General features: G+C 71.8%; 179 protein-coding genes, 3 tRNA genes and 5 pseudogenes (2 of these 187 cut by a window edge). 93 read left to right on the top strand and 94 right to left on the bottom strand.

The window, feature by feature from the left end:
• From ileS to ispH, 3 genes are all read left to right on the top strand, one after another.
• On the top strand, nt 1-959 hold the 3' portion of the coding sequence (gene ileS, locus LUTJ29_RS0106725; RefSeq protein WP_051322792.1) for an isoleucine--tRNA ligase. 1,834 nt of this gene lie to the left of the window's left edge; the window shows 959 of its 2,793 coding nt (coding positions 1,835-2,793); its start codon lies beyond the left edge, outside the window; its stop codon occupies nt 957-959.
• A 73-nt stretch (nt 960-1,032) separates the two neighbouring features.
• On the top strand, nt 1,033-1,536 hold the full coding sequence (gene lspA, locus LUTJ29_RS0106720) for a signal peptidase II (protein ID WP_027071857.1): 504 nt from the start codon (nt 1,033-1,035) through the stop codon (nt 1,534-1,536).
• A 103-nt stretch (nt 1,537-1,639) separates the two neighbouring features.
• Nucleotides 1,640-2,590 (top strand): 4-hydroxy-3-methylbut-2-enyl diphosphate reductase, encoded by a 951-nt coding sequence (ispH, locus tag LUTJ29_RS0106715; protein WP_027071856.1) that lies wholly within the window; start codon nt 1,640-1,642, stop codon nt 2,588-2,590.
• Nucleotides 2,591-2,666: 76 nt separating this feature from the next.
• On the opposite strand, the gene LUTJ29_RS0106710 is transcribed toward ispH, so the two are convergent.
• From LUTJ29_RS0106710 to LUTJ29_RS16505, 3 genes are all read right to left on the bottom strand, one after another.
• A tRNA-Thr gene (locus tag LUTJ29_RS0106710) sits at nt 2,667-2,742 on the bottom strand.
• Nucleotides 2,743-2,779: 37 nt separating this feature from the next.
• Nucleotides 2,780-3,769, bottom strand: coding sequence for a glycerophosphodiester phosphodiesterase family protein (locus LUTJ29_RS16510; protein ID WP_043740651.1), 990 nt, complete (start codon nt 3,767-3,769; stop codon nt 2,780-2,782).
• Between the two features lie 35 nt (nt 3,770-3,804).
• Nucleotides 3,805-5,493, bottom strand: a complete 1,689-nt coding sequence (locus LUTJ29_RS16505; RefSeq protein WP_144774627.1) for a GMC family oxidoreductase — start codon at nt 5,491-5,493, stop codon at nt 3,805-3,807.
• 100 nt (nt 5,494-5,593) lie between these two features.
• Here LUTJ29_RS16505 and radA point away from each other — a divergent pair, with 100 nt between their 5' ends.
• Nucleotides 5,594-6,970: a DNA repair protein RadA gene (radA, locus tag LUTJ29_RS0106695; RefSeq protein ID WP_027071855.1), complete on the top strand. Its 1,377-nt coding sequence runs from the start codon at nt 5,594-5,596 to the stop codon at nt 6,968-6,970.
• A 16-nt stretch (nt 6,971-6,986) separates the two neighbouring features.
• Here radA and LUTJ29_RS0106690 read toward each other — a convergent pair whose 3' ends face one another.
• Both LUTJ29_RS0106690 and ccsA read right to left on the bottom strand, forming a co-directional pair.
• Nucleotides 6,987-8,138: a PLP-dependent cysteine synthase family protein gene (locus LUTJ29_RS0106690; RefSeq protein WP_051322778.1), complete on the bottom strand. Its 1,152-nt coding sequence runs from the start codon at nt 8,136-8,138 to the stop codon at nt 6,987-6,989.
• A 138-nt stretch (nt 8,139-8,276) separates the two neighbouring features.
• The gene (gene ccsA, locus LUTJ29_RS0106685; protein WP_027071853.1) at nt 8,277-9,065 is read right to left on the bottom strand and encodes a cytochrome c biogenesis protein CcsA; all 789 of its coding nucleotides are present in this window, start codon (nt 9,063-9,065) and stop codon (nt 8,277-8,279) included.
• Nucleotides 9,066-9,159: 94 nt separating this feature from the next.
• On the opposite strand from ccsA, the gene ffh reads away from it, so the two are divergent.
• The 7 genes from ffh to LUTJ29_RS0106650 all read left to right on the top strand — a co-directional run bounded on the left by ffh (nt 9,160) and on the right by LUTJ29_RS0106650 (nt 14,188).
• Nucleotides 9,160-10,530 carry a signal recognition particle protein gene (gene ffh, locus LUTJ29_RS0106680; protein WP_027071852.1) on the top strand — a complete coding sequence of 457 codons (1,371 nt, stop codon included), beginning with the start codon at nt 9,160-9,162 and terminating at the stop codon, nt 10,528-10,530.
• A 46-nt stretch (nt 10,531-10,576) separates the two neighbouring features.
• Nucleotides 10,577-11,380: an aminotransferase class IV gene (locus LUTJ29_RS0106675; RefSeq protein ID WP_027071851.1), complete on the top strand. Its 804-nt coding sequence runs from the start codon at nt 10,577-10,579 to the stop codon at nt 11,378-11,380.
• A gap of 94 nt (nt 11,381-11,474) precedes the next feature.
• Nucleotides 11,475-11,732, top strand: coding sequence for a 30S ribosomal protein S16 (gene rpsP / locus LUTJ29_RS0106670; protein WP_027071850.1), 258 nt, complete (start codon nt 11,475-11,477; stop codon nt 11,730-11,732).
• A 34-nt stretch (nt 11,733-11,766) separates the two neighbouring features.
• Nucleotides 11,767-12,279 carry a ribosome maturation factor RimM gene (gene rimM / locus LUTJ29_RS0106665; RefSeq protein ID WP_027071849.1) on the top strand — a complete coding sequence of 171 codons (513 nt, stop codon included), beginning with the start codon at nt 11,767-11,769 and terminating at the stop codon, nt 12,277-12,279.
• A 76-nt stretch (nt 12,280-12,355) separates the two neighbouring features.
• Nucleotides 12,356-13,111 carry a tRNA (guanosine(37)-N1)-methyltransferase TrmD gene (gene trmD, locus LUTJ29_RS0106660; protein ID WP_027071848.1) on the top strand — a complete coding sequence of 252 codons (756 nt, stop codon included), beginning with the start codon at nt 12,356-12,358 and terminating at the stop codon, nt 13,109-13,111.
• 147 nt (nt 13,112-13,258) lie between these two features.
• Entirely contained in the window at nt 13,259-13,681 is a 423-nt protein-coding gene (gene rplS, locus LUTJ29_RS0106655) for a 50S ribosomal protein L19 (RefSeq protein WP_027071847.1), read from the top strand.
• 90 nt (nt 13,682-13,771) lie between these two features.
• Nucleotides 13,772-14,188 carry an RNA-binding S4 domain-containing protein gene (locus LUTJ29_RS0106650; protein WP_051322777.1) on the top strand — a complete coding sequence of 139 codons (417 nt, stop codon included), beginning with the start codon at nt 13,772-13,774 and terminating at the stop codon, nt 14,186-14,188.
• Between the two features lie 73 nt (nt 14,189-14,261).
• Here the strand turns inward: LUTJ29_RS0106650 and katG are convergent, their stop codons facing one another.
• From katG to LUTJ29_RS19000, 7 genes and pseudogenes are all read right to left on the bottom strand, one after another.
• Nucleotides 14,262-16,478, bottom strand: coding sequence for a catalase/peroxidase HPI (gene katG / locus LUTJ29_RS0106645; protein ID WP_027071845.1), 2,217 nt, complete (start codon nt 16,476-16,478; stop codon nt 14,262-14,264).
• 144 nt (nt 16,479-16,622) lie between these two features.
• Nucleotides 16,623-17,807 (bottom strand): NAD(P)/FAD-dependent oxidoreductase, encoded by a 1,185-nt coding sequence (locus LUTJ29_RS0106640; protein WP_255327200.1) that lies wholly within the window; start codon nt 17,805-17,807, stop codon nt 16,623-16,625.
• A gap of 115 nt (nt 17,808-17,922) precedes the next feature.
• The gene (locus tag LUTJ29_RS0106635; protein WP_027071843.1) at nt 17,923-18,546 is read right to left on the bottom strand and encodes a DUF937 domain-containing protein; all 624 of its coding nucleotides are present in this window, start codon (nt 18,544-18,546) and stop codon (nt 17,923-17,925) included.
• 201 nt (nt 18,547-18,747) lie between these two features.
• Nucleotides 18,748-21,303: a DNA mismatch repair protein MutS gene (gene mutS / locus LUTJ29_RS0106630; protein WP_084524745.1), complete on the bottom strand. Its 2,556-nt coding sequence runs from the start codon at nt 21,301-21,303 to the stop codon at nt 18,748-18,750.
• Nucleotides 21,304-21,423: 120 nt separating this feature from the next.
• Nucleotides 21,424-21,945, bottom strand: a pseudogene (locus LUTJ29_RS19005) (GGDEF domain-containing protein); the annotation flags it as partial.
• A gap of 88 nt (nt 21,946-22,033) precedes the next feature.
• Nucleotides 22,034-22,147: pseudogene (locus LUTJ29_RS19160) on the bottom strand (hypothetical protein); the annotation flags it as partial.
• 62 nt (nt 22,148-22,209) lie between these two features.
• Complete coding sequence (locus LUTJ29_RS19000; protein WP_027071841.1) at nt 22,210-22,695, bottom strand: protoglobin domain-containing protein; 486 nt, start codon at nt 22,693-22,695, stop codon at nt 22,210-22,212.
• 271 nt (nt 22,696-22,966) lie between these two features.
• On the opposite strand from LUTJ29_RS19000, the gene LUTJ29_RS0106615 reads away from it, so the two are divergent.
• The 11 genes from LUTJ29_RS0106615 (at nt 22,967) to LUTJ29_RS0106565 (ending at nt 34,456) form a co-directional block, all read left to right on the top strand.
• Nucleotides 22,967-25,600 carry a TonB-dependent receptor gene (locus tag LUTJ29_RS0106615; RefSeq protein ID WP_051322776.1) on the top strand — a complete coding sequence of 878 codons (2,634 nt, stop codon included), beginning with the start codon at nt 22,967-22,969 and terminating at the stop codon, nt 25,598-25,600.
• A 230-nt stretch (nt 25,601-25,830) separates the two neighbouring features.
• Nucleotides 25,831-26,340, top strand: coding sequence for a CinA family protein (locus tag LUTJ29_RS0106610; protein ID WP_051322775.1), 510 nt, complete (start codon nt 25,831-25,833; stop codon nt 26,338-26,340).
• A 28-nt stretch (nt 26,341-26,368) separates the two neighbouring features.
• Nucleotides 26,369-28,054: an AarF/UbiB family protein gene (locus LUTJ29_RS0106605; RefSeq protein ID WP_027071838.1), complete on the top strand. Its 1,686-nt coding sequence runs from the start codon at nt 26,369-26,371 to the stop codon at nt 28,052-28,054.
• A gap of 46 nt (nt 28,055-28,100) precedes the next feature.
• Entirely contained in the window at nt 28,101-28,742 is a 642-nt protein-coding gene (gene lexA / locus LUTJ29_RS0106600; RefSeq protein ID WP_027071837.1) for a transcriptional repressor LexA, read from the top strand.
• 160 nt (nt 28,743-28,902) lie between these two features.
• The gene (gene recA / locus LUTJ29_RS0106595; RefSeq protein WP_027071836.1) at nt 28,903-29,943 is read left to right on the top strand and encodes a recombinase RecA; all 1,041 of its coding nucleotides are present in this window, start codon (nt 28,903-28,905) and stop codon (nt 29,941-29,943) included.
• A gap of 203 nt (nt 29,944-30,146) precedes the next feature.
• Nucleotides 30,147-30,449, top strand: a complete 303-nt coding sequence (locus tag LUTJ29_RS0106590) for a putative quinol monooxygenase (RefSeq protein WP_027071835.1) — start codon at nt 30,147-30,149, stop codon at nt 30,447-30,449.
• Entirely contained in the window at nt 30,446-30,937 is a 492-nt protein-coding gene (gene recX, locus LUTJ29_RS0106585) for a recombination regulator RecX (RefSeq protein ID WP_027071834.1), read from the top strand. The genes LUTJ29_RS0106590 and recX overlap by 4 nt, the downstream gene beginning before the upstream one ends.
• Nucleotides 30,938-31,113: 176 nt before the next feature.
• Entirely contained in the window at nt 31,114-33,768 is a 2,655-nt protein-coding gene (alaS, locus tag LUTJ29_RS0106580; RefSeq protein WP_027071833.1) for an alanine--tRNA ligase, read from the top strand.
• Nucleotides 33,769-33,923: 155 nt separating this feature from the next.
• Nucleotides 33,924-34,127, top strand: coding sequence for a carbon storage regulator CsrA (csrA, locus tag LUTJ29_RS0106575; protein WP_027071832.1), 204 nt, complete (start codon nt 33,924-33,926; stop codon nt 34,125-34,127).
• An 80-nt stretch (nt 34,128-34,207) separates the two neighbouring features.
• A tRNA-Ser gene (locus LUTJ29_RS0106570) sits at nt 34,208-34,300 on the top strand.
• 79 nt (nt 34,301-34,379) lie between these two features.
• A tRNA-Arg gene (locus LUTJ29_RS0106565) sits at nt 34,380-34,456 on the top strand.
• Between the two features lie 82 nt (nt 34,457-34,538).
• Here LUTJ29_RS0106565 and LUTJ29_RS0106560 read toward each other — a convergent pair.
• Entirely contained in the window at nt 34,539-35,234 is a 696-nt protein-coding gene (locus LUTJ29_RS0106560) for a class I SAM-dependent methyltransferase (RefSeq protein WP_027071831.1), read from the bottom strand.
• 116 nt (nt 35,235-35,350) lie between these two features.
• Here LUTJ29_RS0106560 and LUTJ29_RS18020 point away from each other — a divergent pair, with 116 nt between their 5' ends.
• From LUTJ29_RS18020 to LUTJ29_RS0106540, 4 genes are all read left to right on the top strand, one after another.
• On the top strand, nt 35,351-36,112 hold the full coding sequence (locus tag LUTJ29_RS18020) for a 4'-phosphopantetheinyl transferase superfamily protein (protein WP_051322774.1): 762 nt from the start codon (nt 35,351-35,353) through the stop codon (nt 36,110-36,112).
• Between the two features lie 180 nt (nt 36,113-36,292).
• Nucleotides 36,293-43,627, top strand: coding sequence for a polyketide synthase (locus LUTJ29_RS0106550; RefSeq protein WP_232221163.1), 7,335 nt, complete (start codon nt 36,293-36,295; stop codon nt 43,625-43,627).
• A 29-nt stretch (nt 43,628-43,656) separates the two neighbouring features.
• Nucleotides 43,657-50,922 carry a non-ribosomal peptide synthetase gene (locus LUTJ29_RS18015; protein WP_051322773.1) on the top strand — a complete coding sequence of 2,422 codons (7,266 nt, stop codon included), beginning with the start codon at nt 43,657-43,659 and terminating at the stop codon, nt 50,920-50,922.
• Complete coding sequence (locus LUTJ29_RS0106540; protein WP_051322772.1) at nt 50,919-51,791, top strand: alpha/beta hydrolase; 873 nt, start codon at nt 50,919-50,921, stop codon at nt 51,789-51,791. The genes LUTJ29_RS18015 and LUTJ29_RS0106540 overlap by 4 nt, the downstream gene beginning before the upstream one ends.
• A gap of 357 nt (nt 51,792-52,148) precedes the next feature.
• On the opposite strand, the gene LUTJ29_RS16480 is transcribed toward LUTJ29_RS0106540, so the two are convergent.
• The 4 genes from LUTJ29_RS16480 to LUTJ29_RS0106520 all read right to left on the bottom strand — a co-directional run bounded on the left by LUTJ29_RS16480 (nt 52,149) and on the right by LUTJ29_RS0106520 (nt 56,724).
• The gene (locus LUTJ29_RS16480) at nt 52,149-53,474 is read right to left on the bottom strand and encodes a nucleotide sugar dehydrogenase (protein WP_043740647.1); all 1,326 of its coding nucleotides are present in this window, start codon (nt 53,472-53,474) and stop codon (nt 52,149-52,151) included.
• The gene (locus LUTJ29_RS0106530) at nt 53,471-54,769 is read right to left on the bottom strand and encodes a glycosyltransferase (RefSeq protein ID WP_027071828.1); all 1,299 of its coding nucleotides are present in this window, start codon (nt 54,767-54,769) and stop codon (nt 53,471-53,473) included. The genes LUTJ29_RS16480 and LUTJ29_RS0106530 overlap by 4 nt, the downstream gene beginning before the upstream one ends.
• Nucleotides 54,770-54,830: 61 nt before the next feature.
• Complete coding sequence (locus tag LUTJ29_RS16475; protein ID WP_051322771.1) at nt 54,831-56,027, bottom strand: glycosyltransferase; 1,197 nt, start codon at nt 56,025-56,027, stop codon at nt 54,831-54,833.
• Nucleotides 56,028-56,190: 163 nt separating this feature from the next.
• Nucleotides 56,191-56,724, bottom strand: a complete 534-nt coding sequence (locus LUTJ29_RS0106520) for a serine acetyltransferase (protein ID WP_027071827.1) — start codon at nt 56,722-56,724, stop codon at nt 56,191-56,193.
• Nucleotides 56,725-56,823: 99 nt separating this feature from the next.
• Here LUTJ29_RS0106520 and LUTJ29_RS0106515 point away from each other — a divergent pair, with 99 nt between their 5' ends.
• The 5 genes from LUTJ29_RS0106515 to LUTJ29_RS16470 all read left to right on the top strand — a co-directional run bounded on the left by LUTJ29_RS0106515 (nt 56,824) and on the right by LUTJ29_RS16470 (nt 63,053).
• A complete protein-coding gene (locus tag LUTJ29_RS0106515; protein WP_084524727.1) occupies nt 56,824-57,600 on the top strand; it encodes a glycosyltransferase family 2 protein in 777 nt (258 codons plus the stop codon).
• A gap of 239 nt (nt 57,601-57,839) precedes the next feature.
• Nucleotides 57,840-59,483 carry a right-handed parallel beta-helix repeat-containing protein gene (locus LUTJ29_RS19125; RefSeq protein WP_027071825.1) on the top strand — a complete coding sequence of 548 codons (1,644 nt, stop codon included), beginning with the start codon at nt 57,840-57,842 and terminating at the stop codon, nt 59,481-59,483.
• A gap of 225 nt (nt 59,484-59,708) precedes the next feature.
• Complete coding sequence (locus LUTJ29_RS0106505; RefSeq protein WP_027071824.1) at nt 59,709-61,106, top strand: TIGR03013 family XrtA/PEP-CTERM system glycosyltransferase; 1,398 nt, start codon at nt 59,709-59,711, stop codon at nt 61,104-61,106.
• A gap of 106 nt (nt 61,107-61,212) precedes the next feature.
• Complete coding sequence (locus LUTJ29_RS0106500) at nt 61,213-61,470, top strand: acyl carrier protein (RefSeq protein WP_027071823.1); 258 nt, start codon at nt 61,213-61,215, stop codon at nt 61,468-61,470.
• Entirely contained in the window at nt 61,467-63,053 is a 1,587-nt protein-coding gene (locus LUTJ29_RS16470; RefSeq protein WP_051322770.1) for an AMP-binding protein, read from the top strand. The genes LUTJ29_RS0106500 and LUTJ29_RS16470 overlap by 4 nt, the downstream gene beginning before the upstream one ends.
• 59 nt (nt 63,054-63,112) lie before the next feature.
• Here the strand turns inward: LUTJ29_RS16470 and LUTJ29_RS0106490 are convergent, their stop codons facing one another.
• Entirely contained in the window at nt 63,113-63,880 is a 768-nt protein-coding gene (locus LUTJ29_RS0106490) for a J domain-containing protein (protein ID WP_027071822.1), read from the bottom strand.
• 19 nt (nt 63,881-63,899) lie between these two features.
• Nucleotides 63,900-64,895 carry a polysaccharide deacetylase family protein gene (locus LUTJ29_RS0106485; RefSeq protein ID WP_027071821.1) on the bottom strand — a complete coding sequence of 332 codons (996 nt, stop codon included), beginning with the start codon at nt 64,893-64,895 and terminating at the stop codon, nt 63,900-63,902.
• Between the two features lie 200 nt (nt 64,896-65,095).
• On the opposite strand from LUTJ29_RS0106485, the gene LUTJ29_RS18360 reads away from it, so the two are divergent.
• Nucleotides 65,096-67,873: a right-handed parallel beta-helix repeat-containing protein gene (locus LUTJ29_RS18360; protein ID WP_144774620.1), complete on the top strand. Its 2,778-nt coding sequence runs from the start codon at nt 65,096-65,098 to the stop codon at nt 67,871-67,873.
• A 10-nt stretch (nt 67,874-67,883) separates the two neighbouring features.
• Here LUTJ29_RS18360 and LUTJ29_RS18620 read toward each other — a convergent pair whose 3' ends face one another.
• A complete protein-coding gene (locus LUTJ29_RS18620; RefSeq protein ID WP_027071820.1) occupies nt 67,884-69,008 on the bottom strand; it encodes a glycosyltransferase in 1,125 nt (374 codons plus the stop codon).
• 196 nt (nt 69,009-69,204) lie between these two features.
• Here LUTJ29_RS18620 and LUTJ29_RS0106470 point away from each other — a divergent pair, with 196 nt between their 5' ends.
• The 3 genes from LUTJ29_RS0106470 to LUTJ29_RS0106460 all read left to right on the top strand — a co-directional run bounded on the left by LUTJ29_RS0106470 (nt 69,205) and on the right by LUTJ29_RS0106460 (nt 73,375).
• Nucleotides 69,205-70,749: an oligosaccharide flippase family protein gene (locus LUTJ29_RS0106470; RefSeq protein WP_186442008.1), complete on the top strand. Its 1,545-nt coding sequence runs from the start codon at nt 69,205-69,207 to the stop codon at nt 70,747-70,749.
• 54 nt (nt 70,750-70,803) lie between these two features.
• On the top strand, nt 70,804-72,084 hold the full coding sequence (locus LUTJ29_RS0106465) for an O-antigen ligase family protein (RefSeq protein WP_051322769.1): 1,281 nt from the start codon (nt 70,804-70,806) through the stop codon (nt 72,082-72,084).
• A 67-nt stretch (nt 72,085-72,151) separates the two neighbouring features.
• Nucleotides 72,152-73,375 carry a pyridoxal-dependent decarboxylase, exosortase A system-associated gene (locus LUTJ29_RS0106460; protein ID WP_043740769.1) on the top strand — a complete coding sequence of 408 codons (1,224 nt, stop codon included), beginning with the start codon at nt 72,152-72,154 and terminating at the stop codon, nt 73,373-73,375.
• 202 nt (nt 73,376-73,577) lie between these two features.
• On the opposite strand, the gene LUTJ29_RS16460 is transcribed toward LUTJ29_RS0106460, so the two are convergent.
• The 7 genes from LUTJ29_RS16460 to LUTJ29_RS0106425 form a co-directional block, all read right to left on the bottom strand.
• Nucleotides 73,578-74,411, bottom strand: a complete 834-nt coding sequence (locus LUTJ29_RS16460) for an acyltransferase (protein WP_051322768.1) — start codon at nt 74,409-74,411, stop codon at nt 73,578-73,580.
• Nucleotides 74,408-75,709 (bottom strand): hypothetical protein, encoded by a 1,302-nt coding sequence (locus tag LUTJ29_RS0106450; protein ID WP_027071816.1) that lies wholly within the window; start codon nt 75,707-75,709, stop codon nt 74,408-74,410. Before LUTJ29_RS0106450 ends, LUTJ29_RS16460 begins: the two co-directional genes overlap by 4 nt.
• An 18-nt stretch (nt 75,710-75,727) precedes the next feature.
• Complete coding sequence (locus LUTJ29_RS16455; protein ID WP_051322767.1) at nt 75,728-76,492, bottom strand: CpsD/CapB family tyrosine-protein kinase; 765 nt, start codon at nt 76,490-76,492, stop codon at nt 75,728-75,730.
• Nucleotides 76,493-76,502: 10 nt separating this feature from the next.
• Nucleotides 76,503-78,086, bottom strand: a complete 1,584-nt coding sequence (locus LUTJ29_RS0106440; RefSeq protein ID WP_084524717.1) for an XrtA system polysaccharide chain length determinant — start codon at nt 78,084-78,086, stop codon at nt 76,503-76,505.
• Nucleotides 78,086-78,706, bottom strand: coding sequence for an XrtA/PEP-CTERM system exopolysaccharide export protein (locus LUTJ29_RS0106435; RefSeq protein ID WP_084524715.1), 621 nt, complete (start codon nt 78,704-78,706; stop codon nt 78,086-78,088). The genes LUTJ29_RS0106440 and LUTJ29_RS0106435 overlap by 1 nt, the downstream gene beginning before the upstream one ends.
• Nucleotides 78,707-78,801: 95 nt before the next feature.
• Nucleotides 78,802-79,809 (bottom strand): NAD-dependent epimerase, encoded by a 1,008-nt coding sequence (locus LUTJ29_RS0106430; RefSeq protein ID WP_027071813.1) that lies wholly within the window; start codon nt 79,807-79,809, stop codon nt 78,802-78,804.
• Between the two features lie 17 nt (nt 79,810-79,826).
• The gene (locus LUTJ29_RS0106425) at nt 79,827-81,116 is read right to left on the bottom strand and encodes a nucleotide sugar dehydrogenase (RefSeq protein WP_027071812.1); all 1,290 of its coding nucleotides are present in this window, start codon (nt 81,114-81,116) and stop codon (nt 79,827-79,829) included.
• 188 nt (nt 81,117-81,304) lie between these two features.
• Between LUTJ29_RS0106425 and galE the strand changes: the two genes are divergently transcribed.
• A complete protein-coding gene (galE, locus tag LUTJ29_RS0106420) occupies nt 81,305-82,318 on the top strand; it encodes a UDP-glucose 4-epimerase GalE (protein ID WP_027071811.1) in 1,014 nt (337 codons plus the stop codon).
• Here galE and LUTJ29_RS0106415 read toward each other — a convergent pair.
• The 4 genes from LUTJ29_RS0106415 to LUTJ29_RS0106400 all read right to left on the bottom strand — a co-directional run bounded on the left by LUTJ29_RS0106415 (nt 82,306) and on the right by LUTJ29_RS0106400 (nt 85,991).
• A complete protein-coding gene (locus LUTJ29_RS0106415; RefSeq protein ID WP_232221162.1) occupies nt 82,306-83,067 on the bottom strand; it encodes an alpha/beta fold hydrolase in 762 nt (253 codons plus the stop codon). The two genes, galE and LUTJ29_RS0106415, sit on opposite strands and share 13 nt — an antisense overlap.
• Before the next feature lie 89 nt (nt 83,068-83,156).
• Nucleotides 83,157-83,972 (bottom strand): bifunctional hydroxymethylpyrimidine kinase/phosphomethylpyrimidine kinase, encoded by an 816-nt coding sequence (gene thiD / locus LUTJ29_RS0106410; RefSeq protein WP_027071809.1) that lies wholly within the window; start codon nt 83,970-83,972, stop codon nt 83,157-83,159.
• 48 nt (nt 83,973-84,020) lie between these two features.
• Nucleotides 84,021-85,730, bottom strand: a complete 1,710-nt coding sequence (gene sulP, locus LUTJ29_RS0106405; RefSeq protein ID WP_051322765.1) for a sulfate permease — start codon at nt 85,728-85,730, stop codon at nt 84,021-84,023.
• A 3-nt stretch (nt 85,731-85,733) separates the two neighbouring features.
• On the bottom strand, nt 85,734-85,991 hold the full coding sequence (locus tag LUTJ29_RS0106400; RefSeq protein WP_027071807.1) for a helix-turn-helix domain-containing protein: 258 nt from the start codon (nt 85,989-85,991) through the stop codon (nt 85,734-85,736).
• Nucleotides 85,992-86,563: 572 nt separating this feature from the next.
• Between LUTJ29_RS0106400 and LUTJ29_RS0106395 the strand changes: the two genes are divergently transcribed.
• Genes LUTJ29_RS0106395 through LUTJ29_RS0106380 form a run of 4 tightly spaced genes read left to right on the top strand, consistent with a single transcriptional unit; the run spans nt 86,564 to nt 90,456 of the window.
• On the top strand, nt 86,564-87,382 hold the full coding sequence (locus tag LUTJ29_RS0106395) for a TIM barrel protein (RefSeq protein ID WP_232221168.1): 819 nt from the start codon (nt 86,564-86,566) through the stop codon (nt 87,380-87,382).
• A 31-nt stretch (nt 87,383-87,413) separates the two neighbouring features.
• Nucleotides 87,414-89,099: a GMC family oxidoreductase gene (locus LUTJ29_RS0106390; RefSeq protein ID WP_027071805.1), complete on the top strand. Its 1,686-nt coding sequence runs from the start codon at nt 87,414-87,416 to the stop codon at nt 89,097-89,099.
• Nucleotides 89,099-89,674, top strand: coding sequence for a gluconate 2-dehydrogenase subunit 3 family protein (locus LUTJ29_RS0106385; RefSeq protein ID WP_027071804.1), 576 nt, complete (start codon nt 89,099-89,101; stop codon nt 89,672-89,674). The genes LUTJ29_RS0106390 and LUTJ29_RS0106385 overlap by 1 nt, the downstream gene beginning before the upstream one ends.
• Nucleotides 89,674-90,456 (top strand): DUF1080 domain-containing protein, encoded by a 783-nt coding sequence (locus LUTJ29_RS0106380; RefSeq protein ID WP_051322788.1) that lies wholly within the window; start codon nt 89,674-89,676, stop codon nt 90,454-90,456. Before LUTJ29_RS0106385 ends, LUTJ29_RS0106380 begins: the two co-directional genes overlap by 1 nt.
• A gap of 57 nt (nt 90,457-90,513) precedes the next feature.
• Here LUTJ29_RS0106380 and LUTJ29_RS0106375 read toward each other — a convergent pair whose 3' ends face one another.
• The 7 genes and pseudogenes from LUTJ29_RS0106375 to LUTJ29_RS0106345 form a co-directional block, all read right to left on the bottom strand.
• The gene (locus LUTJ29_RS0106375) at nt 90,514-91,296 is read right to left on the bottom strand and encodes a gluconate 2-dehydrogenase subunit 3 family protein (protein WP_051322764.1); all 783 of its coding nucleotides are present in this window, start codon (nt 91,294-91,296) and stop codon (nt 90,514-90,516) included.
• Nucleotides 91,296-92,975, bottom strand: a complete 1,680-nt coding sequence (locus LUTJ29_RS0106370; RefSeq protein WP_027071801.1) for a GMC family oxidoreductase — start codon at nt 92,973-92,975, stop codon at nt 91,296-91,298. Before LUTJ29_RS0106370 ends, LUTJ29_RS0106375 begins: the two co-directional genes overlap by 1 nt.
• Nucleotides 92,972-93,559, bottom strand: coding sequence for a DUF1080 domain-containing protein (locus LUTJ29_RS18985; RefSeq protein WP_255327199.1), 588 nt, complete (start codon nt 93,557-93,559; stop codon nt 92,972-92,974). The genes LUTJ29_RS0106370 and LUTJ29_RS18985 overlap by 4 nt, the downstream gene beginning before the upstream one ends.
• 45 nt (nt 93,560-93,604) lie before the next feature.
• A pseudogene (locus LUTJ29_RS18980) lies at nt 93,605-94,447 on the bottom strand (sugar phosphate isomerase/epimerase); the annotation flags it as partial.
• 112 nt (nt 94,448-94,559) lie between these two features.
• Nucleotides 94,560-95,684: a Gfo/Idh/MocA family oxidoreductase gene (locus LUTJ29_RS0106355; RefSeq protein WP_027071800.1), complete on the bottom strand. Its 1,125-nt coding sequence runs from the start codon at nt 95,682-95,684 to the stop codon at nt 94,560-94,562.
• A 10-nt stretch (nt 95,685-95,694) separates the two neighbouring features.
• Nucleotides 95,695-96,918, bottom strand: coding sequence for a nucleoside permease (locus LUTJ29_RS0106350; RefSeq protein WP_027071799.1), 1,224 nt, complete (start codon nt 96,916-96,918; stop codon nt 95,695-95,697).
• 28 nt (nt 96,919-96,946) lie between these two features.
• Nucleotides 96,947-98,014 carry a sugar phosphate isomerase/epimerase family protein gene (locus LUTJ29_RS0106345; RefSeq protein WP_027071798.1) on the bottom strand — a complete coding sequence of 356 codons (1,068 nt, stop codon included), beginning with the start codon at nt 98,012-98,014 and terminating at the stop codon, nt 96,947-96,949.
• 96 nt (nt 98,015-98,110) lie between these two features.
• On the opposite strand from LUTJ29_RS0106345, the gene LUTJ29_RS16440 reads away from it, so the two are divergent.
• The 3 genes from LUTJ29_RS16440 (at nt 98,111) to LUTJ29_RS0106330 (ending at nt 101,502) form a co-directional block, all read left to right on the top strand.
• Nucleotides 98,111-99,220: a LacI family DNA-binding transcriptional regulator gene (locus LUTJ29_RS16440; protein ID WP_084524711.1), complete on the top strand. Its 1,110-nt coding sequence runs from the start codon at nt 98,111-98,113 to the stop codon at nt 99,218-99,220.
• Between the two features lie 33 nt (nt 99,221-99,253).
• Nucleotides 99,254-100,774, top strand: coding sequence for a fumarate hydratase (locus LUTJ29_RS0106335; protein ID WP_027071797.1), 1,521 nt, complete (start codon nt 99,254-99,256; stop codon nt 100,772-100,774).
• 92 nt (nt 100,775-100,866) lie between these two features.
• Nucleotides 100,867-101,502, top strand: a complete 636-nt coding sequence (locus LUTJ29_RS0106330; protein ID WP_027071796.1) for a glutathione S-transferase family protein — start codon at nt 100,867-100,869, stop codon at nt 101,500-101,502.
• A gap of 20 nt (nt 101,503-101,522) precedes the next feature.
• Here the strand turns inward: LUTJ29_RS0106330 and LUTJ29_RS0106325 are convergent, their stop codons facing one another.
• The 6 genes from LUTJ29_RS0106325 to LUTJ29_RS0106300 form a co-directional block, all read right to left on the bottom strand.
• Nucleotides 101,523-102,788, bottom strand: a complete 1,266-nt coding sequence (locus tag LUTJ29_RS0106325; RefSeq protein ID WP_027071795.1) for a phospholipase D-like domain-containing protein — start codon at nt 102,786-102,788, stop codon at nt 101,523-101,525.
• Between the two features lie 162 nt (nt 102,789-102,950).
• Nucleotides 102,951-104,114 (bottom strand): phospholipase A, encoded by a 1,164-nt coding sequence (locus LUTJ29_RS0106320; protein ID WP_027071794.1) that lies wholly within the window; start codon nt 104,112-104,114, stop codon nt 102,951-102,953.
• Complete coding sequence (locus LUTJ29_RS16435; protein ID WP_051322763.1) at nt 104,111-105,298, bottom strand: mechanosensitive ion channel family protein; 1,188 nt, start codon at nt 105,296-105,298, stop codon at nt 104,111-104,113. Before LUTJ29_RS16435 ends, LUTJ29_RS0106320 begins: the two co-directional genes overlap by 4 nt.
• 56 nt (nt 105,299-105,354) lie before the next feature.
• Entirely contained in the window at nt 105,355-105,858 is a 504-nt protein-coding gene (locus LUTJ29_RS0106310; protein WP_027071793.1) for a DUF456 domain-containing protein, read from the bottom strand.
• A gap of 171 nt (nt 105,859-106,029) precedes the next feature.
• On the bottom strand, nt 106,030-106,494 hold the full coding sequence (locus LUTJ29_RS0106305; protein WP_027071792.1) for a hypothetical protein: 465 nt from the start codon (nt 106,492-106,494) through the stop codon (nt 106,030-106,032).
• Nucleotides 106,495-106,659: 165 nt separating this feature from the next.
• On the bottom strand, nt 106,660-107,139 hold the full coding sequence (locus LUTJ29_RS0106300; RefSeq protein WP_051322762.1) for a cytochrome c: 480 nt from the start codon (nt 107,137-107,139) through the stop codon (nt 106,660-106,662).
• Between the two features lie 60 nt (nt 107,140-107,199).
• On the opposite strand from LUTJ29_RS0106300, the gene LUTJ29_RS0106295 reads away from it, so the two are divergent.
• Nucleotides 107,200-107,994 carry a tRNA threonylcarbamoyladenosine dehydratase gene (locus LUTJ29_RS0106295; protein WP_027071790.1) on the top strand — a complete coding sequence of 265 codons (795 nt, stop codon included), beginning with the start codon at nt 107,200-107,202 and terminating at the stop codon, nt 107,992-107,994.
• A gap of 15 nt (nt 107,995-108,009) precedes the next feature.
• Here LUTJ29_RS0106295 and LUTJ29_RS0106290 read toward each other — a convergent pair whose 3' ends face one another.
• Both LUTJ29_RS0106290 and LUTJ29_RS0106285 read right to left on the bottom strand, forming a co-directional pair.
• Nucleotides 108,010-108,777 carry a TatD family hydrolase gene (locus tag LUTJ29_RS0106290; RefSeq protein WP_027071789.1) on the bottom strand — a complete coding sequence of 256 codons (768 nt, stop codon included), beginning with the start codon at nt 108,775-108,777 and terminating at the stop codon, nt 108,010-108,012.
• 21 nt (nt 108,778-108,798) lie between these two features.
• Nucleotides 108,799-109,026, bottom strand: coding sequence for a DUF6116 family protein (locus LUTJ29_RS0106285; protein ID WP_027071788.1), 228 nt, complete (start codon nt 109,024-109,026; stop codon nt 108,799-108,801).
• 167 nt (nt 109,027-109,193) lie between these two features.
• Between LUTJ29_RS0106285 and LUTJ29_RS0106280 the strand changes: the two genes are divergently transcribed.
• The 5 genes from LUTJ29_RS0106280 (at nt 109,194) to LUTJ29_RS0106260 (ending at nt 114,970) form a co-directional block, all read left to right on the top strand.
• Entirely contained in the window at nt 109,194-109,976 is a 783-nt protein-coding gene (locus LUTJ29_RS0106280; RefSeq protein WP_043740641.1) for a glycine zipper 2TM domain-containing protein, read from the top strand.
• Nucleotides 109,977-110,200: 224 nt separating this feature from the next.
• Nucleotides 110,201-111,364: an acyl-CoA dehydrogenase family protein gene (locus LUTJ29_RS0106275; RefSeq protein WP_027071786.1), complete on the top strand. Its 1,164-nt coding sequence runs from the start codon at nt 110,201-110,203 to the stop codon at nt 111,362-111,364.
• Nucleotides 111,365-111,440: 76 nt separating this feature from the next.
• Nucleotides 111,441-111,992: a GNAT family N-acetyltransferase gene (locus tag LUTJ29_RS0106270; RefSeq protein WP_027071785.1), complete on the top strand. Its 552-nt coding sequence runs from the start codon at nt 111,441-111,443 to the stop codon at nt 111,990-111,992.
• Nucleotides 111,989-112,678 (top strand): glutathione S-transferase family protein, encoded by a 690-nt coding sequence (locus tag LUTJ29_RS16430; RefSeq protein WP_146310006.1) that lies wholly within the window; start codon nt 111,989-111,991, stop codon nt 112,676-112,678. Before LUTJ29_RS0106270 ends, LUTJ29_RS16430 begins: the two co-directional genes overlap by 4 nt.
• 9 nt (nt 112,679-112,687) lie before the next feature.
• A complete protein-coding gene (locus LUTJ29_RS0106260) occupies nt 112,688-114,970 on the top strand; it encodes a thiamine pyrophosphate-dependent enzyme (protein WP_027071784.1) in 2,283 nt (760 codons plus the stop codon).
• An 18-nt stretch (nt 114,971-114,988) separates the two neighbouring features.
• Here LUTJ29_RS0106260 and LUTJ29_RS0106255 read toward each other — a convergent pair whose 3' ends face one another.
• Entirely contained in the window at nt 114,989-115,855 is an 867-nt protein-coding gene (locus LUTJ29_RS0106255; protein WP_027071783.1) for a folate-binding protein YgfZ, read from the bottom strand.
• Between LUTJ29_RS0106255 and LUTJ29_RS19155 the strand changes: the two genes are divergently transcribed.
• The 9 genes from LUTJ29_RS19155 to lolD all read left to right on the top strand — a co-directional run bounded on the left by LUTJ29_RS19155 (nt 115,746) and on the right by lolD (nt 122,436).
• Complete coding sequence (locus LUTJ29_RS19155; protein WP_342778989.1) at nt 115,746-116,072, top strand: DUF1674 domain-containing protein; 327 nt, start codon at nt 115,746-115,748, stop codon at nt 116,070-116,072. The two genes, LUTJ29_RS0106255 and LUTJ29_RS19155, sit on opposite strands and share 110 nt — an antisense overlap.
• A 76-nt stretch (nt 116,073-116,148) precedes the next feature.
• The gene (gene sdhC / locus LUTJ29_RS0106250; protein ID WP_027071782.1) at nt 116,149-116,544 is read left to right on the top strand and encodes a succinate dehydrogenase, cytochrome b556 subunit; all 396 of its coding nucleotides are present in this window, start codon (nt 116,149-116,151) and stop codon (nt 116,542-116,544) included.
• On the top strand, nt 116,541-116,951 hold the full coding sequence (gene sdhD / locus LUTJ29_RS0106245; protein WP_232221161.1) for a succinate dehydrogenase, hydrophobic membrane anchor protein: 411 nt from the start codon (nt 116,541-116,543) through the stop codon (nt 116,949-116,951). The genes sdhC and sdhD overlap by 4 nt, the downstream gene beginning before the upstream one ends.
• A 7-nt stretch (nt 116,952-116,958) precedes the next feature.
• Nucleotides 116,959-118,749 carry a succinate dehydrogenase flavoprotein subunit gene (gene sdhA, locus LUTJ29_RS0106240; RefSeq protein ID WP_027071780.1) on the top strand — a complete coding sequence of 597 codons (1,791 nt, stop codon included), beginning with the start codon at nt 116,959-116,961 and terminating at the stop codon, nt 118,747-118,749.
• Nucleotides 118,750-118,766: 17 nt separating this feature from the next.
• Entirely contained in the window at nt 118,767-119,552 is a 786-nt protein-coding gene (locus LUTJ29_RS0106235) for a succinate dehydrogenase iron-sulfur subunit (RefSeq protein WP_027071779.1), read from the top strand.
• Nucleotides 119,553-119,652: 100 nt separating this feature from the next.
• Nucleotides 119,653-119,913, top strand: a complete 261-nt coding sequence (locus LUTJ29_RS0106230; protein ID WP_027071778.1) for a succinate dehydrogenase assembly factor 2 — start codon at nt 119,653-119,655, stop codon at nt 119,911-119,913.
• Nucleotides 119,858-120,334 (top strand): hypothetical protein, encoded by a 477-nt coding sequence (locus LUTJ29_RS16425; RefSeq protein ID WP_232221160.1) that lies wholly within the window; start codon nt 119,858-119,860, stop codon nt 120,332-120,334. Before LUTJ29_RS0106230 ends, LUTJ29_RS16425 begins: the two co-directional genes overlap by 56 nt.
• A 124-nt stretch (nt 120,335-120,458) precedes the next feature.
• Complete coding sequence (locus LUTJ29_RS0106220; RefSeq protein ID WP_027071777.1) at nt 120,459-121,712, top strand: lipoprotein-releasing ABC transporter permease subunit; 1,254 nt, start codon at nt 120,459-120,461, stop codon at nt 121,710-121,712.
• The gene (lolD, locus tag LUTJ29_RS0106215; RefSeq protein WP_232221159.1) at nt 121,705-122,436 is read left to right on the top strand and encodes a lipoprotein-releasing ABC transporter ATP-binding protein LolD; all 732 of its coding nucleotides are present in this window, start codon (nt 121,705-121,707) and stop codon (nt 122,434-122,436) included. Before LUTJ29_RS0106220 ends, lolD begins: the two co-directional genes overlap by 8 nt.
• 213 nt (nt 122,437-122,649) lie before the next feature.
• Here lolD and rluB read toward each other — a convergent pair.
• The 3 genes and pseudogenes from rluB to LUTJ29_RS0106200 all read right to left on the bottom strand — a co-directional run.
• Nucleotides 122,650-123,972: pseudogene (gene rluB / locus LUTJ29_RS16420) on the bottom strand (23S rRNA pseudouridine(2605) synthase RluB); the annotation flags it as partial.
• A gap of 364 nt (nt 123,973-124,336) precedes the next feature.
• Nucleotides 124,337-124,882, bottom strand: a pseudogene (gene scpB, locus LUTJ29_RS18975) (SMC-Scp complex subunit ScpB); the annotation flags it as partial.
• A gap of 58 nt (nt 124,883-124,940) precedes the next feature.
• Entirely contained in the window at nt 124,941-125,840 is a 900-nt protein-coding gene (locus LUTJ29_RS0106200) for a ScpA family protein (RefSeq protein WP_027071775.1), read from the bottom strand.
• A 345-nt stretch (nt 125,841-126,185) separates the two neighbouring features.
• Here LUTJ29_RS0106200 and LUTJ29_RS0106195 point away from each other — a divergent pair, with 345 nt between their 5' ends.
• The 10 genes from LUTJ29_RS0106195 (at nt 126,186) to LUTJ29_RS16405 (ending at nt 142,415) form a co-directional block, all read left to right on the top strand.
• A complete protein-coding gene (locus tag LUTJ29_RS0106195) occupies nt 126,186-126,485 on the top strand; it encodes a YciI family protein (protein WP_027071774.1) in 300 nt (99 codons plus the stop codon).
• 583 nt (nt 126,486-127,068) lie between these two features.
• The gene (locus LUTJ29_RS16410; protein WP_043740636.1) at nt 127,069-129,342 is read left to right on the top strand and encodes a glycoside hydrolase family 3 N-terminal domain-containing protein; all 2,274 of its coding nucleotides are present in this window, start codon (nt 127,069-127,071) and stop codon (nt 129,340-129,342) included.
• A gap of 34 nt (nt 129,343-129,376) precedes the next feature.
• Nucleotides 129,377-130,387: a LacI family DNA-binding transcriptional regulator gene (locus LUTJ29_RS0106185; RefSeq protein ID WP_027071773.1), complete on the top strand. Its 1,011-nt coding sequence runs from the start codon at nt 129,377-129,379 to the stop codon at nt 130,385-130,387.
• A gap of 104 nt (nt 130,388-130,491) precedes the next feature.
• A complete protein-coding gene (locus LUTJ29_RS0106180; RefSeq protein WP_043740634.1) occupies nt 130,492-133,425 on the top strand; it encodes a TonB-dependent receptor in 2,934 nt (977 codons plus the stop codon).
• A 68-nt stretch (nt 133,426-133,493) separates the two neighbouring features.
• The gene (locus tag LUTJ29_RS0106175; protein ID WP_027071771.1) at nt 133,494-135,146 is read left to right on the top strand and encodes a glucoamylase family protein; all 1,653 of its coding nucleotides are present in this window, start codon (nt 133,494-133,496) and stop codon (nt 135,144-135,146) included.
• Between the two features lie 139 nt (nt 135,147-135,285).
• On the top strand, nt 135,286-136,524 hold the full coding sequence (locus LUTJ29_RS0106170) for a sugar ABC transporter substrate-binding protein (protein ID WP_232221165.1): 1,239 nt from the start codon (nt 135,286-135,288) through the stop codon (nt 136,522-136,524).
• On the top strand, nt 136,514-137,392 hold the full coding sequence (locus LUTJ29_RS0106165; protein ID WP_027071769.1) for a sugar ABC transporter permease: 879 nt from the start codon (nt 136,514-136,516) through the stop codon (nt 137,390-137,392). The genes LUTJ29_RS0106170 and LUTJ29_RS0106165 overlap by 11 nt, the downstream gene beginning before the upstream one ends.
• Nucleotides 137,389-138,225, top strand: a complete 837-nt coding sequence (locus LUTJ29_RS0106160) for a carbohydrate ABC transporter permease (protein WP_027071768.1) — start codon at nt 137,389-137,391, stop codon at nt 138,223-138,225. The genes LUTJ29_RS0106165 and LUTJ29_RS0106160 overlap by 4 nt, the downstream gene beginning before the upstream one ends.
• An 83-nt stretch (nt 138,226-138,308) precedes the next feature.
• Nucleotides 138,309-141,518 (top strand): discoidin domain-containing protein, encoded by a 3,210-nt coding sequence (locus tag LUTJ29_RS0106155; RefSeq protein WP_156911547.1) that lies wholly within the window; start codon nt 138,309-138,311, stop codon nt 141,516-141,518.
• 207 nt (nt 141,519-141,725) lie between these two features.
• Nucleotides 141,726-142,415: a hypothetical protein gene (locus LUTJ29_RS16405; protein WP_156911546.1), complete on the top strand. Its 690-nt coding sequence runs from the start codon at nt 141,726-141,728 to the stop codon at nt 142,413-142,415.
• Between the two features lie 176 nt (nt 142,416-142,591).
• Here LUTJ29_RS16405 and LUTJ29_RS0106145 read toward each other — a convergent pair whose 3' ends face one another.
• The 6 genes from LUTJ29_RS0106145 to LUTJ29_RS0106120 are packed head-to-tail and all read right to left on the bottom strand — an operon-like array spanning nt 142,592 to nt 149,788.
• Nucleotides 142,592-143,248 (bottom strand): bifunctional 4-hydroxy-2-oxoglutarate aldolase/2-dehydro-3-deoxy-phosphogluconate aldolase, encoded by a 657-nt coding sequence (locus LUTJ29_RS0106145; protein ID WP_027071766.1) that lies wholly within the window; start codon nt 143,246-143,248, stop codon nt 142,592-142,594.
• Between the two features lie 25 nt (nt 143,249-143,273).
• Nucleotides 143,274-145,190 (bottom strand): phosphogluconate dehydratase, encoded by a 1,917-nt coding sequence (gene edd, locus LUTJ29_RS0106140; RefSeq protein ID WP_027071765.1) that lies wholly within the window; start codon nt 145,188-145,190, stop codon nt 143,274-143,276.
• Nucleotides 145,191-145,236: 46 nt separating this feature from the next.
• On the bottom strand, nt 145,237-145,974 hold the full coding sequence (gene pgl, locus LUTJ29_RS0106135) for a 6-phosphogluconolactonase (protein ID WP_084524705.1): 738 nt from the start codon (nt 145,972-145,974) through the stop codon (nt 145,237-145,239).
• Nucleotides 145,971-146,978: a glucokinase gene (glk, locus tag LUTJ29_RS0106130; RefSeq protein WP_027071763.1), complete on the bottom strand. Its 1,008-nt coding sequence runs from the start codon at nt 146,976-146,978 to the stop codon at nt 145,971-145,973. Before glk ends, pgl begins: the two co-directional genes overlap by 4 nt.
• On the bottom strand, nt 146,975-148,393 hold the full coding sequence (gene zwf / locus LUTJ29_RS0106125) for a glucose-6-phosphate dehydrogenase (RefSeq protein ID WP_027071762.1): 1,419 nt from the start codon (nt 148,391-148,393) through the stop codon (nt 146,975-146,977). Before zwf ends, glk begins: the two co-directional genes overlap by 4 nt.
• 24 nt (nt 148,394-148,417) lie before the next feature.
• Entirely contained in the window at nt 148,418-149,788 is a 1,371-nt protein-coding gene (locus tag LUTJ29_RS0106120; RefSeq protein ID WP_027071761.1) for a GH1 family beta-glucosidase, read from the bottom strand.
• 136 nt (nt 149,789-149,924) lie between these two features.
• On the opposite strand from LUTJ29_RS0106120, the gene ugpC reads away from it, so the two are divergent.
• The 9 genes from ugpC (at nt 149,925) to mtnA (ending at nt 164,812) form a co-directional block, all read left to right on the top strand.
• Nucleotides 149,925-151,022 (top strand): sn-glycerol-3-phosphate ABC transporter ATP-binding protein UgpC, encoded by a 1,098-nt coding sequence (ugpC, locus tag LUTJ29_RS0106115; RefSeq protein ID WP_027071760.1) that lies wholly within the window; start codon nt 149,925-149,927, stop codon nt 151,020-151,022.
• 46 nt (nt 151,023-151,068) lie between these two features.
• Nucleotides 151,069-151,821, top strand: a complete 753-nt coding sequence (gene otsB / locus LUTJ29_RS0106110) for a trehalose-phosphatase (protein WP_027071759.1) — start codon at nt 151,069-151,071, stop codon at nt 151,819-151,821.
• The gene (locus tag LUTJ29_RS0106105) at nt 151,818-153,614 is read left to right on the top strand and encodes a glycoside hydrolase family 15 protein (protein WP_043740629.1); all 1,797 of its coding nucleotides are present in this window, start codon (nt 151,818-151,820) and stop codon (nt 153,612-153,614) included. Before otsB ends, LUTJ29_RS0106105 begins: the two co-directional genes overlap by 4 nt.
• Nucleotides 153,611-154,984: an alpha,alpha-trehalose-phosphate synthase (UDP-forming) gene (gene otsA / locus LUTJ29_RS0106100; protein WP_027071757.1), complete on the top strand. Its 1,374-nt coding sequence runs from the start codon at nt 153,611-153,613 to the stop codon at nt 154,982-154,984. The genes LUTJ29_RS0106105 and otsA overlap by 4 nt, the downstream gene beginning before the upstream one ends.
• 159 nt (nt 154,985-155,143) lie before the next feature.
• The gene (smc, locus tag LUTJ29_RS0106095; RefSeq protein WP_027071756.1) at nt 155,144-158,647 is read left to right on the top strand and encodes a chromosome segregation protein SMC; all 3,504 of its coding nucleotides are present in this window, start codon (nt 155,144-155,146) and stop codon (nt 158,645-158,647) included.
• Nucleotides 158,648-158,675: 28 nt separating this feature from the next.
• Nucleotides 158,676-159,407 carry a cell division protein ZipA gene (gene zipA, locus LUTJ29_RS0106090; protein ID WP_027071755.1) on the top strand — a complete coding sequence of 244 codons (732 nt, stop codon included), beginning with the start codon at nt 158,676-158,678 and terminating at the stop codon, nt 159,405-159,407.
• A gap of 761 nt (nt 159,408-160,168) precedes the next feature.
• Nucleotides 160,169-162,682: an NAD-dependent DNA ligase LigA gene (gene ligA, locus LUTJ29_RS0106085; protein WP_051322759.1), complete on the top strand. Its 2,514-nt coding sequence runs from the start codon at nt 160,169-160,171 to the stop codon at nt 162,680-162,682.
• Nucleotides 162,683-162,738: 56 nt separating this feature from the next.
• Nucleotides 162,739-163,701: an EF-P lysine aminoacylase EpmA gene (gene epmA, locus LUTJ29_RS0106080; protein ID WP_027071753.1), complete on the top strand. Its 963-nt coding sequence runs from the start codon at nt 162,739-162,741 to the stop codon at nt 163,699-163,701.
• 43 nt (nt 163,702-163,744) lie between these two features.
• A complete protein-coding gene (gene mtnA, locus LUTJ29_RS0106075; protein WP_027071752.1) occupies nt 163,745-164,812 on the top strand; it encodes an S-methyl-5-thioribose-1-phosphate isomerase in 1,068 nt (355 codons plus the stop codon).
• A gap of 28 nt (nt 164,813-164,840) precedes the next feature.
• Here mtnA and LUTJ29_RS16400 read toward each other — a convergent pair whose 3' ends face one another.
• From LUTJ29_RS16400 to LUTJ29_RS0106045, 5 genes are read right to left on the bottom strand one after another with little or no spacing between them, the layout of a single operon-like run.
• Nucleotides 164,841-165,632: an ABC transporter permease gene (locus tag LUTJ29_RS16400; protein WP_051322758.1), complete on the bottom strand. Its 792-nt coding sequence runs from the start codon at nt 165,630-165,632 to the stop codon at nt 164,841-164,843.
• Nucleotides 165,629-167,800: an acyltransferase family protein gene (locus tag LUTJ29_RS19150; protein ID WP_084524703.1), complete on the bottom strand. Its 2,172-nt coding sequence runs from the start codon at nt 167,798-167,800 to the stop codon at nt 165,629-165,631. Before LUTJ29_RS19150 ends, LUTJ29_RS16400 begins: the two co-directional genes overlap by 4 nt.
• A gap of 11 nt (nt 167,801-167,811) precedes the next feature.
• Nucleotides 167,812-168,480, bottom strand: a complete 669-nt coding sequence (locus LUTJ29_RS0106055; RefSeq protein ID WP_027071751.1) for an ABC transporter permease — start codon at nt 168,478-168,480, stop codon at nt 167,812-167,814.
• Nucleotides 168,477-169,367, bottom strand: a complete 891-nt coding sequence (locus LUTJ29_RS0106050; protein WP_027071750.1) for an ABC transporter ATP-binding protein — start codon at nt 169,365-169,367, stop codon at nt 168,477-168,479. The genes LUTJ29_RS0106055 and LUTJ29_RS0106050 overlap by 4 nt, the downstream gene beginning before the upstream one ends.
• On the bottom strand, nt 169,364-169,756 hold the full coding sequence (locus LUTJ29_RS0106045; protein ID WP_043740599.1) for a GntR family transcriptional regulator: 393 nt from the start codon (nt 169,754-169,756) through the stop codon (nt 169,364-169,366). The genes LUTJ29_RS0106050 and LUTJ29_RS0106045 overlap by 4 nt, the downstream gene beginning before the upstream one ends.
• A gap of 296 nt (nt 169,757-170,052) precedes the next feature.
• Between LUTJ29_RS0106045 and gyrA the strand changes: the two genes are divergently transcribed.
• The 3 genes from gyrA to pbpC all read left to right on the top strand — a co-directional run bounded on the left by gyrA (nt 170,053) and on the right by pbpC (nt 180,338).
• Nucleotides 170,053-172,653 carry a DNA gyrase subunit A gene (gene gyrA, locus LUTJ29_RS0106040; RefSeq protein WP_027071748.1) on the top strand — a complete coding sequence of 867 codons (2,601 nt, stop codon included), beginning with the start codon at nt 170,053-170,055 and terminating at the stop codon, nt 172,651-172,653.
• A 246-nt stretch (nt 172,654-172,899) separates the two neighbouring features.
• A complete protein-coding gene (locus LUTJ29_RS0106035) occupies nt 172,900-177,852 on the top strand; it encodes an alpha-2-macroglobulin (RefSeq protein ID WP_051322757.1) in 4,953 nt (1,650 codons plus the stop codon).
• An 86-nt stretch (nt 177,853-177,938) separates the two neighbouring features.
• Entirely contained in the window at nt 177,939-180,338 is a 2,400-nt protein-coding gene (pbpC, locus tag LUTJ29_RS16390; RefSeq protein ID WP_051322756.1) for a penicillin-binding protein 1C, read from the top strand.
• A gap of 47 nt (nt 180,339-180,385) precedes the next feature.
• On the opposite strand, the gene LUTJ29_RS0106025 is transcribed toward pbpC, so the two are convergent.
• Nucleotides 180,386-180,868 (bottom strand): peroxiredoxin, encoded by a 483-nt coding sequence (locus LUTJ29_RS0106025; protein ID WP_027071746.1) that lies wholly within the window; start codon nt 180,866-180,868, stop codon nt 180,386-180,388.
• Nucleotides 180,869-181,386: 518 nt separating this feature from the next.
• Between LUTJ29_RS0106025 and LUTJ29_RS0106020 the strand changes: the two genes are divergently transcribed.
• Both LUTJ29_RS0106020 and LUTJ29_RS0106015 read left to right on the top strand, forming a co-directional pair.
• Nucleotides 181,387-181,845: an Hsp20/alpha crystallin family protein gene (locus LUTJ29_RS0106020; RefSeq protein WP_027071745.1), complete on the top strand. Its 459-nt coding sequence runs from the start codon at nt 181,387-181,389 to the stop codon at nt 181,843-181,845.
• A 68-nt stretch (nt 181,846-181,913) separates the two neighbouring features.
• Nucleotides 181,914-182,816: a DnaJ C-terminal domain-containing protein gene (locus tag LUTJ29_RS0106015; RefSeq protein WP_027071744.1), complete on the top strand. Its 903-nt coding sequence runs from the start codon at nt 181,914-181,916 to the stop codon at nt 182,814-182,816.
• Between the two features lie 15 nt (nt 182,817-182,831).
• Here LUTJ29_RS0106015 and pilH read toward each other — a convergent pair whose 3' ends face one another.
• From pilH to purB, 11 genes are all read right to left on the bottom strand, one after another.
• Nucleotides 182,832-183,230, bottom strand: a complete 399-nt coding sequence (pilH, locus tag LUTJ29_RS16385; RefSeq protein WP_043740595.1) for a twitching motility response regulator PilH — start codon at nt 183,228-183,230, stop codon at nt 182,832-182,834.
• A gap of 62 nt (nt 183,231-183,292) precedes the next feature.
• Nucleotides 183,293-184,288 carry a YhdH/YhfP family quinone oxidoreductase gene (locus tag LUTJ29_RS0106005; RefSeq protein ID WP_027071743.1) on the bottom strand — a complete coding sequence of 332 codons (996 nt, stop codon included), beginning with the start codon at nt 184,286-184,288 and terminating at the stop codon, nt 183,293-183,295.
• Between the two features lie 243 nt (nt 184,289-184,531).
• Nucleotides 184,532-185,125, bottom strand: coding sequence for a TIGR00730 family Rossman fold protein (locus tag LUTJ29_RS0106000; RefSeq protein ID WP_027071742.1), 594 nt, complete (start codon nt 185,123-185,125; stop codon nt 184,532-184,534).
• A 101-nt stretch (nt 185,126-185,226) separates the two neighbouring features.
• Nucleotides 185,227-186,669: a dihydrolipoyl dehydrogenase gene (gene lpdA / locus LUTJ29_RS0105995; RefSeq protein ID WP_027071741.1), complete on the bottom strand. Its 1,443-nt coding sequence runs from the start codon at nt 186,667-186,669 to the stop codon at nt 185,227-185,229.
• 79 nt (nt 186,670-186,748) lie between these two features.
• Entirely contained in the window at nt 186,749-187,987 is a 1,239-nt protein-coding gene (sucB, locus tag LUTJ29_RS0105990) for a dihydrolipoyllysine-residue succinyltransferase (RefSeq protein ID WP_027071740.1), read from the bottom strand.
• 36 nt (nt 187,988-188,023) lie between these two features.
• Nucleotides 188,024-190,849, bottom strand: coding sequence for a 2-oxoglutarate dehydrogenase E1 component (locus LUTJ29_RS0105985; protein ID WP_027071739.1), 2,826 nt, complete (start codon nt 190,847-190,849; stop codon nt 188,024-188,026).
• 271 nt (nt 190,850-191,120) lie between these two features.
• The gene (locus LUTJ29_RS0105980; protein ID WP_232221164.1) at nt 191,121-191,972 is read right to left on the bottom strand and encodes a GNAT family N-acetyltransferase; all 852 of its coding nucleotides are present in this window, start codon (nt 191,970-191,972) and stop codon (nt 191,121-191,123) included.
• A gap of 56 nt (nt 191,973-192,028) precedes the next feature.
• Entirely contained in the window at nt 192,029-193,252 is a 1,224-nt protein-coding gene (locus LUTJ29_RS0105975) for a cupin domain-containing protein (RefSeq protein WP_027071737.1), read from the bottom strand.
• A complete protein-coding gene (gene bla, locus LUTJ29_RS0105970) occupies nt 193,249-194,187 on the bottom strand; it encodes a subclass B3 metallo-beta-lactamase (RefSeq protein ID WP_051322755.1) in 939 nt (312 codons plus the stop codon). The genes LUTJ29_RS0105975 and bla overlap by 4 nt, the downstream gene beginning before the upstream one ends.
• Complete coding sequence (locus tag LUTJ29_RS0105965; protein ID WP_027071735.1) at nt 194,184-194,582, bottom strand: VOC family protein; 399 nt, start codon at nt 194,580-194,582, stop codon at nt 194,184-194,186. The genes bla and LUTJ29_RS0105965 overlap by 4 nt, the downstream gene beginning before the upstream one ends.
• 3 nt (nt 194,583-194,585) lie before the next feature.
• Nucleotides 194,586-195,968 (bottom strand): adenylosuccinate lyase, encoded by a 1,383-nt coding sequence (purB, locus tag LUTJ29_RS0105960; protein WP_043740592.1) that lies wholly within the window; start codon nt 195,966-195,968, stop codon nt 194,586-194,588.
• Between the two features lie 135 nt (nt 195,969-196,103).
• Between purB and LUTJ29_RS0105955 the strand changes: the two genes are divergently transcribed.
• Complete coding sequence (locus LUTJ29_RS0105955) at nt 196,104-197,531, top strand: class II fumarate hydratase (protein WP_051322754.1); 1,428 nt, start codon at nt 196,104-196,106, stop codon at nt 197,529-197,531.
• Nucleotides 197,532-197,553: 22 nt separating this feature from the next.
• Here the strand turns inward: LUTJ29_RS0105955 and LUTJ29_RS18010 are convergent, their stop codons facing one another.
• From LUTJ29_RS18010 to LUTJ29_RS0105925, 6 genes are all read right to left on the bottom strand, one after another.
• The gene (locus tag LUTJ29_RS18010; RefSeq protein ID WP_156911545.1) at nt 197,554-198,258 is read right to left on the bottom strand and encodes a hypothetical protein; all 705 of its coding nucleotides are present in this window, start codon (nt 198,256-198,258) and stop codon (nt 197,554-197,556) included.
• 45 nt (nt 198,259-198,303) lie between these two features.
• The gene (locus LUTJ29_RS19100) at nt 198,304-199,125 is read right to left on the bottom strand and encodes a hypothetical protein (protein ID WP_051322752.1); all 822 of its coding nucleotides are present in this window, start codon (nt 199,123-199,125) and stop codon (nt 198,304-198,306) included.
• Nucleotides 199,126-199,224: 99 nt separating this feature from the next.
• Nucleotides 199,225-200,289 (bottom strand): hypothetical protein, encoded by a 1,065-nt coding sequence (locus LUTJ29_RS0105940; protein WP_232221158.1) that lies wholly within the window; start codon nt 200,287-200,289, stop codon nt 199,225-199,227.
• On the bottom strand, nt 200,286-201,164 hold the full coding sequence (locus LUTJ29_RS0105935) for an ABC transporter ATP-binding protein (protein WP_027071731.1): 879 nt from the start codon (nt 201,162-201,164) through the stop codon (nt 200,286-200,288). The genes LUTJ29_RS0105940 and LUTJ29_RS0105935 overlap by 4 nt, the downstream gene beginning before the upstream one ends.
• Nucleotides 201,161-201,529, bottom strand: a complete 369-nt coding sequence (locus LUTJ29_RS0105930) for a GntR family transcriptional regulator (protein ID WP_027071730.1) — start codon at nt 201,527-201,529, stop codon at nt 201,161-201,163. Before LUTJ29_RS0105930 ends, LUTJ29_RS0105935 begins: the two co-directional genes overlap by 4 nt.
• A 3-nt stretch (nt 201,530-201,532) precedes the next feature.
• On the bottom strand, nt 201,533-202,027 hold the full coding sequence (locus LUTJ29_RS0105925; protein ID WP_027071729.1) for a hypothetical protein: 495 nt from the start codon (nt 202,025-202,027) through the stop codon (nt 201,533-201,535).
• A gap of 138 nt (nt 202,028-202,165) precedes the next feature.
• Between LUTJ29_RS0105925 and LUTJ29_RS0105920 the strand changes: the two genes are divergently transcribed.
• The 5 genes from LUTJ29_RS0105920 (at nt 202,166) to LUTJ29_RS0105900 (ending at nt 205,462) form a co-directional block, all read left to right on the top strand.
• Entirely contained in the window at nt 202,166-202,723 is a 558-nt protein-coding gene (locus tag LUTJ29_RS0105920) for a glutathione peroxidase (protein WP_051322751.1), read from the top strand.
• 114 nt (nt 202,724-202,837) lie between these two features.
• On the top strand, nt 202,838-203,770 hold the full coding sequence (locus LUTJ29_RS0105915) for an FKBP-type peptidyl-prolyl cis-trans isomerase (RefSeq protein WP_027071727.1): 933 nt from the start codon (nt 202,838-202,840) through the stop codon (nt 203,768-203,770).
• A 62-nt stretch (nt 203,771-203,832) separates the two neighbouring features.
• Complete coding sequence (locus LUTJ29_RS16370) at nt 203,833-204,615, top strand: FKBP-type peptidyl-prolyl cis-trans isomerase (protein ID WP_043740590.1); 783 nt, start codon at nt 203,833-203,835, stop codon at nt 204,613-204,615.
• 17 nt (nt 204,616-204,632) lie between these two features.
• Nucleotides 204,633-204,848: a SlyX family protein gene (locus LUTJ29_RS0105905; protein WP_027071726.1), complete on the top strand. Its 216-nt coding sequence runs from the start codon at nt 204,633-204,635 to the stop codon at nt 204,846-204,848.
• An 8-nt stretch (nt 204,849-204,856) separates the two neighbouring features.
• A complete protein-coding gene (locus LUTJ29_RS0105900) occupies nt 204,857-205,462 on the top strand; it encodes a DUF2058 family protein (RefSeq protein WP_027071725.1) in 606 nt (201 codons plus the stop codon).
• Between the two features lie 36 nt (nt 205,463-205,498).
• Here the strand turns inward: LUTJ29_RS0105900 and metH are convergent, their stop codons facing one another.
• The 3 genes from metH to LUTJ29_RS0105885 form a co-directional block, all read right to left on the bottom strand.
• Nucleotides 205,499-208,183, bottom strand: coding sequence for a methionine synthase (metH, locus tag LUTJ29_RS0105895; protein WP_027071724.1), 2,685 nt, complete (start codon nt 208,181-208,183; stop codon nt 205,499-205,501).
• A 109-nt stretch (nt 208,184-208,292) separates the two neighbouring features.
• Nucleotides 208,293-209,372, bottom strand: coding sequence for a homocysteine S-methyltransferase family protein (locus LUTJ29_RS0105890; protein ID WP_051322750.1), 1,080 nt, complete (start codon nt 209,370-209,372; stop codon nt 208,293-208,295).
• A gap of 17 nt (nt 209,373-209,389) precedes the next feature.
• Nucleotides 209,390-210,319 (bottom strand): metalloregulator ArsR/SmtB family transcription factor, encoded by a 930-nt coding sequence (locus LUTJ29_RS0105885; protein ID WP_027071722.1) that lies wholly within the window; start codon nt 210,317-210,319, stop codon nt 209,390-209,392.
• Between the two features lie 162 nt (nt 210,320-210,481).
• Between LUTJ29_RS0105885 and LUTJ29_RS0105880 the strand changes: the two genes are divergently transcribed.
• The 5 genes from LUTJ29_RS0105880 to LUTJ29_RS0105860 all read left to right on the top strand — a co-directional run bounded on the left by LUTJ29_RS0105880 (nt 210,482) and on the right by LUTJ29_RS0105860 (nt 220,085).
• Nucleotides 210,482-211,630, top strand: a complete 1,149-nt coding sequence (locus LUTJ29_RS0105880) for an acyl-CoA dehydrogenase family protein (RefSeq protein ID WP_027071721.1) — start codon at nt 210,482-210,484, stop codon at nt 211,628-211,630.
• 164 nt (nt 211,631-211,794) lie between these two features.
• Nucleotides 211,795-216,774 carry an NAD-glutamate dehydrogenase domain-containing protein gene (locus LUTJ29_RS0105875; protein ID WP_027071720.1) on the top strand — a complete coding sequence of 1,660 codons (4,980 nt, stop codon included), beginning with the start codon at nt 211,795-211,797 and terminating at the stop codon, nt 216,772-216,774.
• 149 nt (nt 216,775-216,923) lie between these two features.
• The gene (locus LUTJ29_RS0105870) at nt 216,924-217,694 is read left to right on the top strand and encodes an NAD kinase (protein WP_027071719.1); all 771 of its coding nucleotides are present in this window, start codon (nt 216,924-216,926) and stop codon (nt 217,692-217,694) included.
• 114 nt (nt 217,695-217,808) lie between these two features.
• A complete protein-coding gene (locus LUTJ29_RS0105865) occupies nt 217,809-218,723 on the top strand; it encodes a 5'-nucleotidase (protein ID WP_027071718.1) in 915 nt (304 codons plus the stop codon).
• Nucleotides 218,724-218,984: 261 nt separating this feature from the next.
• A complete protein-coding gene (locus tag LUTJ29_RS0105860) occupies nt 218,985-220,085 on the top strand; it encodes an NAD(P)-dependent alcohol dehydrogenase (protein WP_027071717.1) in 1,101 nt (366 codons plus the stop codon).
• On the opposite strand, the gene LUTJ29_RS16365 is transcribed toward LUTJ29_RS0105860, so the two are convergent.
• The 12 genes from LUTJ29_RS16365 to asnS all read right to left on the bottom strand — a co-directional run.
• Entirely contained in the window at nt 220,048-220,662 is a 615-nt protein-coding gene (locus LUTJ29_RS16365; RefSeq protein ID WP_051322749.1) for a DUF2939 domain-containing protein, read from the bottom strand. The two genes, LUTJ29_RS0105860 and LUTJ29_RS16365, sit on opposite strands and share 38 nt — an antisense overlap.
• A complete protein-coding gene (locus tag LUTJ29_RS0105850) occupies nt 220,662-221,348 on the bottom strand; it encodes a DUF2461 domain-containing protein (RefSeq protein ID WP_027071716.1) in 687 nt (228 codons plus the stop codon). The genes LUTJ29_RS16365 and LUTJ29_RS0105850 overlap by 1 nt, the downstream gene beginning before the upstream one ends.
• Nucleotides 221,345-222,790 (bottom strand): exodeoxyribonuclease I, encoded by a 1,446-nt coding sequence (gene sbcB, locus LUTJ29_RS0105845; protein WP_027071715.1) that lies wholly within the window; start codon nt 222,788-222,790, stop codon nt 221,345-221,347. Before sbcB ends, LUTJ29_RS0105850 begins: the two co-directional genes overlap by 4 nt.
• A gap of 156 nt (nt 222,791-222,946) precedes the next feature.
• A complete protein-coding gene (locus tag LUTJ29_RS16360; protein ID WP_051322748.1) occupies nt 222,947-224,353 on the bottom strand; it encodes an NAD(P)/FAD-dependent oxidoreductase in 1,407 nt (468 codons plus the stop codon).
• Between the two features lie 91 nt (nt 224,354-224,444).
• Nucleotides 224,445-225,728 carry a kynureninase gene (gene kynU / locus LUTJ29_RS0105835; protein ID WP_027071714.1) on the bottom strand — a complete coding sequence of 428 codons (1,284 nt, stop codon included), beginning with the start codon at nt 225,726-225,728 and terminating at the stop codon, nt 224,445-224,447.
• 76 nt (nt 225,729-225,804) lie between these two features.
• A complete protein-coding gene (locus LUTJ29_RS0105830) occupies nt 225,805-226,353 on the bottom strand; it encodes a 3-hydroxyanthranilate 3,4-dioxygenase (RefSeq protein ID WP_027071713.1) in 549 nt (182 codons plus the stop codon).
• 64 nt (nt 226,354-226,417) lie between these two features.
• Nucleotides 226,418-227,080, bottom strand: coding sequence for a carbonate dehydratase (gene can / locus LUTJ29_RS0105825; protein ID WP_027071712.1), 663 nt, complete (start codon nt 227,078-227,080; stop codon nt 226,418-226,420).
• A 113-nt stretch (nt 227,081-227,193) separates the two neighbouring features.
• Entirely contained in the window at nt 227,194-228,006 is an 813-nt protein-coding gene (nei, locus tag LUTJ29_RS0105820) for an endonuclease VIII (protein ID WP_027071711.1), read from the bottom strand.
• Nucleotides 228,007-228,036: 30 nt separating this feature from the next.
• Nucleotides 228,037-228,672 (bottom strand): FMN-binding negative transcriptional regulator, encoded by a 636-nt coding sequence (locus LUTJ29_RS0105815; RefSeq protein ID WP_027071710.1) that lies wholly within the window; start codon nt 228,670-228,672, stop codon nt 228,037-228,039.
• 43 nt (nt 228,673-228,715) lie between these two features.
• Entirely contained in the window at nt 228,716-229,042 is a 327-nt protein-coding gene (locus LUTJ29_RS0105810; protein WP_027071709.1) for a hypothetical protein, read from the bottom strand.
• Nucleotides 229,039-229,344: a hypothetical protein gene (locus tag LUTJ29_RS0105805; RefSeq protein WP_027071708.1), complete on the bottom strand. Its 306-nt coding sequence runs from the start codon at nt 229,342-229,344 to the stop codon at nt 229,039-229,041. The genes LUTJ29_RS0105810 and LUTJ29_RS0105805 overlap by 4 nt, the downstream gene beginning before the upstream one ends.
• Nucleotides 229,345-229,377: 33 nt before the next feature.
• A protein-coding gene (asnS, locus tag LUTJ29_RS0105800) for an asparagine--tRNA ligase (RefSeq protein WP_027071707.1) crosses the window boundary here: on the bottom strand, nt 229,378-229,950 show its 3' portion. It continues 828 nt past the right edge of the window; only the last 573 of its 1,401 coding nucleotides appear in the window; the start codon falls outside the window, past its right edge; the stop codon is at nt 229,378-229,380.

The raw sequence follows: 229,950 nt of genomic DNA, 5'->3' as shown, positions 1-229,950 counted from the left end.
CGCAGGACATCATGAGGACGTTGGGCGCGGACATCCTGCGCCTGTGGATCGCCAGCGCCGACTACAGCAACGAGATGTCGCTGTCGCAGGAGATCCTCAAGCGCAACGCCGACGCCTACCGCCGCATCCGCAACACCGCGCGCTTCCTGCTGGGCAACCTCAGCGGCTTCGAGCCCGCGCGCGACCTGCGCCCGCTCGAGGACATGGTCGCGCTCGACGGCTGGATCGTGCACCGCGCCTGGGAGGTGCAGGAGAGGATCAAGACCGCCTACGAGCGCTACGACTTCGCCGAGATCGTGCAGGCGCTGCTCAACTTCTGCTCGGTCGACCTCGGTTCGCTGTACCTCGACGTTACCAAGGACCGCCTGTACACGATGCAGGAGGATTCGCGCGGGCGGCGCAGCGCGCAGAGCGCGATGTACCGCATTGCCGAGGCCTTCGTGCGCTGGATCGCGCCGGTGCTCAGCTTCACCGCCGACGAGATGTGGGGCTACCTGCCGCGTCCGGCGCAAGGCGCGCGCGAGGACAACGTGCTGATGGCGACCTGGTACGAAGGGCTGGCGCCGCTGCCGGCCGAGGCGCCGCTGTCGCCCCACGACTTCGAGCGCCTGCTGGCGCTGCGCGAGCACGTGGCCAAGGTGCTCGAGCCGATGCGCGCCAGCGGCGAGATCGGCGCGGCGCTGGAGGCCGAGATCGAACTGCATGCGGGCACCGCCGACCAGATCCGGCTTGCGCCGCTGGTCGACGAGCTGCGCTTCTTCCTGATCAGCGGCGACGTGACCGTGCTGCCGTTCGACGGCGAGGAGTCGCGCATCGTCGCCCGGCCGACGGCCAAGCCCAAGTGCGTGCGCTGCTGGCACCATCGCGCCGACGTCGGTTCGCACCAGGCGCATCCGCAGCTGTGCGCGCGCTGCGTGTCGAACGTCGAGGGCCCTGGCGAGGACCGCCGGTGGTTCTGACCCGCGCCGCCGCGCCCGCCCGCGCCCGCCCCGGCGCGGCCCCGTCGTCCCCGGCCCACCATCGAGATCCGGCATGAGCCCGACCCCGCGCCCCAACGCCCTGCCATGGCTGCTGCTGTCGGCGGCCGTGGTCCTGCTCGACCAGTTCAGCAAGTGGTGGGTCCTGGCCAGCCTCCCCGAGTACACGCCGGTCCCGGTGATCGAGGGCTTCTGGAACTGGTACCGCACCTACAACACCGGCGCCGCGTTCAGCTTCCTGGCCGACGCCGGTGGCTGGCAGAAGTGGTTCTTCACCGCGCTGGCGGTGGGCATCAGCGGCCTGCTGGCGTTCTGGCTGGCGCGCACGCCGCGCGGCGACTGGCGCACCGCGCTTCCGTTCTCGCTGGTGATCGGCGGCGCGCTGGGCAACGTGATCGACCGCCAGTTGCACGGCCACGTGGTCGATTTCATCCAGTGGCACTGGCGCGACTACTACTGGCCGGCGTTCAACGTCGCCGATTGCGCGGTGGTCGGCGGCGCGATCGGGATCGTGCTGTTCGGCCTGTTCCAGGGCGGTTCGCAGGCCCGGCGGGGCTGACGGTCCGCCGGGCGGCCAGGGGCCGGCCGGCGGAACCCGGGGCCGGCGGGCGCGGGGATGCGCGTTGGTCCGGGTTCCGGCTGCGGGCGGTAGAATGCCCGGCATGGACATCGTCCTCGCCAATCCCCGCGGCTTCTGCGCCGGCGTCGACCGCGCGATCGAGATCGTCAAGCGCGCGATCGAGACCCTCGGGGCGCCGATCTACGTGCGGCACGAGGTGGTGCACAACCGCTTCGTGGTCGAGGACCTCAAGCGCCGCGGGGCGATCTTCGTCGAAGAGCTCGACGAGGTGCCCGACGGCAGCACCGTGATCTTCAGCGCCCACGGCGTCTCGCGCGCGGTGCGCGAGGAGGCGGAGCGGCGCGGATTGAAGGTGTTCGACGCGACCTGCCCGCTGGTGACCAAGGTGCACCTCGAGGTCACGCGCCATTGCCGCGCCGGTCGCGACGTGGTGCTGATCGGCCACGCCGGCCACCCCGAGGTCGAGGGCACGATGGGGCAGTGGAAGGCGGAGGCCGGGGCAGGGCGGATCTACCTCGTCGAGGACCTGGAGGACGTGGCCTGGCTCGATCCCGGCCAGCCCGACAACCTCGCCTACACCACCCAGACCACGCTGTCGGTGGACGACACGCGCGAGATCATCGACGCGTTGCGCGCCCGGTTTCCCGACATCCAGGGGCCGAAGAACGACGACATCTGCTACGCCACCCAGAACCGGCAGGACGCGGTGCGCGAACTGGCCAGGCAGTGCGACCTGGTGCTGGTGGTGGGTTCGCCCAACAGCTCCAATTCCAACCGGCTGCGCGAGCTGGCCGAGCGCGACGGCGTCGAGGCCTACCTGATCGACGGCGCGGCCGAGATCGACCCGGAGTGGATCGTGGGCCGCCGCCACATCGGCGTGACCGCCGGGGCCTCGGCGCCGGACGTGCTGGTCCAGGGCGTCCTGGCGCGACTGCGCGAACTCGGCGCAGGCCCGGTGCGCGAACTCGAGGGCGAGCCCGAGAACATGGTCTTCGCCCTGCCCAGGGAGCTGCGGCTGCAACTGGTCGACTGACCCGGCCCACGCGCGCGTGCGCCCGGCGCGGACATGAAAAAACCCCGGTCAGCGGTGCCTGCCGGGGTCTGGTGCATGGTGCCGGAAATAGGATTCGAACCTACGACCTACGCATTACGAATGCGCCGCTCTACCAACTGAGCTATTCCGGCGGGAACCGCAGATTCTAAGCGGGCGGCCTCGGCACGGTCAAAGGGACCGGGCCGCGTGGGCCGCGACCGCGCGCGCCGCCACGGCCGGATCGTCGGCGAACAGCCCGTCGATGCCGGCGTCGAGGTGCTCGACGAGCTGCCGGATCGCGCCGGCTTCGTTGCGCACGGCGGGCGGGCCGTCGCGCAGGCGTGGCGGCAGGAACCGGTTCTCGGGCCGGTACGTCCACGGCATCACCTGGAGCCCCGCCGCGTGCGCGTCGTCCACCAGCCGGCTGCGGCCGCCGGCCACGCGCAGCGCCTGGTGCGGCGGGCCGAGGATGTCCGCGTACGTGGCGACCTCGCGCAGTCCCCCGGGCGCGTGCATCGGCTCTTCGCGTGCGTCGATCGCCCCGGGGTCCGGGCAGGTGAGCTGCAGCAGGCGGATGTTGCGGCGGCCGTCGATCCATTCGCGCAGCCGCCGCAGGTTGCCGTCCTCGAAGGACTGGATGATCAACGGTGCGCGGCGCGCCCAAGGGTGTCCGTCGATGGCGCGCAGCAGCGGCTCCTCCATCGCCAGGCCGAGCGAGGCGAAGTACGAGGGATGCTTGGTCTCCGGCACCACCGCGACGTCACGCCCGAGTCGCGCCGAGGCCTCCGCGGCGAGTTCGACGATCTCCTCGAACGTGGCGACGGGATGGAGTCCGTCGTGGAGGGTCGGGCGGATGTCCGGCAGCCGCTCGCGCGCGCGCAGCCGGCGCAGTTCGTCGAGGGTGAAATCCTCGGTGAACCAGCCCTCCACCCAGGCGCCGTCGATGCGCTTGCGGGTCCTGCGCGCGGCGAAAGACGGATGCGCGGCAACGTCGGTGGTGGCGTCGATCCGGTTCTCGTGGCGGGCGACCAGCACGCCGTCTCGGGTCATCACCAGGTCCGGCTCGATCGCGTCCGCGCCGTCTTCGATCGCGCGCCGGTACGCGGCCAGGGTGTGTTCGGGCAGCAGCGCGCTGGCGCCGCGATGGGCGATGAGCAGTGGGCGCGGCGCGTGCGGCATGGCCCGATTGTAGGGCGCATGCGCGAACGCACTGTTCAGGCGGGCACGGGCTCCGCCGCCGGCGCCGCGTCCGCCATCGGCATGTCGGGCAGGCGCCTGAGCAGTTCGTCGCCGATGCGCAGGGCCAGGGCCACGATCGTCAGCGTGGGGAAGCTCCAGCCGCCGGTGGGGAAGACCGAGCTGCCGGCGACGTAGAGGTTCTCGATCCCGTGCACGCGGCACTGGCGGTCGACCACGCCGGTCGCGGGCGAGTCGGACATGCGCGTGGTCCCCATGTGGTGCGCGGTGCCGTACAGCGGCAGCGGCGCGCCCGGGTCGAGCAGCCAGCTGGCGGGATCGAAGCGGCCGTTGAGATCGCCGGCCAGCGCTTCTCCGAACAGGACCGCGGCCCTGCGGATGCGCTCCTCGTCCAGGCCGGTCATGCGCCAGTCCACCCGGATCCGGCGCAGGCCCAGCGCGTCGCGGGTGTCCGAAAGGCCGACGCGGCTGTCGCGGTTGGGCATCTGCTCGAAGTAGCCGACCAGCTCGATCCGGTCCGCCTCCACGACCCGGCGCCGCGCCAGCTTGCGCAGGGCCGCGCGCACCACGTCGTCGGCATGGCGCACGGTCTGCAGCGCCAGCGGACCGGGCCGGCCCGTGCCCACGGTCTGGCGCTGGGGCAGGTCGTCGTCCAGCGCGTCGAGCAGGCGCGTTTCGACCCGTGCCGACTCGTCCAGGCTGGACGGTTGGCGCAGGGTGGCGCGCAGCGCCCGCATGGCCGCCAGGCCTTCGGGCGGCGCGCACTCGATCGTGAACGGACGCACACGCGCGTGCTGCAGCTGGTGGGTCCGCAACGCCTCGTCCGACAGGCACACGTGGTGGAAGGCGGAACCCGGGCCGCGCCCCTGGCCGCTTTCGTAGAGCCGCCCGGCGCGGGCGACGTCGGCCTGCCGGAGCGTTCCCAGACGGCAGCGCGGGTGGTCCATGAAGTAGCGCCCGACCAGGTCGCGGTCGTTGCCGAGCCCGTTGGGGGCGACGTCGTCGGACAGCAGCAGCAGGCGCGCGTTCTCGAGCCCGCCGGCGGCGAGGACGAAGCAGCGCGCGCGGACCTGGCCGCGTCGCCCGGAGAGGTCGCCGATCGCCGCGCTGCGGATGGCGCGGGCGTCGGGGGTGGCCTGCAGGCGCAGCAGGTTCGCGTGCAGGAGCAGGGTGATCCGCGGGGCCTGCTGCAGCTGCTCGCGGTAGGCGCGGCCGAAATCGAGCCGGCACGAACGGCTGGCGCGCAGCCGCAGTGGGGCGGGCGGGTCGGGCCGGCGCGGTTCCACCCGGTAGGCGCCGTCTTCGATGTCGGCGGGCTGGATGCGGCACATCCGGTTGGCCCGGTCGTAGTAGGGGGCCAGCTCGTCCAGGCCGATCGGCCAGCCCCCTCCGGGGACCCAGTCGCGGTCCTCCATCTCCGAGGAGCCCATCGGGATGCAGCCGCCACCCCAGACGCGGGTCGCGCCCCCGATGGCGCGCAGGCGGCAGGCAGCCGGATCGAACGCGTAGGGCCCGACCGACTCGCCCTCGTTCAGTGCCTGGCTCGCGGCCTCGGCATGCATGCCTCCGCCCTCGAGCAGGCACACGGTCCAGCCCGCCTGCGCCAGCGCCAGGGCGAGTGAGATGCCCGCGGGGCCGGCACCGACCACGCAGACGTCAGCGGCCAGCGTCTCGGGGCAGTCGGCTGAACGGAAATCCTGGATCATCGTCCGCTTCCTTGGATACCGGGGACTCGTGGTCCTGTCTCAGCGACCGGGACGCGACTCGGCTAGGCTGAACGCCGGACCAGTTACCTAATACGCGGATATGGCCAAGGCCCGGACAGCCTTCGTGTGCAGCGAGTGCGGCTCGGATTTCAGCAAGTGGCAGGGGCAGTGCAGCGCCTGCGGCGCCTGGGACACGCTGTCGGAGGTGGTGCTGGAGCCCGCGGCTCCGGTGAAGTCACCGGCCTCGCGCCGTTCGGGCTGGGCCGGCAGGGTCGATCCGCCAAAGGTCACCGCGCTCAAGGACGTGGAGCAGGGCGCCGACGTGCGCGTGTCCACCGGCATCGGCGAGTTCGATCGCGTGCTGGGCGGCGGCCTCGTCGCCGGGGCGGTGGTGCTGGTCGGTGGCGATCCGGGCATCGGCAAGTCGACCCTGCTGCTGCAGGCGGTGGCCTCGATGGCGGGGACGCTGCCCGGGCTGTACGTGACCGGCGAGGAATCGCTGGCCCAGGTGGCCGGCCGGGCGGCACGCCTCGGGCTGCCGCTGGAGGGGCTGAACGCGCTGGCCGAGACCGGCATCGAGCGCATCCTCGAGCAGGCCGCGCAGCTGCGCCCGCGCATCATCGTGGCCGACTCGGTGCAGACGCTGTGGACCGAATCGCTCACCGCCGCGCCCGGCTCGGTCAGCCAGGTGCGCGAGAGCGCGGCGCGGCTGGTGCGCTATGCCAAGGAAACCGGCACCGCGGTGTTCCTGGTCGGGCACGTGACCAAGGAGGGCGGCATCGCCGGCCCGCGCGTGCTCGAGCACATGGTCGACGCGGTGCTCTACTTCGAGGGCGATTCGGGCAGCCGTTTCCGCGTGCTGCGCGCGTTCAAGAACCGCTTCGGCGCGGTCAACGAGCTGGGCGTGTTCGCCATGGGCGACAGGGGCCTGAAGGAGGTGCCCAACCCGTCGGCGATCTTCCTCTCCGGCGGCAGCGTCTCCCAGCCGGGCAGCTGCGTGATGGTCACGCGCGAGGGCACCCGCCCGCTGCTGGTGGAAGTGCAAGCGCTGGTGGACGCCTCGCCGCTGTCCAATCCGCGCCGGGTGACGGTGGGCCTGGAGGGCAACCGGCTGGCGATGCTGCTGGCGGTGCTGCACCGGCACGGCGGGATCATGACCGGCGACCAGGACGTGTTCGTCAACGTGGTCGGCGGCATCCGGGTGCAGGAGACCGCGGCCGACCTGCCGGTACTGCTGGCGGTGCTGTCCTCGCTGCGCGACACGCCGCTGGCGGAGAAGACGATCGCGTTCGGCGAGGTCGGCCTGTCGGGCGAGATCCGGCCGGTGCCCAATGGCGAGGAGCGGCTGAAGGAAGCGGCGACGCACGGCTTCGTGCGCGCCATCGTGCCGCGTGCCAACGCGCCCAAGGCGGGCAGCTACAAGGGCATGGAGGTCATCGCCGTCGAGCGCCTCGCCGACGCGCTGGAATACGCCTGAGCCGTCCCGCGCGGGTTCAGGCGCGGGGCGAGTGGCGCGAGACCGGCTGCAGGTCGGGCAGGGGACCGTCGCCGTCGGCGGCGTCGGCGATCACGCGGTCGGACTGATCGATGTCGATGCCCTCGGCCGCGTACCAGTCGGGGTTGTAGTAGCTGTGGTCGTAGCGCTCGCCGCCGTCGCACAGGATGGTGACGATGGAGCCGGTCTCGCCGCGCGCGCGCATCGCCTGCGCCACGCGCAGCACGCCGACGAAGTTGGTGCCGGTCGAGCCACCCACGCGCCGTCCCAGGCGCCGGTTGACGTACCGCATCGCGGCCAGGGCCAGGGCGTCGGGCACCTTCACCATTGCGTCCACGCAGCCGGGGATGAAGCTCGGTTCCACGGTCGGGCGGCCGATGCCCTCGATGCGAGAGGGCGGCGCGGGGTCCGGGGGTGCCGGACGGCCCGCGACCACCGCCGCGTAGTGGGCGTGGAAGGCCGAATGCTCGGGGTCGGCGCACAGCACCCGGGTCGGGAAGCCGCGGTAGCTGGCATAGCGGCCGATGGTCGCGCTGGTGCCGCCGGTGCCGGCGCTGCAGACCACCCAGGCCGGGACCGGGTGCGGCTCCTGCTCCATCTGGCGGAAGATCGATTCGGCGATGTTGTTGTTCGCGCGCCAGTCGGTGGCGCGCTCGGCGAAGGTGAACTGGTCCATGAAGTGGCCGCCGCGTTCGCGCGCCAGCCGCGCCGACTCGGCGGCGATCCCGCGCGGGTCGCCCACCAGGTGGCAGCGGCCGCCGTGGAACTCGATCGCGGCGATCTTCTCGGGCGAGGTCGAGGCCGGGATCACCGCCACGAACGGCAGACCGAGCAGGCGCGCGAAATAGGCCTCCGACACCGCGGTCGATCCGCTGGAGGCTTCCACCACCGTGCTGCCCTCGTGCAGCCAGCCGTTGGCCAGCGCGTACAGGAACAGCGAGCGCGCCAGCCGGTGCTTGAGGCTGCCTGTGGGATGGCTGGACTCGTCCTTGAAGTAGACGTCGATGCCGGGGAAGCCGGGCAGCGACAGCGGGATCAGGTGGGTGTCGGCCGACCTGTTGAAATCGGCCTCGATCCGGCGGATGGCGGCGGAGGTCCAGGCGTGGTGGCGGCTGCAGGCCAGGTGGCCCGGCTCGTCGGGAAACGGCATGGCGTACGCTTCGGCGGGGGAATGCGCAATTCTCGCCGATCCACGCGTTCGCTGCCCGGCACGCATCACGCGCGGGAAGCCGGGACATGGCGCACGACGAACGGGACGCCGCGCGGCGTGCGCACGCCGCCGGCCGCGTCAGACCCGCTGCAGCAGCAGCTCCAGCACGAACTTGCTGCCGAAGAACGCCAGCACCAGCAGCGCCATCGCCACCAGGGTCAGGCGCACGGCCTTGGCGCCGCGCCAGCCGCGCCGCCAGCGGCCCAGCAGCAGGGCGCCGAACACCAGCCACGACAGCACGCTCAGCACCGACTTGTGGATCAGGTGCTGGGCGAACAGGTCGTGCACGAACAGCACCCCGGTGAGCAGGGTCGCCGACAGCAGCACGAAGCCGGCCCAGATGGTCCGGAACAGCAGCGTCTCGAGTTCGGTCAGCGGCGGCAGCAGGCGCAGCCAGCCGTGGAACTCGCGCCGGCGCAGCGCCCGCTCCTGCACCCAGAGCATGATCGCCAGCAGTGCGGCGATGGCCAGGGTCGCGTAGGCCAGCAGGGCCATCCAGGCGTGCAGCTCCAGGCGCCAGTCGAGTTCGCGGGTCGACGCGCCGGTGGTCGCCGCGTCGCCCAGCAGGCACAGCGCGGCCACCGGGAACACCACAACGCCCAGCGCGCCCATGTGCCCGGCGGCGGCGTAGAGCGTGGTCAGGGCCGCCATGCCCAGCCCCACCAGCGACAGGGCGGAGAAGAAGTGCAGGTCGACGCCGCCGCCGGCCCGCCAGGCCAGCACGTGGAACACCGCGTGCAGCCCGATCGCGCTCAGCGCGGTCAGCAGCCACGCGCCCGCCCCGGCCTCGTGCAGCGTCCGCAGGCGGCGCACCACCAGCCAGGCGGCGAGCAGGTAGAACAGGGCGGAGAGGGCGGCGACGGGCATCGCTGCAGTTTCGCATGAACCCGCCGCGGCCCGCAGCGGGCCGGCGGTGGCCGGCGGCTATAATCCGCGCTCCCGTTTCCGCGACGTCCCCGCCATGTTCGAATCGCTGACCCAGCGCCTGTCCGGCACCATCGACCGCCTCCGCGGCCGTGGCCGGCTGACCGAGGAGAACATCCGCGAGGCCACCCGCGAGGTCCGCATCGCCCTGCTCGAGGCGGACGTGGCGCTGCCGGTCGTGCAGGCGCTGATCCAGCGGATCAAGGTGCGCGCGGTCGGCCAGGAGGTGCTCAAGTCGCTGACCCCGGGCCAGGCCCTGATCAAGGTCGTGCGCGACGAGCTGGCGGCGGTCATGGGCTCGCAGGCCACCGATCTCAACCTCAACGTGCCGGCGCCGGCGGTGATCCTGATGGCCGGCCTGCAGGGCGCGGGCAAGACCACCACCGTGGGCAAGCTTGCCCGGCACCTGAAGGAGAAGAAAAAGAAGAAGGTGATGGTGGTGTCCGCCGACGTGTACCGGCCGGCCGCGATCGAGCAGCTCAGGACCCTGGCCGGGCAGAACGGCGTGCTGTTCTTCCCCTCCGACGCCGGGCAGAAACCCGAGGACATCGTGCGCGCGGCGATCGCCGACGCGCGCAAGTCGTTCGCCGACGTGCTGATCGTCGACACCGCCGGCCGCCTCGCGATCGACGAGGCGATGATGGCCGAGATCAAGGCCCTGCACGCCGTCGCCAACCCGGCCGAGACCCTGTTCGTGGTCGACGCGATGACCGGCCAGGACGCGGCCAACACCGCCAAGGCCTTCGGCGAGGCGCTGCCGCTGACCGGCGTGGTCCTGACCAAGACCGACGGCGACGCGCGCGGCGGCGCGGCGCTCTCGGTGCGCTACATCACCGGCAAGCCGATCAAGTTCGTCGGCACCAGCGAGAAGTCCGACGGCCTGGACGTGTTCCATCCCGACCGCGTCGCCAGCCGCATCCTCGACATGGGCGACGTGCTGTCGCTGGTCGAGCAGGTCGAACAGCAGGTCGACAAGGACAAGGCCGCGAAGCTGGCCGAGAAGGTCGCCAAGGGCAAGAAGTTCGACCTCAACGACATGCGCGACCAGCTCGAGCAGATGCAGAGCATGGGCGGGATCGGCACGCTGATGGAGAAGCTGCCGGGCATGGGCCAGATCCCCGAGCACCTCAAGCAGCAGGTCCAGCAGAGCAGGGAAGTGCCGCGCATGATCGCGATCATCAACTCGATGACGCCGAAGGAACGCCGCAACCCCGGCCTGCTCAACGGCTCGCGCCGCGCCCGCATCGCCCGCGGTTCGGGCACCCATCCTTCCGACGTCAACAAGCTGCTCAAGCAGTACCAGCAGATGGAGAAGGTGATGGGCAAGTTCTCGCGCGGCGGCATGAAGGGGATGATGCGCGGGCTGCAGGGCATGATGGGCGGCATGGGCCGCATGCCGTTTCGCTGAGCCCGGCGGCGTCGCCGCAGGCGTGGCGATCGCGCACAATGCGGCCATGACCATCGCCTGCATCGAGGGCCGCCCGGCCACCGCCGACGAACTGCGCGCGCTGGCGCTGGCCGGCTGCGGCCACTTCAGTTCGATGCAGGTGCGCCGGCGCGCGGTGCAGGGGCTGGACCTGCACCTGCGGCGGCTGAAGGCGGGCAACCGCGAACTGTTCGACGCAGGCCTGGACGATGCGCGCGTCCGGGGCGCGATCCTGGCCGCGCTCGACGCGGCCGGGGTGGACGACGCCAGCGTGCGGGTCACCGCGTTCGCGCCTGGCTTCGATCCTTCGCGCCCGGACCGCCCGCAGGCGGTCGAACTGCTGGTGTCGGTCAACCCGCCGCGACAGGCCGACCCGAAGCCGGTCCGGGTGAAGACGTTCGCCTTCCAGCGCCCGCTGCCGCAGGTCAAGCACGTCGGCCTGCTCCCGCAGTTCCACTATCGCCGGCGCGCGCTGCGCGAGGGCGCCGACGACGCCCTGTTCGTGGACGCGCGCGGCCGGATCAGCGAGGGCGCGGTCTGGAACATCGGCTTCTGGGACGGCCACCAGGTGGTCTGGCCCCAGGCCGAGGCCCTGCGCGGGACCACCGAGCGGCTGCTGCAGGCGGGACTGGACGAGGCCGGGGTGCCGCAGCGGCATGCCCCGGTGGAGGCGCGCGCGCTGGGCGGGTTCCGGGCCGCCTTCGCCGCCAATGCCAACGGGATCTGGCCCGTCGCCGGGATCGACGAGACCGTGCTGCGCCCGGATCCGGCACTGATGGGGCTCCTGTCCCGGGCCCTGGAGCGCCAGCCGTGGCGGCCGCTGGCCGGCTGAACGCGGGCCCGGGGTTTCCGCGGGCCGGCCGGATGTCGTAAACTTGCCGGCTTACCTCGCCCTCCTGGCGACTGGGCAATACCGGAAACACACCATGGTCAAGATCCGCCTCACCCGCGGCGGCGCGAAGAAGCGCCCCTTCTACCACATCGTCGTGACCGACTCGCGCAGCGCGCGCGACGGCCGCAACATCGAGCGCGTGGGCTACTACAACCCGGTCGCGCAGGGTGCCGAGCAGCGCGTCGTGCTGGACACCGCGCGGGTCGACCACTGGGTCAAGCATGGCGCGCAGCTGACCGACAAGGTCCGCTCGCTGTACCGCGAAGCCGTCAAGGCCGCCCCGGCCGCCTGATGCCCGGGTTGCGCGCCGCGCAGCCACCGCACGCATGAACGATCCCGCGCGCCGCATCCTCATGGGCAGGATCCGCGGCGCGTTCGGCGTGCGGGGGGAACTCAAGCTCGAATCCTTCAGCGACCCGCCGGAGGCGATCCTGCGCTACCGGCCGCTGCTGCTGCGTACCGCGCGCGGCGAGGAACGCGAGCTCGAGGCGCTCCGCGGCCGCTCCACCGCCAAGGGCGTGGTCGCGCGGATCCCCGGGATCGAGGATCGCGACGCCGCCCAGGCGCTGCTCGACGCCGAGCTCTACGTGCCGCGTTCGGCACTGCCGCCGCCGCGGCCGGGCGAGTACTACTGGGTCGACCTGGAAGGCCTGCGCGTGGCCAACACCGACGGCGTGGACTTCGGCGTCGTCTCGCACCTGTTCTCCACGGGCGCCAACGACGTGATGGTCGTGCGCGGCGAGCGCGAGCGCCTGATCCCGTTCGTGCAGCCCGACTACATCGTCGCGGTGGACTTCGACGCCGGCCGGGTCACGGTCGACTGGGACCGGGAGTTCTGAGCCACGCCGGGGCCGGCTCTGGCATCCTCGCCGGGTCGCCGCCGGCACCGCCCACCCCCGATCCCGGACCCCGCGCATGCGCATCGACCTGATCAGCCTGTTCCCCGAGTTCGTCGCCCAGTGCGCGGGCTTCGGCGTGGTCGGCCGGGCCCGCGAGCGCGGGCTGCTGTCGGTGCACGGCTGGAACCCGCGCGACTACGCCGGGGGCAACTACCGCCGCGTGGACGACCGGCCGTTCGGCGGCGGGCCCGGCATGGTGATGATGATCGACCCGCTGCGGGACGCGATCCGGGCCGCGCGCGCGGCCGATCCGGCCCCGGCCCGGGTCACCTACCTCAGTCCGCAGGGCCGGCCGCTCACCCAGGCCATCGTCCGCGAGCTGGCGGCGCGGCCCCGGCTGATCCTGCTGTGCGGGCGCTACGAGGGCGTGGACGAGCGCCTGGTCGAAGCCGAGGTGGACGAGGAGCTGTCGATCGGCGACTACGTGCTGTCCGGCGGCGAGCTGGCCGCCGCGGTGGTCGTGGATGCGGTGGCCCGGCTGCAGGACGGGGCCCTGAACGATGCGGGCTCGGCCGCGCAGGACAGCTTCGAGGCCGACGGCCTGCTGGACTGCCCGCACTACACCCGCCCGGTGGAGCACGAGCTGGGGACGGTCCCGGAGGTGCTGCTGTCGGGCAACCACGCCGAGATCGCCCGCTGGCGCCGCCGCCAGTCCCTGCTGCGGACCCGACGCCGGCGGCCCGACCTGCTGGCCGCGGCCGACCTGTCGCCGGAGGAGCGGGCCTGGCTGGCCGCCCAGCCGGAGGACGGGGAGGGTACGCGGGACCGCTGAGACCCTCCTGGGCAGGCGTGGCGCCGGGCCTGGTTTCCGGGCTATAATGCGCGGCTGCCCTGTCCCCGACAGGGCACCGTGCCAAGAGCGTGCGTCCGCGTGCACCACGCCTACAACTAATCCAACAGGCTCCATCGAGATCCCGCCATGACCACCAAGCCCACCCTGAACACCCTGCTGCAGCAGTTCGAAAGCGAGCAGGTCCAGCGCAAGCTCCCCGAATTCGGCCCCGGCGACACCGTCGTCGTGAACGTGAAGGTGAAGGAGGGCAACCGCGAGCGCGTCCAGGCCTACGAAGGCGTGGTCATCGGCAAGAAGAACGCCGGCCTCAACTCCTCGTTCACCGTGCGCAAGATCTCGCACGGCTACGGCGTCGAGCGCGTGTTCCAGACCCACAGCGCGTCGATCGAGTCGGTCGAGGTCAAGCGCCGCGGCCGCGTCCGCGCCGGCAAGCTGTACTACCTGCGTGGCCTCGAGGGCAAGAAGGCGCGCATCAAGGAAGACCTGGCCGGCAACGCCAAGGCGCGCGCCCAGGCCGCCGCCGCCGCGGCTGCCGCCGACGCCGAGTAACGCCGCCGGCGCCCCGGCGCCAGGCGAGACCTGCGAACGGCCGCCGATGGGCGGCCGTTTGCGTTCCGGCCCCCTGCAGGAAACCCGCACATGGGTGGACCCACTTCCGGAGCAGCCCCGCAGCGCGGCGTGCGCATCGACGTCTGGCTGTGGGCGGCGCGCTTCTTCCGCACCCGTCCGCTGGCCAGGCAGGCGGTCGAGACGGGCAAGGTCGAGGTCGACGGCCAGCGCCCGAAGGCCTCGCGCCTGGTGCGCGTGGGCGATGCGCTGCGGGTTGTGCGCGGCGAGGACGTGTTCGAGGTCGAGGTGCTGGGCCTGTCGGACCAGCGCGGCCCGGCACCTGTCGCGCAGGCGCTGTACCGCGAGCACGAGGCGTCGCGCCTGGCGCGGGAGGAGGCGGCGAAGCTGCGCAGGGCCGCGCGCGACGGCTATCGCCCGCCCGAGTCGCGCCCCGACAAGCGCGCCCGGCGGCTGCTGCGCGCGCTGGGCGATATCGACGCGCTGTAGGTCGCGAACCTTCCGCGCAATGGAAAGCGCCGGACAATGCCGGCGCTTTCCGCGACGGGCGACGCAGGGAGGATCAGTCGAGCAGGTCGAAGCGGTCCAGGTTCATCACCTTCACCCAGGCGGCGACGAAGTCGTTGACGAACCGCTCCGCGCCGTCCGACGAGGCATACACCTCGGCGAGCGCGCGCAGCACCGAGTTCGAGCCGAACACCAGGTCGACGCGGGTGCCGGTGTACTTCTTCGCCCCCGTCCGGCGGTCCACGCCCTCGTACAGGTTGTGGCCGGCCGGCTTCCACTCGTTCGCCATGTCGAGCAGGTTGACGAAGAAGTCGGTGGTCAGCGTGCCGGGGCGGTCGGTGAACACGCCGTGGCGGCTGCCGTCCCAGTTCGCATCGAGTACGCGCAGGCCGCCGACCAGCGCGGTCATCTCCGGCGCGGTCAGGGTCAGCAGCTGGGCGCGGTCGACCAGCAGGTGCTCGGCCGGCACTTCCGATGCGGCCTTGAGGTAATTGCGGAAGCCGTCGGCGAACGGCTCCATGTGGGTGAACGACTCGACGTCGGTCTGCTCCTGGGTCGCGTCGACGCGGCCCGGGGTGAACGGGACCTCCACCGGGAACCCCGCCGCGGCCGCCGCCTGCTCGATGCCGACGCCGCCGGCGAGCACGATCAGGTCGGCGAGCGAGAGCTTCGTCTCCTTCTGCAGCGCCTCGATCCTGGGCAGGACCTGGATCGCGCGCTGGTTGGCCTGCCAGCCGCGCTGCGGATCGAGGCGGATGCGCGCGCCGTTGGCGCCGCCGCGCTTGTCGCCGCCGCGGAAGGTCGCGGCCGAGGCCCAGGCCAGCGAGACCAGGTCGCCGGCGGGGATGCCGGCGGCGGCGATCTTCGTCCGCGCTTCGGCGATGTCGGCCGGAGTCGGGTGGTGCACGGGCCTGGGCAGCGGGTCCTGCCAGACCAGGTCCTCGGCCGGCACTTCCGGCCCGAGGTAGCGCGACTTCGGGCCCATGTCGCGGTGGACCAGCTTGAACCAGGCGCGGGCGAACGCGTTGGCAAAGGCCTGCGGATCGTCGCGGAAACGGCGCGAGATCGGGCCGTAGACCGGATCGAAGCGCAGCGCCAGGTCGGTGGTCAGCATGGTCGGCTTGCGCTTCGGCGAATCCGGGGTCGGGCCCGGGATGATCGCCCCGGCATCCTTCGCCACCCACTGATGCGCGCCGGCCGGGGACTTGGTCAGCTCCCACTCGAAGTCGAACAGGAACTTGAAGAAGTCGTTGCTCCATTGCGCCGGGGTGCTGGTCCAGGTCACCTCGAGGCCAGAGGTGATGGTGTCGGCACCCTTGCCGGTGCCGAAACTGTTGGCCCAGCCCAGGCCCTGCATCTCCAGGTCGGCGGCTTCGGGATCCGGGCCGACGTGGTCCGCCGGGCCGGCGCCGTGGGTCTTGCCCAGCGTGTGGCCACCGGCGATCAGGGCGACGGTCTCCTCGTCGTCCATGCCCATGCGGCCGAAGGTCACGCGGATGTCGTGCGCGGCCAGCAGCGGATCGGGATTGCCGTCGGGGCCTTCCGGGTTCACGTAGATCAGGCCCATCTGCACCGCGGCCAGCGGGTTCTCGAGGTCGCGGCTGTGGACCTTGCCGTCGGCGTCGTCCTCGGACACCAGCACGCTGTCGTCCTTCGCCTTGGGAACGCCCTCGGATCCGCGCGAATAGCGCTCGTCGCCGCCGAGCCAGGTGGTTTCGCGACCCCAGTACACGTCCTGGTCGGGCTCCCAGGTGTCCTCGCGGCCGGCGCCGAAGCCGAAGGTGCGGAAGCCCGCATGCTCGAGTGCGACGTTGCCGGCCAGGATCATCAGGTCGGCCCAGGAGATCTTCTGCCCGTACTTCTGCTTGATCGGCCACAGCAGCCGGCGCGCTTTGTCGAGGCTGACGTTGTCCGGCCACGAGTTGAGCGGGGCGAAGCGCTGCTGACCGCGCCCGCCGCCACCGCGGCCGTCGCCGATGCGGTAGGTACCGGCGCTGTGCCAGGCCATGCGGATCATCAGGCCCACGTAGCTGCCGAAGTCGGCCGGCCACCAGTCCTGCGAATCGGTCATCAGGGCGTGGAGGTCCTTCTTCAGCGCGGCGTAGTCGAGCTTGCGGAACTCCTTGCGGTAGTTGAACGACTTGCCGAGCGGATTGGTCTTCTCCGAGTGCTGGCTCAGCAGTTCCAGGCGCAGCTGGTTCGGCCACCAGTGGCGATTGGTGGTGCCGCCGGCCGCGGCGGTGTGGAAGGGACACTTGGCTTCGGACGACATGGCGCGATCTCCCGGGCGGGGTGGTGTCGGTGCGTGCGCCCAACTTAGATGGCGGCCGTCAGTTAGGGAAATCGAATGATATGAACGGGTCGATTGGCGCACTCAATCGATTTTCGCCGTGATGCATTGCATCAATCGCTGTGATCAGCAGGCCAGTCCCGCGGCGTGGCCCGATGCCCACGCCCACTGGAAGTTGTAGCCGCCCAGCCAGCCGGTGACGTCGACCACTTCGCCGATGAAGAACAGGCCCGGGACCCGTCTCGACATCATCGTGGTCGAGGACAGGCCGTCGGTATCCACGCCGCCCAGGGTGACTTCGGCGGTGCGATAGCCCTCGGTGCCGCTGGCCACCAGTGGCCATGCCTGGAGCAGCGCGGCCACCTCCCGCAGTTGCCCCGGCCCGTACTGCTTCAGCGGCCGGCTGGGCAGCCAGACCTCGCACAGTCGCTGGGCAAAGCGGCGGGGCAGGACGTCGGCCAGCACGCTGCGCAACTCGGCGTCGGGGCGCTCGCGCTGGCGCGAGGACAGCCAGTCCAGGATGTCGCGGTCGGGCAGCAGGTCCAGGCGCAGGTCGTCGCCGGGCTGCCAGTAGGAGGAGATCTGCAGGATCGCCGGCCCGCTGACGCCACGGTGGGTGACCAGCATGCGGTTGCGGAAGGCCATGCCGTTGCACCGCGCGTCCACCTCCAGCGACACGCCGGCCAGGTCCTGCAGCCGTTCCAGGTGCTTGCCGGAGAGCGTGAGCGGCACCAGCCCGGCGCGCGTGGCCAGCACGGCGTGGCCGAACCGGCGCGCGATCTCGTAGCCGAAGCCGGTCGCGCCCATGCTGGGGATCGACAGCCCGCCGGTGGCGACCACCAGCGATTCGCATTCCAGCGTGCCGAGCGTGGTGCGCAGGCGGAAGCGCCGGTCGCCGTCGTGCGCGATTTCCCCGACGGCGCAGTGGGTGCGCACCTGCGCCTGCACCGCCGCCGCTTCGTCGAGCAGCATGCGCACGATCAGCTTCGAGGACTCGTCGCAGAACAGCTGGCCGAGCTCCTTCTCGTGCCAGGCGATGCGGTGCGCGTCGACCATGGCGATGAAATCGGCGGGCGTGTAGCGGGCCAGCGCCGACTTGCAGAAATGCGGATTGGCGGAAATGTAGTTGGCGGGCGACGTGCCGGTGTTGGTGAAGTTGCAGCGCCCGCCGCCCGACATCAGGATCTTCTTGCCGACCTTGTTGGCGTGGTCGAGCACCAGCACGCGGCGTCCGCGTGCGCCGGCCGTGATCGCGCACATCAGGCCGGCCGCGCCGGCGCCGACCACTACGACGTCCGCGGATGGAGGCAGTCCAGCGTTCACGCGGGCGGCGCCCGCCTGCTCCTCCCCCCGCCCGCGGGAGGAGGCCGGGAAGGGTGCGCGTCGATGCGGAGGGTCCTGCCGCGTGCCGGCGCCATCGTCCGCGTCAGCGCTTGCCCCCCAGCAGCCCGCCGCCGATCTTCAGCAGGTCGCCGAGGCCGAGCTCGCCGTCGCCGTCCTGGTCGAGCACCGCGCCCAGCAGCCCGCCGCCGAGGCCGCCCTGCTGGCGCACCTGCTGCTGCTCGCGGCCGAGGATCGACCCCAGCGCCTGAGGGTTGGCCGCCTGCGCCTGGTCCTTGCCCTGGAACACCTGGCGGGCGAGGAAGGCCAGCACGATCGGCGCGAGGATGCGCATCAGCTGCCCGGCCTTGTCGCTGCCCAGGCCGGTGGCCTGGCCGAGGCCGGCTTCCGCACGCGGCAGCTGGCCACCGAGCACATGGCCGAGGATGCCGGCGCCGTTGGTCTGCCGCGACTGCGCGCCGCCGAGCACCGCGCCGATCAGACCGCCGAGGTCGCCGGCGCCGGAGAAATCCTTCTGCAGTGCGCCGAACAGCGCCTCGGCCCCCTGCGGCTGACTGGCATTGCGGCCGAGCGCGCCAAGCAGCAGGGGCAGCGCGGCGCCCACGGCGGTGGCGGTCTGGTCCTGCCCGGCGCCCAGCTGCTGCGCGATCTGCTGCAGCGGCGCGCCCTGGAGTTGCTGGAACAGCTGCTCGGTCAGGGAACTGGACATCGCACTTCTCCGGGGACGCGCGCGCTGCGCGGGGCGCCTACTGTAGCGCTTCGCTCCGCCCGGAAGGCGCCAGGGGTCCTCGTGCCGGGCACCGGCCGCAGGCGCCACGATGGAGCGGGCGGGACGGACGCACCGTAGCCTGACGATCGGACCCGCGCACCGCCGGCGGCCCGATCTCCGCCGGGAACGCCGGGCTCCGGCTCAGGCCAGGGCCTTGAGCCGGTACAGCGCCTCCAGCGCCTGTTTCGGGGTCAGCTCGTCGGGATCGATCGCCGCCAGTGCGTCGAGCGCGGCCGAGGACGACTGGAACAGCCCGAACTGCTGCGGCTCCCCGATCCGCTCCGGCGACAGCGGCGCGGCCGGTGGCGCTTCGTGCGACCGCTGCTCCAGCTCGGCCAGCCGCGCGCGCGCATCGCGGATCACCGCCCTGGGCAGTCCCGCGAGCGCCGCCACCTGCAGGCCGAAGCTCCGGTTGGCGGGGCCGTCCTTGACCGCGTGCATGAACACCAGCACGTCGTTGCCGTTCGCGTCGTGGTGCTCGACCGCGTCCAGGTGCACGTTGGCGATGCCGCTGCCGGGCGTGGCCAGCGACGTCAGCTCGAAGTAGTGGGTGGCGAACAGCGTGTAGCTGCGGTTGCGCGCGGCGAGGTGGCGGGCGCAGGCCTCGGCCAGGGCCAGGCCGTCGTAGGTCGATGTGCCGCGGCCGATCTCGTCCATCAGCACCAGCGACTGCTCGGTGGCGTGGTGGAGGATGTAGCTGGTCTCGGCCATCTCCACCATGAAGGTGGACTGGCCGCGGGCGAGGTCGTCGCCGGCGCCGATGCGGGTGAGGATGCGGTCGATCGGACCGATCTCCGCGCACGCCGCCGGCACGAAGCTGCCGATGTGGGCGAGCAGCACGATCAGCGCGTTCTGGCGCATGTAGGTGCTCTTGCCGCCCATGTTCGGGCCGGTGATCACCAGCATGCGGCGGTCCTCGCCGAGCACCAGGTCGTTGGGTTCGAAGGGTTCTCCGCGCACCGCCTCGACCACCGGGTGGCGGCCGCGCTCGATGCGGATGCCGGGCTCGGCGGTGAGCAGCGGGCGCGACCAGTCCAGCGACTGCGCGCGCTCGGCGAAGGCGGCCAGCACGTCGAGCTCGCTCAGCGCGGCCGCGCAGCGGCGCAGCGGCTCGAGCCTGGCGTTCAGCGCGTCGAGCAGCTGTTCGTACAGCAGGCGCTCGCGGGCCAGCGCGCGCTCGCGCGCCGAGAGCACCTTGTCCTCGAACTGCTTGAGCTCCTCGGTGATGTAGCGCTCGGCGCCGGTCAGGGTCTGGCGCCGGGTGTAGTGCGCGGGCGCCCTCGCCGCCTGGCCCTTGCTGATCTCGATGAAGTAGCCGTGCACGCGGTTGTAGCCGACCTTGAGGGTCGGGATGCCGGTGGCTTCGCGCTCGCGCGCCTCCAGTTCGACCAGGAACCGGTCGGCGCTGCTGCTGAGCTGGCGCAGTTCGTCGAGCTCGGCGTCGTAGCCGTCGGCGAACACGCCGCCGTCGCGCGCCAGCACCGGCGGCTGCTCGACCAGGGCCTGGGCCAGCAGGTGGGCCTCGGCCGCGTGCTCGCCGATCTGCTCCGAGAGTTCGCGCAGGCGCGGCGAATCCAGCGGCGCCAGCACCTCGCGCAGCGCCGGCAGCATGGCCAGGCCGTCGCGCAGCGTGGACAGGTCGCGCGGCCGCGCCGAACGCAGGGCGATGCGCGAGAGGATGCGCTCGAGGTCGCCGAGCGCGCGGAAGCGCTCGCGCAGCGCCTCGTCGGCGCGGTGGTCGACCAGGGTCGCGACCGCGTCGTGGCGCAGGCGCAGCACCTCGCGGTCGCGCAGCGGCCGGTGCAGCCAGCGGCGCAGCAGGCGCCCGCCCATCGGCGAGACGGTGGAGTCGAGCACGCCGAGCAGGGTGTGGCGGGTCTCGCCGTCGACCCGGGTGTCGAGTTCGAGGTGGCGGCGGGTGGCCGCGTTCATCGCGATCGCACCGTCGCCGCTCTCGACCGCGATCGAGGTCAGGTGCGGCAGGCGCTGCTTCTGGGTCTCCTCGACGTAGCCCAGCAGCGCGCCGGCCGCGGCCACGGCCAGCGCCCTGTCCTCGATGCCGAAGCCGGACAGGTCGTGCAGGCCGAAGAAGCGCAGCAGCTGGCGGCGCGACGAATCCGGGTCGAACAGCCACGGCGGGCGTCGTCGCACGCCGCTGCGACCGGCCAGGAACGCCGGCCAGCCTTCCTCGTCGGGCAGCAGCACCTCGGCCGGCTCCAGGCGCGCGAACTCGGCTTCGAGCTGCTCGTCGTTGGCGACTTCGTTGACCAGGAAACGCCCGCCGGCCAGATCGGCCCAGGCCAGGCCGTATCCGGACTTGCCGCGCGCCAGCGCCAGCAGCAGGGTGTCGCGGCGCTCGTGGAGCAGGGCTTCGTCGGTGACCGTGCCCGGGGTGACGATGCGCACCACCTTGCGCTCGACCAGGCCCTTGCTCGCGGCCGGGTCGCCGATCTGTTCGCAGATCGCCACCGACTCGCCCAGCGCCACCAGCCGCGCCAGGTAGCCCTCCGCGGAGTGGTAGGGCACCCCGGCCATCGGGATCGGCGCGCCGCCCGAGCTGCCGCGCTGGGTGAGGGTGATGTCCAGCAGCCGCGCGGCCTTGCGCGCGTCGTCGTAGAACAGCTCGTAGAAGTCGCCCATCCGGAAGAACAGCAGCACGTCCGGATGCTCCGCCTTGGCGGCGAAGTACTGGCGCATCAGCGGCGTGTGTTCGGTGGCCTTGCCCGGGGCGGGGGAGGGGTCGGGGCGCTGCAACGAGACGGCCTCGGCGGTGGGGAACGGAAAACGCAAGTGTAGCCGGGGCGCCGGCGCGCCGGCTCAGTAGCGCAGGGCGCGCGCGCCCGGCGGCTCGGGCATCCCGCGGGTCGCCAGGACCACGCGGTCGCGGCCGCCGCGCTTGGCCTGGTACATCGCGGCGTCGGCGCGCGCGAGCACGCGTTCGTAGTCCGGATGCCCGTCCTGCAGGGCGACGCCGATGCTCGCGGTCAGGCCGAGGCGGCCGCCGTCGGCCAGCGGCAGCGGCGAATCGGCGATCGCGCGGCGCAGGCCCTCGGCGATGCCCAGCGCCTCGGTCTCGCCCACCGAGCCGAGCACCACCACGAACTCCTCGCCGCCGTAGCGGAACAGGTAGTCGCTGCCGCGGGTGTTGTCGACCAGCAGCGCGGCCACGTGCTGCAGGGCGCGGTCGCCGGCCTCGTGGCCGTGGCCGTCGTTGATGGCCTTGAAGTGGTCCAGGTCCAGCATCAGCACCGCGAACTGGCGACCGGTGTTGGCGTGCAGCGCGATCTCGCGGCGCAGGATCGTGGGCAGGAAGCGCCGGTTGAGCAGGCGGGTCAGCGCGTCGCGCCCGGACGTCGGCGCCGGGCAGGCGCTCGGACAGGGCGGCGTCGATCCGGGCCGAGATCGCGGCGACCTCGCGGGTCTCGGCGGTGTCGCCGAAGCTGGCCAGGCCCTTGTGCAGGAACCAGAGCCCGAACTCGGACCGGCTGATCAGCAGCGGCTGGGGCGGGCCGGGCTGATCCGCGGTGAGCGCGTACAGCACGGCGTTCTCCCAGGCGGGCAGCAGCGCGCGCTGGCGCTCGCGCTCGGTGCCGATGTTCTGGATCAGCGAGAACAGGCGGAACGAGCCGTCGACCGCGCCGGCGTCCTCGCGCGAGCGCGCGTAGGCGCGCGGGCGCGGATCGCGGCGTACAGGTCCTGCTTGAGCAGGCGGCCGCCGCGGTACACCAGGTCCACCGGCACGCCGATGCGCGCGTGCACGTGGCCGACATGCTGCTGCTGGGCGAAGAGCGTGTCCAGATCGGCGGGCGAGGCGCCGAGCAGGCTGCGCAGCCAGCGCTGGAGCGAGGGCTTGAGCCGTTCGCGGACCTGCTCGGGGCTGAGGTAGCGCGACGCGCGCGGGTCGTCGAGCAGCACGCCATAGAAGTGGTCGGCGGCCGCGGGCACGGCATCGGCGTCGATGCCCGCCAGCAGCTCGCGGACCGGACCGGCGAGGGCCTCGAGATGACGCTGCCAGTCGGCGACCAGGCGCTGGTCCTGCTCCGCCGAGGGGCCGGCGCTGCTGCGAGGTGCGGGGATCCGGGCGTTCACGCGCCTATTGTGCGCCGCGGCGGGCACGGAGTCGAAATGCTGCGGCGCACGCCGGATCGCGCCCGCGCGGACCGCCCTGGAACGCCCGTGCCGGCTTTCCGCGGCGGCCGTCGCAGCCCCTTCCCAATCCCGTGAATTGTGTTAGGTTTTCGTTTGATACTGTTCGACGGACGGCGGCCGGTCCCCCCACGCGGGCCGCACGTCCGGAGTCCGTGGCCCGGCCACAAGGGCCTCGATTTTGGTGTGCCAACAACCTCTGGGGGGACCACACATGGCTCGACGCGATCCGCAGCGCAATACCCTTGCCATCGCACTGGTGGCGGCGATCGCCACGATGGCGCCACCCGCCTTCGCCCAGGAAGACCCCGCGCCGGAGCGCGAGGAGGCGAAGACCCTGGCCACGCTCATGGTGACCGCGCAGAAGCGCGAGGAGGCGCTGCAGGACGTCCCGATCTCGGTCGCCGTGCTCGACGAGCAGCTGCTCCAGGACGCGAGCGTCCGCGACATCAAGGACATGCAGATCCTGGTGCCCGGCCTGACCGTCACCAGTACCCAGAACGAGGCGATCACCACCGCGCGCATCCGCGGCATCGGCACCGTGGGCGACAACGTCGGCCTGGAGTCCTCGGTCGGCGTGGTCATCGACGGCGTGTACCGGCCGCGCAACAGCGTCGGCTTCGGCGACCTCGGCCAGCTCGAGCGGATCGAGGTGCTCAAGGGCCCGCAGGGCACCGTGTTCGGCAAGAACACCTCGGCCGGCGTGATCAACGTGGTCACCCGCCGCCCGAGCTACACCCAGAGCGTCGAGGGCGAGGTCACGGCCGGCAACTACGGCGCGCTGGGCGTCGCCGGCGCCTACAACGACTCCTTCAGCGACCGCTCGGCCTTCAGCATCTACGCCGCCAAGCGCAAGCGCGACGGCTGGATGGACGTGCGCACCGGCGCGGGCCCGCGCGCCGAGGCCGAGGACTACGACCAGAACTTCCACACCCTGCGCGGCAAGCTGCTGTTCGAACCGACCGAGAACCTGGAGATCCTGCTCTCGGCCGACTACACCAGCCGCGAGGAGAACTGCTGCACGGCGGTGCAGACGGTGATCGGGAGCAGCTCGGCGATCATCAATGCGCTCACCGGCGGCCAGGGCCTCCCGGTGGTGTCGTCGTTCCCGTCGCCCGGCGACCCGTTCGCGCGCGTGGCCTACAGCAACCGCGCCACCACCCAGGACATCAAGGACAAGGGCGTGTCGGCCCACGTCGAGTGGGAGACCGGCTGGGCCGGCGACGCCACCCTGACCTCGATCACCGCGGTGCGCGACTGGCAGACCATCAACGGCCTGGACTACGACTTCAGCACGGCCGACATCCTCTACCGCAACGCGGACGAGGACGAGTCGTTCACCGGCTTCAAGACCTTCAGCCAGGAACTGCGCCTGACCGGATCGAGCGAGCGGGTGGACTGGATGTTCGGCCTGTTCTACTCGGACGAGGACCTCGACCGCGCCGAGACCTACCGCATCGGCCCGGACTACGAGCGCTACCTGTCGATGGGCCTGCTCGGCCTGATCAACCCCGCGTTGCTGGCGCTGCCGCCGCAGCTGAGCACGACCTTCCTGGCCGACGCGACCGGGCGCGCGCCCGGCACCGTGTTCTCCGGCCTGGGCGCGCTGGACCACTACTCGCAGAACGCCAGGAGCGTGGCCCTGTTCACCAACAACACCTGGCACGCCACCGACGCGCTCGACCTGACCCTGGGCCTGCGCTACACGAAGGAAGACAAGGAGCTGACGGGGCGCTACAGCAACCCCAACGGCAGCCCGGGCTGCGCCTCGTTCTTCGGCGCCGCGGGCATCGATCCGGCCGCCGTCGGCAGGATCGCGGGCGCGCTGACTGCGCGCGGGGTGCCGTTCGCCAGCCTGCCCGCGGCCACCCAGCAGACCCTCATCGGCCAGGTGGTGGCCTACAGCTGCCTGCCCTGGGCCAACGTGCTGCACCACGGCCGCAACACCTACCAGGAATTGGAGGAAAAGGAGTGGTCGGGCACGGTCAAGGCCGCCTACCGCTGGAACGACAGCGTGATGACCTACCTGTCGTACGCGCGCGGCTACAAGGCGGGCGGCTTCAACCTCGACCGGACCCAGTCCGCGACCGCGGCCAACCCGCTGCCGATCAACCCGACCACCGCGGATACCTCGTTCCCGGGCGAGTTCGTCGACAGCTACGAGCTCGGCGCCAAGACGACCTGGGCCGACGGATCCCTGCTGCTCAACGCGACCGTGTTCCACCAGGAGTACGAGGACTTCCAGCTCAACAGCTTCCTGGGCACGAGCTTCGTGGTCCGCTCCATCCCGGAGGTGACCTCCAGCGGCGTCGACGCCGAGATCCTGTGGCAGCCGAAGGCCGCGCCGGGCCTGATGCTGCAGGGTGGCGTGATGTACGCCGAGACCAGGTTCGGCCGCAACATCCCGGGACCGGACTTCGTCCAGGGCACGCCGCTGAGCAGCTCGGGCGCGCTGTACAAGCTGCCGGGGGCGACGATGCCGTTCGCGCCCGAGTGGTCGGGCTCGCTGGCACTGACCTACGAATGGGACTTCAGCAACTCGTGGGTCGGGCGCTTCAACATCGGCGCCAAGTACATGGGCGACTACAACACCGGCTCGGACCTCGACGTCGAGAAGCACCAGGAGTCGTACACGGTGGTCAACGCGCGCTTCGGCATCGGCGCCAGCGACCAGCGCTGGATGCTCGAGTTCTGGGGCACCAACGTCACCGACACCGAGTACGTGCAGGTGGGCTTCGACGGTCCGCTGCAGGCGCTGTTCCCGGATCCGGGCAACAGCTTCAACACGTTCAACGCGTTCCCCGCCGCGCCGCGGATGTACGGCGTGACCCTGCGCCTGCGCTACTGAGGCGTCCCGTCAGCCGACCCGGGGCCCGCGCGCCGCGAGGAGCGCGGGCCTTTTCGTGCCCGTGCGGCCGCCCTGGGCGGCGGAACGCGGCGCGATCGGGGCGATCGCGCGGCCCTGGACACGACCGCGATGCGGCATCCCCCGGGAGCGGTCGGCCCGGCCGGACCGCGGGTCCCCGCCTGCCGACATCGCCGGCATCTTGGGCGACAATGGAACCTCCCGTCCCGGCGATGCCCATGGCCACTCAGGTTCCCGACGACCAGGCGCTGCACCGTCTCGCGGTGGACGTGGGGGAACGGCTGCGCGCCGGCCGGCACATGCTGGTGACCGCGGAGAGTTGCACCGGCGGCTGGATCTCGAAGGTGGTGACCGACATCGCCGGGTCGTCCGAGTGGTTCGACTGCGGCATGGCCGTCTACAGCTACGAGGCCAAGCAGGCGATGCTGGGCGTGCATCCCAACACGCTGGAGGTGCACGGCGCGGTCAGCCGCGAGACCGCGATCGAGATGGTGTCCGGCGCACTGGTGCATTCGGGCGCGAGCGTGGCGGTGGCGGTGACCGGCATCGCGGGCCCCGGGGGCGGCAGCCCGGACAAGCCGGTCGGCACGGTCTGGATCGCCTGGAAGCGTCGCGGCGACTACGCCCGCGCCGGATTATTCCATTTCGCCGGCGACCGCGAGGCGGTGCGCAGGCAGACCGTGGCCGCCGCGCTTGCGGGCATCGGGCGCGTGCTGGAGTAGCGGCGATGGCGAGCGGGAGCGCAGGCTGATGTGGGAGGCGCTGGGCACGGTGCGCGACCTCGGGCGCCTGCAGGAGATCGCCCGGGTCCTGGTGCGCTACGGCTTCGGCGACGTGGCCCGCCGCATCGGCCTGGCCGGCGCGCTGGAACGGGCCGGGCGGCTGGTGCACTGGCACGCGGTGGAAGAGGGCCTGCTGCAGCTCGACACCGCCTCGCGCGTGCGTGCGGCGCTGCAGGACCTGGGTCCGACCTACGTCAAGCTCGGACAGGTGCTCGCCACCCGCGTCGACCTGTTGCCGCCGCGCTGGATCGAGGAGCTCTCGGCGCTGCAGAACGCGGTGCCGGCGGTGGATTTCGAACTGGTCCGTCCGCAGCTCGAGGAGGACCTCGGCGCCGATCCGGACACCGTGTTCGCCGACCTGGCGCACGTGCCGATGGCGGCGGCCTCGCTGGCGCAGGCCCACGCCGCGCGCCTGCACGACGGCACCGAGGTGGTGCTCAAGGTGCGGCGGCCGGGCATCCGCGAGGTGGTCGAGGCGGACCTGCGCCTGCTGCGCCACCTGGCCGTGATCGTCGAGAAGCAGATGCCCGAGCTGGCGCGCTTCCATCCGGCGGAGATGCTGCACCAGTTCGCGACCTCGCTGCTGCGCGAGCTCGATTTCGCCGCCGAGTGCCGCAATGCCGAGCGCGTTGCGCGCAGCTTCGAGGGCGACCCGCGGATCGTGGTGCCGAAGGTCTACTGGCAGTGGACCAGCGAGCGGCTCAACGTGCAGGAGCGGCTGGTCGGCATCCCCGGCAGCGACCTGGGCGCGGTGGACGCCGCCGGGCTGGACCGCGCGCAGCTGGCCCGCACCGGCGCCGGGATCGTGCTCAAGATGGTGCTCGAGGACGGCTTCTTCCACGCCGACCCGCACCCCGGGAACATCTTCTACATGCCCGGGGGCGCGATCGGAGTGATCGACTTCGGCATGGTCGGGCACGTGTCCGCGCCGCGCCGGTTCCAGATCGTGCGCCTGCTGCACGGGCTGGTGGGGCAGGACGCGGAGTCGGTGGCGGACGTGCTCGTGGACTGGGCCGGCGACAATCCCGACATCGACGAGGCCAGGCTGCAGGAGTCGGTGGAGCGCTTCGTCGCCCAGTACCGCGGGGTGCCGCTGAAGGACCTGCGGATCGGGGCGATGCTCGGCGACGTGGCCGCGATCCTGCGCAACCACGCGCTGGTCCTGCCGCCGGACCTGGCGCTGATGATCAAGACCTTCCTCACCCTGGAAGGCATGGGCCGGCGGCTCGACCCGGACTTCGACATGGCCACCGAGGCGCGCCCGTTCCTGGAGCGCGCGCTGCGGGCGCGCTACCGGCCCTCGGCGCTGGTCCGGCGCGGCAGGCGCGCGGCGATGAACGCCTTCGACCTGCTGCGCGACACGCCGCGCGACCTGCAGCGGCTGCTGCGCGCCGCGCGGCGGGGGCGCATGCGGGTGCAGGTGGAGGTCGAGACGCTCAAAGTGTTCGGCGACCAGGTCGATCGTGCCGTGAGCCGGTTGACCATGGGCGTGGTGACCGCCGCGCTGATCGTCGGTTCCTCCATCGTGCTCAACAGCGCCGGCGGGGTGAGCAGCAGCGGGCTGCGCCTGCTGGGCGTCATCGGCTTCGTGGGCGCGGCCCTGGGCGGACTGTCCGTGCTGTTCTCGATCTGGCGGAGCGGGCGCCGCAAGTAGGGCGGGGTGTTGCGCCGCGATCGGGTTAGTAGTATTACTACTAACCATGAACCTGACCGACACCCAGCAGGCCATCCTCGAGCTGATCGCCGAACGGATCGAGGCCGAGGGCGTGCCGCCATCGCAGACCGAGATCGCCCGTGCCTTCGGCTTCAGCAGCGTGCGCGCCGCCCAGTACCACCTCGAGGCGCTGGAGTCCGCCGGCGCGATCGAGCGCGTCCCGGGCCGGGCCCGCGGCATCCGGCTGACCCGGCCGGTGGCCACGGCCCAGCGGCCCCTCGAGCTGCCCGCGGGCAACGACGACGCGCTGCGCCTGCCGGTGCTGGGGCAGGTGGCGGCGGGGCTGCCGATCGGCGCCGACATCGGATCGGACGACTTCGTCGTGCTCGACCGGGTGCTGTTCTCGCCGGCGCCCGACTACCTGCTCAAGGTCAAGGGCGATTCGATGGTCGACGAGGGCATCTTCGACGGCGACCTGATCGGCGTGCACCGCACCCGCGACGCGCGCAGCGGCCAGATCGTGGTGGCGCGGGTGGACGACGCCATCACCGTCAAGCTGCTCAGGATCGGCAAGGACCGCATCCGGCTGCTGCCGCGCAATCCCGACCACGCCCCGATCGAGGTCCTCCCCGACCAGGACTTCGCCATCGAGGGCCTGTACTGCGGCCTGGTGAGGCCGAACCGGTGAGCCCGGCGCGGGGTTTTCCGACACCGCCCGCGGCACCGGCCCGGCAGCGCCGCGGCCCGGCCGGCCCCAGGATCGACCGTGGCGTCCAAGTCGCAGCTTTTGCGATGGGCGCCTGCAAGGATGCACGCAACCCGACAACACCATGACAAGGACCAGCACGATGGACGAGAACAAGAAGCGCGCCCTTTCCGCGGCCCTGAGCCAGATCGAGAAGCAGTTCGGCAAGGGCTCGGTGATGCGCATGGGCGACGGCAGCGTCGAACCGGCCGAGGTGGTCGGCACCGGCTCGCTGATGCTGGACATGGCGTTGGGCATCGGCGGCCTGCCCAAGGGCCGCGTGATCGAGATCTACGGTCCCGAGTCGTCGGGCAAGACCACGCTCACCCTGCAGACCATCGCCGAGTGCCAGAAGGCCGGCGGCACCGCCGCCTTCATCGACGCCGAGCACGCGCTCGACCCGACCTACGCGCAGAAGCTGGGCGTCAACATCGACGACCTGCTGGTCTCGCAGCCCGACACCGGCGAGCAGGCGCTGGAGATCGCCGACATGCTGGTGCGCTCGAACGCGGTCGACGTCGTGGTGGTGGACTCGGTGGCCGCGCTCACGCCCAAGGCCGAGATCGAGGGCGAGATGGGCGACCAGCTGCCCGGCCTGCAGGCGCGCCTGATGAGCCAGGCCCTGCGCAAGCTGACCGGCAACATCAAGCGCAGCAACTGCATGGTGATCTTCATCAACCAGCTGCGCATGAAGATCGGTGTGATGATGCCGGGCCAGAGCCCCGAAACCACCACCGGCGGCAACGCGCTCAAGTTCTACGCCTCGGTGCGCCTGGACATCCGCCGCATCGGCGCGATCAAGAAGGGCGACGAGGTCATCGGCAACCAGACCCGGATCAAGGTGGTCAAGAACAAGATGGCGCCCCCGTTCAAGCAGGTGATCACCGAGATCCTGTACGGGGAGGGCATCAGCCGCGAGGGCGAACTGATCGACATGGGCGTGGACGCCAAGCTGGTCGAGAAGGCGGGCGCCTGGTACAGCTACAACGGCGAGCGCATCGGCCAGGGCAAGGAGAACGCGCGCAACTACCTCAAGGAGAACCCGGAGGTGGCCAGGAAGCTCGAGGCCGACCTGCGCGAGAAGTTCAAGCCCGCGGACGCCCGCCGCGACGGGGACGAGGATGCGGGCGCCGCCGCCGGCTGAGGCCCGCCAGGACTTCGCGGCCAGGGACGGCCTCCTTCTCCTGCGACCTGCCCTGCCCGTGGGCGGGTCGCTGCGCCTGCGACTGACGCAGGCCCGCCGGCTTCGACGTTCCGTCCTCCCGCGACGCCGCGTGCGGGCGGGCGGCGCAGGCGCGATCATGACCTGGATGCCCCGCATGCGGGCGTCGAGGGCAGGGAGGTGACATGTACGGACTGATCGGAAGCGCCACGGCCCAGCCGGGCCGTCGCGACGAACTGGTGGCGATCCTGCTGGAAAACGTGGGCGCGATGCCCGGCTGCCTGAGCTACGTGGTCGCAGAGGATCCGGCCAATCCCGACGTGGTCTGGATCACCGAGGTCTGGGACAGCGCCGAGCGCCACCGCGCCTCGCTGGCGCTGCCCGCGGTGCGCGACGCGATCGCCCGCGGCAAGCCGCTGATCGCCGCGTTCGGCCAGTACGTCGAGACCCGTCCCGTGGGTGGGCACGGGTTCGCCCCGGCGGCGTGAGCGACCACGCGCCGGCGCGGCGGCGGCCCCGCCAGCCGCAGACCCCGCTGCAGCGGGCGCTCGGCCTGCTGACCCGGCGCGAGCACTCCCGCCGGGAGCTGACCCGCAAACTCGGCGCCCGGGGCGTCGATCCCGAGGAGGCGAGGGCGGCGGTGGCGAAGCTCGCCGAGGCCGGCTGGCAGGACGATGCGCGCTTCGCCGAGTCGCTGGTACGCAGCCGGGCCTCCGGCGGCTACGGTCCGCGCCACATCCGGGCCGAACTCGGCACCCACGGCCTGGACGGCGATGCGATCGAGGCCGCCATGGCGACCTTCGAGGGCGACTGGGCCGAGCTCGCCCGCGACCTGGTGCGCCGCCGCTTCGGCGAAGCCGGTCCGGCGGACCTGGCGCAGCGGCGCAAGGCCGCCGACCTGCTCGCCCGGCGCGGGTTCGACGGCGAAACCATCCGCGCGGCGACCCGGTTCGACCCCTTCGATCCCGACGCCTAGCCTGGCCTGCCGCGGCACGCGTCCGGGCCCCGGCGCGTCGGGACCGCCGCCCCGGCGACTGCGGGCGGCGGGTTTGCTAATCTGGCCGCTTTACCGGGTTGTCTGCTCTGGCCTTGGGCCTCGTGTCGGGGTGTCGCGGGAAGGACCAGACCGCCCGGCCGTCCCCCAGGCCCGTCATGACCACGTCCAGCCAGTACACCACCGCGCGCATCCGCAGCGAATTCCTCGAGTTCTTCCGCGGCAAGGGCCACGAGATCGTGCCTTCCGCGCCGCTCGTGCCCGCCAACGACCCGACCCTGCTGTTCACCAACTCGGGCATGGTCCAGTTCAAGGACGTGTTCCTGGGCGCGGAGAAGCGCGCCAACCCGCGCGCGGCCGACGTCCAGCGCTGCCTGCGCGCCGGCGGCAAGCACAACGACCTCGATTCGGTCGGCTACACCGCGCGCCACCACACCTTCTTCGAGATGCTGGGCAACTGGTCGTTCGGCGACTACTTCAAGAAGGAAGCGATCGCCTGGGCCTGGGAACTGCTGACCGGCGTCTGGAAGCTGCCGCCCGAGCGCCTGCTGGCCACCGTCTACCATACCGACGAAGAGGCCTATGCGATCTGGCGCGACCAGGTCGGCCTGCCCGAGGAGCGGATCATCCGCATCGGCGACAACAAGGGTGCGCCGTTCGCCTCGGACAATTTCTGGCAGATGGCCGACACCGGCCCCTGCGGCCCCTGCACCGAGATCTTCTACGACCACGGCCCGGGCCACTTCGGCGGCCCGCCGGGATCGCCCGACGAGGATGGCGACCGCTTCATCGAGATCTGGAACCTGGTGTTCATGCAGTTCGACCGCCAGCCCGACGGCACCCTGGTGCCGCTGCCGGCGCCGTGCGTGGACACCGGCATGGGCCTGGAGCGGCTGGCCGCGGTGCTCCAGGGCGTGCACAGCAACTACGAGATCGACCTGTTCCAGGCCCTGATCCGCGAGGCCGCCGCGCTCACCGGCACGCAGGACCTGCAGAACAAGTCGCTGCGGGTGATCGCCGACCACATCCGCGCCTGCAGCTTCCTGGTGGTCGACGGCGTGCTGCCGTCGAACGAGGGCCGCGGCTACGTGCTGCGACGGATCATCCGCCGCGCGCTGCGCCACGGCTGGATGCTGGGCACGCGCGAGCCCTTCTTCCACCGCCTGGTGGCCACGCTCTCGACCCTGATGGGCGAGGCGTATCCGGAACTGCCGGCCAAGCAGGACTTCGTGGAGAAGGCGCTGCTGGCCGAGGAGGAGCGCTTCGCCGAGACCCTCGACGCCGGCATGCGCATCTTCGACGACATCGTCGAGCGCAGCGGCGGCAAGGTGATCCCGGGCGCGGACGCGTTCCGCCTCTACGACACCTACGGGTTCCCGCTCGACCTCACCCAGGACATCGCCCGCGAACGCGGGATGGAAGTGGACACCGCCGGCTTCGATGCGGCGATGGAGAAGCAGCGCGAGACCGCGCGCGCGGCCGGCAAGTTCGGCGGCGGCGTGCAGCTGCCCGCCGAGCTCGTCGCCCAGCTCCAGCCCACGACATTCGTCGGCTACGACGCGCTCGAGGCCGAGGGCCTCGCCGTGCTCGCGATCCTGCGCGACGGGCGTCCGGTCGACTCGATCCAGGCCGGCGACGAGGCGATCGTGATCCTCGACCGCACGCCGTTCTACGGCGAGTCCGGCGGCCAGGTCGGCGACACCGGCGAGCTGCACGGGCTCGACACCCGCTTCGCGGTCGCCGACACGCAGAAGCTCGCCGGGCAGTTCCACGGCCATTCGGGCCGGCTCGAGGCCGGTGTCCTGCGCCGCGGCGACACGGTCTCCGGCAGCGTCGACGCCGCCCGCCGCGCCGCCACCGTGCTCAACCACAGCGCCACCCACCTGCTGCACGGCGCCCTGCGCGGGCTGCTGGGCACCCACGTCGCGCAGAAGGGCTCGCTGGTCGCGCCCGACCGCCTGCGCTTCGACTTCTCCCACTTCCAGCCGGTGACCGCCGAGGAGCTGGCCGAGATCGAGCGCCGGGTCAATTCCGAGGTCCGCGCCAACCATCCGGTGGTGATCCGCGAGATGGGCATGCAGGAAGCGATGGACGCCGGTGCCATCGCCCTGTTCGGCGAGAAGTACGGCGAGCGGGTGCGGGTGGTGGCGATGGGCGAGTCGGTCGAGCTGTGCGGCGGCACCCACGTCGGCCGCACCGGCGAGATCGGCCTGTTCAAGCTGGTGTCCGAGGGCGGCGTGTCGGCCGGCGTCCGCCGGGTCGAGGCGCTGACCGGGCAGGCGGCGCTGGACCACGTGGCCCAGGAGGAGCGCCGGCTGCGCGAAGCGGCCGGGCTGCTGGGCGGCACGACGGCCGACGTGGCTGATAAACTCAAGGCCCTGCTCGAGCGCCAGAAGCGGCTCGAGCGGGAGATCGAGCTGCACAAGGCCAAGGCCGCCAGCGGGGCGACCGCGGACCTGGTGCAGCGCGCCGTCGACATCGGCGGCGTCAAGGTCGTGGCAGCGCGCCTGGAGGGACTGGACGCCAAGGCGCTGCGCGATGCGACGGACCGCCTGAGGCAGCAACTGGGGAGCGCGGTGGTCGTGCTCGCGGGCGCCAGCGACGGCAAGGTCGCGCTGGTGGCCGGCGTGTCGGGGACCGCGATGGGGCGGATCAAGGCAGGGGAACTCGTCGGCTTCGTCGCCGGTCGAATCGGTGGCAAGGGCGGCGGACGTCCGGACATGGCGCAAGGTGGCGGCCAGGATGGCCCCGGACTGCAGGCAGTCCTGGCAGAGGTTCCGTCGTGGGTCGGGGGCAAGCTGAGTCCCGGCTGACGCGGCACCAGGCCATGACTTGTTGCGGTTGACCGGACGTCCTGAGCCGGACATCCTTCACGTTTGTTCAGTTTGAAACGAGTGTTGGCCGCGGCCGTTGCCTGTGGGCCAGTGGCGTTTCAGGACCTGGCCACTGGCCAACGGAGATTTCCAAGATGTTGATTCTGACCCGCCGCGTCGGCGAGACCCTGATGATCGGCGATTCGGTCACCGTGACCGTACTCGGGGTCAAGGGGAACCAGGTGCGCATCGGCATCACTGCGCCCAAGGACGTGGCCGTGCACCGCGAAGAAATCTACCAGCGCATCCGCCGCGGCGACGGCGACGACGGCCAGCGCGAGTCCGGCGCCGGCAGTTGAGGATTTGCCGCGCGGGCAGAGGCTCCGTTATCCTTCGCCTCCTGTCGTGCAGGGCTCCCGCCTTGCGCGGCACCAGTTCCGGAGACTTGCCCGAGAGGCCGAAGGGGCTCCCCTGCTAAGGGAGTATGGGGTCAAAAGCTCCATCGAGGGTTCGAATCCCTCAGTCTCCGCCAGTTCCATCCAACCCGGACGTCCGTCGCGTCATGCATTGACGACAGGCCATCCGAGTCGGCACAATTCCGCTTCTGCCACGCGCCCGTAGCTCAGCTGGATAGAGCACCAGGCTACGAACTTGGGGGTCGGAGGTTCGAATCCTTCCGGGCGCGCCAAAGCAGCAATGAAGAACCGGCCCCAGGGCCGGTTTTTTCATGCCCGCGTGCAGGCCGGCCGCGTCCGCGGCGCGGCGGCGCCCTAGGGCCTGCGCGAGATCCAGCCGTGGATCAGCCCGGCCTGGAAGAAGCGCGTCGGCGCGTCGAACCCGGCGTCGGCGAGCATCGCCTCCACCTGTCCGGGCGGCAGCACCGCCACGTCGGTCGAATAGGCGAGCCGGATGCGTTCGATCGCCTCCGGCGCCACCTCGGCGGCGGCCATCATCCGCAGCCACGCGGGCAGCAGCACGTCGTAGCCGGGCGCGGCGGTGTCGGCGGCCAGGTCGGTGCTGGCCAGCAGGCCGCCAGGCCGCAGCCGCGAAGCGATGCCCGAGAAGAACCGCACCCGTTCGGCGCGCGCGGTGATGAACTGCGAGACCAGGAAGCAGGTCGCCGCATCGTAGGGGGCATCGGCCGGCAGCGTCTCGAGGAAGCCGTGGTGGAAACGGCAGCGCGTCGCGAATCCCTCCGCGTCCGCGCGCTGGCGGCAGGCCTCGAGCATCGCGCCGGAAGGTTCCACCGCGGTGAACGACCAGCCGGGATGGGCCGCCGCCAGGTGTCCCATCTCCTGGCCGGTGCCCACTCCCACGCACAACACGCGGGCCTCGGCCGGAAGCGGGGCGAGCAGTGGTTCGAGCAGGAAGTACAGGCAGTCGCGAATGGGCGCGGTCTTCGCCCATTGCCTGTCGTAACCGGCGGCCTGCCGGTCGAAGAGCGCGACGAGGTCGGATGGTTCCATCGGTTCATCCTATCGCGCTGCGCAAGCCGCGACCGGCGTGGCCTGCGGCAGCCGGTTCGTCACCCCGCGCACGCGGCGCTTGCCGCCCCAGGCGGCGGCTGCGACGATGCCGTGCGATGCCCTGGCAACGTGCCCCGCAACCGTCCGAGCAGCACCCGTTCGCGCTGGCGTTCGCCCGCAGGCCCGGTGCGCGACGGCGGATCGACCTGGAGACCGGGGTTGCGGTGGCGGTGTTCGACCTCGGGGCCTGGCGGCCGCTGCTCGAGGGGATCGAGGCGCTGGTCGGCGCCGAGGCCGCGGCGCGCGCGACGCGGCAGCGGATCCCCGGCAACCGGGACGCCCTGCTCGCGACCTACGCCCTGCAGCGGCTGTGGATCGCCGAGCTGCTGGGGCTGCCGCCGGCCCGGGTGGAGCTGGCGCGCGACGAACGCGGCCGCCCCTGCCTGGCCGATGCCCGCCTGCACACCAGCCTCAGCCACGCCGGCGAGCGGGCAGCGCTGGCGCTGACCGCCACCGGTCCGGTCGGCGTCGACCTGGAACCTGCCGACCGGGCCCGGGACATGCCCGAACTGGAGGAACGGGTGGCGCACCCGCTCGAGCGCCGCGCGCTGCCCGCCGCGGCCGACGCGCGCGGTCACGCACTGCTCCGGCTCTGGGTGCGCAAGGAGGCCCTGCTCAAGGCCGCGGGGATCGGGCTGGAACTGGAAATGGACCGGTTCCAGGCTCCCGAAAGTGTCGCGCTGCCGCTGCCCGGTCCCGTGTTCGGCGGGCGTGCGGTCCGGCTGCAGGCACTGGACGGTGGGCGTGGCTGGGTGCTGGCCCTGGCCTCGGTGCCCGACGCTGCCCCCTGCCTGCTGGAGCCGCTGGCGGACCGCTGAGCGCGTGCCGGGCTGGCCTTGTGCCGTCCCTGATCCCGTTTGCAGTGCAGGAACCGGCGGATGCCGGAACGGGAATGCGGATCGATGGACGGGATGTCTGGATACTGGCAGCGGGCACTGGCCGATGCGCCGGAGTCGATTGGATTGACGACCGCAGGCGATGCCGGCGGATCCGGTCGGGTGGAATGCGCCATCGATGCCGCACTGGCAGCGCGGCTGCGGGCATCGGCCGGGGGCGCAGGCGACGCGATCGGCACCCTTTGCCTTGCGGCATTCGCGATCCTCCTGCGCAGGCTCTCGACCCAGGCCGACCTCGTGGTCGAACGGCTCGGCTCCGATGGCACCGCGCTGCCGCTGCGGTTGCGCTTCGGGCAGGCCGCGACCCTGGCCGACGGCATCGCCCTGGCCGGCGAGGCGCTGGCGCAGGCGCGCGCGCATGCATCGGAACTGGCGGCCGAAGGCGAGGCCGCGCGCGCCTGGCAGGCGATGTTCGCCGACGGCGTGGCGCTGGCGCCGCGCGACGGTGCGACCCTGGTGGGGCTGGGGCTGGGCAGCGCCGGCGACGACGGACCGATCCCGGTGGCGCTGTGGTTCGCGACCTCGCTGCTGGACGAGCAGGCCGCGCGGCAGTGGCTCGACGCCTGGTGCAACCTGCTGCGCGCGCTGGTCGACGCGCCCGAGGCCGGGATCGAGGCCCCCGCGCTGCTCGATGCGGCCCAGGCCGCCGTGGTGCTGGCGCGGGACCAGGCCAGGGCGGTGGATGTCCCGCCGGTGGATGCGGTGCACCGGCTGTTCGAGGCCCAGGCCGCGCGCACGCCCGACGCGACCGCGCTGGTGCACGGCGACCACCGCCTGACCTACGCGGAACTCGACGCGCAGGCCAACCGCCTGGCGCGCCATCTGCGCGCGCTGGGCGTGGGTCCGGACGAGCGCGTGGCGATCTACGTCGAGCGCGGGATCGAGGTGGTGCTGGGCCTGCTGGCCGTGCTCAAGGCCGGTGGCGCCTACGTGCCGCTGGACCCGACCTATCCCGCCGAACGCCTGGCCTACACCGTGTCCGACGCCGCGCCGCGCGTGCTGCTGACCATGGCCGGCATGGAACACCCGGCGCGCGAGGTGCTGGGCGAGCTGCCGCCGTCGCTGGCGGTGGTGGACATGGTCGCCGACGCTGCGACCTGGGCGTCGCTGGATGCCCGCGACCTCGACGCGGATGAATGCCCGGTCGGCGCCGCGAACCTCGCCTACGTGCTCTACACCTCGGGCTCGACCGGCAAGCCCAAGGGCGTGGCGATGCCACACGGGCCGCTGGTGAACCTGGTCCAGTGGCAGCTGCGCGAGCCCGGCAACGACCAGCCGTTGCGCACCCTGCAGTACGCCGCGCTCGGCTTCGACGTCGCCTTCCAGGAAACCTTCGCCACGCTGGCCAACGGCGGCGAACTGCACCTGATCGACCAGGACACGCGCCTGAGCGCGGGCAAGCTGTTCGAGTTCATCGTGCGCTCGCGCATCGAGCGCATGTTCCTGCCGTACTTCGCGCTGCAGATGCTGGCCGAGGGCCTGGACGGGCACCTGGCCACGCTGCCGGCAGGCGCGCCGCTCGACTGCGCGCTGCGCCAGGTGATCACCGCCGGCGAACAGCTGCGAATCGAGCCCAAGATCGTACGCTTCTTCGAGCACCTGCCGGGTTGCCGCCTGCACAACCACTACGGGCCGACCGAGACCCACGTGGTGACCGCGCTCCAGCTCGGGCCGGATCCGGCGTCATGGCCGCGCCTGCCGGGCATCGGCTGGCCGATCGCCAACGCGCGCGTATACGTGCTCGACGCCCAGGGCCGCCCGCTGCCCGACGGCGCGGTGGGCGAGCTGTACCTCGGCGGCCCGGTGGTCGCACGCGGCTACCTCGCGCGCGAGGACCTGACCGCGGAACGCTTCCTGCCCGATCCGCACGCCGGCGGCGATGCACGCATGTACCGCACCGGCGATCTCGGCCGGCGCTTGCCCGACGGCAGCATCGAGTACCTCGGCCGCCAGGACTTCCAGGTCAAGATCCGCGGTTTCCGGGTGGAGCTCGGCGAGATCGAGGCGCGCCTGATGGCGTTCCCGGGCGTGCGCGAGGCCGGCGTGCTGGCGCGCGAGGACGTGCCGGGGCTCAAGCGCCTGGTGGCGTACTTCTCGCCGGTGGATCCGGCTGCGCCGGTCGACGTCGACGCGCTGCGCCGGCAGCTCGCGGCCGAGCTGCCCGACTACATGGTGCCGGTGGGCTACGTGCAGCTCGACGCGCTGCCGCATTCGCCCAACGGCAAGCTCGACCGCAAGGCGCTGCCCAGGCCCGGGCGTGGGCGCCCGGAGTGGGCGGGTCCGTACGCGGCGCCGCGCACGCCGGTGGAGGCCGCGCTGTGCCGGATCTTCGCCGACGTGCTCGACCTCGAGGACCTCGGCCGCGACGACAGCTTCTTCGAACTGGGCGGAACCTCGCTGCTCGCGATCCGCGTGCTGGAGGCCGCGCGCCGCGAGGGCGTGGGCGACGTGCCGCCGACCGCGCTTTTCCGGGCGCCGACCCCGGCGCTGCTGGCCGCGGAGATCGAGGGCGGGGCGAAAGACCCGCTGGCGGCGCGCCTGGCCCGCGGCCGGCGCAACGACGACGAGCCGATCGCGATCGTGGCCATGGCCGGGCGCTTCCCGGGCGCGGCCTCGGTGGAGGCGCTGTGGCAGGCGCTGTGCGAGGGCCGAGACGGCATCACCCGCTTCAGCGCCGACACGCTTGATCCGTCGATTCCCGCCTCGCTGCGCGCCGACCCGGCCTACGTGCCGGCGCGCGGCGTGTTCGACGGCTACGACCGCTTCGACGCGGCGTTCTTCGGCATCGCGCCGAAGGAGGCCGAGCTCATGGACCCGCAGCAGCGGGTGTTCCTGGAGCTGTGCTGGGAGTGCATCGAACGCGCCGGCCACGTGCCGGATGCGACCACGGTGCCGGTCGGCGTGTTCGCCGGCATGTACAACGCCAGCTACTTCCAGCGCAACGTCTCCGCGCACCCGGAACTGGTCGAACGGCTGGGCGCGTTCCAGGTGATGCTGGGCAACGAGAAGGACTACATCGCCACCCGCGTCGCCCACAAGCTCAACCTCACCGGCCCGGCGGTGAGCGTGCACACGGCCTGTTCGACCTCGCTGGTGGCGATCGTGCAGGCGGTCGACAGCCTGCGCAGCGGGCGCTGCGACATGGCGCTTGCCGGCGGCATCGCCATCACCTGCCCGGTGGCCAGCGGCCACCTGTACCAGGAAGGCGGGATGCTCTCGGCCGACGGCCGCACCCGCAGCTTCGACGCCGATGCCACCGGCACGGTGTTCAGCGACGGCGCCGCGGTGGTGCTGCTGCGGCGCCTGTCCGACGCGCTGGCCGACGGCGATCCGGTGTATGCAGTGATCCGCGGCGCGGCGATCAACAACGACGGCGCCGGCAAGGCCAGCTTCACCGCGCCCAGCAGCGAAGGCCAGGCGGCGGTGATCGCGATGGCGCACGCCGACGCCGGCGTCGACCCGCGCACGATCGGTTACGTCGAGACCCACGGCACCGCGACGCCGATGGGCGATCCGATCGAGATCGAGGGCCTGACCCGTGCGTTCAGGCTCGGCACGCGCGACAACGGCTTCTGCATCGTCGGCTCGGTCAAGAGCAACATCGGCCACACCCTGATGGCCGCCGGCGCCGCCGGCGTGATCAAGAGCGCGTACGCGCTGCAGCACGGCCTCATCCCGCCGACCGCGCATTTCAGCCGGCCGAATCCGGTGATCGACTTCGCCGCGACGCCGTTCCGCCCCAGCGGCGAGCTGTTGCCATGGCCGGAAGGCATGTCGCCCCGCCGCGCGGGCGTGAGTTCGTTCGGCGTGGGCGGCACCAACGCCCACGTGGTGATGGAGGAACCGCCGGAGATTCCGCCGTCCGATGCCGCGCAAGGACCGCAGCTGCTGGTGCTGTCGGCGCGCACGCCGGCGGCGCTGGCCGAATCGGCCGCGCGGCTCGCCGCGCACCTGGAGGCCGAGCCGCAGGCGAACCTCGCCGACGTCGCCTGGACCCTGGCGGTGGGCCGCAAGAGGTTCCTGCACCGTCTGGCCGTGGTGGCGGCCGATCCCGCTGGTGCGGCGGCGCGCCTGCGCAGCGGGGAGCTCGCCTCGGCCGCACTCAAGGGCAAGCCGGCGCGCGAGGGCGGGGTGGTGTTCCTGTTCCCCGGCCAGGGCTGCCAGTACGCGGGCATGGGCCGCGAACTGCACGCGCGCGAGCCCGCATTCCGCGAGGCCTTCGATGCCTGCGCCGCGGTGCTGGCCGACGAGCCCGGCCTGGACCTGCGCGGGCTCGTGTTCGGCGACGACGCCGAGGCGCTGCTGCCGACCTCGATCATGCAGCCGGCGATCTTCGCCATCGAATACGCGCTGGCGCGCTGGTGGATGGCGCAGGGCCTGCAGCCGGTGGCGATGGTCGGCCACAGCGTGGGCGAGTTCGTCGCCGCCACCCTGGCCGGCGTGTTCGAACTGCCCGACGTGCTGCGCCTGGTGGCGCGCCGCGGCCGCCTGATGCAGGCGCAGCCGACCGGCGCGATGCTGTCGGTGCGCATGCCGCTCGACGCGCTGCAGCCGCGCCTGCCGGCGACGCTGTCGCTGGCGGCCGAGAACGCGCCGGGCGCCTGCGTGGTGGCCGGCCCGCACGAGGAGGTCGCCGGGTTCCAGCAGCGGCTGGAAGGCGAGGGCGTCGCCTGCCGCCTGCTGCGGACCTCGCACGCGTTCCACTCGGCGATGATGGACGGCGCCGTGGCGCCGTTCCGGGCCGAGGTCGCGGCCCTGGCGCTGCAGGCGCCGTCGATCCCGATCGTTTCCACGGCAACCGGCGACTGGCTCGGGGCGGGCGAGGCCATCTCGCCCGACTACTGGGCCCGCCACCTGCGCGAGCCGGTGCGCTTCTCCGCCGCGGTGGCGCGCGTGCTCGAGGCCGACGCCGGGCGCGCCCTGCTCGAGGTCGGCCCGCGCAACACCCTGGCCACGCTGGCGCGCCAGCAGCCATTGCTGCAACAGAAGAAGGTGGCCGCCGTGGCCTCGCTGGGTGCGGAGCCGGAGGGCGAGCACGTGGCCCTGCTCGAGGCCTTCGGGCAGCTGTGGGCCAGCGGCGCGGCGCTCGATCCGGCGATGCTCGACCGCCGCCAGCGGCGCCGGCGCGTCCGGCTGCCGACCTATCCATTCGAAAAAACCCGTTATTGGGTAGAGCCGCAGGTCGCGGCCGCCAGCAACGTCGTCCCCCATCCCGCCATCGCCGCCCGAGCGGCCCCGGAGCCCTTGATGTCCGTCGTCGCCCCTCCCGCCCCGACCACCGTCGATCGCCGCCCGCGGCTGTCCGAGCAGCTCAAGGAGGTGTTCGAGGACGTCGCCGGTTTCGACCTGTCCGACGCCGATGGCGACGCCAACTTCATCGAACTGGGCCTGGACAGCCTGATGCTCACCCAGGTCGCGCTGCAGCTGCAGAAGACCTTCGGGGTCAAGATCAGCTTCCGGCAGCTGATGGGCGAGTACGCCAGCCTCGACCGGCTGGTGGCGGCGCTCGATGCGCAGATGCCGCCGGAGCCCGCGCCCGCCGCGGAGCCGGCGCACGCGGCCGTCCTTGCGCCTGCATCCGCCGCCGGCGTCGTTGCCGCGGCGCCGGCCCCGGTGCTGCAGGCCGCTCCGGCGGCGTTCGCCGCGCCGGTGCAGCCGGTGGCCGACGGCGACGCGCTGCGCGGGCTGATCGCCCAACAGATGCAGCTCATGCAGCAGCAGCTGGCGCTGCTCGCCGGGGCGGTGCAGGCCGCCCCGGCGCCCGCCGCGGCTCCGGTGCCGCAGCCGGCCGCGACGCCCGTCGCGGCGGCCGCCCCGGTCGCGCCCACGCAGGCGCCGCTGGCCGAAGCGGCCGCGCCGGGCGCCGACGAGGAAGCAGGGACGACCCGCTACGACGTCAAGAAGGCATTCGGCGCGATCGCCCGCATCGACACCACCGGCGGCACCGACCTCAATCCGCACCAGCGCGAGCGCCTGGATGCCTTCATCCGCCGCTACACGGCGCGGACGCCGAAATCCAAGGCGTACACGCAGGAGCACCGGCCGCACATGGCCGATCCGCGCGTGGTCACCGGCTTCCGCCCGCTGACCAAGGAGATCGTCTACCAGATCGTGGTCGAGCGCTCGAAGGGCCCGCGGGTGTGGGACATCGACGGCCACGAGTACGTCGATGCGCTCAACGGCTTCGGCACCAGCCTGTTCGGCTGGCAGCCCGATTTCGTGGTCGAGGCGGTCAAGCGCCAGATCGACGCCGGCTACGAGATCGGCCCGATGCATCCGCTGGCCGGCGAAGTCTGCCGCCTGGTGTGCGAGCTGACCGGCCAGGACCGCGCCGCGCTGTGCAACACCGGTTCGGAAGCGGTGCTCGGCGCGATGCGCATCGCCCGCACCGTCACCGGGCGCGAGAAGATCGTGGTGTTCTCGGGCTCCTACCACGGCATCAACGACGAGGTGATCGTGCGCGGCACGAAGAAGCTGCGCTCGGTGCCGGCCGCCCCGGGCATCCTGCGCAACACCTCGGAGAACGTGCTGGTGCTCGACTACGGCACGCCCGAGACGCTGCAGGTCATCCGCGAGCGCGCGCACGAGCTGGCCGCGGTGCTGGTCGAGCCGGTGCAGAGCCGCCGCCCGGACTTCCAGCCGGTCGAGTTCCTGAAGGAAGTGCGCGCGATCACCGCCCAGGCAGGCGCGGCGCTGATCTTCGACGAGGTCATCACCGGCTTCCGCTCGCATCCCGGTGGCGCCCAGGCGCTGTTCGGCATCCGCGCCGACATCGCCACCTACGGCAAGGTCGTGGGCGGCGGCTACCCGATCGGCGTGATCGCGGGCAAGCGCGAGTTCATGGACGCGCTCGACGGCGGGTCCTGGCAGTACGGCGACGCCTCCACGCCGACCGTGGGCGTGACCTACTTCGCCGGCACCTTCGTCCGCCATCCGCTGACCCTGGCGGCCGCGCACGCCTCGCTGCTGCACATGCAGCAGGAGGGCCCGGCGCTGCAGCAGCGGCTCAACGAGCGCACCGCGGCCATGGCCGCCGAGCTCAACGCGTTCGCCGAGCAGGTGGGCGCACCGGTGCGGGTCAAGCAGTTCGCCTCGCTGTGGCGCACCCACTTCGAGGAAGACTACCCGCTGCAGGACCTGCTGTTCGCGATGATGCGCAGCCGCGGCATCCATATCCTCGACAACTTCCCCTGCTTCTTCACCACCGCGCATGGCGAGGCCGAGTTCCGGGCCATCACCGAGGCGTGGAAGGAGTCGGTGCTGGAGCTGCAGGAGGCCGAGCTGCTGCCGCGCGCGGCGGTTCCGCCGGGGAAGGTCATGGACGCCGCGCGGCCGGTGGTCCCCGGCGCCAGGCTGGGTCGGGATCCGGAGGGACGGCCGGCGTGGTACGTCCCGAGCCCGGGCGAGCCCGGACATTACCTGAAGGTCGAGGCCTGAACGGCATGGCGGACGGGCGCGGGAGGAACGTGAGCGCGGTCGACTACGACCCGTTCGCGGGCGGGGCGCTGGCGCGGGTGGTCCCGACCACCGAGCCGCAGCGCGAGCTGTGGCTGGCGGCGCAGCTGGGTGAGGACGCGTCGCTGGCCTACAACGAGTCGGTTTCGCTGCAGCTGCGCGGGCCGCTGGACGTGGCCCGGCTCCAGCGTGCGCTGCAGCTGGTGGTCGACCGCCACGACGCGCTGCGCGCCAGTTTCGGTCCCGACGGGGAAACGTTCTGCGTGCTCGAGCCGGCGCCGCTGCCGCTGGAGGTCGTCGACCTGTCGCAGCTGCCGCAGGCCGGGCGCGAGGCCGCGCTGGCCCAGCGCCGCCGTGCCGGCGTGGAGACCGCGTTCGCCCTCGCCCAGGGGCGGCTGTTCCGGGCCGAGCTGCTGAAGCTGTCGCCGCAGGAACACGTGCTGCTGATGCACGCGCATCACATCGTGTGCGATGGCTGGTCGTGGTGGGTGCTGGTGCGGGAGCTGGGGACGGCCTATGCGCGCGGCGACGAGGCCGCTTCCGCGCTGCCGCCGGCCGAGAGCTTCGCCGACTACGCACTGGCCGAGGCGATGCGCCCCGGTTCGCCGGGGAGCGTCGAGGACGAGCAGTACTGGCTGTCCCGGTTCGCCGGCGCCCCGCCGGTGCTCGACCTTCCCACCGACCGGCCGCGACCGGCCCGGCGCACTTTCTCCTCGCGGCGCGAGGACTACGTGCTCGACGCCGAGCTCGTGTCCGCGGTGCGGCGCCTGGGCGCGCGCCGCGGTGCCAGCCTGTTCGCCACCTTGCTGGGTGCGTTCGCGACCCTGATGTCGCGCGTGGCCGGGCAATCCGAGGTGGTGGTGGGTATCCCGGCCGCGGGACAGTCGGTGGACGGCCACGAGCACCTGGTCGGGCACTGCGTCAATCTGCTGCCGCTGAAGTTCGAGCTCGCGCCCGAGCAGAGCTTCGCCCACGTGCTCGATGGCGCGCAGACCCTGCTGCTGGACGCGATCGAACACCAGCGCTACACCTTCGGCACGCTGCTCAAGAAGCTGCACATGGCGCGCGATCCCGCACGCCTGCCGCTGGTCAGCGTGATGTTCAACATCGACCAGGCGCTGGACCAGGAGCGCAGCGGTTTCCCGGGCCTGGAGCTCGACTTCACCACCAACCCGCGCAGCTACGAGAACTTCGAGCTGTCGATCAACGCGGTGCAGGTGGAAGGGCGGCTGCGGCTGGAAACCCAGTACAACACCGACCTGTTCGATGCCGCGACCGTGCGCCGCTGGCTGTCGGCGTTCGAGTGCCTGCTGCGCAAGGCCTGCGAGGCGCCCGACGAGCCCATCGCGCGGCTGCCGCTGGTGGATTGCGCACTGTTCGCCGAGCTGGCCGCGCTGCAGCCGGCGCCGACGCCGTTCGACCGCGAGTGCCGGATGCACGAGGTGTTCGAACGGCAGTGCGACCGGGAACCGTCGCGCCTCGCCCTGAGCGCTCCGGACGGCTGCCTGGACTACGCCGCACTCGAAGCGCGTGCTAACCGGATCGCCCGCCTGCTGCGCGGGCACGGCGTGCAGAAGGGCGCCCTGGTCGGTCTGGCCATGGACCGCGGCACCGACATGGTTGCCGCACTGCTGGGCATCCTGAAGTCCGGCGCCGGCTACGTGCCGCTCGACCCCGGCTTCCCCGCGGACCGCCTGGCCTACATGGCCGGCGATGCCGGCCTGGCCGCGCTGGTCACCCAGCAGGCCCATGCCGCGCGCTTCGACCTGCGCGGGCGGCCGGTGCTGGCGCTCGATGCCCTGGCCGACGAGCTCGAGGCGCTGCCGGCCACGCGGCTGGGCCGCGACGCCGGCGCGGCCGATCCCGAGTCCCCGGCCTACGTCATCTACACCTCCGGCTCCACCGGCCGCCCGAAGGGCGTGGTGGTGCCGCACCGGGCGGTATCGAACTTCATCGCCTCGATGCAGTCCGAGCCCGGGCTGGACGCGCAGGACCGCCTGCTGGCGGTGACCACGCTGTCGTTCGACATCGCGGTGCTGGAACTGATGCTGCCGCTGAGCGTGGGTGGCGAGATCGTGCTTGCCGGGCGTGAGAGCGCGATCGACGGCCTGGCCCTGGTCGACCTGCTGCGCGAGGCCGGCATCACGGCGATGCAGGCCACGCCCGCCACCTGGCGCCTGCTGCTCGAGGCCGGCTGGCAGGGTAGCGCCGGCTTCAAGGCGATGTGCGGAGGCGAACCGCTGCCGCCGGACCTGGCCCAGGCGCTGCTGGCGCGTTGCGGCGAGCTGTGGAACCTGTACGGGCCGACCGAGACCACGGTCTGGTCGACCGCCACCTGCGTGCAGCCGGCCGCCGCCGGCGCGCTGCCGGACATCCACATCGGCCGCCCGATCGCCAACACCCAGGTCTGGATCCTCGACGAGCACGGCCAGCCATGCCCGCTGGGCGTGCCGGGCGAGATCTGCATCGGTGGCGAAGGCGTCACCCTGGGCTACCTGGCGCGCCCGGAGCTGACCGCCGAACGCTTCCTGCCCGACGCCTTCGCCGACGCCAGCCGTGGCTTCGGCACCGGCATCGCGCAGCCGCTGCTGTACCGCACCGGTGACCGCGGCCGCTGGCGCACGGACGGCCAGCTCGAGCACATGGGCCGGCTCGACTTCCAGGTCAAGGTGCGCGGCTACCGCATCGAACTGGGCGAGATCGAGAGCCAGCTGCTCGTCCACCCGGGCGTGGCGCGGGCGGTGGCGATGGCGCGCGAGGACCGGCCGGGCGACGTGCGCCTGGTGGCCTATGTCGTGCCGGCACCGGGGCATGGGGCGTCCGACGCCGATCTGGTCGCGCACCTCAGGGCAAGCCTGCCCGACTACATGGTGCCGCAACACTTCGTGCGCCTGGACGCGATCCCGCTGCTGCCCAACGGCAAGGTCGACCGCAAGTCGCTGCCGGCGCCCATCGCCGCGGCCCAGCCCGAAGTGCCGGCGGCGGTCACGCCGCCCGAGGATGCGCTGCAGGCGCAGGTGCTCGGCGCGATGCGGCAGATCCTCGGCCGCCCGCAGCTGGGCATGGACGACGGGTTCTTCGAATCAGGCGGGCACTCGCTGCTGGCCGCGCAGCTGTGCGCGCGCCTGGGGCGCGAACTGGCGACCACGGTGTCACTGCGCCAGCTGTTCGACGCGCCGACCGCGCGCCAGCTCAGCGAGCTGCTGCGCGCCCGCGCCGGCGTCGCGCAGGCCGCCGCGCCGACGATCCCGAAGCTCGCCGATCCATCCACCGCGCCACTCACCCCGATGCAGGAGCGGCTGTGGATCCTCGAGCAGATCGAGCCGGGCGGCGTGACCTGGAACACCCCGTCGGCGCACCGCCTGCGCGGGCCGATGGACGAGCAGGCCTTCGCCCGCGCCTTCGCCGAGATGGTGCGTCGCCAGCCGGCGCTGCGCACCATCATCGTCGAGGACGACGATGGCCCCCGGCAGAAGGTGCTCGACGAGGTCGACGTGCCGCTGCTGCCACCGCTCGACCTGTCGCACCTGCCCGAGGACGAGCGCATGCGTGCGCTGTACGACGACCTCGAGGCGCAGACCGCGGTGCCGTTCCAGCTCGACCGCGCGCCGCTGTTCCGGGCCCGGCTGTACCGGCTGGCCGAGGACGACCACGTCCTGTACTTCATGACCCACCACGTGATCTGGGACGGGTGGTCGTTCGACATCCTCTACACCGAGATGTCGGCGCTGTACGAGGCCTTCGCCGCCGGCCGGCCCTCGCCGCTGCCGCCGCTGGAGACCACCTACACCGAATATGCGGCCTGGCGCGCGGACGCGCTCGCGGGCGGGGCGGTGGACCGCCACCTGGAGTTCTGGAAGCGGCACCTGGACGGTGCGACAGAACCGCTGCGCCTGCCCGAGGATCTGCCGCGGCCGGCCAAGGCCAGCGGCACCGGCGGCACCGACTGGGTGCACGTGGACCTGGCCACCACCGAGGCCCTGCGCCAGGTCGGAACCCGGGCCGGCGCCACGCTGTTCATGACCCTGCTGGCGGCCTACTACGTGCTGCTGCACCGGCTCAGCGGCCAGGACGACCTGGTGGTGGGACTGCCGTTCCGCAACCGCCCCACCGAGGCCCTCGAGAAGGTGATGGGCTTCTTCGTCAACCTGCTGCCGCTGCGCCGCAGGCTCGACCCGTCGATGCCGTTCCTGCGCCTGGTCGAGGAGGTCAAGGCCGGCGTGGTGGAGGCGTTCGAGTATCCCGACCTGCCGTTCGAACGGCTGGTGCGCGAACTCCAGGTGCCGCGTGATCCCTCGCGCTCGCCGGTGTACCAGGCGGTGTTCTCGTTCCAGGACGTGCGCGCGAGGAACCTCAACTGGGGCGACCTGTCCCACGAACACCTGCTGATGTTCCAGAAGGGGATGGCCAACGACCTGGGCATCTGGTTTCTGGAGCATCCGGCCGGGCTGTCGGGGGCGATGGGCTACAACGCCGACATCATCACCGCCGCGGGGGCGCGTGCGATCGCCGAGCGCTTCGAGGCGCTGCTGCGCTCGCTGTGCCAGGACCCGGCCCAGGCCATCGGCGATGCCAACCTGCTGTCCCCGTCCGACCGCGCGCGCCTGGCCGAGTGGAACTCCACCACCCGGCCGCTGCCGCCCTACCGCTCGGCCCATGGCCTGCTCGCCGCGCAGGCGGCGCGCACGCCGGACCAGGTGGCGCTGCGCTTCGGCACGACGGCGCTGACCTACGAGCAGCTGCACGCGCGCGCCGCGCGCATCGCCGGCGCCCTGCGCGCGCGCGGCGTGCGGCCGGGAGACCGGGTCGGCGTGTGCCTGGAGCGCTCGCCCGACCTGCTCGCCACGCTGCTGGCGACATGGCGCTGCGGCGCGGCCTACGTGCCGCTCGACCCGGCCTATCCGGCCGACCGCCTGGCCTACATGGCCAGCGACGCCGGCCTGGCCCAGGTGGTGGCCGAGGGCGCGCTGGCCGATCCGCTGGGGCTGGAGCGCGGGCGGCTGCTGCTGCTCGACGCGGATGCGGCGGTGATCGACGCGGCCGCGGCCGTGCACGACGCCGCCGACCCGGTCGGGCGCGAGGCGGCCGCCTATGTGATCTACACCTCCGGCTCCACCGGCAAGCCCAAGGGCGTGGCGGTGCCGCACGGCGCGGTGCTCAACTTCCTCGACAGCATGCGCGAGGCGCCCGGCCTGGACGCGGACGACGTGCTGCTCGCGGTCACCACGACCTCGTTCGACATCTCGGTGCTGGAGCTGTTCCTGCCGCTGGCGGTGGGCGCGACGATCGTGCTGGCCGCGCGCGAACAGGCGCTCGAGGGCGACGAGCTCGCCGCGCTGCTCGCACGTGAATCGGTCACCGTGCTGCAGGCCACGCCGTCCACCTGGCACCTGCTGCTGGACGCGGGCTGGCGTGCGCAGGGGAAGTTCCGCGCGCTGTGCGGCGGCGAGCCGATGTCGGCCGAACTGGCCTCGCGCCTGCTTGCGGCGGGGGCGGAACTGTGGAACGTGTACGGCCCCACCGAGACCACGGTGTGGTCCACCTGCGCCCGGATCGAGGCCGCGCCGGGCGACGCCCCCGACATCCACGTCGGGCGGCCGATCGCCAACACCACCGTGTGGGTCCTGGACGCGCGCGGCCAGGTCTGCCCGCCGGGCGTGGCAGGCGAACTGTGCATCGGCGGCGCCGGCGTGACCCTGGGCTACCTCGGCCGCGAGGAACTGACCGCCGAGAAGTTCATTCCCGACCACGTCGCCCCGGTCGACCACGACACCGGCCTGCCGCCGCGCCTGTACCGCACCGGCGACCGCGCCCGCTGGCGCCAGGACGGCGTGATCGAGCACCTGGGCCGGATGGACTTCCAGGTCAAGCTGCGCGGCCACCGCATCGAGCTCGGCGAGATCGAGGCGGTGGTGGAGGCGCAGCCGGGGGTGTCGCGCGCGGTGGCCGTGGTGCGCGAAGACCAACCGGGCGACCAGCGCCTGGTGGTGTACCTGGCGCGTGCCGGTGCCGGCCCCGACGAGGCCGCGCTGCAGGCCGCGCTCCGGCGCACGCTGCCGGCCTACATGGTCCCGCAGCACGTGGTGGCGATGGACGCACTGCCGCTGCTGCCCAACGGCAAGGTCGACCGCAAGTCGCTGCCGGCGCCGGCGCAGGCCACGCCGGCCGCGGCGGCCACGAGTGGCGGCCGCCATGCCGACCCGCGCGTGCAGTACCTGGCCGAGCTGTGGACCGCGCTGCTCGGCGTGGAAGCCGGCCCGCAGGACAACTTCTTCGACCTGGGCGGCCACTCGATGCTGGCGGCGAAGATGGCCAGCCGCGTGGCGCGCGAGACCGGACACCGCATCCGGCTGATGCCGCTGGCGACCCAGACCTTGGCCCACCTCGCCGCCGAACTGCCACTGCAGTCGCTGCCCGGTGCGCCGGCGCCGGCCGTGCCGGCGCCCGCTGCGGTGCCGCCCCCGTCCGCCGCCCAGGTCGTGCGCGGCGAGCGCGCGCTGTACTTCGGCGACGCGCCGCGGCGGCTGTTCGGCATGCACCATGCCAGCGCCGACGCCCGCGCCGGGCGTCCGCTGCTGGTGCCCGCGCCGCTGCTGCAGGAAGGCGTGGTCTGCCAGCGCGCCCTGTGGACGGTGTGCGACGCGCTGGCCGCGTCCGGCGGGCAGGCGCTGCGCTTCGACTGGTACGGCAGCGGCGAGTCCGCGGGCGATTCGGCCGAGCTGACCCTCGAGGGGATGGCCAGCGACCTGGCCCGGGCGCAGGCGTTCATCGGGGGCGACCCCAGGATCCTCGCCCTGCGCAGCGCCAGCCTGCCGGTGCTGCACGCGGCGCTGGCGCGCGGCCAGGCGGTGGACCTGGTGCTGTGGGATCCGTGCCTGTCGGGCGCGCGGCTGCTGGCGCGATGGCGCGGCCAGCACCGCGTCCAGCTGACCGCGGCAGGGCGCTACCTGCGCGAAGGCCGGGCTCCGGTGGCCGCGGACGAACTGCTGGGCTTCGACCTGTCGCCCGGGCTGCCGGCCGCGCTGGAAGCGCTCGATTTCCGCCAGGCCGTGCTGCCTGCCGGCAGCCGTGTGACCGTGGTGACCTGGGCCGAGGCCATGGACGGGGCGGAGGCTTTCGTCGCCGCCCAGCGCGAGGCCGGCCTCGAGGCCACGCACGTGGTGCTGCAGGCCTCCGACATGCCCGACTGGGACGATGCCTCGCGGTTCGAGGCGCAGGTGTTCCCGCGGCGCAGCGTGGCCGAGGTCGCCGCCCTGATCCAGGAGATGCCCGCATGAACCTCCATGCCGCCGTGCCCTTGCCCGCAGCGGCGCACGACACGTCCGCGCCGTCCGACCGCGGCTACGAGGAGCGCGTCCACCGCTTCGGCGACGGCCTGGTCGGCGTCGCGACGCTCCCGGCCGGCCGCGCCCCGCGCGCGACCGCGCTGATCCTGCTCAACGCCGGCCTGGTGCACCGCATGGGGCCGTTCCGGCTCTACGTGCAGATGGCGCGCCGCCTGGCCGCGGAGGGCTACGTGGTGCTGCGCTTCGACCAGTCGGGGCTGGGCGACAGCCCGCTGTCGAGCCAGCACAGCGACAACCGCAAGCGCGACGAGGTGCGCGCGGCGATGGCCCTGCTCGAACGCGAGGCCGGCGTGCGCCGGTTCGTGCTCGGCGGCATCTGCTCGGGCGCCGACGACAGCTTCAACATCGCGCCGCTCGAGCCCCGGGTCGCCGGACTGGTCCTGCTCGACGGGGTCAGCTACCGCACCCGCGGGCACAAGTTGCGCCACTACCTGCCGCGCCTGCTCAATCCCTTGCGCGTACTGCGGGCGCTGTGGCGGCGCCTGGTGCCGCGGCGCGAGCCGCCGCGCGCGGTCGGCAACGACGACCTGCGCGACTTCCCCACGCGCGACGAGGCGAGCAGGCGGCTGCTGGCGCTGGACGCGCGCGGCTGCCAGGTCCTGCTGCTGTATACCGGCGGGGTGGCCTCGTACCACAACCACCGCCGCCAGGCGCTGGAGGCTTTCGGCCCGGTGATGCGCTCGTCGAACATGGCCACCGAGTACTGGCCCGAGTGCGACCACACCTTCTACGTGCGCAGGCACCGCGAGAAGCTGTTCGCCTGCCTGCAGGACTGGATGCAGGCGCGCTTCCCTGATTGATCCGCGGCGATTGATCCGCGAGCGCCCCGCGTCGGGCGCGGCCTGCTCCCGGCGGACATCCGCGATCCCGCGCCACGAGGTTCCGGATCGAACGGGTGGACGGCCCGGGGCGGCCCGCATCGCCGTGCGACCGGGCAGCCGTCTGCTGGTGGAGCCTGCCCCGCGCGGCAGCAAACCGCCGCCCGGCGGGGACGCCCGGATGCGTCGTGCATCGACGCGCGACGGCGATCGGTGCGGTCTCAGGCGCTTGACCGCCTGCGGCCAGGACCCGGTGCCGGCCCCGGAATCGCCTGGCCGGATGCCGGCGCGCCCCCGTTCCGGGGGCGCGCAAGGTGGGACCGGTCTGTGCGCCGCGGCTCAGGCGGCAGCGACGGCCCGCTGTCGTGGCGCCTCGGGCGCCGGCTCGACCGGGCGGGCGAGGTCGGTACGCAGGTCGAACACCCGGCCTTTCGCCTGCCCGCGCCAGTCGTGGGCGTTGGCCACGTCGGTGCACAGCAGCAGCAGCTCGGCGTGCTCGAGGACTTCCTCCGGTTCCGACACCAGCATCTGCGCCAGGTGCGGCAGGTGGCGGTCGATGTAGCTCAGGTTGCGGCCGCGCAGGCGGCCGAGGCTGACGTTGGGATCGTAGATCTTCACCGAGTAGCCCCAGCCGGTGAGCGTCTCCACCATCTCCACCATGGGGCTCTCGCGCAGGTCGTCGGTGCCGTTCTTGAAGCTCAGGCCGACCAGGCCGATCTTCCGGCTGCCCTCGTCGCGCACCATCTTCAGCGCGCGCTTGAGCTGGTTCTCGTTCGAGGCCATCACCGAAGGCAGCAGGTTCAGGCGCAGCGCTGCGTGCTCGGCGAAACGGTTGATCGCACGCAGGTCCTTGGGCAGGCAGGAGCCGCCGAAGGCGAAGCCCGGGCGCATGTAGGCCGGCGAGATGTTGAGCTTGGTGTCCTCGCAGACCAGGCGCATCACGGCGTGGCCGTCGGCCCCCATCGCCTTGGCGACCGCGCCGATCTCGTTGGCGAACGCCACCTTGACCGCGTGGAAGTTGTTGCAGGCGTACTTCACCAGCGCCGCGGTGCGCGGATCGGTGACGTGCTTGCCGGCCTCGACCGCGGCATACAGGTCCAGCACCGGACGCGCGTGCGCCTCGACCTCGGCGCCGACCAGCACGTAGGGCGGGTGGTAGTAGTCCTTGAGCGCCGAGCCCTCGCGCAGGAACTCGGGGTTGTTGCACAGAACGACCTCGGCCGGGAAGCCGGGGCCCAGCTCCTCGTCCAGCGCCGGCCGCATCTGGGTCTCCAGCAGCCCCGGCAGCAGGGTCGAACGGATCACCACATGGTACGACTTGGGCGCCGCGCGCAGCGCCTTGCCGATCGAGCGGACCACGGCCTCGAGCACGTGGGTGGTCACGCTGCCGTCGTCCATCGACGGCGTGCCGACCGCGATCATCGCGATGTCCGACTTCGCCACTGCCTCGGCGGTGTCGGTGGTCGCGGCCAGGCGGCCGGCGGCCACCTGCTCGGCGACCAGTTCGTCCAGTCCGTTCTCGCGGATCGGCGCCTGGCCGGCGTTGATCTCGGCGACCTTGTCCGCGTCGATGTCGACGCCGATGACGGCATGACCGTCCCTGGCCAGGCAGGCGCCGGTCACGCAACCGACGTAGCCGAGGCCGAAAACCGCAACGTTGCTCATGATTTCAGTGGCTCGCTACTGGAAAGGAAAGGGTGGGTGGCGGCGCGGCGCACGCTGCCGCGCTCGCGGACGCGCGCGAGCACGTCCAGGCAGATCGCCTCGAACTGGCGGGCGATCGGTTCGCTGCCGTAGTGCCGGCGGACGAACGCGTCGGCGGCGTCGCCGATCCGGCGCCGCAGCTGCGCGTCGTCGAGAAGGCGCAGCACGTCGGCGGCGAACGTCTCCGGATCGTCGGCCTGCAGGTAATGGGTGCCGGGCTCGACCGGCAGGCCCTCTGCGCCGATGGTGGTGCTCACCGTGGCCCGCGCCATCGCCATCGCCTCGTAGATCTTCAGCCGGGTGCCGCCGCCGACGAGCAGCGGTACGACCACCACCGACGCGGCGGCGAGGTAGGGGCGCACGTCCGGCACCGAACCGGTGACTTCAATGCCCGGGCGCTCGGCCAGCGCGCGCACCGACGGCGGCGGGTTGCGGCCGACGATCTGGAAGGTCGCGTCGGGACGGCGTTCGCGCACGCGCGGCCAGACCTCCTCGCAGAACCAGCGCATGCCGTCCTGGTTGGGCAGCCAGTCCATCGAGCCGAGGAACATGACCCGGCCCTCGACCTCGTCCCGCGGACGCGGCTCGAACAGTTCGGTGTCGACCGCGGTGTCGATCGCGTCGACGTCGCGCCAGCCATAACGCTCGGCGAAGATCCGCGCGTCCTGGCGGCTGACCGCGATCACGTGGTCGAAGTGGTTGCCGCACGCCGCCTCGAACGCGGCCATGCGGCGGTACTGGTTGCGCATGTAGGCGCGCATCAGGGCGCCGTTGCTGACATCGGCATGGCGCTCCAGGATTTGCGCCTCCACGTTATGCTGGAACAGCACCGACGGCGGCAGGTCCAGGCCGGCCAGGTGGCGCACCATCTGCACCGTGTCGCAGATCACCAGGTCGAAGGACTCGCGCTTGAGCAGGTCCTCGATCCGGCGCCGCAGCGCGGGATCGTAGTTGCGGTCGACGGCATAGGGGCGCGAGGAGGCCAGGTTGGCGAACGCGCCGAGGTAGAAGCCGGCGCTGCCGTGGGGCGAGGCCTCGCCCGGCACCGCCTCGACCTTCATGCCGAGCGCCTCCATCTCCGGCAGGAACGCTTCCTCGCCCTTGCGCAGGTTGCAGGCGTAGGTGACGTCGTGCCAGCGCGCCAGGTGCTTGAGCAGGTTCAGCACGCGGATCTTCCCGCCGGTGTCGCGCGGAAACAGGATCTGCTTGTGCAGGAACAGGATCTTCAGGCGGCGCTGGCCATTGGTCTCGTGCATGGATTCCACTCGGTCGCGCCTTCGGCGTGTCGCCGGCGCATGGGCTCTCCCGGAATGAACGTCATCCGGCGGCGGATCGGGACAGCGTCGTGCCGGCGCGCGCGCGTTCGGCGCTGAGGGCGAGGAAACGCGCGATCTCGGCCACCGCCTCGCGCCGGTCGCGCGGACCGTCGACGGGCAGCGGTGGCGGCGCGTCGAGTCCGCGCACGAGCGCGTCGGCCAGCGCCTGCGGCTGCTCCGGCGGGACCAGGATGCTCGCGCCCAGCGTCGCGATCTCGGGGATTCCTCCGACCTGGCTGGCGACCCAGGGCGTGCCGCAGGCCGAGGCCTCGAGCAGTACGTTGGGAATGCCTTCCGAGCGGCTCGGCAGGACGAACAGGTCCGACGCGCGCAGCCAGGCCGGCAGTTCGGCGTGGGCCCGGCTGCCGTGGAACAGCACCCGGTCGGCGAGCCCGAGCGCCCGTGCCTGTTGCTCGAGGCCCGCGCGGCCGGCGCCATCGCCGACCAGGTGCAGGCACCAGTCGTCGCGACGCGACGCGAGCGCGCGGCAGGCGTCCAGCAGCACGTCCACGCCCTTGACCGGGAGCAGGTTGCCGATGAACAGCAGATGGCGGCGGCCGTTGTCGAAGCCGACCAGGCGCCGGGCCTCGTCGCGGTCACCGGGGTGGAACAGGGTGCGGTCGACGCCGTCGAGCACCGTGGCGACGCGCTCGGGTTCGGCGCCCAGCGCCACCACCCGGGAGGCGAGTTCGGCCGACACCGCGATCACGCCGTCGGCCGTGCACAGCGCTTCGCGGGTACCGCGGGCGCGGGCCGGGAACTCGTCCATGCGCCGCACGTCGCTGCCGTGCACCAGCACCACCACCGGCAGGCCGCGGCGCCTGGCCAGGCGCACCGCGGCCCAGCCGTCGGGGTAGGCCCAGGTCGCGAGCACGACGTCCGGCGACATCGCATCGACCGCGCGGTCGAAGGCGGCGCGCACGCTCGCCTGGAAGAACCGCCCGTGCTGGCTGCGCAGCACGCCGGGCGTGTACCAGTAGCGCGGATATTCGACCGGGATCCCGTCGCAGGTGGTGCGGCGGTCGCGCGGGATGCCGGGACGCTGGGCGCGCAGGTTCCACTCGTCGCGCCAGGACACCGGTGCGACCAGGCGCACCTCGTGCAGTTCGGACAGGAAGCGGAAGCGGTGGCGGTTGAACGCGGCCCGGTGCGGCTGCAGCGGGTTGGGGTAGAGGTTGGTGAGGGCGAGGATCTTCATGCGCTGCGTCGTGTGGCCGTTGCCGCGGGGCGGGGCGGCCTTCGTGGCCGTGGCAGCAGTCGCGCGGGCGGGACATGGCCGCGACGCAGGCGTGTTCCCCGGACTCGCCGTCGCCATGGCGGGAAAACGTCGCCACGGCCCGGATCCGGCCAGCGCGCGGCCTTCAGCCCAGGCCGTCGATGCCTTCGCCCGGCTCGCGCTGGCGCAGGATCCGTGCGGGGATCCCGCCGACGGTGGCGCCCGCGGGCACGTCGTGCACGACCACCGCGTTCGCGCCGACGCGACTGTAGTCGCCGAGCGTGACCGCGCCGACGATCTTGGCGCCGGCGCCGACGAACACGTGGCTGCCGAGCACGGGCGACGCCTGCTTCTCGGCGCCGATCGTCACCTGGTGCTCGATGTAGACGTGGGCGCCGCCGCGCACGCTGCCGTTGATCACCACGCCCTGGCTGTGGATGAGCACGAAGCAGGGTCCGAACTCGGCCCCGCGGCCGATGATGCACTGGCCGAAGAACGCGTTGAGCTTGTTGAACGCCATCGCCAGCGGCGCCAGGCGGTGGCGCTGCGACCACTGCATGGCCCGGTAGCAGGCCATGGCGAAGGTGCCGTCGGTGAGCAGGGTCTTGAGCAGGTTGCGCGGGCGGTCGTCGCCGTAGCACCACCTTGACTTGGCCTTGAGGTCGTCGACGAACAGCATGCCTCTCCCGCCGGCTGCCGCCGGACCGCGCGTTCCCCACCTAACGCGGATCGCGCCCGGATCCGGCCGCCTGCCCGGTTACGGCGCGATTCCACGTTCATGCCCTGGACGACCGGACACGGGGGATGGGTGATGGACCGGGTGAGCGTGGTGATGCCCGCCTACAACGCGACCGCGACGCTCGAGGCTTCGATGCGCTCGGCGCTGGCGCAGACCCATGCCGAGGTCGAGCTGCTGGTGGTCGACGATCGCTCCACGGACGGCACCTGGGACATGATCCAGCGCCTGGCCGCGGGCGACGCGCGCGTGGTGCCGATCCGGCAACCGCGCAACGCCGGCGTGGCCGCGGCCCGCAACGCCGGCATCGAGGCCGCGACCGGCCGCTACATCGCCTTCCTCGACAGCGACGACCGCTGGTACCCCGACAAGCTCGCCATCCAGCTGCAGGCGATGCGCGGGGAGGGGGCGGCGGTCGGCTACGCCGCCTACGAGCGGGTGGACGAGTCGGGGCGGGTGCTGTCGCGGGTGCGGCCGCCGGCGCGTGCGGACTACGCCCGGATGCTCAAGGGCAACTGCATCGGCAACCTGACCGGGATCTACGACCGCGCCATCGGCGAGCCGCGCTTCACCCGCATGGGCCACGAGGACTACGTGTTCTGGCTGCAGGTGGTCCGGATGGCGGGGCAGGCGGTATGCGCCAGCCCCGACCGCGTGCTCGCTTCCTACCTGGTGCGGCCGGGGTCGCTGTCGGCCAACAAGCTGCGTGCGGCGCGCTGGCAGTGGCGGATCTACCGCGAGAGCGAGCGCCTGGGCGTCGTGCGCTCGGGCTGGTACTTCGCCCATTACGCGGCCCAGGCACTGCACAAGCGGTTCTAGGAGCGGGCATCTCCAGGCCCGGGCGGGGTGGCCGGGGCCGCGCAGCAGCGTGAAGCCGGTCACGCTCCGGCCGTGCCTGCGGCGCGTTCCGGTGGCCCGGGACGCCGTTTCGGGGCCGTGGGTCGCAGGTTCAGCTTTCCCGTGAGAAATTCGCCGGGCCGCGCGGCCGGGCGTCATCGGGCTGCGTGGAAAACAGGGGCCAACGCGATCGCAACATCCAACCCCGAGGTATCCCCCCAATGCCACGCAGTTCCACCCTGACGACGGCCCTCGTGCTTGCACTGGCCAGTGCCCCCGCCTGGTCGGCCGAACTCTTCGTCTCCACCTCCGGCAACGATTCGAGCGCCGACGGCAGCAGCGCGCGTCCCTACCGCACCATCGGCCGCGCCATCTCGGCATCGCGCGCCGGCGACACCGTCACCGTCCTCAACGGTACCTACAACGAGTGCGTGCGCCTGCGCCACCGGCTCACCCTGCGCTCGCCGTCCGGCCAGCGGGCCCACATCGCCTGCAGCACGTCGACCGCCAACTCGGTCGGCATCCAGGTGGATCCGGGCGCCTCCGGCAGCCGCATCGCCAACCTGGAGATCAGCGGCGGCTACTACTACGGAATCATGCTCCAGACCGACTGGTACCAGGGCGGGCCGACCTCGGCCACCGGTGCCTCCAACGTGGTCATGGAGGACCTGCTCGTGCGCGACTCCGGCCGCGACGGCATCAAGATCACGCCCAAGTCCAACGGCGCCATCATCCGCCGGGTCGAGATCCGCAACACCGGCCGTCGCGACGACAGCAACGCCGACGGCATCGACAACGTCAACGCCGACGGCATGGTGGTCGAGGACAGCTACATCCACGACACCGCCACCACCGGCCTGTACTTCAAGGGCGGCGCCCGCAACGTGGTGATCCAGCGCAACCGGATCGAGAACACCGGCGACGCCGGCATCCTCGCCGGCTTCGACACCAGCCCGGAGTACTTCGACCTGCGGGTGAACCCGGACTACTACGAGGCCATCGACGGCATCGTGCGCAACAACGTCGTGCGCAACACGCGCTACGCGGGCATCGGCCTGTACGCCTCGAAGAACACCGTCGTGGCCAACAACACGATCGTCAACGCGGCGAGCGGCGCGCACTCGGCGATCTACTTCGGCGTCACCTACCAGGACTGGGAGCCCCAGGCCAAGCGGCCAGCCAACGTCAATCCCAAGGTCGTCAACAACCTGATCATCCAGAGCAACAACCGCTGCGTGGAGATCCGGTACTCGAACGACCTGGGCGGGCTGTCGGGCCTGAGCGGCTCCCCGGGCACCGACTGGAACGGCTACGGCAACGGCTGCGTGTTCCGCGACGGCCGGCCCACGACCTCGTTCAGCCAGGGCAACCTGTCGCAGTGGCGCAGCGCGCTCAATGTCGACGCCAACAGCAAGCAGGCCGCCTACAGCGTGACCTCGGACGGCCACCTGCCCGCGGGCAGCCCCGCGATCGACGCCGGTACGGTGCTGGCCGAGGTGACCGACGACATCGACGGCCAGCCGCGCAGCGCGCCGTACGACATCGGCGCCGACGAGGCGGGCAGCGCGCCTCCGCCCCCGCCGCCCCCGCCGCCTCCGCCGCCGTCCTCGCGGCGCAGCACCGGCGCCCAGCCGCTGGCTCCGCCGGCGGCGTCGCGTTCCAGTGCCCCCGCCGCCTCGGCCGCGGCGCCGAGGACCGCGGCCCCGTCGGCTGCCACGTCCGACGACGTGCCTGCCGCGCCCGCCTCCGCGCCCGCGACGGCGGCCACGGTGCGGATCGTGCCCCCGGCAGTCGGGCTGTGGAGCCGGCTGCGCGCCTGGTTCGAGCGCGCCGCCGGGCGTGAGGAGCGACTGCGGCACGACTGACGGCGACGCCGTCCCGGCGCCGCCGATGGCGGCGGCGCCATCCCGCCCCCTTGCGGTCGCCCTGTCCGGCCGTCGACGCGGAATGCGTTGAATCCAGCGACCCGGGACGCCCGCGTGGCCGCCCGGGTCGCCGGACTGTCACGCAACGGGGGGCGAGGGGATGTATCCACGGAATCGGCGCAAGGGCATGACCGGCCGGCCGGCCGGGTGCGTGGGGGCGACGCCATGAGGGGCGCGTTCACGAGCCGCGCCAACCGCACCATCCGGCTGCTGTGGCTGCTGGAAGTCTTCGTGCTGGTCCTGGCGGTGACGGTGGCGGTGTGGCTGCGCTTCATCGACGACCCCGCCAGCCGCGGGCTGTTCGTCGAGACCGCGCCGGTGCGCACGTTGCTGGTGGCCCTGTTCGTCACCGGCGCGATGGCCGCGTTCGGCCTCTACCAGCCGCACATGCGCCACAACCGCATCGACCTGATGCTGCGCATCGGCCTGGGCTTCGCCTTCGGCGGCGTCGGCCTGCTGGTCCTGTACTACCTCGTGCCCGCGACCTACATCGGCCGCGGCGTGCTGGCGATCTCGCTGGCGGTCGGCTTCGTGCTGATCTGCACCCTGCGCCTGCTCGTGTACAGGCTGTTCGGGGTCGAGGCGTTCAAGCGCCGGATCGTGATCCTGGGCGCGGGCAACAACGCCGACCTGATCAACCGCCGCCTGCGCCGGCGCAGCGACCGCAAGGCATTCACGGTGATCGGCTTCATCCCGATCCCCGGCCAGGCCCAGGTCGTGGCACCCGAGCTGCAGGTGCCGCTCGAGGGGCGCACCCTGTACGAGCTGGCGCAGGACCTGCACGCGCACGAGATCGTGGTGGCGCCCGACGAGCGCCGCGGCGGCCTGCCCATGGACCAGATCCTGCAGTGCGCGCAGATGGGCGTGTCGATCATCGACCTGCCGGCCTTCTTCGAGCGCGAGGCCGGCCTGATCAAGCTGGAGATCGCCGACCCCTCCACGCTCGTGTTCTCCGGCGGGTTCGACCACTCGTTCCCGCGCAGGATCAGCAAGCGCGCGTTCGACATCGCCGCGGCGCTGCTGCTGCTCCTGCTCGCCTGGCCGGTGATGCTGGTCGTGGCGCTGGCGGTCTGGGCGGAGTCGGGTTCGCCGATCCTCTACCGCCAGACCCGGGTGGGCGAGGGCGGCCGGACCTTCGACCTGGTCAAGTTCCGCAGCATGCGCACCGATGCCGAGAAGGACGGGGTGGCGCGCTGGGCCAGCGCCAACGACGACCGCACCACCCGGGTCGGCCGCTTCATCCGCATGACCCGCCTGGACGAGCTGCCCCAGCTGTTCAACGTGCTGGCCGGCGACATGAGCTTCGTCGGGCCGCGCCCGGAGCGCCCGCAGTTCGTCGACCAGCTCAACGGCCAGATCCGCTACTACAACGTCCGCCACTCGGTGAAGCCGGGACTGACCGGCTGGGCCCAGCTGCGCTACCCGTACGGGGCCTCGGTGGACGATGCGCGCGAGAAGCTCAAGTTCGACCTGTTCTACGTCAAGAACCACGGCCTGCTGTTCGACTTCATGATCCTGCTGCAGACCGTCGAGGTCGTGCTGTTCAGGCGTGGCGCGCGCTGACGGAACCATCCGCGGTTCCGTCCACCGCCGCAATCTGTTCCAATCCGGGCGCGGCGCCGCCCGGCGCGGCGCGCCCGCCTTCCCGTTCCCTCACCCAGGCATCCGCATGGCCTCCACGCAAGACACCATCCGCGATTTCATCCTCACCACGTTCCCCGGCGACGGCACCGAGCCGGCCCCGGACACCGACCTGCTCGACGCCGGGATCATCGATTCCATCGGCGTCCTGACCCTGGTGACCTGGCTGGAGGAGACCTTCGGCTTCACCGTCGACGACGAGGACGTGGTGCCAGAGAACCTCGGCAGCATCGCCGGGATCAGCGCCTACGTCGAACGCAAGCTCACCGAGTCCGGAACCGCATGAACCGCTACGAACACCACCTGACCCTCGCCGCGGCCCGCAGGCCGGGGCATGCCGCCATCGTCCACGGCGGCGCCAGGACCAGCTACGCCGAACTCGACGCGGCGGCGAGCCGCTTCGCCGACGGCCTGGTGGAACACGCGGCCTTCGCCAACGGCGAGCGCTGCGTGGTGTTCCTCGACAACCGCGTCGAGACCGCGATCGCGATCTTCGGCATCCTGCGCGCCGGCGGCGTGTTCAGCGTCATCAACCCGACCACCAAGACCGACAAGCTCGCCTTCGTGCTCGACAACTGCGAGGCCTCGGTGCTGGTGACCCAGGCCAGCCTCGCGCCGGTGGCGTTCGCCGCCGCCGCGCGCTCGCCGAGCGTGCGTACGGTGGTGGTGGTGGACGGCCTGCCGGCCGACGCGCCGGCCGCGGCGCTGTCGTGGGAGGCGTTCAACGCCGTGTCCGTCCCGGGCTGCGCCGCGGCGCGCCCGGCCGGGATCGACATCGACCTGGCGATGCTGGTCTACACCTCGGGGTCAACCGGCAACCCCAAGGGCGTCATGATGACGCACAAGAACATCGAGCACGCCGCCAGTTCGATCACGACCTACCTCGAGTCGAACGAGGACGACGTGGTGCTGAGCGTGCTGCCGCTGTCGTTCGACTACGGCCTGTACCAGTTGCTGATGTGCGTGAAGATGGGCGCCACCCTGGTGCTGGAGAAGTCGTTCGCGTTCCCGCAGAAGGTGCTGCCGCTGCTGGCCGCGGAGAAAGTGACCGGATTCCCGCTGGTCCCGACCATGGCCGCCCTGATCGTGCAGATCCGCAATTTCGACCCGGCCTGGGCGCAGAGCGTGCGCTACATCACCAACACCGCCGCGGCGCTGCCGCCTGCCCACATCTTCAAGCTGCAGGAACTGTTCCCGAACGCGAAGGTGTACTCGATGTACGGCATGACCGAGTCCAAGCGCTGCACCTGGCTGCCGCCCGAGCAGCTGGCCAGGCGCCCGGACAGCGTCGGCATCGCGATCCCGGGGACCGAGGTGTGGGTGGCCGACGACGAGGGCCGTCCGGTGCCGCCCGGCACGATCGGCGAGCTGGTGGTGCGCGGCGGCCACGTGATGCAGGGCTACTGGCGCAACGAGGAGGCCACGGCCAAGACCCTGCGCCCGGGCCGCTATCCCTGGGAGAAGGTGCTGCACACCGGCGACCTGTTCCGGATGGACGAGGAGGGCTTCCTGTACTTCGTCGGCCGCAAGGACGACATCCTCAAGACCCGCGGCGAGAAGGTCAGCCCCAAGGAAGTGGAGAACGTGCTCTACGCGCTGCCCGGCGTGCGCGAGGCGGCGCTGGTCGGCGTGCCCGACCCGGTCCTGGGCCATTCGCTCAAGGCGATCATCGTGCGCGACAACGAGGATCTCGACGCGCGCGCCATCCTCGCCCATTGCCGCGCGCACCTGGAGGAGTTCATGGTGCCGCGCACGGTCGAGTTCCGCGATTCCCTGCCCAAGACCAGCACCGGCAAGATCCGGCGCAGCGTGCTGCAGGCCGAGGCCGAGGGTCGCGCGATGCCGCAGGAAGACGAGGCCGCCGCCTGATCGCCCCGCAGGGCCGGCGCGGTCGGATCACCGCGCCCGGCCCGGCGGGGCAGGTTGCCTCAGCGGAGCGCGGACGGATCGAGTTCGAGGCAGGTCGCCGCCCGCTCGTTTTCCTCGCCCGGCGATCCGGGATGCATGGGCGAGGCGCCGAGCGGCTTGAGCGGCGAGCTGTACCAGTCCACCACCTCGCGGCAGGACATGCGCACCCACGAGGGTCCGTAGTGCCACAGCCGACCGTCCTCGGCCGTGTCCGTGGGCGCGCCGAACGCGTCCAGCACGTCCCTTGCGGGCATGCCGACGCCGATCACGGCGGCCGGATGGGCCGCGGGGGCCGCGGACCATGCGTTAGCCCGGCGCGGGGACCATGCGTCGGCCTCGGGCACTTCGGCCCCGTCTTCGCGTCCAGCCATCTGCGCGCCGAGCACCACCACCAGCAGCGCCACCAGGACGATGCTCAGCCAGCGTCCCGGCCGGAGACCGGCCTTCCGACCACCCACGCTCCGGATCCCGTGGTCCACGCCGCCTTCCAGCACCGGGTGCAGCACGTGGACCGACGCCGCGGGGTGCGGCTGCGCCGCCGGAACCGCACGGTCGCGGGTCGACCGGGCGGGGGCGCCCGGAAAGCGCCCGTGCACGTGGAAGAATTCCAGGGCGGCCGCGTAGCCGAGGTTGAGCAGCTTCAGCGCTTCCTCGCCGGCGCTGCCTTCCCGGTCCGGGTGGAGTTCGGACACCCGGCGCCGGTAGGCATGCTTGAAGGCTTCGGGCGAGCAGCCCGGGTCGATGCCGAGTTCCCGGTACAGGGCAAGGAAGTCGATCTGCGGGTTCATCGGCGGCAATGCTAACCGCTCACGCGGGGTCCGGCCTGCAGAACAGCCGCGGCGCCCAGAGCATGGCCGCCAGGTCGGGCAGCTCGATGTAGCGTTCCATCGCCATGCGCGGCGTGTCGAAGCGGGGCGAGCCGGGATGCGCATGGCCCCCGTAGTAGGAGAACGCGCGCCGGACCCCCACCGCCTCCAGGCAGGCGACGGTGTCGTCGTCGAAGGCCCAGGGGCTGCCGACCGGGTAGGCGAAGTACTCCATCGGGCGCCCGGTCTCCTCGCGGATCCGGGCGGCGCAGGTCTCGATCTCCTCGCGCTGGCGCTCCACGGGCAGGCGCGACAGCACGGGGTGGTCGTTGGTGTGGCCGCCGATGGTCATGCCGCCGTCCGCCATCTCGCGGATGTGGTTCCAGTCCATCCACATGCCGTCGATGCGCGCGGGCGTCTCCAGGCCGGTCTCCCCGCGCAGCCGTTCGAGCATGCGTTCGGACTCCGCGATCGGGAGCGACTTGTACGCGCGCAGGATCGCTCCGATCGCCGCGTCGTGGCCGCGCCCCGGCTCCAGCGGTTCCGGCAGCCAGGGGCGCAGGTCCAGGTGCGTGGCGGTGGTCGTGCGGATCCGCCATGCGATCTCGTCCCACCATGGCAGCCGCGGACGGTCGATGAAGCCGGTGGCGATGAAGAAGGTGGCCGGCAGCCCGTGCCTGCGCAGGATCGGGTAGGCCACCTCGTAGTTGTCGAGGTAGCCGTCGTCGAAGGTGACCAGCACGTGGCGGCCCTTGCGGCCGGCGACCGTGTCGATGTCGGCGGGCGAGATCACGTCGCAATCGCGTGCCAGCATCGCCATCTGGGCGTCGAAGGCCTCGGCGTCCGCGCTCCACAACTCGCGATCGTAGGGCGAGGCGCCGCCGTCCCCGATGCGATGGTAGTTGAGGACCAGAATCCCCCCGGGCGGCGCCAGTCCGGCGGACAGGCGGCCGAGGCCGCTGTACGCCAGGATCCTGGCGGCGATGCGCTTCTTCACGGCTTGCTCCTTCCCCCTGCGACGACGGGGGCCCAGGGGCCCCCGGAACCTTCCGTTGCCATGGATTACGCAGGATGCGCCCGTACCCGGACGCCGGGTCCGACGATGTCCTGCGATGGGTGCGATTCGCGTTCAGACACGGGAAGAGCGCGGTCCCGGTGCCCGCGTCCCTTGCCCACACGCAGGAATCCCGAGGCCGCATGACCGCACAACGCCAACGTCGCCACCGCCACCTGCTGCTTGCCTGCGTGGCGGTACTCGCGGCCGCCTGCGCCTGGCCTGCCGCGGCCAGGACCTGGCACGTCTCCGGGGCCGGCAGCGATTCGCAGGGCGACGGCTCGTCCGCCCGGCCTTTCCGGAGCATCCGGCGCGTGATCGATCCGGAGTGGGACCTGGTCTCGCCCGGCGACGTGGTCGAACTCGACGGGCGCCCAGGGCAGGGCCGATACGACGAGTGCGACGTGCGCCTGCGCGTGCGCCTGACCCTGCGCTCGGCGCCCGGCGGGCGCGCCCACATCCACTGCGACCCCGACACCCCCGATTCGGTGACGGTGCAGATCGATCCGGACGCCTCGGGCAGCGTGCTTTCGAACCTGGAGATCAGCGGCGGCCACTACTACGGGGTGATGCTGCAGACGAACTGGTACCAGGGCGGGCCCGACCACGACACCGGCGCCAATGACGTGGTGCTGGAGGACCTGCTGATCCGCGACACCGGGCGCGACGGCATCAAGATCACCCCGCGCTCGCGGCGCACGACCATCCGCCGGGTCGAGATCCACGGAACCGGGCGACGCGACCCCGAGAACGCCGACGGCATCGACAACGTCAACGGCGACGGCATGGTGGTCGAGGACAGCTACATCCACGACATCGCCACCACCGGGCTCTACTTCAAGGGCGGCGCGCGCGACGTCGTCGTCCAGCGCAACCGGATCGAGAACACCGGCGACGCGGGCATCCTCGCCGGTTTCGACACCAGCGTCGACTTCTTCGACCTCGAGGCCAACCCGCGCTACCACGAAGCCATCCGTGGCGTGGTCCGCAACAACGTGGTGCGCAACACCCGTTACGCCGGGATCGGCCTGTACGCCACGCTCGATACCGTGGTCGCGCACAACACGATCATCGATGCCGCGCGCGAAGGCCAGGCCGCCCTGTTCTTCGGCATCGTGTTCCAGGACTGGCACGGCGACGCCGGGCGGCCGCCGAACACCGGCGCCACCCTGGTCAACAACCTCGTGGTGCAGGAAGGAGGTAACTGCGTCGAGATCCGCTGGTCGCCCGAACTGGGCGGGCTGTCCGCGCTCGCCGGCCAGCCGTGGATGGACTACAACGCGTACCCCCGCGGCTCGCGCCCTTGCCGGTTCCTCGACCAGAGGCCGGAGTCTCCGCTGCCGCTGCCGGCCCCGAACCTGGAGCGCTGGAGCCGGGCCATGGGCGTGGATGCGCACAGCGTGCAGGCGGCGATCGGCATCGATGACCGAGGCAGGCCGCTCCCCGGCAGCCCCGTGGTCGGCGCAGGCACGCCGCTGCCGGGGGTAGGCGAGGACATCGAGGGCGCGGCGCGTTCGCCATCCGCGCCCACCATCGGTGCCTACGAGGCACCCGCCGACGAGGCCGCGGCCGGCGCCGCGGTCCAGCGCCGGATCCCGCCGGTCGAGCCCGAACCCGGCGAAAGGTTGCGCAGCCGCGCGGGCGACACCGCCGTGGTCGCGATCTCCGGACTGGTCCGGATGCAGAATGCCTGGCCGCGCGCGGCCGAATGGATGACCCCGATGAACCTGGTCCTGCTCGCGTGTACCCTGCTGGTTCTTGCCGTGGGCGCATTCGCGCTGGCGATGGCGCGCCGGCGCAACGTGACCGGCTGGCTGCTGGCGTGGATGCGGCAGGACTGGCGCGCGCCGGTACCGCCCGGCACCACCCGCCACCTGCTGTTCTGTTTCGTCGACCACTACGAGCCGGCGTGGGGCAAGCCCGACCTCGCGCGCGAGCGCGAGCGCGTGGAACGGTGGAGAGTCGATCTGCCGAAGCTGTGCGCGAACCACCGCGACGCCGACGGCCGTCCGCCGGTACACACCTTCTTCTACCCGGAGGAGGAGTACCGCGAGGAGCACCTGGACAAGCTCGTCGAACTGTGCCGCCAGGGGCTGGGCGAGATCGAGATCCACCTGCACCACGACGACGATACCGAGGCCAACCTGCGCGCCACGCTGGTCCGGTTCACCGAACTGCTTGCCAGCCGCCACGACGCGCTGCCGCGCGACCCGGCGACCGGACAGCCGCGCTGGGCCTTCATCCACGGCAACTGGGCGCTGGACAACAGCCACCCGACCGGCCGCCACTGCGGCGTGGACAACGAGCTGACCGTGCTGCGCGAGACCGGTTGCTACGCCGACTTCACCTTGCCGGCCGCGCCCGATCCGTGCCAGACCCGGACCGTGAACAGGATCTACTACGCCAAGGACGACCCGTCGCGGCCCAAGTCGCACGACACCGGGCCGAGGGTGAAGGTGGGCGGCAAGGACGAGGGCGACCTGATGATCATCCAGGGGCCGCTGGGCTTCCGCTGGAAGTCGCGCAAGTGGGGCCTGGTGCCGCGGATCGAGAACTCCGACATCCGCGCGGTGTCGCCCGCCACCCGCGACCGCATCGACGCGTGGGTGCGGACCGGAATCCACGTCGAGGGCCGTCCGGAGTGGATCTTCGTCAAGATCCACACCCACGGTGCCGAGGACATGGACATGGACGCGCTGCTGGGCAAGGCGATGGACGAGGCCCACACCTACCTCGAGACCCGCTACAACGACGGCCGCGAATGGAAGCTCCACTACGTCAGCGCGCGCGAGGCCTACAACATCGCCAAGGCCGCCGAAGCGGGGCTGGACGGAGACCCGGGGCTGTACCGCGACTACGTGATCCCGCGTCCCGGCTACGGCGTCGCCGCCGCGCAGCCACGGCGGGTGGCCAGCGCCTGAGCCGGCCGGTTCAGGCCGCGAGCGCCTCGCGGTAGAGGCGCTCGTAGCCGTCGGCCATCGCGCCGACCGAGGCGTTCGCGAGCACCCACTCGCGCGCGGCCGCGCCGAGGCGGGTGCGCCCGGCGGCATCGCCCAGCAGTTCGTCCAGCAGGGCATACAGGGCCTCGCCGTCGCCGCTGGCGAACAACCGGCCGGTACCGCCGTCGCGGACGATCTCGGGGTTGCCGCCCACGTCCGAGGCAACGATCGCCAGGCCGGAGGCACAGGCCTCGAGCAGGGCGATCGACAGGCCCTCGGTGAGCGAGGGCAGGACGAACACGTCCATGGCGGGCAGCAGCGCCGGCACGTCGTCGCAGGCGCCGGCGAACACGACCCGGCCGGCCACGCCGAGCGCCGCCGCCTGCTCGCGCAGCGCCGCCTCCGCCGGCCCTTCCCCGACCAGGACCACGCGCACGTCCGGGTAGCGGGCCGCGAGCCGTGGCAGGCAGTCGAGCAGCAGGCGATGGTTCTTCAGTTCCACCAGACGCCCCACGCAGCCGAGCAGCGGCGCGTCGGCCGCCACCCCCAGCCGGGCGCGCGCGCGCGCCCGGGCCTCGTCGCCGCCGGCGAAACGCGCGACCGGGATGCCGTTGAGCACCGTCGCCGCCCGCGCCGCGGGCACGATGCCGTCGTCGACGAAGCGGCGCCGCACCTGTTCGCCCACCATCGCCACGCGCGCGGTGCGGCGCAGCGACCAGCGGTAGAGCAGGCGCAGGCGCCGGTTGTCCAGGCGGGTGCCCATGTTGTGGCAGGTGTTGACCAGCGCCGGACGCGAACGCCAGCCGAGCAGGGCGGCGGCGGCGTAGTAGTTCGGCACGAAGTTGTGGCTGTGGACCACGTCCGCGCCGGCGGCCGCCCTGCGCAGCAGCCGCAGCACGTCGAGGTCCAGGGTACGGCGCTTGCCGGCCACGCTCACCGGGACCCCGGCGGATTCCAGCGTGCCGCGGAAGCCGCCGGTATCGCAGATGCTGAAGACGCTGACCGCCATGCCGCGCGCGTGCTGTTCGATCGCCAGGTCCGCGACCACGCGTTCCAGGCCGCCGTAGTCGAGCGAGTTGACGACATGCACGATGCCGCGCAGGCGGGGTCGATCCATGGGAGGCCCGGGTGGATGTGGAGCGGCCGCGGATGCGGGCGCGGGGATCTTCCATACTACGCAAGGCATGCGCCGCGGCGGACAGCGGCTGTGCCGTGATGTCCTGCGCGGGCCGCGGATCACGTTTCCATCCACAGGCCGCAATCGCGGGCGCAAGGCGCCAACGGGGGGCGGAGCCATCCAACCAGGGCGCTTCATGAGTCAGCAATTCAGTGGTGCCGCGGCGATCCGTGCGGCGGTGATGATCATGGGATCGACCTACGTCACCTACGCGGTCGGCCTCCTGGTCAGCATCCTCGTCGCCCGCAACCTCGGCCCCGACGACTACGGGCGCTATGCCTACGTCGTGTGGATGGCGGGCATCCTCCTGGCCGTCGCCAACAACGGCCTGAGTTCGACCTCGATCCGCTTCGTGTCCGAGTCGCTCGGGCGCAGGTCGCCCGAGTCCGCGCGGCGCGTGCACGGCTGGCTGCTGCGCCGGCAGATCGCGTGCACGGCACTGGTCGCCCTCGCCTTCGTCGCGTCCGCGCGCTGGCTGGCGCCCGAGGGGTGGGAAGGGCCGCTCGCCTGGTTCGTGCTGGTGGCGCTGGTGGCCGGCCTGACGAAGGCGGTCTACATCTTCGATGCCTCGATCGCCAAGGGCTACGGCCGCTTCGACGTCGAGGCACGGGCCACGGTGGCGATGAGCTTCCTCAGCCTGGTGCTGGTGCTGGCCCTCGCGCTGGTGGACGCCCCGCTGCTGGCCTACCTCGGCGCGTTCACCCTGGCCAGCGTCGGCCACACGGTGATGTCGCGGAGGATGCTGCGGCGCGGGGGGATCAAGCCCGAGATGGTGGCCCCGGAGCCGGAGCTCGAGGGCCGGCTGCGACAGCACCTGCTGTGGACCGTGGTGCTGGTGCTGGCCTACACCTTCAGCCATGTCTCGATCGAAACCTACCTGCTCAATGCCACCGTCGGCGTCGCGGAAGTGGGCTTCTTCACCATCGCCGCCGCGCTCAGCCGCGGCGGGGTCGACCTGCTGGCATCGGGGCTGATGACGGTGATGATGCCGATCATGGCCCACGGTTACGGCGAGGGCGGGATGGAGCGGGTGAGCGAGATCATGGGCCACTGCCTGCGCTACTGCCTGTTCATCGGCCTGCTCCTGATCGGCATCGGCGTGCTGCTGGCGCGGCCCGGGGTGGTACTGATGTACGGGGAGCGCTACGAAGCCGTGGTGTCTGCCTTCCGGGTCATGGTGGTGGTCGGCGGGCTGACCCTGGGCGAGGCTGCATTCGGTTCGCTGCTTTCCACCACCGACAACCAGCGCATGCGGGTGGTGTTCGCGATCCTGTCGCTGGTGGTCACGGCCGGCTTCGCGTTCGCCCTGGTCCCGAGGTTCGGCCTGGTGGGCGCCGTCGCCTCGCATGCGGCCTCGAGGTTGCTGATCTTCGGGCTGGTCGCGGCCATGATCACGCGCCGGCTGTCGCTGAGGCTGCCGTGGCGCGAGTTCCTCCGGCTGGGCGGATGCGCGCTGCTGGCGGGCGCGGTGGCCGCGGCGCTGGTGTTCGCGCTGCCCGGGATGTGGACCGAACTGGTGGCGGGAATCGTGTTTGCCGTCGTGTTCGTCGCGGGCACGGTGCTCGGCAACGCCTGGCGGGCCACGGACGTGGGCCACCTGGTCGAGTTCCTGGGGCGTTACCCCGGTGCGCACCGGCGCCTGGCGCCGCCCCTGCAGCGCTGGGCGGCGGGGCTGCGGTGATGGCGCGGACCGGGGTGGCGGCGGGCGTTGGCGTGGTGGCCGGGGACTGAGGCCATGCTGCTGTACGCCTTCATCATGGTCTACGTGCTGCTGGTGCTGATCCGGCCGCAGGAGTACCCGCAGTGGCCGCTGTCCGGCGTGCCCGTGCTGCCGCTGGCACTGGTGGCGGCCCTTGGCGTGTGGCTGCTCTCGCGCAACAAGCGCTTCGACGCGCCGCAGTACGTGCTGATCCTGGTGTTCCTGGTGGTGACGTCCCTGTCGGTGATGCTGACCGGCTGGAGCGGCGGCGCGCTGCAGCAGTTCAGCGAGTTCGCCACGATCGTGGTCTCGTTCTTCCTGCTGGCCAACGCCCTCGATTCGCGCGAGCGGGTGGTCGGGGCGATGGCGGTGTTCACGGTGTCGGCGGCGGTGCTCGCCCTGCATGGCGCCCACCAGGCGGCCAATGGCGTGGGCTGGACGGGCGCGGAGCTCGTCGGCGATGGCCGCATCCAGTACGTCGGCATCTTCAGCGACCCCAACGACCTGGGCATGCTGTTCGTCGCCTGCATGCCGATGGCCGCCTACCTGGGCTCCCGCGGCGGCCTGATGGGACTCAGGCGCCTGTTCTGGTGGGGCATCTGCGTGGTCCTGCTCTACGGCGTCTACCTGACCCACTCGCGCGGCGCGCTGTTGTCGGTGATCGCGATGTCGGGCATCTGGGTGCTGGTGCGCCGGGGCGTGTTCGCGGCGGGCTCCCTCGCGGTGATCGCACTGGCGGGACTGCTGGCGATGCCGTCGCGCGTGAGCGAAATCGACGTGCAGGAGGAGTCGGCTGCCGGGCGCGTGGAGGCCTGGTACGAGGGCCTTCAGATGTTCCTGTCCAGTCCCGTGTTCGGGGTCGGCACCGGCAACTTCACCGAGTACCATTACCTGACCGCGCACAACTCGCTGGTGCTGGTGCTGGCCGAGAACGGCATCGTCGGCATGACCGTCTGGCTGGCGTTCGTGGGCTACTGCTTCTGGATGATGGTCCGGATCCTGCGCCACGAGCCGGACTTCGTGGAAGGCGAGGAGGAGCTGGCATGGGAGTGGTACGAGGACCGTGCCGTCGCGCTGACGCTGCTCGCTTCGCTGGTAGGGTTCTTCACCGCGGCATTCTTCCTCAGCCGCAGCTACGTGATCCTGCTGTACCTGCTGGCCGCGGTGGTGGTGGCCCACTTCTGCGACGTCCGCGACCGGCACCCGGCCGTGCCCGCGCTCCAATTGCGCGATCACCTGGCGCGCTGGCCGGTGATCGGCGTGGCCGCGGTGGTGGGGCTGTACCTGGTGGTGAAGGTGCTGCTGGCGCTGGGCTGAGCCGGGCGCCGCGGTTCAACTCCGGCGGCGCGCGGCGTCGCCGTCAACGGAAATGGTGGTGGACGTGATGGCGGAGACTCAATCCATTGCGGGCGGATGGGAACGCGACGCGAACGGAGAACTGCTGGTGGCAGGCCGGCCGCTGTCGCGCGTGGTCGCGGAGGTGGGCACCACGCCGTGCTACCTGTACGACCGCGCCAGGCTCGCCGCGCGGGCGACCGGCTTGCGCGAACGCCTGCCGCCGGGCGTGCAGCTTCACTACGCGATGAAGGCCAATCCGATGCCGGCCCTGGTCTGCCACATGGCCCGCCTGGTCGACGGCCTGGACGTGGCCTCGGCCGGCGAGCTGCGGATCGCACTCGACGCCGGCATGGCGCCGGAGCACATCAGCTTCGCCGGCCCGGGCAAGACCGACGCCGAGCTCCAGCAGGCGGTCGCCGCCGGGATCCTGGTCAACCTCGAGTCGTTCCGCGAGATCGGCGTGCTTGCGCGCGCCGGAGAACGCCTCGGTCAGCAGCCCAGGGTCGCGGTGCGGGTCAACCTGCCGTTCGAGCTCAAGGCCTCGGGCATGAAGATGAGCGGCGGGGCGCGCCAGTTCGGCGTGGACGCCGAAGTGGTGCCGCAGCTGCTGCGCGAAATCGCGGCCGCGGGGCTCGGCTTCGAGGGGTTCCACATGTTCGCCGGCTCGCAGAACCTGCGCCACGCGGCGATCGTCGAGGCCCAGCGCAAGTGCTACGAGCAGGCGCTGGAATGGCAGGACCTGCTCCCGGCCCCGGTGCGCAGCCTGAACCTGGGCGGCGGCTTCGGCATCCCGTACACGGCGGGCGAGGCCGCGCTCGATCTCGCGCCCGTGATCGACAACCTGGGCGAGCTCGCGCAGCGGTTGCCGTCCGACTGGCCGGGCGCGCACATCGTGATCGAGCTCGGCCGCTACCTGGTGGGCGAGGCCGGCCTCTACGTCAGCCGCGTGGTCGACCGCAAGGTCTCGCGCGGGCAGGTGTTCCTGGTGGTCGATGGCGGCATGCACCACCACCTCGCCGCGACCGGCAACTTCGGCCAGGTGATCCGGCGCAACTATCCGGTGGCGGTGAACCGCACCGACCTCGGCACCGAGACCGCCAGCGTGGTGGGCCCGCTGTGCACGCCCATGGACCTGCTCGCCGACCGCATGGAGCTGCACCACGCCGAACCCGGCGACCTGGTGGTGGTGTTCCAGTCCGGCGCCTACGGCCGCAGCGCGAGCCCGCGCGGCTTCCTCAGTCATCCCGACGTGGTCGAAGCCCTGGTCTGAGGCGCAAGACGCGGGCGCCGGCCGCCGGCGCCGCATGCGAATGCATGGCGTCGCGGCAGATTTGTCGTCGTCCATGCCCGGGTCGGTCCGCGTCGCGGGCCGCTCCCGGCTTGGCATGGCGCGCATGGCCCCTGCACGGCACCGGAGGACGGCACGCGGGTCCGGCGCGCACGTCGCGCGCCGGGCGCCTGCCTCTGCCGGATTAGGACCCGGCGCCCTGGGCGAGCGCCGGCCGGGATTCCTCGCGGGCGGAGGCCGCGGCGCCACGCAACGAGGGCGGGGCCGGGGGGGCCAGATGGGCGCGCTCCGGCGGAGGCACCAGGGTTCCGATGCGGCGGGCGGGGTTGCCGGCCACGATGGTGTAAGGCGCGACCGTGCCGGACACCACCGAGTGCGCCGAAACGATGCTGCCTTCCCCCACGACCGAGCCCGGGAGGATCAGCACGTTGGCGCCGACCCAGGCGTTGTCGTGGATGGTCACCGGCTTGACGTCGGCCTCGTCCGGCGCGGCGCCCGCGGCGCGGCGCGCCGGGTCGGCCGGATGGCCCCCGGAGTCGCGGATCGTGACGCCGCCGGCGAGCTCGACGCCTTCGCCGATCACGACCTCCTTGCCGACCACAATCCGGCAGTCGTGGGCGATGTCGGTGCGTGCCCCGATGACCAGGCGCGGACGCGCGGTGAAGCGCGCGGCGAAGTTCACCGACAGCTTGCCGCTGACGTGGACATCATCGCCGACCTCCAGCTCGCCCTTGCCCTGGATCCAGGGCACGTAGATGCCGGTGGTGACGTTGCGGCCCAGCTTGGTGCAATAGGCTTTGAAGAGGGGCTCGGCGATGAACAGGCGGCGGAAGCCGAATACCAGCGCGCGCAGGCCCAGGAACAGCCACAGGTAGGGACGCACCAGCAGGCGCGGCGCGGGAAGGGTGAGCCCGCGCAGGCCGCGCCGAAGCCGCCGCGCGAACGCGGCTACGGGATGCGGCGAGGTCGCCAGCCAGTGCCGCGCAGAAGCGCGGCCGTTCCCCGTGGTTCCGCTCATCGGTTGCTGTAGCTCAGATTGAGGTAGACCACGTTCTGCTCGAAGCCGGTGCCGGTGCCGCGGACCTCGCGCTCGTAACGCGTGAAGGACAGGGTCGTGCGCCAGTGGCGGGACCAGCTCTTGTCCAGCGAGATCGAATACAGGCGGTCGGTCTCGATCCGCGCCTCGGGCGCGGCGAACTCGATCCGGCTTCCGTCCGCCGAAGCGCTGAACACCAGGTCGTCGCGGAGCCGGTAGCGCAGCGCGCCGCCGATGCCGCGGCCCTTCTCGTTAGCACCGGCCTGGTCGATATAGTCCAGCCGCTGGGCGAAGCCGTGGAGCGAGGCGGAGAAGCGCTCGCCGGTGTAGGCGTAGTCGGCGGCCGCCGAACGCTCCTCGTACGCGTAGGGGGTGATCGTCGACGAACCGGTGACGATCGCGGGCGGCACGCCGACGTTCTCGCCGATGCGCGCCAGCGCGCTGGAGGCTGCGTCGGAGAACTGGCTGGCAGCGGCGAGCGAGAAGCGGCTGCGTTCGGTCGCCGCCCAGCCCAGCTCCGCGCGCAGCAGCGGGTTGCTGCGGTCCTCGCCGTCCTTGTAGTCCAGCAGGGCGTAGCCGAGGTCGACCTGGAAATCCAGGCGCCGCAGTTGCTGGCGGTAGCCGACGAAGGCCTCGTAGCGGCGGTGGTCGCGGGCCACCAGGTCGTCGTCGAAGTCCACGTCCTGCGCGCGGGCGTTCCACGACAGGGCCCGGGTCGGGTCGAGCGCCTGGACCATGCTCAACGTGGCCAGCAGCCGGTCGGAATTGAAGTGGTCGGTGACCTCGGCGTCGCTGTTGATGTAGCGGAACTGGGCCAGGCCGCGGCGCGTCCCGCCGCCGCCGAAATGCAGGTCGGGGCCGAGCGACAGCACGTTCACCTGTTGCCGGTTGTCGGGGGATCCGGGCTGGGTGCGGTTGATCGTCTGGACGCCGTAGCTGTCCTCGACCACGAGGGCCAGGCGCTCGGGCACGGCCATCCACGCCACCCGGCCTTCCAGCATCCGGTCGGTCATGTTGCCGTAGATCTCCTCGTAGCGGCGGTGGTCCAGGCGCCCGGCCACGCTCGCCTCCACGGTCGACGTTTCCTCCTCGATGGCGAAACCGAGGCCGACGCGGCCGATCGTCTGCTCGACCTGGTCCTCGGTCGTCAGGGTGACGTTGTCGTCGCGTTCCACGCCCGCATCGATGGTGTAGTCGATCCGGAAGGCGTGGGCGGCGCCAGGGACGGTGCCCGCCATCGCGACGGCGAGCAGGGTGGTGCGGATCCGGCGGGGCTTCATGGGACTGTCCGTTGCAGGTCAGTGGATGTCGTTGAAGACGACGCCGGCCAGCTTCTCGGGATCGAAGTTGGAGGCGGCCTTTTCGATCTGGTCCGTGGTCACGCGCCCGTAGCCGGCCACCAGGACGACCAGGTCGGCGAGGTCGGACAGGATCCGCGCGTCGGGCGAGCGCAGCACCGGCGGGCTGTCGAGGACCACGTAGCGGTTGGAATGGCTGCTGCGCAGCGAGTCCACCAGGGTGCGCATGCGCATCGAGGAGAACGACTCGCCGGTGATCTCGCGCACGCTGCCCGAAGGGACCAGGTAAAGGCGCGGCAGGCCGGTGCGGTAATGCACGTGCTGGAGATCGCCGGCGTTGCCTTCGATGTAGTCCATCAGGCCGCCGGAGGCCGCGTCGATGTCCAGCGCCATGTGCTGGGCCGGGTGGAGCGCGTCGCAGTCGACCAGGGTCGCGATCTTGGTCTCGTCGAAGGCGAAGGCCGCGGCAAGGTTCCGGGCCACGAAGCTGCCGCCGCAGCCGGGGACGACAGGGGCGACCAGGGTGACGAAGTTGGTGTCGCCGCGCAGCGCCAGCAGGCGCGTGCGCAGGTCGCGGAAGGCGTCGGCCTGGACCCGCGCCGAGTCGTTGCGGTGGATCAGGCGCCGTTCCTCGAGAGCGCGGGTGGTGAGCGCCTGCGGCTCGGTGGCGCGGACGATCGATCGCGAGGTCACGGGACCGCGCTGTTCGGCCGCGTCGTCTGGAATGGCATTCATCTGGCTGTCCTGGCGGAGGTCGAATTGCATGAGTCGGCGCTCACGCGGTGGCGAGCTTGAAGGCGAAGACCAGTCCGTAGACCACGAACACGCTGGCCACCATCGCGACGCTGGCCACGAGCCGGAACGACTGGCGCCGCCGCTCCCGCGGGGTCGGGTAGGCCGGGATCACGGTCAGCAGCGGGTAGCCCGTGCGCTGCTGGATCTGGCGGGGCGAGCGGACCCGCGGGTCGAAGCGGACCAGCAGGAACAGCAGCCCGAGCGGCAGGCCGATCGCGAGGACGGCGCCCGCGGCGGCGATGTGCATGAAGCGCAATCCGCTGGGGCGCAGCGGCATGGTGGCCGGGTCCTGCACGCGCAGGGTCAGGCCGCGGTTCTCCTGGTCCAGGCCCATCGACACGCGCGCGTTCTCGCGCCTGCGCAGCAGGTCCTGGTAGATCTCGCGGTTGACCTCGTAGTCGCGGGTCAGCTCGGCCAGCACGCTCTCGGAGGCCGCGATCCGGCGGCTGCGGTCGAGCTCCTGGTCGAGCAGGGACTGGGCCACGCCCATGCGCGAACGGATCGCGGCCGCCTCGCGCTTGGCCTGGGCCAGCTGGCTGCGAAGCTCGTTGTACAGCGGGTTGAGCTGCGCATCCTCCGACTGCGGGCCGCCGCCGCCCTGCAGGCGGCGTTGCTGCTCCGCGGCCAGCGCCCGCTGGACGTCCTCGATCTGGTGCCGCACCCGGACCACGTCGGGGTGGCGCTCGGTGAAGGCGAGCAGCAGGCGGTCGAGCTCGGCGCGCAGCTCGATCAGCTGGGTGTTGTAGAGGTTCTCGCGGGTCTGCACCGCGGTGACCGCGGATTCGCCCGAGAGCTGGGCCTCGATCGCGGCCTGGCGCGACTCGTGCTCCAGCAGTTCCATTCGCGCCTGCTCGACCTGGCTGCGCAGCGAGGTGATGCGGGAGTTGACGTCGGTGGCGCTGCCCGGCTGCGCGTCGGCGTTGCGCGAGCGGTAGTCCTGCAGCTTCTGTTCGGCTTCGGTCAGCTTGGCGTGGTACTCGTTGACCTGCTTGTCGATGAACTCGTAGGCTTCGCGGCTCTCGCGCGCCTTGGTCGCCAGCGTCTCCTCGATGAACAGCGCGCTGAAGGCGTCGGTGACCCGGAACGCACGCTCAGGGTCGGTGTCCCGGTAATCGATCTGGACCAGGTCGCCGCGCGGGATGCTGACCATCGTGTTCTTGCGGATGTCCTCCATGAGCTTGTCGCGCTGGATGGGGCTCATGTTCCCGACGTCCCAGCCGCCGATCTCGAGGATGCGGTCGAGCACGCGCGTGCTGTAGACGATCTGGCGCGCGCGGCCGGCGCGGTCGGACACCCCCGTCGGAACCGCGCGGCCCTCCAGCAGCGGCTGGATGATGTCGCTGTCCTGGGCCAGGATCGTCGTCGACGAGGTGTAGTTGCGCGGGATCACCAGCAGGCCCACGACCAGGGTCAGCAGCATGACCACGGCGAACGTGGCCGCGATCGCCACGACGCGCTTGCGCGCCTCCTTGAACAGGATGACGAGGAGTTCGTCCGGGGGCAGGACGTCGACCTTGCGCGCCTGCAGCAGGGGCCGGTTCGCGGGAATCGGGGTGGAAGCCATCAGAAGGTGCGCTCGGGGACGGTGATCACGTCGCCGGGGGCGACGGGGTAATTGGTCGACAGGTCGCCGCGGTTGAGGATGCGGTCAAGGCGCACCGCGTACGACGAGGTCGAATTGTCTTCGTTGCGGCGGAACAGGTCGGCGCGGTCGGGCGCGGCGAACTCGGTCAGGCCGCCGGCGGCCAGGATCGCGTCGAGCACGGTCATGCCCTGGCGGTACGGGATCGACACCGGCTGGCGCACGGCGCCCGTGACCCGCACCCGCGAGAGGTACTCGTGGCTGCGCAGCTGGGTCAGGATCACCGCCACCTGCGGGTCGCGCACGTACGCGCCAAGCTTCTCCTGGATATCGGCCGCGACCTGGTCGGGCGTGCGGCCGCCGGCGACCACGTCGCCGACCAGCGGCACCGAGATCTTGCCGTCCGGGCGCACCGGCACGGTGATGCCCAGCTCGGGGTTGCGCCAGACCGACACCTGGACCTCGTCGTCGACGCCGATCAGGTAGTCCGACACCAGCGCCTCGACCGGCGGCGGCGGGGTGGAGGCGCGCTGCACGCCGGTGGAACAGGCGGCGAGGACGGACAGGAGCAGGAAGGCCGCGACGATGCGGAACGTGCGCATGGGTGTATCCCCTGGGGTGTTTCCGTTACGCAGACAAACGCAGGAAGGGCGCCGGTGCGGACAGCCGGCGGGGGACGCGCGCGACCGTGCCGCGTTCAGGTCCGGTAGTAGGCCCGGTACCAGTCCACGAAGTTGCGCACCCCGGTCTCGATCGGGGTGGACGGCCGGTAGCCGGTGTCGCGCTCCAGGGCGTTGACGTCGGCGCAGGTGTCGGGCACGTCCCCCGGCTGCATCGGCAGCAGGTTGCGCTCGGCCTTGCGGCCCAGGCATTCCTCCAGCACCTCGATGTAGCGCAGCAGCTCGACCGGCTGGTGGTTGCCGATGTTGTAGACCCGCCACGGCGCGCTCGACGAGCCCGGGTTGGGGTGCAGAGGGTCGTAGTCCGGGTCCGGGCCAGGCACGCGGTCCAGGGTCCGGATCACGCCTTCGACGATGTCGTCGATGTAGGTGAAGTCGCGCGTGTGGCGGCCGTGGTTGAAGACGTCGATCGGCTTGCCTTCGAGGATGTTGCGGGTGAACAGGAACAGCGCCATGTCCGGCCGGCCCCAGGGGCCGTACACGGTGAAGAAGCGCAGGCCGGTGGTCGGCAGCCCGAACAGGTGGCTGTAGGTGTGCGCCATCAGCTCGTTGGCCTTCTTGGTCGCCGCGTACAGGCTGACCGGGTGGTCGACGCTGTCCTCGACCGCGAACGGCAGCTTGCGGTTGGCGCCGTACACCGAGCTCGACGAGGCGTAGACCAGGTGCTCGACGCCTCCGTGGCGGCAGGCCTCGAGGATGTTGGTGAAGCCGACGATGTTGCTGTCGATGTAGGCGTGCGGGTTCTCGAGCGAGTAGCGCACCCCGGCCTGCGCGGCCAGGTTCACCACCCGCTGCGGGCGGAAGTTGGCGAACGCGCGCTCGACCGTGCCGCGGTCCTCGAGCGAACCCTTGACGAAGGAGAACCCCGGCAGCGGCAGCAGCCGGTCCAGGCGCGCCTGCTTGAGCGAGGGGTCGTAGTAGTTGTTGAGGTTGTCGAAGCCCAGGACCTCGTCGCCGCGCTCGACGAGGCGCGCGCTGAGGTGGGAACCGATGAAGCCGGCGGCGCCGGTGACCAGGACGCGCATGGGAGTCTCCGTGGAGGTCAGAGGCAGCCGTCGACGCAGTCGCGCGGCAGCGCGCGCTTGACGTCGAACACCACCGCATCGGGTTTGCACAGGCGGCGCACCCCGTCGCCGCCGAGCGCGACGAACTCGCGGTGGGCGACGGCCAGGACCACGGCGTCGTAGCTGCCGGGGGCCGGCTCGGCCACCGGCGAGATCCCGTACTCGTGCCGCGCCTGCTCCGGCGACACCCAGGGGTCGTGCACGTCCACCTCGACGTTGTAGCTTCGCAGCTCGTCGACGATGTCCACCACGCGGGTGTTGCGCAGGTCGGGGCAGTTCTCCTTGAAGGCCAGCCCCAGCACCAGCACCCGCGCGCCGGTCGTGCGCAGGCCGCGCTGCTGCATCAGCTTGACCACCCGCTGGGCGACGTGGCCGCCCATGCTGTCGTTGATCCGGCGTCCGGCGAGGATCACCTCGGGGTGGTAACCGATCTGCTGCGCCTTGTGGGTCAGGTAGTAGGGATCCACGCCGATGCAGTGGCCACCGACCAGGCCGGGCCGGAACGGCAGGAAGTTCCACTTCGTGCCCGCCGCCTCGAGCACCTCGTGGGTGTCGATGCCGAGCCGGGCGAAGATCAGCGCCAGCTCGTTGATCAGGGCGATGTTGACGTCGCGCTGGGTATTCTCGATCACCTTGGCCGCCTCTGCCACGCGGATGCTCGATGCCTTGTGGGTGCCGGCGGTGACCACGCTCGCGTACAGCGCGTCGATGAAGTCCGCGGCCTCGGGCGTCGAGCCCGAGGTCACCTTGAGGATGGTCTCGAGGCGATGCTGCTTGTCGCCCGGGTTGATGCGCTCGGGGCTGTAGCCGGCGTAGAAGTCCTCGTTGAAGCGCAGGCCCGACTCGCGCTCGATGATCGGCACGCAGACCTCCTCGGTCGCGCCCGGGTACACGGTGGACTCGAAGATCGCGACCCCGCCGCGGGCGATGGCGCGGCCGACCGTGCGGCTGGCCGACTCGAGCGGGCGCAGGTCGGGGCGCTTGTACTCGTCGATCGGGGTCGGCACGGTCACGATGAACACGTTGCAGCCGGCCAGGTCGGCGGGATCGGCCGTGCACTGGAGGTGGACCGAGGCGCGCAGCTCCTCCTCGTCCATCTCCAGGGTGTGGTCGTGGTGGCGGCGCAGCTGCTCGATGCGCGCGGCATCGATGTCGAAGCCCACCGTCGGGTAGCGGCGGCCGAAGGCGGCGGCCAGCGGCAGGCCGACGTAGCCCAGCCCGATGATGGCGATGCGGATATCGTTGCGGTCGGGAAGGGGTGCGGTCATCCGGGCGTCGACGTGTGGTGGCGGTCCAAGTCTAGCGGACCGGCCAGGGCGGCCGTCCGGCCACGCAGTCGCGGTTCCGCATGTGCCAAAGCACAACGCAGGACGCGGGGCCGACAGGACAGGCATGGCGGCCGCGACGCCGGCCGCCACAGCGGCGATAATGGCCGCGACCCAGCGAGGAATCCCGCATGCGCATCCTGGTCTTCGGCGGCGCCGGCTACATCGGCAGCCACACCTGCGTGGAACTGGCCGCGCGCGGCCACGACCTGGTCGTGGCCGACAACCTGTGCAACAGCTCGCCGGTGGTGCTCGAACGGCTGCGCCAGATCACCGGCGTGGCGCCGGCGTTCCACAAGGTGGACCTGCGCGACCGGGAGGGCACGGCGGCGCTGCTCGCCGGCGGCGGTTTCGACGCGGTGCTGCACTTCGCCGCGCTCAAGGCGGTGGGCGAGTCCTGCGAGCGGCCGCTGGACTACTTCGACAACAACATCACCGGCACCCTCAACCTGCTGCGCGCGATGCAGGAGGCTGGCGTGAAACGGCTGGTGTTCAGTTCCTCGGCCACGGTGTACGGCGACCCCGACCGGGTGCCGGTCACCGAGGACGCGCCGCTGCGCGTGACCAACCCCTACGGCCGCACCAAGCTGGTGATGGAGCAGCTGATCGCCGACCTGTGCGCGGCCGACCCCGGGTTCCAGGCCGCGGTCCTGCGTTACTTCAACCCGGTGGGCGCGCACGCCTCCGGGCTGATCGGCGAGGATCCATCCGGCATCCCCAACAACCTGATGCCCTACATCTGCCAGGTCGCAGTCGGCCGCCGCGAGCGGCTGAGCATCTTCGGCGGCGACTGGCCGACGGTCGACGGCACCGGCGTGCGCGACTACATCCACGTGGTCGACCTGGCGCGCGCCCACGCCGACGCGCTCGACACCCTGGAGCGCACCGGCCGCGGCTTCACGGTCAACCTCGGCACCGGTACCGGGGTGAGCGTGCTGCAGCTGGTCAAGGCCTTCGAACGCGCGTCGGGGCGGGCGGTGCCGTACGCGATCGTCGGCCGGCGCGACGGCGACGTGGCCGAGGTCTATGCCGACCCGTCGCGGGCGCAGGCGCTGCTGGGATGGAAGGCCACGCTCGACGTGGACGCGATGTGCCGCGACGCCTGGCGCTGGCAGCAGATGAATCCGCGCGGTTACGCCGGCTGAGCGAGCAGCCAGTCGGCGACCGCCTCGGGCGCCTTCATCCACGCGTAGTGGTCGGCGCGCGTGCCGAGCGCGTGGTCGTCGAAGCAGGCGACGGCCGCCGTCGCGGACGGCATCTTGCCGAGCAGGAACGCCAGCGAGCCGGAGGGGCCGAGCCAGTCGCGCGCGAATGACAGCGCACGCACCGGCTGGACCAGGCCGGCCATGCCGGCGTCCAGGTCCCGGGCCAGCCCGCGCGCGGCGTAGCGGCCGCTGATCGCGGTCCGCGCCCAGTCCGCGATCACCCCCGCAGCCTCGTTGCCGCCGAAGCCGATCCGGCGCCCGGGCAGGTAGCCGCACACCCGCGCCAGCCATGGCAGGAAGCGGTACGCGAACGGCAACCAGGCCCGGTGCGGCATCGGGAACGCGCGCCAGTAGGGTGCGCCGCTCGCCACCAGCCACAGGGCGGCGGCGGTGCCGGGCGCCAGCGCCAGCCGGCAGCAGGCCAGCTGGCCGCCCAGGCTGTGACCGCCGAGCGCGCAGGGCGTGCCGGGCGGCAGCAGGCGGTCCATTTCCGCCTGGCTGGCGGGAATGTCCTGCACCAGCAGTTCGCGGTAGCCCCAGTCGCTGCGGCGCCCGGCGCGCAGGCTGCTGGAGCCGTGGCCCCGCCATTCGTGCAGGAACACCGCCACCCCGCGCCGGACCAGCGCGTCGGCGAACGGCAGGTAGTGGCGCGCCGCGATGCCCAGCGCAGGCAGCCAGAGCACGGCCATGCGCGGCTCGGGGGGGAGGCGGGCGAACAGGGTCCAGCGATGGCCGTCTGCGGCGCGAACCTGTCGCTCCAGGAGCGGCGCCGCCTGCGTCATCGAGGCGCGGCCCCGAAATGGTCGAGGACCAGCACCGTGCCGCGCCCGGGCCGGATGCCCTGGCGCAGCGCCCGCCCGACATAGGCGATGGCCGCCTCCGCCGCCGCGGGCATCGCCAGCCCGCGGCACAGGTTGGCCGCGACCGCGGCGGCCAGCGTGCAACCGGTGCCGTGGCCTTCCAGGTCCAGCCGCGGATGGCGGAACGTCGCCACGCCCGCATCGTCGGCGTAGCGGTCCACGACCACGTCGCCCTCGTCCAGGTGGCCGCCCTTGAGCAGCACCGCGCGGCAGCCCATGCCCCGCAGGCGGTCGAGTGCGCGGGCGGCGTCGGCGGCGTCGCCGATGCGCATGCCGGCGAGCAGCTCGGCCTCGGGGATGTTCGGGGTCAGCAGGTCGGCGCGCGGCACCAGGCGCGCGCGCATCGCCTCCAGGGCCTCCTCCTCGAGCAGCCTGGCCCCCGAGGTGGCGACCATCACCGGATCCAGGACCAGGTAGCGTGGCGCATGCGCTTCGAGCGCGTCGGCGACGGCGTGGATCACCCGCGCGTTGGCGAGCATGCCGAGCTTCACCGCGCCGACCTGGAAATCGTCGAAGCAGGCGTCGACCTGGGCGCGCAGGAACTCCACCGGCGGCACGTGCACGGCGGTGACGCCGCGCGTGTGCTGGGCGGTGAGGGCGGCGATCGCGGACAGGCCATGGACGCCGTGCGCGGCGAAGGTGCGCAGGTCGGCCTGGATGCCGGCGCCGCCGCCGGAGTCGGAGCCGGCGATCGTCAGCGCCGAGACGGGGGTAGGGGGAACCTCGGGGGGCATGGCCCCATTGTGCCGTGCCGCGCGCCCGCGCGGGAGGCGGCGGGCCGCCTAGCGCGCGGCGTCGCGCGCGTGGTCGGCCAGCAGTGCGCGTGCCTTGGCCAGGGCCGCTTCGAAGCCCGAGGCAAAATGGACCTCGCCCGGCGCCTTTTCCAGGCGCATCCCCGCGATCACCCGGTTGGGCTGCGGCTGCAGCCCGGAAATGATCAGCGCGATGCCCTGGCGATGGCAGCGGTCGGCCAGCGCGCGCAGGGCGTGCACGCCGCTGGCGTCGATCACGGGCACCTGGCGCATGCGCAGGATCAGCACCCGCGGTTTCTGCGGCAGGCCGTCGAGCAGGTTGCCGATGCGGTCGGCCACGCCGAAGAACAGCGGCCCGCCGATACGGTACACCTCCACGCCCCGGGGCAGGTTGGCGCGCTGGGCGAAGCCCTCGTCGCCGACGGCCTCCTCGTCCGGCGGTGCGCCGGCCTCGGCGCGCAGCTCCACCGCCTCGGACATGCGCACCATGAACACCAGCGCCGCCAGCACCACGCCGACCTCGATCGCGATGGTGAGGTCGAACAGCACGGTCAGCACGAAGGTCGCCAGCAGCACGATGCGGTCGCCGACCGGCGCCGACAGCGTGTTCCGGAACTGCTGCACCTCCGCCATGTTCCAGGCCACCACCAGCAACACCGCCGCCAGCGCCGCCAGCGGCACGTAGCGCATCAGCGGCGCCAGGATCAGCATGAACAGCAGCAGGAACACCGCGTGCAGCATGCCGGCCACGGGCGTGCGTCCGCCGGCACGCACGTTGGTGGCGGTGCGCGCCAGCGCGCCGGTCGCGGGCAGGCCGCCGATGAGGGCGGAGCCGACGTTGGCCACGCCCTGCGCCACCAGCTCGGCGTTGGAGCGGTGGCGGCCGCCGGTCATGCCGTCGGCGACCACCGCCGACAGCAGCGATTCCACGCCGGCCAGGAAGGCGATGGTGAAGGCGCTGGGCATCAGTTCGAACGTGCGCTCGAACGGAATGCGCGGGACCTCGAACTGCGGAAGCGTGGCCGGCAGGTCGCCGAAGCGGCTGCCGATGGTCTCGGCGGGCAGCGCGAGCAGGGTGCCGGCGACGGTGCACACCGCCAGCGCGATCAGGAACCCGGGCCAGGACGGGCGCCAGCGGCGCAGGCCGAGGATCATCGCCAGGCCGAGCACGGTCAGCGCCAGCGCCGCCGGTTCGAGGGTGCCGAGGTGGGCGGCGTAGGCCTTCCAGCGCGGCAGGAACTCGGCTGGCACGTCGGCCATGTCCAGGCCCAGCGCGTCCTTGACCTGGCTGGAGAAGATGCTGACCGCGATGCCGGCGGTGAAGCCGGTGATCACCGGCTGCGGCATGTAGCGCATCAGCGTGCCCAGGCGCAGCAGGCCGGCGGCGATCAGCATCAGGCCGGCCATCAGCGTGCACAGGATCAGGCCGCCCATGCCGTGCTGCTGGATCACCACGAACACGACCGGGATGAAGGCCGCGGTCGGGCCGCCGATCTGCACCCGCGAACCGCCCAGGGCGGAGATCAGGAAGCCGGCGACGATGGCGGTGTGCAGGCCCACCGCGGGCGTGGTGCCCGAGGCGATCGCCAGCGCCATCGCCAGCGGCAGGGCGACGATCGCGACGGTCAGGCCGGCGATGGCGTCGGCGCGCAGCGAGGCGAGGCTGTAGCCCTCGCGCATCACCGTGACGAGCTTGGGTTCGAATTGCGGCAGGTAGCGGCGGAAGTCGAACTGCGCCATGGCTCAGCCGTCCGTCCGCTCCTTCAGGCGCACGCCGCGACCGCGGCCGGTGCTGGGCTGGTCGTCGCCGATCAGCTCGATGCCCGCCGCGTCCAGCGCCTCGACCACCTTGGTGAGGCTCGAGACCACGCCGCGGACGGTGCCGCCGCTGGCCTCCATGCGCTGGATCGTGGGCAGGGACACGCCCGCCAGTTCCGCGAGGCGGCGCTGGTCGATGCCGAGCAGGGCGCGCGCGGCGCGCAACTGGGCCGAAGTCATCATGGACGCTGGAACCTCATGCGGCAAATATAGGGTCTTGCGAGTGCAAAGACAAGGATAGTACGTAAGTAATGATGTGCAGAACATCATTGCGGCCGACGATCGTCAAGGAACCCGGGCAGGCCATGTCCGCGGTCGAGCCCATGGCCCGCGTCCGCGGCTGTGGCAAGCGCCCCCCGGGGGGCAGGGGCCGCGTGCCGCGCGGGTCGTGCCCATCGTGACTGGAGTAACTTGCAATCGGGGCCATCGTTGTTATCGTGCAATCGATTGCATTCACGCGGATCCGCGTGCTTCGACTGGTTGGGAGGCCGGTGGATGATGAGGACCCCTGCGGGCCGGCCGGGCACGTTGCACGTGGCCCGGAGGCGGATCCGGACACGCGACGCTTCACGATCCGTCCCGCCGGGTCCGGCCCCGCGGCGTCCGAGGGGCGCGCCCCGGGTCCCCGTCCGCGCCGCGGGCCGACCGCGCGGCTGCGTCCCCGCGCCGATGGCCCCGGGTCCACGATCGGAGAGACTGCCTTGAGCGTTCGACTCACCCGGCGCGACGCGCTGCGCGCCGCCACCGCCGGCGCGCTGGGACTGGCCGCCTCCGGGCTCGCCGCGACGCCCGCTCCCCCCGGGCAGCCGCTGAAGGGCAACCTGAAGCACTCGGTGGCGCGCTGGACGTTCGGCCGGATGCCCATCGACGCGCTGTGCCGCACGGTGAGGCAGATCGGCTTTGCCGCCATCGACCTGGTCGGCCCGGACGACTGGCCCGTGCTCAAGGCGCACGGCGTGGACAGCTCGATGTGCAACGGCGCCGAACTCGGGCTGGAGAAGGGGTTCGCGGACACGCGCTTCCACGATGAACTGGTGGCGCGCTACACCCGCCACATCGACCTGGTGGCCGACGCCGGCTACCGCAACCTGATCTGCTTCTCCGGCAACCGCGCCGGCATGGACCCGGACGAGGGCATGGCCAACGCGGCCGCCGGCCTCAAGCGCATCCTCGGCCATGCCGAGAAGCGCGGCGTCAGGCTGGTGATGGAACTGCTGAACTCGCGGGTCGACCATCCCGACTATCTCTGCGACCGCTCGGCCTGGGGCGTGGCGCTGTGCGAGATGTTGGGGTCGGACCACTTCGGCCTGCTCTACGACATCTACCACATGCAGATCATGGAGGGCGACATCATCGCCACCATCCGCCGCCACCACCGCTGGTTCGTGCACTACCACACCGCGGGCGTGCCGGGCCGGCACGAGATCGGGCCGGACCAGGAGCTCAACTACCCCGCGATCTGCCGCGCGATCCGCGACACCGGCTTCGACGGATACATCGCGCAGGAGTTCATGCCCTCGGCGCCCGATCCGGTCGCCTCCCTGCGCGAAGCCATCGGCCTGTGCGACGTGTAACCATCGGCCCACTTCCAGGAATCAGTCATACATGGCGAACAACCATTACGACGCGATCGTCGTCGGCTCGGGCATCAGCGGCGGCTGGGCCGCCAAGGAACTGGCCGAGAAGGGACTCAAGGTGCTCATGCTCGAGCGTGGCCGCAACATCGAGCACATCAAGGACTACGTCAACGCGCACAAGGAGGCCTGGGACTATCCGCACCGCAACGTGCCCACGCAGGCGATGAAGGAAGCGCACCCGGTGCTGCGCCGGGACTACCCGCTGTCGGAGAGCACCGACGGCATGTGGGCCGACGAAACCGAATGTCCCTACGTGGAAGTCAAGCGCTTCGACTGGTTCCGCGGCTACCACGTCGGCGGCCGCTCGCTGCTGTGGGGACGCCAGAGCTACCGCTTCTCGCCGATGGACTTCGAGGCCAATGCGCGCGAGGGCATCGCCGTCGACTGGCCGATCCGCTACGAGGACCTCGCGCCCTGGTACGACTACGTGGAGACCTTCGCCGGCATCGCCGGCACGGTAGAGGGGCTGGACGTGCTGCCGGACGGCAAGTTCCTGCCGCCGGTCCCGCTCAACGTGGTCGAGAAGGACGTGGCCGCGCGCATCCTCAAGGCCTTCGGCGGCAGCCGCCGCCTGATCCATTCGCGCACCGCCAACATCACCGAGCCGCGGCCGGAGCAGGGCAGGGCCAACTGCCAGTATCGCAACAAGTGCATCCTGGGCTGCCCGTTCGGGGCCTATTTCTCGACCCAGTCGGCCACGTTGCCGGCGGCGATGAAGACCGGCAACCTGACCCTGCGGCCGTTCTCGATCGTCAAGGAAGTGCTGTACGACAAGGACCGCAAGCGTGCCCGCGGGGTGGAGATCATCGACGCCGAGACCGGCCTGACCTACCAGTACACGGCCAGGGTCATCTTCCTCAACGCGTCGGCGTTCAACTCGACCTGGATCCTGATGAACTCTGCCACCGACGTGTGGGAAGGCGGGCTGGGCTCCTCGTCGGGGGAACTGGGCCACAACGTCATGGACCACCACTTCGAGGTCGGCGCTCAGGGTGTGGTCGACGGCTACGAGGACCGGTACTACTCCGGACGCCGGCCGTGCGGCTTCTACATCCCGCGCTTCCGCAACGTCGGCAACGACCGGCGCGAGTACCTGCGCGGGTTCGGCTACCAGGGCGGGGCGGGCCGCGAGGGCTGGTCGCGGGCCGTGGCCGAACTGGGGATCGGCACCGGGCTCAAGGAGGCGCTGAGCACCCCGGGCGCCTGGACCATCGGCATGACTGCCTTCGGCGAGATGCTGCCCTACCACGACAACACCATCCGCCTGGACCACAGCGTGCGCGACAAGTGGGGCCTGCCGGTGCTGGCGATGGACGTCTCGATCCGCGACAACGAGCGCGCCATGCGCAAGGACATGGCCGCCGATGCCGCCGAGATGCTGGAGGCGGCGGGCGTGCGCGACGTGCGGACCTACGAGGGCAACTACGCCCCCGGCCGGGGCATCCATGAGATGGGCACCGCGCGCATGGGCCGCGACCCGAAGACCTCGGTGCTCAACGCGCACAACCAGGTGTGGGACGCGCCGAACGTGTACGTGACCGACGGCGCCTGCATGACCTCGGCCAGCTGCGTCAATCCGTCGCTCACCTACATGGCGCTGACCGCGCGCGCCGCCGACCATGCGGTGCGCGAACTCAAGGCGGGGAACCTGTGATGGAACGTCGTGAACTGCTGAAGATGATCGCGGCCGCCACCGGCGTGGCGATGGTGGGCAATCCGGCCCTCCTCGTGGCGCAGGCGCCGGCGGAACCGGGCGCCACCGCCTTCGGCGCACGGGACGTGGCGCTGCTCGACGAGATCGCCGAGGCGATCATCCCGCGCACCGACACGCCCGGGGCGAAGGACGCGGAGGTGGGCGCGTTCATGGCGCGCTTCGTCACCGACTGCTACGGCCCCGAGGACCAGGCCGCGTTCCGCGCAGGACTGGTCGAGCTGGACCGGCGCGCCGGCGGCAGCTTCCTGTCCCTGCCGCAGGCCGACCGCCTGCAGCTGCTCACCGAAGCGGACCGCGAGGCCGCCGAGCGTGCCCGCGGGGCCTGGGTGTCCGCCGACGGGTCGGGCAGCGCGGGCGGGGTGCACTGGTTCACGATGATCAAGCAGCTGGTGATCTTCAGCTTCTTCACCTCGGAGGTCGGCGCGACCCAGGTGCTGCGCTACGACCCGGTGCCGGGCCACTACGACGGCGACCTGCCCTACGAGCCGGGCACGCCGGCATGGGCGACGCGGTGATGCGCGCGGCCTCTTTCCATCCGTGCCGCAGGGCCACGGCCGTGCGCGCCGGCGTGCTGGCCGGCGGCGTGCTGGCGGCCGCGGTGGCACTGGCCCACGACCCGTCCGCCGATCCGGAAAAGACCGAGGCCTGGACGCCGGTGCCGCCGGTCGTGGCCACGCCCGTCGGGGCGGCGCCCTCGGACGCGGTGGTGCTGTTCGACGGCTCCGGCCTGGCGGCGTGGGAATCGGAGCGGGGCGGCGACGCCCCGTGGAAGGTGGCCGACGGCGCGATGACCGTCGTGCCCGGCACCGGGGGCATCCGCACCCGCCGGGACTTCTGCGACATCCAGCTGCACATCGAGTGGCGCACGCCGGCCGGGACCCGCGGATTCGACGGACAGGACCGCGGCAACAGCGGCATCTTCCTGCAGGAACGCTACGAACTGCAGGTGCTCGACAGCTACGACAACCCCACCTACGCCAACGGCCAGGCGGCCTCGATCTACAAGCAGGCGATCCCGCTGGTGAACGCCTCGCGCCCGCCGGGCGAGTGGCAGGCCTACGACATCATCTGGAAGGCGCCGCGCTTTTCCGACGGCGGCGGGCTACTGGCCCCGGCGCGCATCACCGTGCTGCACAACGGCGTGCTGGTGCAGGACGACACGGTCATCGCCGGCACCACGGAGTACCGCGGCGCGCCGAGCTACGCCCCGCACGGCTGCGCGCCGATCTACCTCCAGGACCACGGCTCCGAGGTCAGCTTCCGCAACATCTGGGCGCGGGAACTCCAGGCGCGCTGAGGCCCCGCGCGGGGCCGGCGGCCGGGCAGTCGGCCGCCCCGGCGCGCGCGGCGACGACTAGTCCACGGGATAGGCGAACCCGCTCAACCCGAGTTCCGCCAGCACCGTCTCCAGGTGGCGATAGGCCTCCGGCGTCGGACCGGGGTAGTCCCCGGCGATGGCCACGTTGCCCAGGTAGCCGATGTCCTCCATGCCTTCGGGCGTGCAGAAGTAGGCGGCCAGCACCAGGTTGCGCAGCCGCGAGAACGCGGCGGCGATTCGCTGGAACCGGCGCGGGGTCTGGTCGGTGCGGTAGGCGATGTCGTCGATGATCGCCAGCTGCTGCGCCGTGTCCAGCGCGGCGAACGGCCTGGAGAAGCGCAGCGCGGCTTCGTCGTCGATCCAGGCCAGGGCCGACAGGATCGTGACCCGGTCGCGCTGCTGGTCGGGATAGGGCGCACTCACCCATTCGTCGATCACCGTCGGGACCTGCACGGCGGACGCCGAAGGCGACGTGCCCTCGGCGGGCACGATGATGTCCGAGAGCACGGCGAGCAGCGACAGCTGGGCCGGCGTGAGCGTCAGCGGCCAGGGCGCGCCCGCAGGCGCCATCAGGTCCGGATCCTTGCCGTAGCCGTTGGCCGTCACCGGTGGCAGGTCCAGCTCCGGCCAGTGCCCGTCCTCCGCGCCGGCGCCGGCGTCTTCCGCCGAGGCGCCGGCTGCCAGCGCAGGCAGCATGGCGCTGGCGGCCAGCGCGGCCATCAGCTTCAGGGACTCGCGCCGGCTGAGCCTGTTCGCATAGGCGGGGGCGGCGCCTTCGGCCTGGACGGCGATGTCCTGGTCATTCGGTGGCTTGCGCATCACAGCCTCCCCGCCTTGAGTTGGCCAGCCAGCCAGGCGCTGTTGCGCATTGCGAGCGTCATGATCGTCAGGGTGCAGTTCTTGTGCGGGTTGGAGGCGAACACGCCGCCGTCCATCACGAACAGGTTGGGGCAGTCCCAGGTCTGGCCCCACTGGTTGGTCACCGAGTCCCTGGGGGAATCGCCCATCCGGGTCGTCCCCACCTCGTGGATGATCTCGCCCCCCTTCCTGATCGCCTCTTCGGGTGGCGGCAGCTCGCCGACGGTCGCGCCCATGGTTTCCAGGATGGCCTTCGCGGTCTTCAGGCCGTGCGCGACCTGCCTGAGTTCATGTGAGGACCATCGCCAGTGGAAACGCGGCACCGGGATGCCCCATTTGTCGGTGACCTCCGGGTCGATGTCCATGTAGCAGTGCTCGTTCGGCAGCATCTCGCCGCGCAGCGCGAACGTGACGTAGGCGCCGTAGTGCGCGCGCACCTGCTGCTTCAGCGCCGGGCCGTAGCCTTGCAGGTCGCCGCCGACGTAGGCGCCCGGTTCGCCGAAGCGTCCGCCCAGCTCGAAGTGGTATCCGCGCGGGAAATCCAGCTCGCCCCGGGCCTGGGCCTCGTGTCCCCACCAGGGGATGAACAGGTGGTTGGCGGTATGGCCGTCCTCGTTGTAGCGCGGGCGGTTCATCAGTGCAGGGACCAGCGCGGTCAGGCTCGCGCCGGTCGAGTCCATCAGGTTGCGGCCGACCTGGCCGCTGGAATTGGCCACCCCGTCGGGATGGCTGGCCGTCTTCGAGTTGAGCAGGATGCGCGCGGACTCGCAGGCGCTGGCGGCCAGCACCACCACCTTCGCGTCCAGCCGGCGCTCGGAGCCGGTGGTCTTGTCGATGTAGTTCACGCCGGTGACGCGGCCGTCGGCATCGGTGGTCACGGTCTTGACCATGGCGTCGGTGATGATGCGCAGTCGGCCGGTGGCCTGGGCCATCGGCAGCAGCGAGGTGGTGGTCTGGAAGGCGGCGCCGATCGAGCAGCCGTAGCCGCAAGGCGTGGCGTAGAAGCAGGGCGCGCGGTCGTCCAGCGGCCTGGTCAGCACGGCCCGGTGCATCGGCACCGCCTTGATGCCGAGCTTCTTCGCCGCGGCCGCGACGAGCAGCTCGGGTATCCGGGGCCTGGGCGGTGGCTGCAGGACCCCTTCCGAAGACGGCGGCATGTCGTCCAGGCCGGTGTTCGTGCCGCATACGCCGATCAGGGCCTCGGTCCTGTCGTACCAGGGAGCGAGCTCGTCGTAGTCGAACGGCCAGTCGGCGCCCAGCCCGTCGCGGCTCCTGCCCTTGAAGTCGTGGTGGCTGAAGCGCAGCGAATAGCGGCCCCAGTGGTTGGTGCGGCCACCGAGCATGCGCGAGCGCCACCACAGGAACTCGCTGCCTTCGGCCGTGGTGTAGGGCTCGCCCGGCACCTGCCAGCCGCCGTCGACGGTGGCGTCGTAGTAACCGAAGTCCTTGTCCGGCGTGGCGGCGCCCATGAGCGGCGCGTCGGCGTTGCGCCGGAACATGGGCGTTTCGGTCCTGGGGTCGTAGTGGCGGCCGGCCTCGAGCATCAGCACCCTGACGCCCTGGCGTGTCAGCTCGTACGCGGCCATGGCGCCGCCGGCGCCGGAGCCGACGACCAGTACCTCGTAGTCGGGATCGCTCATCGGTTGAGTTCTTTGATCTTGAGGTTCTTGAACCACACCACGTCGCCGTGGTCCTGCAGGCCGATGTGGCCGCTGTCGTTGGCGGCGAAGCCGGGCCAGCCGGCGAACTTGCTGGCGGCCACCAGGCGCTGCCACTCCGGGCCGTGGATCCGCACCGAGGCCGTCTGCACGCCGTTCTGCCAGATGGTGAGCTGGCCCCGGTCATGCACGATGCGGACGCGGTTCCATTCGCCGGCGGGCCGGTGCGACGCCGCGGGCGAGGCGATCAGGTCGTACAGGGAGCCGGACAGATGGGTGTCCAGTTTGTTGTCCGGATGGCGCTCGTTGTCGAGGATCTGGATTTCGGGTGCGTGCGAGTAGATGTGCTCGCCGGTTTCGTCGGCGAGGATGAAGATGCCGCTGTTGCCGCCCTCCGAGATCTTCCAGTCCAGACGCAGGTCGAAATCCCCGTAGCGGGCCCGGGTCACGAGGTCGCCTCCGCCCGCGCCGGCGAGCTTGATGGCGCCGTCCTCGACGACCCACTGGTCGCTGACACCGTCTTGCTTGAAGTTGCGCCACTGCGACAGGTCCCTGCCGTCGAACAGCAGTTGCCAGCCGGCCTCCCGTTCCTGCGCGGTCAGCTGGTTGTCCGCCGCGACGCGCTCGCGCAGGAAGTCCGCGCCCGCGGCGACGACGGCGGCGGCATCGCGCGGCAGGTCGTGCTCGATGATGTACCACTGCACGCCCACGTCCGCCGCCGCCGGCAGGATGGCATCCCAGTCGAGGACGCCCTGGCCCAGGGCGGCGAAGCCCTGTTCGTCGCGCGCCTGGCCGTCGGGCGCGTTGTCCTTGGCGTGGACCGCGAACACGCGCCCGGGGAACCTGCCGAGGAACTGCGCCGGATCGCGGCCGGCGCGCGCCACCCAGGCGAGGTCGAGCTCGACGGCGAGCGCGGGGCCGGCGGCCTCGAACAGCAGCTCCAGGCCCGTCTTGCCGTCGAAGTCGACCAGCTCGAAATCGTGGTTGTGGTAGGCCAGCTGCATGTCCATTGCCTGCAGCCGCCGGGCGAGGTCGCCCAGTTCGCGGCCCAGCGCCCGCCAGCCCTCCGCGTCGGCCGGCCGTTCGGCTTCCTGCAGCCAGGGCACCACCAGCACCCTGTTGCCGATGGCGCGATGGAACGCCACCACGCCGTCGATGTCGTCGCGCAGCTCGGTCAGCGCCACGTGGGCCGAGACCGGCTGGATGCCGTACTGCTCCAGCAGCCGCTTCAGTTCATCGGCCGGCACGTTCTGGGTGCCCACCGTTTCCACCGCGCGGACGCCCGCGTCCTGGACGATCCTCAGCTGGTCCTCGAGCGAGCCGGCGTTGCGCAGCGTGTACATCTGCACGGCGATGGGGCCGGCATCGGCATCCCCGCCGCGCGCGAAGGCGGGCAGGGCGGTGCACAGCGCGAGCGCGGCGACCGCGATCCTGCGCAGGGCGACGTTCGTCATGGTGTCCTCCGGGAGTCGGGGTGACGGTGGATGGAGCCCGCCAGGCGCACGCCGCGCGGCAGGCCGAGGGTACGGGCGCAGCCGGGAACCGCTCCCGGCGCGCCGCCGCGATTCAGGCGATCGGCGTCCACGCACGCGACCTGGCCGATGCGATGACGCGGTCGACGATCAGCGCCGAGCGCAGGCCGTCCTCGAAGGTCGGCAGCCCTTCCGGGCGCTCGCCTGCGATCGCCCGGTAGGTGTCGGCCACGAACGCCTCGAAGCAGTTGGCATAGCCCTGCGCATGGCCGGCGGGCAGGATCGAGAGCCGGCGCTGCTCGGCGCTGCCGGCGCCGGGTCCGCGCACGAACACCTCCTCGCGCTGGTCCGGATGGCCGATCCACAGCCGCTCGCAGTCCTCCTGGTCGAATGCCACGCTGGACCTGGCGCCGTCGATCTCGAACCAGAGGCGGTTGCGACGCCCGGCCGAGACCTGGCTCACCGTCACCGTCGCCAGGGTGCCGTTGCCGGTCTTGAACATGGCCGCAGCGACGTCCTCGCTGGACACCGCCTGGGTGCCTCCACCAGCCGCGGGCGTGGAGAAGCTCTTGCCCGTGGCCGCGGCGCGTTCGGGGATCACGGTCTCGAACACCGCGCTGACTTCGGCCAAGCGCTCGCCGCCCACCCATTCCACCAGGTCGCACCAGTGCGATCCGATGTCGGCGAACACGCGCGACGCGCCGCCGAGCGCCGGATCCACGCGCCAGTTGTTGCTGGCCGGATCCAGCAGCCAGTCCTGCAGGTAGCTGCCGTGGATCAGCCGCAGCGGGCCCAGTTCGCCTGCGGCAACGCGCGCGCGCGCCTCGCGCACGACCGGGTGGTAGCGGTAGACGAACGGCACCGTGGCCACCAGCCCGGTGGACGCGGCCAGTGCGGCGAGCGCGCGCGCGTCTTCCAGGGTGGTGGCCAGCGGCTTCTCGCAGACCACGTGCTTGCCGGCTTCCAGCGCGGCCTGCGCCATGGGCCGGTGGAGGTGGTTGGGCGTGCACACGTGCACGACCTGCACCTGCGGATCGGCGACGACGTCCCCGATCCCGCCGTAGGCCTTCGCGACGCCCCAGGACCGCGCCACTTCCTGCGCGCGCTCCGGCGTGGACGCGGCCACCCCGCGGACGACGGCGCCTGCCAGCACCGCCGCGCGGCGGTGCACCGCGCCGATCATCCCGGTGCCGACGATCGCGACTCCAAGCGTACCCATCGCGTCGTCCTCAGCTGGCGGGGGCCGCGGCAGGCGCGGCCACCCGGTCGTCGCGGAACAGGAACAGGAAGGCCAGCAGCACGACCAGGGCCACGCCGGCCGGGAACAGCCAGATCCGCTGCCAGTCCGGTCCGGCGTCGGTGGTGTAGTACTCGACGACCGCGCCCGACAGGAAGGTGCCGATCAGCATGCCCACGCCGTAGGTGGCCAGGGTGATGAAGCCCTGCGCGCTGCTTCGGAACGCCTGGCCGGCGCGCGCGTCGGTGTAGATCTGGCCGGTGACGAAGAAGAAGTCGTAGCAGATGCCGTGCAGCACGATGCCGATCACCAGCAGCGCGAAACCGGCTTCCGCGTCGCCGAAGGCGAACATGACGTAGCGCAGGACCCACGCGGCCATGCCCACCGCCAGCATGACCTTCACCCCCAGGCGCACGAACAGGAACGGCATGGCCAGCATCAGCAGCACCTCCGACATCTGGCCCAGCGACTGCAGTCCGGCCGCGCCGCGCACGCCGACGTCATTGAGGAAGGGGTTGGTGAAGTTGTAGTAGAACGACAGCGGGATGCAGATCGCGATCGAGGCCAGGAAGAACACCAGGTAGGCGCGCGACTTCAGCAGGCGCAGCGCCGCGTCCAGTCCCAGGATCTCGCCCAGCCCCGCGTTGCGGTCGCGCGCCAGCGGCGGCGTGTGCGGCAGGGTGAGGGCGTACAGGCCCAGCAGCGCCGAGGCGATGGCGGCCATGCGGAAGGTGAGCTCGAGGCTGCGGGTCTGCTCCCAGCCCAGCCAGCCGATCAGCAGGCCGGCGACGATCCAGCCGATGCTGCCGGCCACGCGCACCGGCGGGAACTGCTTCTCCGGCGACTGCATGTGCCGCATCGCCACGCTGTTGGCCAGGGCCAGGGTGGGCATGAACAGCAGCATGTAGCCGAACACGAAGCCGGCGAACACGGGGAAGGTGGTCGCGGTCGACGCGCCCCACATCAGCGCCGCGCCGGCGATGTGGAGCAGGGCGAGGATGCGCTGCGCAGCGAAATAGCGGTCGGCGATCAGGCCGACCAGGAACGGCGCCACGATCGCGCCGATCGATTGGCTGAGGAAGGCGGTCGCCACCTGGCTGGCGCTGGCCTGCAGCGGGCCCTGCACCAGGTAGGTGCCCAGGGTCACGAACCAGGCCCCCCAGATGAAGAACTGCAGGAACATCATCACGCCGAGGCGCGGCATCGTGGACGTCATCACTTCCCCTCCCAGCCCGGTGTCAGGATCAACGGTGTGGATTCGAAAGCCCCAGCATGCCGCGCAGCGCCTGCCGGTCGGCGCCGCTGCCGGCGAAATCGTCGAACGCGTGTTCGGTGACGCGGATGATGTGGTCGCGGACGAAGGCCGCGCCTTCGCGCGCGCCGTCCTCCGGGTGCTTCAGGCAGCACTCCCACTCCACGACGGCCCAGCCGGGGAAGTCGTACCGGGCCAGGCTGGAGAAGATCGCCTTGAAGTCGATCTGGCCGTCGCCCAGCGAACGGAAGCGCCCGGGGCGGTCGATCCAGTCCTGATAGCCGCCGTACACGCCGCTGCGCGCGTCGGCGCGGTACTCGGCGTCCTTGACGTGGAACATGCCGATGCGGGCGTGGTAGCGGTCGATGAAGCCCAGGTAGTCGAGCTGCTGCAGCAGCAGGTGGCTCGGGTCGTAGAGGATCTTCGCCCGCGGGTGGTGGTCGACCGCGTCGAGGAAGCGCTCGAAGGTCGCGCCGTCGTGCAGGTCCTCGCCCGGGTGGATCTCGAAGCACAGGTCCACGCCGCACTCGTCGAAGGCATCGAGGATCGGCCGCCAGCGGCGGCCGAGTTCGGCGAAGGCCTCGTCGACCAGGCCTGGCGGACGCTGCGGCCAGGGGTAGAGGTACGGCCAGGCCAGCGCCCCGGAGAAGGTGGCGTGGGCGGTGAGTCCCAGGCGCTGGCTGGCCCGGGCCGCGAGCTTGAGCTGGTCCACCGCCCAGGCCTGGCGCGCGGCCGGGTTGCCGCGCCGGTCCTCGGGGGCGAAACCGTCGAACAGCGCGTCGTAGGCCGGATGCACGGCCACCAGCTGGCCCTGCAGGTGGGTCGACAGTTCGGTGATCCGGATCCCGTGCCCGGCCAGCATGCCGGCCAGCTCGTCGCAGTAGGCCTGGCTCTCCGCCGCCCGGGCCAGGTCGAAGATGTGCGGCGTGCCCGTCGGCACCTGGATGCCGCGATAGCCGAGCCCCGCGGCCCATGCGGCCAGGGAGTCGAGCCGGTCGAACGGGGCCTCTTCACCGATGAACTGGGCCAGGAACAGCGCCGGGCCCTGGAGTGTCCGCATGCCGAGCCACCCTGATGCAATCGATTGCATCCGATCCTAGCATGCGATGATCGGGGCACGCGTTGTGCACTGCATCGGGGGTATCCGGGACGGGACATGGCCACCATCTACGACATCGCCAGGCACGTGGGGGTCTCGGCGGGCACGGTGTCGCGCGCCCTGTCCCGGCCGGAGAAGGTCCTTCCGGCCACGCGCGCGCGCATCGAGCAGGCCGCCGCCGAGCTCGGCTACGTGCCCAATGCCGTGGCCCGCACACTCAAGACCCAGCGCAGCGGCCGGATCCTGATCACCGTCCCGGACATCGGCAACCCGTTCTTCGCCCGGATCCTGAAGGGCGCCGAGGAGGCCGCTCAGGCGGCCGGCTACGCGGTCCTGGTCGGGGATACCCAGCACCAGCCCGAGCGCGAGGAGCGCTACGCGCAGATGCTGCCGCGCAACGAGGCCGACGGCATGATCGTCCTGGGACACCGGCTGCCGCCGACGGCGCGGGCGATCGTCGGCCGCCGCGGGCCGGGCGCCCCGGTGGTCAACGGCTGCGAATTCGACCCGGCCCTGGGTATCCCCAGCGTCCACATCGACAACGCCGCGGCGGCGCGCGCCGCGATGGAGCACCTGTACGGGCTGGGGCACCGGCGCGTCGCGGTGGTGGGCGGGCCGCCCGACAATCCCCTGCACCGGCAGCGGCTGGAGGGCGCCCGCGCCGCGGCCCGCGCGCACGCTTGCCTGCAGGAGCTGGTGGTCGCGCCGGGCGACTTCTCGGTGGAGTCCGGCCATGCCGCCGCCACGGCCCTGCTGGACCCGGCGCCGGTGGCGACCGCGGCGTTCTGCTTCAGCGACCAGATGGCGCTGGGCATGCTGGCCGCGTGCAGGGAGCGGGGCATCCGGGTGCCCGAGGACTTCTCGATCGTCGGTTTCGACGACCTGGCCTCCTCGCGCTACCTGAGCCCGCCGCTGACCACCATCAGCCAGCCCATGCACGAGATCGGCGCGCGTGCCGTCAAGCTGCTGCTCGCGATCCTCGATGCGTCCGAAGTGCCGTACCAGCAGACCCTGGACTTCCGCCTGGTGGTGCGCGGCTCGACCGCGTCGCCTGCTGGCCGTGCCGACGCCCGGCGCCGCGCGTCGTCGCCGGCATCCGGGCGGCGGAACGCTTCGATCCGCGCCAGGCCCGGCGGCGGGGGCGGCCGGGGGACGCCGCGCGGCTAAAATGGGCGTTTCCCCGCCATCCGCGAGCCAGCCGTGACCGTCATCAAGCAGGACGACCTGATCCAGTCGATCGCCGACGCGCTCCAGTACATCAGCTACTACCACCCGGTCGACTACATCCGCAACCTCGCCGCCGCGTACGAGCGCGAGGAATCCCCGGCGGCCAGGGACGCGATGGCGCAGATCCTGATCAACTCGCGCATGTGCGCCGAAGGGCATCGTCCGATCTGCCAGGACACCGGCATCGTCACCGTGTTCCTGGAAGTGGGCATGGACGTGCGCTGGGAGGGCTTCACCGGCTCGATCGAGGACGCGATCAACGAAGGCGTGCGCCGCGCCTACAACCATCCGGACAACAAGCTGCGCGCCTCGGTGCTGGCCGATCCGGCCGGCAAGCGCCTCAACACGCGCGACAACACGCCGGCCGTGGTGAACGTGAAGATCGTCGCCGGCGACAAGGTCGACGTGATCGTCGCCGCCAAGGGCGGCGGTTCGGAGGCGAAATCGAAGTTCGCCATGCTCAATCCGTCCGACTCCATCGTCGAGTGGGTGCTCAAGACCGTGCCGACCATGGGCGCCGGCTGGTGCCCGCCGGGCATGCTCGGCATCGGCATCGGCGGCACCGCCGAGAAGGCGATGCTGCTGGCCAAGGAAGCGCTGATGGAGCCGATCGACATCCAGGAACTGGTCGCCCGCGGCCCGTCCAACCGGGTCGAGGAGCTGCGCCTTGAGCTGTACGAGAAGGTCAACGCGCTGGGCATCGGCGCCCAGGGCCTGGGCGGCCTGACCACGGTGCTGGACATCAAGATCAAGGATTACCCGACCCACGCGGCCAACCTGCCGGTGGCGATGATCCCCAACTGCGCGGCCACCCGCCACGCCCACTTCACCCTCGACGGCAGCGGCCCGGTCGCCCTCGACCCGCCGTCGCTGGAGGACTGGCCGAAGCTGACCTACAACCCGACCAACGCCCGCCGCGTGGACCTGGACAGCATCACCCGCGAGGAAGTGGCCAGCTTCAAGCCGGGCGAGGTCCTGCTGCTCAACGGCAGGCTGCTGACCGGCCGCGACGCCGCGCACAAGCGCATGGTCGACATGCTGGGCCGCGGCGAGACGCTGCCGGTGGACTTCACCAACCGCTTCATCTACTACGTCGGCCCGGTCGATCCGGTGCGCGACGAGGTCGTCGGCCCGGCCGGCCCGACCACCGCCACCCGCATGGACAAGTTCACCCGGCAGATGCTGGAGCAGACCGGCCTGCTGGGCATGGTCGGCAAGGCCGAGCGCGGCCAGGCGGCGATCGATGCGATCCGCGACAACAAGGCGGTGTACCTGATGGCGGTCGGCGGCTCGGCCTACCTGGTCTCCAAGGCGATCCGCGCCAGCCGCGTGGTCGCGTTCGAGGACCTGGGCATGGAGGCGATCTACGAGTTCGAGGTCAAGGACATGCCCGTGACCGTCGCCGTGGACTCCACCGGCGAGTCGGTCCACCGCACCGGCCCGCGCCAGTGGCAGGCGCGGATCGGCAGGATCCCGGTGGTCGAGATCGCCTGAGCGGCGCGGGCCCGGCCGGCTCGGTCGCGGGCCAGACGTGCAGGGATGGCGCGGGCGCGCGATACTCGGCCGTCCCGCCCCCGGAGGTCCCCATGGCCACGATCCTCTACGGATCCAGCGGCGCCGCTTCGCTGGTGGTGCACTGGCTGCTGATCGAACTGGGCGTGCCGCACGAACTGCGCCTGCTCGATTTCGACCGCAAGGAGCATAAGTCGCCGGAATACCTCGCGATCAACCCGCAGGGCAGGGTGCCGGCCCTGGTGATCGACGGCCTGGTGCTCACCGAGTCGGTCGCCATCGCCATGCACCTGGCGGATCTGCATCCCGGGGCGGGACTGGCTCCGCCGGTCGGGTCGCCGGAGCGGGGCGCCTGGTATCGCTGGATGCTGTTCTGCGGCTCCACGCTGATCCCGGCGTACCGCCGCTGGTTCTATCCGCACGAGCCCGCCGGCGAGGGCCAGGTCCCCGCGGTGCAGGCGCGGGCGATGGACGAGGTCGAATCGGCCTGGGCGCAGGTCGACGCCCACCTCGCGACGAACGGGCCGTACCTGCTCGGGGAGAGGCGCAGCGCCGCCGACTTCGTGCTCACCATGCTGATGCGCTGGTCGCGCAACATGCCGCGGCCGGCCGATACCTGGCCGGCGCTCGCGGCGCTGGCGTCGCGGATGAAGGCGTTGCCCTCGTTCGCAGAGGCTTACCGGCGCGAGGGCCTCACCGACTGGACCTGAGCGGCGGCCGGGCGCGGCCGCTACAGCTGCGAGCGCAGCGGGCGCACGACGGTCTCGGCGAAGCGTTCCCTTGCGGTGCGGGCCTTCCAGTCTTCGAGGGTGTACCGCTTCGAGTGCGCCAGGTCGTCCTCGAACACCCGCGTCATCGACTGCGCGAACTCCCGGTCGTAGACGTTTAGGCTGGCCTCGTCGTTGAGCCGGAACGAGCGGATGTCGAAGTTGGTCGACCCCACCGACACCAGCTCCCCGTCCACGACCAGCAGCTTCACGTGGATCATGGTCGGCTGGTAGACGTGGATCTCGACGCCGCCCTCGAGCAGCGGCCCCCACGAGGCACGCGAGCTCAGGCGCACGGTTTCCGAATCGATGTGCGGCCCGGGCAGCAGCACGCGCACGCGGACCCCGCGCTGGCGCGCCGCCAGCAGCGCCTGGGCGATCAGGTGGTCGGGCACGAAGTAGGCCGCGCACAGGTCGATGCTGCGCACCGCCGCCGCCACCGCCTGCAGGTACATCAGGTGCATGCTCTCGCTGCCGCCGGCGGGCGAGGCGATGAACAGGTGCGCGTCCATGTCGCCGGCGCGCTCCAGCGGTGGGAAGTGGTCGGGTCCGTTGAGCAGTTCGCCGGTGGTCTTGATCCAGTTGTCGTTGAAGGCCGACTGCAGCTGCGCCACCACCGGGCCCTCGACCCGGAAATGGGTCTCGCGCCAGTGGTCGGGATCCTGCGCATGGCCGCTCCACTGGTCGGCGATGCCGACGCCGCCGGTGAAGCCGACCCGGCCGTCCACCACCAGCAGCTTGCGGTGGGTGCGGTTGTTGAGTCGGCCCAGGTTGTACCAGCGCAACGGGCGGTAGTGTTCCACCCGCACCCCGGCGTCCTGCATGGTCCCGAGCAGCGCGTCGTCCATGCGGATGCTGCCGGCCCAGTCCACGACCAGGTGCACGGCGACGCCGGCGCGGGCGCGTTCGCACAGCGCGTCGGCGAACGTCTGGCCGGTGTCGCCAGACCAGTAGATGTAGGTCTCCATGTTGATCGTGCGCCGCGCGCCGCGGATCGCCTCGAGCATCGCCGGGAAGATCTGGTCGCCGTTCTGGAACGCGGTGACCCGGTTGCCCGGCGCGATCGCCGGACCCAGCAGCACCGACATCTCGCGCCGGAACTGCGGGTCGGCCACGGCGTGGCGGTGCACGACCTTGCGGTCGATCTTCTTTTCGGGCGTGGCGAAGTTCATCGCCAGCACCACGGCAAGGACCGTGAGCACGACGGTCACGGCGATGGTCCAGAACATGGGGCTCCGGGCGGGGCGCGGGAGGGTGACCCGGCAGTCTGCGTCCCCGGCCCTCTCGGCCGCGTGAAACCCCAAACCCCCGCTGCACGAGCGGCTTCAGCCGCGACCGGAGACCAGGACACCCCGTCCGGCCGGCTCCCGGGGTCGCGGCTGAAGCCGCTCCTACAGGCCCCAGCGAGGGTCGAACCACTCCTGCAGCGACACGCCCAGGCCGACGTAGGTCGCCTTGTGGTTGTAGTCGATCATGCTCTCGCCGTAGCCATGGAACAGCTGCAGCCGACCGCGCATCGGCAGCGAACGGTGGATCGGGAAGCCCCAGTCGAACTGCAGCGCCCCGTGCGAGCGGTCCCCGCCGCGCAGCGAATGACGCGCCATCAGCGAGAACTCGTTGCGCCCGCGCACGTAGGTCAGCGTGGCGTCGCCACGTCCGATGTAGTCTTCGATGTCGGGGTTGTCGTCGTCGTCGCCGTCCGAGACGCGGATCCAGGGCCGCAGCATCAGCGCCCAGTTGTCGCGGTCCAGGCCGATGTTGAACATGATCCGGTTCCAGCTGCGCGACAGCGGCTCGCCGCGGCCGTTGGACTGGTGGTTGATTCCCACCGCCGCCATGCGCCCGCTCCAGCCCAGCAGGTGGTAGGCGTTGCGGAACACCAGCAGCACTTCCGGCTCGTAGTTGGTTTCGCGGAACGGGCGCGACTGCTCGGCGTTGTACACCTGCCAGCGCGAGGACTGGGTGTAGCCGAGCCAGATGTCGCCGTTGTCGCCGAACAGGTTCTCGACCGCCTTGGTCTTGAAGCTGAGCTGGTACTTGGTCTCGAGCGCGTCGAGCTGCATCGGCTCGGTCACGGTGTTGCGCGGGTTCTCCGACGTGGGCATGTCGTTGACCCGCGAGGTCCAGAACGCCGGCATGAGGTACACCGGCTTGTAGACGCGGAAGTTGAAGATCCCGAGCTTGGAGTCGCGCGCCAGCTCCCAGCGGCTGTCGAGCAGCGAGCCGCGGCCGGCATTGGCCAGGGCACGGCCGATCGCCTCGTCCTGCACGAACAGGTCGTCGGTGCGGGCGTCAGGATCTCGCCCGGGCGCGGCTTCCGCGGCGGTGGTGGCCTGCAGCGCTTCCCGCGCGCGGGCGGCGGCCAGGTCGGCTTCCTCCGTGCTTTCGGCGGTGCGCTGGGCGAGCCGGTCGTAGCAGGCCAGGCGCGCGGCGGCGGCCTCGACCGCGGCGCAGCTGGCCAGGGTCGGCTCGGCGCCGCCTTCCTGGGCGGAGGCCGGCGCAGCGGCCGGAGCCAGCGCCAGCGCCAGGACGATTCGGAGCGTGGTGGTGTTCATCGGGGGTCGGATCCTGGTTCCAGGAGGTCGTCGCCGGCCTCGGCGGCCTGGCGGGCCTGGGCGAGCTGCTGGTCGATGTCGCGGTTGACCGAGGTGTCGGCGCCGGCCGAATGCGCCGGCTCGTGCAGTGCGGCGGCTCCGTCGCGCGCATCCTCGCGCGCCATGCGCACGTGGTACACGACGCGCGGCTGCTCGATCCCGGCGCGCGCGAAGGCGGCCTTGACCAGGCGGATCGCTTCGCTGCGCACCTTGCCCAGGTCGCTGTGGCGCTGGTCGACCCAGCCGAAGAACTGCAGCACGGTGCCGGTGGGGGCGAACTCCCGCACGCTCCAGGACGGACCGGGGTCGGACAGCAGTCCGTCGACGGTCCGGATCTGTTCCAGGGCCAGCGCCTGCGCCTGGCGGATCGACTGCGCCGGATCGATGGTCACGCTGAAGTCGAAGCGGCGCTTGGGGTTGCGGGTGTAGTTGAGGATGATGGCCTTGAACACCAGCGCGTTGGGCAGCCGCAGTTCGTTTCCGTCCAGGGTCATGAGCATGGTGGCGCGCGAGTGCAGGGCGACCACCCGGCCCTCGTTGCCGTCGATCACCACCAGGTCGCCGGGCGAGAAGGGCCGGCGCAGGCTCAGCAGGATCCCGGCGATGTAGTTCTCGGCGATGTCCTTGAACGCAAAGCCCACCACCAGGCCAACCACGCCGGCCGAGCCGAGCACCGCGGTGACCAGCGCGGTGGCGTTGAGCAGGTCCAGCGCGATCAGGACGCCGCACAGGATGATGAAGCTGCGCACCACGTTGCGGATCAGCCCGTTCATGTACGGGTTGTGGGTGCGCAGGCGCAGCAGGTGCAGCCGGCGCGAGACGAAGCCGCCGATCCAGGCCGCCACCAGCACGATCACGATCGCGGCCAGCAGCAGCGGCAGGTTGGCCACCAGTTCGGCCAGGCGCGCGAGCACGCGATCGAAGGTTACGTCGAAGCGGCTGCGGACCTGTGCGCCGTCGGGAAGCCACTCCTCGGCGGGTGGGGCCGCGGGCGCCACGCCCTGCGCGTCGGCGGCGTGCGCAGGCCGAGCGTCCGGCGCCGTGGCGGGCGGCACGGCGTCGCGCGTCACCGCTGCGGCCGCCGGCACCGCAAGCGACAGCGCCACGAGGAGCAGAAGGCAGGGGGCCAGCAGGAAACGGCGCATCGGTGACGTTGGCGGCGACGGAGGCGGCAGTCTAGCGACGTCGGTTGACGTGCGCGTCAATCGGTGAACCAGGCGAGGGCGAAGATGCCGATCATCGCGAACGCGAGCGTCAGCTTCAGGACGATGCCGACGAAGAGCCCGAACCAGGTGCCGATGCCCACTTTCGTCGCCTGGCCGATGTCGCCGTGGCCGACGCCGCGGCGAGCCGCCAGTTCGCCGGCCACCGCGCCCACGAAGGGGCCGACGAATACGCCGACGAAGCCGAAGAACAGGCCGACGATGGTGCCCAGCAGGGCACCCGCCACCGCCAGCCGGCTGGCGCCCACCTTGCGTGCGCCCGCGGCCGAGGCGAGGAAGTCGATCCCGATCGAGACCAGGGTCAGGATCGCCAGCACCAGCAGGGTCCAGCCCCCGACCTGCTCGAAGCCGCCGGCCCAGGCCGCGACCAGCATCCCGAGGAAAACCAGCGGCAGGCCGGGGATGGCCGGCAACAGGATCCCCGCGAGGCCCAGCAGCACCAGCAACACGGCGACGGCGTACCAGATCGATTGTGCGTCCATGGTGGACTCCGGCGGCCGGACCGGGGCCGCGCTGCGGTCGATTGTGTCAGGCGGCTGCCACCTCCGCGAGCCTTGCCGCCAGGCTCCGCGGAGCGCACGCGAGAACGCCGCCGGGCGTGGCCGGCGGCGTTCTCAGGGGTGTCGCCGGAGCGGAGCCCGGCGCGCGGACGATCAGTACAGCCAGGCGCGGCCGTTCTGGACCCGCACGTACGACCCCTCGCGGATCCCGTCCAGGTTCGCCTGGTGGACGGTGGTCGTGCGACCGTCGTCCATGCGCACGTGGAGCGTGTACCCGCTGCGGTTGCCCTCGACCCGGTTCTGGATCGCGTTGCCGGCGACCGCGCCACCGGCGGCGCCCGCGGCGATGGCGACGTTGCGGCGACCTTCGCTGTCGGTATTGCGGCGCGCCAGCTCCTTGGCGGCGACTGCACCGACGATGCCGCCCAGCACCGGGCCGGCGACATTGGTGCCGCCGTCGGCGGAACCGGTTTCGATCGCCACCACCGTGCCGCAGTCGTAGCAGCGCGAACCGGACGGGACGGGCGTGGTGCCGTACCCCGACCCGTAGTTGGGCGAGGTGCTGGCGCAGCCGGCCAGCGCCAGGGCGGCCGCGGCGGCGATGCAGGTGGTGCGCATGCGGTTGTTCATCGGGGACTCCTCGCGTTCGTGTTCGGCGGCCGCCACGTGCGGCACGGCTCGGACACTAGGCGGGTCGCGGTGAACGCCGCGGCAACCGTGGCGGCCGCGCGCGGCGGCGCCGAGGCCGCCGTGCAGTCGCGGTTCAGCCGTGCGCAGGCGGCGTCAGCGGTAGTCCTGGTGGCATGCCTTGCAGGCTTCGCCCACCTTGGCTGCCGCCTGGCCGACGCCTTCGCAGCCGAGCGGGGGCGAGGCGAGCGCGGCATCGAGGGTGCCACGGAACTGCGCGGCGTGGCCGACGAAGCGCGCGTCGTCGCGCAGTTCCGGGAAGGCGCGTTCGAAGTCGTTGCCGAGGCTGCGCAGCGCCTGCAGGTGGGGCAGGGTGTCGGTGGGGCTGCAGCGGTTGGCCTCGGTGCTCGCGCGCAGCTGCGCGGTGTGCGCCGACAGCAGGTGCATGAGCGCCTCGGGGTAATGGTCGCGCCAGGTCTTGCGCCCTTCCAGGGTGCGCAGCAGCATCACCACGGCGACAATGCCCAGGACCAGCCCGAGCAGGAACACGAACAGGTAGCGGCCGGCGGCCGACGGCGGCTTGCGCGACGGGTTGGAGGCGGCAGGTGCAGGTCCGGGGCTGGGCGTGGTCGACATGGGGTCCTCCGAAGCGGGCGCGGCGACGATAGCACGCGCGCGCGCCGTTAGACTTGCCGGATGGACGCCGTCTGGAACGAACGCTTCGCCGGGATCGACCGGCTCTACGGCCGCGGCGCGGTCGAGCGCCTGCGCACGCGCCGGGTGGCCGTGGTCGGCCTGGGCGGCGTGGGATCGTGGCTGGTCGAGGCGCTGGCCCGCAGCGCGGTCGGCCACCTGTCGCTGATCGACGCCGACGACCTGTGCCTGTCCAACACCAACCGCCAGCTGCCGGCGCTCGACGGCGGCTATGGCCGCAACAAGGCCGAGGCCATGGCCGAGCGCTGCCGCGCGATCAGCCCGGCGATCTCGCTCGACGTGGTGCCGGCCTTCCTCACCCCCGGCAACCTGGGCGAGCTGCTCGACCGGCGCTTCGATCTGGTGCTCGACGCCTGCGACAGCTTCCGCAGCAAGGTCGAGCTCATCGCCTGGTGCCGGCGGCGCAAGCTGCCGGTGATCACGGTCGGCGCCGCGGGCGGTCGCACCGACCCGACCCTGGTGCGGGTGCGCGACCTCTCGCGCACCGAGCACGACGCCCTGCTGGCGCTGATCCGCAAGAAGCTGCGGTCCGGGTTCAACTTTCCGAAGAACCGCGACCGCTACTTCGGCGTGCCAGCGGTGTACTCGCTGGAAAACGTGAAGTATCCGCAGCCCGACGGCTCGGTCTGCGGATTGCGCCCGGAGCTGGGTCCGGACGCTGCGCTCAAGCTCGACTGTGGCGTCGGCCTCGGCGCGGCCACCCACGTCACCGGCACGTTCGCGTTCGCGGCCGCCGGCAAGGCGCTGGAGGTGCTGCTCAAGCCGCGCGCGGGCTGATCGCCGGGCCCCGCGTCAAAGCGGAAGGCCGAACAGGCGCGCCGCGTTGGCGGTCGTCGCGCGCGCAATGTCTTCGCGAGGCTGGCGCCGCAGGGCGGCCACCGCGTCGAGCACCGCCGCCAGGCGCGCCGGCTCGTTGCGCTGGCCGCGGATGCCGGCGTCCGGCTGGTCGGGCGCATCGGTTTCCAGCAGCAGGTACTCCAGCGGCATGGTCGCCACCAGCCGGCGCAGCCGCCGCGCCCGTTCGTAGGTGATCGGACCGCCGATGCCGAGCAGGAATCCCAGCTTCCACAGCTGGCCTGCCTGCTCCTCGCTGCCCGACCAGCTGTGCACGACGCCGCGCAGCCCGCCGACCCGGCGCAGGCTGGCGATCACCGCATCCACCGCGCGCCGCGCATGCACGATCACGGGCAGCCCGAACTCGCGCGCCAGCCGCAGCTGGGCGTCGAAGCAGGCCTGCTGCGCGGCGTGGTCGAGGCCTTCGACGTAGTAGTCGAGGCCGCATTCGCCCACCGCCACCGGCCGTTCGCGTTCGATCCAGCCGCGCAGGTCCTCCAGGTGCCCGGGGCGATGCGCGGCCAGGTACATCGGGTGCAGGCCGTACGCGGGATGCAGCCCGTCGGCCGCACGGCACACCTCGCGCAGCTTCGGCCATTCCGCGGCCTCGACCGCGGGCACGACCTGCTGGCGCACGCCGGCCGCGCGGGCGCGATCGAGCACCGCGGCGCGGTCGCGGTCGAACTCCGGGGCGTCGAGGTGGCAGTGGCTGTCGACCAGCTCCATCGTCCGCGGCTCCGGCCCGGTTCAGGACGGGGGGCGGGACTCGCCCGCGGGCGTCTCCGGCGGCGCCTTGCGCTGCTTCCAGTTCGCCAGCAGCAGCGTGCCAAGCCCCAGCACGATCTCGTCGATGAAGGGCACCGGGTCGGGCCACAGCACGCTGATGGCGAATGCCAGCGCCGTGAGCTTGAACAGGGTCGGGTAGCGCAGTCGCCGCGCCCGGTCGAGCAGGGGCAGCAGCAGGGGGTTGGCCATGGGCATTCCTGGAATACGCGACGGAGTTCACGCTAGCACGGCGCACCCGCGAGCGATTCACCGCGCCGTCAGCTTGCGGGGAACTTCCCCCGGCTCTTGTTCAGCTTGGAAGTGATGGAATCTTGACGAACGCACGAGGCGGGCACGACCCCGCAGGAGGAAACCCCGTGAGCAAGAGCAATACCCTCGCAGTTGCGCTGGCTGCGCTGCTGGTCGGCGGCGTCGCCGTGGGTGCCTACCACAACAGCCGCGACCGGTCCCCCGAGGCCGGCTCCGTGCAGGAGGCGGCGGAGGAGACGGGCAAGCTCGACTACGCCACGGTGGTCTCGGTGACCCCGGTCACGGAAAAGACCGAGCTGTACGCGACCGTGCTCGGCGCCGAGCCGGTGCGCGAGACCACGACCTCGACCACGCCGCGCGAGGTGTGCCAGGACGTGGTGGTGCAGGAGCGCCTGCCCGAGCGCGACGGCAACGTCGGCGGCACCGTGGCCGGTGCCGTGGTGGGCGGCCTGGTCGGCAACCAGGTCGGTGGCGGCAAGGGCCGCAAGCTGGCCACCGTGGCCGGCGCCGCGGCCGGCGGTGTGATCGGCAACCGCATCGACCGCAACCACGTCGGCGGAAAGGTGGTCGAGCGGGTCGAGCGCCAGTGCCGCACGGTGCAGGATTCGTCGCAGTCCTCGCGCACCGTGGCCTGGAACGTCACCTACCGCAATCCGGACGGCACCACGGGCACCATGCGCACCGCCGACAAGCCCGGCGAGCGCATCGCGCTCGGCACCGAGGACCGGACCGTCGCCTACGACGTGACCTATCGCTACGACGGCGCCGAGCGCACCGTGCGCCTGGCCGAGGATCCGGGCGACCGCCTGCCGGTGCTCGACGGCCAGGTGCTGGCCAAGGTCTCGGGCGCCGGGAGCGACGTGGCCTCCGCCGGCAGCAACCTCCAGTAAGAGCGGATTTGCCCGGCACGGCCGGGCCGCTGGACACGGAACGCCGCGACCCGCAAGGGCCGCGGCGTTTCCGTTTGGTGCCGGTGGCAAGGTGTGCAGCGCTCCGGCAGCCACGTCGGGCGGGCGCCGGACAGCCCACGACGCTCCGTGCCATGGCCTTCGGCGGGGGGCGGCGCGGGTGCGTCGACGGCTATCATGTGCGGATTCCCAGGAGAGGTTTCCCCATGGCCCTGCATCCCCACGACCTGTACGACGTGCGATCCCTTCTCAGCGAGGAGGAGCGCGCGGTGCAGGACAGCGTTGCGCGCTTCACCGACGAGCGCGTGCTTCCGATCATCGGCGAGTGCTTCGACCAGGGCCGGTTCCCGGTCGAGCTGGTCCCGGAGATGGCGTCGCTCGGCCTGCTTGGCGCGACCCTGCCCGAGGAGTACGGCTGCGCCGGGCTCAATTCGGTGAGCTACGGCCTGATCTGCCAGGAACTCGAGCGCGGCGACAGCGGCCTGCGCAGCTTCGCCAGCGTGCAGTCCTCGCTGTGCATGTACCCGATCTACGCCTACGGCACCGAAGAGCAGAAGCGGCGCTGGCTGCCGGAGATGGCCGCGGGCAACGTGATCGGCTGCTTCGGCCTGACCGAGCCGCACGGCGGGTCCGACCCGGCCAACATGAAGACCCATGCCAGGAAGGACGGCGGCGACTGGGTGCTCAACGGGTCGAAGATGTGGATCACCAACGGCAACCTCGCCCACATCGCCATCGCCTGGGCGCAGACCGACGACGGCATCCAGGGTTTCATCGTGGAGAAGGGGATGCCCGGCTTCACCGCGCAGGAGGTCAAGCACAAGATGAGCCTGCGCGCTTCGGTGACCAGCGCGCTGTTCTTCGACGGCGTGCGGGTGCCCGAGGCCAACCGCCTGCCGGTGGTGAAGGGGCTGAAGGGGCCGCTGGGCTGCCTGACCCAGGCCCGCTACGGCATCACCTGGGGCCCGATCGGCGCGGCCATCGCGTGCCTGGACGAGGCGCTGGCGTACTCCAGGGAGCGGATCCTGTTCGGCCGCCCGGTGGCCGCGACCCAGAGCGCGCAGGTCAAGATGGCCGACTGGGCCCGCCGCATCACCACCGCGCAGCTGCTGAGCCTGCAGCTGGGCCGGCTCAAGGACGCGGGGAAGATGCAGCCGACCCAGGTGTCGCTGGCGAAGTGGAACAACTGCCGGATGGCGATCGACATCGCGCGCGAAGCGCGCGACCTGCTCGGCGGTGCAGGCATCACCACCGAGCACTGCCCGATCCGCCACGCGTTGAACATGGAATCGGTGATCACCTACGAGGGCACCGAAACGGTGCACCAGCTGGTGGTGGGCCGCGAGCTCACCGGCATCAACGCGTTCTGAGCATCGGCCCCGCGCGGCGCCGGCGCGGTTGCGGCCGTCCGGCGGCGCGCGCGATGCAACCGGCTCGGGAGAGGGCATGACGCTTCCTGACATCCGAATCGAGACCGAACGCCTGCTGCTGAGGCTGCCGCAGGCGGAGGACTTCGACCGCTTCGCCGAACTGGTCGGAGACCCGGTCGCGGCGCGCTACATCGGCGGGCACCTCCCGCGCGGCGCGGCCTGGCGCAAGTTCCTGCAGCAGCCGGGTGCGTGGGCGATCCAGGGCTTCGGCATGTTCTCCTTCATCGACCGCGACAGCGGACGCTGGCTGGGACAGGGCGGGCCCTGGCGCCCGGATGGCTGGCCCGGCAACGAGATCGGCTACATGCTCCACCCCGATGCCTGGGGCAAGGGCTACGCCACCGAGGGGCTGGCGGCTGCGATCGACTGGGCGCTCGGACACCTGGACTGGAACGAGTTCATCCACTGCATCGCGCCCGAGAACACCGCCTCGCAGAACGTGGCCCGCCGGCTGGGTTCCACCTACCGCGGCGAGGGCCGCCTGCCACCGCCGTTCCACGAGGCGCCGTGCGGGATCTGGGGCCAGACGCGCGCGCAGTGGCTGGCGAGGAAAGAGGGCGGGCGATGATCACGATCCACGGCACGTCCTGGTCCGGCAACTGCCACAAGCTGAAACTGCTGCTCTCCCAGCTCGGGCGCGGGCACCACTGGCGCGAGGTCGACCTGCTGGGCGGCGATACCCGCACGCCGGAATTCCTGGCGAAGAACCCCAACGGCAAGGTGCCGGTGCTCGAGCTCGGCGACGGCCGGGTGCTGGTGGAGTCGAACGCGATCCTGCACTGGCTGGCCGACGGCAGCCGGTTCCTGCCGTCCGATCCGTGGCAGCGTGCCCAGGCGCTGAGCTGGATGTTCTTCGAGCAGTACAGCCACGAGCCGTACATCGCGGTGGCGCGCTTCATCTGCGGCTGGGCGCCGCCCGACTCCCCGCGGCGGGCGGACCTGCCGCGGCTGCGCGAGCGCGGCCACCAGGCGCTGGCGGTGATGGAGCGGCACCTCGGCGGGCAGCGCTGGTTCACCGGGCAGGAGTACGGCATCGCCGACATCGCCCTGTTCGCCTACACCGCCGTCGCCGGCGACGGCGGCTTCGACCTTTCCGGCTACCCCGCGCTGCTGGACTGGCTGCAGCGCGTGCGGGCCACCCCCGGCTTCGTCGAGATGCCGCCGGCATCCGGGCAGGCACGCGAGTGGATCGCGCTGTCGATGCAGGCCGGCCGGCCCGGCCACGAAGATGACGGCGGGCGTGCCCGCCACTGACGAGATCCGATGTTCAACACCGTCCCCGATCCCATCCCCGCCCGCATGCGCGGCGTCAACCGCGCCGAAGTCTGCGACGCCAATTTCCAGGAGTTCGTGCGCGGCTGGCGCGGAACGCCCCGGCCCGCGCCGCGCGACGACGAACCCGTGCTTCCGGGCAGCGCACTGGACGCGCGCGGGTTCCGCGAACTGTTCGAATCGCAGCTGGTCAGCCGCCACCTCGACCTGATGGCGCGCGTGCTGCGCGTCCAGAACAAGGTCTTCTACACCATCGGATCGAGCGGCCACGAGGGCAACGCCATGGTGGCGCGCCTGGCCCGGCATACCGACCCGGCGTTCCTGCATTACCGCAGCGGCGCGTTCATGGCCGAGCGCTTCCGCAAGCTCCCGGGCATGGATCCGGTGATGGACTCGGCGCTCAGCTTCGCCGCCAGCGCCGAGGACCCGGCCTCCGGCGGCCGCCACAAGGTGTGGGGCAGCAAGCCGCTGTGGGTGCTGCCCCAGACCTCGACCATCGCCTCGCACCTTCCCAAGGCATTCGGCACCGCGATCGCGATCGAGCAGGGCCGGCGGATCGGGCACGCCCTGCCGGTCCCCGAGGACAGCATCGTGCTGTGCTCGTTCGGCGACGCGTCCAGCAACCACGCGACCGCGCAGACCGCGTTCAACGCCGCGGCCTGGACCGCCTACCAGAAGCTGCCCGCGCCGGTGCTGTTCGTGTGCGAGGACAACGGCATCGGCATCTCGGTCAAGACCCCGGACGGCTGGGTGGCGCGCAACTTCGCGCACCGCCGGGACCTCGACTACTTCCAGGCCGACGGCCTCGACCTCGCCGCCGGCTACGCCGACGTGCAACGCGCGGTCGAGCATAGCCGCCGCACCCGCCGCCCGACCTTCCTGCACCTGCGCACCACCCGGATCATGGGCCACGCCGGCACCGACTTCGAGATCGAGTGGCGCAGCCTGGCCGAGCTGTGCGCGGTGGAGGCGACCGACCCGCTGCTGCGCTCGGCCGCGATCGCGCTCGAATCGGGGCTGTACACGCGCGAGCAGCTGCTGGACCAGTACGAGACGATCCGCGCACGCTGCTTCGCCGCGGCCGAGGAGGCCGACCGTCGCCCCAAGCTCACCTCGCTGGCCGAGGTGGTGGCGCCGCTGGCGCCGTACACGCCGGACGCGGTGCGGGCCGAAGCCAGGCGCGCGCCCGGGCCGGCGGCGCGCGTGCAGGCGTTCGGCAGCGAGGCGAAGCTGCCCGAGCGGCTGGGGCGCAGGCACCTGGCGCTGCAGATCAACGCCGCGCTGCACGACCTCTTCGCCAAGTACCCCGAAGCGCTGCTGTTCGGCGAGGACGTGGCCCAGAAGGGCGGCGTGTACACCATCACCAAGGGCCTGTACCGCGCGTTCGGCCCGCGGCGCGTGTTCAACACCCTGCTCGACGAGACCATCATCCTGGGCCTCGCCCAGGGCTACGCCAACATGGGCCTGCTGCCGCTGCCCGAGATCCAGTACCTGGCCTACTTCCACAACGCCTGCGACCAGATCCGCGGCGAAGCGGCGAGCCTGCAGTTCTTCAGCAACGGCCAGTACCGCAACCCGATGGTGATGCGGATCGCCTCGCTCGGCTACCAGCGCGGCTTCGGCGGCCACTTCCACAACGACAACTCGATCACCGCGCTGCGCGACATCCCGGGCCTGGTGGTCGGGTGCCCGAGCCGCGGCGACGACGCGGCGACGATGCTGCGCACGCTGATGGCGCTGGCGAAGGTGGACGGGCGGGTGTGCGCGTTCCTCGAGCCGATCGCGCTGTACATGACCAAGGACCTGCACGAGCCCGGCGACGGCGGCTGGCTCACAGAGTACCCCGCGCCCGACGTGGCGATGGATCTGGGCGAGGAGCGGGTCTACGACGCCGACGCCACCGACCTGGTGGTGTTCACCTTCGGCAACGGCGTGCCGATGAGCCTGCGCGCCGCGCGCACGATCCAGGCCCGCCACGGCTGGCGCGTGCGCGTGGTCGACCTGCGCTGGCTGGTGCCGCTCAACGAGGCGGCGATCGTGCGCCACGCGTCGGAATGCGCGCGCATCCTCGTCGTCGACGAGGGTCGCCGCAGCGCCGGGGTGGGCGAGGGCATCATCACCGCGATCGCGGAAGGCGGCTACCGCGCGCGGCCGTTCCGCCGCGTGGTCGGCGCCGACACGTTCACTCCGCTGGCGGGCGCGGCGTTCCTGGTGATCCCGTCGGAAGCCGACATCGTCGCCGCCGCCGACGCGCTGGCCGCCGACGGCGGCTGAGCGCGCCCGCGATCCGGGTCAGCGTGCCAGCCCGTCGAGCAGGGGCAGGGGCGTGCAGGCCACGCCCTGCACGTGGAACGGCCCGTCGCCGGCATCGAGCGGCATCACCGCCAGCGCCTGGTCGCCGGCCACGCTGACCACCTGCCCGAGCGCGCGCCCCGGCGCATCCACGGCGGCCACCGGGGCCACCGCCAGCATCTGGTCGCCGGCCAGCCGCACCAGGCCGCGCTTGGCCTGGCCGAGGAAATGGGTGCGGGCCACGATCTCCTGGCCCGGGTAGCAGCCCTTGTGCACGCTGAAGGCCCGAAGCCGCTCCAGCGACAGCTGCTGCGGCGTCCACTGTTCCGCCTGGCCAGGCGCGAGCCGCGGCAGGCCGTGCGCGAGGTCCTCGCGCCGCCAGCGCGCCGCCTGCGCTTCGTCGGCCGGGACGGGCGAGGCCGCGATGCGCAGGGTTCGCGGGCCGCCGTCGCCGCCGAAGTCCAGTTCCAGGCCGCCACCGTCCACCGAACCCGAGGCTGCGGCGCCGCGGGCGGCCTCCGGCGCGGAGAACCGCCCGGCGAACGACCACCCGCCCTCGTGCGCGATCTCGACCCGGGTCCGGAACCGGAAGCGGGTGAGGGCGGCCACGAACGCTTCCGGGTCGGCGTCGGGCAGCAGCAACGCCAGGTCGCGCCCGTCCAGCGCCAGCAGCGCGAACAGCGCCACCAGCCGGCCCTTGGGCGTCAGCCAGCCGTTCCACTGCCAGCGGCCCGGCGCCAGGTCCGACAGGTCGCCCATGAACTGGGCCTGGGCGAACGCGGTCGCCTGCTCGCCGCGCAGCGTCACCGCCGACCAGCCGGGAAGCGCGAAACAGGTGGATCCGGAACCGCTTGTCTTGTCGGACATTGAACGGAGGCTTAAACTTGCGTGCGTGAAAGACGGTGACATCTTAGGCGATCAGCGTTCCGGACCGGTCACCGAGGGGAAGCCCCGGGACGCCGCGGATGCCGTGCCCGCCGACGATGCCGGCGAGCGGAAGCCGGTCGAATACGGCGGCCGCGACGGGCCGGATCCAACCCGGTACGGAGACTGGGAAAAGAACGGTCGCTGCATCGATTTCTGACCCCACCGCGGGCCCGCGCCTGGCCCGCAAGATCCAGCCACGCGGCTCGCGCCGCCAGCGAGGAGACCAGCCAGCAATGGCCAACCGCGAACGCCCACTGTCGCCCTTCATGCTCGGGCAGACGTACCGGTTCCAGCTCACGTCCTTCATGTCCATCCTCCACCGCATCACCGGGGTGGCGCTGGCGCTGGGCGGGATTTCCCTGGTGTGGTGGCTGATGTCGATCGCCATCGGCGGCGAGGCCTACGAATTCGCCTCGCGCCAGTGGGCCTCGCCGCTCGGCCTGGCCTTCCTGTTCGGCTTCACCCTGGCGCTGGTCTATCACCTGCTCAACGGCATCCGCCACCTGCTCTGGGACATGGGCTGGGGCTTCGAGCTGCCGAAGGTGTACGCCAGCGGCTACGCGGTGTTCGTGCTCGGCACGCTGATCACAGCGCTGATCTGGTTCTTCGGCATGAGGAGCGCAGCATGAGCGGCGGCCCCGAAACTTCCCGCGCGATGCCGTTCCGCACGCCGCTCAAGCGCGCGCGCGGGCTCGGCTCGGGCAAGTCCGGCACCAGCCACTTCTGGTACCAGCGGGTGACCGCGGTGGTGCTGGCACCGCTGGCGATCTGGTTCGTCGCCACCCTGGTGTCGCTGGTCGGCGCCGACCTGGAGACCGCGCGCGCGATCATCGCGCGACCGTGGAACACCATCATCTTCGCCGTGTTCCTGGTGACGATGTTCTGGCACGCCAAGCTCGGCCTGCAGATCGTGATCGAGGACTACGTGCACCAGCGCTGGCTCGAGATCACCGCGCACTTCCTCAACCACTTCCTCTGCGGGCTGGGCGCCATCGCCTCGCTGTATGCGATCGCCCGCATCGCCTTTGCCTCGTGAGCCCGCGATGACGTCCGCCTATCCGATCACCGAACACAAGTACGACATGATCGTCGTGGGGGCCGGCGGCGCCGGCCTGCGCGCGACCTTCGGCCTCGCCCAGAAGGGCCTCAAGACCGCCTGCATCACCAAGGTCTTCCCGACCCGCTCGCACACCGTCGCGGCGCAGGGCGGCATCTCCGCCGCGCTGGGCAACATGGGCGAGGACGACTGGCGCTTCCACTTCTACGACACCATCAAGGGGTCCGACTGGCTGGGCGACCAGGACGCCATCCAGTACATGTGCCGCGAGGCGATCCCCGCGATCATCGAGCTCGAGCACCAGGGCGTGCCGTTCTCGCGCACCGCCGAGGGCAAGATCTACCAGCGCCCGTTCGGCGGCATGACCACCCACTACGGCAAGGGCACCGCGCAGCGCACCTGCGCCGCGGCCGACCGCACCGGCCACGCGATCCTGCACACGCTCTACCAGCAGTCGCTGGCGCACCAGGCCGAGTTCTACATCGAGTACTTCGCGCTCGACCTGATCATGGACGAGGAGGGCGTGTGCCGCGGCGTGCTCGCGCTCGACATGGCCGAGGGCACCCTGCACCTGTTCCGCGCCCACGGCGTGGTGCTGGCGACCGGCGGCTACGGCCGCGCCTACTTCTCCGCGACCTCGGCCCATACCTGCACCGGCGACGGCGGCGGCATGGCGCTGCGCGCGGGCCTGGGCCTGCAGGACATGGAGTTCGTGCAGTTCCACCCGACCGGCATCTACGGCGCCGGCTGCCTGATCACCGAGGGCGTGCGCGGCGAGGGCGGGATCCTGCGCAACAGCAATGGCGAGCGCTTCATGGAGCGCTACGCGCCCAACGCCAAGGACCTCGCCTCGCGCGACGTGGTCAGCCGCTCGATGACGATCGAGATCCGCGAGGGCCGCGGCGTCGGCGAGCACAAGGACCACATCCACCTCGACCTGACCCACCTCGACCCGGCCGACATCCACAAGAAGCTGCCGGGCATCGCCGAGAGCGCGCGCATCTTCGCCGGCGTGGACGTGACCAGGCAGCCGATCCCGGTGATCCCGACCGTGCACTACAACATGGGCGGCATCCCGACCAACTACCACGGCGAGGTGGTGCAGCTGAAGGACGGCAACCCGGACGCGGTCGTCCCGGGCCTGTACGCCATCGGCGAGGCGGCCTGCGTGTCGGTGCACGGCGCCAACCGCCTGGGCTCGAACTCGCTGCTCGACCTGGTGGTGTTCGGGCGCGCGGTGGCCAACCGCTGCGCCGAGACGATCCGCCCCGGCCAGCCGCACAAGCGCCTGGCCGGCGACGCGCTCGACAAGTCCCTGTCCAACCTCGACCGCCTGCGCAACGCCAGCGGCGACACGCCGACCGCGGTCATCCGCGACCGCATGCAGCGTTCGATGCAGTCGCACGCGGCGGTGTTCCGTACCCAGGAGACGCTGGAAGAGGGCGTGCGCCAGATCCGCGAGATCCGCGAGTCGTTCGCCGACGTGCGGGTCAGCGACCGTTCGCTGGTGTGGAACTCCGACCTGGTCGAGACCCTGGAACTGCAGAACCTGCTGGGCCAGGCCCTGGTCACCATCGTGTCGGCCGAGAACCGCAAGGAGTCGCGCGGCGCGCATGCGCGCGAGGACTTCCCGGACCGCGACGATGGCAACTGGCAGAAGCACACGCTGTGCTGGCTGGACGAGGCGGGCAACACGCGCATCGACTACCGCCCCGTCCACATGTACACGCTCGACGACGAAGTCGAGGTCGTGCCGCCCGTCGCGCGGGTGTACTGAGAGACCACGGACCGACCATGGCTGAATTCACGCTCCCGAAGAACTCGAAGGTCGGCAAGGGCCGCCACTTCAAGGCGCCCGCCGGGGCGACGCGCGTGCGCACCTTCAAGGTGTACCGCTGGAACCCGGACGACGGCCAGAACCCGCGCACCGACACCTACGAGGTCGACCTCGACAAGTGCGGTCCGATGGTCCTGGACGCGCTGATCAAGATCAAGAACGAGATCGACCCCACGCTGACCTTCCGCCGTTCCTGCCGCGAGGGCATCTGCGGTTCGTGCGCGATGAACATCGACGGGACCAACACCCTGGCCTGCACGCGCGCGATCGAGGACTGCAGGCAGGACGTGGTGCCGGTCTACCCGCTGCCGCACATGAGCGTGGTCAAGGACCTGGTGCCCGACCTGACCCACTTCTACGCGCAGTACGCCTCGATCCGCCCCTGGCTGCGCACCCAGAGCGCGCCGCCGCCGGACCGCGAGCGGCTGCAGTCGCCGGCCGACCGCGACAAGCTCGACGGCCTGTACGAGTGCATCCTGTGCGCGTGCTGCAGCACCGCGTGCCCGAGCTACTGGTGGAACGGCGAGCGCTACCTCGGCCCCGCGATCCTGCTCCAGGCCTACCGCTGGGTGGTCGACAGCCGCGACGAGGACACCGGCGCGCGCCTGGACGACCTCGAGGATCCGTTCAAGCTGTACCGCTGCCACACCATCATGAACTGCACGCGGACCTGTCCCAAGGGCCTGAACCCGGCCAAGGCGATCGGCGAGCTCAAGCAGCTGATGCTGGCGCGGCACGGCTGAGCGGGGAACCTCGCGCAAGCCCCATGCGATCCGCGACGCGCCTCGCGCCGCGGTCGCGACCCGGAGGCACCGCCTCCGGGGCTGCACGCACCGTCCCGCGATGATCGCTTCCGACGACCAGGCCGAACTGCGACGCCTGCGCTGGCGCTGCCGGCGCGGCATGCGCGAGCTCGACCAGCTGTTCGAACGCTGGCTCGATCGCGCCTGGCCAACGGCCACCGACGCCGAGCGCAGGGTTTTCCTACGCCTGCTGGACTGCGAGGACGATAGGCTCTGGCGCTGGTTCATGGGCTACGAGGCCGCCGATGACGCCGAGCTCGACGCGCTCGTCCAGCGCATGCGCGAGCTTCCGCCGGGCTGATCCCCGCTGCCGCCTGGAATGGCGCCCCTCGCGCTGGCTGCAGGCCGCGCTGGCGGCGCTGGCCGGGCTCGCGGCGTTCGCCCTCCTGGCCTCCGAGGCTCCGCGCCCGTTGGCCTGGCCAGCGGCATTGGCGGCCCTGGTGCACGGCGCCGTGCTGGTCCGGCGCGAGCGTGCCCGGCCCAGCTTCGAGCTGGTACTGCGTGGCGGCGACGGACCGGTGCTGGTCGACGGGGCGCCGGTCGCGGACTTCCGGCTCCAGTGGCGCGGCCCGCTGGCGTTCGCCGCATGGAAGCAAGGCGACGGGCGCCGCCGGCACGCCACCTGGTGGCCCGACACCCTGCCGCCGGCGCGGCGACGTGAACTGCGACTGGCCGCTCCGCCGGTGCCTGCTGCGCGGCGGCACGCATCGATGGCACCATAGCCGGCCAAGCCCAGCCACCCATTTCCCCATGCAGAGTTCCGCGCCCCCGCTCCCGTGCATGGCCACCCCGTCGTGGCCGGGTTCCGGCGCGCGCCGGATCGGGGCAGGCTGAGCGCGCGCCCGCATGTTCCGGCCCGTCCCCGTCGCCATCGGCCTGCGCTACCTGCGTGCCAAGCGCCGCAACGGCTTCATTTCCTTCGTGTCCCTGGCCTCCATCCTCGGCATCGCGATCGGGGTGATGGTGCTGATCACCACGCTCGCGGTGATGAGCGGGTTCCAGCGCGAGATCAAGGACCGCATGCTCGGCATGGTCGCGCACGCCACGGTCAGCGCCCACGGCGAGGCCATGACCGGCTGGGAGCACGCGGTCGAAGTGGCCCGGCGCGATGCGCGCGTGACCGGCGCCGCACCCTACATCGATGCCCAGGCCCTGTTGCGCGGGCCGCGGCAGGAGCCCGCGGCCATCCGCGGCGTGCTGCCCGAGGCCGAGTCCGGCGTGTCCGAGCTGGGGGCGTGGATGGCGCAGGGCAGCCTGGCCGACCTCCAGCCCGGCGCCTTCAACATCGTGCTCGGCAAGGAACTCGCGCAGTGGCTGGGGGTGCGCGTGGGCGACCGGATCATCGTCACCACCGACTTCCAGGTCACGCCCATGGGCGCGGTGCCGCAGCTCAAGCGCTTCACCGTGAGCGGGATCTTCGAGGCCGGCTACCAGGAGTTCGACCGCCGCCTGGCCGTGGTCCACATGGCCGACGCGCAGCGGGTGATGCGCATGGGCGACGGCGTCACCGGCGTTCGCCTGAAACTGCACGACATGGACAAGGCATGGGAAGTGGCGCGCGACCTGGCGCTGGAACTCGAGCGCGAGGGGCGCGGCTACTACATGGTCAGTGACTGGAGCATGGAGAACGCGAACATGTTCCGCGCGCTCAAGCTCGAGAAGACGATGATCGGGATCCTGCTGTCGCTGATCATCCTGATGGGCGCGTTCTCGCTGCTCAACTCGCAGGTGATGCTGGTGACCGACAAGCTGGCCGACATCGCGATCCTGCGCACGCTCGGCCTGACCCCGCGCGGGGTGATGGCGGTGTTCGTGGTCCAGGGCACCCTGATCGGCGTGATCGGCACCGTGCTGGGCGTGGTCGGCGGGCTGCTGCTGACCTTCAACCTCGAACACATCCTGCGGGCGATCGAGCGCGTCTTCGACGTGGTGCTGATGCCCGAGGACGTGTACTACGTGACCGGCCTGCCGATCGACCTGCAGGTGGGCGACGTAGTGGTGATCGCCGTGGTCGCGCTGGTGCTGGCGTTCCTGGCCACCATCTACCCGGCCTGGCGCGCGGCGCGGACCGCACCGGCGGAGGCGCTGCGCTATGAGTAGGGCAGGGGAGCAGGGCATGGCGGAACGGGGCACGGAGGTCGTCGTCCGCGCCGAAGGCCTGGGCAAGACCTACGCCGAGGGCAAGCTGCGCACGCCGGTGTTCGACGGGCTGGATTTCCACGTCAACACCGGCGAGACCGTCGCGATCCTGGGCGCCTCGGGCGCGGGCAAGAGCACCCTGCTGCACCTGCTGGGCGGCCTCGACACGCCGACCGCGGGCGAGGTGTACGTGTGCGGCGAGAAGATGAGCGACCTGTCCGATGCCGCGCGCGGCCAGCTGCGCAACCGCGCGCTCGGCTTCGTGTACCAGTTCCACCACTTGCTGCCGGAGTTCACCGCGCTGGAGAACGTGATGCTGCCGGTGCTGCTGGCCGGCAGGGGCGTGGCGGAAGCCGACGGGCGGGCGCGCGCGTTGCTCGAATCGGTGGGCCTGGGGCACCGGCTCGGGCACAAGCCGGGCGAGCTGTCGGGCGGGGAGCGCCAGCGCGCCGCGGTGGCGCGCGCGCTGGTGAACCGGCCGGCCTGCGTGCTCGGCGACGAACCCACCGGCAACCTCGACGAGCGCACCGCGGCGAACGTGTTCGAGCTGATGCTCGAACTCAACCGCGCCCAGCACACCAGCCTGGTGCTGGTGACCCACGACCGCCGCCTGGCGGCCAGGCTCGACCGCGTGGTCGAACTGCACGAAGGCAAGCTGCGCGAAGTGGCGCGCACCGAACTCTAGCCGGCCGCGGGCGGCCGAATCGCCACCGCGCCAGGCCCCTGCCGTGGTGCCTTGGTGGATGGACCGGGCGGCGGCCGGGCGCGTGCCCGGCGGCTCGACCCTGATTGACGGCTAGCGGTTGCCGCCGCGATTGCCGCGATTGCCGCGATTGCCGCCCGGACGCGGACCCTTCGGACGCGGGCCGCGGGGGCGCGCCGGGCCCGGATGGTGGGATGGCGCGGCGTGGTCGGACGGGAACACGGGCGCGTTGCCCGGATGCCCGTAGGGATGCGCCGCGGCGCGACCCTGGCCGCCGCCCTTGCCGCGCTTCTTGGCCGGACCACCCTTGCGCGGGTTGCGGCCGTCGGCGTTGCGATGCCCGCTCGGCCCGGTGTCCACGCCCTCGGGCACGTACCAGGTGCGGAACGCGGCCGGGTTGCCGTCGGGCAGGGGCTTGGGCCCCTTGGCCTTGCGCTGCTTGAGCGGCTTCTGCGACTGCTTGGCGGCCTGCTCGCCGCTCACCGTCAGCCCGCCCTGCGCCTTCTTGCCGCCGCGGCCGCGGCGGTCTTCGCGCACGTGGTCGAAGCGGCGCAGTTCGCGCCCTTCGTCGGCGATGTTGTGGCCGTTGACGTAGCCCTGCGGGCGGCGGTCGCCGGCGATGTGCAGGGTCGACTTGGCGGCCTTGCGCTGGCCGATCACCGGCAGCAGCGTGAGCGCGGGCGGCGGGCCTTCCTCGAGCTTGAGCGACTTGCGCAGCTCCTCGACCTGGGCGGCCGGCAGTTCCATCGACTGCCCGCGCAGCAGGGTCTGCGGCAACGACACCTGGCCGTAGCGGATGCGCTTGAGACGACTGACCTGGCAGCCCTGCGACTCCCACAGCCGGCGCACCTCGCGGTTCCGGCCTTCCTTGAGCAGCACCTGGAACCATTCGTTCGAATCGGTGCCGCCGATGCGGCGGATCTCGTCGAACTTCGCCGGGCCGTCCTCGAGCGCCACGCCGCGGCGCAGGCGGTCGATGATCTTCTCCGACACGCTGTCCTCGCCCTCGGGGGCGCGCACGCGGCACACGTACTCGCGCTCGACCTCGAGCGAGGGATGCATCATCGCGTTGGCCATCTCGCCGTCGGTGGTGAGCAGCAGCAGGCCGGTGGTGTTGATGTCGAGGCGGCCGATCGCGATCCAGCGCGCGCCCTTGAGCGCGGGCAGCGAATCGAAGATGGTCGGGCGGCCTTCCGGATCCTCGCGCGTGGTCACCTCGCCCTCGGGCTTGTTGTAGATCAGCACACGGGCCGGCTCGGTCAGGGCGCTGGCCACGAACTGGCGGCCGTCGATCTCGATCCGGTCGCCGCCCTTGACCGACATGCCGACCTGGGCGACCTCGCCGTTGACCTTGACCAGGCCGTCGGCGATGCGCTGCTCGAGCGCGCGGCGCGAGCCCAGGCCCGCCTGCGCGAGCACCTTGTGGAGGCGCTCTTCCAGGCGCGGGGTCTCGGCCGCCTTGTCTTCGCGGCGCTTGAGCGTCAGCTTGCGGCTGGCGGTGGGGTGTTGCTCACTCATGTTCGCTCCGGGTGCCATCGCCATCGTCGGCGGGGGCGTCGTGCTGGCCGGCGGCGGGATCGCCGCCGGCGGGGGTGTGGTCGTCATCGGTCGCCGGGGCGGGTGCGTCCCCGTCGCTCCCGGCGGAATCGACCGCGTCTGCGGCTTCGGCGTCGTCGCCGGCCGCGGTGTCGATGGAGCCATCCTCGCCGGTCCCGGCTGATGCCTCCGTGAGGATCCCGTCCGTGCCGGGCGTCGCGCCGTCCAGGCCGTCCCCGGCCGGTTGCCCGTCCTGCCCGTCGTTGGCGGCGTCGGCAGTATCGTTCGCCGCGTCGTCGCCGTCGCCGGTCGCGATCCCGCCCACGGCGCGCGCACCGTCGAATTCCAGTTCCGGCTCGAGTTCGGCGAAGTCCTTGAGCTCGGACAGCGGCGGCAGCTCGTCCAGGCGCTTGAGGCCGAAGTAGTCGAGGAAGGCCTTGGTCGTGCCGAGCAGTTCCGGGCGTCCGGGCACGTCGCGGTGGCCGACGACGCGGACCCATTCGCGTTCCTCCAGCGCCTTGATGATGTTGCTGCTGGTGGCCACGCCACGCACCTGCTCGATCTCGCCGCGGGTGATCGGCTGGCGGTAGGCGATCAGGGCCAGGGTCTCGAGTGTGGCGCGGGTGTACTTCGTCTGGCGTTCGGTCCACAGCCGCGCCACCCAGGGATGCACGTCGGCCTTGACCTGGTAGCGCCAGCCGGAGGCGACTTCGACCAGTTCGATGCCGCGTCCCTCGCAGTCGGCCTGCAGCGCCTCGAGCGCGGCCTGGATGCTGCCCTCGGGCGCGGGCTCGTCGAGCGGGAACAGGCCACCGAGCTGGGCCACGGTCAGCGGCTGGCTGGACGCCAGCAGCGCGGCCTCGACGATGCGGTTGATGAGTTGTTGATCCATGCGTCTTGTCTGGCGGGATGGATGTCGGCGCGGCGCGGCGGCCGGCGCGTGGAACGCGTCACTCGGTGGCGTCGGCGGGCGGGTCGTCGAACTCGCTGGAGAATTCCAGCGGTTCGTCGGCCGGGCGCTGGCCGGCCAGCGACTTGAGGTAGATCGGCGCCAGCGGGGCCTCCTGCACGATGTCGAGCAGGCGCTCCTTGGCCAGCTCGAGGATCGACAGGAAGGTCACCACCACGCCGAGGCGGCCTTCGCCGGGCTCGAACAGGGTCTCGAAGCGGTGGAAGGCGCCGTCGCCGAGCCGGGTCAGCAGTTCGCCCATGCGCTGGCGCACGCTCAGGGCGTCGCGGCGGATCGCGTGGCTGGTCAGCAGTTCGGCACGCTTGAGCACGTCGTGCAGGGCCAGCAGCATCTCGCGCAGTTCCACCGGCGGCGGCAGCTTGACCGCGGCCCGGTCGGGGACGTAGACCGAGACCGGCGAGGTGTCGCGCTCCATGCGGGGCAGGGCGTCGAGGTCCTCGGCGGCCTGCTTGAAGCGCTCGTACTCCTGCAGGCGGCGGACCAGGTCGGCGCGCGGATCCTCTTCCTCGCCCTCTTCGCTGGGCGGGCGGGGCAGCAGCATGCGCGACTTGATCTCGGCCAGGATCGCGGCCATCACCAGGTACTCGGCCGCCAGCTCGAAGCGCAGCTCCTGCATCACGCTGATGTAGTCGACGTACTGGCGGGTGATCTCGGCCACCGGGATGTCGAGGATGTCGAGGTTCTGGCGCCGGATCAGGTACAGCAGCAGGTCGAGCGGGCCCTCGAACGCCTCGAGGATCACCTCCAGCGCATCCGGCGGGATGTACAGGTCCTGGGGGATCTGCAGCACCGGCTGGCCGTGCACCACCGCCAGCGGCATTTCCTGCTGCTGGGGATGGGATGGCGCCGTCGCGGCGGTGTCCTGGGCGGGTTGGCTCATTCGCGGTTCGGCCCCCTCCGGGCCGCCTGGCTGGTCGTTCGTTCCGCGCTGCGGACGCGGGCTGCGCGGACAGGGGACGCGCGCGGGCTCGCGCGGATCCTGAGCAACGCACTGGCTGGCAAAGCGTCTTGCGACCGGACGCCACGTGCAGGCCATGCCGCAATGCCGGCAGAAGACTGCTGGGGGTTCGTCGGGTCTGGCCGATGGGCCGCGACTCTGCGTCCTGCTTGCGACGGGAGCGGCGATCGGCTGCGGAACTTGGACCCTAGGGTAAGCGCTGCCCGGCGGGCTGTCCAGCGGCGGCGTTCTCCTAGAATGGCCGGGGTCATCAGGCGGAGCCCGGGCATGTGGTACGTGATCGAGGGATACGACGGGGCGCAGGGGCTCGAGGGCAGGATGGCGGCGCGCGAGCGGCACCTGCAGCGGCTGGTGGCATTGCGCGACGCGGGGCGGCTGCTGCTGGCCGGCCCGTGCCCTGCGATCGATGCGGAAGATCCGGGGCCGGCGGGGTTCAGCGGCAGCCTGGTGGTGGCCGAGTTCGGGTCGCTGGAGGAGGCGCGGGCCTGGGCCGAGGCCGATCCGTACGTCGAGTCGGGGGTGTACGAACGGGTCGAGGTGCGGCCGTTCCGGCGGGTATTGCCCTGAGTTGAGGGCCTGGGGCACAGGGCACGGGACTTCGGAGGTCCCGTCGCGCCGGGACGGCCCCGCCGCCACCGTCAGGCCTGCTCCGCGAATGTCCCCCGGCTTCCGCCCTGGGCGGAAGCCTCCTCCTTGAGTTCGCTGCGCAGGCCTGCCGGCCGCGACGGGGCGCGGCGCCGGGTTGTCGGCTGTCGGACGTGGTGCCGCGTCCGGGGCTTGGGGGGCCGGCAATTCGGACGCGGACCGGCGATCGGAAGGGCCCCGCCGCCACCGTCAGGCCTGCTCCGCGAATGTCCCCCGGCTTCCGTTGGGCGGAAGCCGCCTCCTTGAGTTCGCTGCGCAGGCCTGCCGGCAGCAGCGGGACTCGGCTCCGGATCGTCGGCTGTCGGTGTGGTGCCCCGTCCGGGGCACGGGCCGGGACTTCGGACGCGAACTGGCGGGTGGCGAGCCGCGCCATCGGGAGCGAGGCGGTTGCGGGCGGGCCGGCCCAGGTCCCGCGATGCTAAGAAAATGTTGCAACGTGCCATGCATCACGGGATGAAAACGTTTACATTCCGGCCGTCCCGCCCCCCCAAGCCCCGGACGCCGCATGTCGTATTCCGCTCCCAGGTTCCTCTTGCCCCTGTTCACCGCCGCCCTGGCGGTCGTGCTGGGGATGCCCGTCACGGCGGCGCCCGCCCGGCCGTTCACCTCGGCCGGGGATGAGGAGGCTGAACGGGCCTTCGTCGATGCGCTGCTGGCGCGGATGACCCTGGCCGAGAAGCTGGGGCAGCTCAACCAGCCGCCCGGCGTGGGCAACAACACCGGCCCGGCGGCAATGGCGGGCAGCGAGGAGCAGGTGCGCCAGGGCCAGATCGGGTCCTGGCTGGGGACGCAGGGGGCGGAGCTGACCTGCCGCCTGCAGAAGATCGCGGTCGAGGAATCGCGGCTCGGAATCCCGCTGCTGTTCGCCTACGACGTGATCCACGGGATGCGGACCGTCTTTCCCGTGCCGCTGGGCGAGGCGTCGAGCTTCGACCCGGAGGAAGTGCGCAACGCCGCGCGGGTCGCGGCGGTGGAGGCCACGGCGCATGGGGTGCACTGGACCTATGCGCCGATGGTCGACATCGCCCGCGACCCGCGCTGGGGGCGGATCGTGGAAGGCTCGGGCGAGGATCCGTACCTGGGTTCGGTGCTGGCGGCCGCGCGGGTACGCGGTTTCCAGGGCGACGACCTGGCCGCACCCGACACCCTGCTCGCGACCGCCAAGCACTTCGTCGCCTACGGCGCGGCCGAGGGCGGGCGCGATTACGACGTCGCCGACATCTCCGAGCGCACCCTGCACGAGGTCTACCTGCCGCCGTTCAAGGCCGCGGTCGACGCCGGTGCGCAGTCGGTGATGGCCAGCTTCAACGAGATCGGCGGCATCCCGATGCATGCCCATCGCGGCCTGATCCAGGACCTGCTGCGCGGGCAGTGGGGCTGGGACGGGCTGCTGGTGAGCGACTACACCGGGGTGATGGAGCTGATGCCGCACGGCATCGCCGCCGACCGCGAGGAGGCCGGGCGTCGCGGGCTGCACGCGGGCGTGGACGTGGACATGGTCAGCGCGATCTACGTGAAGGACCTGCCGGCCGCGGTCGAGGCGGGGCGGGTGCCCATGGCCGAGGTCGACGCCGCCGTGCGACGCGTGCTCAACGCCAAGTACCGGCTCGGCCTGTTCGAGGATCCGTACCGCTACTGCCGCGACGCAGGCCGCCAGCAGGCGCTGACGCTGGCGCCGGAACACCGCGCCGCGGCGCGGCGCATGGCGCAGAAGTCCATGGTGCTGCTGGAAAACGAGGGCGCGGTGCTGCCGCTGTCGAAGGACATCGGCACGCTGGCGGTCATTGGCCCGCTCGCCGACGAGCCCTGGGCGATGCTCGGCAACTGGGTCGGCATCGGCCGGCCCGAGGACGCGGTCACGCCGCTGGCGGCGCTGCGCGAGCGCATCGGGCCGCGCACCAGGCTGCTGGTGGCCAAGGGGGCGCAGGTCGACGGCGACGACACCTCGGGCTTCGAGGAGGCCGTGCGCGCCGCACGCCAGGCCGACGCGGTGCTGATGTTCCTGGGCGAGCATCCGGAAATGAGCGCCGAGGCCAACAACCGCACCTCGCTCGACCTGCCGGGCGTGCAGGAGCAGCTGGCGCTGGCGGTCGCGGCGACGGGCAAGCCGGTGGTCGTGGTGCTGCTCAACGGCCGGCCGCTGTCTACCGGCGCGCTGCAGGGCAAGGTGGCCTCGATCCTGGAGGCGTGGTTCCCCGGGGTGGAGGGCGGCAACGCGCTGGTCGACGTGCTGTTCGGCGACGTCGCGCCGTCGGGCAAGCTGCCGGTGACCGTGCCGCGCAACGTCGGCCAGGTGCCGATCTACCACGCGCGCCGCAACACCGGCCGTCCGCCGTCGCAGGACGACAAGTACACCAGCAAGTACATCGACGTGCACTGGACGCCGCTGTATCCGTTCGGGCACGGGTTGGGCTACACGACGTTCGAATACGGCGCGCCGACGGTGGAGCGCGCACGCGTGCCGCTCGACGACCTGCGCCAGGTGGTGCGGGTGCGGGTGGCCAACACCGGTCCGCGCGCCGGCACCGAGGTGGTGCAGCTGTACCTGCGCGACGACGTCGCCAGCGTCACCCGGCCGGTGCGTGAGCTGCGCGGTTTCCAGCGCGTGGAGCTGCAGCCGGGCGAATCGCGCGAGGTCGAGTTCACCCTCGGGTTCGAGGACCTGGCGCTGTACGGCGCGGACATGCGGCGCGTGGTCGAGCCGGGGACGTTCACGGTGTTCGCCGGCGGCAGCTCGGCGGCGGAACGGTCGGCGAGGTTCGAGGTGGTGGGGCGATGAGCGCCGTCACGCAACCGGTGGAAGGAGTCCGGCCGTGAGCGTCACGATCAAGGATGTCGCGCGCCAGGCCAACGTGTCGGTGGCGACCGTGTCGCGCGCGCTCAACGGCCATCCGAACGTGGCCGATGACGTGCGCCAGCGCGTGTTCGACGTGGCCGCGCGGCTGCGCTACAGCCCGCACCATGCCGCGCGCAGCCTCAGCAGCCGCCGGACCCAGACCATCGGCGTGGTGCTGCCGGACCTGTACGGCGAGTTCTTCTCCGAGCTCATGCGCGGCATCGACCACGTCGCTCGCGAGCGCGGGCTGCACCTGCTGGTGTCGAGCTACCACGGCAACCCGGGCGAGCAGGGCGCCGCGCTGCGCACCATGCGCGGGCGCGTCGACGGCCTGCTGCTGATGTCGCCGTTCCTGATCGGGTCCGAGGATCTGTCGGCCGAACTCCCGCCGCTGCCGGTGGTGCTGATGAACCCCGCGGTGGCCGTGGAGGGCCGGCCTGCCGTCGGGGTCGACAACCATGGCGGCGCGATGGCGATGGTGCGGCACCTGCTTGCGACCGGGCGCCGCCGCATCGCCTTCATCGCCGGGCCCGAGGACAACTTCGACGCCGCCGAACGCCTGCGCGGCTATCGCGATGCCATGGCCGAAGGCGCTCCCGGCGTGGAGCCCCGGGTGCTGGAGGGCGACTTCGGCGAGGCATCCGGCCACCGCGCCGGGCAGCGGCTGCTGGCGGAGGGGCCGCTCCCCGAGGCGGTGTTCGCCGCCAACGACATGATGGCCCTGGGCTGCCTGTTCGCCTTGGGCCAGGGCGGGGTCCGGGTGCCCGCGGACGTCGCCCTGGCCGGGTTCGACGACATCCCGCTTTCGCGTTACGTACACCCGCCGCTCACGACGATGCGGGTCGAGATCGCCGAGTTGGGCGCGCTCGCGATCCGGCGCCTGCTCGAGGCAGGAACGGAAGCAGGGGGCGAGGACGTCGGGCCGCGGCTGCTGCAGCCGCGGCTGGTGGTGCGCGCGTCCTGCGGGGCGGTCCCGGACACGGGGTGAGGCGTGCCGCATCCCGCCGACCGCTGCTGGAGTCGAAGAAGAAGGTGCCCACGCGCCATTCCCCGTTTCAACGACAAGAGGACAGCCCTGGGAGGGGCCACACGATGAACCGCAAGTCCCGTATCGCGTCCCGCAGGCTCGAACGCAGCCTGCTCAGTTGCGCGCTGGCCGGCTGCATGCTGCTCTCGGCCCCCGCGATCGCCCAGTCCACGGGCGCCACCCTGCGCGGCAAGGTCGACAGCGGCGCGACCGTCACCGTCACCAACGTCGACACCGGACTGACCCGCACCGCGCGCTCGGCGGAAGGCAACTACGCGGTGACCGGCCTGCCGCCGGGCACCTACCGCATCGACGTGGTGGTGGACGGGCAGGCCAGTTCCCGTTCGGTGGTCCTGGCCGTCGGCCAGACCGCCACGGTGGACCTGGTCGACGCCGCCACGCCGGTCGTGGACGGTGGCGACGCCACCACGCTCGACGCGGTGCGCGTCACCGCCGCCCGGCTCACCGAGACCAAGACCTCGGAGATCGCCACCTACGTGTCCAACCGCCAGATCGAAGCGCTGCCGCAGAACTCGCGCAACTTCCTGGCGTTCGCCGACACCGTGCCCGGCATGGTGTTCACCACCGAACCCAACGGCAACACCCGCCTGCGCTCCGGCGCCCAGACCGCGTCGGGGATCAACGTCTACATCGACGGCGTGGGGCAGAAGAACTACACCCTGCCGGGTGGCGTCACCGGCCAGGACTCGAGCCGCGGCAACCCGTTCCCGCAGTCGGCGATCGGCGAGTACAAGGTCATCACCCAGAACTACAAGGCCGAGTTCGACCAGATCAGCAGCGCCGCGATCGTGGCAGCCACGCGTTCGGGCACCAACGAGTTCGAGGGCAGCTTCTTCTGGGACCGGACCAGCACCGACTGGCGCAAGGCCACCGAGTTCGAGGAGCGCGCCGGGGCCAAGGAGGAGTCGTCGCAGGAACAGTACGGCGTGTCCTTCGGCGGTCCGATCATCCGCGACGTCGCGCACTTCTTCATCGCATACGAGGCCAAGGAGATCAGCACCCCGCGCACGCTGGAGATCGGGCGCGGCTTCAGCCCGTCTGACCTGCCGCCGGCGCTGCGCGAGGCCTACGGGACCGGATCGCTGAGTTCGCCGTTCAAGGAGGACCTGTACTTCGGCAAGGTCGACTGGCTGGTCGGCGAGGACCACCTGTTCGAACTGACGTTCAAGCGCCGCGAGGAAAGCGACGTGGCCGGCGTCGGCGGGCAGACGCCGCTGATCGCGGGCGTCGACAACGTCAACGAGGAAACCCGCGTCGACCTGCGCTACCAGTTCACCCGCGGCGACTGGCTCAACGACGCCCACGTCACCTACGAGGAGGCGTTCTGGAGCCCGCGCCCGACGACGATGGAGCCCGGCTACGTGCTGGTGGACGGAGGTCGCAACGACGTGATCTTCCGCGGCGGCGGCAGCCCCAACTTCCAGGACAAGGGCCAGGAAGGCTGGTCGTTCCAGGACGACCTGACCTTCACCGGCTGGCTCGACCACACCGTGAAGATGGGCATCAAGTACAAGGCGGTGGAGGTGCGGGCGCAGGAGCGCAACTTCCACAACCCGCAGTTCTACTACGACATCAACGAGAGCACCACGGCGCCGTTCCTGGTGCAGTTCGGCGCGCCGCTGGCCGGCGTCGGGGACGGCAGCGTGGTCTCGCGCAACCGCCAGTTCGGCATCTACATCCAGGACGACTGGGACGTCACCGACCGGCTGCAGCTGAACCTGGGCGTGCGCTGGGACTACGAGGAGACCCCGAGCCACGAGGACTACGTCACGCCTGCCGAGGTGGTGGCGGCGCTGGAAGGCTCCGAGGCGATCAACAACCCCGCCTCGGGCATCAACATCTACGACTACATCAGCACCGGCAACAACCGCAGGCCCGACCGCAACAACTGGGCGCCGCGCCTGGGCTTCTCGTACGACCTGAGCGGCGACCAGCGCCACGTGCTGTTCGGCGGCGCGGGCCGTTCCTACGACCGCAACCTGTTCGACTACCTGCAGAACGAGGTGACCAAGGCCTCGTTCCCGCAGTTCACGTACGAGTTTGCCACGCCCGCGCATCCGTGCGAGACCGCCAACTGCCTGGAATGGGATCCGGCGTACCTCGACCCCGAAGTCCTGCGCGGAGTGGCCGCGTCCGACGGCACCGGGCGCGAGGTTTACCTCAACCACAACAACCTGCGCGTGCCGTACTCCGACCAGTTCAGCCTCGGCATCCGCAACACGTTCGGCGACTGGAATACCGAGTTCACGCTGTCGCACATCCGCAGCAAGGACGGCGTGGCGGCGTTCCTCGGCAACCGCCGCGACGGTGGCCTGTTCTTCGCGCCGGGCACGACCTGGGGCCCGCCATGGGGCATGAACTTCGCGCCCTTCGGCACCCTGGCGCTGATCAACAACGCGCTCGAGACCAGGTCGAACTCGGTGCTGGTGAAGGCCGAGAAGCCCTACACCAGCGCGTCCGGCTGGGGCGCAACGGTCGCCTACACGTTCACCGACGGCGAGCAGAACAGCAACATCACCGGCTGGCCGGGTGCGTTCGACTACCCGACGATCGACGGGTTCGGCTGGTTCCCGGCGCGCTACGCGCCCAAGCACCGGCTGGTGGCCACCGGCATCTACGACGCGCCTTACGGGATCACGCTGTCGGCCAAGCTGACCCTGGCCTCGCACACGCCCGACTACGGCATCAACTGCTACGACGCGCCCGACTTCGACAACTGCTTCTTCGACTGGTTCATCCCGGAGGGCACCATCGGCTTCAAGCAGTTCGACATCGCCGCGGCCAAGGAATGGACGCCGTCCGACCAGATCCGGTTCCGCGTCCGCGCCGACCTGCTGAACGTGTTCAACTGGGTCAACTACGCGGACTTCAACGACTGGTACGGCGCGCCGGGCGAGCGCGACCCGAACTGGGGACGCCCGAGCAGCCAGCACCTGCCCACGCGGCAGTTCAAGCTGTCGTTCGGGATCGACTGGTGAGGGGCAGGGCGTGCAGGAACGGCTGATCCTGGCCAGGCAGGGACGGGCGCCGCACGGGAAGGGGCGAGATGCAGGTTGAGCGGAGGTCCTGGAGCCGGGCGCTCGCGCTCGCGGGCTTGCTCCTGCTGCTGGCCGCGTGCCGGCAGCAGGCGCCCGAGCCCGAACAGCCAACGATGGAACCGCCCAGGCCGGGCCCGATCCCGCAGGTGGTCGAGCCCGAACCGGAGCCACCGCTGGAGGAGCCGGCGGGTCCGCCCGAACTGCCGCCGCTGTTCCGCGACATCGAGCGGCGCACGTTCCAGTTCTTCTGGGACACCACCAACGAGGTCAACGGGCTGACCCCGGACCGGTTTCCGTCGCGCCCGTTCGCCAGCATCGCCTCGGTCGGGTTCTCGCTCACCGCGTACCCGATCGGGATCGAGAACGGCTGGGTCAGCCGGACCCAGGCGGTGGACCGGACCCTGACCACGCTGCGGTTCCTGGCCAACGCGAAGATGGGACCGCAGGCCCGCGGCCGCAGCGGACACAAGGGGTTCTTCTACCACTTCCTCGACATGCAGACCGGGGAGCGCTACGACTCCTGGGTCGAACTGTCGAGCGTGGACACCGGCCTGCTGCTGATGGGGGTGCTGTTCGCGCAGTCCTATTACACGGGCGACGACCCGCGCGAGGTCGAGATCCGCCAGCTCGCCGACCGGATCTACCGCCGGGTCGAGTGGCCGTGGCTGCAGCAGCGGCCGCCATTGATCTCGATGGGCTGGTACCCCGAGCGCGGCTTCATTCCGCACGACTGGAAGGGCTACAACGAGGCGATGCTGGTCTACATCCTCGCCCTCGGCTCGCCGACCCATCCGGTCGAACCCGAGGCGTGGGAGGTGTGGACCCAGACCTACGAGCGCGACTGGGGCGTGTACCAGGGCCAGGAGTACCTGAGCTTCGGCCCGCACTTCGGCCACCAGTACTCGCACGTGTGGATCGATTTCCGCGGCATCCGCGACGAGTACATGCGCATGCGCGGCATCGACTACTTCGAGAACAGCCGCCGCGCCACCTACGCCCAGCGCGCCTACGCCATCGAGAACCCGATGAAGTGGGAGGACTACGGCGAGAACGTGTGGGGGCTCACCGCCAGCGACGGTCCGCAGCGCACCTTCCAGCAGTACAAGGGCGAGCAGCGCGAGTTCCGCCACTACAGCGCCCGCGGCGTTGGGCTGTCGGACGCGTTCGACGACGGGACGATCGCGCCGACCGCGGCGATCGGCTCGATCGCCTTCGCCCCGGAGATCGTGATCCCGGCCACCGAGGAGCTGTACGAACGCTACGGCGAGTACCTGTATTCGAGCTACGGCTTCCTCGACGCGATCAACCCGAGCTTCACCTACGACATCCCGCTCAAGACCGGGCGCCTGATCCCCGGCCGCGGCTGGGTGGCCAGCGACTACATCGGCATCGACCAGGGCCCGATCCTGACCATGATCGCCAACTACCGCAACGAGTTCGTGTGGAAGGTGATGCGCGAGAACCCCTACATCCGGCGCGGGCTCGAGCGCGCGGGGTTCACCGGCGGCTGGCTGGCCCCGCCGGGTGAGCCGGCGACCTCGGGGGAGCCCGATCCCGAGGCCGCCGCGGTGGAGGACATCGGCATCGCCCAGTCGCGCGTCCACGACGAAGACGAGAAACCGCCGGCGGAGCCGAGGGCGTCGGATCCGCCACCGCAGTAGGGTCTGGGACAATGGGGCGGTTCCCGGTCCGCCGCATTGCCGGCGCCACCGGGGATGCCGCATTCGGGACGGGACGTGAGTGATGCGATTGCGCTGGCCAATCGGGTTCGCGGCGACGTGCGTGGCCATCCTGGTGGCCATGCTCGCCGCCTGCGCCCGCGACGACGGCACGACCACGATCCGCTTCTGGGCCATGGGCCGCGAGGCGGAAGTGGTGGCCGAACTGCTGCGCGACTTCGAGCGCGAGCATCCGGGCATCCGGGTGGAGCTGCAGCAGATCCCCTGGACCGCGGCGCACGAGAAGCTGCTCACCGCCTGGGCCGCGGACGCGCTGCCGGACGTGTGCCAGCTGGGCAACACCTGGATCGCGGAATTCGCCACGCTCGGGGCGCTGGCGCCGCTGCAGGCGCGCGTCGACGCTTCGGCGGTCGTCGAGGAGGAGGACTATTTCCCCGGCATCTGGGGTACCAACGTGGTCGACGGCGTGCTCGTGGGCGTGCCCTGGTACGTCGATACCCGGCTGCTGTTCTACCGCCGCGACCTGCTCGAGCGCGCCGGCGTGCGCGAGCCGCCGCGGACCTGGGCGCAGTGGGAGCAGGCGATGGAGGCGCTCGTGCGGCAGGCCGGCCCCGGGCAGCATGCGATCCTGCTGCCGCTCAACGAGTTCGAGCCGCAGCTGTCGTTCGCGCTGCAGGCCGGCGATCCGCTGCTGCGCGACGACGACGGGCGCGGCAACTTCCGCAGCCCGGGCTTCGCGCGGGCGCTGGCGTTCTACGCCGGCCTGTTCGAGCGTGGCTTCGCCCCGCCGGTGTCGGAGACCCAGATCTCGAACGTGTGGGACGAGTTCTTCCGCGGCAGTTTCGCCTTCTACCTGTCCGGGCCATGGAACATCCGCGAGTTCCGCCGCCGCGAGCCGCCCGGGATGGAGGGCGCCTGGGGCACGATGCCGCTCCCCGGGCCGGACGGCCCCGGCGCCGGCATCGCCGGCGGCACCAGCCTGGTGCTGGCGCGCGGCTCCCGCCACCAGGACGAGGCGTGGCGGCTGGTCGAGTTCCTGTCGCGGCCCGACATCCAGCAGCGCTTCCACGCCATGATCGGCAACCTGCCGCCGCGCCGCAGCACCTGGTCGCATCCGGCGCTCGCCAGCGACCCGCTGGCGCATGCGTTCCGCGACCAGCTCGAGCGGGTGCGGCCGACGCCGCAGGTGCTGGAGTGGGAGCGGATCGTGCACGAGATGCGCCTGGTGACCGAACGGGTGGTGCGCGGCGGCCTGTCGCAGGAGGCGGCGATGGCCGAACTGGACGCGCGCGTGGACGCGATCCTCGAGAAGCGGCGCTGGGTGCGCGCGCGCGACGCGGAGGCGGCCGGTGCACGCTAGGCTGGCCGGGTGGGTGTTCGCGGGCCCGGCGCTGCTGGTGCTGGCGGTGTTCTTCGCCCTGCCGGTGGCCGCGGCGCTGCTGCTGAGCCTGACCGACTTCGACCTGTACGCCCTGGCCGATCCCGCCCACCTGCGCTTCGTCGCCCTCGGCAACTACCTCGACCTGCTGCGCACGCCGCTGTTCTGGAAGTCGCTGGGCAACACGTTCTATTTCGTGCTGGTGGGCGTGCCGGTCTCGATCGCACTGTCGCTGGCCGCGGCCCTGCTGCTCGACTCGCCGCTGGCGCGGATGCGCGCGGCGTTCCGGACCGCGCTGTTCGCGCCGGTGGTCACGACCGTGGTTGCGGTCGCGGTGATCTGGCGCTACCTGTTCCACACCAGCTACGGCCTGGTGAACTGGGCCCTGGGCCATGTCGGCATCGCCCCGGTGGACTGGCTCGGCGACCCGCACTGGGCGATGCCGACGATCATCGCGTTCGCGGCCTGGAAGAACTTCGGCTACAACATGGTGATCCTGCTGGCCGGCCTGCAGGCCATCCCCCGGGACCTGTACGAGGCCGCGCGCATCGACGGCGCCTCGCGCTGGCGCCAGTTCTTGCACATCACCCTGCCGCAGCTGGGGCCGGTGCTGCTGGTCGTGGGCGTGATCACCGTGTCGGGCTACTTCCAGCTGTTCGCCGAGCCCTACGTGATGACCCGCGGCGATCCGCTGCAGAGCACGGTCAGCGTGCTGTACTACATGTTCGAGGAAGGTTTCCGCTGGTGGAACCTGGGGCGCGCCTCGGCCATCGCCTTCGTGCTGTTCGTGGTGATCCTGGCCGCGACCGCGCTGTTGCTGCGCTTCGGGCGCCGCAGGGGGGCGCTGTGAGCCGGCCGGTCGGGGAGACGCGCTGGCGTGCCGCCGGCGTCAACGCGGCGCTGCTGGCGCTGGCGGCGCTGAGCCTGGCGCCGCTGGCGTGGATGCTGTCGGTCTCGTTCATGCCGCGCGGGGAGGCCGCGCAGTTCCCGCCGCCCCTGCTGCCTTCGGCGCCCACCCTGGACAACTACCGCGAGCTGTTCGCGCGCACCGGGATGGCGCGCCATTTCGCCAACAGCCTGCTGGTCGCGACGGCGATCACCGGCCTGTCGCTGCTGGTGAACACGATGGCCGGCTACGCCTTCGCCAAGCTGCGCTTCCGCGGCCGCGAGCGGCTGTTCCAGCTCCTGCTTGCGGCGCTGGTGGTGCCGGCGCAGGTGGCCATGCTGCCGCTGTTCCTGCTGATGAAGCAGCTGGGCCTGGTGGACAGCTACTGGGGCGTGATCCTGCCCGCGATGGCGAGCGTGTTCGGGATCTTCCTGGTACGCCAGTACGCGCGCTCGATCCCGGACGAGCTGGTCGAGGCGGCGCGGATCGACGGCGCGGGCGAGCTGCGGATCTTCTTCCGGATCGTGCTGCCGCTGCTGCGCCCGGTACTGGCCACGCTGGCGGTGTTCACCTTCATGGCGTCGTGGAACGACTTCATGTGGCCGCTGATCGTGCTCACCGGCCAGGAGCACTACACCCTGCCGGTGGCCATCGCCTCGCTGTCGCGCGAGCATGTGATGGACGTGGAACTGATGATGGCCGGTGCGGTGGTGACCGTGGCGCCGGTGCTGGCGCTGTTCCTGCTGCTCCAGCGCCACTACATCCACGGCCTGCTGCTGGGGAGCGTGAAGGGGTGAGGAGGGACTGGCGCCACGGCGCAGGATCACGACAATCCACGCTCCGGCCCCGGCCACGACAGCAGGACGACCCGCATCCGCCGATGACCGACTCCCGCTTCCCGCGTCGCCTCCGCCTCCCGCGCCCGGTCCGCGTCCTGGCCGCCTGCGCGCTTGCCGCGTGCCTGCTCGCCACGCCGGCGCTGGCCCGGGGGGAAGGCGCCGCCGCCGATGCTTCCGCGCCCGAGCCGCCGCGGTTGCTCGACGGCTTCGACGATCCGGCGCCGTGGCGCGTGGTCGCCTCCGACCAGGTGGTCGGCGGGCTGCGGGTGGCAGACGGGGTGGACGGCAAGGCGCTGTGCCTGGACTACGACTTCAACGGCGTGTCGGGCTACGCCGGGATCCAGCGCGACCTGCCGCTGGTGCTGCCCGGCAACTACCGGTTCTCCTTCCAGCTTCGCGGCGACTCGCCCGGCAACGACCTGCAGTTCAAGCTGATCGACGCCAGCGGCGACAACGTGTGGTGGGTCGACCGGCCCCGCCATGATTTCCCGCGGCAGTGGGCGGAGGTGCGCTACCGCCGGCGCCACGTCTCGAAGGCCTGGGGCCCGGATCCCGACCCGGTGCTGCGCGAGGCCGCCAGGCTCGAGTTCACCATCGCCAGCCGGGTGGGCGGTCGCGGCAGCGTCTGCTTCGACCAGCTGGTTCTGGAAGCGCTGCCGCCGGACGACGACAGCCCCTTGCACGCGAGCGCGCTGGCGACCTCGGGCGAGGCGGCGCTTGCCGTGGATGGCCTGATGGCCACGGCGTGGCGCGCGGAGCAGGGCGTGCTGCCGCAGCGGCTGGTGCTGGACCTGGGCAGGTCGCGCGAGTTCGGGGGGCTGCGCCTGCGCTGGGAGGGCGGGGACCATGCCTCGCGCTACCACGTGAGCCTGTCGCAGGACGGCAGCGGCTGGCAGGAGGTGCGCACCGTCCGGGACGGCAACGGCGGCGACGACTGGATCGCGCTGCCCGAGTCGGAGGCGCGGTACGTGGCCCTGGACCTGGTCGAGGGTCCGACCCGGCGCTTCGCCCTGGCCGAGGTGCAGGTGCAGCCGCTCGCATTCGCGGCCACGCCGAACGACTTCATCGGCTCGATCGCAGCGCAGTCGCCGCGCGGCCGTTTCCCGCGCGGTTTCCACGGCGAGCAGCCCTACTGGACGGTGCTGGGCGTGGACGGCGGCCTGCAGCAGGGCCTGCTGGGCGAGGACGGCGCGCTGGAGGTCGCGCGCGGCGGCTTCAGCATCGAGCCGTTCGTGCTGGTGGACGGCGCGCTCGCGACCTGGGCCGACGTGGCCACGACCCAGTCGCTGCAGGACGGCTACCTGCCGATCCCGACCGTGCACTGGCGGCGGGCGGACCTGGAGCTGGACGTCACGGCCTTCGCCCACGGCGATCCGCGCGAATCGCAGCTGGTCGCGCGCTACCGCCTGGCCAATCCCGGCGGCAAGGCCCGCGAGTACACGCTGGCGCTGGCGGTGCAGCCATTCCAGGTCAATCCGCCGGCACAGTTCCTCAACACCCGTGGCGGGGTGAGCCCGATCCGCTCGCTGTCGATCGAGGGCGGCACCGTGTCGGTGGACGGGCGCCCGCGCGTCTTCGCCAAGCAGCTGCCCGGCGGGGCGTTCGCGAGCAGCTTCGACGGCGGGATGGCCGCCTCGCACCTGGCGGCGGGCACGCGGCCGGCCGCGACCTCGGTGGTCGATCCCGAGGGGCTGGCGTCCGGCGCGTTGCTGTACCGGATGCGGCTGGCGCCGTGGGAGACGCGCACGATCGAGGTGATGGTGCCTCTCACCGGCACCGGCGCGCTGGCCCGCCGCTGGTGGGACGCGTCCGAGCTGCAGGAGGAGGCCGCCGCCGCATGGCGGTCGCGGCTCGACCGGATCACGCTCACGCTGCCGCCGCAGGGGCGCCCCGTCGCCGACGCGCTGCGCACCGCCCTGGCGCACATGCTCGTCTCGCGCGTCGGCCCGCGGCTGCAACCCGGCACGCGTTCGTACGCGCGCAGCTGGATCCGCGACGGGGCCATGATCTCGGAAGGGCTGCTGCGCCTGGGCCATGCCGACGCGGTGCGCGATTACCTGGAGTGGTACGCGCCCTACCAGTTCGACAGTGGCAAGGTGCCCTGCTGCGTGGACGACCGCGGCAGCGACCCGGTGCCGGAGAACGACAGCCACGGCCAGCTGGTCTTCGCCATCGCCGAGTACTGGCGCCACACCGGCGACGACGCCTTCCTGGAGCGCATGTGGCCGCACGTGGAGGCCGCCTGGCGCTACATGGAGGAGTTGAGCCGGTCCGAGCGCACCGCCGCCAACCGCAGGCGCGACCGCGCCTTCTACGGGATGATGCCGGCCTCGATCAGCCACGAGGGCTATTCGGCCAAGCCGATGCACTCGTACTGGGACAACTTCTGGGCCCTGCGCGGCTACAAGGACGCGGTCGAGGTGGCCCGGGCGCTGGGCCGCGAGGAGGATGCGAAGCGCATGGCCGAGGCGCGCGACCGCTTCCAGGCCGACCTGCTCGACTCGCTGCGCGCGGCCACGCGCCGGCACGGCATCGACTACCTGCCGGGCGCGGCCGAGCTCGGCGACTTCGACCCGACCTCGACCGCCATCGCGCTCGCGCCGGGCGGCGAGCAGGCCCGGCTGCCGCGCGAGCTGCTGCACGGCACCTTCGAACGCTACTGGCGCCACTTCACCGCGCGCCGCGACGGTCGCATGGAATGGAAGGACTACACGCCCTACGAGTGGCGCAACGTCGGCGCATTCGTGCGCCTGGGCTGGCGCGGCCGGGCAAGGGAGGCGTTCGACTGGTTCTTCGCCCACCGCACGCCCCGTGCCTGGAACCAGTGGGCGGAGGTGGTGTCGCGCACGCCGCGAGCGCCGTTCTTCGTCGGCGACCTGCCGCACGCCTGGGTCGCGTCGGATTTCGTGCGCTCGACCCTGGACATGTTCGCCTACGCGCGCGAACACGACGACAGCCTGGTGCTGGCCGCCGGCGTACCCGCCGAGTGGCTGGAGGGAGAGGGCGTCGGCATCGCCGGCCTGCGCACGCCGGCGGGGCCGCTGTCCTACCGCCTCAAGCGCGTGGACGGCGTGCTGGTGCTGGAGGTCGATGACACCGGCCTGCACCTGCCCGCAGGCGGGATGGTGCTGCCCTGGCCGCTGGACGGCGCACCCGGCGCCACCACCGTCAATGGCGCGCCGGCGGAATGGGAAGACGGCGAGCTGCGGATCCGCGCGCTGCCGGCGCGGGTGGAGGTCGCGCTGCCCTGACGCGGGACGTGGCCTCGCGGCGTCGCGGACCGCGCGAATCCGGAGCGGTCGGGTCCGCACGATCCACGCGCCGGGTCGAACGGGAGCGACGGCGCGCATCCTTCCTTCGGACCGGAAGCGCGAGGGCGCGCGCACGCGCGGTCCGGGGGACACGGAGATTGCGCGCACCGGCTGCGTTGTAGTCTTGGCCCGTCACGTGACCTGCGCATGCGCATGACCCCTGTGCCCCAACGTCCGGTTGCGCTGTGGCCGCTGCCGCTGTTGGTGGCGGTGCTGTTCACCGTGGCCGCGCATCTCGCGCTGTGGCTGTCGATCCGCGACGGATGGATCGAGGCCTGCGTGCCGTATGTCGAAGGCTGCACCTCGATCAGCCGCGCTGCGCGCCATGGCCTGGGCAACCACGTGTTCCGGCTGATGGTGTTGCCATGCGCGGCGCTGGTCGGGCTGCACTGGTGGCTGGCCGCGCGATGGCTCGGGCGTGGCGCGGGGATGGTGGCCTGGCTCGGCGTGGCGGCGGCGATTGCGCTGGCCCTCTACGCCGCCTTTCTGGGCACCGAAGGCGAGGCCTACCGCTTCCTGCGCCGTTACGGCGTGGTCTGCTTCTTCGGCTTCGGCTACCTCGCCCAGCTGGTGTTCCTGGCCCGGCTGCGCGCGGGCGGTCAGGGTGGCGCGCCGGTGCGTGCGATGCTGGCGGTGGCGCTGCTGATGCTGGCGCTGGGCCTGGCGAACGTGGCCACTGGCGCGCTGGTCGACGACGGCGGTCTCAAGGACCGGATCGAGAACGTGCTCGAGTGGCACCTGGGCTGGCTGCTGGCAGCCTGGTACCTGCTGCACGCGTGGCTGTGGAGACGGCTCGGCGTGGCGCTCGCGTTCGCGCCGGCGCCGCCGCGGCGCTGAGGCAGGAGGCGGGAGCCAGGAGGCAGGAGGGCGCCGGTCCCTTGGGCCAATCCCTGTAGGAGCGGCTTCAGCCGCGACCAGGCAGACGCATGGCCGTCAGGTGACGGTTTCCGTCCGGCTTCAGGGTCGCGGCTGAAGCCGCTCCTACGGTCGCGACAGCCGGGCGCGGGTGGGGGTCAGCCGCGGGCCGCGGCCACGATCGCGGCCGCGCGCGCGGCGCTTTCGCGCACGCGGGCCCAGTCGCCAGCCGCCAGCCACTCCTTCGGCACCATCCACGATCCGCCGATGCACAGCACGTTGGGCTGGGCGAGGAACTCGGCGGCGTTGGATTCGCTGATGCCGCCGGTGGGACACAGCTTCAGCTGGCCCAGCGGCCCGGCCAGGCCCTTGAGCATCGCCAGGCCGCCGACCGCGCTGGCCGGGAACAGCTTGCAGCAGCGGAAGCCGCGCGCCAGCAGCGACATGAACTCGGTCGGCGTGGCGCCGCCCGGCACGGCCGGGATCGGCGCGCGCGCCAGCGCCTCGGCCAGCGCCGGCGGCGTGCCGGGCGTGACCAGGAAGTCGGCCCCCGCATCCACCGACTGGCGGATCTGCGCCTCGTCGAGCACGGTGCCGGCACCGATCACGATGTCGGGCAGGGCCTTCTTCAGCGCCTCGAGCGTCGCGAGCGCGGCGGGCGTGCGCAGGGTCAGCTCCAGCGCGGTCAGCCCGCCTTCGAGCAGCGCGTCGGCGATGCGTTGCCCCTGTTCGACGCTGTCGACGGTGATCACCGGCAGGATGCCGGCGGAGACCAGGATCTGTTCGGCGCGGGTCTGGAGCGATTCGAGGGTCATTGGCGTGGCGCTGGTTGGAGGGGCGTCAGGCGTCGCGGAATTCGTGCGGGGCGAGGGCGGCGGCTTGCGGATCGTCGCCCAGTTCGTACTCCTGGTCGTATTCCCAGGGGCCGCCGTCGCGCGCCGGCGGGCCGCAGGAGATGGACAGCGCGCCCTGGTCGGCGGGCGTCACCATCGCGCGGCTGAAGGCGAACAGGTTGCGGCCGACGTCCCAGGCGCAGTGGGCGGTACTCGGCGCCGGCTCGCGCGCGGCCCATTCGGCCGCGTCCACGAGCGCCTCGAGCGTCCCGGCCTCGCCGTCGAGGCGGACCAGGTCGCCCTCGCGCAACTTCGCGATCGGGCCGCCTCGCGCGGCTTCGGGCGTGAGGTGGATCGCCGCCGGGATCTTGCCCGACGCGCCCGACAGGCGGCCGTCGGTGACCAGCGCCACGCGCCGGCCCTGGTTCTGCAGCATGCCCAGCAGCGGCGCCAGCGAGTGCAGTTCCGGCATGCCGTTGGCGCGCGGGCCCTGGTAGCGGACCACGGCGACGAAATCCCGCGGCAGCAGTCCCTGCGCGTGCAGGCGGTTGAGCGCACGCGGATCGTCCACTACCACCGCAGGCGCCTCGATCGTGCGGTACTCGGGCTTGACCGCCGACAGCTTGATCAGCGCGCGACCGAGGTTGCCGCGCAGCAGGCGCAGGCCGCCCTGGGCTTCGAACGGGGCCGAGGCCGGACGCACCACGGCGTCGTCGCCGCTGGCCGCCGGGGCCGGCGCGAAGCCGAGCGTGCCGCCGGCCAGGGTCGGCTCGCGGGTCCATTCGCGGATGCCGCCGGGCAGGACGGTCTCGATGTCGTCGTGCATCAGGCCCGCGTCGAGCAGCTCGCGGAACACGAAGCCGATGCCGCCGGCGGCCTGGAAGCGGTTCACGTCCGCCTCGCCGTTCGGGTACACGCGCGCCAGCAGCGGCACCACCTGCGAGAGCCGGTCCATGTCGTCCCAGGTCAGGACGATGCCGGCCGCGCGCGCCACCGCGATCCAGTGGATGGTGTGGTTGGTCGAACCGCCGGTGGCCATCAGCGCCACGACCGCATTGACGATCGCGCGCTCGTCGACCAGGCGCCCGAGCGGGCGGTAGTCCTCGCCCAGCGCGGTGATCGCCAGCGCGCGCTCGGTGGCGGCGAGGGTGAGCGCCTCGCGCAGGCCGGTGCCGGGGTTCACGAACGATCCCGGCAGCTGTACGCCCATCGCCTCGAGCAGCACCTGGTTGGAGTTGGCGGTGCCGTAGAAGGTGCAGGTGCCGGGCGCGTGGTAGGACGCGGCCTCGGCCTCGAGCAGCTCCTCGCGCGTGGCCTCGCCGGCGGCGTAGCGCTCGCGCACCTCCGCCTTCTTCCTGTTCGGGATGCCCGGCGTCATCGGGCCGGCGGGGATGAACACCGAGGGCAGGTGGCCGAAGGCGAGCGCACCGATCAGCAGCCCGGGCACGATCTTGTCGCAGATGCCCAGGTGCACCGCGCTGTCGAACATGTCGTGCGACAGGCCGATGGCGGTGGCCTGCGCGATCACGTCGCGCGAGAACAGCGACAGCTCCATGCCGGCGCGGCCCTGGGTCACGCCATCGCACATCGCCGGCACCGCGCCCGCGACCTGGGCGGTGGCGCCGAGCGCGCGCGCGTGCGCGCGGATCAGGCCCGGGTACGACTCGTACGGCTGGTGCGCCGAGAGCATGTCGTTGTAGGCGCTGATGATGCCGAGGTTGGGGCTGGCCGCGCCGCGCAGGCGCGACTTGTCGGTCGGCTCGCACGCGGCGAAGCCGTGGGCCAGGTTGCCGCAGCTCAGGCGCGACCGGCTCGGCCCGGCCTCGCGCATCGCGTCGATGCCGGCCAGGTAGGCCGCGCGCGACGCGCGGCTGCGGCGGCGGATGCGCTCGGTGACGTCGTGCAGTACGGGATGCAGGCTCATTGGACTTCCGGCGAAAGGGCTTGTCGGTGGCCCCGCGACCGCGCGGTCACGGGCACCAGTGGACGTGCAGCGGCGCGCCCGGGGTCAGGAAGGCGATGCGCGCCGGGTATTCCAGCGGATCGTCGCCCTCGAGCACGCGTTCGAGCAGCTTGCGCTTGCTCTCGCCGCGGATCAGCAGCAGGCGGGTGTGGGCCGGCGCGAGGCCGGCCGGGGTGAGGCTGATGCGGCGCAGGAACCGGCCGGCGCCGGGGCATCCGGTGGCGTCGACCGCGACGTACGGGCTGCGCGAGTCGAGCGCGGCCTGCAGGTTCTGCATGCGCGGGAACAGCGAGGCGGTGTGGCCGTCTTCGCCCATGCCCAGCACGACCACGCCGGGCGGCGCCTGCGCGTGCAGGTTCGCGGCGCTGACCGCTTCCTCGATGCTGCGGCCCGTACGGGTGATGCTCTCGAACCGCGCGCTGGCGGCGTTGTTGCGCAGCAGCGATTCGCGCACCAGGCGCGAGTTGCTGTCGGGGTCGTCGGGCAGCAGCCAGCGTTCGTCGACCAGGGCCACGTCCACCCGGCTCCAATCCAGCGGCGCCTTCGACAGCGCCTCGTACACCGGGCGCGGCGTGCCGCCGCCGGACAGGAGCAGGCGCGCGCGCGGCCGCTCCTGCAGGTCGCGGGCGAGCACCGACGAGATCGCGACCGCCGCGCCCCAGGTCCACTGGGTCAGCGATTCGTAGCTGTGCATGTGCACCGGATGGCGCTGGCGCACGGGCGCGGTGTCGTCGCGGGCGTTCATCCTGCCACCTGTTTTACCACCTCCCGGCGCGCGATCGCGGCCGTCCCGAGCAGCCCCGGATGCGGGTGCAGGATGGCCAGCGACGGAACCCGCGCCATGGTCGGGGAGAAGCGGCCCTTGTGCTCGAACCGCTGGCGGAAGCCGGAGTGGCGGATCATGTCGAGCATCTTCGGCACCAGGCCACCGGTCAGGAACACGCCGTCCCAGGCGCCGAGCGTGAGCACCAGGTCGCCGGAGATCGCGCCGAACACGGCGCAGAACACGTCGACCGCGCGCGCGCAGCGCGGGTCGCCGGCCTCGGCGCCGGCGGTGATGTCGGCCGGCTGCATCGGGCCCGGATCCTCGCCGGCGATCTCGCTCAGGGCGCGGTGGATGTTGACCAGCCCCGGCCCGCAGACCAGGCGCTCGTTGGACACGCGCCCGAACTGGGCCGACAGCCGGTCGAGGATCGCGAGCTCCTCCGGGGTCCCGGGCGGGAAGCTGGCGTGCCCGCCCTCGGTCTCGATCGGGTACTGGCGGCCTTCGCGGATCACCAGCGCGCCGACGCCCAGGCCGGTGCCCGGGCCGAGGATGGCGTAGGTGCGGTGCACCGGCGATTCCTCGGGCGTCCACGTCGCGCCGCCGATCGGGACCACGTCGGAGGCCTTGAGCAGGGGGATCGCCATCGCCTGCGCGGCGAAGTCGTTGACCAGGGTGACGCGTTCGAAGCCCAGCTGGACCTGGGTGCGCGGGCGCGAGATCACCCAGGGATGGTTGGTGATGCGCGCGATGTCGCCCTCCACCCGGCCGGCGACGGCGAACACGCCGTGCACGATGCCGGCGTCGTGCTGGCCGGTCTCGTGCAGGTAGTGGCGTGCGGCCTCGGCCAGCGAGGGGAAGTCGGCGACGGCGAAGCGCTGGACGCTGTCTTCCAGCAGCGGGTACTCGGCAGCGGGGTCGGCCAGCGCGAAGCGCGCGTTGGTGCCGCCGATGTCGGCCAACAGGACCCGGGTGCCGCCGCTCATCCGCGGCGTCCCGAGGGTGCGCCCACCGTGCGCGGCAGGAACGCGGCGGCGCCGGTCGGGCCCCAGGAGCCGGCCGGGTACTCCAGCACCGGGGTGCCGGCCTGCTGCCAGGCAGCGCTGATGCTGTCAATCCAGCGCCACGCGGCCTCGACCTCGTCGTCGCGCACGAACAGGGTCTGGTCGCCCTTGAGCGCGTCGATCATCAGCCGCTCGTAGGCGATGCGGCGCTTGGGCGGCAGCATGGCCATGTCCAGCGACATCGGCATCAGCTCGGTCGCGCCCCATTCGGGCGCGGCAAGGCTGCCCATCAGGCACAGCTCGATCGTCTCCTCGGGCTGCAGGCGCATCCGCAGCCGGTTGGGCGTGGCGCCACGCGCGTTGGGGCGGTCGAACACCCAGTGGGTCACCGGCTTGAAGTTGACCAGCACCTCGGTGGTGCGCGAGGGCAGGCGCTTGCCGGTGGCGAGGCGGAACGGCACGCCCGCCCAGCGCCAGTTGTCGATCCAGGCGCGCAGGCCGACGAAGGTTTCGACAGCGCTGTCAGCCGTAAAACCTTTCACGGCCTGGCCTTCGACGACGCCCGCGCCGTAGCGGCCGCGGATGCTGTCGTTCGCGGCGTCGGCGGCGGTCATCGGACGCAGCGCGCGCAGCACCTTGCGCTTCTCGTCGCGCACGCTGTCGGCGTCGAGCGCGGCCGGCGGTTCCATCGCGATCAGCGCCAGCAGCTGCAGCATGTGGTTCTGGACCATGTCGCGCAGCGCGCCGTAGTCGGCGTAGTAGCCCTCGCGCCCGTCCACGCCGGCGGTCTCGGCGACCACGATGTCGACCGACTCGATGCAGCGGTTGTCCCACACCGCCTCGAGCAGGGTGTTGCCGAAGCGCAGCGCCAGCAGGTTCTGCACCGGCGCCTTGCCGAGGTAGTGGTCGATGCGGAAGATCCGCGACTCGTCCAGCGCCTCCTTGAGGGTGGCGTTGATCTCGCGCGCCGAGGCCAGGTCGTGGCCGATCGGCTTCTCCAGCACCAGCCGCGAGGGCGGCTCGAGCAGGCCGGCGGCCTTGAGCCCGCGGCAGGCCGGGGCGAACAGGTTCGGCGGGGTCGAGAGGTAGCTCACCGCCGGGCGGTCGGCGTAGCGCGACAGCGTGGCGGCCACGGCGTCGATGTCGCCGAGGTTGAGCGGGTGGTAGTGGATGCGCGCGAGCAGGTCGTCGAGCGCGCCGGAATACCCGTCGCCCTCGTCGATGCGTTCGCGCAGCCAGGCGCGGAAGCCCTCGTCGTCGTACTGGGTGCGGCCGATCGCCACCACCCGGAAGTTCTCCGGCAGCAGCCGGTCGCGCAGCAGGTGCAGCAGCGAGGGGAACAGGTAGCGTTGTGCCAGGTCGCCCGTGGCGCCGAACAACAGGATGGAATCGTGCATGGACGCCGTGTGCGGGTCTATGGGTCAGGGAAGGGGATCGGCCAGTGCGCGGCCGTGGCTCCCAATGATGCCAGAGAACCAGCGCGCGCTGTCCTTCGGGGTGCGCTCGAGCGTCCCGTAATTGACGTGGATGATACCGAACCGCTTGGAGTAGCCCAGCGACCATTCCAGGTTGTCCAGCAGCGACCACGCCATGTAGCCGCGCACGTCCACGCCAGCGGCGATCGCGTCGTGGATGGCAAGCAGATGCTTTCGCAAGTAATCAATTCGCAGCGGGTCGCGCACGCGGCCTTCCTCGGCCACCGGCGGGTCGAAGAACGCGGCCCCGTTCTCGGTGACGTACACGGGCAGGTCGCCGTAGGTGTCGCGAAACCAGACCAGGGTGTCGGTCAGGCCCTGCGGGAAGACTTCCCAGCCGGTCTCGGTGTAGGTGCCCAGTGGCTGGCGTACGGAGCCGGCGCGCAGCGGCCAGCTGTCGTCGGCGCGGGTCACGGCCCGGGTGTAGTAGTTGATGCCGACGAAGTCGATCGGCTGCCGGATCTGGCGCATGTCCTCCTCGGACACCCGCGGCCAGGCGTCGCCGAAGATCTCCGCCAGCTCGTCCGGGTAGCGGCCGCGCAGGGCGGGGTGCAGGTACTGCTCGTTCATGTACGCATGCGCGCGGCGGGTGGCGGCCGCGTCCTCGGCCGAATCGCTGGCCGGGTACTTGGGCTCGATGTTCACCACCAGGCCGATGTCGTGCCGGCCCTCGGCGCGGTAGGCCTGGACCGCGGCGCCATGCGCGCGCATCAGGTTGTGCGAGGCGATCGGGGCCTCGTAGCGGTTGCGGTGGCCGGGCGCGAGCGCGCCGTGGAGGTAGCCGCCGTCGGTGATCACCCACGGTTCGTTGAGCGTGACCCACTTCTTCACCCGTCCGTCGAGCTCGCGGAACAGTACGCTGCCGTACTCGGCGAACCAGTCGGCGCAGTCGCGGTTGAGCCAGCCGCCGCGGTCGTCGAGCGCGGCCGGCAGGTCCCAGTGGTAGAGCGTGAGCAGGGGCTCGATGCCGTTGGCCAGCAGTTCGTCGACCAGGCGCGAGTAGAAGTCCAGGCCCTTGCGGTTCACCCGGCCTGTGCCCCCGGGCAGGATCCGCGACCACGACACGCTGAAGCGGTAGGCCTGCAGGCCAAGTTCGCGCATCAGCCGCACGTCCTCCTTCCAGCGGTGGTAGTGGTCGCAGGCCACGTCGCCGGTGTCGCCGTTGAGCGTCATCCCGGGGGTGTGGGCGAAGCGGGTCCAGATGCTCGGCCCGGCGCCGTCGGCCAGCGGCGAGCCTTCGACCTGGTGGGCGGCGGTGGCGGCGCCCCAGAGGAAGCCGTCGGGGAAGCTGAAGTCCTTGTCCTGGGAGGGGTGCATGGCGGCCTGTTTCCTGAGCCGGAAGGACGGCGTGGTCTGAAAACGATTACATGCCAGAATAGCGCAATCGCCCGGCGCCGGCGTTCGCGCCGCGCGAAGGACGCGGCCGACGCCGCGTGGCCTTCCGGGAGCACAGATGGCGCGCGTGGAGCTCGACAACCTGCGCAAGGTCTACGACAACGGCCACGTCGCCGTGGCCGGCGCCAGCTTCGAGGTCGCCGACGGCGAACGGGTGGTGCTGGTTGGACCTTCGGGCTGCGGCAAGACGACCTTGCTGCGGATGATCGCCGGCCTGGAGGAGATCAGCGGCGGCACCCTGCGCATCGGCGGACGGGTGGTGAACGACGTTGCGCCCGCCGATCGCGACGTCGCGATGGTCTTCCAGGGCTACGCGCTCTATCCGCACATGACGGTGGCCGAGAACCTGTCCTTCGCCCTGTCCCTGCGCGGGATGCCGAAGCCGGAGCTGCGCCAGCGCGTGGCCGAGGCGGCGCGGATGCTGGGGCTGGAGGAGGTGCTGTCGCGGCGGCCGGCGCAGCTGTCGGGCGGACAGCGCCAGCGGGTCGCCCTGGGCCGCGCGCTGGTGCGACAGCCGCAGGTGTTCCTGCTCGACGAGCCGCTGTCGAACCTGGACGCGAAGCTGCGGGCGGAGACGCGGCTGGAGATCGCCCGCCTGCACCAGCGGCTCGGCACCACCATGGTCTACGTCACCCACGACCAGGTCGAAGCGATGACCCTGGGCCAGCGCATCGTGGTGATGGACCGGGGGCAGGTGCAGCAGATCGATACCCCGATGGCGCTGTACCGGCGCCCGGCGAACCGGTTCGTCGCCACCTTCCTCGGCAGCCCGGCGATGAACCTGCTGCGCGGGCGGGTGCTGCGGGAGGCCGGCGGCTGGCAGCTGGAGGCGGGCGGTGGCGCCCGCCTGCCGTTGCCGGCCGGTGCGGCGCTCGACCCCGCCTGGCACGGCCGCGAACTCGACTGCGGCGTGCGTCCCGAACAGCTGCTGCCCGCGAACGCCGCGACGGCAACGGGGTTCGAGGCGGTGGTGGACGTGGTCGAGGCGGTAGGCAGCGACATCCACGTCAACCTGCGGCTGGGTGGCGTTGCGCTGGTGGCGCGCCTGCCGCCCGGCGATCCGCCGCGACCCGGGGAGAGGCTGCGGCTGGCGATCGCGCCGGGGGCGCTGCACGTGTTCGATCCGGACACAGGGGTGGCGCTGGCGGCCGAATGACGGCACCTTCATGTCGCGTCACGACGATACGGGCCATCATGTACGCATGACACACGACGGCACCCCCCTCCTGCCGCCGCCGCCACCGTTGTCCGACCAATGGGCGTTGTTCCTCGACGTCGACGGGACGCTGGTGGCATTCGCCGACGACCCGGGACGGGTCAGCGTCGCCCCGCGCGTGGTCGAGCGGCTGGCCGACCTGTCGCGGTCGCTCGGCGGCGCGCTGGCGCTGGTGAGCGGCCGCAGGATCGAGACCCTGGATGCGCTGTTCGCGCCGCACCGCTTCGCCGCCGCCGGCCTGCACGGCCTGCAGCGCCGTCGCTTCGGCGAGGCGGCGCCCGAGCCCGAGCCGCCGCCGGCGGCGCTGGAATCGGTCAAGGCGCAGGCGAGGGCGATCCTGCGCGAGCGCTATCCAGACGCGCTGCTGGAGGACAAGGGCGAGGCCATCGCGCTGCACTGGCGGACGATGCCCGAAGCCGCGGCCGACCTGCAGGGCTTCGCCATGCAGGCGCTGACCCGGCTGCCTGGATACCACCTGCAGCCGGGCGACCACGTGGTCGAACTGCGGCCGGCGCGCGGCGACAAGGGCGAGGCGATCGCCGCGTTCCTCGAGGAACCCCCGTTCCTCGGCCGCCGCCCCGTCTTCGTGGGCGACGACCTCACCGACGAGCACGGGTTCGAAATCGTCAATGCACAGGGCGGCGTGAGCGTGCTCGTCGGCGATCGCGGGGGCTCGGCCGCCGAACACCGGCTGGCGGACGTCGAGGCCGTGTACGCCTGGCTGGGAGCCGCCGCGTGAGCGCCGCCCCCGGGCGCCAGGCCTCGCTCGACCTGGGCGTGATCGGCAACGGCAGCTTCGGCGCGCTCATCGACCGCGATGCGCGCGTGGTGTGGAGCTGCCTGCCGGCCTTCGATGGGGATCCCGCGTTCTGCGCGCTGCTTTCGCCGCGCGACCACGACGGCGGCGACCTCGCCATCGAACTCGAGGACTATTCGCACAGCGAGCAGGCCTACGTCACCAACACCGCGATCCTGCGCACCGTGCTGTACGACCGCAAGGGCGGGGCGGTGGAGGTGGTCGATTTCGCCCCGCGCTGGAAGCAGAACAGCCGCATCTTCCGGCCGGTCTCGATCATCCGCCGGATCCGGCCGCTGGCGGGCAGCCCGCGCATCCGCATCGTCTGCCGCCCGCTGGCCGACTGGGGCGCGCGGGTCCCGGACTCGACCTGGGGCAGCAACCACATGCGCTGGATCCTGCCCGAGTTCACCCTGCGCCTGACCACCGACGTGCCGATCCGGTTCGTGCGCGACCAGCTGCCGTTCGTGCTGTGGGAAACCGTGCACCTGGTGTTCGGCGCCGACGAGCCGCTGGCGCGCTCGGTCTCGGGCTACGTCGAGGAGGCGCTGGGCCGCACCGAACACCACTGGCGCGAGTGGGTGCGCTACCTGTCGATCCCGCTGGAATGGCAGCAGGCGGTGATCCGCAGCGCGATCACGCTCAAGCTGTGCCAGTACGAGGACAGCGGCGCGATCATCGCCGCGATGACCACCTCCATCCCGGAGGCGCCGGACACCCCGCGCAACTGGGACTACCGCTACTGCTGGCTGCGCGACGCCGCGTTCGTGGTGCGCGCGCTCAACCGGCTGGGCGCGACGCGCAGCATGGAGGAATTCCTCGGCTACATCTTCAACATCGCCTCCCACGACGGGCATCTGCAGCCGCTCTACGGCATCGCCTTCGAGGAGCGGCTGGAGGAGCAGGAGGTCGAGTCGCTGGCCGGCTACCGCGGGATGGGCCCAGTGCGGCGCGGCAACCTGGCCTGGGTGCAGAAGCAGCACGACGTGTACGGCAGCGTGGTGCTGGCCTCGACCCAGCTGTTCATCGACCAGCGTCTGGCCCATCCGGGCGACCAGGCCACCTTCGCCCGGCTCGAGCCGCTGGGCGAGCGCGCCTTCGAACTCTACGACCAGCCGGACGCCGGGCTGTGGGAATTCCGCGGCCGGGCCGAGGTCCACACCTACACCGCGGCGATGTGCTGGGCGGCCTGCGACCGGCTGTCGCGGATCGCCGGCATCCTCGGCATGGAGGAGCGCGCGGCGCACTGGCGCGCGCGCGCCGACACCATCCACGCCAGGGTGGTCGAGCGCGCCTGGCGCCCGGACGCCGGGCGCTTCAGCGCCTCGTTCGAGAGCGACTACCTCGACGCCTCGCTGCTGCTGCTGGCCGACATCGGCTTCCTCGCGCCGGACGACCCGCGCTACGTGGCCACGGTCGAAGCGATCGGGCGCGAACTGCGCCGCGGCGACGCGCTGTTCCGCTACGTGGCGCCGGACGACTTCGGCGAGCCGGAAACCAGCTTCACCATCTGCACCTTCTGGTACATCGACGCGCTGGCCGCGATCGGCCGCAAGGAGGAGGCGCGGGCGATGTTCGAGCGGTTGCTCGCGCGCCGCAACCACCTGGGCCTGCTTTCGGAGGACCTCGCGTTCGACGACGGCGAGGCCTGGGGCAACTTTCCACAGACCTACTCCCACGTAGGATTGATCATCGCCGCGATGCGGCTTTCGCGCAGCTGGCAGGAGGCCTCATGAACCGTCTGGTGGTCGTGTCCAACCGGGTCGCGCTCCCGGGCGAGAGCCGCGCCGGCGGCCTGGCGGTGGGGCTGGAAGCGGCGCTGCGCGCCCACGGCGGGGTCTGGTTCGGCTGGTCGGGCAAGGTGGTGCGTGATGCCAGCGGCCGGTTGCACGAGCAGACCGACGGCGACGTGCGCTACGTGACCATGGACCTCAACCGGCCCGACCACGACGCCTACTACAACGGCTTCGCCAACCGCACCTTGTGGCCCCTGCTGCACTCGCGCCTGGACCTGGTGGACTACGCCCGCGAGACCCGCGCCGGCTACCGCCGGGTCAACCTGCTGTTCGCCGAGAAGCTGGCGCCGCTGCTGCGCGACGACGACCTGCTCTGGATCCACGACTACCACCTGATCCCGCTGGCGGCGATGCTGCGCGAGCGCGGGGTGGGGTGCCGGATCGGCTTCTTCCTGCACGTGCCGATGCCCTCGGCCGACCTGGTCTCGGCGCTGCCCGAGCACGGGCGCCTGTTCAGCACCCTTTACGCCTACGACCTGGTCGGCTTCCAGACCATGCGCGACGCCGACCGCTTCCGCACCTACGCGCGGATCTTCGGCGGCGGCAGCATCGAGCCCGACGGCAGCGTGACCCTGCCCGGCGGCAAGCGGGTGGACGTGGGCAACTTCCCGATCGGGATCGACGCCGCCAGGATCGCGGCCCAGTCCGCGGCCGCGGTCGGCAAGCCCGCCGTGCGCGCGCTGCGCGAGAGCCTGAGCGGGCGCCAGCTGGCGATCGGCGTGGACCGCCTGGACTACTCCAAGGGCCTGCCCGAGCGCTTCCGCGCCTTCGGCCGCTACCTGGAGCGCCATCCGGACGAGCGCGGGCGCCTGACCTTCCTCCAGATCGCCCCGGTCTCGCGCGGCGACGTGGCCGAGTACCGGCAGCTGCGCGACCAGCTCGAGGGCATCGCCGGACACATCAACGGCACCCACGCCGAGCCCGACTGGACCCCGCTGCGCTACGTCAACCGCAACTTCGCCCATGCCACCCTGACCGGGTTCTACCGGCTGGCCTCGCTGGCCCTGGTCACGCCCCTGCGCGACGGCATGAACCTGGTCGCCAAGGAGTACGTCGCGGCCCAGGACCCCGAGAACCCCGGGGTGCTGGTGCTGTCGATGCTGGCCGGCGCCGCGGCCGAGCTGGACGCGGCCCTGCTGGTCAACCCGTACGACCTGGACGGCGTGGCCGACGCCATCTCCCGTGCCGCCTCGATGCCGCTGCCCGAGCGCCGCGAGCGCTGGGAGGCGATGATGCGGCCGATCACCGGCCAGGACATCCACGCCTGGTGCTCCCGGTTCCTGGAGCGCCTGGCCGGGGGCGGGGGCTGAGCCCGGCGCGGCGGGTCCGGCGGTCGCTATACTCGCGAATTCGAACGGCTTGCGGATCCGGGCGATCCTACTCCGTTCAACGGCTTACGAGTCACTCTTGCTGTCCTGAATCAACAATGGTGCCGCGCCGGCCGGCGCGGCAGGGGCCTCCAACGCCGCATGCGCCTGTCCACAATCAAGCTGTCGGGTTTCAAGTCCTTCGTCGACCCCACGACCCTCCACCTGCCGACCAACATGACCGGCGTGGTGGGGCCGAACGGATGCGGCAAGTCCAACATCATCGACGCGGTGCGCTGGGTCATGGGCGAGAGCTCGGCCAGCCGCCTGCGCGGCGACTCGCTGACCGACGTGATCTTCGCCGGCTCGACCGCGCGCAAGCCGGTCTCGCAGGCCACGGTCGAGCTGATCTTCGACAACTCCGACCACGCCATCAGCGGCGAATACGCCGCGTTCAACGAGATCTCGGTCAAGCGCACGGTCAGCCGTGACGGCCAGAGCAGCTACTACCTCAACGGCACCCGCTGCCGCCGCCGCGACATCACCGACCTGTTCCTCGGCACCGGCCTGGGCCCGCGCAGCTACTCGATCATCGAGCAGGGCATGATCAGCCAGGTGATCGAGGCCAAGCCCGAGGAGCTGCGGGTCTACCTCGAGGAGGCGGCCGGCATCTCCAAGTACAAGGAGCGGCGCCGCGAGACCGAGAACCGCATCCGCCACACCCGCGAGAATCTCGACCGCCTCAACGACCTGCGCGAGGAGGTCGGCAAGCAACTCCAGCACCTGGCCCGGCAGGCGCGCCAGGCCGAGCAGTACACCGCGATCCAGGCCGAGCGGAAGATCCGCGACGCGGAGTGGAAGGCGCTCGAGTTCCGCGCCCTCGACGTCCAGCTGCAGGCGCTGCGCGAGGGCCTGTCGCAGGAGGAAACCCGCCTGCAGCAGCTGATCGCCGAGCAGCGCGAGGCCGAGCGCGAGCTCGAGACCGGGCGCGTGCGCCGTGACGAGGCGTCCGCGGCCCTGGCCCGCGCCCAGGCCGGGAGCTACGAGGTCGGCGGCACCCTGGCCCGGATCGAGCAGCAGATCGCCCACCAGCGCGAGCTGGCCGAACGCCTGGTCAAGGCGCGCGAGGAGACCCGGCACGCGCTGGAGGAGATCGGCGCCCACATCAGCGGCGACCAGGCCCGGCTCGAGGAGCTGCAGGCCGCGATCGCCGAGGCCGAGCCGCGGCTGGAGGCGCTGCGCGAGGACGACGGCGTGCGCCAGGAGGCGCTGCGCGAGGCCGAGGAGGCGCTGGCCGACTGGCAGCAGCGCTGGGAACAACACCAGCGCGAGCAGAACGAGGCCGCGCGCGCGGGCGACGTGGAACGCACCCGGGTCGACTACCTCGACCGCCAGGCGCTGGACGCCGACCGCCGCCGCGAACAGCTCCAGGCCGAGCGCGCGGCGCTCGACCTGGAGGCGCTGTCGCAGGCGTTCGAGGACATCGTCCTGCGCCACGAGGAACACAAGGCCGCGCTCGACGGGCTGGCCGAGGAGCTGGAGCGTCGCAAGCAGGCCGCGGTGGAGCTGCAGGACCAGCAGCGCGCCAGCCAGGCCGAGCTGTCGGACGTGCGCAAGCAGGCGCAGGAGGCCCGCGGCCGGCTGTCGTCGCTCGAGACCCTGCAGCACGCCGCGCTCGGCCAGGAGCAGGGCGCCGCGGTCGAATGGCTGCGTCAGCGCGGGCTGGATTCGGCCGCGCGCGTGGGCGAGCGGCTGGTGGTCGAGCCGGGCTGGGAGAACGCGGTCGAGAGCGCCCTCGGGCAGCTGATCGAGGGCGTGCTGGTCCAGGCCCCGGAAGCCCTGGTCGACGCCCTGGGCGAACTGGGGGAGGGCCGGCTGGCCCTGGTGGCGGCCGAGGACGGCGACGAGCCGGTCGCGCCGACCTCGCTGGCGGCCAAGGTCCAAGGCCCGCGCGCGATCCGGCGCATGCTGGCGCGGCTGCACGTGGCCGACTCCCTGGCCGAGGCGCGCGCGCTGCAGGCGCGGCTGGGCGAGGGCGAATCGGTGATCACCCGCGCCGGCGAGCGCCTCGGCGCCGGCTGGGTGCGGGTGCTGCGCACCGGCGCGGCCAAGCAGGGCGCGCTGCTGCGCGAGCGCGAGATCAAGGAACTGCGTGCGCGGATCGAGCAGCTGCAGGCGCGCGAGCACGAGCTCGACGCCGCGCTGGCCTCCGGTCGCGAGCGGCTGCTGGCGGCCGAGCAGCAGCGCGAGGACGCGCAGCGCCAGCTCTACATGGCCCATCGCAACGTCTCCGAACTCGCCGGCCAGCTGCAGGGCCAGCAGGGCCGCCTGGACAGCGCCCGCGCCCGGATCGAGAAGATCGAGGCCGAACTGGCCCAGCTGGTCGAAGTCATCGACGACAGCGCACGGCAGGCGCGCCAGGCGCGCACCTCGCTCGAGGACGCGGTCGGCCGGATGGCCGAGCTCGAATCCCGTCGCGCCGCGCTCGAGGCCGAGCGCCGCAACCTGGTCGAGGCCCGCGATGCCGCCCGCGCGGCCGCCCGCGAATCGCGCGACGCCGCGCACGCCCTGGCGCTGACGCTCGAATCGCAGCGTGCCCAGGTGGTGGCGCTGGCCCAGGCCCTGGAGCGCATGGGCGGGCAGCGCGGCCAGCTCGACGCGCGCCTGGGCGAACTGGCCGCGCAGCTGTCGCAGGGCGACGCGCCGGTGCAGGCGCTGGAGCAGCAGCGCCAGGCCGCGCTCGAACAGCGCGTGGTGGTCGAACGCAACCTCGCCGCGGCGCGCTCGGCGCTGGAGGGCATCGACGCCGAACTGCGCAACTTCGAGCGCGTCCGCCAGGAGCGCGAGGAACAGGCCTTGGCCCAGCGCGAGGCGATCGCGCAGCGCCGCCTGGACCAGCAGGCGCTCGACATCCGCGCCGGCCAGCTGTCGGAGTCGGTGACCGCGGCCGGATTCGTCCTCGACGACGTGCTCGCCGGCCTGCCGGAGGATGCCGACGCGGCGGCGTGGGAAAAGATGGTGGCCGACTTCGATGCGAAGCTGCGCCGGCTCGAGCCGGTCAACCTCGCCGCGATCCAGGAGCACGCCGAGGCCGCGCAGCGCAAGGAATACCTCGATGCCCAGGACGCCGACCTGCGTACCGCGCTCGAGACCCTGGAGGAGGCGATCCGCAAGATCGACCGCGAGACCCGCGGCCGCTTCAAGGACACCTTCGACCGGGTCAATTCCGGCATGCAGGAGCTGTATCCGCGCCTGTTCGGCGGCGGCCACGCGTACCTGGAGCTGACCGGCGACGACCTGCTCGACACCGGCGTGGCGATCATGGCGCGTCCGCCGGGCAAGCGGGTGAGCAACATCTCGCTGCTGTCGGGCGGCGAGAAGGCGATGACGGCGGTCGCGCTCGTGTTCGCGATCTTCCGGCTGAACCCGGCGCCGTTCTGCCTGCTCGACGAGGTGGACGCGCCGCTCGACGAGGCCAACGTGGGACGCTTCACCGCGATGGTCTCGGAGATGAGCGAACAGGTGCAGTTCCTGTTCGTCACCCACAACAAGGCGACGATGGAGGCGGCGCAGCAACTCTGCGGCGTTACCATGCGCGAGCCGGGCGTGAGCCGCCTGGTGTCCGTCGACCTGGCCGAAGCCGCGCGCCTGGCCGGCGCGGCGTGAGGCCCCGCACGACCCTGGGAGGACCGGCATGACCGAACTGCGCATTGGCATCCTGGTGGCAGGGCTGATCCTGCTGGCGGCGATCTGGTACTTCGGGACCCGGCCGCGGCAGGGCCAGGGACGCCGGGTGTCGCGCGACGGGGAGCCGGGGCGCGCGGAGCCGACGCTGGGCGCGGAGATCGAGCGCGAACTGGCCGACGCGGCGGAAGGCGCCGACGAGGAAGCGGTGCAGACCGAGATGGAGCTGCTCGACGGCACCGTCGGCGCGGCCTCGCCCAACAGCGAACTGGGCAAGCGGGTCAGCGACGAGTTCGACCGGATCGTGACGCTGTACGTGGCGGCCAAGGCCGGACAGGTACTGCGCGGGCCGGACATCGTGGTCGCGGCGGAGAAGGCGGGCCTGACCTATGGCCACATGAACGTGTTCCACCGGCTGGTGGAGAGCCATCCCGAGCGTGGGCCGATCTTCAGCGTGGCCAACATCCGCAAGCCGGGCAGCTTCGACATGGCCGAGATCCAGTCGCTGGAAACTCCGGCGATCGCGTTCTTCCTCACGCTGCCGGCGCCGGTGAGCGCGCTCGATGCCTGGGACGCGATGCTGCCGGCCGCGCAGCGGATGGCCGAGCTGCTCGATGGCGTGGTGCTCGATGAGCAGCGCAACGCACTGGGCCGCCAGCGCATCGCCGGCCTGCGCGACGAGATGCGCGCCTGGGACCGCGAGCACGAGTCGCCGCCGGTCACGCGCAGCCCGCGCTGGTAGGCGCGGACATTTCCCTGGGGGCGCCGGACTTCCGGCCCTCTTCGCGTGGGCCGCACGCGCGCGTGCGGCGTCCGTACCTGTGTCTGCCAGCTGGTTTGCCGAAGCCGCTGGCCGTCTGGTCCGCCGAGAGGGGCGGCCGGGGAGTGCGCGCGGCGCCGGGAGCGGGTACCCCCGGGTGCGAATGTCCCCCGGCGACGGCCTGCGGCCATCGCCTCCTCCTTGATTTCGCACCCGGAGGCACCCGCTCCCGCGTGATCCATCCGGGCGGTTCCGTGCGCGGCGGGAACGTTCGGGAGGCAGCGGGCCAGTCGCTCCCGAGATGACCACGGTGGGTCCGGGCGGCCGGCGGGATTCCCCGGTTCATTCGTGTCGGCGGACAACGACCCCGACGGCTGCTGTAGTCCGTGCGGGGATAGTGGAGCCGTGCATCGAGGCGGGTGGGGCCGCGCACTCCGGATGCTCTCGCCGCATCCCCTGGCATGCGCCGCCCTCGCCGGCGCCGGTCGCCCGCCGGCCTCGCCCCTGGGGCTTCCGGAGCCGAGCCGCGACGTGGCCGGGCAGGCCCTGCGGCGAAATCAAGGAGGAGGCAATGGCCCGCAGGGCCGATGCCGGGGGACATTCGCCGCAGGGCCTGCCCGGCCGCGTCGCGGTCCGTCGGGTCGCCGCGCCAGCCGGGCAGCTTCTCGGCGCCGGTCGCGGAAGCGCCGGCCACGCCGAGTCACGGCGACGCGCCGCCAACGCCCGCGCCCTACAATCTCCCCATGCCGGACTCCGCCACCATCGCCCGCGCCAGGGAACTGCGCGCGCGCATCGAAGACGCCAATTACCGCTACTACGTCCTCGACGACCCCTCGATCCCGGACGCCGAGTACGACGCCCTGATGCGCGAGCTCGAGGCGCTGGAACTGGCCCATCCCGAACTCGCCTCCGACGACTCGCCCACGCGCACCGTCGGCATCCGCCCGGACGGCGGCTTCCCGGAAGTCCGGCATGCGATCCCCATGCTCTCGCTGGCGAACGCCTTCGAGACCCCGGGCGTGCCCGACGACGCCGACGACCGCGTCCGCCATGCGGAGGTCGCCGATTTCGTCCGCCGCATCGAGCAGCGACTCGGCATCCACGACCCGGTGTTCTCGGTCGAGCCCAAGCTCGACGGCCTCGCGATCAGCCTGCGCTACGAGGACGGCGTGTTCGTCCAGGGCGCCACCCGCGGCGACGGCACGACCGGCGAGAACGTCACCGCCAACCTGCGCCAGGTGCGCGCGGTGCCGCTCAGGCTGCGCACCGGCGACGCCCCGCCCCCGGCCGTGCTGGAAGTGCGCGGCGAGATCTACATGCCGCGCAAGGCCTTCGAGGAGTGGAACGCGCGTGCGCTCGAGCGCAACGAGAAGCTGCTCGCCAATCCCCGCAATGGCGCCGCCGGATCCCTGCGCCAGCTCGACCCCGCGGTCACGCGCCGGCGTCCGCTCGCGTTCTTCGCCTACGGCGTCGGCGAGGTGGAGGGCCTGCAACTGCCCGGCACGCACTCCAGGACCCTGGTCCTGCTGCGCGAATTCGGTTTCCCGATCGCACCCGAGGTCGACACCGCCACCGGCTTCGACGGCCTGATCGCCTACTACCGCCGCATCGGCGCGGCGCGCGACGGCCTTCCGTACGACATCGACGGCGTGGTCTACAAGCTCGACGACTACGCCGGACAGCGCGAGATGGGCTTCGTCTCGCGCGCCCCGCGCTGGGCGCTGGCGCACAAGTTCCCCGCCCAGGAGCAATCCACGGTGCTGCGCGCGATCGAGATCCAGATCGGCCGCACCGGGGCGGCCACGCCCGTGGCCCGGCTCGAACCGGTGCAGGTTGCCGGCGTCACGGTCACCAACGCCACCCTGCACAACGCCGACCAGGTCGCCCGCCTGGACGCGCGCGAGGGCGATACCGTGATCGTGCGCCGCGCCGGCGACGTGATCCCCGAGATCGTGCGCGTGATCGCCGAGCGCCGCCCCGCCGGTGCCGTGCCGTGGACGATGCCCACGCATTGCCCCGTGTGCGGCTCGGAGCTGGTGCGCGAGGAGGGCGCGGCGGCCTGGCGTTGCAGCGGCGGGCTCTCGTGCCCGGCGCAGCGCAAGGAGGCGGTGCGGCACTTCGCCTCGCGCCGGGCGATGGATATCGAGGGCCTCGGCGACCGCCAGGCCGAGGCGCTGGTGGAGTTCGGCTTCGTGCATTCCCCCGCCGAGCTCTACGCGCTCACCGTCGAGGACCTGGTGCGGATGAAGGCGGCGCTCGATGCCGGGACCGCGGCCGACCTGGTGCAGGCGGCGGCGGACAGCAAGGGCGCGCTCGCCATCGACGAGGAGGGCCTGGCGCTGCTCGCCAACGAGCGCACCCGCTGGCGCGACGCCGGCTTCCTGCGCGCGCACCTCTCCGTCGACACGTCCGGCAAGCTTGCCACGCGCTGGGCGGAGAACCTGGTCGCGGGCATCGAGGCGAGCAAGCGGACCACGCTCCCGCGCTTCCTGTTCGCGCTGGGCATCCCGCACCTGGGCGAGACCACGGCCAAGGCGCTGGCGCAGTGGCTGGGTTCGCTCCAGTTCGTGCGCACCACGCCCGCCGAGCTGTTGCAGGCGCTGCCCGACATCGGGGGCGAAGTGGCGCGGTCGATCGCCACCTTCTTCGAGCAGCCCGGCAATGCGCGGGTGGTGGATGCGCTGCTGGCCGCCGGCATCCGGTTCACCGACGAGGCACCGCCGTCGCCTGCGCTGCGCGAGCGGCTCGATCTGGCCCACCTGCTGCGCATGCTGCCGGTCGAGAAGCTCGGCGACCGCAGCGCGGAGCGCCTGGCCGGGACCTACGGCAGCCTGGACGCGCTGTTGCGCGCCAACCCGAGCGGCTGGACGGGCGCCGGCGCGTCCGCGGCCGGCGCGGAGAACCTGGCCGCCTACCTCGCCGATCCCGAGGCACGCGCGCACCTCGAAGCCCTGGAAGCGGCGCGGCAGCGCCTGCTCGCGGCCGCGCCCGAGCAGGCCGCGGCCGTCACCGGGCCGCTCGAAGGACGCACCGTCGTGCTCACCGGCAGCCTGTCCTCGATGACCCGCGACGAGGCCGGGGAGAAGCTGCAGGCGCTGGGGGCGAAGGTCGCCGGCAGCGTATCGAAGAAGACCCACCTGGTGGTCGCCGGCGAAGCGGCCGGCTCCAAGCTGGCCAAGGCCAGGGAGCTGGGCATCGAGGTCTGGGACGAGGAGCAGCTGCTGGCGTTCCTCGCCGCGCACGGGGCAGGCGCGTGAGCCGCTTCCAACCGGGACCCGGCTGGCGCGACGTCGCCGCCGCCGGACAGGCATGGATGCCCTCGGGCACGCGCGACGCGCTGCGCCTGCGCGCCTGGGTGAACCGCCTGGTGCGGGAGTTCTTCTTCGCCCGCGACGTGCTCGAGGTGGAAACGCCGATGATGTCGCGCGCCGGCAACACCGATCCGAACATCGCCTCATTCGCGCTGGAGTTCTCCGGCCGCACCGACGGCGCGCCGCGCACGCGCTGGCTGCGCACGTCGGCCGAGTTCCCGATGAAGCGGCTGCTGGCCGCCGGCATCGGCGACTGCTTCGAGCTGGGCCGCGTGTTCCGCGACGGCGAGGCGGGCGGCCGCCACAACCCCGAGTTCACCATGCTCGAGTGGTACCGGGTCGGCTGGGACCACCTGCGGCTGGCGGACGAGACCGTGGAACTGGTGCAGGCGGCGCTGTCGCTGGTCGGGCGCGAGGCATCGGTCGCCCGGACCACGTTCCGCGAGCTGTACCGGGACATGCTCGGGGTCGATCCGATGACCGCCGGGATCGACGAGCTGCGCGCGGCCGCCGACGGCATCGTCATCGATCCCGAGGGACTGACCCGCGACGACTGGCTGGACCTGTTGATGACCCATCGCATCCAGCCGCGGTTCCCGCCCAACCAGCTGCTGGTGCTGCACGACTATCCGGCCTCGCAGTGCGCGCTTGCGCGCGTGGTGCGGCGGGGCGGGGTGGACGTGGCCGAGCGCTTCGAGCTGTACCTGGGCGCGCTGGAGCTGGCCAACGGCTACCACGAGCTGACCGACGCCGGCGAGCAGCGGCGCCGCTTCCTGCGCGATGTCGATGTGCGCCAGGCGCGCGGCGACGCCGCCCCGCCGCTCGATGAGGGGCTGCTGGGGGCCATGGCCGCGGGGCTTCCGTCCTGCGCCGGAGTGGCGCTGGGCATCGACCGGCTGCTGATGGCCATGCTCGACACGCCGCGCATCGCCGACGTGCTGGCATTCGACTTCGCCCGCGCCTGACCCCGTGGGCGGTCGCAGGACGGCGTCCCGGTAGAATCCCGCCATGACCGACGCCATCGACTACGCCCGCTACGACCGCATCCGCCCGATCCGCTGGACCGGGGAGGCGCTGGAGCTGCTCGATCAGCGGCGGCTGCCATTCGTGGTCGAGTACCTCGAGTGCCGCAGCAGCGACGCCGTGGCCGAGGCGATCCGGTCGCTGGCCGTGCGCGGCGCGCCGGCGATCGGCGTTTCCGCGGCCTGGGGCGTGGTCCTGGCCGCGCGCGAGGTCGAGGCGGCCGACGCGACCGGAGCGGCGCGCCTGCTCGAGCCGGCCATGCAGCGGCTCAACGCCGCGCGCCCGACCGCGGTGAACCTGGCCTGGGCGCTGGCGCGGATGCGCGCCGCGCTGGTGCGCGCGCAGGCCGGCGAGGGCATGGGCTGGCGCGCGGCGCTCGAGGCCGAGGCGCGCGCGATCGAGACCGAGGACCTGGCCGCCAATCGCGCCATGGGCACGCTCGGCGCGTCGCTGATCGCGCCCGGTAGCGGCGTGCTCACCCACTGCAACACCGGTTCGCTCGCGACCGCTGGCTTCGGCACCGCCCTGGGCGTGATCCGCGCCGGCGTCGCCGAAGGCCGCATCGCGAAGGTCTATGCCGGCGAGACCCGTCCCTGGCAGCAGGGTGCGCGCCTGACCGCCTGGGAACTGCTGCAGGACGGCATTCCCGCCACGCTGATCGCCGACTCGGCCGCCGCCCACCTGATGAAGACCGGCGCGGTGCAGTGGGTGATCGTCGGCGCCGACCGCATCTGCGCCAACGGCGATACCGCCAACAAGATCGGCACCTACCAGCTGGCGATCGCCGCGCGCCACCACGGCGCGAAGTTCATGGTCGTGGCGCCGTCCTCGACCGTGGACATGGAGACCGCGACGGGCGACCTGATCGAGATCGAGGAGCGCGACCCGGCCGAGCTCTACGGCATCGGCGGGCAGCGCACGGTGGCCGAGGGCGTGCCGGCGTGGAACCCGGTGTTCGACGTGACCCCGGCTTCGCTGATCGATGCGATCGTGACCGAGAAGGGCATCGTCGAGCATCCCGACCCCGACGCGATGCGCGCGCTCTTCGGCTGATCGCGCGGCGGCCGCCGGCCGGTCGCATTCAACCCTTGCGCGCCAGCCGCCAGATCGCGACCGCGCTGAACAGCATGGTGAAGCCGATCGCGGACGCGATCGCCATCGCCAGCGGCTCGAACTGGAACGTCCCCACGCCCGCGGCATGCATGGCGAGCTGGATGACGTGGAACTGCGGCCACACCGGCACCTGCCAGTGCAGCGACCCGGGCAGCGGGAAGAACATGCCCGACAGGTAGCAGCCCGGCAGGTAGACGAGGTTGGCGTAGCCCGGCGCCGCGCTGCCCCGGAACAGGGTGCCGATCATCAGGCCCATGGCGCAGAACGGGATCGCGGACGCGACCAGCACCAGGCTCAGCGCGACGATGCGGGAGGCGTCGAGGTCGAGCCGTCCGGCGAGCAGGGCCACGACCAGGACCGGCACGTAGGCCAGCACGCCGAAGCCGAGCCCGCAGGCGATCTTGGCCACCAGCCAGGCGCCGGCGGGCGCGGGCTGCGCGCGCTTGAGCCGCAGCAGGCCCATCTCGCGTTCCATCGCCAGCGAGGCACCGATGCCGAACAGGCCCGGCATGCTGGTGGCCATCACCGAGAAGGCGGCGAACAGGAACACGCCGACCGTCGGGTCCTCCGCCGGGGCCTCGCCGGCGACCACCAGGGCGATCAGGGCGTACAGCGCCACCGGCATCAGCAGCACGGGGACGGCGAGGCCGGGATTGCGCAGCATGCGCAGCGCCTCGCAGCGGATCTCCTCGGCGTAGGCGCGCAGCAGACGGCGCGGGGAGGGGGCGGGCAGCTGATGGGCCTGGAGCGCGATGTTCATGCGGCCTCCTTCGTGAGGGTGTTGAAGGCTTCGTTGAGTCCGGCCTCGCGCACCTCCAGCCGGGACAGGGCCGGATCCTGGTCCAGCAACCGGCGCACCACGCGCTCGGCATCGATGGCGGTCAGGTGCAGGCGGTTTCGCTCCCGGCGCACCTCCTGCACGCCGGGCCAGGCGGCGACCTCGGCCTCGTCCAGCCGGGTCTCGCAGCTGACCTGGCGGCGCGCGACCAGGGCGCGCATCTCGTCGACGCTGCCCGAAGCGACGAGCCGCCCCTTCGCGATCACCGCCACGCGGTCGGCCAGCGCCTCGGCTTCCTCGAGGTAGTGCGTGGTCAGCACGATCGAGCAGCCGGTCGCGAGCAGGCCGCGGATGCTGGCCCACAGCGCTTCGCGCGCCTGCACGTCGAGGCCGACCGAGGGTTCGTCGAGGAACAGCACCCGCGGCTGGCCGCAGATGGCGACCGCGAACTGCGCCAGCCGCTTCTGGCCGCCGGACAGCTTGCCGTAGGCACGGTCGGCGAACGCGGTGGCGCCGGCGCGGCGCAGGCATTCGTCGAGGTCGAGCGGGTCGGCGTAGTAGCTCGAGGCCAGCCGCACCAGTTCGCGCGGGGTCAGCTCCCTGGGCAGTTCCACGTCCTGCATCATCGCCCCCAGGCCCTGGCGGCGCGCGGTCTCCTGCGGTGGGCCGCCGAGCAGTTCGACCCTGCCGGCATCGGGTTCGAGCAGGCCGAGCCACAGCGAGATCGCGGTGGTCTTGCCGGCGCCGTTCGGGCCGAGCAGGGCCAGCAGCTCGCCGTGGCGCAGCTGCAGCTCCACGCGGTCCAGCGCGACCACGCCGCCGAAGCTGCGGGTGATGCCCTGCAGGGAGGCCACGGGCGAGGCTCCGTCGCGCGTCGCGCTCGAGCGCGTGGGGTGCGGCGCCGGCGACGGCGGCTCCGGCCGCGGCGAGTCGCCCTTGCAGCGGCGCACGCGCCGGCCGTTGAGCAGCTGGCCGATCAGCGTCGGCCGCACCAGCCAGTGGTAGCTGGCGAACAGCACGGCCAGGCTGGCGACCAGGACGAAGGGATACTTCAGGCTCCAGTGCAGCGGCCAGTGGCCCACCCAGACCTGCAGCGCGGCCACCACGGGCAGGTGCGCGAGGTAGATCCAGTACGAGGCGTCGGCGACGTAGCGGCGCACCGGGCTGTAGCCGTCGAGCCAGCGCAGGGCGGCGCCGGTCAGGCCCAGCGCCAGGCCCCAGGCCGCGATGCCGTGCATCAGGGCGAAGCCGGACTTGGTCAGCACCGCGCCGTCGAACAGGACCAGCGGCTCGGCGGGGACGCCGTCGGGTGCCATCGGCGTGGTGCGCATGCCCGCGAGCATCCAGGCCGCGGCCAGCGCGCCGGCCAGCAGGTTGGGCAGCCAGTGGCGCGCCAGCGCCGGGAGTGCGCCAGCCGAACGGTGCACCAGCCAGCCCGTCGCGAAGGCGGTGCCGTAGCCGACCAGCGGCGCCACCTGGGGAATGAGGGTCTGGTCGGGCGTGGGAATCCCGGTCCAGTAGAACCAGTTCGGCAGCGGCAGCAGCGCACAGGCGACGGGCAGGGCCAGCACCACCACCGCGACGACGGGCAGGCGCAGCACGGACGCGACCGCCCGGTCGGCCAGGCCGCGCAGCGCCTGGCCGCGGTCCAGTCGCGCGACCAGTCCCGCCAGCAGCAGGGCCAGCGCGTAGAACTGCAGCAGCTGGTACAGGAACCAGAGATGGGTCAGCGGGAACGCCCCGGCCACCTTCGGCATCCCGGGCATCTCCGGCAGCGCGCCCCCGAACACCTTGGTAAGGCCCGCGAGCCAGACCGCCGAGATCAGCGGGAACAGCACCACCCAGCCGGCCACCAGCGGCACGCCGATCCGCAGGGCGCGGTTCTTCCAGAACCCGGCCGTGCCGAGCCTGCCGTGCAGCAGGCGCGCGAAGTAGCCGGCGATGAAGAAGAACAGGGTCATCCGGAACGCATGGGAGACGAAGGCGGCGCCGCCGAGGAACGCGCTGGGCGAGTTGTCCTGCATCGCCCACAGCCCCGGCGGCCAGCCGGGCATGAACGACAGGGCGGCGTGGAAGGCGACGCCGAGCAGGAGCGCGAAGCCGCGGACGGCGTCCAGCGCATGCAGGCGCTGGTGGTCGTGGTGGGACATGGCGGTGTCCTTCAGAGGAAGTCGCGACGGCGCGCGACGGTGAGTTGCGGGAGCAGGAGGGCGATGGCGAAGACGAGGAGTTCGACCAGCACCACGCCGGCCACGGTGCCGTTCCACACCGGCGCCTCCGCCCCGAGGTGGTTGCGGATGCCGGGCAGGGCGCCGACGCCGAACATGAACAGGCTCACCGACATGTTGGTGACGATGATCGCGGCGGTCATCGCGCCTTCCGAGCGCGCATGCAGCCCGGCGCAGAGCACGACGGCGAAGTTGGCGAGCAGGAAGCCGCACATCGCCACCACGAACGGCAGCAGGCCGTCGGGGATCGCCGGCGAGGCCAGCACCGCCACCACCGCCGAGACCGAGGCGGCGAGCCAGGGCAGGGCGAAGCACAGCAACAGGCCCAGGGTCTTGGCCAGCACGTACTGCGGGATCGAGACCGGAAGGGCGAGCAGGAACTGCAGCGACCGCTCCTTGCGCTCGTTGGCCACGCCGTAGATCGCCAGCATCGCGCCGCCGGCGATCACCGCGGTCAGCCAGGCGATGGAGCCGACGTTGAAGGCGGCTCCGCCCGCCGCGCAGGCCAGCGCCGAGAACATGGCCGCGGCGGCGGTCGCCAGCATCGTCCAGCGGTGGACGTGGAGCTCCTTGGCGATGAGCCGGGTGGTGATGCCGTTCATGGGGCGCGCCCCTCGCGGTGGTGCATGACGTTGGCGACGAAGATCTCCTCCAGGCTCATGCGCTGGACGCCGCGCACGGCGCCGCCCAGCAGCGCGAGCTGCGCCTCGTCGAAGCGGTTGGTGGTGAGGGTGCGGAAGCGGCCCTCGCCGGACTCGGCCACGATGTGCGGCAGCGGGGGCAGGGCGGCGCCGGGCTCCAGCTGCACATCGATGCGGCGCCAGCGCTCCAGGAACGCTTCCCTGTCGCTGCATTCCAGCAGCCGGCCGCGGTCCATGAAGGCGATGCGGTCGGAGATGCGCTCGACGTCGGCGGTGTTGTGCGAGGAGAACAGGATCGAGCGGCTGTCGTCGCGCAGCACGTCCATGAACTCGGTGAGCAGCTCCTGGCGCGCGACCGGATCGAGGCCGTTGCCCGGCTCGTCGAGCAGCAGCAGGCGCGGCCGCCGCGCCAGCGCCAGCAGCATCGCGGCCTTGACCTGTTCGCCGTGGGAGAGGGTCCGGGCGGTCTGCTGCGGATGCAGGTTGAAGCGGCGCAGCAGGGTGGCGGCGTAATCGGGATCCCAGCCCGGGTAGACCGACGACACGAAGGCCATGTGCCAGCCCAGGGTCGCGTTCGGCACCAGGCGCAAGTCGGCCGAGACGTAGCCGACGTCGCGCTTGGCCTCGGCCTGCGCCGAGGGCATGGCGTGGCCGAGGACGCGGATCTCGCCCGCGTCCGGGGCCAGCATGCCCATGGCCATGCGGATCGTGGTGCTCTTGCCGGCGCCGTTGGGGCCGACCAGGCCCAGCACCTCACCGGGCTCCAGGTCGAAGGAGATCCCCTGCAGCTGGAAGAAGCGGTAGGCCTTGCTGACGCCCCGCATGCGCAGGTGGGCGGTGGTGCTCATGGCGTGCTCCCGGTGCGCAGCGCGCTGCGCAGTCGTGCTTCGAGTTCCTCGTCGTCCATGCCGAGCTGGCGCGCGATCGAGGCCGCTTCGCGCAGGTGTCCGTCGAGCACCTGCTGCAGCCGGGCGCTGGCGGCGCTGCCGCGGCCGCTGTCGGCCACGAACGAGCCCTTGCCCTGCCGGGTGACGATCACCCCCTCCGACTCGAGGTCGAGGTAGGCGCGCTTGACCGTGATCACGCTGACCCGGATCGCCGCCGCCAGCGCCCGGATCGAAGGCAGTTCCTGCCCGGCCGGCCACTCGCCCGAGGCGATGCGCGCGCGGATCTGGTCCACGATCTGGAGATACATGGGCCGCGCATCGGCCTGCGAGATGTGGAGGTCGGTGTTCATACTGTGCATATAGTGTATGCACAGTAGCCCCGTGCCGGACAAGCGCCGATCACCGGCATGTCGCAGGAGCCAATTCCCAGGCGGCCGCGGCAAGCCGTCGGCGGACCGGCCAGTGGCCACCCTCCGGGTGCGCAAGTACTTGTTTTTCCGCTGGAAATTACTGGCCAATCGGTGCCGCGCGTGGTACCATTCCACGGTTGATTCCGGCGCGGCCGAACGGGCCCGCCGTCACGTTTTTCCGGGCGGCTGCCGGCGGCCTCGGGGAAGCACGGCACATACAGGACGCTAGCAACTCGATGACCGATCTCGCCCAGGAAATCATCCCGGTCAACCTCGAAGACGAAATGCGGCGCAGCTACCTCGATTACGCCATGAGCGTGATCGTGGGCCGCGCGCTGCCGGACGTCCGGGACGGCCTCAAGCCGGTGCACCGGCGCGTGCTGCACGCGATGAACGAGCTGGGCGCGCACAGCAACAAGCCGTACTACAAGTCGGCGCGCATCGTCGGCGACGTCATCGGCAAGTACCACCCGCACGGCGACCAGTCGGTGTACGACACCCTGGTGCGGATGGCGCAGCCGTTCTCGCTGCGCTACCTGCTGGTGGACGGGCAGGGCAACTTCGGCTCGATCGACGGCGACTCGGCCGCGGCCATGCGCTACACCGAGGCGCGCATGGCGCGCATCACCCACGAGCTGATGGCCGACATCGACAAGGAAACCGTCGACTTCGTGCCCAACTACGACGAGAAGGAGCTGGAACCGTCGGTGATGCCGACCCGGTTCCCGAACCTGCTGGTCAACGGCTCGGCCGGCATCGCGGTCGGCATGGCCACCAACATCCCGCCGCATAACCTGGGCGAGGTGGTGGACGCGCTGATCGCGCTGATCGACAACCCGGAGATCGACGTCGACGGCCTGATGGAGCACGTCCCCGGCCCCGACTTCCCCACCGGCGGCATCATCAACGGCGTCGGCGGCATCCACCTGGCCTACCGCACCGGCCGCGGCCGGGTGCGGATCCGGGCGAAGTGCGACATCGAGGTGGCCGACAACGGCCGCGAGTCGATCATAGTCACCGAGATCCCCTACCAGGTGAACAAGGCGCGGCTGATCGAGAAGATCGCCGAGCTGGTCAAGGAAAAGAAGATCGAGGGCATCTCGGAGCTGCGCGACGAGTCCGACAAGGACGGCATGCGCATCTACATCGAGATCAAGCGCGGCGAGTCGGCCGAGGTCGTGCTCAACAACCTCTACGCGCAGACCCAGCTCGAGTCGGTGTTCGGCATCAACATGGTCGCGCTGGTCGATGGCCGCCCGCAGCTGCTCGACCTCAAGCAGATCCTCGAGGCCTTCGTCCGCCACCGCCGCGAGGTGGTCACGCGCAGGACGATCTTCGAGCTGCGCAAGGCGCGCGCCCGCGCCCACGTGCTGGAAGGTCTGACCGTCGCGCTCGCCAACATCGACGAGATGATCGAGCTGATCAAGACCTCGGAGAACCCGCAGGTCGCCAGGGAGCGCATGCTCGGCCGGCTGTGGCAGCCGGGCCTGGTCGGTGCGCTGCTCGGCGCGGCCGGGGCCGAGGCCTCGCGGCCGGAGGACCTGCCGCCGGGCGTGGGCCTGCTGGCCGACGGCTACCAGCTCACCGAGACCCAGGCCCAGCAGATCCTGGAGATGCGCCTGCACCGCCTGACCGGCCTGGAGCAGGAGAAGCTGACCGAGGAGTACCGCCAGCTGCTCGAGACCATCCGCGGCCTGATCGAGATCCTCGAGGATCCGGACGTGCTGCTGGAGGTGATCCGCACCGAGCTGCGCAACGTCAAGGAAGAGTTCGGCGACGCGCGCCGCAGCGAGATCCGCGCCAGCGAGGAAGACCTCGACATCCTCGACCTGATCGCGCCCGAGGACGTGGTGGTCACGCTCTCGCACGCCGGCTACGCCAAGCGCCAGCCGGTGACGTCCTACCGCGCCCAGCGCCGCGGCGGCCGCGGCCGCAACGCCGCGACCACCAAGGACGAGGATTTCATCGACCAGCTGTGGCTGGTGAACACCCACGACACCCTGCTGACCTTCACCAGCGCCGGCCGCGTGTTCTGGTTGCCGGTGCACCAGCTGCCCGAGGCCGGCCCGAACGCGCGCGGCCGTCCGATCGTCAACTGGATCGCGCTGGAGGAGGGCGAGAAGGTGCAGGCCGTGGTGCCGGTGCGCGAGTACGCCGAGGACCGCTACGTGTTCTTCGCCACCCGCAAGGGCACGGTGAAGAAGACCCCGCTGACCGAGTTCGCCTACCGCCTGGCGCGCGGCAAGATCGCGATCAACCTCGAGGACGGCGACGCCCTGGTGGACGTCGAGCTCACCGACGGCAGCCGCGACATCATGCTGTTCGCCAGCAACGGCAAGGCGGTGCGCTTCGACGAGGCCTCGGTACGCCCGATGGGCCGCACCGCCACCGGCGTGCGCGGCATCCGCCTGGCCGAGGGCGAAGAAGTGCGCAGCCTGGTGGTGATCGACGGCGACGGCGACATCCTCACCGCCAGCGAACGCGGCTACGGCAAGCGCACCCCGCTGGCCGAGTACCCGAAGAAGGGCCGTGGCACCCAGGGCGTGATCGCGCTGCAGACCACCGCCCGCAACGGCAGGCTGGTCGGCGCGATCCAGCTGTCGGAACAGCACGAGGTGCTGCTGATCTCCGACGGCGGCACCCTGGTGCGCACCCGCGCCGCCGAGATCTCCCAGGTCGGCCGCAACACCCAGGGCGTGACCCTGATGCGGCTGGGCGAGGGTGAATCGCTGCAGGCGATCGAACGCGTAGACGCCTCGTTCGAGGGCGACGCCGAGGCATCGCCCGAGGCGGCGACCGACGCACGGACGGACGCGGGGCTGCAGCCAGGCGCCTGACGCCTTCCGCGCGCGACGGGGAACAGGGGAGGCCCGCCATTGGCGGGCCTCCTGCCGTCCGGCCTTCGCGAGCCGGGTGGCGATCGGCGCGGGCGACGGCACGATGGGAACGACCGGCGTGATCCGCGACCGCCACGGCATGGCACGCGCCCGATGGGCCGTCCTGGGGCCATCCCGCGCGGCGGTCGAAGCCCCGTGGCCGCGCCTATACTGGGTGCCTGGACGCGAGGAGGAGTCATGGGGCGGATGCTGCGTGGACGGCGGTTGCGGAGACATGCCGGCCGGTGCCTGCTGGTGCTCGGGCTGCTGCTGCTGGCGCTGGCCGGCTGCGAGCGCAACCGCACCGGGCAGTTGCCCGAGGTCAGCGGCGAGGCGATCCGGGCCGAGCGCGAGACGGTCGACGGCTTCGGCCTGGTGCGCGCCTGGCCCGACCAGGCCGACGGCACGCTGGCGATCGCACTCGAGTTCTCGCAGCCGCTGGTCGGCACCCAGGACTTCGACCGCCTGCTGACCTTCGCCGAGCCCGTCGCCGAACCCAGCGGCTGGGCGCTCTCCGACGACGGCAAGGTGCTGCGCTACCCGCACGTGAAGGCGGACAGCCACTACACCGTGCGCATCTCGGGCGACCTGGTCGCGGCCGACGGCACGCGACTGGGCAAGGACGTCGAGGAGAAGGTCTACACCGGCGAGCTGGAGCCGGTGGTCGGATTCGCCTCCCAGGGCAGCGTGCTGCCAGCGCGCGAATCGCGCGGCCTGCCGGTAGTCTCGGTGAACGTGGACGAGGTCGACGTCGAGTTCCTGCGGGTCCGGGACTCCTCGCTGCCAAAGTTCTTCGCCGACTACCAGCGCGGCGGCCGCCGCGGCAGCTGGGAGCTGGAGGCCGACTGGGGCGGGAAGTCGCCGCTGTCGCGACTCGCCGAGCCGGTGTACGTCAACCGCTTCGTGCTCGGCGGCGAGCGCAACGAGCGCGTGCTGACCTACCTGCCGGTGCAGGACATCGCCGAGCTGCAGCAGCCGGGCCTGTACTTCGCGGTGATGAAGCGCGCCGGTTCGTTCCAGGACCAGTTCGAGACCGCGTTCTTCACCGTCAGCGACATCGGCCTGCACGCGCGCGCCTACCGCGAGCGGATGTTCGTGCACACCGCCTCGCTGCGCGACGGTGGCGCGATCGGCGGGGTGGCGCTGCAGGTGCTCGACCGCCGCGGCGAGGCGATCTACCGCGCCACCACCGACGCCAACGGCAATGCCCTGATCGATTACACCCTGGACGCAGGCGACGTGCTGGTCGCCAGCCGCGGCAACGACGTCTCGATGCTGCCGTTCAACCAGCCCGCGCTGGACCTGTCGGAGTTCGCCGTGTCCGGCCGCGAACAGGCCTGGTTCGACGTGTTCGCCTGGTCGGGCCGCGACCTCTACCGCCCCGGCGAGACCGTGCGCGTCTCGGCCCTGCTGCGCGACCACGACGGGCGCCCGGTGGCGGCCAGGGAGGGCAAGGCGCAGCCGCTGTTCGTGCGGCTCAAGCAGCCCGACGGCAAGCCGTTCTTCGAGACCCGGCTCGAGCCGGGCGCGCTGGGGTACTACAGCTTCGAGCGCGAGGTGCCGGTGGATGCGCCCACGGGCCGCTGGCAGGTGGAGTTCCGCACCGATCCGGCCAGCCGCGAGGCGGTGCAGGGCATGGCCCTGCGGATCGAGGAGTTCCTGCCCGAGCGCATGAAGCTGGAGCTGGACGCGGCGCCGAAGACCCTGCGCCCGGGCCAGCCGCTCAAGCTGCAGGCGACCGGCGCCTACCTGTATGGCGCGCCCGCAGCCGGCAACCGCATCACAGCGCGCCTGACGGTGGCCGTCGAGCAGCATCCGCTCGAGGACATGCCCGGGTGGTTCTTTGGCGATCCCACCGTAGCCCTGCCGCGCGAGGCGAAGGACGTGGTCGAGGCCAGGCTCGACGATGCCGGCCGGCTGGAGCAGGACATCGCGCTGCCCGAAGAGGTGAAGGGCGACACGCCGGTCTCCGCCGTGGTCGGCGCCAGCCTGTTCGAGAGCGGCGGGCGCAGCGTCAGCCGCAGCCTGAAGCGGGTGCTGTGGCCGGCCGACGCGCTCGTCGGCGTGCGCCCGCAGTTCGACGACCGCGACGGCGCCGACGCCAACAGCAGCCCCGGGTTCGAACTGCTGCGCGTGGACGCGGACGGCAATCCGCGGCCGGCGAGGGGGCTGCAGGTGACCCTGGTGCGCGAGCACCGCGACTACCACTGGCGCCACGGCGATAACGGCTGGGAGTACGAGTTCAGCAGCCGCTACGAAAACGTCGAGTCCCGCACCGTCGACGTCGGCGACACCGCCACCCGGCTCACATTCCCCGTGGAGTGGGGCGAGTACCGGCTCGACGTGCTCGACCCGGAGACGAAGCTGGTCACCCGCTATCCCTTCCGCGCCGGCTGGAGCTGGGGCGACGGGAACCGCGGCCTCGACGCGCGCCCGGACAAGGTCAAGCTCTCGCTCGACCGCAGCGGCTACCGCGCCGGCGACACGCTCAAGGTGACGGTGACGCCGCCGCATCCGGGCAAGGGCCTGCTGCTGGTCGAGAGCGACCGGTTGCTGTACGTGCAGGAGATCGAGGCGCGCGCCGGCAGGTCGTTCGAGATCCCGGTGACCGCGGACTGGGAACGCCACGACGTCTACGTCACCGCGCTGGTGTTCCGCGGCGGCAGCGCCGCGAGCAAGGTCACGCCCGCGCGCGCGGTGGGCATGGCCCACGTGCCGATGGACCGACGCGACCGCCGCGTGGCGGTCGGCCTGCGCGCGCCCGGACGCATCGCCCCGGAAGGCCCGCTGCAGGTGGTGCTGAGCGCGCCGCAGCTGGCCGGCAAGGAGGCCTGGGCGACGGTTTCGGCCGTCGACGTGGGCATCCTCAACATCACCCGCTACCCGGTGCCGGACGCGCGCCGCCACTTCTTCGCCCAGCGCCGGCTCGGCGTGGACGCGTGGGACGTGTACGGGCGCGTGATCGAAAGCTACGAGGGCGGCACCGCGCGCCTGCGCTTCGGCGGCGACATGGCCCTGGCCGCGCTGCCGCAGGCGCGGCGGCCGACCGCCCGGGTGCAGACCGTGGACCTGTTCTCCGGCCCGGTCCGGCTCGATGCGCAGGGCAATGCGCGGGTGCGCCTGGACGTGCCCGACTTCAACGGCACGCTGCGGGTGTCGGCGCTGGTGTACTCGGCCGACAGCTACGGCAGCCGCGAGACCGAGACCCTGGTGCGTGCGCCGCTGGTGGCCGAGGCGAGCATGCCGCGGGTGCTGGCCCCGGGCGACCGCGGCACGGTCACCCTCGACCTGGCCAACTACAGCGGCCGCGACGGACGCTTCGACGTGCGGGTGGAGGGCATCGGCCCGCTGTCGGTTGCCGACGGCACGCGCCAGGTGGCGCTGGCCGCGGACGGACGCACGACGCTCAACTTCCCGGTCACCGCCGGCAATGGCCACACGGTGGCCCAGGTGCGGGTGCGCGTGGACGGCAGCGGGGTCAAGGTGGACCGCCGTTACGACCTGCCCGTGCGGGCGGCCTGGCCGGCGATCCTGCGCTCGCGTACGCGCGTGCTCGACGGCGCTGCGCCGGTGGTGCTGGATGCGTCGCTCGCGCAGGGCCTGCTGCCGGGTTCGGTGGCCGCGCGGTTCAGTGCCAGCGCCCTGCCGCCGATCCCGTTCGCCAGCGCGATCCGGGGGGCACTCGACTATCCCTACGGCTGCGCCGAGCAGACCACCAGCAAGGGCTACGCCGCGCTGCAACTCGACGAGGCCACGGTGGCGATGCTCGGCATCCGCGACGTCGACCTCCAGCGCCGGCGCCAGTACGTGGAGGGCGCGCTCGGCCGCCTGGCCTCGATGCAGCAGGCCAATGGCCACTTCTCGATGTGGGGCGACGGCAGTTACGTGAACCCGTTGCTCACCCCCTACGTCGTCGAGTTCCTGCTCGATGCGCGCGAGGGGGGCTTCAACGTGCCCGAAGGCCTGCTGCAGAAGGCGCTCGAGCGGCTGGGCGAGGACCTGCTCGCCGGTGGCGAGCAGTTCTACGGTCGCGACCACCGCTCGCACCTGCGCCTGGCCTACCAGGCGCATGCGGGTTACGCGCTGGCGCGGGTGAACCGTGCGCCGCTGGGCACCCTGCGCGCGCTGTACGACAACGACCGCAAGCACGCGCTGGGGCCGATGCCGCTGCTGCACCTGGGCCTGGCGCTGTCGCTGCAGGGCGACGGCGAGCGTGGCGGCAAGGCGATCGCCGAGGCGTTCGCGTTCAAGGGCGACCGCCCCGGCTACCTGTGGGACTATGGCAGCAGGTTGCGCGACCAGGCGCTGATGGTCGCCCTGGTGCACGAGCGCGGGATGGCGAAGCCCGAGCACACCGCGCGTGCGGTCGAGGTGGGCCGCACCCTGGACGCGCGGCGCACGGCCGGCGGGGGGCTGTACCTGAGTACCCAGGAGCAGATCGCGCTGGCGCGGCTGGGGCGGGCACTCGCGGCATCGCCCGGCCACCGCGTCGGTGGCACCCTGGCCGAGGGCGGCACCGCGCAGGAGGTGCCGCCGGCACGGATCGTGGCGCGCAGCTACGACGCGGCGGCGCTGGCCCGTGGCGTGCGTTTCGAGCCGTCGATCGCGGCCGCGGACGGCGGCGATGCGGGCGCGCGCCCGCCGCTGTTCGTCAGCATCGACGTGGCCGGCGTGCCGGCCTCGCCTCCGCCGCCCGACGCCAGCACGATCAAGGTCGAGCGCAGCTTCTACACCACCGGCGGCAAGCCGTGGACGCCGGCGCCGCTGAGGGAGGGCGACGCGCTGATCGTGGCGGTGTCGATCACCTCCGACGTGCCGGTGCGCGACGCGCTGCTCACCGACCTGCTGCCGGCGGGCCTGGAGATCGAGAACTTCAACCTCGGCGACGCGAAGCAGTGGGCCGACGTGGTGGTGGCGGGCGTCAACCTCGGCGAACGGTCCGAGGCCGCCAAGGTGCGCCACGAGGAATTCCGCGACGACCGCTACGTGGCCGCGCTGGAGCTCGACGCCGGCCGCACCGCGCGCGTGTTCTACCTCGTGCGGGCGGTGACGCCGGGCAGCTACGCGGTGCCGCCGCCGATGGTCGAGGACATGTACCGGCCCGACGTGCGCGGCGTGGGCCGCGCCGTGCCGTCCTCGATCACGGTGGTGCAGCCGTGACCTGGCGGCAGGCCCTGGATGCGGAGCGGGCGTATCGGCCGGCGGGCTGACTCCGCTGCGCATTCGCCCGGCGGGAGGGACGTGGCGTGCGTCGCCTGAAGCGGGTCTTGCCCTGGCTGCGCTGGGGCACGGTCGTGCTGCTGTCGGGACTGCTCGCGCTGGACCTGGCGTTCCCGCCGCGTCTTCCGGGCGCGCGCGACACCAGCACGATGGTGGTCGCCGCCGACGGCACGCCGCTGCGCGCGTTCGCCGATGCGGAAGGCGTGTGGCGCCTGCCCGCCACGCGCGAGGGCGTGTCGCCGCTCTACGTCCAGGCGTTGCTGGCCTACGAGGACCGCTGGTTCGACCGCCACCCCGGCGTGAATCCGTACGCGCTGCTGCGGGCCGGCTGGCAGTGGGCGCGCGGCGGCGGCATCGTCTCCGGCGGTTCGACGCTGACCATGCAGGTGGCGCGGATCCTCGACCGTCGCCCGGGTGCGACGCGCAGCCTGCCGGGCAAGCTGGCGCAGGTGCTGCGCGCATTGCAGCTCGAGGCACGCCTGTCGAAGGACGAGATCCTGGCGCTGTACCTGGAACGCGCGCCCTTCGGTGGCACGATCGAGGGCGTCGAGGCCGCGAGCTGGGCCTACCTGGGCAAGCCGGCGGCGCGCCTGTCGCACGCCGAGGCCGCGCTGCTCGCGGTCCTCCCGCAGGCACCGAGCAGGTTGCGGCCGGACCGCCATCCCGAAGCGGCGCGGGCCGCGCGCGACAAGGTGCTCGACCGCATGGCCGCGCTGGGCGTGTGGACGCCGCAACAGGTGCGGGAGGCCAAGGTCGAGGCCGTGGTCGCCCGCCGCCTGCGCCCGCCGATGTCGGCCCCGCTGCTGGCCCAGCGCCTGCGCGCGGCGCGGCCACGCGAAGAGCGCATCGTGACCACCCTCGACGCCGGCCTGCAGCGGGCGCTCGAGGCGCGGGTGGAGGCGTACTTCTCCGGGCTGCCGGAGCGGACTTCGGCTGCGCTGCTGGTCGTCGACAACCGGACAATGCAGGCGCGTGCCTACGTCGGTTCGCTCGACCTCACCGACCGCTCGCGCCTGGGCCACGTCGACATGGTCCGCGCCTGGCGCTCGCCCGGCTCCACGCTCAAGCCGTTCGTGTACGGCATGGCCCTGGACGACGGGCTGATCCATTCGCACAGCCTGCTGGTCGATGCGCCGCAGTCGTTCGGCGGCTACCGGCCCGGCAACTTCGACGCGGTGTTCAACGGACCGGTGACGGCGGCGACGGCGCTGCAGCGCTCGCTCAACGTGCCCGCGGTGGACCTGCTCGACCGGGTCGGACCGGCGCGCTTCGCCGCGCGCCTGGCGCACGCGGGGATCGAGCTGCGCTTCCCCCGCGGCGCTTCGCCCAACCTCGCGCTGATCCTGGGCGGCACCGGCGCGCGGCTGGAGGACCTCGTCGGCGCCCACGCCGCCCTGCATCGGGACGGCCTGGCCGGACGGGTGCGCTACACGCCGGAGGACCCGCTGGTGCAACGCCGCCTGATGTCGCCGGGCGCGGCCTGGATCGTGCGCGAGATCCTCGAATCCAATCCCCGGCCGGGCGAGCGCGAAGGCATGTTCGACGTGGCGCGGCGACCGCGGGTGGCATGGAAGACCGGGACCAGCTACGGCTTCCGCGACGCCTGGGCGCTGGGCGGTACGCGCCGCTACACGGTCGGGGTGTGGGTCGGGCGCCCCGATGGCACGCCGCTGCCGGGCCAGTACGGCGCGCTGACCGCGCTGCCGCTGCTGTTCGAAGTGGTCGACAGCCTGCCGCGCGAGCGCGGCGACGCCGCGCCGGTGCCGCCGCCGCCATCGGTCGAACAGCGCGAGGTGTGCTGGCCGCTCGGGACCGCCATCGAGTCGCAGCCGCCGGAACTGTGCCAGCGCCGCTTCGAGGCCTGGGTGCTCGACGGGGTGGTGCCGCCGACCCTGGCCGAGCGCGAGGCGCGCGCCTGGAGCGCAGGAATCGAGCGGTTCGAGGTCGATGCGGCCACCGGGCTGCGCCTGTCCGCCGACTGCGCCGGGCCGCACGTGACGCGTCCGGCGATGGTGGCGCGCTGGCCGGCGCTCGCCTCGCCGTGGCTGCCGTCCGCGGTGCGCCGGGCCTCGAGCCTGCCGCCGCTGTCGCCCGACTGCGCCGACGACGGACGCGGGGCGGTGGCGACGCTGCGCATCGAAGGCCTGTCCGAAGGCGCGGTGCTGGCGCATCCCCCGGGCAGCACGCGCGGGATCCGGGTGTCGCTGCGCGCGGTCGGCACCGACGCGCCGGTGCAGTGGCTGCTGGACGGGCGCAGGATCGCGACCACGCGCGGCGCCAACGCGTTCGTGCACGAGTTCGACGCTGCCGGCGCGCACCGGCTCACGGCACTGGCGGACACCGGGGCGTGGGCCAGCGTGGGCTTCCGGGTGCTGGCGCCCGACGCCACCGGCGCGGCGGCAGGCGAGGGCGACGACGCCCGCTGAGGCCGGCGACGCCCGCTGAGGCCGGCGACGCCGGGACCGGCGCGCGTTCAGCCCTGCAGCGTTTCCAGCACGTGCTCGGCGCTGGAGACCTTGAACTCCCCCGGGGCCTCGACGAACAGGTGCTTGACCACCCCGTTCTCGGCGTAGAGGGCGAATCGCTTGCAGCGGATGCCCATGCCGTAACCGCTGGCGTCCATCTCCAGGCCCAGCGCGCGGGTGAGGTCGGCATTGCCGTCCGACAGCAGCTTCAGGCCCCTGGGCACGCCCAGGCTCTCGCCCCAGGCCTGCATCACGAACGGATCGTTCACCGCCATGCAGGCGACCTCGACGCCGAGCTCGCGGAAGCGGTCGAAGTGCTTGATGAAGCCCGGCAGGTGCCGCTCGGAACAGGTGGGGGTGAAGGCGCCCGGCACGGCGAACAGCACGACCTTGCTGCCTTCGAACAGGGTGGGCGTATCGATGGCCTGCACGCCATCGTCGATGTACTTGAGCACCACTTCGGGGATGCGGTCGCCGATCTGGATGGTCATGGGGAGCCTCGCGGGGTTGGATCGCCGGCCTATCCTCGCACGGCCGCGCGCAGGCGCGCTCCGGCCGGGTCCTGCACGCGCACCGGCGGTTTCCGCCGCCACGGAAGATCGCCTGCGCCGTCGCGTTCCGGGTCCGCTGGATGGATCCGGCCGCCACGCCCCGCCGCCGGACACGCCGACCGGCCGCGGCCCGTCCGGGCGCCAGCGGCGCCGTCCGGCCCGCGCCGCCACCGCGCGTCCGCTGCGGCCCCGCGCCACGACGGAGGCGGCGACTGGGGCGCGGACAACGGAACTCGTCCGCGCCTCGCGCATCACATGCAACTGCGATCCGTTCCGCCGCGCCCCGTCCGGTGCGGCGGCGGCACCGCCGGCAAGGCGTGCCGACCCCACGGCGCATGCGGAAAAGCCTTGTCCGATGCGCCGGAACCAGCCGCAAACCCCTTGAAAACCGCACTCGCGTCCATAGATGAGGGGCATCGGCGGCCGGGGGCCGCGTACCTGACAGACAGGAGCCAGACATGAGCATCGTTCGTTACAACCAGCGTCCGACCGAGCTCGCTCTTCACGACGAGATCCGCCAGATGTTCGACCGCTTCTTCGGCGAGAACGATTCCGACGCCTCCGCGGTGGTCACCTCGCAGTGGGTGCCGCGCGTGGACATCAAGGAGGAGGCCGAGCGCTTCGTGCTCTATGCCGACCTGCCGGGTATCGACCCGCAGGACATCGAGGTGCAGATGGACAAGGGCATCCTCTCGATCAAGGGCGAGCGCAAGAGCGAGTCGAAGACCGAGACCGAGCACTTCTCGCGCGTGGAGCGCCACTACGGCATGTTCCACCGCCGCTTCGCGCTGCCCGACAGCGCCGATCCGGACGGCATCGTCGCCACGGGCCGCAACGGCGTGCTGGAGATCGTGATCCCGAAGCGGCCGGAGAGTACGCCGCGCCGGATCCAGGTCGGGGTGCAGACCGCGCACTGACCGCGGGACGCCTCCACCGGTAAACTCGCGACGGCCCGCCTGACGCGGGCCGTCGTCGTGGAGCGAGCATGCAGTTCAAGGACTACTACAGCGTGCTGGGCGTGGAGCCCAATGCCGGCGAGGCGGAGATCAAGTCCGCCTACCGCCGCCTCGCGCGCAAGTACCACCCGGACGTGAGCAAGGAGCCGGGGGCCGAGGAGCGCTTCAAGGCCGTCAACGAGGCCTACGAGGCGCTGCGCGACCCGGCCCGGCGCCGGGCCTACGACCAGCTGCGCGCCCGCGGCTACCGCCCCGGCGACGAGGTCCCGCCCGCCGGATTCGGCGGCGGCGGCGTTGGCGGCTTCGACTTCGAGGAGGTGTTCGCCGGGGGCGGCGCCGGGGGCGGTTTCAGCGATTTCTTCGAAAGCCTGTTCAGGCGCGCCGCCGGGAACGGGGCCACGGGGCCCCGGCCGGGCGCACGCCCGCAGGGCAGGGCCGACACCCGGGCGCGGCTGGCGGTCTCCCTGGAGAACGTCTACCACGGTGACAGCGTGCGGATCTCGGTCGACGGGCGTGCGTTCGACGTGCGCGTGCCGCGCGGCATCCGGCCCGGACAGGTGATCCGCCTGGCCGGCCAGGGTGCGCATGGCGGCGACCTGCTGCTGGAGATCGAGTACGCCGCCCATCCCCAGTTCGAGGTGGACGGACGCAACATCATCCATACCCTGCCGGTGGCCCCCTGGGAGGCGGCGCTGGGTGCGACCGTGAGCGTGCCGACCTTGGGCGGGCGGGTCGAGGTCAAGATCCCGCCGGGGTCCGAAGCCGGCCGCAAGCTGCGCCTGCGCGGGCGTGGCCTGCCCGGCAGCGGCGGTGCGCCGGCCGGCGACCAGCTGGTCGAACTGGAGGTCCAGGCGCCGGTCCCGCGCGACGAACGCCAGCGCGAGGCATACGCGAGGCTGCGCGACAGTTTCGGCGAATGGCGCCGCGCCTGAGCGGCGGCGCCGGGGTCAGCCCGCTTCGGGCGTGGGCTCCGGGGCGCTGCCCTGGCCGATCGTGGAGACGATCGCCTCGGTGAGCTCGGCCTCGCTGAAGGGCTTGGTCAGGTAGCCCTGCGCGCCCTGGCGCAGGCCCCAGATCCGGTCGGTGTCCTGGTCCTTGGTGGTGACCAGGATGACGGGGATGTGGCCGGTCGCGGGGTCGCGCTTGATCGTGCGCGTGGCCTGGAAACCGTTGAGGTTCGGCATCACCACGTCCATCAGGATCAGGTCGGGCAGGTGCTCCTTCGCCGCGCGCACGCCGGCCTCGCCGTCCTCGGCGGTGACTGCCTCGTGCCCGAGCTTCTCCACGATGCGGCGGATGCCCATCAGCTGCGAGGGTGAATCGTCGACGATGAGGATGCGCGCCATGTCGTGTTCCCCTTCCGGTCCCCGGATTGTAGCGGCCGGGGCGTGCTTGCCAACCGGTCCGGCTAGGGGAATGTGACCAGGGTCCGGCCGAGCGAGCCGCCCGCCAGCATCGCGTCGAACACTTCGGGCAGGCCTTCGAGCGTGGTTTCGCGGGTGCAGATGCGATCGAGGTGGCGTGGCTTCCAGTCGGACGCCAGGCGGCGCCAGACCTCCTCGCGGATGTCGCGCGCGGTGCCGGCCGAGGCGACGCCGAGCAGCGACACGCCGCGGATGATGTGCGGCATCACCGTGGTCGCGAGTTCGGGGCTGGCTGCCAGGCCGGCGCTGGCGACGTTGCCGTAGGGGCGCGTCTGCGCGAGCAGGCTCGCCAGCATGGGTCCGCCGACGTTGTCGAGCCCGCCGCCGAAGCGCACCGATTCCAGCGGCCGGGTGGTCGCCAGCGCGTCGCGGCCCAGCACTTCGGCCGCGCCCAGCGACTGCAGGTAGCCGGCCTGTTCCGCCTTGCCGGTGACCGCGTGCACGGTGTAGCCGGCGCGGCTGAAGATGTCGATGGCCAGCGAACCGACCCCGCCGGTCGCCCCCGTGACCGCGAGCGGGCCGAGCGCGGGCGCCTGCCGGTTCTCCTCCATCCGCAGCAGCGCGAGCGCGGCGGTGAAGCCCGCGGTGCCGAGAATCATGCTCTCGCGCAGCGACAGGCCGATCGGCAGGGCGATCGCCCACTTGGCCTCGATGCGTGCGTACTCCGAATAGCCGCCGTCGCGGGTCTCGCTCAGGCCGCTGCCGGTCACGAGCACCTCGTCGCCCTCGCGGAAGCGGGGGTCGGCGGAAGACACCACGTGGCCGGCCAGGTCGATGCCACCGACCAGCGGGAACTCGCGCAGGATCCGCCCCTTGCCGGTGCCGGCGAGCGCGTCCTTGAAGTTGACCGAGGAGAAGGCGACCTTGACCACGATCTCGCCGGGCGAGAGGTCGTCGAGCGTCAGGCGCTCGAGGCCGCTGCGGTAGCCGGCGGCGTCGTTGTGGATGCGGAAGGCGTTGAAGCTTCCTGGGATTGCCATTGCCCCTCCATGTCCCGGTTGCCGGATGTGGCGACCGCCGGATTGTCACACAGCCCTCGGGCAGTGGCACGGGCAGGGTCGCGGCCGGCATGAAGCGCCAGACGATTCCCGGGGCGCCTCGCGGGCGAACGCGTCGCCACGCGTGGGGGTCTTACCGCAACTCCCTGCGACGCTTCTCGTCGAGCCGCGCCAGACGATTCCCGGGGCGCCTCGCGGGCGAACGCGTCGCCACGCGTGGGGGTCTTACCGCAACTCCCTGCGACGCTTCTCGTCGAGCCACTTCGTCGCACTCGCCGGTTCGTACTCCCGAATCCAGCGGAACATGGCGTCGATATCGTCGCCGTGCCACAGGTCGGCGCGCTGGTCGGGATGCAGGAACCGCTCCTCGACCATGCGATCGATCATCGCCAGCAGCGGGCCGTAGAAGCCGTCGACGTCGAGGAACGCGCAGGGCTTGTCGCCGATGCCGAGCTGGCGCCAGGTCAGCATCTCGAACATCTCGTCGAGGGTGCCGAAGCCGCCGGGCAGGGCGACGAAGGCGTCGGACAGGTCGAACATGCGCTTCTTTCGCTCGTGCATGTTGGCCACGACCTCGAGCCGGGTCACGCCCTTGTGCGCGACCTCCCAGTTGACCAGCTGCTCGGGGATCACCCCCACCACGTCGCCGCCCGCCTGCAGCACCGCGTCGGCCACCACGCCCATCAGGCCGACGTTGCCGCCGCCGTAGACCAGCTGCAGCCCTTCGCGGGCGATGCGGTCGCCCAGGGCCATGGCGCGTTCGGTGTAGGCCGGCCGGTTGCCGGTGTTGGAGCCGCAGTAGACGCAGATGCTTCGCATGGCGGGATCGTTCGTGGGCAGGATGGTCCGGAAACGCGGACGCCGGGCGGGGCCCGGCGTCCAGGGGCGACCCGCCGGGCGGGCCGGTGGGACAGGCGGCCTCAGTTGGCCTTGTGGATCGCGCGCTTGTCCACCGCCATGGCGGCGTCGTGCACGGCCTCCGACAGGCTGGGGTGGGCGTGGCAGATGCGGGCCAGGTCGTCGGCCGAACCCTTGAACTCCATGGCCAGCACGCCCTCGTGCACCAGCTCCGACACGTTGGCGCCGACCAGGTGCATGCCCAGCACCCGGTCGGTCTCGGCGTGCGCCAGCACCTTCACGAAGCCGGTCGGCTCGGCCATGGCCACGGCGCGCCCGACCGCGGCGAACGGGAAGCTGCCGGACTTGTACGGGATGCCCTCGGCCTTGAGCTGCTGCTCGGTCTTGCCGACCCAGGCGATCTCCGGCGAGGTATAGATCACGTAGGGGATGGTCTCGAGGTTGACGTGGCCCGGCAGGCCCGCGATCAGCTCGGCCACGGCGATGCCTTCCTCGAAGCCCTTGTGCGCCAGCATCGGCCCGCGCACGCAGTCGCCGATCGCCCACACGCCGTCCACGCCGGTGTGGCAGTGCTCGTCGACCTCGATCTGGCCCCGTTCGTTGAGCTTGACCCCGGTACCCTCCGCCAGCAGGCCCTTCGTCGCGGCGCGGCGGCCCACCGCCACCAGCAGCCGGTCGACGGCCAGGGTCTGCTCGCCGTCCTTGCCGGCGTAGGCGAGGGTGACTTCCTTCTTCTTGCCCTTGCCGGTGACCTCGGCCTTGCTGACCTTGGCGCCGAGCTGGATGTCCAGGCCCTGCTTCCTGAACTCGCGCGCGGCCAGCTTGGCGACCTCGGCGTCGGCGGCCGGCAGGAACTCCGGCAGCGCCTCGAGAATGGTGACCTCGGCGCCCAGCCTGCGCCAGACGCTGCCCAGCTCCAGGCCGATCACGCCGGCGCCGATCACCGCCAGGCGCTTCGGCACCTCGGTGAAGTCCAGCGCGCCGACGTTGTCGACGATGTACTCGCCGTCGAACTTCGCGAACGGCAGCTCGATCGAGTCCGAACCCGCGGCGATGATCACGTTGGTGGCGGCCAGGTCCACCACGGAGCCGTCGTGCTGCTTCACCTTGACCACGCGCCCCGGGTGCAGGGTGGCGAAGCCGTGGAAGGCGGTGACCTTGTTGGCCTTGAACAGGGTCGCGATGCCGCCGGTGAACTGCTTCACGATGCCGTCCTTGCGGGCGATCATCGTCGGCACGTCGATCTTCGGGTTGCTGGCGCTGATGCCGTGCTGCTCGAACGAATGCACCAGGTTGTGGAACTGGTGCGAGGAGTCCAGCAGCGCCTTCGACGGGATGCAGCCCACCCGCAGGCAGGTGCCGCCGAGGGCCGGCTTGCCGTCCTTGCCGAGCGCGGCGTCGATGCAGGCGACCTTCATGCCCAGCTGCGCGGCGCGGATGGCGGCGTGGTAGCCGGCGGGGCCGGCGCCGATGACGACGACGTCGAATTGCTGCTGTTCGCTCATTTCATTCGCTCTGCTTGTTCGGGGCGGCCGGTCCGCGGCCGGTGGGGCGGCCGCGACGCCCGCCGCGGCCGCGCCGGGCTCAGAGGCCCAGCACCATGCGGCCGGGGTTCTCGAGCTGGTTCTTGATGTCGACCAGGAACAGGACCGCGTCCTTGCCGTCGATGATGCGGTGGTCGTAGGACAGCGCGATGTACATCATCGGCGCGGCCACGACCTGGCCGTTCTCGACGATCGCGCGCTCCTTGATCGCGTGCATGCCGAGGATGGCGGACTGCGGCGGGTTCACGATCGGGGTCGAGAACAGCGAGCCGAAGGTGCCGCCGTTGGTGATGGTGAAGGTGCCGCCCTGCAGGTCCTCGAGCTTGAGCCCGCCCTCGCGCGCGGCCTTGGCGAAGTCGGCGATGCCCTTCTCGACGTCGGCGAACGACATCCGCTCGACGTTGCGCAGCACCGGGGTCACCAGGCCGCGGTCGGTGGAGATCGCCACCGAGATGTCGGCATAGCCGTGGTAGATGATGTCGTCGCCGTCGACCGAGGCGTTGATGATCGGGAAACGCTGCAGCGCGTTGGCCGCGGCCTTGGCGAAGAAGCTCATGAAGCCGAGCTTGATGCCGGTTTCCTTCTGGAACTGCTCGCCCAGCTCCTTGCGCAGCGCCATGACCTTGCCGAGGTTGACCTCGTTGAACGAGGTCAGCATCGCGATCGATTCCTTCGACTGCATCAGGCGCTCGGCGATGCGCTTGCGGATGCGGGTCATCGGCACCCGCTCCTCGGGGCGCGCGCCGCCGGCGACGGCGCCGGTGCGGCCGGCGGCGAAGTTGACCAGGTCTTCCTTGGTCACCGCGCCGCGGCGGCCGGTGCCCGGCACCTGCGAGGGATCGATGCCTTCCTTCTCGGCGGTGAAGCGGGCGCCCGGCGGCAGGTCGCCGGTCTTGCCCGGCGACGACACAGGCGCGGGATGGGTCGAAGCCGGCGCGGCCGCCTCGGCCTTGGCCGCCGCCGCCTTCGGCTGCACTTCCTCGTCGCCCGCGGCGGGCTTCTCGTCCCCGGACCCGGCGCCGGCGTCGGCGGGCTTCGCCGCGCCTTCCTCGATGATCGCCAGCACCTGCTGGCTGCTGACGGTGTCGCCTTCGGAGAACTTGATCTCCTTCAGCACGCCGTCGACCGGCGAAGGGACCTCGAGCACGACCTTGTCGGTTTCAAGGTCGACCAGGTTCTCGTCGCGGCTGACGGCGTCCCCGACCTTCTTGTGCCATCCGGCGATGGTGGCGTCGGACACGGATTCGGGAAGGACCGGGACTTTGACTTCGGTGGCCATGGGACGGCGTCCTTGATGCGGTAGTGTCGGGCGGTGTTATTCGGAGGCGATCTGGTCGCCAGCCGGTTCGATGAGGGCCTGGGCGACGAGCCGGTTCTGTTCCTCGACGTGCTCGGCGAAATGGCCGACGGCGGGCGAGGGCGAACGCGGGCGCCCGGCGTAGCTGAGCGCCTGGCCCTTGGCCAGGCAGGCCTGCAGGTGGTGCTTGATCTGGTACCAGGCGCCCTGGTTCTGCGGCTCCTCCTGGCACCAGACCACCTCGGCGGCCTTGCCGTACTTCTTGAGCTCGGCGGCCAGCAGTTCGCGCGGGAACGGGTAGAGCTGCTCCACGCGGAGCAGGGCGACGTGGTCCACGCCGCGCTTGTGCGCTTCCTCGAGCAGGTCGTAGTAGACCTTGCCCGAGCACAGGACGACGCGCTTGACCTTCTTCGGGTCGGCGGAGGCATCCGGGATCAGGTGCTGGAAGCTGCCGTCGGCCAGCTCGTCGAGCGTGGACACCGCCAGCTTGTGGCGCAGCAGCGACTTCGGGCTCATCACCACCAGCGGCTTGCGCGTGGCCATCTTCATCTGCCGGCGCAGCATGTGGAAGCACTGCGCGGGCGTGGTCGGCACGCACACCAGCATGTTGTCGAGCGCGCACAGCTGCAGGAAGCGCTCCAGGCGCGCCGAGCTGTGCTCGGGGCCCTGTCCCTCGTAGCCGTGCGGCAGCAACAGGGTGAGGCCGGAGATGCGGCCCCACTTGGCCTCGCCCGAGGCGATGAACTGGTCGATCACCACCTGGGCGCCGTTGGCGAAGTCGCCGAACTGGGCTTCCCAGATGTCGAGCGTGTTCGGGTCGGCGGTGGAGAAGCCGTACTCGAAGGCCATGACCGCCTCCTCGCTGAGCAGCGAGTCGATGACGGTGGCGCGCTCGGGGCTGTCGACCAGCTGCCGCAACGGCATGAAGTACGCGTCGGTCTTCTGGTCGTGCAGGATCGCGTGGCGGTGGAAGAAGGTGCCGCGGCCGGCGTCCTGGCCGACCAGGCGCAGGCCGTGGCCCTCGGCCAGCAGGGTGGCGTAGGCCAGGTTCTCGGCGAAGCCCCAGTCGCCAGGCAGCTCGCCGGCGGTCATCTTCAGCCGGTCCTCGTAGATCTTGGCCACGCGAGGATGCAGCGACACGCCCTGCGGGATCGTGTTGATGGTCTTGGCCAGCTCGACCAGCGTGCCCTTCCTGACCCGCGTGTCGACCTTGTCCGCGAGCTTGCCCGACAGGTACCTCGACCAGTCGATGGTCAGCTCGTAGTCCTCCGGCTTGGAAGGCGCGAGCTCGGTGGTGACCTCGCCGGCGTCGAGCTTGTCGCGGTAGCCGTCGACCAGGGCCTTGGCCTCGGCCGCCGCGACCACGCCCTCCTTCTCCAGCTTCGCCGCGTACAGCTCGCGGGTGGTCGGGTGCTTGCGGATGGTCTTGTACATCAGCGGCTGGGTCGCCGCGGGCTCGTCGGCCTCGTTGTGGCCGTGGCGGCGGTAGCAGACCAGGTCGATGACCACGTCCTTCTTGAACACCTGGCGGAACTCGTAGGCCAGGCGGGCCACGAACACCACGGCTTCCGGGTCGTCGGCGTTCACGTGGAAGATCGGCGCGCCGACCATCTTCGCCACGTCGGTGCAGTACAGGGTGGAGCGCGCGTCTTCCTTGTTGCTGGTGGTGAAGCCGACCTGGTTGTTGACCACCACGTGCACGGTGCCGCCGACGTCGAAGCCGCGGGCCTTCGACATCTGGAACAGCTCCATCACCACGCCCTGGCCGGCGAACGCGGCGTCGCCGTGGATCAGGACCGGCAGCACCTGCTTGCGCTCGCTGTCGCGGCGGCGTTCCTGGCGCGAACGCACCGAGCCGGCGACCACCGGGTCGACGATCTCCAGGTGCGAGGGGTTGAAGGCCAGCGCCAGGTGGACCGGGTCGCCCGGGGTGGCGATGTCGGCGGAGAAACCCATGTGGTACTTCACGTCGCCGGCATGGGCGAGGTCGTTGTGCTCGAACTTGCCCTCGAACTCGTCGAACAGCTTGCGCGGGTTCTTGCCCAGGGTGTTGACCAGCACGTTGAGGCGGCCGCGGTGGGCCATGCCGATCACGATGTCCTTGACCTTGTCCAGGCCGGCGCGGTGGACCACCGTGTCCAGCAGCGGGATCAGCGAGTCGCCGCCCTCGAGCGAGAAGCGCTTCTGGCCGACGTACTTGGTGTGCAGGTAGCGCTCCAGGCCCTCGGCCGCGGTGAGCCGCTCGAGCACGCGGCGCTTGTCCTCGGTGCTGAGGTTGTAATCGCCGCCGGCCGCCTCCAGGCGCTGGTAGAGCCACTGGCGCTGCTCGACCTCGGGGATGTGCATGAACTCGGCGCCGATCGGCCCGGTGTAGGTCGCCTTGAGCCGGGCGAGCAGGTCGCGCAGCTTCATGCGCGGCTGGCCGGCCACGCCCCCGGTGCTGAACTCGTGGTCGAGATCGGACTCGGACAGGCTGTGGAAGGCCAGGCCCAGGTCGGGCGGGTTCATCGGCTCGGTCAGTCCGAGCGGATCGAGCTTCGCGCCCAGGTGGCCGCGCGAACGGTAGGCGGTGATCAGGCGGCCGACGTGGCGCTCGCGCTCGTCGCTGGTCCCCACCACCACGACCCCGCGCGCGGCGAGGCGGCCGGCCTCGGCGACGGCGTCGGCGATCGCCGAATGCGGGATGTCGCCGGCCTCGCGGCCGCCGAAGCTGTCGAACCAGGCTTTCCAACGGGGCCCGACGCTGTCGGGGGAGACGAGGTACTGCTCGTAGAGGTCCTCGATATAGGCGGCATTGGCGCCGAGCTGGGAGGACTGAGAAAACTGCTTGAGTAGACTGTCCACGTCGGGCGTGTGGGACTCGAAAGAGGGGGCAAATTGCTGATCCGGAAAGATTTTTCGGATTCCGGGAGCGGCTTGGAATTGCGCCCGGCATTATAGCCGCCAGACATGTGCACTTGCATCACATGCTTTGGACGAAACAGTCGCCCGGGCGTGGCGCGTGGCGCGCCGTGGTCTTCGCCGGCCTGCCCTGGAGAACGCAAAGCGGGTCGCCGGTCACGCCAGGCGCGCGGTGCGTCGCGTCGGAATCAGGCGTTTCCCGCCCTGGCCGACGTCAGAGACCGAGCGCGCGCAGTTCGCTGCACGGGCGGGAGCGCTCCCAGGTATCGTCGAATTCCGCGGTGAGCTGCCGGGTGCGGGCGCGGGCGTGATGCTCCGTTTCGCCGTCGAAACGATGGCCCAGCGGCCGGAAGAAGTATCCGCCGGCGTCGTTGGCGACCAGGGCCGAGGGCCAGTTGCGGTCCACCGGATCCTCGACTTCGCGGAACGCGACCACGCTCGGCAGGCGCTGGCCGAGCGCGATCAGCGGCGCATGCGCGCGCTGGGCGGCCATCGCGTCCTGCAGCAGCACCCGCAGCTGCGGGCCCTGGCCCCGGGTGGCGAACGTGCGCAGCGCCTCCAGCACGCGCGGATGATCGTACAGCCCCGGGTCGAGGCAGCGGCTGTAGATCCACAGGCGCCTGCGTGCGGCGGCGACCACGGCGACCGTCGCCGCCACCGCGCCGGCGCGGTCCTGCACTTCCGCGGGCCGGTCGAGCCGCCGCTGCATGGCCAGGTGGTCGATCCCGGCCTCCACGAAGGGCTCGCCGACCGGCACGAAGCCGTGGCGGCGGTAGAACTCCACCGCGCCGGCCTGGGCATGCAGGGTCACCCGCGACAGCCCGCGCTCGCGCGCGGCACGGAGCAGGGCGTGGAGCAGGGCGCTGCCCACTCCGTGCGCGCGCCACTCCGGCAGCACCGCCATGCGTCCGATCCGGCCCTCCGGGCTGAGCCGGGCGGTGCCGATCGGCTGGCCGGCTCCGTCGCGCGCGAGCACGTGGTGGCAGCGCGGGTCGAGGTCGTCGATCTCGATCGCGGGCGGCACCCCCTGTTCGCGGATGAAGACCGCCTCGCGCACCGCCCGCAGGTCGGCATGCGCGGCCTCGTAGCCGACCCCGGCGACCTGGAACGGACCCGGCGGACTCACTCCGCGGCCCCTCCGCCCATCCACTGGTAGCTGCCGGCGAGCAGCAGCTCGTGCACGGCGTCGCGGCCGGCCGGGGAGAGGGTGGCGTAGAGCGCGGCGTCGATCCGGTCGGCGCCGGCGATGCGGCGCGCGTCCGCCGCCGGCATCGGATATTCGTGTCCGGACACGTACAGGCGGCCGCCATCGGCGGCGCGGCGCCAGGCCATGCGCGCGAACGGATGCCGCTGGAGCACGCCGTCGCCGCGTTCGAGCGACCATTCGACCTCGATCCGCGACGGCGGCTCGCCGTCGCCGGCCGCCACGTCGACGCTGCGGTACCGGGTGATGAAGCGGCCGAACCAGTCGCCGAGCCGGTCCGGGTCGCGGAAGCGCAGCACGTTCAGCGCCTCAACCACGCGTGCCATCGCCGCGGCGTCGATCTCGTTGGGATCCCTGGGCGGAGCGAGGTCGGGGTCGGCGTAGCGCACCGCCTCGTCGGCCTCGGCGGCGAGGGTGTCGATGTAGTCGGTCATCAGTTCCGCCGCCGAGGGCGCGCGCATGCCCACCGAGAAGGTCAGGCACGGGTCCTCGGCGATGCCGTGGTGGGGCACGCCGGGCGGCAGGTACAGCATGTCGCCCGGTGCCAGCACCCAGTCATGGGTCGGGGTGAACTCGCGCAGCAGCTTGAGTTCGACATCCTCGCGGAAACCGAGCGGCGGGTTCGAACCGGCGTCGATCAGCCAGCGGCGGTGCCCCTTGGCCTGGAGCAGGAACACGTCGTACTGGTCGACGTGGGCGCCGACGGAGCCGCCGGTGGCGGCGAAGCTGACCATGATGTCGTCGATGCGCCAGCGCGGGATGAAGTCGAAGCGCGGCAGCAGGGCGGCGACGTCGGCGTCCCACTTGTCGACGTCCTGGACCAGCAGGGTCCAGTCGCGGTCGCCCAGGGTCGGGAACAGTTCCTCGGGGAACGGGCCGGTGCGCACGCGCCATGCGTCGCGGGCGCGGTCGTGCTGGATCAGCCGCGACAGCGCGAGCTCCTCGCAGGCCAGGCCGGCCAGGTCCTCGGGTTCGATGGGGGAGACGAACCCGGGGAACGCGGCGCGGACGAGCAGCGGGCGCTTCTGCCAGTAGTCGCGCAGGAAGCGCGCGGGCGGCATGCCCAGGGGAAGGTCGCGGCCGGCCTCGACCTCGACCGGCGGTGCGGCGCTGCGTCCGCTGGTGCGCTTGCCGCGGCTCATCCGCCTGCTCCCTCGCTGGCCAGGCGGCGCTCGAGGCGTTCTTCGGCGGCCTTGGCGTAGGCCGCGCAGGCGCCGGGATCGACGAGGGGGCGGGTCGCGGCGGGCCCCAGGCGGTCCCAGAGTGCGCTGGCGGAGGGATGCGGCGTCACCAGGATCCCGCAGTCGAGCGCCGCCACGCGGGCGAAGCTGTCCCGCAGCCGCGCCACCGCCTCGGGATGGTCGCTGAAGCGGAAGTCGTCCCGGGACACGGCGGTCAGGCTGTCGGCGTAGACCAGCGGCAGGCAGTCGTCGCCCGCGCACGAGCGCCAGGTCCAGCTGGTGCCGCCGGCCGCATGGCCGGGGGTGGGAACGGCGTGCAGCTCGACATCGCCTGCCTGCACGATGCCGGAGGCCGGGATGGGCCGCACGTCGGCGACCGGGGCGAAGTCGTCGAGCAGGCCGAACTGCGGGTCGCTCGGGTCGCTGGCGCCGCGACGCAGGGTCTCGATCGCCTCCTTGGGCGCGTAGACCGGCGCGCCGGTGGCCGCCTGCACCGCGGCCAGGCCGCCGGCGTGGTCGAAGTGCTCGTGGGAGAAGACGATGGCCCGCACGTCCGCCGGATCGAAGCCGAGCGTGCGGATGTTGGCCAGGACCTGCTCCCCCGCCGCCGGCGTGGCGCCGTCGACCACCACGTGCCCGCCGGGGGAGGTCACCAGCAGCGCGCTGATGCCGCAGGTCCCCACGTACCAGGTGTCGCCGTGGACGTGGAACGGCGTGGCCGGTTCGTCCCAGCCCGAATCGTCGCGGCAGGCGGGGATCGGCCAGTCCGCCGACGCCGCGGCGGTGGCCGGCCCGTCCTGCGCCGTGGCCGTGGGCGTGGGCGCGGGCGCCTCGCCGGCGGAACAGGCCACCAGCGCGACCAGGGCGGCGCATGCGATGGGGAAGCGTCGTGTCATGTCGTGATCCCGTCGTAGCCCTTGCCGAGGAACTGCAGCAGGCACCAGCCATGGCCGAAGGGATCGGCCAGCTGCGCGATCCGGCCCCAGGCCGCATCGCGCGCCGCGCCTTCCTGGCGGGCGCCGGCGTCGAGCGCGCGCGCCAGCGCGGCGTCGAGATCGTCGACCACCACGTCCACGTGCACCGGCGTCCAGTGCCGGGCATAGGTGCGCGGCTGGTCGCCGGCGCCCAGGCTGCCGGGCGGTTTCTGCAGCAGGTAGATGGGCGCCTGGGCGCCCAGGAGTTCGAGCACGTCGTCGCCGAGGCGGCGTCCTTCGCGCAGGCCGAACGCTTCGACGTAGAACCGCCTGGCCGCGGCCAGGTCGGGGACGTCGATATTCAGCAGCAGGCGCATGGTTCAGATGCCGGAGGCCAGCTCCGCGGCGAGGCCGGTGTAGCTGGCCGGGGTCATCGCCAGCAGGCGCTCGCGGTCCGCCTCGGGCAGGTCCAGCGACTGGATGAACTGGCGCATCGAGTCGGCGGTGATCCCCTGGCCGCGGGTCAGCGCCTTGAGCTGCTCGTAGGGATTGGGTAGCCCGTGGCGGCGCATGACCGTCTGCACCGCCTCGGCCAGCACCTCCCACGCGGCGTCGAGGTCGGCGGCCAGGCGCTCGGGATTGGCCCCCAGCTTGCCCAGGCCGCGCAGCAGCGCGTCGAAGCCGATCAGGGCGTGGCCGAAGGCCGTGCCCAGCGCGCGCAGCACGGTCGAGTCGGTGAGGTCGCGCTGCCAGCGGCTGATCGGGAGCTTGGCCGCGAAATGCTCGAAGAGCGCGTTGGCGATGCCGAAGTTGCCTTCCGCGTTCTCGAAGTCGATCGGGTTGACCTTGTGCGGCATGGTCGAACTGCCGACCTCGCCGGCGACCACCGCCTGGCTGAAGTAGCCCAGCGAGATGTAGCCCCAGACGTCGCGGCACAGGTCGATCGCGATGGTGGCGATGCGCTTGTGCGCGTCGCACAGTTCGGCGATGTAGTCGTGCGGTTCGATCTGGGTGGTGTAGGGGTTGAACTCCAGCCCCAGCGACTCGACGAAGCGGCGCGCGAACGCGGGCCAGTCCACGTCCGGGTAGCTGGCGACGTGGGCGTTGTAGTTTCCCACCGCGCCATTGATCTTTCCGCAGATGGCGACCCCGGCCAGCTGGTCGCGCTGGCGCTGCAGGCGCGCGACCACGTTGGCGATCTCCTTGCCCACCGTGGTCGGCGACGCGCTCTGGCCGTGGGTGCGCGAGAGCATCGGCAGCGACGCGTGCGCGTGGGCCATCGCCCGCAGCTTCGCCACCACCTCGTCCAGGCGCGGCAGCAGCACCTCGCGCCGGGCGCGGTCCAGCATCAGCGCGTAGGACAGGTTGTTGATGTCCTCGCTGGTGCAGGCGAAGTGCACGAATTCCAGCGCCTGGGCCAGGCCGGCGCGCGACTGCAGCCGTTCCTTGATGAAGTACTCGACCGCCTTGACGTCGTGGTTGGTGGTGCGCTCGATCTCCTTGACCCGGGCCGCGTCGGCCGGGGTGAAGTCGCGCCACAGCGCCTGCAGCGCGTCCGCCTGGGCGGCGTCGAAGGGCGGCAGCTCGGCGATCCCCGGCTCGGCGGCCAACGCCAGCAGCCATTCGATCTCCACCCGCACCCGCGCGTGGATCAGGCCGAACTCGGAGAAGACCGGGCGCAACGCGCCGACCTTGGACGCGTAGCGGCCGTCGAGCGGCGAAAGGGCGAGCAGGGAGGCGTCTTGCGGGTCGGTGGCGGGCATTCGGGGCATCCGGCGCGGGGAACCAGGCCGCCTATTCTAGTGGCCGGCGGCCGTGGCCGTGGCCGCGGCCCGGCTCACGTATCCTGTCCCGGGCAGCGACGATGCTGCGGCGGTTCCGTCCGAGGAGATGCAGCGATGGCCAGGACGAAGGCGAAGACCGCGGGTGCCACGGGCCCCCGCATCGAACGCGACAGCATGGGCGAGCTCGAGGTGCCGGCCGGCGCGCTGTGGGGCGCGCAGACCCAGCGGGCGGTGCTCAATTTCCCGATCTCGGGCCGGCCGATGCCGCGTGGGTTCATCCGTGCGCTGGGCCTGGTGAAGGCGGCCGCGGCCGGGGTCAACGGCGCGCTCGGGCTGCTGCCCGGGGACACGGCGGCCGCGATCCGGCATGCCGCGCTGGAGGTGGCCGAGGGCCGCCACGACGCGCAGTTCCCGGTCGACGTGTACCAGACCGGCTCGGGCACCTCGTCGAACATGAACGCCAACGAGGTGATCGCCGCGCTGGCCTCCAACGCACGGGGCCGGGTCCATCCCAACGACCACGTCAACCTGGGCCAGAGCTCGAATGACGTGGTCCCGACCGCGATCCGGGTCTCGGCCCAGCTGGCCGTGGTCGAGGAGCTGCTGCCGGCGCTGCGCCACCTGCGCAAGACCATCGACCGCCGGGCGCGCGGCCTGGGCAAGGTGGTGAAGACCGGCCGCACCCACCTGATGGACGCGATGCCGCTCACCTTCGCCCAGGAATTCGGGGCCTGGTCGGCGCAGCTGGCCTCGGCCGAGGCGCGGATCGGCGACGCGCTCGCGCGGCTGCGCCGATTGCCGATCGGCGGCACCGCGGTCGGCACCGGGATCAATGCGCACCCGGAGTTCGGCGGGCGCATGGCGCGCGAGCTGTCGAAGCTGGCCGGCACCAGGTTCGAGCCGGCCGGCAACCGGTTCGAGGGCATCGCCTCCCAGGACGACGCGGTGGAACTGTCGGGCCAGCTCAATGCGCTGGCGGTGGCCCTGATCAAGATCGCCAACGACCTGCGCTGGATGAACTCCGGGCCGCTGGCGGGCCTGGGCGAGATCGAACTTCCGGCGCTGCAGCCGGGCAGCTCGATCATGCCCGGCAAGGTCAACCCGGTGGTGCCCGAGGCGGTGGTGATGGTGTCGGCGCAGGTGATCGGCCACCACACCGCGATCACCGTCGCCGGGCAGACCGGCAACTTCCAGCTCAACGTCGCGCTGCCGCTGATCGCGGTGAACCTGCTCGAGTCGATCGGCCTGATGGCCAACGCCAGCCGCCTGCTGGCCGACCGTTGCATCGCCGGGCTCAGGCTGCGGCGCGACAACATCGACGCCGCGCTCGACCGCAACCCGATCCTGGTGACCGCGCTCAATCCGGTGATCGGCTATGCGCGCGCGGCGGCGATCGCCAAGCGCGCCTATGCCGAGAACCGGCCGGTCTTCGACGTGGCGCTGGAGGACAGCGGCCTCGCGGCCGACGAACTGCGCCGCCTGCTGGACCCGGCGGCGCTGACCCGCGGCGGGATCCACGGCGGACCCGGCGCCGGCGGTTGAGCCGGCGGCCGGGTCGTCCGGCTCAGCCAGTCCCGCCGCGGCGGGTCTGGCGGGCGCCGGCGCGCGCCAGTTCGCGGCGGACTTCGCGGTTGCAGTCCTCGACGTCGCGCTGCCTGAGCGTGGCGTAGGGGCGGAACGCGGGCACCGAATCGGCCAGGCGCTGCTGCGATTCGAGCAGGTCGGGCAGGCGGTGGCAGATCTGCTGGATCTGGGGCGCGAGGGTGCGCTTGACCGTGCGCTCCACGCGTCGCTCCAGCCGCCCGGTGACGGCGTCGAACATGAGCCGGAACAGGCCGTGGTCGACGGCGTCGATGGCCGCTTCGGCGGCGCGCTCGCCGGCGTCGATCCCGAGCAGGGCGAGTTCGATGACCTCGGCGCGGTAGGCCTGCAGCTGGCGTCGCTGGTCGGCATCGACCTGGACCGCGCGCCCGTCGACCAGCAGGTCGCCGGCCGGGGTGATCTCGCCCTTGGGCGGCGAGTCCTTCGCCTCCGCCTTGCGGCGCCCGACCGGCATGGACTGGTTCAGTTCCAGGTTGCCGTCGGCCAGTTCAGCGCGGGCGGCGGCGAATTCGACCCGGATCTCGCGCCGCGCCTCCTGCATGTCGGCGCGGATTTCCTCGTTGATGCTCTGCGGCGCCGCTGTCGCCGCGGCGGCGGTGGCGGCGAGCGCCGCGGCCAGCAGGACCGCGATGCGCGCGGGCGTGCGGCGCAAGGACATGGACTGCATGCATTTTCCTCCTGGAGTCTGGTGCGCGGCGCAGGGGGCGGCACGCTAGCGGGTGGGATCGGAGTCGGCGGCGGCGCCGGTCGCTTCCGCACCGGCGGCCTGGACCGCTTCGGCCGCGGCATCGGCTTCGGCGGCGGGGTCGAGAGTGCGGTTGCGCTTGCGGCGCGGATGCTCGGGGCGGATGGGGACGCCGTCTGCGTCGGCGTCTTCCGCGATGCTGTTCGCGATGTCCCGCTCGGCGTCCTCGCGGCAGTCCTCGATGTCCTCGGCGGTCAGCTGCCCGTAGGGCGCGAATTCGGGACGCGCAGCGGCCAGCGCCTCCTGCGCTGCGAGCATGCGGGGCAGGCGGTCGCAAAGCTGGATCGCCTCGGCCTCGAGCTTCCGGGCCTCGGCCTCGATCCGCGCCTCGACCTCGTCGCTCTTTCCGCTCAGCAGGCCGCCGATCGCCTCGCTGGCGGCGCGCATGCCCAGGTCGGCGCCGAGCACGCCCATGTCCATGCCCACCTCGGCGATCTCGATCACCGCCTGCCGGTACTCCAGCGCGAGGGCGCGGTCCTCCGGACCGGTGGTGACGGTCTTTCCGTCCACGACCAGGTCGCCCTGCGCGGTGATCCGGGCCGGCGGCAGGGTGCTGCCGCCCTTGTGGCGCAGGCGCACGTGGCCGATGTTCAGTTCGTACTGCCCGTTCAGGCTCAGGTCCTCCTCGTGCAGCTTGCGGCGCGCCTCCTCCATCGCCCGGGCGACGGTGCGGCCCAGCACGGTCGTCGGCTCGACCGACGCCGGGGCCTGCGGGGCGGAATCGTTCCTGCCGCAAGCCGCCAGCATCGGAAGGGCGGCGGCCAGGAGGAAGGGAGCGAGGGTCTTCATGACGATGGTCTCCGCAGATGGGGTCCTGCTGCGACGTCGGCCGCGGGGGTGGTGTGACGCGGCCGGGCGGGATCCCGCCCGGCGGATGCGCGGCTGCCTTCAGCCTTCGTCGCGCCAGCGGCGCAGGCGGATCGCGGCGAAGATCATGGCCGCGCCGGCGACCGCGCCGCCCCACATGTCGAGGCTGGCCAGGTTCCGGTACACGCCGGCCGGGCTCATCAGCGAGCGCGCGGCCCCGGGCACGTCGAAGTCGACGCTCTTGAGGTACTCGAAGTCCATGAAGGTCACCGGGAACACGCTGGTCAGCGCGCGCAGCACCACGTTGCGGAAGAACGGCCAGGTGATGTCGCCGACCACCCCCAGGAACTCCAGCCACGCCACCAGGATGCCGGCCAGCAGCGGCACCACCACCGCCCACAGGAACGGCTTGCTGCGCGCCCACGCCGAGCACATCAGCAGCCAGCCCACGGTCGGGAGCGCCCACAGCGCGTAGACCGGGATCGCGATGAGGTACTGCACCGACAGCAGCAGCGGGCTGGCCGGACCCCACAGCAGGGTGTACGGGTTGCCGCCGTAGAACAGCACCACCAGGCTCACCAGCACCAGGAAGCCGAACATGGTCAGGATCGACGCGATCGTGGCCAGCAGCGGCGCCACCAGGATCGCGCTGGCGACCTTGGACAGCACCGTCTCGCTGTCGGACAGCGGCAGCGACTTCCAGAACAGGACGCTGCGGTCGCGGCGCTCGTCGTACAGCGCGCCCAGGCAGTAGAAGAACACCACGAACGTCAGCACCAGGAATGGCCAGCCCGACGCCATGATCAGGGTCAGGTCGATGCCGTCCCCGAGCCGCGCCAGTTCCTCGTGGCCCATGCGCGAGGTCAGCATGCCCAGGTCGAGGCCGTTGATGGCGACGGAGGTGCCGTCGTGCAGGGTGATCTCGCCGTGCTGGATCTTCCCGCGGGCGGCCACGATCGCGAGCACGATGCCCATCGCGGACAGCACCAGCGAAGCGGCACCGGCCACCAGCGGGGCCCAGAGGAAGCCGCCGCGGTGCTCCCAGAACTCGCGGCGCAGCAGCCAGCCGAACCGGCGGGCCGGCGTGATCGCCGCCGCGTTCGAGGGACGCGGGGTCTCGGGCAGGGTATCGGCAACTGCATTCATGCGTAGGTTCCCCTCATCGTGGCGACGAACAGGTCCGCCAGGCCGGGCGTGCGGGTTTCGCCGAGCGCCGACAGCGTGGCCTGGGGCACGCCGTCGAACAGCATCACGGTCTTGCCGAACGGCAGCGAGCGTTCGTCCACCGGGCCCAGCCGGCGCGCGGCCTCGGCCTGGTCGGCGTTGACCAGGAGCTCGGTGAAGCGTCCGCCCAGGTCCTCCATCGCCGCGTCCAGCACCACCTTGCCGTCGCGGATGAACATCACGTCGGTGAGGATGTGCTCGATCTCTTCCACCTGGTGGGTGGTGATGACGATCGTCTTCTGGTCGTCGAAATAGTCCTCCAGCAGGCGCTGGTAGAACTGCTTGCGGTACAGGATGTCCAGGCCCAGCGTCGGCTCGTCCAGCACCAGCAGGCGGGCGTCGATCGCCATCACCAGGGCCAGGTGCAGCTGCACGATCATGCCCTTGGACAGTTCGCGCACGCGCTGCTTCGGGTTGAGCTGGGTGTTGGAGAGGAAGCGCTCGCACCTGGCCCGGTCGAAGCGGGGGTGCACGCCGGCGACGAAGTCGATCGCCTCGCGCACCCGCATCCAGCGCGGCAGCACCGCGACGTCGGCGATGAAGCAGACATCGCGCATCAGGTCGTCGCGCTCGGTGCGCGGATCGCGGCCCAGCACGTCCAGCTCGCCCTCGAACGGGATCAGGCCGAGCACGGCCTTGAGCGCGGTGGTCTTGCCGGCGCCGTTGGGGCCGATCAGGCCGACGATGCGGCCGGCCTCGATCCGGAAGTTGGCGCCGTCGAGCGCGAGCTTGGTGCGGTAGGCCTTGCGCAGCCCGCGCGCCTGGATGACCGGCGCCCCGGTGGTCGCGGCGCTCATCGGTCGCCTCCCTGGCCCGCCTTCAGCAGGTCCTCGAGGACCAGGCCCAGGCGCTGGATCCGCTCCAGCACCGCGGGCCATTCCTCGCGCAGGAAGCGTTCGCGTTCGTTCACCAGCAGCTTCTTGGCCGCTTCCTCGGTCACGTACATGCCCAGTCCCCTTCGTTTCTCGACCAGTGCCTCGTCCGCCAGCTCCTGGTAGGCGCGCGAGACCGTGATCGGGTTGAGTTGGTACTCCGCGGCGACCTGCCGGACAGAGGGCAGGGCATCGCCCGGCTTGAGGACTCCATCGAGCATCATGGCGATCACGCGTTCCTTCAGCTGGCGGTAGATGGGAGCGCCGTCGCTCCACTGGATGTTGGTCATGGATCAGCTCCGGTCGCCCGTTCCGCGTGCGAACGAGAAGTAGGGCACGGCGATCTCGCGGCGCACGCTGCGGCTCCGGTGGCTGCCGGGCTTGCTGGCGTGGGCGGCGGCGTCGCGGTGGGCGGTGTGCTCGGCCGGTTCGGCGTCGGCGTCCCCGGCCTGGGCGGCCTGGAGGCCGGCGGCGACGGCCGCGGTGACCAGTTCGACCGTGAGCGTGGCCACCTGCTCGATCGAGCGCGGGTCCACCAGGACCGCTTCGGGGCGTCGGCCGTGGGCCTGGATCCGCGCGATCACCGCGTCGGCGTCGACGGCCAATGCGGGCTCGCTCCCGGGCCCGGACTCGGGCGCGGCGGGAGCGGGACGGGCGGGCGCCTCGGCGACGTCCGGACCGTGCGCGGGCTGCCCGGGCATGACCGGATGCGCGGCCATCAGGCCGACCACCAGCACCATGCCGGTGACCGAGAAAGCCAGTATCGTGTTGCGCAGCTTGCGGTTCATGGCCTGTCTGCCTTGGTGGATAGGTGTTGTATTCAACTATAACACCAGAACAGGGCATTGCAAGCGTTCCGGGTCCCGGATCGACCCAACTGAAGTCATGGTCTGGCGCCTCACCCCCTGAATCAGCCGGAAAATCCCATGAAAACAATCAGATACGTCATCGCACTGGCATGTGCACTGGCCCTGGCCCCCGCCGCGGCCTCGGGCCTGCTCGAGCGCAGCTACCGGCCGCTGACCGGCAAGACCCCGGTCGACCTGGCGGACACCTACGGCGGCCAGGTGCTGCTGATCGTGAACACCGCGAGCAAGTGCGGCCTGGCGCCGCAGTTCGAGGGTCTCGAAGCGCTCCACGCCAGGTACAGGGAGCGCGGGTTCTCGGTGCTCGGCTTCCCCTCGGCCGATTTCCGCGACCAGGAGTACGAGGACGAGCAGAAGATCATGGAGTTCTGCACCCTGACCTACGGGGTGAAGTTCCCCATGTTCGAGCGCGTGCACGTGGTGGGCGAGGAGGCGACGCCGCTGTTCCGCGACCTTGCCGACGCCACCGGCGACTGGCCGCAGTGGAATTTCCACAAGTACCTGGTGGGTCGCGACGGCAAGGTCGTCGGCTCGTGGGAGAGCCGGACCGCGCCCGACGATCCACGCATCGTCGAGGCCATCGAACGGGCGCTGCAGGCGCCGCGTCCGGCCGGCTGACGGCCTGAACAGCGGCCGCCGCCGCGCGCCCGTGCGATTGCCGAGCCGCGCGGCGGCCGCGACAATAGCGCCCCCTGCGCCGCGCTGGCGGTGCGTGCCGGAGTATCCAGTCGAATGAACCGATTCGCGCGTGGCGCCGCCGCGCTGTGCCTGACTGCGCTGGCGGCCTTCGCCGGCGCCACGCTCGCCCAGGGCGTCGCCAGCCTGGTGGGCGAGCGGCAGCAGATCAGCTACGTCGTGGGCATGGACATCGGGCGCTCGCTTGCGAACGTGGCGCCGGACCTGGACTTCGCGAGCTTCGAGCGGGCGATCGGCAACGCCCTGTCCGGCGGCGAGCCGCTGCTCGGCCAGGAGGAGGCGGGCCAGGTCGGGCAGGCGCTGACGCAGCGCGTCGCCGTGCGCAGCGGGCGCCGGGTCCCGGGGCTGGCCCCCGGCACCATGCCGCCGGCGGTGGATCCGGTGAAGGTCGGCCTCCTGACCGGGCACCAGACCGGCATGTCGCTGCGCCCGCTGGCGGACACGATCGACGTGCCGCTGGTGGTGCAGGCCGCGCGCACCGTCGCCGAGGACCGCCCGCCGCTGCTGTCCTCCGAGCAGGTGGCGCAGGCGCGCGAGGCGCTGGAGCGCTACACGCGCCGCCAGGCCGAGCGCGTGGCCGAGGCCAACCGCATCGAGGGCCTGGAGTTCCTGGCCCGCAACCGCACCGGGAAGGGCGTGTTCACCACCGCCTCGGGCCTGCAGTACAGCGTGCTGCGCTCCGGTTCCGGACCGCGTCCGCGCCCCGGCGACCGGGTCCGCGTCCACTACCGCGGCACCCTGCTCGACGGCACCGAGTTCGACAGTTCCTATGCACGCGGCCAGCCCGCCGAGTTCGGCCTCAACGAGGTCATCGCCGGCTGGACCGAGGGCCTGACCCTGATGCCGGTCGGTTCCCACTACCGGTTCTGGATCCCCGGCGAGCTGGCCTACGGCCGCAACGGAAGCCCGCCGGTGATCGGTCCCAATGCCACCCTGGTGTTCGAGGTCGAGCTGCTCGCCATCCCCTGACGCCATCCCGCCGGCGGCGTGCCTCGCCGTCGCCCCCGCCGAATATCGCCCCGGAGTTCCCCATGAATGTTTCCAAGCGTCCCGTTTCCCTGGCAGTGCTCGCGCTCGCCGTCGCGACCGCGCTGGCGGCCTGCAAGCCGCTCGACAAGGAGACCGGCAAGCCGGTCGAGGGCGGCAAGGAGGAGTCCGCGTCGACCGTCCAGGTGCCCGAGCGCGGCGGCATGAAGACCGAGCGCGAGCAGCTGAGCTACGCGATCGGCATGCAGATCGGCGAGAGCCTCAAGGGCGTGAAGGACGAGATCGACATGGCCACGCTGTACAAGGCGGTGCGCAGCACCGTGGACGGCAAGGAGCCGCTGCTGAGCCAGCAGGACGTGATGGAAGTGATGCAGGGCTTCGGCATGCGCATGCAGGCGCGGCAGATGGAGGAGTTCGCGCGCATGGCGCAGGAGAACGCCGAGGCCGGCGCGAAGTTCCTGGCCGAGAACGCCGGCAAGGAAGGCGTGCAGACCACCGGCTCGGGCCTGCAGTACCTGGTGCTGCAGGAAGGCAGCGGCGTGAAGCCCTCGGCCACCGACACCGTGCGCGTGCACTATCGCGGCACGCTGCTCGATGGCGAGGTGTTCGACGACTCCTACGCCCGCGGCGAGCCGGTCGAGTTCGCGCTCAACCAGGTGGTGCCCGGCTGGCAGGAAGGCCTGCAGCTGATGCCCGTGGGCAGCAAGTACCGGCTGTGGATCCCGAGCGAACTGGGCTACGGCGAGGCCGGTACCCCCGGTGGTCCGATCGGCCCCAACGCCACCCTGGTGTTCGAGGTCGAGCTGCTCGACGTCGTGCGCAACTGAGCGGCGGGCGGCACGGCATGAGCGGTGACCTCGAGCAGCGCCTGGTCGAGCTGGAGACGCGGCTCGCGTTCCAGGAGCAGGCGCTGTCCGAACTCAACGAAGCGCTGACGGCGACCCGGCTGGAGGCCGCGGCCCACGCGGAGCTGTTGAAGCGCGTGATCCAGGACATGAAACTGGTCCGCGGCGACGGGCCGGGGGACCCTGCGCTCGAGCCTCCGCCACCGCACTACTGAACACCACCATGGCCAATTCCTTGCGCGACCAGTTGCTCGGCCTGGGCTTCAAGCCCGCGCCGAAGCCTGCACCGGGGCCGAAGCGGGCCAAGCCGCCGCGTGGCGACGGCCGCAATGCGCCCGACGCGTCCGCGAAGACGGGCCGTCGCGATGGCGGTCGCGGCGCCGGCCGCAAGGCCCGCGAGCGCGAGGACATCGACCTCGCCAAGGCTTACGCCATCCGCGCCCAGCGCGAGAAGGAGGAGCGCGAGCGCGCCGAGCGCGAGCGCCAGGAACAGGCGCGCCGGCGCCGCGAGGCCCGGGCGAAGCTGGAGGCGTTCCTGCAGGGCAAGGTGCTCAACGACCCGCAGGCCGAGATCGCCCGCCACTTCCCGTACGGCGGCAAGATCAAGCGCATCTACGTCAACCAGGAGCAGCTGCGCGCGCTCAATGCCGGCGAGCTGGGCGTGGTGCAGATCAACGGCCGCTACTGCCTCGTGACCGCGGCCGACCTGGCCGGGGCGGAGGAGATTCTCCCCGAGGCGATCGCGCTCAAGGTCGATCCCGACGCGCCGGCGGAAGACGATCTCTACGCCGATCCGAAATACCAGGTGCCCGACGACCTGGTCTGGTGACGCAGCCGGCGCGCATGGCGCGCCACGCGGCGGCGCTCACTCCGGATCGTAGTCGAGGTTCGACGCCAGCCAACGCTCCACCTGCGCCAGCTGCACGCCCTTGCGCCGCGCGTAGTCCTGGGCCTGTTCCTTCGACACCCGCCCGACCACGAAATACTGGCTGCCGGGGTGGCTGAAGTAGTAGCCGGACACCGCTGCGGTCGGCAGCATCGCGAAGCTCTCGGTCAGGGTCATGCCTGCGTTGCGCTCGGCATCGAGCAGCCGGAACAGGGTGGCCTTCTCGCTGTGCTCGGGGCAGGCCGGGTAGCCCGGGGCAGGGCGGATGCCGCGGTACCGCTCGGCGATCAGTGCCTCGTTGTCGAGCGCCTCGTCGGGGGCGTAGCCCCAGAACTCGGTGCGCACGCGCTGGTGCAGGCGTTCGGCGAAGGCCTCGGCCAGGCGGTCGGCCAGCGCCTTGAGCATGATCGCGTTGTAGTCGTCGTGGTCGGCCTGGAACCGCTCCAGGTGCGGCTCGATGCCGATGCCCGCGGTGACCGCGAACATCCCGATCCAGTCCTGGCGCCCGCTGTCGCGCGGGGCGATGAAGTCGGCGAGGCAGAAGTCGGGGCGGTCGGCGGGCTTGTCGACCTGCTGGCGCAGGAAGTGCAGGGTCGCCTCGCCGCCGTCGTGGCGCACGACCACGTCGTCGCCGACGCTCTGCGCCGGCCACAGGGCGAACACGCCGCGGGCGGTCAGCCACTTCTCCGCGATGATCCGGTCGAGCATCGCGCGCGCGTCGCGATGGAGCTCGGTGGCCTGGGGGCCGACCACCGGGTCCTCGAGGATCGCCGGGAAACGGCCGCCGAGCTCCCAGGCCTGGAAGAACGGCGTCCAGTCCATGCACCTGGCCAGCTCGTCGAGCGGGTAGTCGGCGAGCACGTGCAGGCCGGGCTGGCGGGGGGCGGGGGGCTCGTAGCGGTCCCAGCCGCCGTCGAACTTCTGCGCGCGCGCCTTCTCCAGCGACACCAGCCGCTTGGCGTCGCCGCGGTTGCGGTGGCGTTCGCGGATCTCGGCGTAGTCGGCCTCGTTGGCGGCGACGAACGGGCCCCGCAACTCGGGCGAGACCAGCGACTGGGCCACGCCGACGGCGCGCGAGGCGTCCTTCACCCAGATCGTCGGGGCCTTGTAGAACGGGTCGATCTTCAGCGCGGTGTGCGCGCGCGACGTGGTGGCGCCGCCGATCATCAGCGGCACCTGCAGGCCCTGGCGCTGCATCTCGCGGGCGACGTGGCCCATCTCCTCCAGCGAGGGCGTGATCAGGCCGGACACGCCGACGAGGTCGGCGTTCACCGCCACCGCGGTGTCGATGATCTTCTGCGCCGGCACCATCACGCCGAGGTCGATCACCTCGAAGTTGTTGCAGGCCAGGACCACGCCGACGATGTTCTTGCCGATGTCGTGGACGTCGCCCTTGACCGTGGCCATGACGACCTTGCCGTTGTTCCTGCCGGCGTCGCCGCTGCGCTGCTTCTCGGCCTCGATGTACGGCAGCAGGTAGGCCACGGCCTTCTTCATCACGCGCGCGGACTTGACCACCTGGGGCAGGAACATCTTGCCGGCGCCGAACAGGTCGCCGACGATGTTCATGCCGTCCATCAGCGGCCCCTCGATGACCTCGAGCGGCCTGGCGAACTGCTGCCGCGCTTCCTCGGTGTCCTGTTCGACCCAGGCGTCGATGCCGTGCACCAGGGCGTGCGCGAGGCGCTCGTTCACCGGCTTGTCGCGCCAGGACAGGTCTTCGGCGCGCGCCTTGCCCTTGCTGCCCTTGTACTTCTCGGCCAGTTCCAGCAGGCGCTCGGTGGCGTCGCGGCGGCGGTTGAGCACCACGTCCTCGACCCGCTCGCGCAGCTCGGGATCGAGGTCGTCGTAGATCGGCAGCGCGCCGGCGTTGACGATGCCCATGTCCATGCCGGCGCGGATCGCGTGGTACAGGAACACGCTGTGGATCGCCTGGCGCACGGTCTCGTTGCCGCGGAACGAGAACGACACGTTCGACACGCCGCCCGAGACGTGGCAGTGCGGCAGCGTGGCCTTGATGATGCGCGTGGCCTCGATGAAATCGACCGCGTAGTTGTCGTGCTCCTCGATGCCGGTGGCGATGGCGAAGATGTTGGGGTCGAAGATGATGTCCTCGGGCGGGAACCCGACCTCGTCGACCAGGATCCGGTAGGCGCGGGTGCAGATCTCGACCTTGCGCTGGCAGGTGTCGGCCTGGCCCTGCTCGTCGAAGGCCATGACCACGGTCGCGGCGCCGTAGCGCAGCACCTTGCGCGCCTGCTCGACGAAGGCCTCCTCGCCCTCCTTGAGCGAGATCGAGTTGACCACGCCCTTGCCCTGCAGGCACTTGAGGCCGGCCTCGATCACGCTCCACTTCGACGAGTCGACCATCACCGGGATGCGGGCGATGTCGGGCTCGGACATGATCAGGTTGAGGAAGCGGACCATCGCCGCCTCCGAGTCGATCAGACCCTCGTCCATGTTGACGTCGAGGATCTGGGCACCGTTGGCCACCTGCTGGCGCGCGACCTCGACCGCTTCCTCGAAGCGGCCTTCCTTGATCAGCTTGCGGAACTGGGCGCTGCCGGTGACGTTGGTGCGCTCGCCGATGTTGACGAACAGCAGGTCGGGGGTGATGACCAGCGGCTCGAGGCCGGACAGGCGGGTGTAGCGGGGAGTCGGCATGGGGGTCATCGCTGGGCGCCGGCGGCGATCGCCGGCCGGGCGCGGGCTGGCCACGCCGCGCACAGGGCGCGGCCGCGGGCGGAATCGGGGAAGGCGGCGGCTGGACGGGTCATGCCGCGTCGGCCACAGGCGCGGGCAGCGCCCGCGGCGGTACGCCGGCGACCGCGTCGGCGATCGCGCGGATGTGGTCGGGCGTGGTGCCGCAGCAGCCGCCGACCATGTTCAGCAGCCCGGACTGGGCGAACTCGCGCAGCACCGCGGCCATTTCCTCCGGCGTCTCGTCGTAGCCGCCGAAGGCGTTGGGCAGGCCGGCGTTCGGGTGCGCGCTCACGTAGCAGTCGGCCACTGCCGCCAGGGTCTCGACGTGCGGACGCAGCTCGCGCGCGCCGAGCGCGCAGTTGAGCCCGATCGAGAGCGGCCGGCCGTGCGCGACCGACGTGTGGAACGCCTCCGCGGTCTGGCCGGACAGGGTGCGGCCCGAGGCGTCGGTGATCGTGCCGGAGATCATCACCGGCACCCGGCCGCCGCGGGCCTCGAACGCCTCCTCGATGGCGTACAGGGCGGCCTTGGCGTTGAGGGTGTCGAACACGGTCTCGACCATGAGCGTGTCGGCGCCGCCGTCGAGCAGGCCGTCGATCGCCTCGCGGTAGACCAGGCGCAGCTCGTCGAAGCTGGTGTTGCGGAACCCCGGGTCGTTGACGTCGGGGCTGATCGAGGCGGTGCGGCTGGTCGGGCCGAGCACGCCGATCACGAACCGCGGCCGCGAGGGGTCGGCCGCCTCGGCCGCCGCACAGCATTCGCGGGCGATGCGCGCGCCTTCGCGGTTGAGCTCGTGCACCAGGTGCTCGAGCCCGTAGTCGGCCTGGCTGACCGCGGTCGCGTTGAAGGTGTTGGTCTCGAGCAGGTCGGCGCCGGCCTCGAGGTAGGCGGCGTGGACGCCGGCCACCAGCTCGGGCCGGGTCAGCAGCAGCAGGTCGTTGTTGCCGCGCAGGTCGCGGCCGCCGCCGGCGGGCGCCCCGCGGGTCGAATCGTAGCCGTCGGCGAAGCGCTCGCCGCGGTAGTCGGCCTCCTGCAGGCCATGGCGCTGGAGCATGGTGCCCATCGCGCCGTCGATCACCAGGATGCGCTCGCGCAGGGCGGCCTCGAGGGCGGCCACGCGCTCGGGATGGAGCCAGGGAAGTACGCGCATGTCGGGGCTCCTCGTGGTCAGGGCTTGCGGGCGATCAGCGAGATCACCTCGAAGTGGGGCGGGCGCTTCTCGCGGGTCACGGTCTCGGCGGTCAGCAGTTCGAGGCCGGCGCGGGCGGCGAAGCGGCGCAGGTCCTTGTCGGTGAAGCCCAGGTTGACGTGGCCGTAGGCCTGGACCACGTTCTGGTGCTCGTGCCGGGCCAGGCTCGACAGCAGCAGCCGGCCGCCCGGACGCAGCACGCGCGCCGCCTCGGCCACGGCCTGGGCCGGCTTCTCGGCGTAGGTCAGGGCGTGCATCAGCACCACCAGGTCGAATTCGGCGGTGGAGAACGGCAGGGCGTGCATGTCGCCCTCGAGCACCTCGACGTTGCGGAACCGGCGCAGGCGCTCGGCCGCTGCGGCCACCACCCGCGGGCTGCTGTCCACGCACACGTAGCGATGGGCGTGCGGGGCGAGCAGCTCGGCCAGCACGCCGTCGCCCGAGGCGATGTCGAGCACGTCGCCGGTCTCGAGCAGGGGCAGGGCGCTGCGGGCCAGGGCTTCCCAGGTGCGGCCGGGCGAGTAGTGGCGCTCCATGTCGCCGGCCACCGAGTCGGCCCAGTTCTGGTCGGCGGCGCGCATCGCCAGCACCCCGGCCACGCGCTCGGCGTCCTGGCGCAGCAGCGGGTCGTCGCTGCCGGTGGACAGCGCCTGCCACAATGCGCGCTGGGCGGGGTCGAGCGACTCGTGGTCGAAGCGGTAGTAGGCCGAGACGCCGGCGCGGCGGTCGCGCACCAGGCCGGCGTCCTTGAGCTTGGCCAGGTGGGTGGAGACGCGGGGCTGGGCGAGGCGGGTGATCGCGGAGAGTTCGGCCACGGTCAGTTCCTCGCCCTCCAGCAGCGCGAGCAGGCGCACGCGGGTGGGATCGGCAAGCACCTTGAGCCGCGTGGACCAGGCCTCGAGGTCCATACATATCTCCGTATCGCGATATAAAGATATTGTCCGGCCCGCAATCCGTGGCGTCAAGCCGCGCGCTCCCGGTGGGGACGCCCGCCGCGCCGGGGACGGCATGCGGTCCGGGCGCGCGGCCGGCTACAATTACGTTTCTCTGGAAACAATTGCGAGGCGGTCGTGGAATTCGGGTTCAATGAAGAGCAGCTGATGATCCAGGACGTGGCGCGCCGGATCGCCCGCGAGAAGATCGCGCCCAGCGCCGAACACCACGACCGCACCGGCGAGTTCCCGCTCGAGAACATCCGCGTGCTCGGCGAGAACGGCCTGATGGGCATCGAGGTGCCGACCGAGTACGGCGGCGCCGGCATGGACCCGGTGTCCTACGTGCTGGCCATGGTCGAGGTGGCCGCGGCCGATGCCGCCCACTCGACCATCATGTCGGTCAACAACTCGCTGTTCTGCAACGGCATCCTGACCCACGGCACCGAGGCGCAGAAGCAGAAGTACGTGCGCGCGATCGCCGAAGGGTCCGAGATCGGCGCCTTCGCCCTGACCGAGCCGCAATCCGGCTCCGACGCCACCGCCATGCGCTGCCGCGCGGTGAAGCAGGCCGACGGCAGCTTCGTGGTCAACGGCAAGAAGAGCTGGATCACCTCCGGCCCGGTGGCGAAGTACATCGTGCTGTTCGCCATGACCGACCCCGACAAGGGCAGCCGCGGCATCACCGCGTTCCTCATCGACACCGCGCGCGAGGGCTTCGGCCGCGGCAAGACCGAACCCAAGCTCGGCATCCGCGCCTCGGCGACCTGCGAGATCGAGTTCAACGACTACGTGGTCCAGCCCGACGAGGTGCTGGGCCAGGAAGGCGAGGGCTTCAAGATCGCGATGGGCGTGCTCGACACCGGCCGCATCGGCATCGCCTCGCAGGCGGTGGGCATCGCCCGCGCCGCGTACGAGGCCACCATCGCCTACGTGAAGGAGCGCAAGGCCTTCGGCGCGCCGATCGGCACCTTCCAGATGACCCAGGCCAAGATCGCCGACATGAAGTGCAAGCTGGACGCCTCGCTCCTGCTCACGCTGCGCGCGGCCTGGCTCAAGGGCCAGGGCAGGAAGTTCTCGGCCGAGGCCGCGATGGCCAAGCTCACCGCCTCCGAGTCGGCGATGTGGATCGCGCACCAGGCGGTGCAGATCCACGGCGGCATGGGCTACTCGAAGGAGATGCCCGTGGAGCGCTACTTCCGCGACGCCAAGATCACCGAGATCTACGAAGGCACCAGCGAGATCCAGCGCCTGGTGATCGCGCGCAGCGAGACCGGGCTGCGCTGAGCCGCGCCGTGGATCCGCGTCGCCGCGCCAGGTTCACCACACGCCCCGACACGGGAGGCCGTGCGCTTCCCGTGGCCGCTTCCGCCGCGCCCCGGGCGCGGCACACCCGTCCCCATGGCCCGCGTGCAGACGCGGGCCTTTGTGCATAACGGAGCCGTCCCGACATGACCCCGTCCCGACCCGCCAGGGCCAAACCCCGCAAGTCCACCCGCAGCGCGGCGTCCTCCGCGACGCCGGAGGCCGCGCCCGCCCCGATCCTGGAGGCGGTGCGCAAGCGCGCCGGCAAGGCGGCGCAGGCCGATGCCGTGGCCTTCGCCAGCGCGTTCTACCGGCGCCTGAGCGAGGAGGAGTTGCCGCTGCACAGTCCCGACGCCTGGGCGGCGCTGGCCACCGGGCTGCTGGACTTCATGCGCCGGCGTCCGCCGGGCAGGGCCCAGGTGCGCCTGTTCAACCCGGTCCTGCGCACGCACGGCTGGGAATCGCCGCACACCGTGCTGCAGATCGTCAACGACGACATGCCGTTCCTGGTCGATTCGGTGACGATGGCGCTGGCCGCGCGCGGGGTGAAGGTGCACGTGCTCGGCCACCCGGTGATCCAGATCCGGCGCGACCGCGCCGGCCGCCTGCAGGCGGTGGGCCAGGGCGAGACCGAATCGGTCATGCACCTGGAGATCGACCGCCAGACCTCGGATGGCATGGCCGCGATCGAGTCCGCGCTGCTGTCGGTACTCGAGGACGTGCGCGCGATCGTGCGCGACTGGCCGCAGATGCGCCGCCGCATGCAGGAGGTCGCCGACGGGCTCGCCACCCGCCGCATGCCGCTGGGCGAGGGCGAGCGCCACGAGGCGCAGGAGTTCCTGCGCTGGGTGGCGGACGACCATTTCACCTTCTTCGGCTACCGCGAGTACGAGGTGCGCCGCCGCGGCAGCCGCGAACTGCTGGTGCCGGTCAAGGGCAGCGGTCTGGGCCTGCTGCGCGGCGAAGGCGACGCCGGCGGCCGCCCGCTGGAGTCGTTGGCCGCGCACCGGATGAGCGCCCAGGGCCAGGCCGAAGCGCTGGTCCTGACCAAGACCAACGCGCGTTCGACCGTGCACCGCCCGGGCTACATGGACTACATCGGCGTGCTGGGCTTCGACGAGAAGGGCCGCGCGGTGTCCGAGCAGCGCTTCCTCGGCCTGTACACCTCCAGCGCCTACAACCGCCGCCCGTGGGACATCCCGCTGGTGCGCGGGCGATACGAGTACGTGATGTCGCGCTCGGGCCTCAAGCCCACCGGCCACAGCGGCAAGGCGCTGCGCCACATCCTCGAGACCCTGCCGCGCGACGAGCTGTTCCAGTCCAGCGCCGACGAACTGTACCGCCTGGCCACCGGCGTGCTCGGCCTGCAGGAGCGGGTGCGCAGCCGCCTGTTCCTGCGCCGCGACCGTTACGGCCGTTTCTACTCGGTGCTGGCCTACATCCCGCGCGACCGCTTCAGCACCGACGTGCGCCACCGGATCGAGGCGATGCTGCGCCGGGTGCTGCATGCCGATCACGTCGACGCCAGCGTCATGATCAGCGAGTCGCCGCTGGCCCAGGTGCACCTGATCGTGCGCCCGCGCCCGGGCGAGGCATTCGAGGTCGACCAGGGCCAGCTCGACCGCGAGCTGGCCGCGATCGTGCGCAACTGGCACGACGACCTGCGCGACGAGCTGGTCTCGCGCCACGGCGAGGAGCGAGGCCTGGAACTGGCGCAGCGCTTCGGCCGCGCGCTGCCCGCCGCCTACATCGAGAACGCGACCCCGGTCATCGCCGCCACCGACGTCGAGCGCCTGGCCGCGCTCGGCGAGGACGCGCCGCTGCAGCTGAGCCTGCAGCAGCTGCCGGCCACGGTGAATGGCGAGGGCGCGCTGCGCTTCAAGCTCTACCGCCTGCACGAGGACATCGCCCTGTCCGATGCGCTGCCGATGATGGAGAACCTCGGCCTGCGCGTGGTCACCGAGCATCCTTACCGGATCGACGTGGACGGCACCACGGTGTTCATCCAGGACTTCGAGGTCGAGTCCGGCGTGGCCGGCCTGGACGTGGAGAGCGCCGCCGCCGACTTCAGCGAGGCCTTCGCCCGCACCTGGCGCGGCGAGGCGGAGAACGACGGGCTCAACCGCCTGGTGCTGTCGGCCTCGCTCGACTGGCGCCAGGTCGCGCTGCTGCGCGGCTACGCGCGCTACCTGCAACAGGTCGGGGTGCCGTTCTCGCAGAGCTACGTCGAGGACACCTTCTCCCGCAACCCGCTGCTCGCGCGGCTGCTGGTGGAGCTGTTCGAGGCGCGCTTCGACCCGGCCGCGGGCGGATCGTCGCGCAAGGGCAGGCGCAAGCAGGGCGAGGATGCCGGCGCCGCGCGCCTGGCCGCGCACCTGCGGGCGCTGGCCGGTGGCGACGAGGCCTGCATGGCGCTGTTGCAGCCGGTGGTTGACGCACGCGGGCTGGAGCGCGGCGCGCGCGCCGAGGTGGTACGCGGCGCGATCCGGGCGCTGCTCGACCGGGTCTCGAGCCTTGACGAGGACCGCATCCTGCGCAGCTTCATGGGCGTGATCGACGCCACCCTGCGCACCAGCTACTACCAGCGCAACGCCGACGGCAGCTGCAAGGAGACGATCACCTTCAAGTTCGACTCGTCGCTGGTGCCGGACCTGCCCAAGCCGAAGCCGTACCGCGAGATCTTCGTCTACGGCCCGCGGGTGGAGGGCGTGCACCTGCGCTTCGGGCCGGTGGCGCGCGGTGGGCTGCGCTGGTCGGATCGCCGCGAGGACTTCCGCACCGAGGTGCTGGGCCTGGTCAAGGCGCAGATGGTGAAGAACACGGTGATCGTGCCGGTCGGCTCCAAGGGCGGCTTCATCGTCAAGCGCCCGCCGGCCGAGCGCGACGCGCTCATGGCCGAGGGCGTGGCCTGCTACAGGCTGTTCATCAGCGGCATGCTCGACGTCACCGACAACGTGGTGGACGGCAAGGTGGTGCCGCCGCGCGACGTGGTCCGCCACGACCAGGACGATCCGTACCTGGTGGTCGCGGCCGACAAGGGCACGGCCACGTTCTCCGACATCGCCAACGGCATCGCCCGCGAGTACGGGTTCTGGCTGGACGACGCATTCGCCTCCGGCGGCTCGGTGGGCTACGACCACAAGGGCATGGGCATCACCGCGCGCGGCGCGTGGGAGTCGGTCAAGCGCCACTTCCGCGCCCTGGGACACGACAGCCAGAGCCAGGACTTCACCTGCGTGGGCATCGGCGACATGTCCGGCGACGTGTTCGGCAACGGCATGCTGCTCTCGCGCCACATCCGCCTGGTGGCGGCGTTCGACCACCGCCACATCTTCATCGATCCGGATCCGGACGCCGCGCGCTCCTACGCCGAGCGCGAACGCCTGTTCCGGCTGCCGCGCTCGAGCTGGGCGGACTACGACACCTCCCTGATCTCGAAGGGCGGCGGGGTGTACCCGCGCTCGGCCAAGTCGATCCCGGTCTCGCCGCAGGCGCGCGCGGCGCTTGGCCTGCCCGAGGGCACCACCTCGATGACGCCCAACGAGCTGCTGTCGGCGATCCTGCGCGCGCCGGTGGACCTGCTCTGGAACGGCGGCATCGGCACCTACGTCAAGGGCAGCACCGAGCAGCATTCGGACGTCGGCGACCGCGCCAACAACGCGATCCGCGTCGACGGCCGCGAGCTGCGCTGCCGGGTGGTGGGCGAGGGCGGCAACCTCGGCTTCACCCAGCTCGGCCGGATCGAGGCCGCGCGCAACGGCGTGCTGCTCAACACCGACTTCATCGACAACTCGGCCGGCGTCGACACCTCCGACCACGAAGTCAACATCAAGATCCTGCTCAACGCCGAGGTGCGCGCGGGCCGGCTGAAGATGGAGGCGCGCAACAAACTGCTGGCCTCGATGACCGACGAGGTCGCGCAGCTGGTGCTGTGGGACAACTACCGCCAGAACCAGGCCATCAGCGTCATGGAGCGCATGAGCGTCGCCCGGCTCGGGTCGAAGGAGCACTTCATCCGCACGCTCGAACAGCGCGGGCTGCTCGACCGGCAGATCGAGTTCCTGCCCTCCGACGCCGAGATCGCCGAGCGCAAGGCGCGCGGGCAGGGACTCACCCGGCCCGAGCTGGCGGTGCTGCTGTCGTACTCCAAGCTGGTCGCGTTCGACGAACTGCTGCAGTCCGACGTGCCGGAGGACAGCTACCTGTCGCGGGAACTGCAGCGCTACTTCCCCAGGCCACTGCAGAAGAAGTACGCCGACGCGATGGAGCGCCATCCGCTCAAGCGCGAGATCATCGCCACCGCGGTCACCAACACGATGATCAACCGGATGGGTTCGACGTTCCTGCTGCGCATGCAGGAGGACAGCGGCCGCAGCATCGGCGACGTGGCCAAGGCGTTCACCATCACCCGCGAGACCCTCGAGGCGCGGGCGCTGTGGAACCAGATCGACGCGCTCGACGGCAAGGTCGCCGAGTCGGTGCAGGTCGATGCCCTGCTGGTGATCTGGAACCTGCAGCGCTCCTTCACCCGCTGGCTGCTGTCGCGGCCCGGCGCGATCCCGGACATCACCACCGCGGTCAATCGCTACCACGACGGGTTCCGCGACATCCGCGCCGGCGCCAACATCCTGCCCGACTCGATGCGCCCGGAGTACGAGGCCAGCCTCGCCGACTGGCGCGCCAAGGGCGTGCCCGACGCGCTGGGCGGCCAGCTGGCGGCGCTGCCGTACCTGGAGTGGTGCCCGGACATCATCGAGCTGGCCAACGAGCGCCGGCAGCGGCCGGTGGACGTGGCCCGGTTGCACTTCCGGGTCGGCGAGGCGCTCAACATCCCGTGGCTGACCCGGCAGATCGACGCGCTCCAGGTCGAGGGCCGCTGGCACGCGGTGGCCCGCGGCGCGCTGCGCGACGAGCTCGCCGCCCAGCAGCGCACCATCGTGGGCCAGGTGCTGTCGATGCCGGGCGACACGGCCGAGGCCAAGGTGCGGCACTGGATCGGGCGCGACGACCCGAGCCTGCGCTTCACCCTGTCGATGCTGACCGAGATCGCGGCGCAGAAGACGCTGGACTACCCGACCGCCTCGGTCGCGGTCCAGCGCCTGTCGCAGCTCGCGCAGCGCGGCTGACCGCGCGGACGGGCGGCGTGGGCCGCCCGTCCGTGGCATCGGGCCGCACGGCGCGGTGTCGCCGGCGATGGCTTGCAGCTGCAACCGACGCGGCGCGTCCACGCCGGTCCGGGTTATCCTGAGCCGCCGCCACGCGCACGGTGACGCCGATGACCCCGACGCCCCGCATCGCCTTCCTGGCCAGCCAGACCGAGGACGCGCAGCAGGCCATGGCCGCGCTGGTCGCGCGCCACGGCCAGTGCGAGCCGGACGAGGCGGACGTGCTGTGCCCGCTGGGTGGCGACGGCTTCATGCTGCAGACGCTGCACCGGTACGGCAGCCTGGGCAAGCCGGTGTTCGGGATGAAGCTGGGCACGGTCGGGTTCCTGATGAACCACTTCCGCGAGGACGACCTGCTCGAGCGCATCGCCGCCGCCGAGCCGGCGGTGCTGCGTCCGCTGGAGATGGTGGCGCAGACCGAGTCCGGCGCCACGGTCGGATCGCTGGCCTACAACGAGGTTTCGCTGCTGCGCCAGACCCGCCAGGCCGCGCACGTGTCGATCGAGCTCAACGGCAAGCAGCGGCTGGACGAGCTGATCGCAGACGGGGTGATGGTGGCCACGCCGGCCGGCAGCACCGCCTACAACTATTCCGCCCACGGGCCGATCCTGCCGCTGGGCGCGAACGTGATCGCGCTCACCCCGATCGCCGCGTTCCGCCCGCGGCGCTGGCGGGGTGCCCTGCTCAGGTCCGACACCGAGGTGCGGTTCCGGGTGCTCGACCCCTTCAAGCGGCCGGTCAGCGCCACCGCCGACTCGCACGAGGTCCGCGACGTGGTCGAAGTGATGATCCGCGAGTCGCGCGAGCGCACCGTCACCATGCTCTTCGACCCCGAGCACAACCTCGAGGAGCGCATCCTCAGCGAGCAGTTCGAGGCCTGAGGCGCCCCCCCGCGCGGCAGCCCGGCCGGGGCCAGGGGCGACCGGGGCACGACCGGGCGCGCTGCGCCCGCCCGCGTCTCACCTGCGGCGACGCAGGGGCGCCATAATCCCGCCATGTCCGGTCACGAGCCCACCGCGGTCCTCACCATCGCCATCTCCTCGCGGGCGCTGTTCGACCTCGAGGACAGCCACGAGCTGTTCGAACGCGAGGGGATCGAGCGCTACGCCGAGTACCAGCGCAGCCGCGAGGACGAGATCCTCGAACCGGGCATGGCGTTCCCGCTGGTGCGCAAGCTGCTGGCGCTGAACGTGGACGCGCCGCCGGAATCGCCGCGGGTGGAGGTGATCCTGCTCTCGCGCAACTCGGCCGACACCGGCCTGCGCATCTTCAACTCGATTCAGCACTACGGCCTGGGCATCACCCGCGCCACCTTCACATCGGGCGAGCCGACCTGGACCTACGTGCGTCCGTTCGGCGCGCAGCTGTTCCTGTCGGCCAACCCCGAATCGGTGCGCCAGGCGCTGGCCAACGGGGTGGCGGCGGCCACGATCCTGCCCCAGCGCGAGCGGCCGGGTGCGGTGTCCAAGGAGCAGATCCGCATCGCCTTCGACGGTGACGCGGTGATTTTCGGCGACGAAGGCGAGCGGGTCTCGCGCGAGGGCGGCATCGCCGCCTTCCACCGCCACGAGATCGAGCGTGCGCGCGAACCGCTGTCCGGCGGGCCGTTCCGTGCCTTCCTCTCGGCTCTGCACGACCTGCAGGCGGCCTATCCGGCCGGCAAGGCCGCGCCGATCCGCACCGCCCTGGTCACCGCGCGCTCGGCGCCGGCGCACGAGCGGGTGATCCGGACCCTGCGCGAATGGGGCGTGCGCCTGGACGAGGCCCTGTTCCTGGGCGGTCGCCCCAAGGGCCCGTTCCTGGAGGCATTCGGCGCCGACATCTTCTTCGACGACTCCCTGCACAACATCGACAGCGCCCGCCAGCACGTGCTCGCCGGGCACGTGCCGCACGGGGTGTCCAACAGCTGAGCGGCCCTGCCGGCCACGCCCGTGGGCGCGAAGGCCCGATGGGCACGGCGGCCGCAGCGTCGCGCCGCGCGGCGAAGCGGGGCGGACGGGGCGCGTGGGGCGCGCGGGGCGCGCGGGGCGCGCGGGGCGCGCGGGGCTGCACCCTGGCCTGTGGGCGGCGCCGGAAACGCAACGAACCGTTGCGCCGGTCCGGGCGCCGGTTAACGCCCGTCGACGCCGTGCTGGCGCATGCTGGGCGGCAGTCCAGACAGGAGCTCGACGATGAAGATCCAGGCTGCCGTGACCCGCGCCCAGGGCGCGCCCTTCTCGATCGAGGAGGTCCGGCTGTCCGGGCCCGGTCCGGGCGAGGTGCTGGTCAGGGTGGTGGCGACCGGGGTCTGCCATACCGATGCGGTCGGCCGCGACCTGGCGGTGTCGCCGTACCCGATCGTGCTCGGGCACGAAGGATCGGGGATCGTCGAGCGGGTCGGCGAGGGCGTCGACGACCTGGCGCCCGGCGACCACGTGGTGATGTCGTTCGCCCACTGCGGGCGCTGCGGCAATTGCCTGACCGGACATCCGACGGTGTGCGAGGCCTTCAACGAACTCAACTTCGGGGGGCGGATGGAGGACGGTGGCGCGCGCCTGCACCACGACGACGGCGACCTGTCCACCTTCTTCGGACAGTCCTCGTTCGGCACCTTCGCGGTCGCCCAGGCGCGCAACGTGGTCAAGGTGGACCCGGAGGTGGACATCGCCCTGCTCGGACCGCTGGGCTGCGGCATCCAGACCGGTGCGGGGACCGTGCTCAACCGGCTGAAGCCGGGGTTCGGCAGCTCCATCGCGGTGTTCGGCTGCGGCGCGGTGGGCCTGAGCGCGGTGATGGCGGCCCGGATCGCCGGCTGCCCGCGGATCTTCGCGATCGACGTCCACGACAGCCGGCTGGAGCTGGCGCTCGAGCTCGGCGCCACCCACGCCTTCAACGGCGGCAAGGTGGACGTGGTAGCGGAGATCAAGGCCGCCTCGGAAGGCGGCGTCCATTACGCGGTGGAAACGACGGGCGTCCCGCCGGTGGTGCGCCAGTCGCTCAACGCGCTGCGCCCGCTGGGCACCGCGGCGATCGTGGGCGTGACCCCGAAGATGGAGATCGACGTCCACAACGACCTGATGGCCGAGGGCAAGACCATGGTCGGCGTGATCGAGGGCGACTCGGTGCCGCGTGTGTTCATCCCGCAGCTGGTGGAGTTCCACAAGGTCGGCAGGTTCCCGTTCGACCGCCTGGTGCGCTATTACGAGTTCGACCAGATCGAGCAGGCGTTCGAGGATTCGGCCAGCGGCCGCACGGTCAAGCCGGTGCTGCGGATGCCGGTCGCGGCGGGCTGAGCCCGGCGCGGTCGTTGCCCGCGCTGCCGGCATCCGCGGACGGAGGTGGCAGCCGGATGTCCGAGAGCTTCCAGCGCAGGCCGGTGCGGCTGAGCACGAACACGACCGGTGCGCCACCCTCCATGGGCACGGCAATGGTGAAGCGCGACGGCGACTCGTAGCGTCGCCGTGCGCCGTGCCAGGGGTCGGGGCGCACGGCCGCCCCGGCCTCGGTGCGCGGCGGCGGCAGGCCGCGGGCGCGGTTCCAGACCTTGCGCCCTTCCATGAGCGCGCCCAGGCCCTGGGGGGTCACCATCAGGTCCACCGCGCCGCCCGCCAGTCCGTTGGCGACCGTGGCGCCGAGGCTGCCGAGCAGGCCGGCCTGGCGATCGATGCCGGCGCTGCGCACGAGGCGCTCGCCGAGCTGCGCCTTGAGACTGGCGCGCAGCGGCGGGAAGTCGATGTGCCGCGAGAGCGCAACATGGTCCTCGGCGCGGACCGCGTTGCCGATCGCGCGCATCGTCAGCCACGGCCCCGCGACGACCCAGGCGAGCAGGGCGGCGAAGAGCAGCGCGACGGTCGCGGCCAGGCGGCGCATCAGAACTCCAGGTCCAGCGCGGCGCACAGGTAGTCCATGAACGGGGCCATGGCCTGCAGATCCTTCGCCAGGATCGACAGCAGCCGCGGCCCGGTCATCGTGGCGTCCTCGAGCGGCCGCCAGGCGACGAAATTGCGGTGGCGCAGGTCGTCGATGAACTCGAACTCCGGCGGAAAGCCGCGCGGCGGGCGCACCAGCATCTCGTCGCGGTCGAGGTCGAAGCGGCGCCGGAACGCAGGCGCGTGCGCGGCGGCCTTCCAGCCGCCGGGGTTGTCGAAGATGAACTGGCGGACCCGGCGCTGCACCGGCAGCTCCGGATGCCAGATGCCGCCGCCGAAAAAGCCGTTGCCAGGCTGCAGGTGCAGGTAGAACGAGGGCGCCGGCACCTGGCGGCTGCGCTCGTGGAACAGGCGCGCGCCCTGCCAGGTCTTGTACGGGGTCTTGTCGTTGGAGAAGCGCGTGTCGCGGTGGATGCGGAACAGCGAGCCGCCCACTTTCGCCGGGTCGGAGCGGAAATGCGTGCTCACCCGGGCCAGCGGGACCTGCAGGTCGCCGAGCAGGCGCTGGAACGGCTCGCGCACGTGCGCCTCGTAGTCGGCCTTGTGGGCCTGGAACCAGGCGCGCTCGTTGTGGCGGGCCAGGGCGCGGAGGAACTTCAGGCTCTTGTCGGTGAAGTAGGTACTCATGCCAGCGAGGATTGCAGCTGCCGGCCCCAGCGGTCGAGCTGGTCGAGCAGCGCCAGGCGCTCGGGGTCGGAGGCGTGTTGGCCGCGCAGTGTCGCAATGCGCTCGAAATAGGACGTGAACCCGAATTCGGACAGCCCGCTGCCGTCCGCGAGCCGGTCGCGGCGGTAGCCGTCCCAGCGCTGGCGTTCGGCCGCGTCGAGCGTCCCGGGCCAGTTGCGGGCGCGGTAGCGGAACAGCAGTTCGGGCAGGCGCGGGTCGCGGAAGCCGAAGTCGCGTGCGCCCAGCAGTTGCGGCGGCGTGGAGCGGACCTCGGCGAAGCGGCGACGGTCGGCGTCCTCGAGGAAGCGGTCGTAGAGCGCGCCGTCCGGGTCGGCAGCGGGCAGCTCCGGCTCGCGGGCATACACCTGGCGCAGCTTCTCCGCCAGCGCCGGACCGGCGGCGCGCAGGCGCGCGGCGCGCGACAGGGTGACGCCGGGATCGATCGACAGCCGCGCGAAATCGTCCGCGCGCAGGTGGTCCCAGCGCACGATGGCGGGACAGCGGTTGAGGTGCACTTCCTTGAGCGCGATCCGCGACTGGCCCTCGGGCAGCAGGTCCGAACGCACGTACAGGCGCGCGGCGATGGCGTCGGGGTCCAGGTCGAGCAGTTCGCCCGGGTCCTGGTCGAGGTCGAACACGACCACCCGGCTGTCGATGCGCGGATGGCGCGCGACCGGCGCCACCGCGGCCGCGCACAGGCGCGAGGCCGGGTAGCGCTGCGAGACGTGCAGCACCGGCGTCATCGTCACGGTGTCGAGCAGGCCGGCGACGTGGCGCTTGTCGCGCAGCCGCAGCGCGTACTCCCACAGCCGCGGCTGGGCCTGGCGGAACAGCCGCGCCAGTCCGATCAGCGCCCGCACGTCCGACAGCGCCTCGTGGGCGTCGCCCGTGCGCACGCCGTTGGCGGCGGCCAGGTGTTCGAGCTTGAACGAGGTGCCCTTGCCGTCCTCGCGCGCCGGCCAGGCGATGCCGTCCGGCCGCAGCGCGTGCATCAGGCGCAGCGCGTCGAGCAGGTCCCAGCGGCTGTTGCCGCCGCGCCACTCGCGCTCGTAGGGATCGTGGAAGTTGCGGTACAGGCCGAAGCGGATGAACTCGTCGTCGAAGCGCAGCGAGTTGTAGCCCAGCGAACAGGTCTGCGGCCGCGACATCTCCTCGGCGATGCGGGCGAAGGCCTCGGCCTCGGGCACGCCTTCGGCGAGGGCGCGTTGCGGCGGCAGGCCGGTGACCAGGGTGGCGTCGGGCGAGGGCAGCAGGTCGTCGGCGGGCCGGACGAGGAACTCGACCGGTTCCTCGACCTGCTCCAGCGCCTCGTCGGTGCGGATGGCGGCGAACTGCGCGATCCGCGAGCGGCGCGGGTCGGCGCCGAAAGTTTCCAGGTCGTAGAACAGGAAGGAGGCCGGCATCGGCGCATTGTAGGCGCTGCCGGCGGCCGGGGGCCGTAGGAGCGGCTTCAGCCGCGACCGCACGCGCCGATGGCCCCGGTACCGCTCACTCGATGACGCCGCGGGCCATCGGGCCACCCGTGTGCGCAGAATCCCGGGTCGCGGCTGAAGCCGCTCCTACAGGGGTTCGGGGAGCGCGAGGGAGGTGGTGCGCGCGGTGGAGGCCGCGGCGAGCGGTTCGAGCAGGCGCAGGACTTCGGCGTCGACGGCGGCCCAGTCCACGCCGTCCAGGCGGTCGAGCCCGGCCGTGGCGCGCTGCAGGATGCCGCGCTGCACCTGGCTGCGCGTCAGCGCCACCGAGTACGGGATGCGGGTGAAGCTGACCATGGTGTAGTGCGGGATGAAACGCCCTGGATGGCGTTCCTGCAGCCGCAGTTCGAGCGCGCGCTGCAGGCGGTAGTCGGCGTCGTCCACGCGGTCGCGCATCTCGATGTAGTTCTCCAGCGCCATGTGCTGGATCGCGGCCGCGTCGGGCATGCGCTGCGCGGCGAACGCGGCGTAGGCGGTGGCGAAGTCGGGCGCCGCGTCGAGGTGGCTGGCGAGCGCCACGCAGTCCTCGAAGGCGCAGTTCATGCCCTGGCCGTGGAACGGCACCATCGCGTGCGCGGCATCGCCCAGCAGCACCGCGCGGCCATCCAGGTGCCAGCGCCGCAGGGTCAGGGTGCCCAGCATCCCGGTCGGGTTACGGTCGAAGTCGTCCTCGAGCATGGGGATCAGCGGCAGCGCATCGGGGAACCGGCGCTCGAACAGCCCGACCGCGGCGGCGCCGTCCGGCACCGTCGCGAAGCTGGGCCATGGCCCCTCGTGGGGCAGGAACAGGGTGACGGTGAAAGTGCGCTCCTCGTTGGGCAGCGCGATGCACATGTAGTGGTCGCGCGGCCAGATGTGGAGTGCGTTGGGCTCGATGCGGAAGCTGCCGTGCGGGCCGGGCGGGATCTCCAGTTCCTTGTAGCCGTGGTCGAGCCAGTCGGTGCGCTCGCCGATGTCCACCACTCGCGCCATCTGCGCGCGCAGCGCCGAGCCCGCGCCGTCGGCGCCGATGAGGGTCGTGAACGGTCGCCACTCGTCGTGCCCGTCGCCGACGATGCGCATTGTGCGCGCGTCGAAGTCGACCTCCTCCAGGCGGCGGTCGAAATGCAGCACGGCGCCTTCGGCCTCGGCGGCGTCGATCAGCTCCAGGTTGAGGTCGGCGCGGCTGATCGACCAGATCACCTCGCCGTCGTCGCGTCCGTAGCGCTGCAGTTCGGCCCCGCCGGCGAGCGGATGCACCATGCGCCCGCGCATCATCACAGCGTGGCGCATCACCGCCTCGTCCGCGCCGGCCTGCTGCAGGGCGTGCAGTCCGCGTTCGGCCAGGGCGAGGTTGATCGAGCGACCGCCGGCGTACCCCGATACGCGCGGGTCGCCGCGGCGTTCGAACACCTCGACCCGCCAGCCGCGCCGCGACAGCAGGATCGCGAGCAGGGCGCCCGCGAGTCCGGCGCCGATGATGGTGATGGAACGCTGCCGGTCGGTCTCGGACATGGGGTGCGGCCGTGGGTGGGGACGGGGGGCGGGCCGTGGCCACCGCCCCGCGTACGGGGGCGGCGTGGCGCGGGAGCGGATCGGGCCGCGCTCAGGGATCGGAATGCCCGGCGCGCCAGCGCTCGACCTCGCGGGCGAAGCGCAGCACGTCGGCGTGGGTGTTGTAGAGCGGCGCCGGCGAGATCCGGATCACGTCGGGCTCGCGCCAGTCGCCCAGCACGCCGTGGCGGCACAGGTGCTCGAACAGCGACCGGCCGCGCTCGCGCCCGCCGGCCACGCGCAGCGACAGCTGGCAGCCGCGCCGGGCCGGGTCGCGCGGGGTGACGATCTCGAGCGTGTCGGCCAGGCGCGCGTCGATCAGCGATTCCAGGTAGCCGGTCAGGCGCAGCGACCGTTCCCGCAGCGCGGGCATGCCGGCGCGCGCGAACAGCTCCAGCGAGGCGCGCAGCGGGGCCAGCGCCAGCACCGGCGGGTTGCTCAGCTGCCAGCCTTCCGCGCCCGGGGTGGGGATGAATTCCGGCCCCATCCGGAAGCGGGTGGCGGCTTCGTGGCCCCACCAACCGGCCAGCCGCGGCCGATCGGTGCGGGCATGGCGCTCGTGCACGAAGCAGCCGGCGACCGCGCCCGGGCCGGAGTTGAGGTACTTGTAGTGGCACCACACGGCGAAGTCCGCGCCGCAGTCATGCAGGGCCAGCGGCAGGTTGCCGACCGAGTGGGCGAGGTCGAAGCCCACCTCCGCGCCGGCCGCGTGCGCGAGCCGGGCGATCGCGGCCAGGTCGAAGGCCTGGCCGGTGCGGTACTGCACTCCGGGCCAGAGCACCAGGGCGAGCCGGTCGCGATGTTCGCCGATCGCGCGCTCGATCGCGGCCATCGACACCGTGCCGCCCGGTTCGTCCGGCTGGACCTCGACCAGCGCGCGCGCCGGGTCCAGGCCATGCAGCTTCAGCTGCGACTCCACCGCGTAGCGGTCGGACGGAAAGCTCCCGGCCTCGACCAGGATCGCGTCGCGCCCGGCGCCCGGCCGGTAGAAGCTCGCCATCATCAGGTGCAGGTTGGCGGTGAGCGTGTTCATCGCCACCACCTCGACCGGCAGCGCGCCGACGACCTCCGCCAGCGGTTCGCGCACCAGCTCGTGGTAGGTCATCCACTGCGCCGGCGGGGCGAAGTGGCCCTCGACCGCCTGGTCGGCCCACTTGCCGAGCACCTCGTCGATGAAGTGGCGCGCGCGGCGCGGCTGCAGGCCCAGCGAGTTGCCGCAGAAGTAGGCCTGCTCGCCGTCGCCGTGGCGCGGGACCAGGAATTCTCCGCGCAGGCTGGGCAGGGGATCGGCCGCGTCCAGCGCGCGGGCGTGCGCCTCGGAGTACAGGTCGTTCATGGCCCCATTGTAGGAGCCGCGGCCGGCCCGATGGGGCCGGCGGAGCCCGGGCGTCCGCGCCCGCGGAAGGGCGCGTTCAGGTGATGTCGGCCCGGGAGTCGGCCTGCATCTCGTAGCGGTTGGGGCGCGGGTTGAGATGGCCGCAGGCCCGGCAGGTGCGCAGCGCGTCGGAACGGTAGAAGGTCTCGAACACGCGGAAGAAGTCGCGCTCGATGTCCTCGAGGTGGAAGAACTCCTCGTAGAGCTTGTGGTTGCACAGCTCGCAGAACCACATCAGGCCGTCGTCCTCGTGGGCCAGGCGCCGGCGCTCGATCACCAACCCGATCGACCCCTCCGCCCGCTGCGGCGAGTGCGGCACCCGTGGCGGCAGCAGGAACACCTCGCCGGCGCGGATCGGGATGTCGCGCGGGCGGCCGTCCTCCTGGATCCGCAGCACCATCTCGCCCTCGAGCTGGTAGAACCACTCCGGGCCTTCCTCCCAGTGGTAGTCGGTGCGCGCGTTCGGGCCGCCGACCACCATCACGATGAACTCGCCATCGTAGATGCACTTGTTGCCGACCGGCGGCCTGAGCAGGTGGCGGTGGTCCTCGATCCACTGCCGGAAGTCGAGCGGTGCGGGAATCATGACGGCTCCTGGCCCGCGCACGGGCCCGATGGCGTGGGGAAGGCCGGCGCCGCGGGGTGCCGCATCAGCGGTCCTCGCGGTCGGCGCGGATGCGCTCGAGCGCAGGGCCATACTGCCCGGCCAGCGCCGCCTCGCTGTCGATGTCGAGGCCCAGGTCGTGGACGCGGCCGTCGCGCAGGGTGTACACCCAGCCGTACACGTGCACCGACTGGCCGCGCGACCAGGCGTCGCGCACGATCGTGGTCTCGCAGACGTTCGCGACCTGCTCGAGCACGTTGAGCTCGCACAGCCGGTCGTGCCGAAGCCCGTGTTCCTCGATCCCGGCCAGCACGCCGGCGTGGCGGTTGGCCACGTCCTTCACGTGGCGGATCCAGTTGTCCGCCAGGCCCACCCGCTGGCCGTCGAGCGCGGCCAGCACGCCGCCGCAGCCGTAGTGGCCGACCACCAGGATGTGCTCGACCTTGAGCACGTCCACCGCGAACTGGATCACCGACAGGCAGTTGAGGTCGGTGTGCACCACCACGTTGGCGATGTTGCGGTGGACGAACACCTCGCCCGGGGCCATGTCCACGATCTGGTTGGCGGGCACGCGCGAGTCCGAGCAGCCGATCCAGAGGAACTTGGGCCGCTGGATCCCGGACAGGCGCTGGAAGAAGGTCGGATCCTCGGCCTCGATCCGCGAGGCCCAGGCTTCGTTCTTTTCCAGCAGTTCGACCAGTCGGCTCATCGCGGGTCCGGCGGGGGCGGGCGGGCATTATCGCAAAGCGGCGTCAAGACCTCGCGGGGTCGCGCGGACCGGCCGGGCCGGATGCGGATGGTTGCGCCTGCATCCGTGCGCGCTCAGCGCTGGCAGCCCGGGCAGGCGTACATCCGCCGTCCGGCGCTGGCGGTGCGCACGATCGGCGTGCCGCAGCGGTGGCAGGGCTGGCCCTCGCGATCGAACACGTGGAAGCGGAAGCCCTCGCCGTCGGCGACCAGGTAATCGCGGCGCATCCCGCGCGCCGGGGCGATGCCGCGGGTGCGGTAGCTGCGGCGCGGCACGTCGAGCAGGGCCCGGGCCAGCTTCGCGCGCGCGTCGTCGTCGAGGTCGACCGGCCGCCGGCCCGGCGCGATGCCGGCCTCGAAAAGGGTTTCGGCGCGCAGGTAGTTGCCCATGCCGGCGAGGAATCCCTGGTCGAGCAGCAGCGCGTCGAGGGTGCGGCGCGCGAAGCGCGGGTCGCGCAGGCGCGCCTCCACCGCAGCGGCGTCCAGCGCCGGGTCGAGCACGTCGGGTCCGAGCCCGGCGAGGAAGGGATGGCGGGCGAGGTCTTCGTTGCGCCACATCGAAATGTCCGAGGCCGAGTACAGCAGGATCGCGCGCTCCGCCGTTTCCAGCGCGACCCGCAGCACGCGCGTGGTCTCCGGCCGCTCGCCCGCGGCGCACACCTTCCAGACGCCGTAGAGCTGGTTGTGGCTGTAGAGGGTCCAGCCGTGGTCGAAGCGGGTCAGCAGGGCCTTGCCGCGCGCCTCGACGGCGACAATATGCCGGCCCGGCAGCCCCTGTGCGTGGCGACGAAGCGCGGGCAGGCCGAACCAGGCCGAAACCAGCGGGCGTCCGGCCACGGCCTCGGCCAGGCGGTCGGCGGTGCGGCGGATCTCGGGGCCTTCGGGCATGGGCGTGGGAGGACGAGGCGCGCGACCGGCTCAATCGCCGCTGCCGCCCTCCAGTTGTCCGCGCATCAGTGCCGCCACGGCCTGGCTGCGGGGCGCGCCGAGCCGGTCGAGCGCATCGGCGACCGCGCGCCGGTTGCCCGGCGGGTGGTTCTGGCCGAGCTTGAACTTGAGTTCGATGCGCGTGGCCTCGAACCGGAAACCCACGATGCCCCGAAGCTGGCGACGATGTTCGTCGCGTTCGGGCTCGAAGCGCCACGACTGGCCGACCGTCGCCTCGAAGCGGTCGCCGGTGCGGGCGACCAGGTCGGCCAGCGAGGCCTCGTCCCCGAACACCTCGAGCGTGCCGGAGAGGTGGGCCACGGCGTAGTTCCAGGTGGGCACGCGCGCCGCCGGCTCCTTGTCCGGATACCAGCCCGGCGAGACGTAGGCATGCGGGCCATGCACGATCGCGAGCGCGTGGCCGCGGTGGCGCGACTGCGGGTTCGGGCGCGCCCAGTGGCCTTCGAGGCGCACCCGGTCGCCGTCGCGCCGGTACAGCACGGGCAGGTGGCTGGCGAACGGCGCGCCGTCGGCGTCGACCGTAACCAGGGTCACGAAGGGATCGGCCTCGACCAGCGCGTCGAGCCGCGCGAGGTCGGTTTCGGCGAAGGCGGCAGGGGTGTACATGGGCGCATCCTACGGCACCGCCGCCGGACGCGGTGGCGCGTGCTCAGGCGCGGCCGCCCAGCGACTGGACCATGCGCCCGCGCAGCGCGGACTCGTCGTCTCCGGCCGGTGGCGCGACCTCGTCGAGCGAGAAGCCGCGTTCGAGCGCGTCCGCCTCGTCCAGCCCGTCGAAGGCGACGAACTCCGCGTCCATCAACATCGAGCGCGCGGTGTCCTCGCTGTCGTACACGAGGGTATTGCCGTCGCTGTCGAACACCTCGGCGGTGCCGGCCTCGCGCACGCGCAGCCGCGCCCAGACCAGGGTGCGGCCAAGCGTGGCCAGCCACCACTGCTCGGACACGTGCCGGGGCCCTTGTTCCGCGTCGTTCATCGCATCGTCTCCGACCACAGCCACAGCAGGCCCGACATCCCCAGCGCCGCCAGGATCACGATCGCCGACACCCGGGCCGGCGTGGCGAGGCCGGTGAACCGCGCGTCGGGCACCTCGCGGTAGCCGCCGCCCAGCAGCCAGGACAGCGCCCGCGGCGAGAGGAAGGCGCCGTCGCCCAGGCGCGCGCGCACCTCCGGATGGCGGTCGCGCAGGTGCACCAGGGCCAGCGGCCAGAAGATCACGAACGCGGTCAGGCCGCCGATCGCCACGCCGACGAAGCACAGGGCCAGGAACAGGATCATGCCGCCCCCACGCCGTTGCCAGCCGCCACGCCGTCAGTACTCCGCATTGCCCGGCGCGCGCGGGTAGGGGATCGCGTCGCGGATGTTCGCCAGCCCGCACACGTAAACGATCAGGCGCTCGAAGCCCAGGCCGAAACCGGCGTGCGGCACGGTGCCGTAGCGGCGCAGGTCGCGGTACCAGTCGTAGTGCTCGCGCTCCAGGCCGAACTGGTCCATGCGCGCGTCGAGCACGTCCAGCCGCTCCTCGCGCTGGCTGCCGCCGATGATCTCGCCGATGCCCGGCGCCAGCACGTCCATCGCGGCGACGGTCTTCCCGTCGTCGTTCAGGCGCATGTAGAAGGCCTTGATGTGCTCGGGGTAGTTGGTCACCACCACCGGGCGGCCGACGTGCTTCTCGGTCAGCCAGCGCTCGTGCTCGGTCTGCAGGTCCAGGCCCCACTCGACCGGGAAGTCGAACTTCTCGCCCGACTTCTGCAGCAGCGACACCGCCTCGGTGTACTCGATCCGCTCGAACGGCGCATTGATGAACGCCTCCAGGCGCGTGATCGCGTCCTTCTGCATGCGCTCGGCGATGAACGCCATGTCGTCGCCGCGCTCGTCGAGCAC

Origin of the sequence: Luteimonas sp. J29 (assembly GCF_000472505.1) — a bacterium.
GTDB lineage: Bacteria > Pseudomonadota > Gammaproteobacteria > Xanthomonadales > Xanthomonadaceae > Luteimonas.
The sequence above is the reverse complement of the archived record's forward strand: the minus strand, read 5'-3'. Positions and strand labels throughout refer to the sequence as shown.

Coding starts and splice junctions, on each gene's coding strand:
- smc (WP_027071756.1), top strand. CDS start 155,144: ATGCGCCTGTCCACAATCAAGCTGTCGGGTTTCAAGTCCTTCGTCGAC.
- LUTJ29_RS16405 (WP_156911546.1), top strand. CDS start 141,726: ATGCGCATGACCCCTGTGCCCCAACGTCCGGTTGCGCTGTGGCCGCTG.
- LUTJ29_RS0105830 (WP_027071713.1), bottom strand. CDS start 226,353: ATGATTCCCGCACCGCTCGACTTCCGGCAGTGGATCGAGGACCACCGC.
- LUTJ29_RS0106035 (WP_051322757.1), top strand. CDS start 172,900: ATGCTGCGTGGACGGCGGTTGCGGAGACATGCCGGCCGGTGCCTGCTG.
- LUTJ29_RS0106650 (WP_051322777.1), top strand. CDS start 13,772: ATGGGTGGACCCACTTCCGGAGCAGCCCCGCAGCGCGGCGTGCGCATC.
- pilH (WP_043740595.1), bottom strand. CDS start 183,230: ATGGCGCGCATCCTCATCGTCGACGATTCACCCTCGCAGCTGATGGGC.
- LUTJ29_RS0106635 (WP_027071843.1), bottom strand. CDS start 18,546: ATGTCCAGTTCCCTGACCGAGCAGCTGTTCCAGCAACTCCAGGGCGCG.
- LUTJ29_RS0106270 (WP_027071785.1), top strand. CDS start 111,441: ATGACGCTTCCTGACATCCGAATCGAGACCGAACGCCTGCTGCTGAGG.
- katG (WP_027071845.1), bottom strand. CDS start 16,478: ATGTCGTCCGAAGCCAAGTGTCCCTTCCACACCGCCGCGGCCGGCGGC.
- LUTJ29_RS0106345 (WP_027071798.1), bottom strand. CDS start 98,014: ATGCGGACACTCCAGGGCCCGGCGCTGTTCCTGGCCCAGTTCATCGGT.
- sdhD (WP_232221161.1), top strand. CDS start 116,541: ATGAGCGGCGGCCCCGAAACTTCCCGCGCGATGCCGTTCCGCACGCCG.
- LUTJ29_RS0106120 (WP_027071761.1), bottom strand. CDS start 149,788: ATGCACCCCTCCCAGGACAAGGACTTCAGCTTCCCCGACGGCTTCCTC.
- ugpC (WP_027071760.1), top strand. CDS start 149,925: ATGGCGCGCGTGGAGCTCGACAACCTGCGCAAGGTCTACGACAACGGC.
- gyrA (WP_027071748.1), top strand. CDS start 170,053: ATGACCGATCTCGCCCAGGAAATCATCCCGGTCAACCTCGAAGACGAA.
- LUTJ29_RS0106415 (WP_232221162.1), bottom strand. CDS start 83,067: ATGGCCGTGCTCTGGCTGCCTGCGCTGGGCATCGCGGCGCGCCACTAC.
- LUTJ29_RS16410 (WP_043740636.1), top strand. CDS start 127,069: ATGTCGTATTCCGCTCCCAGGTTCCTCTTGCCCCTGTTCACCGCCGCC.
- LUTJ29_RS16425 (WP_232221160.1), top strand. CDS start 119,858: ATGACGCCGAGCTCGACGCGCTCGTCCAGCGCATGCGCGAGCTTCCGC.
- lspA (WP_027071857.1), top strand. CDS start 1,033: ATGAGCCCGACCCCGCGCCCCAACGCCCTGCCATGGCTGCTGCTGTCG.
- radA (WP_027071855.1), top strand. CDS start 5,594: ATGGCCAAGGCCCGGACAGCCTTCGTGTGCAGCGAGTGCGGCTCGGAT.
- LUTJ29_RS0106005 (WP_027071743.1), bottom strand. CDS start 184,288: ATGGCAATCCCAGGAAGCTTCAACGCCTTCCGCATCCACAACGACGCC.
- sucB (WP_027071740.1), bottom strand. CDS start 187,987: ATGGCCACCGAAGTCAAAGTCCCGGTCCTTCCCGAATCCGTGTCCGAC.
- LUTJ29_RS0106235 (WP_027071779.1), top strand. CDS start 118,767: ATGGCTGAATTCACGCTCCCGAAGAACTCGAAGGTCGGCAAGGGCCGC.
- LUTJ29_RS0106320 (WP_027071794.1), bottom strand. CDS start 104,114: ATGAACACCACCACGCTCCGAATCGTCCTGGCGCTGGCGCTGGCTCCG.
- LUTJ29_RS0106285 (WP_027071788.1), bottom strand. CDS start 109,026: ATGGCCAACCCCCTGCTGCTGCCCCTGCTCGACCGGGCGCGGCGACTG.
- rplS (WP_027071847.1), top strand. CDS start 13,259: ATGACCACCAAGCCCACCCTGAACACCCTGCTGCAGCAGTTCGAAAGC.
- LUTJ29_RS0106615 (WP_051322776.1), top strand. CDS start 22,967: ATGGCTCGACGCGATCCGCAGCGCAATACCCTTGCCATCGCACTGGTG.
- ligA (WP_051322759.1), top strand. CDS start 160,169: ATGCCGGACTCCGCCACCATCGCCCGCGCCAGGGAACTGCGCGCGCGC.
- LUTJ29_RS0106015 (WP_027071744.1), top strand. CDS start 181,914: ATGCAGTTCAAGGACTACTACAGCGTGCTGGGCGTGGAGCCCAATGCC.
- LUTJ29_RS18360 (WP_144774620.1), top strand. CDS start 65,096: ATGACCGCACAACGCCAACGTCGCCACCGCCACCTGCTGCTTGCCTGC.
- LUTJ29_RS0105935 (WP_027071731.1), bottom strand. CDS start 201,164: ATGAGCGCCGCGACCACCGGGGCGCCGGTCATCCAGGCGCGCGGGCTG.
- mutS (WP_084524745.1), bottom strand. CDS start 21,303: ATGCGCCAGTACTTCGCCGCCAAGGCGGAGCATCCGGACGTGCTGCTG.
- sdhC (WP_027071782.1), top strand. CDS start 116,149: ATGGCCAACCGCGAACGCCCACTGTCGCCCTTCATGCTCGGGCAGACG.
- LUTJ29_RS0106690 (WP_051322778.1), bottom strand. CDS start 8,138: ATGCCGTTTCCCGACGAGCCGGGCCACCTGGCCTGCAGCCGCCACCAC.
- otsB (WP_027071759.1), top strand. CDS start 151,069: ATGACACACGACGGCACCCCCCTCCTGCCGCCGCCGCCACCGTTGTCC.
- LUTJ29_RS0106220 (WP_027071777.1), top strand. CDS start 120,459: ATGTTCCGGCCCGTCCCCGTCGCCATCGGCCTGCGCTACCTGCGTGCC.
- LUTJ29_RS0106460 (WP_043740769.1), top strand. CDS start 72,152: ATGGCGGAGACTCAATCCATTGCGGGCGGATGGGAACGCGACGCGAAC.
- otsA (WP_027071757.1), top strand. CDS start 153,611: ATGAACCGTCTGGTGGTCGTGTCCAACCGGGTCGCGCTCCCGGGCGAG.
- LUTJ29_RS0106400 (WP_027071807.1), bottom strand. CDS start 85,991: ATGATGACTTCGGCCCAGTTGCGCGCCGCGCGCGCCCTGCTCGGCATC.
- nei (WP_027071711.1), bottom strand. CDS start 228,006: ATGCCCGAAGGCCCCGAGATCCGCCGCACCGCCGACCGCCTGGCCGAG.
- LUTJ29_RS0106530 (WP_027071828.1), bottom strand. CDS start 54,769: ATGCACGAGACCAATGGCCAGCGCCGCCTGAAGATCCTGTTCCTGCAC.
- lolD (WP_232221159.1), top strand. CDS start 121,705: ATGAGTAGGGCAGGGGAGCAGGGCATGGCGGAACGGGGCACGGAGGTC.
- rpsP (WP_027071850.1), top strand. CDS start 11,475: ATGGTCAAGATCCGCCTCACCCGCGGCGGCGCGAAGAAGCGCCCCTTC.
- LUTJ29_RS19155 (WP_342778989.1), top strand. CDS start 115,746: ATGAACTGGGCCTGGGCGAACGCGGTCGCCTGCTCGCCGCGCAGCGTC.
- sbcB (WP_027071715.1), bottom strand. CDS start 222,790: ATGCCGGCCTCCTTCCTGTTCTACGACCTGGAAACTTTCGGCGCCGAC.
- csrA (WP_027071832.1), top strand. CDS start 33,924: ATGTTGATTCTGACCCGCCGCGTCGGCGAGACCCTGATGATCGGCGAT.
- LUTJ29_RS0106380 (WP_051322788.1), top strand. CDS start 89,674: ATGCGCGCGGCCTCTTTCCATCCGTGCCGCAGGGCCACGGCCGTGCGC.
- kynU (WP_027071714.1), bottom strand. CDS start 225,728: ATGAACGACCTGTACTCCGAGGCGCACGCCCGCGCGCTGGACGCGGCC.
- LUTJ29_RS0106180 (WP_043740634.1), top strand. CDS start 130,492: ATGAACCGCAAGTCCCGTATCGCGTCCCGCAGGCTCGAACGCAGCCTG.
- LUTJ29_RS0105940 (WP_232221158.1), bottom strand. CDS start 200,289: ATGAATGCAGTTGCCGATACCCTGCCCGAGACCCCGCGTCCCTCGAAC.
- LUTJ29_RS0106515 (WP_084524727.1), top strand. CDS start 56,824: ATGCCCTGGACGACCGGACACGGGGGATGGGTGATGGACCGGGTGAGC.
- LUTJ29_RS0106500 (WP_027071823.1), top strand. CDS start 61,213: ATGGCCTCCACGCAAGACACCATCCGCGATTTCATCCTCACCACGTTC.
- LUTJ29_RS0105905 (WP_027071726.1), top strand. CDS start 204,633: ATGAGCGGTGACCTCGAGCAGCGCCTGGTCGAGCTGGAGACGCGGCTC.
- LUTJ29_RS0105900 (WP_027071725.1), top strand. CDS start 204,857: ATGGCCAATTCCTTGCGCGACCAGTTGCTCGGCCTGGGCTTCAAGCCC.
- bla (WP_051322755.1), bottom strand. CDS start 194,187: ATGACACGACGCTTCCCCATCGCATGCGCCGCCCTGGTCGCGCTGGTG.
- LUTJ29_RS0106390 (WP_027071805.1), top strand. CDS start 87,414: ATGGCGAACAACCATTACGACGCGATCGTCGTCGGCTCGGGCATCAGC.
- LUTJ29_RS0106430 (WP_027071813.1), bottom strand. CDS start 79,809: ATGCGCGTCCTGGTCACCGGCGCCGCCGGCTTCATCGGTTCCCACCTC.
- metH (WP_027071724.1), bottom strand. CDS start 208,183: ATGCCGACTCCCCGCTACACCCGCCTGTCCGGCCTCGAGCCGCTGGTC.
- alaS (WP_027071833.1), top strand. CDS start 31,114: ATGACCACGTCCAGCCAGTACACCACCGCGCGCATCCGCAGCGAATTC.
- LUTJ29_RS0105930 (WP_027071730.1), bottom strand. CDS start 201,529: ATGACCAACATCCAGTGGAGCGACGGCGCTCCCATCTACCGCCAGCTG.
- LUTJ29_RS0106610 (WP_051322775.1), top strand. CDS start 25,831: ATGCCCATGGCCACTCAGGTTCCCGACGACCAGGCGCTGCACCGTCTC.
- rimM (WP_027071849.1), top strand. CDS start 11,767: ATGAACGATCCCGCGCGCCGCATCCTCATGGGCAGGATCCGCGGCGCG.
- LUTJ29_RS16365 (WP_051322749.1), bottom strand. CDS start 220,662: ATGCGCCGCCTGGCCGCGACCGTCGCGCTGCTCTTCGCCGCCCTGCTC.
- LUTJ29_RS0106020 (WP_027071745.1), top strand. CDS start 181,387: ATGAGCATCGTTCGTTACAACCAGCGTCCGACCGAGCTCGCTCTTCAC.
- LUTJ29_RS0106560 (WP_027071831.1), bottom strand. CDS start 35,234: ATGGAACCATCCGACCTCGTCGCGCTCTTCGACCGGCAGGCCGCCGGT.
- galE (WP_027071811.1), top strand. CDS start 81,305: ATGCGCATCCTGGTCTTCGGCGGCGCCGGCTACATCGGCAGCCACACC.
- LUTJ29_RS16460 (WP_051322768.1), bottom strand. CDS start 74,411: ATGAGCGGAACCACGGGGAACGGCCGCGCTTCTGCGCGGCACTGGCTG.
- LUTJ29_RS0106425 (WP_027071812.1), bottom strand. CDS start 81,116: ATGACCGCACCCCTTCCCGACCGCAACGATATCCGCATCGCCATCATC.
- LUTJ29_RS0106230 (WP_027071778.1), top strand. CDS start 119,653: ATGATCGCTTCCGACGACCAGGCCGAACTGCGACGCCTGCGCTGGCGC.
- can (WP_027071712.1), bottom strand. CDS start 227,080: ATGAGCCGACTGGTCGAACTGCTGGAAAAGAACGAAGCCTGGGCCTCG.
- LUTJ29_RS0106155 (WP_156911547.1), top strand. CDS start 138,309: ATGACCGACTCCCGCTTCCCGCGTCGCCTCCGCCTCCCGCGCCCGGTC.
- LUTJ29_RS0105805 (WP_027071708.1), bottom strand. CDS start 229,344: ATGATCCTGTTCCTGGCCCTGTGCTTCGTCGGCGTGGCGATCGGCGGC.
- LUTJ29_RS0106310 (WP_027071793.1), bottom strand. CDS start 105,858: ATGGACGCACAATCGATCTGGTACGCCGTCGCCGTGTTGCTGGTGCTG.
- LUTJ29_RS18010 (WP_156911545.1), bottom strand. CDS start 198,258: ATGCAGTCCATGTCCTTGCGCCGCACGCCCGCGCGCATCGCGGTCCTG.
- LUTJ29_RS0106440 (WP_084524717.1), bottom strand. CDS start 78,086: ATGGCTTCCACCCCGATTCCCGCGAACCGGCCCCTGCTGCAGGCGCGC.
- LUTJ29_RS0106200 (WP_027071775.1), bottom strand. CDS start 125,840: ATGAGCCAACCCGCCCAGGACACCGCCGCGACGGCGCCATCCCATCCC.
- LUTJ29_RS0105870 (WP_027071719.1), top strand. CDS start 216,924: ATGACCCCGACGCCCCGCATCGCCTTCCTGGCCAGCCAGACCGAGGAC.
- thiD (WP_027071809.1), bottom strand. CDS start 83,972: ATGCCCCCCGAGGTTCCCCCTACCCCCGTCTCGGCGCTGACGATCGCC.
- LUTJ29_RS0105965 (WP_027071735.1), bottom strand. CDS start 194,582: ATGCGCCTGCTGCTGAATATCGACGTCCCCGACCTGGCCGCGGCCAGG.
- LUTJ29_RS16440 (WP_084524711.1), top strand. CDS start 98,111: ATGGCCACCATCTACGACATCGCCAGGCACGTGGGGGTCTCGGCGGGC.
- LUTJ29_RS16400 (WP_051322758.1), bottom strand. CDS start 165,632: ATGAACATCGCGCTCCAGGCCCATCAGCTGCCCGCCCCCTCCCCGCGC.
- LUTJ29_RS16510 (WP_043740651.1), bottom strand. CDS start 3,769: ATGCCGCACGCGCCGCGCCCACTGCTCATCGCCCATCGCGGCGCCAGC.
- LUTJ29_RS0105955 (WP_051322754.1), top strand. CDS start 196,104: ATGGCCAGGACGAAGGCGAAGACCGCGGGTGCCACGGGCCCCCGCATC.
- LUTJ29_RS0105860 (WP_027071717.1), top strand. CDS start 218,985: ATGAAGATCCAGGCTGCCGTGACCCGCGCCCAGGGCGCGCCCTTCTCG.
- LUTJ29_RS16505 (WP_144774627.1), bottom strand. CDS start 5,493: ATGATCCAGGATTTCCGTTCAGCCGACTGCCCCGAGACGCTGGCCGCT.
- LUTJ29_RS0106290 (WP_027071789.1), bottom strand. CDS start 108,777: ATGGAGCTGGTCGACAGCCACTGCCACCTCGACGCCCCGGAGTTCGAC.
- ffh (WP_027071852.1), top strand. CDS start 9,160: ATGTTCGAATCGCTGACCCAGCGCCTGTCCGGCACCATCGACCGCCTC.
- LUTJ29_RS0105885 (WP_027071722.1), bottom strand. CDS start 210,319: ATGGACCTCGAGGCCTGGTCCACGCGGCTCAAGGTGCTTGCCGATCCC.
- LUTJ29_RS0106590 (WP_027071835.1), top strand. CDS start 30,147: ATGTACGGACTGATCGGAAGCGCCACGGCCCAGCCGGGCCGTCGCGAC.
- LUTJ29_RS16470 (WP_051322770.1), top strand. CDS start 61,467: ATGAACCGCTACGAACACCACCTGACCCTCGCCGCGGCCCGCAGGCCG.
- LUTJ29_RS19125 (WP_027071825.1), top strand. CDS start 57,840: ATGCCACGCAGTTCCACCCTGACGACGGCCCTCGTGCTTGCACTGGCC.
- LUTJ29_RS0106295 (WP_027071790.1), top strand. CDS start 107,200: ATGGACGCCGTCTGGAACGAACGCTTCGCCGGGATCGACCGGCTCTAC.
- LUTJ29_RS0106255 (WP_027071783.1), bottom strand. CDS start 115,855: ATGTCCGACAAGACAAGCGGTTCCGGATCCACCTGTTTCGCGCTTCCC.
- LUTJ29_RS19150 (WP_084524703.1), bottom strand. CDS start 167,800: ATGTCCCACCACGACCACCAGCGCCTGCATGCGCTGGACGCCGTCCGC.
- LUTJ29_RS18020 (WP_051322774.1), top strand. CDS start 35,351: ATGCCCTGGCAACGTGCCCCGCAACCGTCCGAGCAGCACCCGTTCGCG.
- LUTJ29_RS0105975 (WP_027071737.1), bottom strand. CDS start 193,252: ATGAGCCGCGGCAAGCGCACCAGCGGACGCAGCGCCGCACCGCCGGTC.
- LUTJ29_RS0106435 (WP_084524715.1), bottom strand. CDS start 78,706: ATGCGCACGTTCCGCATCGTCGCGGCCTTCCTGCTCCTGTCCGTCCTC.
- lexA (WP_027071837.1), top strand. CDS start 28,101: ATGAACCTGACCGACACCCAGCAGGCCATCCTCGAGCTGATCGCCGAA.
- LUTJ29_RS0105865 (WP_027071718.1), top strand. CDS start 217,809: ATGTCCGGTCACGAGCCCACCGCGGTCCTCACCATCGCCATCTCCTCG.
- LUTJ29_RS0106450 (WP_027071816.1), bottom strand. CDS start 75,709: ATGAAGCCCCGCCGGATCCGCACCACCCTGCTCGCCGTCGCGATGGCG.
- trmD (WP_027071848.1), top strand. CDS start 12,356: ATGCGCATCGACCTGATCAGCCTGTTCCCCGAGTTCGTCGCCCAGTGC.
- LUTJ29_RS0106370 (WP_027071801.1), bottom strand. CDS start 92,975: ATGAGCGATCCCGACTACGAGGTACTGGTCGTCGGCTCCGGCGCCGGC.
- ispH (WP_027071856.1), top strand. CDS start 1,640: ATGGACATCGTCCTCGCCAATCCCCGCGGCTTCTGCGCCGGCGTCGAC.
- sdhA (WP_027071780.1), top strand. CDS start 116,959: ATGACGTCCGCCTATCCGATCACCGAACACAAGTACGACATGATCGTC.
- LUTJ29_RS0106050 (WP_027071750.1), bottom strand. CDS start 169,367: ATGAGCACCACCGCCCACCTGCGCATGCGGGGCGTCAGCAAGGCCTAC.
- LUTJ29_RS0105875 (WP_027071720.1), top strand. CDS start 211,795: ATGACCCCGTCCCGACCCGCCAGGGCCAAACCCCGCAAGTCCACCCGC.
- LUTJ29_RS0106045 (WP_043740599.1), bottom strand. CDS start 169,756: ATGAACACCGACCTCCACATCTCGCAGGCCGATGCGCGGCCCATGTAT.
- LUTJ29_RS0106330 (WP_027071796.1), top strand. CDS start 100,867: ATGGCCACGATCCTCTACGGATCCAGCGGCGCCGCTTCGCTGGTGGTG.
- LUTJ29_RS16455 (WP_051322767.1), bottom strand. CDS start 76,492: ATGCAATTCGACCTCCGCCAGGACAGCCAGATGAATGCCATTCCAGAC.
- LUTJ29_RS0106260 (WP_027071784.1), top strand. CDS start 112,688: ATGTTCAACACCGTCCCCGATCCCATCCCCGCCCGCATGCGCGGCGTC.
- LUTJ29_RS0106385 (WP_027071804.1), top strand. CDS start 89,099: ATGGAACGTCGTGAACTGCTGAAGATGATCGCGGCCGCCACCGGCGTG.
- LUTJ29_RS0105815 (WP_027071710.1), bottom strand. CDS start 228,672: ATGTACACCCCTGCCGCCTTCGCCGAAACCGACCTCGCGCGGCTCGAC.
- LUTJ29_RS0106175 (WP_027071771.1), top strand. CDS start 133,494: ATGCAGGTTGAGCGGAGGTCCTGGAGCCGGGCGCTCGCGCTCGCGGGC.
- LUTJ29_RS0106325 (WP_027071795.1), bottom strand. CDS start 102,788: ATGTTCTGGACCATCGCCGTGACCGTCGTGCTCACGGTCCTTGCCGTG.
- edd (WP_027071765.1), bottom strand. CDS start 145,190: ATGAGCCTGCATCCCGTACTGCACGACGTCACCGAGCGCATCCGCCGC.
- LUTJ29_RS16480 (WP_043740647.1), bottom strand. CDS start 53,474: ATGAGCAACGTTGCGGTTTTCGGCCTCGGCTACGTCGGTTGCGTGACC.
- zwf (WP_027071762.1), bottom strand. CDS start 148,393: ATGCACGATTCCATCCTGTTGTTCGGCGCCACGGGCGACCTGGCACAA.
- LUTJ29_RS0106170 (WP_232221165.1), top strand. CDS start 135,286: ATGCTCGCCGCCTGCGCCCGCGACGACGGCACGACCACGATCCGCTTC.
- pgl (WP_084524705.1), bottom strand. CDS start 145,974: ATGAACGCCCGCGACGACACCGCGCCCGTGCGCCAGCGCCATCCGGTG.
- LUTJ29_RS0105915 (WP_027071727.1), top strand. CDS start 202,838: ATGAACCGATTCGCGCGTGGCGCCGCCGCGCTGTGCCTGACTGCGCTG.
- LUTJ29_RS0106025 (WP_027071746.1), bottom strand. CDS start 180,868: ATGACCATCCAGATCGGCGACCGCATCCCCGAAGTGGTGCTCAAGTAC.
- LUTJ29_RS18620 (WP_027071820.1), bottom strand. CDS start 69,008: ATGGATCGACCCCGCCTGCGCGGCATCGTGCATGTCGTCAACTCGCTC.
- LUTJ29_RS16475 (WP_051322771.1), bottom strand. CDS start 56,027: ATGAAGATCCTCGCCCTCACCAACCTCTACCCCAACCCGCTGCAGCCG.
- LUTJ29_RS0106375 (WP_051322764.1), bottom strand. CDS start 91,296: ATGCGCAAGCCACCGAATGACCAGGACATCGCCGTCCAGGCCGAAGGC.
- LUTJ29_RS0105890 (WP_051322750.1), bottom strand. CDS start 209,372: ATGCGCGTACTTCCCTGGCTCCATCCCGAGCGCGTGGCCGCCCTCGAG.
- LUTJ29_RS16435 (WP_051322763.1), bottom strand. CDS start 105,298: ATGCGCCGTTTCCTGCTGGCCCCCTGCCTTCTGCTCCTCGTGGCGCTG.
- LUTJ29_RS0106055 (WP_027071751.1), bottom strand. CDS start 168,480: ATGAACGGCATCACCACCCGGCTCATCGCCAAGGAGCTCCACGTCCAC.
- purB (WP_043740592.1), bottom strand. CDS start 195,968: ATGCCCGCCACCGACCCGCAAGACGCCTCCCTGCTCGCCCTTTCGCCG.
- LUTJ29_RS16370 (WP_043740590.1), top strand. CDS start 203,833: ATGAATGTTTCCAAGCGTCCCGTTTCCCTGGCAGTGCTCGCGCTCGCC.
- LUTJ29_RS19100 (WP_051322752.1), bottom strand. CDS start 199,125: ATGAAGACCCTCGCTCCCTTCCTCCTGGCCGCCGCCCTTCCGATGCTG.
- LUTJ29_RS0106350 (WP_027071799.1), bottom strand. CDS start 96,918: ATGACGTCCACGATGCCGCGCCTCGGCGTGATGATGTTCCTGCAGTTC.
- LUTJ29_RS0105850 (WP_027071716.1), bottom strand. CDS start 221,348: ATGAGTACCTACTTCACCGACAAGAGCCTGAAGTTCCTCCGCGCCCTG.
- recA (WP_027071836.1), top strand. CDS start 28,903: ATGGACGAGAACAAGAAGCGCGCCCTTTCCGCGGCCCTGAGCCAGATC.
- LUTJ29_RS0106305 (WP_027071792.1), bottom strand. CDS start 106,494: ATGCGCACCACCTGCATCGCCGCCGCGGCCGCCCTGGCGCTGGCCGGC.
- lpdA (WP_027071741.1), bottom strand. CDS start 186,669: ATGAGCGAACAGCAGCAATTCGACGTCGTCGTCATCGGCGCCGGCCCC.
- LUTJ29_RS0105810 (WP_027071709.1), bottom strand. CDS start 229,042: ATGAACGACGCGGAACAAGGGCCCCGGCACGTGTCCGAGCAGTGGTGG.
- LUTJ29_RS0106465 (WP_051322769.1), top strand. CDS start 70,804: ATGCTGCTGTACGCCTTCATCATGGTCTACGTGCTGCTGGTGCTGATC.
- LUTJ29_RS16360 (WP_051322748.1), bottom strand. CDS start 224,353: ATGTCCGAGACCGACCGGCAGCGTTCCATCACCATCATCGGCGCCGGA.
- LUTJ29_RS0106520 (WP_027071827.1), bottom strand. CDS start 56,724: ATGCTGTTCGTCGACGACCTCAAGGCCAAGTCAAGGTGGTGCTACGGC.
- mtnA (WP_027071752.1), top strand. CDS start 163,745: ATGACCGACGCCATCGACTACGCCCGCTACGACCGCATCCGCCCGATC.
- LUTJ29_RS0106275 (WP_027071786.1), top strand. CDS start 110,201: ATGGCCCTGCATCCCCACGACCTGTACGACGTGCGATCCCTTCTCAGC.
- LUTJ29_RS0106300 (WP_051322762.1), bottom strand. CDS start 107,139: ATGTCGACCACGCCCAGCCCCGGACCTGCACCTGCCGCCTCCAACCCG.
- LUTJ29_RS0106505 (WP_027071824.1), top strand. CDS start 59,709: ATGAGGGGCGCGTTCACGAGCCGCGCCAACCGCACCATCCGGCTGCTG.
- ccsA (WP_027071853.1), bottom strand. CDS start 9,065: ATGCCCGTCGCCGCCCTCTCCGCCCTGTTCTACCTGCTCGCCGCCTGG.
- LUTJ29_RS0106605 (WP_027071838.1), top strand. CDS start 26,369: ATGTGGGAGGCGCTGGGCACGGTGCGCGACCTCGGGCGCCTGCAGGAG.
- LUTJ29_RS0106145 (WP_027071766.1), bottom strand. CDS start 143,248: ATGACCCTCGAATCGCTCCAGACCCGCGCCGAACAGATCCTGGTCTCC.
- LUTJ29_RS0106540 (WP_051322772.1), top strand. CDS start 50,919: ATGAACCTCCATGCCGCCGTGCCCTTGCCCGCAGCGGCGCACGACACG.
- LUTJ29_RS0105920 (WP_051322751.1), top strand. CDS start 202,166: ATGAAAACAATCAGATACGTCATCGCACTGGCATGTGCACTGGCCCTG.
- LUTJ29_RS0105925 (WP_027071729.1), bottom strand. CDS start 202,027: ATGAACCGCAAGCTGCGCAACACGATACTGGCTTTCTCGGTCACCGGC.
- LUTJ29_RS16430 (WP_146310006.1), top strand. CDS start 111,989: ATGATCACGATCCACGGCACGTCCTGGTCCGGCAACTGCCACAAGCTG.
- glk (WP_027071763.1), bottom strand. CDS start 146,978: ATGAGCGGCGGCACCCGGGTCCTGTTGGCCGACATCGGCGGCACCAAC.
- LUTJ29_RS0106675 (WP_027071851.1), top strand. CDS start 10,577: ATGACCATCGCCTGCATCGAGGGCCGCCCGGCCACCGCCGACGAACTG.
- sulP (WP_051322765.1), bottom strand. CDS start 85,730: ATGGCGCAGTTCGACTTCCGCCGCTACCTGCCGCAATTCGAACCCAAG.
- LUTJ29_RS0106195 (WP_027071774.1), top strand. CDS start 126,186: ATGTGGTACGTGATCGAGGGATACGACGGGGCGCAGGGGCTCGAGGGC.
- zipA (WP_027071755.1), top strand. CDS start 158,676: ATGACCGAACTGCGCATTGGCATCCTGGTGGCAGGGCTGATCCTGCTG.
- LUTJ29_RS0106000 (WP_027071742.1), bottom strand. CDS start 185,125: ATGCGAAGCATCTGCGTCTACTGCGGCTCCAACACCGGCAACCGGCCG.
- LUTJ29_RS0106470 (WP_186442008.1), top strand. CDS start 69,205: ATGAGTCAGCAATTCAGTGGTGCCGCGGCGATCCGTGCGGCGGTGATG.
- epmA (WP_027071753.1), top strand. CDS start 162,739: ATGCCCTCGGGCACGCGCGACGCGCTGCGCCTGCGCGCCTGGGTGAAC.
- LUTJ29_RS0106490 (WP_027071822.1), bottom strand. CDS start 63,880: ATGAACCCGCAGATCGACTTCCTTGCCCTGTACCGGGAACTCGGCATC.
- LUTJ29_RS0106355 (WP_027071800.1), bottom strand. CDS start 95,684: ATGGGTACGCTTGGAGTCGCGATCGTCGGCACCGGGATGATCGGCGCG.